Raw genomic sequence first — 230,686 nt, 5'->3', positions numbered from 1 at the left:
CTCCAACTGCCGAATAAGGCAGTGATGACACCAATACTCGGCGTATCCCGTCCTGCACTGAATCGTTGATAATGTGCAATCGTCAAGCCATCCAATTCAGCTGCCGCTTCCCGTAAAATACGTAACACTTCCTCTTCCGTCCAACGTTTACGCGGTTGTTCAATCCCGATGATTTCCAGGGCATTGCTCCACGATCCGTACCGTCTTGCAATCGTGGCCACCGTCGGCCGGTTTTTTCCGACTGCCCATTTCGTGTAGGTCTGGCTCGTCAAGACGGATAACGTCTCTTGTGCTTCAAGTAACGATTCGATAATCCGGCGCTCCATCTCCTGCACCCGTTCTTTTAAGATTTCCGCTTCCGATAATGCCTGCTGCCACGAGTTGAATTGATGGACGATATCGGTCAAGCTCGGCGCCTGATGTTGCTGAGCCCATTCACGATACGTCGCACTCGTGAAGGGTTCCAGTTCCTCCTTCGCGGCTCGTAAGGCCTCGATGATATCCGACTTGGTGAAGGCTACCCGGACATGACCGATACCGGCCCGTTCGAGAGCGATTTGCCATGATCCGAATAAAATCAGGATTTCCGCGACGCTTGGATACTGGGTATTCAGTTGCCAGCGAAAGTAGGTATTTGCCGTCAGTTCATTTTTCCCGTTCGCAGCGAGACGGAGTGCTTCAATCGCTTCCTCCAAATCGCTCATCACGATGTCTCCCTCCCACACATTCATAACTGAACATTTCGTCGAACATCTTCAACGAGTCCTTGGCGAACAAAACGAATGACGAGTGCCTGATCCGTAAAGCTCATTTGCGAAGCGGACGGTAAACAAATCCCTTCCTCGAACAGACGACGGCTGACATCTTCTTCATTCGCCGTGACATAAGGTACATCCCGGTAGACGGGTTGCAGATGCATCGGTTTCCAGGCCGGACGCGCCTCGATGTTTTTTTGCTGCAACTGTTGAATCAACATGTCCCGTTGTTCCATGCCACCCGGTAACGTCAGTGCTGTCAGCCAGCGGTTTGCGCGGCTTCCTTCGATTTCCTGTTGATAATGCGAAGCATCGACCGTCTCGAATGCCCGGACGTATCGATTAAAGATTGTCCGCCGTGCCTCGACCCGGTCTTCGATGACTTCCAGCTGTCCGCGCCCGATGCCGGCGGAGACATTACTCATCCGGTAATTAAAGCCGACTTCCGTATGCTCATAATGTAAGACGGGCTGACGCGCTTGTGTCGCAAGGTAAAAGGCCCGTTCAATCAAGCTGATGTCATTCGAGACCAACATGCCGCCACCCGACGTCGTGATGATTTTGTTGCCGTTAAACGAATAGATGCCAAACGTACCGAACGTGCCTGTCATCCGACCGTTGACGGTTGATCCGAGCGATTCTGCCGCATCCTCGATCAACGGCACATCATACTCCTCACAGATGGCGGCGATTTCCTCGATTTTCGCGACGACCCCGTACAGATGGACGACGATGACGGCTTTCGGCAATCGTCCCCGTGTCGCAGCTTGAATCATCGCCCGGCGCAAGGCGACCGGTGACATGTTCCACGTCTCCGGTTCGGAATCGATCAGGACCGGTCGGGCGCCGACATAGCGGATCGGGTTCGTCGAGGCGATAAAAGTCAAGGACTGACAAAAGACATCATCCCCTGCCGTGACGCCGAGCGTCGCCAAGGCTAAATGAATGGCTGCGGTCCCGCTGCTCGTTGCAAGTGTTGCTGCTGCACCGCTATATGCTTTCATTGCCGCCTCGAATGCTTCGACGTTTGGTCCGAGCGGCGCGACCCAGTTCGTTTCCAAAGCTTCCGTAACATAACGTATTTCCTGACCACTGAGATGCGGGATCGATAACGGGATGTGTTTCATGATGACTGCTCCCCCCTTGGTGACAGTTGACGGACAGGTGTCCGGTATGCCGGAAACCAGTCCTGCGACGACGGGACGTTGTGTGCGAGGTGCTGTTCGGATAACTGGCGGTACAGTAAAGGATGGAGCACCGATGTTCCGAGCGTAAACGATGTCTGGCGATGGCTGAAGGAACGTTTGTAGGCGAGCAGGCTGTCGTCCTCGTTCCGCGTCGTCCCGCCCCCGAGATGAAGGGCTGTTTTTCCGAGTGCCTTGGCACGACGAATCATTTCAGCGAACAGAAGATGATTCGGACGGGCACCTAGTTCCGCCGGATCAGATGCACCGAGATGATAGTGCGCAAACTGTTGACCGTACAAGACGATACAGCCGGCGATGATGATCCCGTCCCGCTCAGCGACCAATAACTCGGCCGGGAGCTGCCCATCCTGAAACTGGCGAAAGTAGTGATCGGTGAAGTAATAACGGGCATCTGCCTGGTGTTTGTCCATCGTCAGCCGGTAGAGCCGGATGAAACTGTCATACTCGTCTTGTCCGGCTACCCTTACCGTGACGTCTTCCCGAATCGCTTTTTTGATATTACGACGCGTCATCGAAGAGAAGCGACTTTCAATCGTCTCAAGCGGATCAGTCAAATCGACCGTCACCGTCGGTTGCAAAACTTTCGTCGTTTCACACCAGATCCGTCCAAGCTCATCATTTTCAAGAAGGGGATGAAACCGAATCGTTTCGCTGACAATCCGTTCTGCATGACAATAATCGAGAAAGTGGCGGCGGATGTCCTCGACTTGATCACTTGACCAGCGTCCGACGAAGACCGGTCCGCCATATCCATACGGAGTCGTCAGGTCTTGAAAAGAGGTTCCGGTTATTTTTCGCTTCAAGTACGGATAAATCAGGATGCCGAACTCCGAAGGATGAATGTACATCTCCGGTACCGCCTCCGGTTCTGCCGCGAGTTCAAAGTAAGCGTATTCATAATAACAATCGAGTCCATACCGGACGACGAGAGCATTCCATTCCCGGGGATCGTGAATCAATCGTTCATTGCTTAGCGACATCATGATGGACACCTCCATCGAGTCCCTTGAACTCCCCCATCCCCGTTTGATGATCCGTCGAATTCCCTTCTGAAGAAATGACAATCCTGACGGTCTTCCAAAGAATATATAAGTCGAGTCGGAACGTATGGTTTGCTGCATACCATTGATCCTGTTCCAACCGTTCCTGCCAGGTCGTCGCGTTCCGTCCATGGATTTGCGCCCATCCGGTCAAGCCCGGCAGGACGTCGTGCCGTGTCATCTGTTCTTTTGAGTAATGATTCAAATAGCTGACGAGCAGTGGACGTGGTCCGACGAAACTCATCTGTCCCCGCAGAATGTTAAAGAACTGCGGAATTTCATCGAGACTCAAGCGCCGGATCCATTCGACCGATTTTGGAATCCGGTCGGCGTCCGGTAACAGCTTGCCGTCCGCATCGGTTTCGTTCGACATCGTCCGGAACTTATAAATCTTGAACAGTTCACCTTTATACCCCGGACGGACTTGATTAAAGAAGAGTGGTCGTCCGAGCTTCGTATAGATGAATAAGGCGACGAAGGCGTAGACCGGCAACAGGACGATGATGGCGAGTAGACTGACAGTGAAATCGAATGTCCGTTTCATGATAACGTCCTCCTTCTCATAAACTTGAAAAGAGATTGAGTTGCCGCTTGATGACATCTGCTTCGTTAAAGTGTTTCATCGCCCGTTCGAAGCCGGCCCGGCCCATCTCTGACGCGACATCCGGCTGTTCGACAAGATCGAGCATCCGTCGGGCCAGTTGTGTTTCATCCTGCACCTCGACCAGGTAACCGGTTTTTCCGTCGACCACTTCTTCCCGACAGCCCCGGATGTTCGTCGCAATGACCGGTTTCGCCGTCGCCATCGCTTCGATGATCGAACGGGGAACACCTTCGCGATGCGATGGTAATACGAACGCATCGACTTGATGCAACAGTTCCGGTACATCTTCGACGAAACCGAGATAATCGATGTTCGGGATTTCCCGGATCCGTTTCCTGAACGTATGCTTCGTCGTCTGATCGCGTTCGCTTTCCATCATCTCACCGGCAATCATCAGCCGGACGTCCGGTTGGACCGAGACGACCTGCTCGAAAGCGGTCAGCAGTTCGAGAATCCCTTTCTCTTCAACAATCCGGCCGATGAATAAAAATGTGAACGGTCCGGTCGTTTGGCGAGGCCGGGGATAGAACCGGGTCAAGTCGATCCCGTTCCCGAGATGCATCAGACGGGTCGTATTTTTAAATCGTTTCCGGTTCGCCAGTTCGTAGTCTTCCTGACTTTGGAGCAACAGATAATCCGTCGCGAACCGTGCCAGCCATTTCTCAACGGAATACGTCAGCTGGTACGTGACGCGTCCCATCTTTTCGTGAAAATAAAAACCGTGTGCCGTATAGACGATGTGTTTCGTGCCCGCCCGCTTCGCCGCGACCCGGCCAAGGGCCGCCGCGACCGGCGTGTGTACGTGCACGGCGTCATACTGTTCGTCTTTTAAAATCTGAACGATCGAGCGAATCGTCTTCCAGTTACTCGTCCAGTCGATTTTTCGTTCGATCGGAATGTCATGCATCGTAAATCCTTGCGCAGCGAGTTTCGATGCCGCCCCGGTGTCGGCACAGGCAATCCCGACTTCGTGTCCGGCATTTTGCAAGGCTAACAGCAACGGTTGCAACATCGTCTCGGCCGTCGTATCGAGGGCGCAGACCTGAAGGATTTTTAAAGTCGCCATAAATGCACCCCTTCCGGTTTTTCTGACGGTGTCAGCATCCCTTTGATATCGATGACGATGCCGCGACCGACTTTGAGCAGGTGTTGCGCAAGCAGCCAGTTGCCTTCGACGTACTCTTCATGCGAGACGGCGAAGATGACGACATCGGCTGGTTTTAAGTCTGCTAAATCGACTAAATCGATGCCATACTCGCGTTTCGCGTCCCCTTTTTCAACGAGACGATCCGTCACCTGGACTTCAATTCCGAACTCTTCGATTTCCTTGACGAGGTTCGCAACTTTCGAGTTCCGGATATCGCTGACGTTTTCCTTGAATGACAGACCAAGCACCGTCACTCGTGCACCAAGAACCGGCATGTTTTGTTTAATCAGATTCTTGACGAGCGACGTGGCGATGAACCGTCCCATCGTGTCGTTGATCCGCCGTCCGGCGAGGATGACTTCCGGATGATAACCGAGTGATTCTGCCTTCATCGTCAAGTAGAACGGGTCGACACCGATGCAATGACCACCGACGAGTCCCGGACGGAACGGTAAGAAGTTCCACTTCGTTCCGGCGGCCTCGAGGACCTCAAGCGTATCGATGTTCATCCGGTCGAAGATGATGGCCAGTTCGTTCATCAGCGCGATGTTCAAGTCGCGTTGCGTATTCTCGATGATTTTTGCGGCTTCCGCGACTTTGATCGATGAGGCCCGGTGGACGCCGGCTTCGACGACCGCTTCATAGACTTCAGCGACGATATCGAGTGTTTCTTCGTTTTGGGCCGAAACGATTTTTTTGATCGTCTTGAACGTATGCTCATGATCGCCGGGATTGATCCGTTCCGGCGAGTAGCCGACGAAGAAGTCGACCCCGGCCTGCAGACCCGATGCTTCTTCGAGGACCGGGATACAATCTTCCTCCGTCGCTCCCGGGTAGACCGTCGACTCGTAGACGACGATATCCCCTTTGTTCAACTGGCGTCCGACGAGTTGCGACGCACGGAGGAGCGGCGTCAAATCCGGCTGATTTTGCGCATTGATCGGTGTCGGAACAGCGATGATGATGAAGTCGCTTGCTCCGAGTGCCGCTGCGTCGGTTACGTATTCGACGTCCGCATTTTTGAGGACGAACGGACTGAGTTCAAGGGTCGCATCGATTCCGTCTTTCAGTTCTGCGACCCGCTGTTCCTTGATGTCAAAGCCGATGACTTCCGTTTTTTCACCAAAGGCGACGGCGACGGGAAGACCGACATATCCGAGGCCGACGACGGCAATCGAACGGTTGGCGATGGGGAGTGATCGTGTTTCGGCTGCTGTCGTATCTACGATGTGTTTGACTGCCTTGTTCATGATGGATTCCTCCTATTTCATCGACTGTTTGACGATCAGTGTTTTTCCATTCGGCTCCTGTTTCATCTGCTGGACCGGCTCGAGCGTGACGTGCATCGAGGATCCGAGAAGTTTCTGCATCTCCCGCAAGAGGATTTTTTCATGTTTCGGTACGAACCGTTGCTCGTCGGGAATGTAACGGAGCGTCACATGATTCAATGCATGTTGTTCGACCTGCAGGCGCAAGACCGAGTTCGGCAGTTCCCGGGCAATCGTCGTGATATCGCCTTCGAAGACCTTGCCGCGTTTTTCACTGACGATATAACTTGTCCCGCGACCGTCAATCGACTCGATGACCGGACCGTTCAGTCCACAGGTGCAGGCATCTTGTCCGAGTGTCATCCGGTCACCGATCCGGTACCGGACGAGCGGTGTCCCGCGGGTCGTAAAACATGTGACGACGACTTCTCCCCGATCTCCGTACGGTTCGATGATGCCCGTTTCATGATGCAGATGAAGTTTATGCTCCCGGCATTCCGAGATGATGGGGGCACCTTCCGACGAACCGTACTGATCAAAGACCGGAGCTCGAAATGCTTCTTCGAGCACCCGTCGCATCTCCGGCGTCACCGTTTCCGATGTCGGGAAAATCGCAACCAGTGAAAAGTTGAGACGTAACTTATGCTTTAAAAGATACAAAGCGATTTCAAGCATTGCGGTCGGTGTTCCGTCGAGTGCCACCGGTCGGAACCGGTTCAGCTCTTCGATGTAGGCCGGAAAGTTTTCTTCCTTCATATGAAAGATCGATAACAACAATTGATTGAGCGGTCGGTTCATCCGCCAAAAGATCGGCTTTTTTTGATCGATTGCCGTCAACGTTCGTCCGGTGAAACTGGCGCGCCGCATTCCGCCATGAAAGCCGTGTAACTCTTTAAAATAGTCGAGATGCGCCATTCGTTCCTGGACGTCTTCCCGCATGAAGGCGACTTGGAGCGATTTCCCGCTCGTCCCGCCTGTCCGCCCGCGAACCGGAGCGTCGACTTCTGACATGAATGCTTCGTTTTGCTGCCGTAACGTTTCTTTTTCAAGAATCGGGATTGTCTGTAACTGTTCGAGCGACGTGAAAGGAAGACGGATGTCGTGCTCCTGAAACAGTTTCCGATAATACGGCGTGTGCGCCTGGGTGAATAGGAGAAACGTATTCAACCGCTCGAGCTGTTCAGTCCGGTAGTCCACTGTCCGGTCTTTGACACGTAGTTCTTGGAGCTTTCTCTCATATCCCGAACCATATCGTTCCTGCATCAGCTTTTTTCCGTACATGGATGTCAAAATATTCTGAATAAATATCGGGGACTTGTAGTAAATTTCTTCTTTAAGCGCCATCCTGGACTTCCTCCTTCAGCCGGTAATGCTGTTCATACCAGTCGATGAATGCATGGACACCTGCTTCGATCGTTGTTTGCGGCCGGTAACCAATCGTCTCGAATAAGGATTCAACATCTGCAAAACTCTCTGGAACATCCCCTGCTTGAAGTGGCATTTCATGTTTGATTGCTTTTTTACCAAGTCGCTCTTCAATCAAGGCGACAAATTCGTTTAGCCGGATCGGGCTGTGACTGCCGATGTTAAAGACGCGGTACGGCACGAAGCTTCGATCCGGTAGCGGCGCTGCTTTATCGAACAGCGGATCAGCGGCTGGTTCCGTCTGCATTAGCCGGTAAATGCTTTCGATGATGTCATCGACGTACGTGAAGTCCCGTCCCATCTCCCCGTAGTTGTAAAGATCAATCGGTTGTCCCTTCGCGATGGCTTCCGTGAATTTGAACAAGGCCATATCCGGCCGTCCCCACGGTCCGTAGACGCTGAAGAACCGAAGCCCGGTCGTCTTGATTCCGTAAAGACTGCTGTAGGTGTGTGCCATCAGCTCGTTTGCTTTTTTCGATGCGGCGTAGAGGCTGAGCGGATGATCGACTGCATCCGTCGTCGCGAAGGGCATCTTCGTATTCGATCCGTAGACGGAACTGGAAGAAGCGTAAATCAATTGTTCGACCGGATAGTGCCTGCAGGCCTCGAGGATCGACAAGAATCCGACAATGTTCGATGTGATGTAGACGTCCGGACGATCGATGCTGTACCGGACACCGGCTTGAGCCGCTAAATGGAGCACCAGGTCAATCTGTTCCGTCTCAAAGATTTGATTGACCGCCACCGTATCTTCGAGCGACACCCGGTAAAACGTATACCGGTTAGGCCCCAGTTCGGCCAAGCGGGCTTCTTTCAACGTCGGATCATAATAATCGTTGACTTCATCGAGACCGATGACCCGGTACCCTTCCGCTATAAAGCGACGTGCCGCATGAAATCCAATGAATCCTGCAATCCCGGTAATTAAAATCGTCTTATTCTGCACGTTTCTCAACCTCCTCGAAGTGGTGGAGCACTTGATAGCGGATATAGTGGATCGATGTATACGCGATCAGCAGCATCGGAAACAGTTTATACCGGTGGCGAATCGCTGTTCCGACATTCCCTGTCCCAAGACCAAAGATGACGGCGTTGACGATGAACAGAATCAGCATGAACAGCAGTACACTGCCGAACGGATGTTGTTTCAAATACTTCAGGTGCATCAGTGTCAGACCGAATAACAGGAGATAAAAGGCCGCATCGGCGAAGAAAATTGCGATGTTCATCACACTGGACCATTGCCACGGGAACGGTGAAAACAAGAAGTAAATCATCCGGAGTGGTGCGTACAGAACCATGTCAGACGGTCCGGTCACCGTCAGTCCGTTCAAATACGCCGATCCGCCGCGGTCATAACTCATCCCGCTGAACAGCTGTCCGTTTTCAGAGACGTGGGTGAATTTCGCGAACAGGACGTCCTGGAAACTGTAGACGATGAAACCGACGATGACGACTTGAACAAGCAACCGCTGTACTTTCGAAGCTTCAAAATCCATCCGTTTCGTCTCGTGATTATAAAAGGAGAAGTAGACGAGGAGGACAAGAATCCCGATCGCGAGTCCTGAGTGGAACATCGTGCTGATGAAGTAACCGAGATACGCAAACGTCAGGCTGGCTGCCGACTTATCGATTGTCCAGCGCACCATGTAGTAGAGTGTATAGACGATGCCGAGTGCGACCAGCTGATCCCGCAGGAGAATCGGTGAAAGTAACAGTCCTTGAGGAAAGAAGGCAAACACACCGGTCGCAATCAGGATGTAGTGCATCGGCAGTTTCAGGAGCAACAGTGTTTTCGATAAAATGACAACCGAGACGACGCCGAGAATGACGTTGAAATACTGGGCGAGCATTCGTTCCGGACCAAACGCAAGATAAAAGATTCCTAGAAATTTGGAGTAACTCCCCCGGACGACTTCGTTGAACATCGTCGGGTCGGTATAAATCAGCAATCCTTCCAGATGGAACGCTTCTGTATCATCCCCGCTGTGCGGCGGGAGCCGAAACAACTCCAAATCCACTAACATCAATGTCAGACGGATCAGAAAGGCTGTCACGAAAATCAGGAACAACGGGGTCGTCTCGGCCTGCTTCAACAGATAAACCATCAGCAGGACGGAATTGATGGCAAGGACGGTCGCGACATAACCTTCAGAAGTTAAAAAGAGCGGTCGGACCAATTGACTGAGTAGGGCTTCCAAAATGACGACAATCAGAATCGGCCGCATGCTTTTTCCCTCCTTTAGCTGCTTTGTTCAATTGAAAGTGTCAGTTTCCGCGGATACAGGGAACGGTAGAGCGCCGGGATCAACAGCCCGATTTGCGTGACGGCACAGAGACCGTATGCTGTCGTCGCCCCATATAATCCGTACATTGGAATCAAGATGCTGCAGGCGACGATGTTGACGATGACACTGCCGAAGATGGCAATTGTCTGAACCCGGAACTGTTGAAACCCGGTCAACAAGGCTTGAATGACGGTCGAATTATAAAAGAAAAGGGATGCGACCATCATCAAGACGAAAATCGTATGGTACTGGACGAACGAGGCATTGTAGAAAATCGTCAGGCCCCACTTGCCGAAGAAGATCGAGCCGATGATCAGCAGGATGCCGACCGCATTGGTCATGAGCAGCATCGACCGGGTCAGCTTCCGTAATTCCGGTAAGCTTTGCCGTTCCCCGCTGTCGGAGGAAAAGTTCGGCAGTAAGACGGCGACGAGCGAATGGATGAACAAGCTACCGAGAACCAGCAGATACGCGATACTCGCATAGTAGCCGAGTTCCTCTGTTCCGATCGCATGACCGACGAACAGGCGGGGAATGTTGGCGTTGAGTGCAATCAACAAGGCGACGAAACCGAGCGGGACTGCCTTGAGGAACAATTGTCGTCCCGTTTGGTAACGTTCACTCATCTGCTGGTTTTCAAATCCATGACCGACACGCCGGACGGTCGGTAAATCGTAGAGGATTAACATGATCAGATTTCCGGCGACGAGTGCTAAGACGAAACCGTGAATCGAATGCGTCGTAAAGAGAATCAGAGCCGCTCCGGAGACATTGACGAGACTGCGGAAAATCTTTGATAAAGCGACTTCCTTGAAGGCCATATGTCCTTGGAGGAATCCGTAAGCGAGATCGGCGAATGATTCCATATACTTGTTCAGATAAACGAGTAAGGTCAGCCAGAGGATGTCGGCTTCCCCGAAGAAATAATAGACGCCGAGAAGGACGAAGACACCGGCTGATAATAAGGAAAAGCGGGTCTTGATGAACAGGTTGAAGTTTTTTAAGCCCGACCGTTCTGCCGTCAGGATCGTACTGGCGTTTAACCAACAAAACATGACGATCGGTGCCGTTAAAGCGAGTGCGTAATTGAAATAACCGATATTGAGTGGTGTGCTCCATTTGATCAGCAGTGTCAAAATCATCCACTGATGGAGAGAATAGGCCGTATCCGCAATGAAAATCAGATTAAATCGTGACAGTTGCCGAACAGATTTCATCTCGTCTCCCCCTCATTCCCGGGCGATCCGAATCGCCGGTGGAATCGTCTCCGGCATCATGTCGGTCCGATTCGTTGCTTCAAGTAAATATGTCCGCAATGCCTGTTCATCATCAAGCGTCAGGGCGATATTTCGTAAATAAGGATCAATGGATCCGAACGGTCGTGTCTTACCGACGAGGATTTTATCGAAAACCCGTTCTTCATGAACTTCTTCCGTCGCGAGCAACTCTTCGTATAACTTTTCACCTTTTCGGATACCACTGTAGACGATCGGAATCTGTTCTTCCGTGAATCCGCTTAAGTGAATCAAGTTCCGGGCGAGTGTCGTGATGTTGACCGGCTCTCCCATATCGAGGACAAACACCTCACCGCCCTCAGCGAGGACACTGGCTTGGATGACGAGTCGGCTCGCTTCGGGAATCGTCATGAAATACCGGGTCATCGCCGGATCCGTCACGGTGATCGGACCACCGTTTGCGATTTGTTCCTTAAAGAGCGGAATGACTGATCCGCGGCTGCCTAACACGTTGCCGAACCGGACGACCGCGAACGTCGTCTCACTGTTACGGGCGATTTGTTGGATGGCCATCTCGGCAATCCGTTTCGTCGCCCCCATCACACTCGTCGGGTTGACCGCCTTATCAGTCGAGATCATGACGAACCGGTTGACACCGGCGGCTTCCGCTGCCAAGGCGACGTTGCGCGTTCCGTAAATGTTGTTTTTGACCGCTTCACTCGGATTGTCTTCCATCAGCGGCACATGTTTGTGAGCTGCCGCATGGTAGACGAGATCCGGTTTAAAACGTTGCATCACATCCATCATCCGGTCCGCATCCTGGACATCCGCGATGACGGAATGTAACGTGATGCCTTCCGTGGTTGCTTCAAGTTCGCGGCGGATCAGATAAATGCTGTTCTCGCCATGACCAAGCAAAATCAGATGGGCTGGTTTGAATTTAACAAGTTGCCGGCAAATTTCTGACCCGATTGATCCACCGGCACCGGTGACGAGGACCGTGGCCTGACTGACACTTTTTTCAATTTCCGTAATATCGAGTTCGACCGGTTCTCGACCGAGGAGGTCAGCAATCGATACTTCACGGATCTGGTTGACAGATACCTTGCCGGAAGCGAGTTCAACGAGCATCGGTAACGTATGGGCTTCGACTTTCGTCTGTTTGATCCGGTTCAGTAAGATGACCCGGTCCGGATAGGCAAGGGACGGAATCGCCAGGACGACAGCTTCGATTTTATATTCTTCGATGATACATTCGAGTTGGTCAATCGTCCCGATGACCGGTACACCGTGAATCATCATCCCTTTTAGTTCCGTCAAATCATCCAGTAGACCGACCACATTCAGGATATGGGCTTTTTTCTGCTTTAATTCTTTTGTGATCATCTGTCCCGATGCACCGGCACCGATAATCAACGTCCGTTTCCCAAGTGTTCGATTTTCCCGTTTCAGCTCGAGGCTCCGACCGCGAATCAACAGACGAACGAATAAGATCCCGTTTAGGACTAAACCGGTCTGAAGGAAGACGGCGCGTTCGACCGCAAAGTCGAACAGAGCGTATTCGAGTCCGAGAAGGACGAAGCTGCTCGCGACGACGACGACGAGTAACACACCTAAATCACGAAGGCTGGCATACCGCCAAATGATTTGATAAAAACGCATCCAATGGGCGACGAGTGTTAAGGCAATCCATTGAATCAAGGCGACTTCGACGGCATCCACCAGTTCGAAGTTCGCCGTAAGGTTCAGTGGATTAAAGAAGTAAAAGGTCACGACCGTCGCCGCGATGATGATCGCGGCATCGATCAGCCGCAGTAGACCAATCTTCATATGCCGGCGATACTGCTGAAATGGCGGGGCTTGCATGATAGGCTCCTCCTTTCTCAAATCAAGAACGGCTGGGATGACTGACAGCTTGCGGATACGCAGTTTCTTTTGTTTCTTCAGCGACTGACTTTTTTCCGAGCGCCCGGGAGTAGACGATCAATAAGCCGAAGAGAAGTCCGAGGATTCCACCGATGGCGGTATTCATCAGAACGTTTGGTGAGACCGGTTTCGTTGGAATCCGGGCCGTCGAGAACACTTCCGTGTTGCTTGTTTTGATCAGTTGCGGTACGTAATCCTGGAAGACTTCCGTCATCGTATTTGCCTGAATCGCGGCTTGTTCCGCCGATCGATCCGTGACCGATAAGGCGATGACTTGGGAATCCAGATTACTGGCGACGGTCAGGCGATCCGTCAAATCAAAAATCCGTTTATCCGTTACGTCCATCTTTTGGGCGACCTGATCAATGACTTCGGGGCTTTTTAAAATATCTTGGTAGGTACTGACAAGCGTCGGCGTCGATGTTGCTTCCGCATTTTGTTGCGGGACGACAAGGATATAAGCGGTCGCTTCATACGTCGGGGGAATCACATAGGTGCTGACGGCATATCCGGCACCCGCTAAGAGAAGGGCCAGTAAGCAGAGTACCCACCAGCCTTTCTTTAATGTCATCACATGGTCACCGAATGTCTTTTTTTGATGAATCGAATTCACATGGTTCACCTCTTTCTCGTTACCTGACATGTTGGATGGACACTGGTTATGCTTACACCTTATTTCCAAACGACTGCCAAAACAATTAGAGCTTGGTGGAAATGATTATATTTTTTTGAGGAGTCATCATGCTTGCGTATCGTTAGTTCATCGAAAAAGATTGATTCACGAAAAAAAGACGATTCACCAAAAAATGATCGCCGTTTTTTCAAAATTATTCATTTCATGCGCATGATTTTTAATAAATTAAGGGTAAATACCAATTTGATGATTAAAAATCTGAAAATTCGGTAATAAGTCCTATATGAAGGGTGGATAGATACTAGTAATGATGTTAAAATCAGTCAATATACCTGAATCGATTGGCTTATTCATCCTTGCATTTTGGATCACAGTCGATTTATGGACACGTCCGCTCTCGTTTACGGATGAAGTCCTGCCGAGTCATTGGAGTGTCTGGATAGCTCTTGTCTATCTCATCCTGTTCATCAGTATGTATCTTGTTACCCGTCCCTTATATTTTCCACCACGCGCTTCGACACAATGGTTCGTCACTTCATTCTTGCTGTATGTCACGTTTCACGGCATCGTCTTCTTGTTTCGTCCGGCTGCCGATCCTTCGCTTACCTTACTCCAATTGTTTACGACATGGCTTTTCGTCATTATCGTCCTGTCACTGGCGCTTCCACTTTTCATCCGTTGGTTTCAGCTGATGAATCTCATTCTTCTGTATCAGGCTTTCTGTCTCGCTGCTTATGCACTCATCGTCTCATTCGGTCGACAGTACGTTCCGATCGATAACATCCAGTCATTACAACTCGGTCCTTTTTCCTTGTCCCAGCTTTATGTCGGGGAACAAGGCAGCTTTCTCCGGTCCGCCAGTCTGACGAACAATCCGAACACGTTGGCAGCGTGGCTCGTTCCGGGTGGCCTCATCGCTTGGATGTCCGTCCTGCAGTCCATCGCGCGCCGGAATTTACGGTCATTCATTCTTTTCGGAACCATCCTGATTATGATTTTCATCGGTCTGGTGCTCAGTGCTTCGCAGACCGGTCTCTACTCGTTTTGTCTGCTCTCATTGTTGACGACGCTTTTAATGATACCGGCTCGACGTTTACGTTTTCTCGTGGTCGGTTTTTATCTCACAGGTGCTGTCATTCTTATCGGCTCCTTATCACTGAACCGCTCCTTGTTTGCAGAACTGATCAGCCTCAACGGGCGGAGTGAACTCTGGCAAGCCGGTCTGACCGCCTCTCTCGACCGCTTTTGGTTCGGCCACGGTCTCGGCTCCTCTGTCATCGGGTTGGAGCAGCAGCTTGGATCCAGTACACTCTACACGTTCCATAGCACGCCAATCGTTTACTTGTATGAACTCGGATTCTTTGGACTGTTGCTTTATACAGCGTCCTTTCTGTTAATACTTGTCCGGTTCATCCGGGATTGCCGGCACGACGATCCGTTGTCGATCAGCTTATTGTTGCTCGGTCTCTGGTTGCTGTTGCTCCAGTTCACGGAAAGTGTCCTGATTCGTCCGAGCGGTTTTTATTTCATCTGGCTCAGTTTCCTGATTTATGCGACACGCCGTCGCGCGACCTCACAAGAAAGTACCCACACCTAGACGAACACCTACACGAAAGGGGTATGACATCATGAAGAAATGGACAGAACAACAAGTAATCGACAGCTTAATCGAGGCGAGTATTGCTTACCCTGCCTTGGACGCCAAGACGTATGCCCGCTGGTCGACCGGAAAAGAAATCCCGTCGATCACGACGATCATCAACGTGTTCGGATCATGGCGTGAAGCCTTGCATGCAGCTGGTTTATCATCCATTCGTCCATACTATTCCGATCAGGAGATCCTTGCTTTCATCAAAGAAGCATCGGAACGGTTGCATCCGTTTCACAGCAACAGTTACCGTGAATGGGCCAAAGCAAAGCACGGACCTTCATTGACGTTGATCAATCTCCGTTTCGGGTCATGGTCACGGGCCCTTGAGGAAGCACACATCGAGATGACACGTTCAATCTGTATGACAGAAGAACGCATCATCAACGCGCTCCTCGAAGCATCGGACGTTCTTCCGCGCCTGACGACCCAGACCTACTCGATTTGGGCGCAGGAAAATGGACATCCGACGGTCGCGACGATTGCCCGAAAGTACGGTTCCTGGGTCGATGCGCTCGCTTGTCTCGACATCGCTCCCCCACGGCGGAAGTGGGTCGAAGAAGATGTCCTCGACGCATTAAGACAGGCACAACGCGAGCTCCCATCCCTCAGCATCATCCATTACCGGAAATGGGCGGAGGGACGATCCGTCCCGAGTACGTCGACGATCAATGCTTTGTTCGGGAGCTGGACGTCTGCCGTGCAGTGTCTTAAACGATCCCGTGTTTCGATTTCTTGATGGATATCGTCGCAAAAAAATGGGGCTGACCTAAAAGTCAGCCTCTACAAAGATAAGGGTGGCAGAATGATAATCCGCCACCCTTATCTCGTAAAAAAAAGACTCACTCGCTACACGCAACTCCTACAGGAAAAAGCGCATTTTTGCGCTGTCGAGACAAACAAGCCGGTTTTCCTGCCTGAATGAGGCAGGAAAACCGGCTTGTGTCTCGTCTGAGGAAAGGGCAAAAGACGAGTGATTTTTTTTTTGAGTCAGCCTCATTTTTTTATTCATCGTTTGATCCGTTGCAGTTCCGCCGCTGAAATCAAAGTGACCGTATCATGCTTCAACATATAGACATCATCCATGTATTGTCCGATATGCGGAAGATTGATTTGATGCACCAAATTCCGGAACAGTTGCGCCGGGAAATTGACACCACATTCATAGGCATGCGGATATCCCCCACCGAAACGAGGATTGATTTCCGATAGATACAATGTACCCGCGACATCAAACAAATCAAAATCAAGGGGCCCCACCAATCCAGACCCGTCTAACACATGTTCGATCAGCTCAAACACATCTTCCCGGATAACCGAACGGCTTTTATCGGTCTCTCCTGCTCGCATCGTTAATTTTTCCTTGATGAAGATGGACGTCACTTTCCCGGAAATTAAATCGACATACGCATCGACTCCGAGTTCTGGACCAACCAACAACTCCTGGACAATCAAATCGAAATTCTTCAGGAATAACTGTTCGACCTCTTCGATCGTCTCAACCCGCCGTACTTCGATACTGGCGCTTCCGCTGCGTGGTTTGACGAAGACCGGTAGATTCACTTCGCCTACAGAGACAGCTTCCTGGAACGACGCCATCGACGCATAGGTGCGTGCATGGGCAATGCCCTGGCGCAGACAATGTTCATACATCGTGTATTTATCGAAACAGAGTTGACAGGATGCATAGGGTGAGACGATGACCGTCACACCAACTGCTTGAAAGCGTTCCGTTGCTTGTGCCAGAAGACCAAGTTCCGGGTCGATCAGCGTCATGATCGCCGTCACACCTTCTTCCTGACAAAGCTTCAGTAAATGATCGATGTAATCGACCTCATCCATCTTCGGTACGATGTAATGCTGGTCCGCCATGTATAACGCAGATGCCAATGGACTGCAATCCGCTGTGCTGACACGTCCCGTCTTAAACTCTTTGACAAAATACTCGACGAGCTTTGCTCGGCGACCGGCGCTCGTAATCAATAGATGAGGTTTCTGCATCCGATTCACTCCTCTTAATTAATGATGTTAATCTTTTTTTCGACTTGCATCATCAAAACCCTGCTTTTTCTTTTAAAAAAACTAGGACAGAAGACTCACTGTCGCACCCATTGTTCACTTGGTCTTTTTTTCCAAAATAATCGATACAATAGAATTCCGATCAAAGCACCCGTGCCGTCCAGTAAGACATCCTGAATCAATCCAGTCCGTCCGCCCGTCAAAATTTGATGGAACTCATCAAAGACGGCAATCGTGATCGCAACCGTATAGGCAAACAGACCTGCCAAAGCATACGGACGGATCAATCGATACGTTAAATCCACCAAGGCGATTCCGAGAACGATGAAGATTGATAGATGCGCTGCCTTTCGAATGAAAAACTCAACGAACCCAGAAGCACCAAGCGCTGCGACACTGACTTCTCCGTGATAATCAAACGAAATGAACCGGAGATGTTCGACAAAACCTAAGTTAACGTATCGCGACAAACCCGGTTTTAAGGATTGCTCTTGATACGGCATCGAACTTGATATAAACAAGATGATCAAAATCAACAGGGTCACATAACCGGACCATGGAATCTTTCTAAACATATATGGCCTCCTTTTCTCACTAACTAATAGAATAGCATGTTCTCTTTTCTAATCCTTTCTAATACTTTCAAATAATCTATAAAATTTGAATTTAAAATCCATTAAATACATAATCATGCAATAATTTTTTTATAAAAACTTTTTTTTACATTTCAAAGGTTTGCGATATAATGAAAGTGGTTATTTAGTACTAGTAAGCAAGGATGCAAGAATAGGAGTTGAGTCCTGTGAAACGTACTCTCGGAAAAAAAATCATGCAATTGCGTAAACAACATCATTACACCCAAAAATATCTGGCAGAACGATGCGGGGAAACCGTTACTTCGATTTCAGCATACGAGCGTGGTCAACGGATGCCGAATACCCAAACACTGGAACGGCTTGCACTTGCACTGAATACGACTGTGATCGATTTAATTGATCCGCAGTATGTCCAACACCCTTCATTACAAGAGTTTATGGCTCAATCCCTCGAACCGACGCAACCGCTCGATTTTAAACTCGTCCTGGAAGATACCCTCGTCCACTTGACGCTATCGCCGGAAGTTTACTTCAATGGCCGCCTTCTGACACAGGAAGTCCGCGATCATATGGCGACATCGATTAATCAGGCGCTCCAACAGGGATTACAATCGATTGAATCAACCTAAAAAAACACGATGAGATGCGGACAGGAACCATTCCTGTGCACGTCTCATCGTGTTTTTGCCGGTCTGTTAATCAGATTTCAAGACATGGTGAATGTACAACTGCCCCTCTTCATATGTCGCTTCCATGATTCGGCTGAAGAACGGGGATTCTGCCGTCTTTTCGGCTAAGAAAACACGTTCGAAGCGACTATGTGCTTGATCGACGAAGCTGAGCTTAAGTTCCCGAACGGCTGATTGGAATGTCATATGTGTCCCGTGCTTACCAAAGGCATCGGGAAGCACCACCCGATCAACAAACTCAAAAGTCTCCTCCGGAAATAATGTTTCGATAAAAGATAAACAACTGGCTTGTAAGGCTTTTTGCTCGGCCATCTTTTCATCCATAACGTTTACCTATCCTCCGATTTCATCGTGATGTCATCTGACTAAACAAAAACGACTGCCTTTCTTTATTACCCCCCCTTTAGACCTAATTAAACTAGTATTAAAAATATTTTTTATCCATTTAAAAGGAAAAGTAAAACGAAAATTTATTTTTTTACCATTTTTTGCTTATACTAAAACAGGGACGATTATAAAATCCGTCCCTGCCTTCGTCTCTATTTCACCCGAGCTTATCGAGTTCTAAAATACTGATGCTTTTCCCGGCGTATAATGTACGGCCGCGATAACGCGAGAGTTTGGCGAACTCGAACAACGTATCCGGTTCGTAGAGGTGTTCAATCAAATAAGCGACTTTCTCATCGGTCTCTGACTTCAAATATGAATTGAAGATCAAACGGTTGCGATCGACCTTTTGACCATAGAACAGCGTACAATTATGAATCCGACGCGACGCGATTGGTTGGACGTGTCGTCTAAGATAATCCGAGTTATAGATATTGACGAGTAATTGTCCATCCGTCGCCAGCAAGTGGCGAATATTCCGGAAAAACAATAACAGCTCTCCGCGCGAATACCGTGCAATCGTCGTGCCGGGTAGGATGATCTTGTTGAATGCACTGTTTCCCATGACATCAATCAACTCATTGCTGAGGCCGTAGACCCGTTTTAAGTACTGTTCAGAAATCCCGGCAATCCGGTTCAGTTCCGGTTCGACGAGATACAGGTCGTATCCTTCTGCGCATAACGTATTAAATAACTTCGCTGAAAAATTTCCGTGCACCAGGACACGATCCTTCTTTTTCAGATAACGTCGATACAACATCAACTCGTCGATTTCCGGCAAGGAGGACGTTTCTTGGTAAAGTGCTGTGAACCGGTCGTCCGCAAATAAGTTATCGAGTACTTGAACCCGTGAATAACTTCCTTTTCGTGAAAATGGACCGAACAATGGCGCCTCATCCATGATAAATCAACTCCTTATACGTCTGAATCGCTGCTTCATAATCTGAACCAAGGCGTTCCGGCAGGACATCAAACCGTTCTTTCTGATCCGCTTCGAGAATGGCGAGAAACGACTCATCCGTCTCAAACAGTTGATTTGTCACCAGTTCAAAAGCAAAACAGCCTTCATTGTTTTGAATGCCAATCATCGTCAACGGACCAAACTTCCCTTCCGTTCGCGGAAGCTCGAGCACGCTGTAAGGTGTCACGAACTGGCTTGTTCCTTGGAATGCGGAAGCCAGTTGATACAGAATCGGGTATAAAGCGAGTTGCGCTATCGGAACCAGCTCTTCCCACTTCTTCAGTTGCCGTTCCCGTAGCTGACAGACATTCAAATCAAACGTCGAACTGAGTGACATCCTTTTTCCGTAGTCGGAAAAGATACCGTCGTGATAAAAGAAAAGACGGTGCGACGCCGACATGCCGGCAAGTGTCGCATAATCGAGAATTCCGATCCGGTGTTCCAGGCTCGAGACGACACTCGTTTCGTGCCACTGCTTGATGGCCGCGGCTAACCCCTCCCGGTCGTAAGTCGCCAAACGTTCTCTGACATTAAACGATAACGTGTCGGAAAAGGCCAACAAGACCGGTGTCCGGCTCATCAATTCGATGACCGGTAAGTCATGACGGGTCGATTGATCGATGTATAACAAACTGTTGATTGTCATCTGATCAAACAGAGTTGGTGCAATCGAGTCGAGCAACTCTGTTGTTTCGACATAGACATGACGTAACGGTTGCGGCTCTCGAGAGGCGGTATCCGGATAGACGCCGGTGAATAAAGACATCAAAGCATCTTGTAATTCAATCGGTTGCGAATACCCTGCCGTCCCTTCTAACGGGATCATCTCATTCAAGAAATACGGATCACCGAACAAGACATCCCCTCGTTCATTAATCAAATGAAATTGAACATGTAGCATCCGTTGTTGTAAATACGCGACGAGTCGCAAGGTCCGTTCCCCCGGTCCCTGCAGGACGAACAAATAATGCTCGAATTCTTGAAAGTCCATATAATCGAGTAAATCCAAGAACGTATGTTGATCGTAATCATAACGATCCATTGAGAACCGGTGCTGCTCACAAAAAGTCGTGAGGGCATCGGTCGGGTCAAGTTGGTGCAACCAGCCTTCACTTTCAGAAAGAACCGTCAGTCCGATCATATCCATGCTCCTTTCAAGGGATAATAATAAAAAGGGCTTCAGACCTGTGACGGAATGAAGCCACGTCATCAAGCGACGTCATCATGAAGTTTTTAGTTCTCGTTTCGCTGGCGGTTTGATCCGGTCCATTTCCCGACTTGCCAAGGGTGCGACCGAGACAGTAGCAACATTTAAGCACCAGCCGTAAGATGTCATGGTCCGGCGCGATTCTTTAAAGGTGAGATTCATAGGAGTTACCCCTTTCTTTCGTTAAAATGGCAGACAACACGTTGACGACTTGTTGAACTAAAAATTTGGTATCAGATCCCGTTCCCTCTTATAATGGAAAAGGGTATCGTTTTCTCAAATCCACTGGACAGAAAGGACAGAACCCGATGGATCAATTCACGTCACCGCAGATTGGTCTTGCCCTTCGCCGTCTTCGCAAGAAACATAAGCTGACACAGAAGGATTTGGCGAATGGAATTTGCAGCCAAGCGGAAATCAGTAAGATTGAAAGTGGGACACATTCTCCGACGGTAGATTTATTATTTGCTCTATCACGACGATTACAGGTGCCGATTACCGTTTTTTTAGATCGTACAGAACAATATGATTCCTTACGGACGATAGATGATTCCTTACTGATGAAATTTAGAAACCTTCAGTATGAGGACATTTATAGTGAGACAAGACATCTTTTAGAAAATTTTCATTTAACAGAAGAAGCTTCCCTGCTTTATAAATATTATTTCCACTTATCGTCCTATCGTCTTAAAAAAATTGATTTCCGAACTTGTATCGTCGAATTACAAAAGCTATCTGATTTTTATTCAACCACGTATTATTCACCAAAGATGCTGATTCGTTTAAAATCGGCAATTGCCACTATCTATTATGAAAATAGAAGTTTTAAACGTGGAATCACTGTTTATCAGGAATTGCTCAAATTAAATTTCGATAATGATGAATTAATGATTGATAGAATAAGAATCTTATACAATTTCTCTAAAATTTTACTCGATATGAATGAGATCTCAGAAGCTTTAGTTTATATTGAAGAAGGCATACACGATAGCTTAAGATTCAAGGACATGTCTCTTTTAGGACAGCTTTTGTTTCAAAAAGCTTCAGCTTTAGAATTTAGTTATGCAGACTTATCAGACATAGAAGATGCCTATACAAAAGCTTATTTGCTCTTTGATTTATTAGGAATGAAGGAATATAAAGAAATTATTATTTCTGATAAAATGCATTATATTCAAATCAAAAAGATAGTTTAATTATTTAAACTGTGTATTTGTAAGAGAATTCTGTCGGCAGGTTGTTTCCAGCTACGTCACGTTTCACTGAGAATTCTGTCGGTAGGTTGTTTCCGGCTACGTCACGCTTCACTGAGAATTCTGTCGGCAGGTTGTTTCCGGCTACGTCGCGCTTCACTGAGAATTCTGTCGGCAAGTTGTTTCCAGCTACGTCGCGCTTCACTGAGAATTCTGTCGGCAAGTTGTTTCCAGCTACGTCACGCTTCACTGAGAATTCTGTCGGCAGGTTGTTTCCGGCTACGTCACGCTTCACTGAGAATTCTGTCGGTAGGTTGTTTCCAGCTACGTCAGTTTTGATTACTGCATTTCCCGAATGAATGATTCCAAATGCTGAAAGTGTGATTCCTACGCTACCGATAGATAAAAGTAATTTCTTTTTCAAGTTCATAATGAATAACCTCCTAATTTTTTTGTCTAGCTTCGTAACAACATCATATATCCTTAGACCCCCTTCGGATATTCGAATACGAATATTTAGTGTGTTTTGCACATTATTTACACTTACCACACCTTTTGACTTAGGTCATAAGTCACGAAACGTGTATCTTTTTTACATTTTATCCACCTTTGTGTCGATAAAGTGTATGAAAATAGATTTTTTAGAATATTCAATCACTCCAATCTCTTTGATTCTTCTTCACAAAAAAAACCCGTTTCGTTTGCAGCACGCAAACGAAACGGGTTTAGCCTTATTTTGACGAACGGCGCAACGCAACAAAATAACCTACTCCAAGCAGGACGACCAGTCCAAGCAGAATGCTGCTGACCGTTGTTCGGGCAGGCGATTCCGGAATCCAAATACCGATTGCAAGATTGATTGCCGCAATCAGCAATACGAGCCAGACGATGGTTTTGGGTCTCATCTTTTCCTCCTTCACTTTGACGTTTCTTGATTCGTTCTTCTTCGTGATATCCATACAAAATCCCTCTTATTTGAAACGTCATGATGTGATATGTTGACAGAAGACGATTTTTAATAAGGGGGACCTATGGATGAAAAAGTTAGCAGTATTTTGTGGTTCTAAAGACGGAGCAACACCTGTTTTCCGTGAAGCAGCGACTACTCTCGGAACAGCATTGGCAAGACATCGAATCGGGCTCGTTTACGGCGGTTCACGCGTCGGGACGATGGGTGCCGTTGCGGACGCTGTCCTCGCAGCAAACGGACAGGCAGTCGGTGTCCTGCCGCGTTTCCTGCAGGAAAAAGAGATTGCCCATCCGAATCTGACGGAACTTCATCTTGTCGAATCGATGCACGACCGAAAAGCCAAAATGGCGGAACTTGCCGACGGCTTCATCATCCTGCCGGGTGGTCCCGGAACGATGGAAGAATTTTTTGAAGTCTTTACATGGGCGCAGCTCGGACTGCATGAAAAACCGTGCGGTATCCTGAACATCGACGGCTATTATGATTCGCTCGTCCAACTGTTTCAGCAAATGGAGACGCAGGGTTTCCTGATTCCCGAACATGCTGCGATGCTGATCGTCGAGTCCAATCCGGAACGACTGCTTGAACGGTTCCGGTCGTACAAGGCACCTCGTGTCAAGACTTACATGAAGCCGGAACAAACATAATGGAACCCTTCAAAGCTCACGTTGTGAGCTTTTTTTACGTTTTACTCCGTCCATTCCTTGACGTAACGGTGCAGCAACGCTTTGACCTCATCCTGAATCTCCGCGTCTTCGAGCGCAAACGCTAACGTCGTCTCGACATACCCCATCTTTTCCCCGACATCGAACCGTTTCCCTTCGACCTCATACCCATAGACCTCTTCTTGTCCATTCAGCCGTTCAATCGCATCCGTCAGCTGAATCTCTCCACCTGATCCGGCTTCCTGCGTCGCCAGGAATTTAAAGATGGCCGGAGTCAGGATATACCGCCCGATGATCGCCATATTGGACGGTGCCGTTCCCTGGACCGGTTTTTCGACGAACTGCCGGACCTGGTAACGACGTCCTGTCTGATTCAGCGGATCGATGATACCGTACCGGTGCGTATCTTCAGTCGGCACGTGACGGACACCGACGACCGATGCGTCCAGTTCTTCGTATTGATCGATTAGTTGTTTCAGACCCGGTTCTTCCGAGACGAGGATGTCGTCGCCGAGCAGGACGGCAAACGGCTCATCACCGATGAAATGACGGGCACTCCAAATCGCATGTCCAAGTCCTTTCGGTTCTTTTTGACGAATATAATGAATCTCTGCCATCGTTGTCGAGGCATCGACCTCTTTCAATAAATCGAGTTTTCCTTTTTGACGCAGGATGTTCTCGAGTTCCGGTGCATGGTCAAAATGATCCTCAATCGCCCGCTTGTTTCGCCCGGAGACGATGATGATCTGTTCGATGCCCGATGCCACAGCTTCCTCAACAATGTACTGGATTGTCGGTTTCGTTAAAATCGGTAACATTTCTTTCGGCATCGCTTTGGTTGCCGGTAAAAACCGGGTCCCGAGACCGGCTGCCGGGATAATCGCTTTTCTGACTTTTGACATGCCCATTCCTCCTCGTCGCTTCATCCGCTACTTGATAAACATTCGCTTTCTAGTGTCTTGTTCCCTGTTTTAGAAAAAAAAGACCAGAGACAAGTGTCCCTGATCCGTCCTTAAAATAATTTAGTGACTGCTTCCGTTAACGTCGCAAACGACGGTGTCTCATCAATGACCATCAGAGTGCCGGCTGCAAGTACAAGTAAACTGATCCCTGACAAGATCCACCCCGGATGTTTGACCGTATCTTCCGCATCGGTGTTTTTCTTGCCTGGTTTTGCTTGTGCGCCCTGCTCCTTCAGACGATCCCGCCGATACTGGTGCTGTTCTTCTTTCGTCAGCTTCTTGTATTCAGTCAGGAACTTCTTGTATTCCGGTACGACTTCCTTCGTCGTCCCGTCGAGCTTGACCTGTCCGTATTCGAGCCAGATGACCCGCTCACAGAAGCTCCGGATTTGGTTTAGCGAGTGACTGACGAAGATGATTGTTTTGCCTTCGTTTTTAAACTCGTTCATCTTGTCGATACACCGGTTATAGAATGTCTGGTCACCGACCGACAAGGCTTCATCGACGATCAAGATGTCGGCATCGACATTGACGGCAATCGCAAATCCGAGTCGTGACTTCATCCCGCTCGAATATTTTTTAATCGGTTGATCGATGAAATCTCCGATATCCGCGAAATCAATGATACCCGGCATCCGGCGTTCGATTTCTGCATCGTCCATCCCGAGCATCAAACATTTCAAATGGATGTTCTCACGACCGGTCAGCACGTTTTTCAGCCCTTGGGACACAGCGATGATCGCTACTTCCCCATTGATCGCGACGTCACCTTCATTAGCGTAGATGATGCCGGAGATTAAGTTCGACAGCGTCGATTTCCCGGAACCGTTGATCCCGACAAGACCGACGACTTCACCGGACCCGATATCAAGTGAGACATCGCGGAGCGCCGTGAACGTCTTGACGTTTTTACTTTGATTCTTAAACAGTAGCTTGAATTTTTCTTTTGTCGTCGTGACCATATCAAATCGTTTCGTGACATGGTCGAGTTTTATCATAGACATGGCGATTTCCTTCCTTAAACGAGCTCGGTGAATGATTTACGGAACTTGATGTGTAAAAACGTTCCGGCTGTGAACAAGAGCAATGTCACGCTCCAGAAATAAAGTCCCGTCGGCCACTCTTGCCAGACCCAGGCACCGCCAAGCAGACTGGCACGGTATCCTTCAACAAGGTAAAAGACCGGGTTCAGACGAAGCACACCATGTAAGACGTCCGGGAACCGTTCGATATTCCATAGAATCGGTGTCAGATAAAAGAGCATCCGCATCATCGATTGTAAGAACAATTGAATGTCTTTGACGAGCGTAATCAATGTTGAGAAACAAAGTGAGAACGCATAGACGAAAATATAGGTCGCTGCCATATAATACGGGAGCTGGAGTAACTTCCATGTAATCGGAATACCATTTAGGATGATGACGATGAAGACGATCAGGAGCATCGCGAAATGTTGATACATCCGCGATAAGATGACATACGATGGAATTGCACTCATCGGGAAACGCATTTTCGTTACCATCGCCAGTCGACTGTTGATCGAGTTCGATCCGCGCAACAAAGCATCGTTGATGAAGAACCAGACGACGATTCCGCAGAGGAGCCAGACGATGAACGGCGTATCACCGTCGACGTTTTTATTCCCTTTCAGACCGACACCAAAGACGAACCAGTAAATAAAGATCTGTAAACCGGGATTCAAAAGCTCCCACAAAAGTCCAAGTCGTTGCTCCGCGTGCGCCGATTTAATCTCATAACGGGCGAGGCGGCGAATCAGCGGAAAATTCTCCACTTGTTCGCGGATGATGCTTTTCATTTCTTTCCACATAATTAATTTCCTTCCGATCTGTAAAGGTACATGTATTTTAGTTCCGTTGCATCCACTTCAAAATAAAAAAACGGGCTCCGTTCGCGATTCTTCAAACGAACGACCGACCGCGGACAGGCAGATGCCTGCACGTTGATTGATTCCTCCCTTCCTTTTCCAAGCACTCTTCTCCTATTAAAAAGTAGGCACCAGGTGCCATACACTTAATCAATTCTAGCCATCGTTAAAATTCATGTCAATGTATTGGGCAAACCGACACCAAACTGTAGCTTTCTGACCGACAAAAAAACCAGTTAGCAACGATAGAAAAGACATCGCTGTTAACTGGTTTCGAATGGGATAGAAGTGGAAATTCAATCGTCGTAGGCGGGGATGACAATCCCCAAATCAATAAAATGCTCATTACACATAAAATGACCAGAACCATGGTTCCCTGAATCGTCTCTTTCATCGTCTCATTGCTCTCCTCCCGCTATTTTCCTCGTTTCTTCATCATACAGAATTCGTACTCTGAACTCCACCAATAGATTATCAATTAATGGGAATGTTTGACGATTTGATGTATGTTTCCATTTCTTTTTTTAATCAGACAGATTATAATGAAAGCGTTATCATTTTGTGGAATTAGGTCCAATTAACTGGATTTTTGTTCCCTAACAAACATCTGTCCCTGGTTGTTATGTCGTCCGACCTAAGAATTTACGAATTTTACAAAAGTTTTATCGCACCAGATACCTAGAACGACTTATAGTAGAAGAAGAGGTCAACGATCGCATTTCGACCTTGTATTCATACACCCACTTTGAAGGAGGATTTTTACGTATGTATAAATCAAAACCGCTTTACGCGGCAGCCGTCGCTGTCGCCCTGACGACATCGGCAATCGTGCCGGTTGCGCAGACTACTGTATCCGCAGCAACGCATGTCAAAGTCAAAACGGTCAAACTCAAGTCACTCGTCTTCACAAAAGGTGCCCCAGTCAAGTTACCGGCTACATACAAGGGCGAGAAAATCACGTGGAACAGTTATGATCGTCATATCTTCAACCGCTATCAGACGATCAAAGGAACGTATGGCAAGAAGAAATCACCGATCGAAGTAAAAATCCTCATTCAAAACTATGCCGTCAAGTTCGTCGAAAGTGTTAAAGAACAGACGATCTATGTCGGTGAAAAACCGGAACTTCCAAAAACATTGGCTGTCCTCTATGCAACAGGCCGCGTCTATGACAAGCCGGTGCATTGGACGAAAGTCGATACGAGCGAAGCCGGCGTGAAATATGCTGTCGCAAGCTACACACGTCTCGGTAAGACGATCACACTTAAAGCAAAAATCAACGTCCTCGATATCAATAAAGATGACTTCTCGATTGGTTTGATGCACACGAACGATACGCACGCAAACCTCGATAAAGCACCAAAACGCGCAACCGTCATTAAAGAACTCCGTACTGCCTATAAAGCAGACGGTACTCCGTCACTTTTACTTGACGCAGGCGATGTCTTCTCTGGTTCGCTTTACTTCAACAAATTTAAAGGCCAAGCTGATCTTGAGCTCATGAACTATATGAAATACGACATGATGACGTTCGGTAACCACGAGTTCGATCTCGGAGATGCGGACAATCATTTAGCTTTACAAGAATTCGTCACGAAAGCCAAATTCCCGTTCATCACAGCGAACGTTGATTTCAGCAAAAACGAATTACTCGGTGGTCTGCAATCGAAAACGATCACAGCGGGTCCTGAAAAAGGCAAAATCTATCAAGGGATCATCAAAGAATACAAAGGACAAAAAATCGGATTCTTCGGTCTGACGACAGAAGAAACAGCGGATATTTCGAGTCCGGGATCTGTTGCCTTCGCGAACTACATCGACAGCGCGAAAGCAGCCGTCAAGAAACTTCAGGATCGTGGTGTCAACAAGATCGTCGCCTTGACACACATTGGTTTTGACGATAATCCGGCAGTCGACAACGACCAGTTGCTCGCACGCAATGTGGACGGCATCGATGTCATCGTCGGTGGTCACTCGCATACGAAACTCGAAACACCGGTCGTCGTTGATGATACGATCGTACCGGGTAAAGCAGAACCGACAATCATTGCCCAAGCCTACCAATACGGTGATTTCCTCGGTAACCTGAACTTGACGTTCGATTACAAAGGGAAATTGACAGAGTATAAAGGATCATTGATCGACGTCTCGAAAGCAGCGGAAGATGCAACGGCCGCTTCGATCCTCAAACCATATGCCGATCAAATCACAGAACTTAAAAACGAAGAAGTCGGCGCCAACATCGTCAACGAACTCGTGAACCCGCGTGGCGAAGTCAGCGTCCGCAACAGTGAAACGGCACTCGGAAACCTGATCACGGACGGTATGCTCCAAAAAGCGAAAGAATATAACAAAGATACAGTCATCGCCATGCAAAACGGTGGCGGAATCCGTGCTGCCATCAATGCCGGTCCACTCACAGTCGGTGAAGTCTTAACGACTCTTCCGTTCGGTAACACACTCGCGACAGCGAAATTGACAGGTCAGGAAATCAAAGACCTGCTTGAAATCAGCGTTGGTGTCGCACCAATCGAGAACGGTGGCTTCCTTCACGTCTCGGGCATGAAATTCGAATACAGCAGCAAACTCGCGAAAGGCGACCGTGTCACGAAGATGGAAGTCAAAAACGGCGACACGTTCGAACCACTTGACTTGACGAAAACGTACGTCATCGCAACCAATGCCTTCACAGCCAAAGGTGGAGACGGACTCACGCCGTTCGAAGTTGCTTATAAAGCGGGACGTGTGACGGACCTTGGTCTCTCGGACTGGGAAAACCTCCGCGACTTCACGAAGTCACTTGGCGAAGTCAACTACTCAATCGAAGGTCGAATCATCGATACAAAAGCAGAAACAAAATAAGTCATCAAAAAAAGACCGGGCTTAACAGCCGGTCTTTTTGCATTTACAGGAGGCGGATCCATATCCCCTCCTGTTTTTGTGTTCATAACGTCTGGGTCTGATTTTGTTTCAGCAAGGCGATGATGTCATCGAGTTCATATTCCTGTGCCATCATCAGCGGCGTATAACCATCGGCATTTTTGATCGCCGGATCCGCGCCACGCTCGAGCAAGAGTTTGACCGTCTCTTTTCCTTCGCCCTCAACGGCGTGATGGAGCGGTGTATATTTCTCGTCATCCTGCTGATTGATTTTTTCGCCCCGTTTTAAGTACAACTCAACCAATTCCTTGTTGTTGCTGTAGACCGCGGTGATGAACGGTCGTTCGCCGAACTCATTGACGGCGTCGACGTCGCTCCCGGCAGCCAGCAAGGCTTTAAAGACTTTATCCAGCCCTTTACTTGACTTCCGGTACCCAAGATAATGCAAAGCCGTATCTCCGTCAGCATCGACTGCTTCCATGTCACTCTTCGGAATCAACGCTTCGATTTCTGCCAGTGTCCCCTTTTGAATTGCCGCCATCAGTTTCGATTCTCCGAGATCTTCTTTTGCAGTTGTCTGTTGTTCGACGGAAGAGACACTGTCTGTCAACCATTGGGGCAGTTTAAGCTCTGTCGCAACGAAGACCAGACCGGCCAGTCCCAGACAACTCAGACTGACGAGGACAACACTTGCTACACGGGCAGATCGTTTTCGTGACACGTCTAGTCCGGCAAACGTCAATCGACGGGAAATGGACGATTGGTTTCGGAACAGTTCGCTGAGTACGGCGGCAAACGGCATCGGTTGTCGTTTTTGATCAATGTAGGCGGTCAGGTTCAACGTCTGCCAGGAAACTGGACCAACGACAGACCGGACGAGCGCTGGAACACGTTCCTCTTCCGTTAGACAAGCCAGTGCCATACGGTCAGCTGTCTCTTCACACGCCCGGAGATACGCACTTCTAAGGAACGGCACCCAACTCCCGAGTAACAGCAGCATCCGTTTTTCTTCATGGTTTTGTTTCAAATGGACGAGTTCGCGGATCAGTTCGAAGCGCGTCGTCTCATCGACCGAATAGCCGGTCGGTAAGACAAGCAGATACTTTTGAAACAAGCCGATCGTCCGCGGACGGTTGATTGTCTTATGGTTGGTTACGGTGATTTCCGGCACTTTCCAAAATTCCAATCGTTCAGCGTCCTGTCGAAGTTGTTCATAAACGAGTGGCTGCTGCTGTTCGTTCAAGACAATCCCGTCCGTCCGGATCGTCATTACCCGGTTCCACTGGCGCACCCAGACGATACCGAGCAAAAGAAGGACCATCCCGACGATTACAATTCCTATCGTTCCCAGTGCCAGGACAACGATGACTAAACTACAACCTGTCGCAACCGTACTCAGTAAAAGTAACCAAAAATAAAGTTTTTCGCGTATTGTAGCAGACGGCTTTCTTTGTCTGATTTGGTTCATTTTTTCATTCATTGGTTCACCTCTTTTTCTTACTTCTCTTATCATACCGATAATTCCATAAGAGTTCCAAGTCAATTCTTGTTAATACATAAAAAAACTATTTTTAAATATATTTTAGATATAAAAATAATTTTTTTAAAATCATGTCTAAAGACCTATATTTAATATAATTTACTCCAGTTAAAATCATATTAAATAGATTTATTGAAGCGATACAAGCATTCCTTGTAACATTTGAAATATTTTAGGTGTGATTCTTTAGAACCACAAACGTTTTCTTACTAGGTGATACAAAAGTCATTGATATAAATTGCATTCCGCATTTTAATACCATATAATAACTAATAGAATGAAAAAAATGGGAGTGATTTTCTTGGGGTTATTAGGACTTTTTAATAAGGAATATACGATTCAGTATCATGTCATTGAACAGGATGAAGTAGTCGATACGGACCGCCTGATCATTAAAGCCGGCGACCACACAGCTGCACGAAAAAAAGCGGATACGATGCTTCGTAAACAATTTGGTCGGACGCAATACAAAATCGAGTGGGTCCAACGCTTCTAATCGTTCAAATACCCGGTCGCCTCAGCAAGATTGAGACGACCGGGTATTTTTGTGTTTAGCTCGATTGCTGATATTCCGATTTGACAAGGCGATCGGCTTTTAGGAAAAGACGAAGCGCAGTGTAGAGGACAATCCCGATGGCCGCACCACTTCCGTCGATGATGACGTCTCCGACTAACGGTGTCCGTCCGCCGGTCAGTTGCTGATGAAACTCATCAAAGACTCCGACCGTAATCGCTGTAGTCGCGGCAAAGAAAGCAGCTGGAACAGGCCGGTATCCCCTTGTACGTAGGACGTGGACAAGGCTTGTCCCGAGGATGAAGAATAGACCGGCATGCATCCCTTTACGGATGAAGAACTCGAGGAACGCCGCTGGACCTAACGACGCGACACTAATCGGCACCTCATAGTGAAACGAGACGAACGAAAAAGCATAGACCCAGCCGAGTGGGATATGATTGGTCAACAACGGAATCAGCGATTGTTGCTGATAACTCATCGAACTGAATCCGAATAATAAAAGCAAGATAACTCCTGCCATGATGTAGCCAATCGATGGACGACGCATCCGAACATCCCTCCTTTCAATACTTGCCATCGTACCACGGATGTCAAAACGACACATACGGCAAAAGTCGGAGGGTTCAACAAAAAAAATGCCTTACTCCTCTTGAAGAGAAGTAAGACACGATTGATCACATGACAGACGTTTTCGGTTCACGCAAGAGATGCTTAATTTCGCCGAATGTCACAAACGTTTTATTTTTGGCATCATACAGCTTGTAGCGAAGCGACTTCAGACTTGAGAACAATCCGATCGTCGTCGCTTTTTGAAGCGGTGGTGTCGCCGTATGGGCTTTTTCTAAGTTGTAGTTCGGTACACGCGGACTTAAGTGGTGAACATGGTGGAAACCGATGTTCCCTGTCACCCACTGCAAGACTTTCGGCAATTCATAATACGAGCTACCTTCGATTGCGGCCTTGACGTAATCCCATTCACTCTCATCCTCGAAATACGAGTCTTCGAATGTATGCTGGACGTAGAATAACCAAATTCCGAGTACGCCTGCCGTGAACATCGTCGTTCCTTGAATGATCAGGAATGCCTGCCATCCGATGAAGTAAATCATGATGCCGTATAAGACGATCAATGAGGCATTGATGACATGCGTATTGATGCGTTCTTTTTTCCGGGCGTCTTTCCGATTGAAGCGGCTGACGACAAGAATCAACAGGAGTGGTCCAAGACCAAACATGACGAGCGGATTCCGGTAAAGACGGTACTTCAGACGTGTCCATTTTGAGGCTTCGACATATTCTTCAATCGTCATGACCCAGATATCACCGACACCGCGTTTGTCCAAGTTGCCGCTTGATGCATGGTGGATCGAGTGCTCACGTTTCCACTTCTCATACGGGAACAAGGTTAGGATGCCTGTGATCGTTCCGACGATCGCATTGGCTTTTTTGTTTTTAAAGAATGACCCGTGTGTACAGTCATGGAAGATGATGAACATCCGGACGACGAAACCGGCTGCGACGATCGCAAGCGGAACAGCGAGCCAAACGGAAATCTGCAAGGCTTGATACGCCAGGAACCAGGCGACGAGAAACGGCAAGATCGTATTGATCATCTGCCGGACGCTGGATTTGACGTCTGCCTTCTCAAAAGGCGAAACGTGTTTGCGGAGCTGGGCGATTTTTTCTTTACTCATGTGTTGCTTCCTCCTCGAATTCGTACAGCGTTCACGACGCTACTATGAAATGAACTTGATATAAAACCTGTAAACGGCGTCCGTGACGGTGAATTCGTAACATCCACATGAAGATCGACCCGACCGATATAGTTAAACGCTTGAATATTTTTAATACCAGGTAATTATAGCACATAAAAAATCGGATTGAATATTAAATTCTGATATCATTCGAATTATTTAAGGTCAGACGGACATAAAATATCCGTTTTCAGATAAAAGAATTTTAAGGGAAATAGTTACAAATAAAATCAATTTACATATAATAAAGGAAAGCTATCATTTTTAAAGGAGCGATTGATTTATGAAAAAAACTTGGTTAATTCCTCTTCTGTCCGCAACTCTGATTTTACCGACGACTCTGTCTGTTGATGCTGCAACAAAACCGACTGTTATCACGAAGTACGCGAAAGACAAAAAGTCACTAAAATATCCGTATGTCACGAAAGGACCGTCGACGAATGTCCGAAAAACCATCAACACTGACTTAACGGATTTCTCTAAGTTCGCTTATCAAAACTATTTAGATATCGAAGCAATGGAAAAAAGAGACAAGAAAAGTTCATTTTGTAAAGAGTATCCGTCCATGTGTAATTATACGTACAGCACATCATACAAAGTGTCTGGAAATAACGCTTCTTACTTAACATTCATTTTGTCGGACTATGAATATACAGGCGGTGCGCACGGGCTCGGCTATAAGTACGGTGTCAACTACTCGTTGAAAACAGGTAAAGAAGTACGAATCACAAGCATCTTGAAAACATCGACACAATTAAAAAAAGTCGAGAAGTACATCTATAACAAATTAAAAAACAATGACGATTACTTCGTCGATACAATAAGTGACGTCGACGTCACTAAAAAATCGGAATACTTAATGATGAAAGACGGGATCAAGGTCATTTTCCAATCCTATGAGATTGCTCCCTATTCGACAGGTCAGCCGGAAATCTTTGTTCCGAAAAGTGTTTACAACTAATCAAAACATCCACGCAGCAATTGCCGTGGATGTTTTTTTGTCAGTTCAATTTTTTCAACGGTTTCACCGCCGGTCCTTCCAGGACCTTTCCCTCGTAATCAAACCGCGAGCCGTGACACGGACAATCCCACGACCGTTCCCCGTTGTTCCATTTGACGTCGCACCCCATATGCGTACAGGTCGTCTTGACGAGATGCAACTCCCCTGCCGAATCACGGTAACCTCCGACCGTCTTCCCGGCATGACGGACGAGCCCCCCTTCATCGATAGCAAGATCGTCCGCTGATTGACTGGCGCGGGTCACTTTCCCCTTCAACAGTTCAATCGCGACATCAGCATTGTTCTTCGCGAATTGTATCGCATCCTGCTTATGCAGCTTCGATCGGTTCGGGTCAAATAACCCGCGGAAGCGGTTTGGCGTTCCGGTCAATAAATCGGACAAGAGCAGTCCTGCCGCAATCCCGTTCGTCATTCCCCACTTGGCAAATCCGGTTGCGACCAGGATGTTCGGATCATCACTCGTCATCTGTCCGATGTACGGTACTTTGTCGAGTGAAATCAAATCCTGGGCTGACCAGAATTGATCGATTTGCGGAACATCAAATTCACTTTCCGCAAAATGAGCCAATGCTTGATAGTTGGCTTTCGTATCCGTCTGATGTCCCGACAGATGGTTCTCCCCGCCGAACAGCCCAAGCCGCTTCCCGTCCGCCGTCTGCACATGACGGAGCGACCGGCTCGGCTTGTCCGCGCTCATGAACATGCCGTCCGGGAACTCTTTCGGAATAAGTCCCGATACGATATAAGAACGATGTACCTCGAGTTTCGAGAAGTACAGCCCTTTGAAATCATTAAACGGAAAGTGTGTCGCGACGATGACTTTCTTCGCCTCGATCTGATGACCGGATTCAAGCAGCACAGCCGGCGTCCGTTTCGATTCAACGGACGTCGCCCGTGTCTGTTCATACAGCTTCCCGCCTTGCTCAGTGAAATAACGGGCGAGACCAAGTAAGTATTTGACGGGGTGGAACTGGGCCTGATTACGAATAACAAGGGCCTGTTCGACCGGATACGGCAACTTGGCTTTGACCTCTTCCGTCGCATCTCCTCCATTGATACCAAGCCGACTGTAGGCATCCGCTTCCTTGGCCAGTTGCTTGTGTTTTGGTCCGGTTGACGCGACATACAGATAGGCATCCTGTTCCTCAAGCTCACACTCGATCGCAAGACGCGTCGTCTGATCACGGAGGAAACGAATCGCTTCTTCATTCGCTTCATGATAGAGTTTCGCTTTCTCTTCACCGAATGTCTGAATCAGTTCGTCATAAATCAAACCGTGCTGCGAGGAGACTTTCGCTGTCGTATAACCGGTCGTCCCGCTCGCAATCCGGTCTGCTTCAATCAACGTCACGTCATACCCCCGTTCAATCAGTTGAACGGCTGTGACGAGTCCGGCGATGCCGGCCCCGATGACGACGACATCACTCGTCAGGTTATCGTCTAACTTTGGATAAGTTGAAGGTTCAATCGAAGTCCGCCAGTACGATGTTGGAAATTCATCCAGTTGCTTCATTTTGTCCGCCTCCGTAAATGTCAGTTTTTACTCTCCTTAGCTAACATTTACAGTTACCCTTGTTCTGCTTAAAACATTCATTATAAATATAATTTTAAACGATAGAATAAGATTTATATTTTTGTACAAATGATTAATCATTTGATGTTTAAATACAAAATGAGCTTCATAAAAACTACTATCCTAATACCTATGTCTTTTGTATCGTCTTCTTAGTGTTATAATTTACTAAGTATTAACATAAAATTCTATAGGAGGTATTACAATGGAACATGACTTTTCACATGACTTTGATTCTTCCACACACTACGATCAAAACAACCAGCATCATGCTGCTAATGATTTCCTACAAACGCACGTAGAAGGACTGACGAATCAGGATACGCTTCAATTCAACGATATTATCAATCATTCCAATCCGCTCTCTGTCGCACATGAGTACAAGCTTCCCTCACTCGACTTGAGTCAACATTATGTAAAACCACACTGGGTCAACGGTTATTTCACGAGTGAAGGAACATACGTAAAAGGATATTTTCGTGACGGAGACGGTGATACATCTCGTTTTGATGGAGATGGCTATTGGAGCAGATAACAGTAAAAAGCATTCTATGACAAGAGTTGATCTTGCCGTAGAATGCTTTTTTTTACGTAAAGAGTGAAATAATAAATAGAAGTGTACTTACTGCGCCACCGGCTTTGACAGCAGTCGGATATGCCTCGTAAATGCTTCGACTGTAAAACTTCAATTGATAGAATGGTGCTTCTGGAATAGTCGTCTTATAAGGCGAAGGACTAACAAATTCTCCACTCTCCAATAAAACATAATCCATGTAATCATCGATCTCTTCTAAAATGAGTGACGCCTCTTCTTTGAAACGATGCATCTCAGTCGAGTAATCAATAAACATATCTTCATTTGTTTTTTTGAAAATGGTCAGCAAAGATTTCCGCGCAGTTTTGACTTCTTTCTTTAAGCTGATGGCTAATCGATTTTTATCCTTTAATTCTTTAGACCATCTTTGGTTAAGCATCAGAATGTTTTTCTTTTCTAATTGAAGTTCTTGCAGGACAATGAGTGATTGCTTCCATCTCGTTTCCGCCACATCTCTTTGTTCATAAACAGAAGGTGTGAAACCTACCTGCACTAATTCTTCGAGATATGCAGGTAATTTCGAAAGGGTATACGTATCCAGTTCCATGATTTGTTTTTCAGTCGCTAAATACTGTTCCACTGCCGCATCCCGAACTTTTTGAGGAGAATGATCGATGGTAGAAGTAACATGCAGTTCATCCGTTCGATCAATGGAAAGAATGGTGTATGCTTGCTTGATTGCCTGACCGTTCAACAGATTTTGAATCCATTGGTTTACACGGTCTACTTCTTTTTCCATCTTACTGAGTTGTTTCTTAATCACTTTTGTATGAAGAGCAGTTTGAGCCACTTGTCTTTCGAAGTGGATCTTTTGTTGAATTGATGAAATAAATACGTCATTCAGCATATACGAACCATCTGCTTGATGGAAATTAACCAATGTTGTCTCGAGCATATCCAACTTATTGATACGTTCCTGACAGATTTGTTCTAAACCTGTATCTACTTTCACCGTCGAAAGTTCTTTTTTCAAACGTTCGAATCCTGAACGGACCTCTTGATAGGTAGCATCGATTGCCTTCAGTTCAATTTGATCTTTCCATACATACAACGTTTCATGTGACACGCGTTCGAAGAAAGAATCGTAACTTCCCTTAAACGCGGCTACCTCACTCGAAAGCATTCGGAAACGAGCCGTGAACAGACTAGGATTAGTATTTAATGAAATAATCTTTTGCTCTACTTCTCTTTCGATTTGCATAGCGGTATATGGCGTTAACGCAACTTCCAGCTTTTGTTCCGTCTGAGGAAGGGTTGATTTTTCTGTCCATCGCTCCAATTGTCGAATGAATGTTTCATGTTTTTGAGCATCAGAACGCATATCATGTGCAGATATGATTGCTCCTTCGACAGCCTGACAGTCTCTTATCGTTTCCTCGAAAACTTCCTCTGCTTCTTCCCACTCTTCCTCGTCAATGGCATCCGATTTCGTAGCTGCACAAAACATCGGCTTATTTCCGAAGCGCTTTAACTCATTCAATTGTGACTCGGTTAACGGCTCACCAAAAGCAGAACACCAGAGTACAATACTCATATCTAAATAAGGCAGTTGATAGGCCGTTTCTCCGTTCGCACCTGGTGTATCAATTAAGGAGAAATTTTTTAATGCTGGATGCGGCGATGTGATGAGCATCCAATCAAACTGAATGGCAGCGTCCAGTATCGTTTTTTCAAAATGGGCAGGATCAATCCGGTGCACCTTTTGCTTTTGCGCACTATCAAAACCAATGATTTGCATCGTCTCACCGTAGACATAATAGACAGGAGCTTTCGTTGCCTCGAGAATACTGACACCGCCTAATTTCACATCTAGCAAGGCTTCAATCAATGAGGTCTTCCCTGAACTAAATTCACCAACGATTCCGATGGCCGGATGTCTTTTAGCATGATCCATTGCTTGTTGCAAAAGAAAACTAGCGAATGTTTCTTTAGTTTTCCAAGTTTCGAAGAATTGCTTTGTTTGGTTATTCATGATTATACTCCAGCTTTTTTGAATTCATATGATTGATCGAAATTTTGATTTGTTCAAGTTTTTCTAATGTTTGTTTTTCATTTTGTTGCAGTTGAAGACTCAGTTCATGTGTTTCTTTTTTCCCGAGTTCAATTGTTCCGTCTAACTTTTTGCGCGCCATGGCATAATGATTGGCCAAGTAAGTTTGAATATTCGTTTCGATTCCATCCATTGTCCCATCAATGTATGTACTGACACTTCCGCTCAATTCTAATAAAAATCGATCAACAGATGAAGATACTTGTCCGCTTAGTAATTCTTTTGCTTCCTTTAGCGCGCTGTCTTCCATCTTTTTACGTAAAATCGGATAAACCGCCAGTCCTACGAGTGGAACAATCATTCCTGTACCTACTGAAACTAATACGGTTGCCGCCCCTCCTGTCAAAACACCTGCCATGATAGTCGGATCTATCTTAGCCGGACGATTGGTTTTAAAGAATGATTGGTTTGAGTAGGTCGATTGTGCGTCAATTGCTTTCCACATGATACTCTCTTCGTTCTCTGTCACCTTGATTAATTCCAGTACGATATGATCTCTGACTTTTTCAATTAAGATGTTCACTTTAGGAAGATAACGTTCTAACCAGTACTTTCGTTCGCGGGCTAAATAACGATTAATTTCTTTTTCCACTCTTTCGGCGAATTGATTCGATGGTCCGGCATACTGATCGATGGTATGTGTCACTTCAGAACGCCACTCTTCCTGATGAAACGCAATTGATTTATCTGCCATGACTTTAATCTCACGGATTTGCTCTGCGACGTATTCATTTACTTGAACTAATACTTCTTTCATCTGCTGTTCATTAAAAGACAGCCACGTTTGAAGATCGAGTACTTCATTTGACTTGAGTTGCGTCAGTTGAAGACATTCTTCCTTTTCCAATACAAACGTTTGATCAATTCGTTCCAATAATGAGCGGTATCTGTTTTGGCGTAAAGTTTTACTTCCTTTTGCCTGAAAGTCAGAAATAACAGTTTCAATAGTATGTAGATAATGTTGATTCCCATTAAAAAGTACTTCATAAGCATCATAAGGAATGATGACCGGAGATTCGAGTCCTTTAATAGTCTTCAGCTTAGTTCTCAAATCCTCAATCATTTCTTCCAACTCATCTTCATCATCCATTTCTTCTGCAAAGTTCATGACAAAGACGATGTTGCTTAATCCTTCTTCTAACAACGTATCTTCTAAAAAAGAAAGTTCTGTTCCGCTGATCGGTTGATCCGCTTTCAGTAGAAAGAAAACAATATCAGCTTTCGGGATGAATCGATACGAAACGTCACTGCGCGTTTTGTTCAAATCATTTAAACCCGGTGTATCCACCATATAATAGGGTGCAGCAAACGGAACATCGGGATGCTGTACCGTAATCATTTCAATGTTTTCAACAGGATGATCGCCGATGAATGAATGAAGCTCGTCCAGCTCGATTGCTTTTGATGTCGCGTCTTTATAGTGGACTTCAAGCTTCCGTTCTCCTTTTCCGATGATATTGATTGTTGCCGTCGTTGGAAGGATTCCCATTGGCAGAATCTTTTCTCCCATCAGACTGTTAACGAATGTCGTTTTGCCGTGATTGAACTCTCCAACGACCACTATAAACGCTTCTTCGCGAGCAATTTCTTTCATTAAATCGTTCATCTGATGATTGGTTTGATGATACATGATTGTCACTCCTTTAGTTTTTTACTTGGTTTCTTAATTGTTCGAGCGTATTTAAATCACTTTCAATGCTAAAACGTTTTTGATGAACGTCCTGATTTTTTCTACTTAGCATAGATTGCGCATGTTTATAGCGTTCGTTAGTATCATTTTCCAGACTCTTTTGAGCATCCTCCATATTTTTAATGTAACGATCGACCAGTAAATGAATCTCTTTCGTCACTTCTTTTAACAGTTTCTTGTTGTGCCCTGTCAGCTGCTTGTCGATCGCATTGATGACAGCAACTTGATTAAATGTACCTTCTTTCTTAGAGTCATCTTCCATTTCATCGACGAGATACAAAGCACCGACTGCTAGCAACGGGGCTAATAAAAAACCACCAAGTAGCCCGAGTCCAAGAACACCGGCTGCTACGACGCCTGTTGCACCGGCTGCCAGTCCGACAACACCTTTGTCAGGACCCGTTGATCGATTTTTCAGTTTGGATTCATCCAACCCTTCTAAATCGAATGGAATACTTTTGATTGAAACTTCTTGAGGTGCAACTTGATTCGACATCTCTAAGTATTTTTTTTGAACATGTTGCATATGTTTTTTTAGATGGCGGGTCAGCCAATTTTTCATTAACAACTCGGTCTCACTGATACTTGATTGAATCGTTTGTTTCATTTCTTCGATTGTTGTAAACTTCTTGTTCGTCATATCCGAGAGGACAAGTGCATGATTCTTCTTAAGCTCATTCTCAAATTCGATTAGTAGTAAGTCTTCTTGCTGTTCCATTCTTTCACGGTATTGTTTTGACTTGTTTTTCAACTGTGCTTGTTTTGCTTTCACTTCTATTTTTCGCTGTTTTTGCTCACTTTTTAACTCATCCGCACTTTTGCTTAACAGACTATTCTCAAGTTTCATGATTTCTTCTAAAATATTGATGGATTCTAGAAACTCGATTTTCACTTTTTCAATCTTTCCTTTCCCTTTATTATTGACGAGGAAATATTCCAGACTCTTTCGGAAATCCGTAAAATAACTTTCTTTCTCCAACTTTTGATGTTGCTCTATTAAGATGTGACGTACATCTTCTACTGTATGATGTTCTTGAACTTGCGATTTGACTGCTTTATAAGGAATCCGCTCTTTTAGTTCAATCGGCTCCATATTGGTTGAACTTGTCTCAAGTGCGGCTAAACGCTGTGCTTGAAAAGCTTTTTTCGCTGAAATAAAGAAAATATTTTCTTTTGGAATACCTAGTGGGATCAAACGCTTGTACGTTTCTTGTTTGACCTGTTCTTCCTCAATCGAAGTTTTAAACTTATCGATCCGGTTGACGACTACAAAAATATCTTGAATGTGTTTGTTTACTAAATGCCCTTCAAAGAACTCAACTTCCGAGTGACTCATCAGTTTATCTGCTTTGAACAATATGATTGCTGCATCCGCACTGGCGATGAATTCTTTTGTAATCTGCGAACGGACTCCTTTTGCATCATTCAATCCTGGAGTATCAATGATTTGTACCTGTTGATTCAACAAGGGATTGTTCAATTCGATTTCGATTCGTGATTTTTTTAACTCCTCGATTTCTTTTGCCGTGCTTCCTTGTTGGGACTTCATGAATGTATCTTTTACTTTACTGGCTGTTTTTTGAAAAATACCTTCAGAAGCTGTTTCCTCTAATAACTTTGTATTGATTTTAAAATGTTCATTGAACTCATCTAAATTATCTGTTTCCAGTTTTAGTTCATTATTTAAATAAAGCTTAGCTTTCGTCTTCACTCCTTTTTTCACGTAAGTCACGAGTGCTGTCGATTCTTTTAGTGAGGTTGGTAATGCTTCTTGCTCCATCAAAGCGTTCATGAATGTCGATTTCCCTACTGAAACTTCCCCGACCGTTGCTACCAAAAAGTCTTTTTCATCGAGCCAATTCATGACGAGTGTCACCTGACGCTCAATGTCTCTTTTCCCATAGGTTTCTGCGAGTGTCGCAACTTGTTGCGCGAGAGTATGTAGACGCTTCACTTCCAAATTGTATTCTTGCAAACTGTTCATAATGTTCCTCCTTTTGATTGCATACTGCATCTCGATACAAACAAACGGACCTTTTTCTTTTTTAAGAAAAGATCCGTCACCCATATAATTATTTCAGCAATCTGTTCAAATACTATTTTTACTGATTATTTTTTGTAAATGCATTGGGGAATTGCTCTAATAATGCACTGGAAACATCAGACGACTTTAATCGTTTGTATGTCAATGTCTCGATGACATCATCACCAAAATTATCTGTCGTCGTCTTCAGATTCACCTGGATTTTATTGTCTGAAATCCATGTAATGACCACTTTTTCATTTTTCTGCAATGGATTTCTTTCGCTATCAGGGACATGCTCTAACTTTGTATCTAATACGCGGACTTCCTCACGATCGAGCTCATATTTGGTTGAAATCGAGTTTGATTCGTCATCTTCCGTAAAGGCCATTTCCCAGATTTCCTGGTAATTATCAGGTTCTATGATTAAGTATTGATAAAAAGGGATTTTTGTCTTTTTCTCACTCATCCAGTATCCTGACAGTTGTTCCATGAACCGAACACGCATTTTGAGTTTTTCTTTTTCATCCCGCTTCCGTTCTTCTAATAATGCGGCTACTTCTGTCGTTGCGTCTGAGTCAGTTACTGTACTGTCTTCCGTGTCGACGATGGTCTCTTCTGTGCTCGCTACCTCGTCAGAGTAAACTTCTTTAATTTGAGCGATGTCTTTAATATCGGATTTTGAATAAGTATTGTCCTGATACGAGACTTTTTCAAAATCCATGACACGAAGACTTTTTAAATCAGCTGCCTGCTCATTTCCCTTCACAACTAATTTACTATTGATTGTAATGCCATTATTATTTAATGCTAAAAATAAGGAATTATTTGAACTCCAAATTCCGATTAAGTGATTTTTGATAAAGTCTTCAGATAATTGAACGTCTTGATCTAAAAATAATTTCATCGCTGTCTTATTTTTAGTCGTGTATGCAATCTCAGTCGGAGATTCTTTTTTACCGTTTTCTTTTGACAGATCGGCTTTTTTCTCAATCAAAAATAGTAATAATTGATTGTCTTTTTCCTTTAGTGCATAGGTCGTTACTGTTTCTTCATCCGCATATATCGCATTGATTGCAACATGCTTATTGATTAGGTACTTAATTCGTTCGACATCGTTGCTAGCCATTGCTGCTTCCATTGCATGGGCACCGTAATTGTAACCAAGTGTGTTACCTGCCATTTTTTTGATTAACAATGAATCTAGAGCAGAAGGTACTGCTGTACTCGTTTTAAACAAGCTGTATCCATTGATACCGATAAATACTATCCCTACGATTAAAAAGACGATTAGTATCCGTTTTAAGCTTTTCATCATTTTGGCTGTTCTTTCTTTCATGTAAATCATTCACTCCATCCAGTTACATATAATTTCTAAAATTAAATCAAAAAAGAATATTTTTTCCACACATAATTCATAATAGGTATTTTAATCCATAATATCAATAAAATATTATATTTTTTGAAATTTAAGTATATCTTTTATGATTATGATTAAAAAATAATCAAAAGCCCTATAATTTAAGATTTTTTTACAAGTAACCCTATAAAAAATATTCATCCTCTTCTAGTTTAGAAACAATCATTTACTATTTTAATAAAAAAACAAAGAAATAATAAAGTTATTTTTATAGAATTAACATATATTGTTAGGAGGATGAATATGTTAAATACTACATTAAAAAAAGATGCTATACGCGAACTAAAGAAAGAAATTGAACTTCATAAGCAAGCTGGCGATGCCACGACTACACTAGCTGTTAAATTGCACGAATCTAGAAATAATTCAGTTGTTGTGATTGATAGCATTGAACAATATGTAAATGGTCTGGCAAACACACCAAAAGAATTTGATAAAGAGTTAGCTGAGATCAAAGTTAACTTATCTAGTTTTAAGATACTGAGCGAAATTGAATATGACGAACAGACGATGATTAAGATTGCCGGTGGTGGGACAGCTGCTGGTGTAGCAACGGGTGTAGCGACAGCCGCCTTTGCTCCTACTGCCGTCATGGCGATTGCAACTACATTCGGTACAGCTTCAACCGGAGCGGCTATTTCTGGATTAACAGGTGCCGCAGCAACAAATGCCGCCCTTGCTTGGATTGGTGGTGGAGCTCTAGCAGCTGGTGGTGGCGGAATGGCTGGTGGTGGTGCCCTCTTGGCTTTAGCTGGTCCAATTGGATGGGGTATTGGAGCTGCCACACTTTTGACAGGTGGTATCTTTGCAAGCATCAAAAATAAAGAAGCAGCAGTCCGAGCTAACGCAGAACGAATAAAAATTAATGTTGAGAAAAAGAAGTTAGAGGCAATTGGACATGAAATTACTCAGTTAGATAACCTAACGAAGCGAACTGCAAACGAGTTATACATGATGTTCCATCAATTTGTACGTGATGCTCGAAATGTTACGTCATATAATTCTTTTGACCTGGAACAGAAGAATAAGCTGATTGCAATCATCAACAATTCACAAAGCTTATCTAAACTGTTCATGAGAGAAATAGGCTAAGTCGTGGAACAAGTATTCAAAGACCAATTTATTGCAGCTGGAGTCGATGGATTTAATAGTATTAAGCAAAACCAAATTAACTCTCAAATCGAAAATATTGTAAAAGATCAATTAAGAGCACAGACGCAACAAGACCTTAACTTTGAAAATGCATTGATTCATCTATCGAAAATGCGTCATTTTTTATCTTCCCCTCAAAACATATTAGGGACGATTCGCACAAAACATGGAGAAGTTGCTGAACATTTGGAAGTGAATGTACGAAACGCCAAAAGTACTTTACTTGGATTAAAAAATAATGCGACGTTTGATGGAGTAGGGCGTACGGCCCCTGAAGACTTTTTATTAAATGGTGTTAAGATTCAATCAAAATTCATTAATGGTACTAACAATACGTTAAGCCATGTCTTCAAGCATGTTCAAACTTACCGCGACTCTTCTATTGATTATATGATTCCAAAAGATCAATACGCTGTAATTGAACAAATTCGAGGTGGTGCTATTCCAGAATCACTATCTGCTAAATCTGCTCAAACCATTCTTAATAAAGTAAATGAGTTAGAGTCAGTCACAGGCCGTCCTTTTTCTGAACTTTGTCATCCTTCCATCTCTAACTATGATGAAGTACAACTTGGAAAAGTATTTGAAACCGTGACTAATCACCATGATGATTTGATCGATCAAAATCATGAAATCAAACAAGAAATAGATCGCCAGGCAAAGAACGATACAAAATCGGCTAACGCGTTGCGTGGTCCGTCGCTCAATGAAGGTGTTAAAGTTGCAGGGAGTGCGGCTGCAGTAACCGCCTCTATCTCTTTATTAAAAGGCATGTACACCAAAATCAAGAGTGGAAAAAAGCTTTCTGACTTTGATGCCAGTGACTGGAAAGAACTTGGATTAGATGCAGGAAAAAGTGGGGCAAAGGCAGGAATAACTGCTGGATCTATTTATACATTAACCAACGTAACATCTCTTTCCGCACCCTTTGCAGGTGCTGTGACAAGTGCCGCATTCGGTATGGGTGCTCTCTTCAAAAGTTATAACGCTGGTGATATCGCTGCAGACGAAGTTGTAACTGAAGGACAATTGATTTGCTTTGAAGCAGGAGTAACAGCAGTAGGAGCAGCTCTTGGTCAAGCGCTGATTCCAGTTCCTGTTCTCGGAGCTATCATCGGTACAATAGCAACAGATTTCATTTGGCAATTTGCAAAAGGAAAATTAGGAGAAAAAGAAAAAGCACTCAAAAAGATTTTAGATGACTATTCCGCTTCTTTATTACATCAAATCGATCAAGCCTATCACCAACTGATCGCACGTATTGAAGCCACATTTTCAAGATACAACTCTTTACTAGATGCAGCATTTGATCTCGAGGCTAATTCTGCTTCACTTGCTGCCGCTTCAATAGAGTTAGCTAAATCACTAAACGTTTCCGAAACAAAAATTCTCCACAACCATGCAGAACTGGATCAATTCTTCTTATCCTGATTAAATTACTTTCTTTTTTAGAGTTAAAGACTCTATAAAACAGATACGAAAGACTACGAATACAGCCTGCATTCGAAAGGCTATTACACGATGGATCGGGACTTCTCGACAGTCAGTCTCTTGACGAAACAACAGGGTACAACGTATCTTGTATGTCGCCAAGCTCCGGAGCGAAGTCTGTCGATATTAAAATCATCGTCAAAAAATGATTTTCCATTACCGTACGCTAGGAACACTATGTTCCAGCGGCGGTTTTTTGTTTCGTTTTAACTCTTATTCTTTTACGAAGATTTTCTTTCGACGAATCATTTTCATATCTTAATCTATGTGACATGAAGTCTAATCTAGATCTCTTCAATAAGACTAGAAGTCTACTACTTAAAAAAAATAAAAGTTTTCCCGAACACCCTCTCGGATAAGTAGAGTTATCCTGAAACAAGTGACGGAAACAGGCGGTTTTTCAAGTGATTTTTCGTGTTCAGTCGAAGAAATGACGGCAGTTGGCAATTGGAAAGTTTAGAAAACCGTTGGCATGATTCAAAAAAGACGATTTGAAAACAGAGGATAACTCTACTTATACTGAAACTACCGCGGAATACATAGATATGCATATCTCAGATTGGATCACTTATTCATGAATGAAGCGTTAAAACAATGGATGCCCCTCGTCAATTCTCTTCTCACCCGTCTCTCGATTCATCCGAACGAACAGGACGAATGCCGCCAAGCTGCTTTGCTTCGTCTTTGGAAATCGATTGAAGAAGGTAAAGTCATGACCGTCACCTTCGCCCGGATTCGCGCGAAAGGCGCGATGCTCGATTACTTAGCAACCCGCAACCGGACACTGGCCGGTGAAATCGCTGTCGAGACGTTACCCGAACTCCCACGTCAGCAGCAAGTCTCGTTCACCTACTTACTCGATCAACTGAAAAAGGAACTATCCCGGAAGGAATTCACGATCCTACAAGCCCTGCTCCACGGAAACGAGGAGACACTCGGCTACTCGCCAGCCCGGCTCCGTTCGCTCAAATCAGAACTCAAACGGAAGGTTCAGGAGATTCTCCTATGATGACGTTTTACTTGGAACGGTTACTGGCAATCATCGAACAGTCACCGAGTTACAGTCCACTGACGAAAAAAGCTTATCGCGCCGACGTCCGTCATTTCTGTACCCATGCGGAAACGATCGACATCCCTTCCCTCCACCGTTATATGAACCAGTTAAAACAAACCTATGCCCCGACGACCGTCGCCCGACGGATCTATGCCTTGGCGACACTCTTCGATACCCTCGTCACTGAACGGTCACTCGCTAAAAATCCTTTATCTCAGATCAAAAAACCGTCCCGTCCACTTCCGAAACACCGGACCACTTTCAGCTACACCGATGCCCGCCGTGTCATCGAGACACTTCAAGACGAAACGACCTATGCCTTCTACTTCCTGCTATTACATACCGGTCTGCGGTTCAACGAAGCCCGACAATTATGCCGGACTGATCTCGATCTGACCGAACGCCAACTGTTTGTCCGTCACGGCAAAGGACAGAAAACACGCTACGTCCCGCTCCATGATGAGCTGCTGACGGTCCTAACACGATATCTCGACGTTCAACCGAACGATGGGCTCTTGTTTCAAAGCGACACCGGGCGTTTGCTTGATCCGAATCAAATCCGGACGCAACTCCGGCTCGCCAGTCAACAAATCCTCAAGCGGACACTGCGACCACACGACTTACGCGTAACATTCGCAACGACACTGTATCGGGAGCACCACGCCGATTTACTGACTGTCATGCGTCTGCTGGGTCATAGTGATGCGAAGACTACGCAACAGTATGTCCTGCCGTCGTCAGAAGTCGCCCGCTCCTCGATCAATCGACTTACGCCGACAACGCATCTATGACTTGCTGAAGTTTCGTTTCCTGACTGAGGATGTAACCTTCCGTCGTTCGGGAGCTACTGTGACCAAGTAATCGTTGAATCTCAAGTAGCCTGCAATCTCCCGTCTGATAGAGATATGTGGCAAAGGAAACACGTAAGTCATGCGGATGCAACGGTCGTCCACGGGTAGCGAGTGACTGTTTGCGTAACGTATCACGAGCTTGCTGTTCATTAATAGCTTGACCACGGACAGAACGAAATACGAGTCCTGTCGTCCGTCCGCCTAAAAATGCTTGTAGCTTGTGAGCCAGTCTCTCACCAAGCGGAATTGTTCGCAGGCGTCGTCCTTTTCCATGTCGCACGAGTAAAGTGAACGTTGTAAATTGAATATCTTCAATCGACAATAAACGGGCCTCCATGAAGCGGAGGCCCGTTTGACTGATGAGTTCAAAGAAGAGACGATACGTTGAATGATTAATTTGTCGAATTGTTTGTATCGATTCTTCAAGTGGATAGTGTTCACGTTGTTGGATGTGCTGGTGAACAATCGGACGGACCTGTTTCATCGGATTTACTTTGAGACGTTTCGCTCGGACCAGTTCATTTCCGAGTACCATCAACGCATGATATCGTCGCATCGTCGTTGTTGGTTTATACTGTTGAATCAACTGATCAAAATACATTTGAAGGGACTTCACAGACCACTCAACACAATACTTCTTCATCTGGCGGAGATCACTACGATAAGCTTTGATGGTCTGCTTACTGTAGATGTTATGTTTAAGAAGGTAATGTTCCAAATAGCAATAGTGAGTCATGAGAAGTCCTCCTTCAACTGTTGTAGTAAAAGAATTCCCGCATTAGTCTCTTTTAATCATTGATTATAGAAAATGTTTAAAATCTATTTTTTCGAATTATACTTGCTTTGATAGCCAAAACTATAACATTCTGAATCATGTATTTAAATTTTAAGTTTTTTAATAACATTTCTTTATAGTCTTTCTTCCGTATAACCTTTGCCAAAGAAGTGTTTCAATGAATTTAAGTTTATACAATTTAGTAGCCCTTAGGATTTTTAAAATGCCAACTCCAAGCGTCTTTAATAATTCTTTCTAGCCCTGAATTTTTAGGAATCCAATTTAAATACTGCTTTGCTTTTTCAGAACTAGCTACTAATTTTGCTGGATCTCCGTCTCTTCGGGAAAGATATTTTACTGGAATAGATCTTCCAGTGATTTTTTGAACAGCGTTGATCACTTCAAGTACAGAATAGCCTTTGTTAGTTCCTAAATTAAATGCATCGCTTTTGTTAGTTAGCTCATTTAGGTAGAAGATGGATTTTATATGTGCTTCAGCTAAATCTTGAACATGAATATAATCTCTAATGCATGTCCCATCATGTGTGTCATAATCGTTTCCGAAAACTGAAATGTATTCCTTATTATCATTTGCGACATTTAGTACCAACGGAATAAGGTGTGATTCCGGCTCATGATCTTCACCGATTAATCCATTTTCTAAAGCCCCAGCTGCATTAAAATATCTGAGTGTTACATATTTTATACCATACGCTTTTTCACACCAGTACAATAATTTCTCAACTGCTAATTTTGTTTCTCCATAAGGACTGCTAGGAACCTGAGCAGCTTCTTCTTTAATTGGCATGATTAGCTGTTCTCCATAAATAGCTGCAGATGATGAAAAAACTATATTTTTAATTTTATTTTTCGCCATACATTCTAAAAGAATCTGAGTACCATATAAATTATCAGAGTAATACTTTAGTGGATTATTGTTAGATTCACCAACCAAAGAACTTGCTGCAAAGTGAATAACGTGACTTATTTTATTCTCAGAGAAAATTCTATTCAATAAGCTTGAGTCTTTTATATCACCTTCATAAAATTTTACATAAGGATGTAAAGCTTCTTTATGACCAGTTATTAAATTATCAACTACAATAACCTTCATTCCACTTTCAATAGCCCTATATGTAGTGTGTGACCCAATATATCCGGCTCCACCTGTAATTAATATTTCTTCCATTAGACTCTCCTCGTTCATTCAAAAGTTTAACTTATTAATAAATTAGTCTCTACTATACAAATCACGCGTATACACCTTATCTTCAACATCGCTCAACTCAGAATGCATCCGATTCGAAAGAATGACATCTGATTCTTGCTTAAACGCTTCAAGATCACGAATGACACGTGAATTGTAGAATGTATCTTCCGTCAACACAGGTTCGAAGACTGTCACTTCGATTCCTTTTGCCTTGATTCGTTTCATAATGCCTTGAATCGAAGAAGCACGGAAGTTATCCGAGTCCGTTTTCATCGTCAGACGATACACACCAACGACTTTCGGATTCTGCTTAATGATTGTATCCGCAATATAATCTTTCCGTGTTCGGTTCGCTTCAACGATTGCCCCAATAATGTTATTCGGCACTTCATCGTAGTTCGCAAGCAGCTGCTTTGTGTCTTTCGGTAAGCAGTAACCGCCGTATCCAAACGATGGATTGTTGTAATGATTGCCAATCCGGCTATCAAGCCCTACACCTTCGATGATTTGTTTTGTATCGAGATTACGCACTTCCGCATACGTATCAAGTTCATTAAAGAACGCGACACGCATTGCAAGATAGGTATTAGAGAACAACTTGATCGCTTCCGCTTCTGAAGAATCTGTCAAAAGAATTGGAACATCTTTTTTGATAGCTCCTTCAAGTAAAAGGTCAGCAAATTGCTGAGCACGCTCAGACTGCTCACCAACGACGATTCGTGAAGGATACAGATTATCATACAATGCTTGTCCTTCACGCAAAAATTCAGGGGAAAAAATAATGTTCGATGTACCAAACTTCATTTTTAATTCTTTTGTATAACCAACTGGTACCGTCGATTTAATAATCATCGTCGCATATGGATTGATGGAAAGAATCGTAGCGATAACACTCTCAACCGTCCCAGTGTTGAAGTAGTTGCGTATTGGATCGTAATCCGTTGGCGTTGCGATGACGACAAATTCCGCTTCTTTATAAGCCTCATAATTATCGGTTGTTGCATACAGATTCAAATCCTTATTTTGTAAGAAATTTTCAATTTCCTCATCGACGATCGGCGATTTTCGATTATTGACAAGCTCGACACGTTCTTTAATGATATCGATTGAAGTGACTTCATTATGCTGTGCAAGTAAAACAGCCATAGACAAACCCACATAGCCTGTTCCTACAATAGCTATTTTCATTAAAAATCCCTCAATTCTAGTATTAAGATTTAAATTAAGTGTATTATCATATTAGTTATAGATTCGACTAATATTAAAAATACGCCTTTTAACCTTGGATAAGTAAAACTTTAGTTCACTTAAATAAAAATTTTTAAATCTCTTGAGGATTAAGGGATTAATTTGTGGCATTTCTAAGTTGAAATCGCTCTTTTCATCTATTTTTGAATTATATTTTCGGGAAAGGAGTTGTTTATGAGTGCCACTTCCATCTAGTCCAATATTTTCAATAAGTGTTTTTACAGGATAAATAGTCATTTTATTTTGTCTATATTGTGTATAGCACCATCTGATTGCCCATGAATCAATTTTATTATTCATTTGCATTTTGAGCATACCAGCTAAATCCATTCCACCTCTATTAAATCTTTGAACACTTTTCTTATCTTCAATAAAATTGTCGTAATCTTTTATTTGCCAATCTGCACTGTTCCATCGGTCTTTCCATGTACCCCATCCCCAGCTAGATGAACGATACGATAAATAAATATCGTTTCTATAATTTTCAGGAATTTTTATTGGTGGAGAATATCCACTGATTGACCAAATACTATTATTTTTCTCATAATAATTTAAAGACTCGTTCATAAATTTTAAAAAGAAATTAGAAGTTATTAAATCATCTTCCAAAATAATAACTTTCTCTGAAGGATGTTCACGTATTATTTTGCTTACTCCTTTAATAATTGAATTAGCCAATCCGTAATTCTTTTCACTTTCCAATATAGTTAGACTTTTGAAATTGTTTGATTCTCTCAAATAATCTAAATATTCTCTGACACTTTTCACATTTGAATTGGAAGTAGCATCTTTACCATTATCTGAAAATATATATACATCTGTTTCTTCACTATATAAATTGCATGAAAGTGCTGATATTGTTTGCTTTGTGTGTTCTAATCTGTCATAAACAAAAATTGCTACTGGAGAATAAATTGTCAAACATCTCATTCCTTTCAAATCAAACTTACATTGAAATATTTTGGATCAAAAATTTATTTTTTCCTCTTTTAGTCAAATCAATCTCGTTAACATAATTAAAGTTAGTTTCTATACCACTTAATTCTATAAAGTTATCTCTTATTTCTTTTTCATCTATTTCAGTGTAATTTATTGACTTTACAATATTAAAAGCTACTTTACCTTTTTCATTTTGAACTATTTGCCATTTTATTATGTTATCAAAAGCTTTATAATGTCTTCCAAATATAAGAGCAGTTAATCTTATTTCTTGATCGTCTTCCGAATATATTATATCCTGTGTTCTACCATATATAGTCTCTAAAACAACAATTCCATTCTCTCTTCTCGAGAATACTGCAAGATCACCAGTTTGATACCTTATAAAAGGCATAGCAGTATTATTAAAACCTGTAACTACAATTTCTCCAACTTCTCCGCTTTTGACGTGTTCTCCATCACTATTTAGAACTTCAGTATATCCATAAAAAGGAGAACAATATATTTCCATTTGATCATTAATAGTGTAACCAAAAACACTAGACTCAGCATGACCATATTGACTATAAACATTGCAATTAAATGCATTTTTTATAAGCACTACCTGATAATCATAAAAAGATTCAGAGGTTAATTGAATACCTTTTAAAGACGATTTTATATCAATATCATTTTGTAAAATGTATCTAGCAATTTTTTCAATAAACGAAGGATACCCTCTAATAATTTTAACATTTGATTCCGAAATATATTTTATGTACTCTCCAATTGTATCATCGTTAAGATAATGAGATGACAAAGCTACTTTTCCGTATGGTATACTACTTTTATTTTTTTCAGTCCAAAATATACCTTGATCTAAAGTTTCTTTCTCAATAAAAGTTCCATCTAAAGCTATAATAAGATCTCCGTTTTCATACCCCATTAATTTATATAAAAATTCTTGGTGTTCCTTATCGTACCCTCCCATTGTATAAAAACTTAAAGGTTCACCTGTACTGCCTCCAGTTGTCATCTTACCTACATACTTTTTTTTCGAATTAACTGTTAAAATACTCTTAGTATTTCCTCTAATTATTTCTTTATTTAAAAGAGGAATTTTATTAACTAAATCATATACATTATCGACACTTATTTTTTTCATATCTATTTTTTTATTTTTCAAAACGTTTCTATAATACGTAGAATTTCTATATGAAAACTTAATTAATTTGAGAAGCATTTTTTTGTTAATCTCTTCTATATTATTTTCTTCAACATTAAAATGGTGAAGTTTATTCAAATTTTTTCTTATTGTTTTTTTTTCGAATAATCTATTTAAAATATATTTAATATAGTATAGATCAAAAACCCTAGGCAATATTTTCAAAAATATATTTTTCATATTTATACCTCTTTTAATTTACTTTAAAAATAAGAAGCTTTGCGCCATCATCTTCACTGATTTTCTTGTGGCAGGTATAGCAAATGGAACAACTATTACAGTACATATTTGAGCTATAAGTGTCGCAATAGCAGCACCTTCACCTTTATATATAGGGATTAAAATTAAATTTAAAATAATATTTACTACTAGTCCTACGGACATATAAATCAGTGAATATTTTTGTAATCCTTCACATATCAACCAAGGACCTCTAGCAGATCCAACAATCGCAAATATCCCAGACCATATCATAATTACAAGAATTTTCAAACTATCGATATACTCATATCCGTACAAAAATAATACTATATACTTTCCAAATAATGAAATCAATACAGCCATTATTATACTTATCCAAATTACTATTCTATATAAGCGTTTAATCAAATTTAAATATTGCATATTGTCTTTTCTATGATTTTGCATTATCAATGGAGTATATGAAGTAATTATGGCTAACGGTACAAAATACCATATATTTGATATTTGAAAAGCAGCTGAATATATTCCATTTTGATAGCTAGAATCTAATATATTTCCTATCATAATTTGATCTACTCTTGTGTATAAAGAAACCATAATACCACTTATAATCAATGGCCAACTTTTATTTAATATATACTTAGCGAATTTTAAATCAATATGACGAATTCTAATAGTGATCTTATTTTCAAAGAAATTCTTTTTAGTAAGGATCAATAAAAACGCAATTATTATTGATTCTATTAAATAGGCATACGAAAAATCAATAATGCTTCCACCGTACACTACAATAAGGATTTTAAATATAGCTGAAATTGAATAAGAAGTAATTTTTATGACTGATACTAATTTCATATTTTGTTTAGATTGTAATAAATAATCTATCACTTCAAAAGATTTGAAAATCATTGAAATTGAAAGAATGAAAACCATTACTCTAATTTCAAAATCATTATTATTTATAAAAAATAAAATACTGTTTGAAAGAATCAAAAGAACAATTCCACCAATTGCTCTTAAAAATAAACTTGTGCTAATTATATTTTCTTCAGTATATTTTCCGTCTAGAATTGCTTTTACTACGAGTACTTCTAGTCCCAATGTAGCTATTGCTGTAAACAATGTAATATATGCAATAGAGTAATTAAATAATCCAAATTTTTCAGGACCAAAGTATCTAGAAACAATCATAATTGTTACTAAACTAATTAATAAATTAAAAACCTTTTCGCTAATAATCCAAGATGAATTACTAAAAACTTTATTATTTCTTAAATTTAAAAAACTCAACATATTTCATCTGTACCTTTTTGTAATATATTTTTATAAATTTCAATCAACCTGAAATTATTTTTAATATAATTATGTGTACTTGTAGCTTTTTGAATTGCAGCATTTGAAAGGCTAATTGTTTTTTCATCATCTTTGAATACTTTTTCAATATAATAAGCCAACATATAAGGAGCATCACCTTGATAAATATATCCTTCTTTTTCATGTTCAATTAAATTGGAGACACCTCCAACATTTGAAGTAATACACGGCACTCCCAATATCATTGCTTCTCCCAGTGAATTAGGACTGTTTTCAATAGATGAAGGACAAACAAAAACATGGGATTTTAAATACATTTTTTTCATCTCATCTTCATTAAGAGGACCTGTAAATATGACTTTATCACCTAAATTATACTTTTTAATTAAAGAAATTATATACTTGGCATAAGTAGATAGTTTTAATTTTTCTTTAATAGTTCTATTCTTATAAATATTATTTCCAGCAACATAAAGTTTACAATTCGGATATTTTTTTATTACAATAAACAGTGCTTCAAGCATCAAATGCATTCCTTTAATTGGATAATTACCTTGACTTAAAAATATACTATGCGTTTCTTTAGTATTAATATTCCATTTACCATCATAAAAACTTGATCTTAGATTCTCATTGCAGTGAAAATATTTAGCACTATCATTTATTTGTTCCGTACAGGCTTTATCCCAATCAGTACGACCTATGATATATTTAGAATCCATTATAACTTGCTTTTCAATTACACCTTGTTTAACAAAATTACTTTTTTGTGCCTTCAAATTACTTCTTTTTATAAGCTCTTTAATTGTATATTTGTTCATTAATTTTGCTGGTAGATGCGCCATATAATGCTTAGAGTATACAGATACTAAACCTTGAATAGAAACTGTAAACTTTATATTGTTTTTTATGCATATATTAGAAAAAATTGAACTGTGAGAATACTCTGTTCCAAATATATGAACAATGTCCGGACAAGATTGTTCTAATATTTTTAATAATTCTTCCTCATCATAACTATTTAATTTATTCTGTGGTTTAAATGGATAGTAATCTATTTTTTCTCCCTTAATTAATTTATATTTTTGTCTATCCACTGACTGAGGAAATGCAATAGATAATTCAATTTCGTCTGATTCAGATAAAACTCTTGAAGTTAGAGTCAACCATCCACCATATGGTGTAGAGTCTATGTTTAATAACGATGAAGCTTCGGGTGTAGGAACATTAACGATCCATAATACTCTCATTTTCTTTCTCCTTAATTACATCTTTTATTTTCTTATTCATTCCATTTATCAACATAAATATGCTGAATAAAAAAGGAATCCCTTCCATTATGGGTTCAACCATAAAATTAAGTGATAATGACATTAAAGTAGTTATAGCTAAAATTTTAATTTGGGTATTTATTTTAGAACTTTTATAAATAAATATTACATTCTTTACTATCATAATATTAAGAATAATCAATAATATGAAAGGAACAAATCCGGCTACATGATAAATATCCAGCCACATATTATGTGCGTAAGCAAGACTTAAAATCATTTCTTTCCCACCAAAAGGATATTTATAAAACTGTCTCGCAAATTCCGTATAAATATTAATCCTAGGATCATCAATAATGGAGATTTCATTTATTCTGCTATATAAATTAGTACTTTCAACAATGGTTTTAATAGAAAAAATATCGAATTCTATTATAAAATATACAAAGAAAATAATTGAACATAGCAAAATTAAGAATTTTATAACTGATTTATACCCTAGTTTTATTTCTTTAGAAAATAAAATTATATTAGTGAAAAAAACAATAATACAAATCATTATTAGTGTTCTATTTCCAATATAAAATGAGGATATTATTGAAAAAAATATAGATATTATAATAATAGTTTTGATAATTTTATTATCTATAATTTTTGTAACAGACAATAGTAATAACGATATTATCAAAGTAAAATAAGATCCTTGAAGAGTGGCTGCAAGATCAAAACCTTCCCAATAATCTCTTATTACTCTTACTTCCAAAAAATGATTTCCATTTTTCACGTAAAAATAAACATTTAAAATCCCATGAAAAAATAAACCCAAAGATAAGCAAATAATTGTATTAGTGTACAACTTGAAATTGTTAAAGTTTACTACAAGACTTCCAATAAAATAAGCTGAAAACGGATATACAAAATACAATATAAAAGAGGCTTGTAAGTTATTTGCGTAATGTGATGATATTATTGTGTAACTAATTGTAAACAAAAATACTACTAATAATTCTTTTGATATCCTAAATCTACTTTTGTTTATATATGCGTGAAATAAGCCTACAAAAATAAACAAATAAAGTAAAAACTCAGATAAGCCAAAAAAATTACTTGAGAATAACAATATAGAAACATACCAAATGAAGTTAGTAATCTTTTTAGTATCAACAGTAGTTTTAGTTGATAATTTTTCGTAAGTAATCATGTTTACCTCTCACTTTGAAAATCATTTAAAAAACTTAAAATTTTTGAAACTTGTTTCTCGCTGTTTTTATTTTCTAGTATAAATTTTTTAGCACTTGATCCTTTAGAATTCAAAACACTCAAATCGTTACTTAAAACGTTCTCTAACTCTTTAACCAAGTCATTAGTTTCATAATTGGATGTAGAGTATATATGCTCATAATATTCTGATGGTATACCTGACAATTTAGTGCTGAATACTGGAATTCCAGAAGCCATGTATTCGAACATTTTTGATGGAAAAGAATACTTCGTATAAATATCTTGTGGATTTCTTAGATTAATCAAAAGTGTTGCTTGCAGTATTTTTTTGTTTACTTCTTCTCTTTCAATAAATCCAAAGTGCTTTATTCTACTATCTAATTTAGAGGCGCTATGTATACTTGAATCCATATCTCCTTTTCCGAAAAACCAGAGAGCATAATTAGAATCTTTCATCTGTTTGAATACATCTAATATTTTCTGAATTCCTACTTCTCTATTTAATGTTCCAGCATGAACAATAACTTTAGATTTAGATTTAGGCATACTTAATAATTCTACATTTTTTAAATTATTATTATAAATACCTTCAATGACTATAAAAGGATTATTTTTCACATTCAAAACTTCATTCATTTGTCTAGAAAATAAAATGTAACCATCATGTGAGTTTTGAAGTTTATTTACTAATTTTAAATATGGATTCATTAAAATTCTTTTATATAATTTCATTTTTTTTATTCTTGTAGGAGAATATGTGAAAGAAGATATATCGGTAAATGTCATTATACTATTTAATTTCATAATTTTTTTTGAAATTACTACGGCTAGAGAAACAGGAGCATAATGACAACTTGATAATATAATTTTTTCTTTTTCATTATAATTCTTTACATTCCAAACAAGGACTCTAAAAAAAGCGTGTAAAAAAAAGTTTAGTTCTTTTAAAAAAGGCAGGTTGACAAAATTAAGGTATTTTATGTTATCTTTAATTTTTCTTTTAAAGATAAACTTTTCTTTTTTAGAGTAATAATTACATTGATATATTGAATTAATTTCAATATTTTTTGTTTTTTTTATTAATTCTTTTAATAAGGCTTCTTCATACATAAATTGAGCGATAAAAAAAGGGTTTTTTTCCGTTTTCTTTTTTTCTAATAATTCCGAATCACATATTTGGCCAAAATATAGAATTTTCATTTAAACTTCCTTTCTATCCCCCAAGAGTTATATTTAAATATTAAATATGGTGGCAAATACAATAGATACATTACGCCTTTATAAGTTTTATTATTAATTTTTTTTGAATCGATTTTCCGAGAAATTTTATAAAAATAACCGGAGAATTTATACGCCCATATAATACTATCAGGAAGAATTTTTGTGATCTTCTTATTTCCTTTAATTCTTTCCCAAGTATTTTTTTTATCTTCTAGTTGAATGTTGGGGTCAAATCCAGCATTATTCTCTCTTATTCTAAATAAACTTAAATACTCGTCTACAAAAAATAATCTATGCTTAATTGCTAGTTCTCTATAAAATTCTCCATCTTCTCCATATCTTAAATTTACCGGGAATTTTATATTATTTTTAATCAACTCTTCTCTTAAAACCATAATTGTAGAGGTTTGAATTTTTAAGGATATAAAAGATTTCAAAAAAACATCTCCACTATATTTTTTCGTATTTATTTTTTTATTTTTTTTACCATTTTCATATATCATCGTATATGAATGCTGAGACCACACTGCTGAATTTTTTTCCATTAATTCTACTTGTACTTTTAATTTTTTTTGATCCCATATATCATCTGAATCTAAAAATGCTATATATTTACCTCTCGATAAACTAATACCTATGTTTCTAGCATTAGAAGGACCGCTATTTTCAATTTTTATTATTTTCATGTCAAAAGAATATCTCTCGTATAATCCAGACAAATCATGCTTAGAACCGTCATCAATTACTATTACTTCAAAATCTTTAAATAACTGACTATTCACACTATCTAATGCTAATGTAAGCCAATTTATATTTGAGAAAAAAGGAATAATTACACTTACTTTTTTTTCATTCACTTTCTTTCCTCCACACATTTCTATTTATATAATCTACATAAGAAATTATAACTCTCACAATCTTTTCAGAAACATTTGCTATATCATAATCACTAACAATTCTTAGCGTTTCTTCTTCTTGTTTTTCAAGTAGCTCTATCCCTTGTAATATACGCTCTTTTCTCAAACCAACCATCATTACACTAGCTTCTTCCATTGCTTCTGGTCTTTCATGAGCTTCTCTAATATTAAGTGCTTTAAAATTTAAAATTGATGATTCCTCGCTAATTGTTCCACTATCACTAAACACTACTTTAGCTGACTGCTGAAGTCTCACATAGTCATTGAAACCTAGTGGTTTCAATAACCTTATATTTTCATGCAATTTAAAATTCTTTTGATCAAGCATTTTTTTCGTTCTAGGATGAGTACTCATAATTATTGGCAAATCGTATTTTATAGATATAGCATTTAAAGTTTCCATGAGGTTAAAGAAATTTTTATCAGAACTTATATTTTCTTCTCGATGTGCAGATACTACAAAATACTTACGTTCTTCTAAATCTAATTTTGATAAGATTTTTGACTTTTCAATATCATTTTTTCTAGAACTAAGAACTTCATACATAGGACTTCCAGTTTTAATGATTCGATCTGCAGGTAATCCTTCTCTGAGTAGATATTCTCTCGCAATATCACTATATGTTAAGTTAATATCTGCAATATGATCTACAATTTTACGGTTTGTTTCTTCAGGTACACGTTGATCAAAACAACGGTTTCCTGCTTCCATATGAAAAATCGGAATCTTGCGTTTTTTTGCAGCAATTGCGCAAAGACAACTATTTGTATCACCTAAGATTAAAACTGCTTCCGGCTGTACTTCTTCTAAAACCGGATCAATAGCGATTAAAATATTTCCTATAGTTTCAACTGCTGTGCCATTTGCAGCGTTTAAAAAGTAGTCAGGTTTTCGTAAATTGAAATCCTCAAAAAATACTTCGTTTAGTTCATAGTCATAGTTTTGACCCGTATGTACTAATACATGTTCAATTGCCTCAGATTCTTCTAGTTTGTTAATTACAGCTGATAGGCGGATAATCTCCGGACGCGTTCCAACGATCGTCATGACTTTTAATTTCTTCATTTTAAGACCTCACTCATATAAGTATCTGGTTTTTGTATATCAAACTGTTCATTTACCCAAAACAAAGTAATCATTTCACTTGCTCCAATATTTTCAATCGAGTGTGTATAGCCAGGCGGTATATCCACAACCCGCGCTTCATTTCCTTCAACTTTATATTCAATCACTTCAGATTTTTCAATATGTCTGAATCGAATCATTGCTTCACCACTAATGACGATAAACTTCTCTACTTTCGTATGATGATAGTGATTTCCTCGTGTGATCCCTGGCTTTGTCTTCGACACAAACATTTGTCCCATATAATCCGATTTAATCAATTCACTTAACCAACCTCGATTGTCTTCGTGCTTTGTTAAACCATACGAAAATGCATCCTCTTCTAAGTAAGATAAATACGTCGTATATAGTTTTTTGACGAATAAATCTTGATAATTAGGCAACAGTAAAGATTCACGCATGTTTTTAAAACTTTGAATTAATGTTACTATTTCTTCTAACGTTTTTTTATAAGTAACCGGTACTTCAGCATATATGTTCTTTTCAACGTTGTTAGCAGATAATAAGTTAGCAACTATGCTATCAACTACATCATCAATATAAGCTAAGTTCAGTTCAATGGAAGGATCAGTAACAGTAATTTCTAAATCATTCGCAACATTGTAACAAAATGTTGCGACTGCTGAGTTGTAGTTAGGTCGGCTCCATTTACCGAATAGGTTAGGTAAACGATAAATCGTAATACGTGATCCTGTCTGATCATGATACTTGAATACTTCTTGCTCCGCTCCCAATTTACTTTCGCCGTAGGGATTGTTTAGCTCAGCTTGAGTAGAGGAAGATAGTAAAATGTGTGGACGTTTATTCGACTGACTAGCAAAATGTATAAGTTTTGCCGTCAAATCTTGATTCCCACTTTTAAATTCATTTTCTGTTTTCGGACGATTCACTCCAGCTAAATGAACAATTTTATCTGCTTGTTTTACTAATACTTCTAATTCATTTTCTGAATTACTTCGTGAGTATTCTAATACTTCAAATTGTGAATCTTCTCTTAAATGTGCAATCAAGTTTCTTCCGACAAAACCTTTTGATCCTGTTACTAAAACTTTCATTATACTTCCTCCTTACATCAATTCAATGATGCTATCTGATTCGACTTTTTCGCCTTTCCATTGAGCCAACTCATATTGAATATAAGGAAGATCTAATAGCATTTCTTTTACTTGCTCAACATTTACCCGATTTGTATTATCAGAGTTATACTCCAAATGGTCACGCACTAATTCGTTACCTTCTGTAAAGAATTTCTCATAATTCAAATCACGTGTATCTGCTGGTATACGGTAGTATTCACCGTGGTCTTCTGCCTTAACAAATTCTTCTTTAGTAAGTAATGTTTCATACGACTTTTCACCATGACGTGGTCCGATGATTTTGAAATCGCTTTTTGCATTGAACAGTTCTTTTAATGCAGTTGCTAATTCAAAGATTGTACATGCAGGAGCTTTTTGTACAAAAATATCTCCTTGTTTAGCATTGTTGAATGCATACAATACTAAATCAACTGATTCTTCAAGTGACATCATGTAGCGTGTCATACTTGGATCTGTAATTGTTAAGTCTTTTCCTTCTTTCATTAAATTGACGAATAAAGGAATCACCGATCCACGTGAAGCCATAACGTTCCCATAGCGAGTTGAACAGAAAACTGTTTCGTTTTCAGAAACATTTCGTGACGCTGCAATCATACACTTCTCAGCCATTGCTTTTGAAATACCCATTGCGTTAACTGGATAGACTGCTTTATCTGTACTCAATAAAACAACACGTTCAACATTATGATACTTCGCAGCACGGAATACATTGTCCGATCCTTGAACATTTGTTTTAATCGCTTCCATCGGATAAAACTCACACGAAGGAACTTGTTTTAATGCAGCAGCATGAAACACATAGTTTACATCCTTCATTGCGTCAGCAATACTGTTATAGTCTCTTACATCACCAATATAATATTTGACTTTGTCATTTTGAATTAAGTTACGCATATCATCTTGTTTCTTTTCATCTCGACTAAAAATGCGAATTTCTTGAATATCTGTATCAATGAAGCGATTTAATACTTGATGACCAAATGATCCTGTCCCACCAGTGATTAATAAAATTTTGTTTTCAAACATTATATTCACACGACCTTTTCTTTTTCTTTTTGTTTCCCTAAAATAATATTCACAGCGTTGAGAGAACTATAGTTGTTTTCTAAAAAATTATTCGAATTCATTCCTATTTTTTCAGAATAATCCTTATCAAGAAATTTTTGTGACTTTAAATAAAATGTTTCTACATCATCACTTTTACACCATTGACCTAATTTATTACCTTCTATTATTTCACTTAAGTCTGAAATGCAGTCTGTCGCTGCTAAAATTGGTAACGATGCCTGCATATACGAAAGTATCCTAGAGGGAAAGTTAGGAATTGTAAACTTATGATCTAAGAAAATCATTCCTACATCCGATGAATATACAACCTCTTCATAATCTAATCTAGACATTTGGGGTATTAGTTTAGTATTTTTAATTTTATTATTCAAAATAAAAGTTTGTAATTTCTTGTACTCTGTTCCAGAACCTACAATTAAAAAATACATGTTATCATGATCCATACTTCTTAATAATACTTTGCACAAAAAATCAACACCTTGCGGTTTTCCTAAGTTACCTCCATATATATATATGGTTTTATCTAAGGGCAGATTGTATTTTTCTCTAACCATATTTTTTGATTCTTTGAAAAAAGTTCTTTTTCGAATCGTTATTGTATTTGGACAAACTTCAATTCTATTTGGTTTCAAATAATTATTATTTTTCAAAATGTAATTTAAATTATTTATTGTCATACAACCAATACGATCTGACTGCTTGTACAGACGTTTTTCTTTAAATCGAAAGTAGTGATAAATAGGATTCAATTTACTAAAGTAACCTAAGTCAACAGCATTTTGTGGAAAAATATCTTTAAGTAAAAGATATGTTTTTGCATTTAAATTTTTACGTTTTAAATATTTTATTACTCTTTCAAAAGTAATCGGTGGAGTTGTGTAAATAATCAAATCAAAATCATTTTTCTTAATGTACTTTTTTATAGCTTTTAAATATAAATACTCTAACTGCAAAATCGAAATCCCTTTTTTAAATTTATTTGTTTTAGTTATGTCACCTATTTTTATTTGCAAAAAGTCTATACCTTCATTACGAAAAAAAATTGTTTCTTTGTTTTCTCGCCTTTCATAAGGTCCTACTACTGTCATATCGTGCCCATAATTTCTAAATTCTCTGATTAAATCAGTGTATATGCCTGGATTATTTATCTCTTCAATATTTAATAATGATAAAAATAAAATTTTCATTTAATCACTACTTTATTAAAAATACTTTTGATAGCCCCAATAACCTTTATTTGATCTACATCGGATAAATCTGACCCTGAAGGTAGACAAACTCCTGTTTCAAACAATTTTTTTGAAAAATCTTCATTTATTGAGTGTGCAAAGAATTTAGTTCCTTTAAATAATGGCTGTAAGTGCATAGGTTTCCACAAAGGTCGTGTTTCTATATTCATTTTTTCCAAAAAATTTATAAATTCTTGTTGAGAAACATCCGTCTTATCTTTATCTATAATGAGCGTCGTTAACCAACGATTAGAATAACTATTATTTAATTCTGGCATAAAACTAATTCCGTCTATGTTTTCTAGTTCCTCTTTATACTTTTTAAATACGTTACGTCTTGCTTCCACACGATTATCAATAACTTCTAACTGGCCTCTTCCTATACCTGCAGAAATATTACTCATACGGTAGTTAAATCCTACTTCAGAATGTTCATAATGAACTGCCGCATCTCTAGCTTGAGTGGCTAAAAAACGTGCTTTTTTTATCATATCTTCATCATCAGAAACAAGCATTCCGCCACCCGAAGTAGTAATTATTTTATTTCCATTAAAAGAATAAATTCCAAATTTCCCATGGGTACCACTTTTCTTATTTTGATATGATGCGCCTAAAGATTCTGCTGAATCTTCGATTATTGGGACACCATATTCGTTGCATATTTCTAAAATTTCATTCATTTTCGCACTTTGTCCATATAAATGAACGACTATTACCGCTTTAGGCATTTTTTGAATACTTAATGCGTACTCAAACGCTCTTTTCAAAGCTTCGGGACACATATTCCAAGAATCTGGTTCAGAATCGATAAATACAGGTATTGCTTTTTCATATAAGATTGGATTTGCAGTCGCTACAAAAGTAAATGTAGAGCAAAATATTAAATCATCTTGCTGTGTATCCAATAATCTGAGTGCTAAATGAAGTGCAGCTGTTCCAGAAGATACTGCGGCTGCCGATTTTACTCCCACATATTCTGCAAGCTCTTTTTCAAATCCATCTACGTTTGCCCCCAGAGGAGCAATCCAGTTTGTATCAAACGCTTCTTTAACATATTTCATTTCATTTCCGCTCATATGTGGAGATGATAATAATATTCTTTTTGTATCAGTCATTCACCCTCTACCTCCCGAAACATTAGTTAACACTCTTGATGGTGATCCTACTACTGTTACATCATTTTCAACATTTCGAATCACCGTACTTCCAGCTCCTACTACAGTCCAAGACCCCACACTAATACTTGGAATGAGAGTAGCTCCAGCACCTATATGGCACCCTTCTTCCACCTTTACATTTCCAGTTAACGTACTCCCTGGTGAAATATGAACATAATCTTCAATTACATTATCATGTTCAACGACACAACGAGTATTCAATATGACATGATTACCAATTTTCGAAGCAGGATTCACAACACTGTTTGGCATAATACAGGTTCCATATCCAACAACTATATCTTCCGAAATGATTGCCGATGGATCAATTACAGTAGCATAATTTTCAAGTGGTAAATTCAGTTTTTCGAAAATGAATTTTCTTACACGGTTTGCGCCAATGGCAATTAAAATATAGGTATCATCATCAATTAGATCTGAAATTATTTTAGTAGGCCCTTTAATTTGCCCTTTTACATCGAATGTTTTTTCAGAGTATTTATCATCAAGTTTAGCTATGACTTTCCAACCAGCACGAATAGCTACATGTTCGATAACTTTTGCATGACCCGAGTCTCCAATGAGTATTAAATTTTTCATTAGTGAATCTCCTTATTCCCTTTAAATTTTTCAATCGTTACATGGTTTCCATTCGAAATGCCTTCGCTAATAAAAACTTTTTTTACAGTCAAGATTAAGATTTTGAAATCAAGCCAAATTGATTGATTTTCTACATACCAAATATCTAATTCAAATTTTTCATTCCAACTAATTGCATTTCTTCCGTTTACTTGTGCCCATCCTGTAATGCCTGGTTTGACTTCATGTCTTCGCTTCTGTTTTGAATTGTACAAAGGTAAATACTCCATAAGTAGTGGTCTTGGTCCTACTAGACTTAAATCACCTTTTAAGACATTGAATAATTGAGGTAATTCGTCTAAACTAAGTTTCCGAATTAACTTTCCTGATGAATTTAATCTCTTTACATCCGAAAGTAGTTCACCTTTGGAGTCTCTCTCATTAGTCATTGTTCTAAATTTATAAACATTGAATGGCTCTGCATTTTTACCCGGTCTTGTTTGTTTAAAAATTATCGGGTTCCCAATAAAACTTTTAATAAAAATTGCAGTAACAATTATGACTGGGAAGAGCAAAACGATTAATATTAAACTTAAAATAAAATCTATTGCTCGCTTCATAAAGCATTAAACTCCTTTTGCTTCTCTATCTTTGAATAACTCTCATTCGCCCAATTAATTAAGTATTGCTTTAACTCATTTTTATCACAAAATGTTTCTATCTTATTTAAATTAATGTATAATTCAGAATTAATTGCAGTTTTCCCAACAAAAATACCAGGAGAAATGGCTTTTGGATCAACTTCTCCTTCTTTCAATAACTCTTCATACATTTTCTCACCTGGACGAATTCCAGAAAACACGATTGGCATTTCGTCTTCCGTAAAACCACTGAGTTCAATCATATTTTTTGCAAGATCCACGATTTTGACCGGTTCCCCCATATCAAGGACAAACACTTCTCCGCCATCCGCTAAGATGCCCGCCTGAATGACTAAACGGCTAGCTTCCGGGATTGTCATGAAGAAACGTGTCATCTCTGGATGAGTGACGGTAACCGGTCCACCCGCTAAAATCTGTGACTTGAAGAGTGGAATTACAGATCCACGACTACCCAGTACATTCCCGAAACGAACGACAGCGAATTTCGTTTTACTGCGACGTCCTAGTTCTTGAACAACCATTTCTGCAATCCGTTTTGTTGATCCCATGACATTTGTTGGATTCACGGCTTTATCCGTTGAAATCATTACAAAGCGCTCTGCTTGGAATAAGTCAGCTACTTCGGCGACATTTTTTGTTCCGTATACATTATTTTTGACGGATTCATATGGATTTGCTTCCATTAAAGGAACATGTTTATGCGCGGCTGCGTGAAAGACCACCTGAGGTTTATGTGTCGCAAACACTTCTTCTAATCGAGTTCGATCTTGTACATCCGCAATAATCGGCACTAAATTGATCGGAAACTGAAGTCCACGTAGTTCTCGTTCAATCAGGTAAATGCTGTTTTCTCCATGACCAAGTAATACAATTGTTGTTGGATTAAATTGAATGATTTGTCGGCAAATTTCTGATCCGATTGAGCCACCAGCTCCGGTGACAAGGACTGTTCGTCCTTCAATCTCTGATTTAATTCCTGAAATATCGAGTTCGACCGGCTCACGACCAAGCAAATCCTCAATTGAAACATCACGAATCGCACTGACAGAAACCTTACCCGTAATCAATTCCTCAATCATTGGTAACGTCTGAACGTTTTTACAAAGCGTTTTCGCCTCCGTGATCAGTTCAATCCGTCGTTGTTGTGTCAATGATGGAATTGCCAAAACAATCGCTTCAATCTGGTGTTTTTCAATGACTGATTTTAAGTTTTTTGTTGTTCCAACAACTTCTATCCCTTGAATCATGAAATGCATATTTTTAGGATCATCGTCCAAAAAAGCAACAGGCTTTAACTCATGAAACGGTGACGCATATAATTGACGGACTAACGAACGTCCAGCTCGACCAGCTCCAATTACAAGTGTACGTTTACGTGACTTGACCATCCGGCGAGGTAATGCATATTTGCGCCAATGTTGTCCGATTCCGAGTAAGCGTAAAGCCACACGAATCGCTCCAAGTAACAATAACGAAATACAAAAACTAAGAATCGTGATCCGTTCGAGTACTTGTCCAAACACAAATTTTTGATAGATCATTAAACCAATCGAACTTGCCCCGAGTGACAACGATAAGGTCAATGCTTCCTGAATACTGGCATACTTCCAGTTGACGCGGTACAGCTTCATCAAGAAGGCTAACGAGACAAACAGTAAGGCAAAGACGGCAGCTGACTGCACTAATAATTTACTGTCGATTAATTCAAACAGTTCTTTTGGATATAAGAAAAAATAGGTAAATCCCATCGCGATTCCTAAAGCAACAGCGTCGATGCAGGCTAACGTCAGGGTCCGATAATAATAGTAGAATTTCAAAGGACAGTCTCCTTTCTCTTTATGATGGAGGACACGTGCTTAGACAAGCGAAGAGGACTTCGCACGTTCTGCGAGTAAGTCTGCCATCATCTTTGCAACGTCATCTCCCAGGTCATCCCGTTTCAAGGCAAACTCGAGTGTCGTTTGAATAAAACCAAGTTTTTCCCCGACGTCATAGCGTTTTCCGTCAAATTCATAAGCAAAGACCCGTTGCATTTCATTGAGTCGCGTAATCGCATCGGTCAATTGAATCTCGCCGCCTGATCCGACTTCTTGTGTTTCTAAGTATTTAAAGATTTCCGGCGTTAACAGATAGCGACCTAAAATTGCTAAGTTCGATGGTGCTGTTCCTGGTGCTGGTTTTTCAACAAATGATTTTACCTTATGTAAGTTCTCTGAGATGCTCGTGCTTGGATCGACGATACCGTAGCGGTGTGTATCTTTATCCGCAACCGGTTGAACGCCGATGATTGAACTGTTCGTAATCTCATACTGCTCGATCAATTGACGTGTACACGGAACATCGGCTTGGACGATATCATCCCCGAGCATGACGACGAACGGTTCATTACCGATAAAGGCTTTTGCCTGTAAAATCGCGTCACCGAGTCCTTTTGGTTTCGATTGACGAATGAAATGGATGTTGATGTTCGTCGTTGCTTCGACGAGATGCAACAACTCCGATTTATTTTTCGCGATTAAATTCGCTTCGAGTTCCGGTACGGAATCAAAATGATCCTCGATCGCCCGTTTCCCTTTACCGGTAATGATTAAAATATCTTCAATCCCCGATTCAATCGCTTCTTCGATGATATATTGAATCGTCGGTTTATCGACGATCGGCAACATTTCCTTCGGCATTGCTTTGGTTGCCGGTAAAAAGCGTGTGCCAAGCCCGGCAGCGGGGATGACTGCTTTTTTCACTCTCTTCATGAAATCAACTCCCAGTTCTATTTTTAAATTCCCATAATATAATCAAGTTGGAATTCTTTATGTAAATTAAGATAACATACCCTAAGAGATTTATTCCATAAAGTTTTCCAATTGTTGATATTGTAAGCGTTAACATAGAAAAAAGAGAGTGGATTTTCACTCTCTTTACATTTTCTTCACATTAAATCCTTTATACCCACTGACCTTTCCAGTTCTTTTCAACCGGATTAGGAGGATTAATCGTCACGAGCTGGTTCAGAAGAACCGCTTCATTGTTTTCATAAATTTCTTCATACAACCAGTCTTCTAATTCATGCTCCAAATATTTTCGGCATTGTTCCCAGTAGAACGGACGTTTTTCAGTATGGTGGGCGTCTGACGCCACGAGATGCGCCAAACCGTTTTCAAGTAAGGCAACGGCAAAACGTTGGACATCCTTACCGTACTTACCGATCAGACTCGCACAAGTCACTTGACTGATTGCACCATTTAAAATCAAATCAAACAACAATGTCGGATTCTGGATGATAGCTTTGTTTTTTTCCGGATGCGCAATGACGGGAACGTAGCCGTCAGAAATTAATTCGGCAAACACTTGTCGCGCATACGACGGGATTCCGGTCGAAGGAAATTCAATCAGTAAATAACGTGAATCCGCAAGCGGCAATGCCATACCCTTTTGAACTTCTTCAATCAAATCACCCGTCAAACGAATCTCATGCCCCGGATAGACGGTGATTGGAATATTGCGCTGATGGAACAGGACATTTAATTCATCGACGTTCAGTTTCACATCGACGTCTTCCGTCTCGAACTGCGGATGAAACAAGTGCGGGGTCGCGATGATTCGTGTGATCCCTTCACTTGCTGCCTGCTCTGCCAGTTGTAACATTTGCTCGACACTCGCCGGACCGTCATCGACCAGCGGTAAAAGATGACAATGAAGATCAACCATGATGGCACCCCTTATTCATAGGAATAATAGTATTGATACGCTGAATCATCCGTCAGCTCACGGCGGTTCAAGACGACGCCGAGAATCTTCGCTTCCGCCAGTTCGAGTTGTTCTTTTGCTTTGAGGACACGTTGCCGATCCGATGTCATACAGCTGACGACAAGGACGACACCATCTGTCAATTTAGACGTGATCCGGCTGTCCGCGACTTGCAGTAACGGCGGAGCATCCAAAATGATGACATCATACTCGTCACGCAATTGCAGAATTAATTTTTCCATCGCTTTTGACGACAACAATTCAGCCGGGTTCGGCGGGATTGGTCCTGCCGTTAAGATCGATAAATTTTCGACTTTTGTTGGTAAGATAGCTTTTTCAAGCTCGGCTTGGCGTGTCAGTAAACTGGATAATCCCAGACCGTTGGCGACCCGGAACGTGTAATGAACCGTCGGACGACGCATATCCGTGTCGATGATCAAGACCTTTTTTCCTTGTTGCGCATATGCGACCGCAAGATTCGAAGAAGTCGTCGACTTCCCTTCGCTTTGTGTGGCTGATGTCACAAGCATGACTTGAATCTCTTTATCCACTGCCATGAACTCGATATTTGTCCGGATTGTCCGGTATTGCTCGGCAATCGGCGACTTCGGTTGAGTGACCGTAATCAGATTACGGGCATCTTTATTCATCTTATTTTTCTTAGCCATATTGTTTTGCCGCCTCTCTCTTTGTTGCTTTCGCTGATGACTTGAAGACTTTGCTGTCGATATCCGGGATACTTCCTAAAACAGGCAAGTCAAGAATTTGCTGAACTTGTTCCTCTGTCCGGATTCGACGGTCGAGTACTTCACGTAAGAAAGCAAGTCCTACACCTAATAAGAAGCCAACCACTGCGGCAATCGCTGTATTCAAAATGATATTTGGACTGACCGGAGCTGTCGGAATGCCCGAAACAGATAACACTTTGACGTTATCGACATTCATCAAATCCGTAATGTCTTCACTGAACACGTTGGCGACGGAGTTGGCGACGTTTGAAGCAAGAGCAGCATCGGTACTTTGAACGGAAACGTTGATAACCTGTGAATTTTGTTCACTTTCGACGGTAATCATATTATTTAAGGCGTTAATACTAGTGGGAGCATTTTCCACTTCTGCCTGAACCTTTTCGAGAATGGCCGGACTTTTGATGATGACACGGTATGTATTGACAAGTGTGACGGACGATTGGACTTGCGAAGCATCAATCACATCGTTTTCCTGTTTTTTCGGTGTGACCAAAATCTGTGTACCGGCTTGATACGTCGGTTTGATCAAAAAGGTACTGACGGCAAATGAGATGACGGCTGCGACGATGGTCAGTGCGAGAATCCGCCAAAGCGATTTTCTCAAAATTGAAAATAATTCTTGTAAGCTGATCGTTTCATTCATGGTTTGATTATTCTCCTTTATTTGTCTAATACGGTGTCTTTTTTCATCAACTAGAACTCAGTATAACAAAAAATTGGGAAATGGTTGATTAATTTTCAGGAAATAACATACGTTTTTTGAAATTTGTTGCGTATAATAAAGAATGACATGTTTCTTTTTACATGAATTTCCGGATATCAACATAGGAGGAAGATCTTCATGCATCGCTCTCTACAAGCCCTTCAATACTATACATCGCACTCGGAAGAAGACATCCGTCGCCTTCATGAACGGATTCGTTTAAGCCTTGTTTCGACAGAGTCGTTAACGGACACGATGATTCGTTTGACCGGTCAGACACCACTTGTTCCGTTCAAGCAGGATACAGTAACCGCCGACGAATGGTCAGCCTTTTTAGCCGGCAAACATCATGATGAATTGGCTGATTTTTATGGAACACTCGTCGCCCGTCCCATCCTTGAAGAAGATGGACCAGTCGAATCGAAAGAAGATCAGGAAGAAATCGCCCCATCCTTATCGCGTACACACCGTGAACCAGAAGCCGTCCGTCGAAAAAAAATAAAAACCCGACCAGAACCACGTGTTAAAAGAAAAATCCCTTGGGGCTGGGTTGCTCTATTGATCTTATGTTTCCTTCTTGGTGCCGGCGGAACGTATGTCTATTCCAACTACATCGCGAGTCCGTCTTCAAGCAAACCGAAGTCAACCATCGAACAACCGGTCACTGTTGAAAAATCAAAAGAAAAAACAAAAGAACCCGCACCGGATATCAAAGAAGAATCAAATATCCTTTACGTCAAAACTAGAAACAGCAATATCTATAGTGACTCCACCTTGACCGATCTGCTTTTTGAAGCTGACTTTGGTGATGGTTACCGGGTTCTTGAAACAACCGATTCCATCAGTAAGGTTGAATTGACGGATGAATTGACGGGTTATATCAAAAATACTGATACGACGAAGTCTTTAAACGGAGACGCAATTGCCGATGAATCCTTATTGACATGGGTCAGTGACAATCTCGATACAAGCTTTGTCACCGAGACGCTCATTGACCTTATCGGCAAAACCGCAGAAGATTTAAATAGTACTTATGGTCCACCGGAACGGACGTTTTCCGACGAGGTCAACTCGTACCTGTTTTACGGAACTCATTTTTTTACACTCCAAAACAATAAAGTCATTGCGATCGACTGGACGGAAACGGCAATCACCAATGCTGAACTGGCGACACTCGCTCCCCTTCAACTCGAAACAGAGACGACCGGTCTTGTGACAAGTAATTCTTATCGCCTGCAACGCTTTGAACAAACAGAAACAAGTACCAGCCGTGTCCGCTTGGCGGAACAAAACCTATAACAGCAAAAGGGACAATCCACTTTTCGGATTGTCCCTTTTGTTTATTCCAGACCAAGCGAATAACGTAATGCGGTTTTCGTTTGGGCTAGTGAATCCTCGGTCGGATGCCAGTAATAAATGCCATCCGCTTCTTTTCCACCTGTTCCCTCAAGCTTTAAATTCTTTTGATTTTTAAACGCATCCATGTAATCAAAGGCAAGTGTCCGCATCGGTTTGAACGACACGTTAGTTTGTGCGTTTTTACCGACGACATCCATGATCGCATTGAACTTACTGACGGAAACATCCGATGATAATTTGGCAACGACTTGTTCGATGACTTGGCGTTGACGCATTTGACGACCGAAGTCACCACGCGGATCTTCATAACGCATCCGCGTATACTTCAATGCTTCGTCACCGTTCAAATTGATTTTCCCGACGATGAACTGTTTCTCGCCAACTTTGAAATCTAAATCGTTGTTGACAGTGACGCCGCCAACCGCATCAACCAGTGAAGTGAATCCTTCCATATTGATTTCTGCATAATAGTTGATTGGAATATCAAGGAACTTCTCGACTGTTTTGATCGCCATCTCCGGTCCCCCAAATGAATAGGCGTGGTTGATTTTATCGTTTGTCCCCTTACCGACGATGTCGACTTTCGTATCGCGCGGGATACTGATTAAACGACTTTCATTTTGTGTCGGGTTAAGCGTCATGATCATAATCGAGTCGCTTCGTCCGTTTGTTTCACCTTTTCGGCGATCGACACCCAGTAATAAAACAGAAACCGGTTTTTGTTTTTCGACGACTTCATCACCCGTATTCTTGACCGGCGACTGAATCTTTTTAACGGTCTGGTCGACTTGGTAATAGGTATAACCGATGAACCCTCCAACTCCGACAACCAATACTAAGGCAATCAATAACATAATCTTTAACGGCGTCCACCGCTTTTTGACTTTCCTTCTTTTTTTGACACGTTCCACTTTTCCACGTTCCCTTCTCTTAAAGCTTATTTCCTATGTAACTTCATGAGTTCTCGTTACTATCGGTCAAATAAAAACGATCTTACAGTCGAGTATACTGAAAATCGGCTGTGAATTGTCAAAAACGGGAAAAGATGAAAAAAGAGTCTACCGGTTGGTAAACTCCTTAGTAGATATTAAAATGACATTTGGCTTGAGACGACGTATGTTTTCTTTTTCGCGTTATATTCCAACATGACAAATTTTTTCTGTTTCGTTGCAGTCGGGAAGACATATGTTTTTGATTCTAATTTAATGGCAAGCCCTAAGTCGATTTCCTGTTTTGTTTGAACAGATGTCATATCAATTGAATCGAGTCCAGTCCATTCGCCTAATCCTTTTCCTGATAAAACTCCATCTAACTGCTTTTCAGTCATTCCCGTCTTGATTTTTGCTCCCTTCGCAAGCTTCATCTTACTTTCACGTGCTCCTGTCGAAGAATCGCGGAACAGATCAAGTGACTTCGATGTCAGACGATAAACTGAACTGTTTTTCTTCGTCATGAACATCAGCGTCGTCATATCAGAAAGGACAGGAGCCTTTCGATCATAAACACTGTAAATCGTCGTCTTTTGACCTTGCGTCGTACTCGTCGCTTCTGCTTTTTGCTTGAGGACGGTCATTCCGTTCTTTTTCGTCAATTGTTTTTTATAGTCTTTTCCGTAAAGAACTTTTGCTGCCTGTTCAATCGTCATCCCATTCTTCAACGTCTTGAATTGTGTCGTTACCTTTGTTTCTTGTTTCGTTGCCGCTTCTGCTGTTCCGGCGATGAGTGTTGAACCTGCGATAATTGCCGCGATTGTTAATTTACCAAATATTTTTGTCATGTGTGTTCACTCTTTTCTGTTTTAGGATTAGTAGAGTTCTTGCGTACTCGATATATTTTCCATCCAATCGACACGATAGGTTTTTTTCTTTGAATCGAATGTCATATGGACTTGTAACCGTTTGTTCGGATGATTTGTCCGGAAAATATAGATTTTTGTTTTTCCTTCACCAAGACCCATTTTTTTCAGCTCTTGTTTTGAAAAGCTATGACTGAAGTCTGTTGTCGACCATGTCATCCAGTCACCCAGACCTTTTCCTGTCAATACGTTGTCGAGCTGCTGTTCCGTCATATCGTACTCGACTTGTTTACCTCGCTTCAGCTGTTTATCGCTTTGCCGAACGCCCATCGGATTCTCTCCACTAAATTCAAGGGATCTTAATGCCAAACGGTAGACTTTATCTTTTGGCTTGGATGCAAACAAAAACGTCATATAGTTGGTTTCCTGTTTACCGGGAATGAAGTAGAATACGAAGTCCAAGTCCTTAGACGTCTCTTCTTTTGGTGATTTTTCCTTTAAAATCGTCCGCCCATTCTTTTTCGTCAGATGTTTTTTATAGGTCTTGCCATACCGTTGTTTCGCAAACTCGGCAATCGTCATTCCTGTCTTATACTTCGCAAACGCAGTCGTGACTTGTTTTTCCTGTGTCGTCGCCGCATTGGCCGTTCCACTGAATACGATCGATGTGGCGAGTGTCAGCATCAAGGTATATTTCCAGATATTCTTTCGCACGAATGACGCTCCTCTTTTTTACTTTACCTCGTCTTCTTCAAGCGTTAAGACAGAATAGTAATTCACTTTGTATTTTTTATGACGATCGTCATAATGCATGACCAGATCAATTTGTTTGTGCGGATTCGAACTGTCGAACACGTAAACTTTTGATTGCCCCAGGTACTTATACTTTTTCCGTTCCTGCTTTGTCTGGACGGCTGTATAATCCCAACTCCACCGCATCGCCACATGTCCCAGCCCTTGACCCGAGACATGACGATCCAGTTGCCGTTCCGTTTGTCCGCTGTGTATCCTTGTGATATGAGGAATCGTTCGGGTACTTTCTCGTAATCCGGTGGGTGAATCCGCAAGAAACTGGAGTGCTTTCGTGGTGAGGTAGTACGTCGACTTGTTTCGTTTCGTATCAAACTCCAGTTCCATCCGCGTCGGCAATGTCTTCGACCGGTCGAAAAAAGCATACGTCCGTGTCCGATATCCTTGTTCGTTTTTGACGCGTATTGCCTTTTTCTTAAAGACTGTCGCCCCGTTCTTCTCAGTCAGGTGTTGTTTGTAGGACTTTCCGTACATGACTTTGGCGACTTGTACCAACGTCAGTCCAAACGCAAATGACCGGTAGGTTGCTAGCACCTGTTTTTCTTCCTTCGATATCGCCTGTACTTCTATCGTCGCAGTCAGACAGAGGACACCGACAATGAGCCCCGTGATCAGTTGTTTCAACCGTCTTATCGCTATCTCTACTTTTTTCATTTCAAGAGTCTCACAGCCCGGTCAGCATCAAGCCGTCCGTACCCGTACGACGTATCATATCCTTTTTTCCCAAGGTCTTGTGCTGATTTTTTGAGAATGCTTTCGACTTCAGACGCTTTGATCGTCGGTTTTAAGCTGTAGAGGACGCTCGCGACACCGGCGACATGCGGTGCTGCCATCGACGTCCCGCTCCAGAAGGCCGATACCCCGTCACTCAGGTAACTTGGAATGTCTTGTCCCGGTGCAATCAAATCGAGTCCTTCGCCATAGTTCGAGAAGGCCGATCGTTTGTCGAACCGGTTGGAGGACCCGACTGAGAGCGCATACTGCGACCGTGCCGGATAGGACAGTTTGTTCGTTCCTTCATTCCCCGCTGCGACGACAACAAGGACACCTTGTTTTTTCGCATAGGCGAGAGCATCCTCAATCGCACGGGACGAGAATCCGCCACCGATGCTGATATTGATGACTTTGGCTTTCTTCTTCACCGCATGCAGAATCCCTTTGGCGATATTCGAGTTGGAACCGTAGTTGTCTTCCCCGAGCACTTTAATCGGGATGATCGATGCTTTTGCATTGATGCCGGACATGCCGTACGTATTGTTGCTGTTCGCCGCGATGATACCAGCAATGTGTGAGCCATGACCATGATCATCGATGGCGAGCTGACGGCGGTTGACAAAATCATACCCAAGATCCATCCGGACCCGTCCGGCAAAATCGGCGTACGTCGGGTTGATCCCTGTATCGATGACCGCGACGAGGACCGTCGATTGTTTTTTCGAATTAATCCGTTTTTTCATCGCGTCGAAGTTGATATCCGCTCCTTTGACACCACCCCGTTGTCCGGTATTATTCAACGACCATTGATGCGATTTGAAGACATCATTTCCGAGTCCATGCATCTGACTATCGAGTTCGACATAAGCGACGCCACGTATTTGTTCGAGTTGGCGTTTTGCGGCAAGCGCCTGCATGACCGTCCGATACGTGAATTTTTCGAGCTTGAGTCCTGCATCAATCGTTTCCCGTTTGACGACATCCGTTTGCTCAGACAACTGCTGATTCTGATCAGCTGTTCCCGTCCATTTGACGACGAGACTGCTCGCTTTCGCCGATGTGCTAGACTGACCAATCGACTCCCGAAGCGGTTGCAGGCGTTCAAGTTTAAACGGGACGACAAACGCCGTATTTTTCTTTCCTTCAATCTCTATGTATTGACGTCCACTCCAACTGAGCGGGAAAATCAGCGACTGATTCGTAACTTGATCGTACCGTCCGTAGACCAGTTGTTGTTTATAGTCTGTTTGTGATTCATAGACCGTGACCGCTTCCGTAGCGTCCGCAGCAAACTTGAGGTGAGTGCCGCCCGTCAGGTAGGTTTTTGTATCAAAGTAAAACAAGGCTTTTCCTTTGCTGTCAAACTTTCCTTTAATGTAGGCTTTCTTTGTTTTCGCGTCCAGCGCCGGTAATTTTTGCGCACCGGTCCCTGCTGCTTCTGTTTGAATCGGTACGGCTGTTCCCAGTAGACCGAAAACCGTCAAGCCGACTAACCATTTTTGCATTTTTTCACTCCTCTATATGCCTTTTGTCCTATACATCCAGTATAATGGAAATTTTTACGATAAACACCTGATTTTTGATTTTTCATCAGAATTTTTTCCGGAAATTTAAAATAAATCATAAAAAAAAGCGAATCCTTTGAAAGAACGGATTCGCCTTGCTTCATTTAATGTAACTGGCTGCTTTGTCGGCATTAAGACGACCCGATCCATATGTCGTATCGTACCCTTTACTGCCAAGATCCTTCGCTGATTTTTTGAGGATACTTTCGACATCGGTCGCTTTGATCGTCGGTTTCAGACTGTACAAGACACTCGCGACTGCCGCGACATGTGGGGCTGCCATCGAGGTCCCGCTCGCAAAAGCGAGTTCTCCGTCCGCCAGATAACTTGGAATCGAAACACCCGGTGCCACAAGATCAAGTCCCGTCCCATAGTTCGAGAACGAGGCACGTTTATCCGTCCGCCCTGTCGCACCGACCGATAGGACATATTTTGAACGAGCCGGGTATGACAATGCCTTTTTCGCCTCGTTACCAGAAGCAGCGACGACTAAGACATTTTTGCTTTTCGCATAAGCGAGTGCCGATTCGACCGATTTAGATGAAGCATAACCACCAAGGCTAAGATTGATGACCTTCGCTCCTTTTTTGACAGCATGATTGATGCCGCTCACGAGATCCGACGTGTAACCGGCTCCGCTTTCGTCCAAGATTTTAATCGGAATGATCGAAGCTTTGGCACTAATCCCTGTCATTCCGTACGTATTGTCACTACCGGCGGCGATGATGCCTGCGACATGCGAACCATGTCCATTATCATCCCAAGCCGTCTTCGAACGATTGACGAAATCGTATCCAAGATCCATCCGGACCTTGCCGGCGAAATCAGCATAACTCGGGTTGACGCCTGAATCAATGACAGCGACGAGCGTCGTCGACTGTTTCTTTTTCGCAATCCGTTTTTGCATCGCCGTGAAACCGATGTCCGCTCCTTTGAGACCTTTTTTCTGTCCTGTGTTCAGGAGTGACCACTGGTGGTGTTTGAACGCATCGGCGCCAAACGCTTGAACCGGTGTATCGTATTCGACGTACGCTGTCGCACTTGATTGCTCAAGTTTCTGTTTCGCCTGGTTCGCTTCCGCGGCCGATCGATACGTCAATTTTTCGAGTCGTAATTCAGGTGCCAATGACTGAACCGACTTGGCACCGACACTACTTGCACGCATCTTACCGGATTTTGTTTTGACGATCAGTGCCGTGCTCGCCTTCTTTGTGACAGACGAACCTTTCGTCAAATCAACTGGTTCGTACCGCGACACACTAAACGGGACAGAGTACGTATCGCCAGGAGACCCTTCAAGAATTAAGTACTGACGCCCTTTCCAGCTGAGCGGGAAATACATCGTTTCGTCATTACGTTGAAAGTACCGGTCGTAGACGCGACCTGCATCGGCATCTGCTTTACTCGTAAATATCGTCCCGTAAACGTCCCAGTCGAGTTCAAATTCAAGATGCGTCCCGTCCGTGATAAAGTCGGCTGCATCCATGTACCAGACGTCAAACCCTTCTTCGTCAAATCGTCCTTTCATCGGTGCTCCGATATAACTGCCATGGAACGTTGGTAATGCTTTTGCATGCTCCACCTGCTGGCTACTAATCGTTTTTTGTTTGTCGATCGCTTCTCCGTTTAAACCAAATCCTATAAGTAAGCTAACCGTCAGGCTACCTGTAATAAGTTTTTTCATCTCTGCACTCCTTCAATCGTCTTAGGTCTATACACCTATAATATACCCTTTATTTATGGGATAATGTGGAATATTTAAAAGTATTTACCTAATTCGTTCAATTGACCGGAATCCCAAAAAAACCATCACCTCGAGGGTGATGATTTGATGATTATTTGACGCTGACTTTGAATGTCTTAACGACCTTGTAGTTTCCGACCGTCGTATACGTCACGCGGATCGAAGTCTTCCCTTTATTCACTGCCTTGACTTGACCTTTTGTCGAGACGTTTGCAATTTTTTTATTAAGTGAGGCGTAGCTGACTGACTTGATTTGATCCGTCGCTGCCGAATAACCAATCGTCGTCACTTGACCTGTTTTTAATGTCTTGCCAGTTGCTTTGAGTGTGACCGTATTGACTTTTGTTTCAATCGGTAAAGTTGCCGTCAAGACGAAACCGTCTTTTAGTGTCACAGTTGCTGTGACCGTTGTCTTACCAGCTGCTTTACCAGCGAGACGTCCAATTGTATCAACTGTTGCTTTTGACGGATCTGCCACTTGATAGCGGATCGACGAAACAGCAGATGAGCTATTTGCGACTTTCGTTTTCAGGTTGATGCCTTTTCCTTGGTAGACACTTGCTTTTTCAATCGTTGCCGTTGGTGCTTTTGTTGTTTGGGGAACGAAGACACCAAGATACCCATTAACTTCTGCTGTTCTCATGCCTTTGACCGGAACCGTCAAGATACCGTTTTTATCTGTGACGAGTTTCGTCTTGCTGACACCACTTGCATCGACGAAGACTTGGTTCGTATGAAGTTTCCCCATGTCGACTTTGATCGTCGTGTTGAGCGCTGATTTTTTACCAATGACCGTCGCAACACCCGTATTCCGGTTTTTACCGAGACGGACGCTTGAAATCAAGTGATCTCCGGCGATTTTTGAAGTGTTCGCTGTGTGCGATACGACTTTTTGTGCACCGTATGCATATTGTTTCCGGACTTTCAGTAAGTTCGTGATTTCATCATAATACGGTGTTTGTTTCGTCATATATGAAGCATCCGTTTGATACATGTCACCATAATAGACGGTTGGGACTGTGTCTTTATTGGTCAGTAAGTATGCATACTGTGCGACAACGTTATCGACCGAGTATTTTTTCTTCGTGCTTGCCAGTTCAGCATTGTAGATTTTAAGTGCTTTTTTCTCAGTATCTTTATCGTACATTTTTTCGAACGATTTCGGCTCTTCGCCTGCTGCGTACTGGACGCCTGTTTTGATACCGTAGAGATCAAGCATGATTTGGTTGACGCGGTTTTTCTCCTGGTCATGGTTGTTGACGAATGACCAGTTGGCGGACACATCAGTCGATCCTGCTCCTGCCCGGTTGACGGTTGAACCACTTGCGATAGCACTTAACGGACGTTTTGACATTTCGTTTCCGAGTGCATTCCGCATCGTGAAGTAGAGCGGTGAATCCATGATGAGCTGTTCATCATTGTTTGCCTTCATATACGATTTTTGCTCTGACTTGTAGCTTTCGATGTAGCTCAAATGCTCTTGTTTACCGAAGTGCTCTTTTGCGACTTGCGCTTCCGCCTTCAAAATCGCCGTATCATAGTGCGACGCTGCATCGATCCGGAATCCGTCGAACTTGTACGTCTCAAGCATCCATTTCATCCAGTTCTTTTGCTCTTTGATGACTTCTGCATTCGAGTTGGCCAAGTCTACTCCAAGCAGGAACTCGTCATTATTTGTCATCGTCTTGTTGTAGGCTTGAAGCGGTAAACCTGCTTCATCGACGAACAGGAACTGATCTTCGATGTCGATGCCCGAATTGTCATTCTGATACGAACGTTCTTCCGATCCATATCCGTAGACAGCTTGTGTTTTCATGTATTCTTCAGTCAATTTAGCAATCTTCGTGTTGTCAGGAGATGCAAGTAATGCTTCTTTTGTGGCAAAACCATTTTCTTTCATGTAGGCAAGATATCCTGGATCTTTCGCATACTGCGACAACATCGGTTTCCAGTTTTGTGGCGATACTTCATACCAGCCATCTGCCGCAAGATATGTATCAACGACGTTCAGGCTTTGTGTTTTAGACGCTTCAACCAACCATTCCGGGAGATAGTTTTTCTCATTGTTTGGTCCAAAGTAACGGTATGGTTTACCGGCTTTGTCCGTCATGACACGCCCTGTACCCTGACCTTGAAGAGATGTTCCGTTTAAGAAGGTTTTGTTCCATTCTTTGAGGTAACCGTATTTCGCCTGTCCCATTCCGCCGCCTTTTGTATAGGCCAAGTATGGTGTTGCTAACGTTTTTGTCATTTGTCCACCTGTATAAGGATTTGCGAACGGCTCCCCTGAGCTAGTTGCACGACGAACGAAGACGGCTTCACGTTGGTTCAAACCAAGCATTTGGTTTGGAACCAAATCCATCTGAACTTTGATGTTATCGTCATGCAACATGTCGACCATCATCTCGAGGTGACTGGCTTTTCCGTATTTCGTCGCCGTCGCTCCGCCTGGTCCTTGTGGGAATTCACCTAAGTCATACCGATCGGCAATAGCATAGCCTTCCATGTAACGTGCCATATCAAATGAACGATATGCAGGTGGCATCCATACATCTGTTACTCCCCATGAGTTCAACAGGTCACCTTTTTTGCCAAGAGTTCGGTACATGTTGCTGTCATACGGTTGGTAGAGGCTGAAGCTTTGGAAGATGACATGGTTATCGAGCTTTTCACCGGATGTATATGCTGCTGCTTGCTTCGGTGCTACACCAAAGCTACTTGTTGCTACGACGGTAGCGAGTAATCCCACTGATATTCTTTTCGTGTTCTTCATTGGTATTATTCTCCTTTTATTATCTGTATGTATTTGATTGTTTTTCCCTTTAATTACTAATCAACATGACATAATTTAACATCTTTCTTTTGTCATGACACCTCTATTTTAATAAAATAAGTCAATAGGTTTCACAAAATGCAATCGATTGCGCTAATCACCACAAAACAACACCTTTCATCCATTGCTGAACGAAAGGTGTTCGAGGGGATTAGTTTAATCCGAGAAGAACTGCTTTCTCGTAACCGCCAGTCAAGACTGAATTGTCATATGACTGAAGATCTTTGTTGACAACGATAACGTTCGACAACGTTTTGAGTGTACCAGCCGGGACTTTGATCTTAACGATATCCAGTCCGTTTGATACGTTGTCATCTGAGTCAGCAAGCGAGATGCTTGTTCCGACCGGAAGTGCTTTTCCGTTCAGGATATAGTTCGCTGTGCTTGTCGCATCGTACATACCAGAGTATTGAACACCCTCTGTGAACTTGACGCGGATGACGTCTTTTTCGTTTTTCTCGTTTGCGGAGACTTTAACGATTTCGAACGGTGTCAGAACTGGTTTAACAGGCGTTTTCATGAGTTTGAAGTCATGTGTTGCTGTTGCAACCGTATTACCGACATCATCAGACAACGATTTGACGACGACTTTCCACTCTTCGCCGTATCCTTCCATGTCGACGAGTTTTTGAAGGCTCTCGTTTGCTTTGACTTGGAAGTTTTTGTCCGTAGTATCCGTGTACTTAACGACAGATCCGTCGATTGTAACAATTTTTCCATCTTTGTTCTTACCGATAAATTCAACTGTCGTTTTCGGAGGTAAGACGATACCGTCCGCATTGATGAGTGGAGTGTTGTACTCATCGAGGTCACGGATTTTCACCGGTTCGCTCATCATGACAACGAAGTCATTTGTCATTGGTACGCGGTCGATTGTGTTGATCTCAGCACTCTTCAGATCCGGCGTGTTGAGCGGCGATCCTTCGTAGTTGAGATCAAGTACTAACGCGTCGTTCTTCTCACCGTTCGCTTCGGCCTGGATTGCACCTTTTTCGAGCGTGATGCGGAACTTATCGTTGTAGTAGTTCTCTTTCGTGTTGACTGTATCGTAGATCTCCGTCCAGTCTTTCATCAATTCGAGGACAGCTTCGCCCGTCTCTTTGTTATAAGACGTGACATTGACATACTCGCTGAAGTCTTCGTATTTCTTCGTGTTCGAGTTGTAACGCTCAAACTTCAGTTCGTTATCAAGCAATGCCAGGATATTTGCTTTTTTGAGGTCTTTGCTGAACATCACGCGGAATTGTTCAGGTGACTCAACGACGACGCCAGCTGTCGGTTTGACTGTATCTGCCGCAACCGTGAAATCGAGGTTTTGTGTCGTTCCGATGTTGCTTTCATCTGAAAGTGCTGCGAAGTCCATTGTATCCCAGACTTGAAGCGAGTGTTTGCCTGCTGCGAAGTATCCTTCTTTGACGCCCGGATAATCATCATTCAACATGATACGGACTGTATCGCGGCGGTCAACACCTGTTTTGTTGTCAAATCCGTAATGCGTGACTTTGAAGTACTTCTCTCCGTATTGACCGTCGATTTTGAATTTCGCAGAATCAACCGCTTCAGAGAATTTCACTTCGAGTTGGTTCAGACCGACAGCTTTAACAGAAGTTACTTCAGCCGGACGGGCATCCGTCAACTTGAAGCTTGCTTTTGATTTCACTTCTGTATCCGTGCTGCTCGTAATTTTTGCAACGAGCTTAACGACTGCGTTGTCTTGGAGTGGTGTTTCTTTGTCCAAGATCAACTCGAATGCTTTTGGATTCGAAGGAATCGCTTTAACACCGATAACACGCTTCATACCGTCAAATTGTTCGATTTGGATGTTGTCGTTTGCGAGGTAATCTTCTTCGTGAAGACCTTGCATGACTTTATCGAGTCCGAATGATTTGAGTAAGAGTTCACGTGAGACTGCTTTATCAAGGAAGACCGTCACACGATCTGCTTGATTCGATTCAGCTGCAAGAACGTTGATCATCTCGATCGGAGCCGGAGTCACAGCGATTGTGCTGAATTTGACCTTCGTCTCTCCAGAAATCTTACCGATGAGATTTTTGTAATCGCCTGCTGCCGTTTCGATGATTTCTGCACGGATCATTGCTTCGAGATCTGTGTTGCTGAACTCTGAAGTAAGGAGAACCGTTGCTTTTCCGTCCTGGATTGTCACGCGGTCTTTCGCAAGTGCACCGAATGATGTTGATAATTTCAAGACGATATCGTCTGCATTTTTATCGACTTCACCAGTTGCTTTGTCCTTGAGTAAGAACGTCACTTCTGTGTTGTCAGCACCGTTTGCGACGATTGTCGACGCTTTAGGTGAGACTTCAAGCATCCAGAGGTTTTCAACACCTTGTGTCATGAAGCTCATTGAACCAAGGTCACGAGCGACGCCGCCGATCATGATACCTTTCGCTTCAACTGTGTAGTCTTTATCGTACTCAAGACCTGACACGTCGAGGAGTGCTGATTTTTTGTCCGGGCTGAGGGTAACAGCTGTAACTGTTCCGCCTGCGATTTTGAAGTTTTCGACTGATGCGCTGTCAACTGCGCGTGAGAACGTGACTTCCACTTTTTTGTTGCCGATGGCTTTTGCTGACGTCAACATCGTATTTGCTACCGTGAAGTCCATTGCTGCTGATTTCACATCGCCGATTTTCACGACATAGCTGTGTGTTCCTTCAGGAATTCCACCTTGTGAGGCCATGAATTTCCCTTTTGAAAGCGTCCCTTTGACGACAATTGGTGCTTTCGACATATCTTTACCTGGGTAGATTAAGAGTTCTGCCATTGCGCCTGCCGCTGCGTACATGACGTCTGCTTTAACAGAAAGTGTCTGATCATCGACGCTTCCCATGACGTTCATGATGTTCGCTGCTTTGACTTCATAATTGATTGAACCTGTCACGACAGAGTTCGCACCTTTGTATGAGTAAGCAAGTTTATATTTGCCGGCTTTTGAAGTATCCGGTGTTTTGAGATTAAACTTACTGATTGGACGTTTAACGATAATACCTGATTTGTAACGAATGCTGATCGTGCTCGGAAGAACAACTTTTCCTCCGACTGCAACTGGTTCGAGGACTGGTTCGAGGACATCAACCGGATAGTTCTGAAGTTCTACTTTGAGGATTGCTTTTTTCGAAGTACCAGAAACTGTTCCGTACAAGACTTGGAACTTGTTAATGTACTTTTTCTCAAACTTCACGGTACCGTTCCACTTCACTGAACGCATTTCGTACTTGCCGTTTGTGAGCTTGACTTTGACCTTCGTCGGTAACATCAATTTCTTAACTGCGTACTTATCACCGCCTGCATGTTTCATCAAGATCGGTTCGATGTATTTAACAGAGACCTTCGAAGCCGCGTCAGCAGCAACCGGTGCGACGACAGATGCAGTGACTGCGAGTGCAGCTGCAGCTGCGTACAATTTGTTTGATTTTTTCGTGTAAGCCATGTTTACAATTCCTCCTCTTGTCTTTCAAAACTAAATGCGACAATCCCAACCAGATAACCTACACTTAAAGTAAAATATTTGTAAATATTTACTTTAATACACTCAACAAATTCTCTGTCTTCTTAGGAGGAGTACGTTCTGTTTCACACGCCGATTTATCGCCTATTCAGTAGACGATCGTCAGTGATCCATTATGTATCCAGTTTGGGATGAACAGAAAAATGTTATCGAATGCCTATTTTCAGGGCATTTCATATGTCGTAGGTTCGTACCAAGTCTCACTCCTAAATAAGTGAGTCACTCAGCTACAGCTCAAATATACAAAACTCAGAAACTAACGACAATAGGTTTTTTGTAAAAATTAGGGGAATAGTAGTAACTAGTAAAATATATTTACAGGTTGTATATGGAAATTAAAAATCTAACCATCCCTTTTTAAGAAAACGCTTACATTTATATAGAATTTCACTTAAGTCAATATTTTTCTGAAATATAATAAAGCCATCACGCTTCAATCCCGTGACGGCTTTCCTCTCAAGATATACTCTGATTCGCTTGCTCTACCGCTTTCAAAAACGAGTCGCGTCGAAACCGATGATCGGTATCTGCCGTCAACTCAATCATGTCGTCCAAGCGACGCAATTGAATCGGCAGACCACGTCCGATCCATTCGAGCTGTTGTTGAAGATGTCGTCTCGCCCGGTCAATCGTATGTCGTTCTGCTGCCGCGAACTGCCGTAAGTACTGCAAGACGTAACCGAATCCAAATTCAATCGGAATCCGTAATTCGGCTCCCTTGTCCTTGATCCGAATCAGACCTGCTCCATAATGGATCGCCCGTTCCCACTCTTCACTGATCCGTTCGTACCAGTTTCCATTCGTCAGACAGTGTGTTTCCAGTGCTCCTTTTGGACCGCTCGGCATGACGCTGAAATAATCGATTTTCATCCGCCTTCTCCTTTTCCATAAAAAAATAGGATGAATCCTTGATGGACTCACCCTATATGACAGGTCAAAAGGTTTGATTGTTCGAAAATCATGTAGATAAAAAAACACATCATTCAACATCGAAAAAGCTTTTCGAATACGCTATACTGGATACGGGAATGGGAGGAATGCTCGTGGCGATTATCATCTTTTGCCTCGTATGTCTCTTCGCATATCGTATCCGCAAGCTTCCCGAAGCGATTCGGACGATCTTACTCATCCTCGGTTTACTCAGTGGATGGTTCGCGCTGTTTGAGATCATCAGTTATTTAGAAGCGAATCCTTACCTGGCCGCAATCCCGATTGCACTCGGACTCGCTTACTGGTATTGGCATCGCAAGAAAAAACGGACGACCGGTTCTACCTCAAGTTGAGGTCGAGCGGTGTCCGCCTATCAATCACACAAGACCAGTCCAATCAAATGGAACTGGTTTTTTTGTCGTTATAAGACGGCCGGTGGTCCGAACTTTCCGTCATGGTAGTCGCGGTACGCCTGACGAATCTCTTCTTCCGTGTTCATGACGAACGGTCCGTAGGCAATCGTCTCCTCCCGGATTGGTTGACCGGAGTAAATCAGGACCTTCGTCCGGGTGACGGCTGTCAGTGCGAGGGCACTGTCACCTTGCGCCTGTTCGTCAAACGTCAATGTCGCCGCCATCGTCTTCGCGAGGCGCGTCTCGCTTGTCCCGACTTCCAGTTCTCCTGCCAAGACATACAAAAAGGCGTTATGGTTCACCGGTAAGACATGTGTATACGTCGCGCCCGGAGCAAGCGATACCTCACTCATCGTGATCGGAACCAAACTGTCGAGTGGTCCCGTCACGCCGGCAATCGCACCGGAATAGACCCGGACGTGTCCTCCATCGAACGTCACGACTGGTGCCTGTTCGAGCAAAACGTTTTGATACGATGTCGTCGTCTCTTTCAAACGTTTCGGCAGATTGAGCCACAGTTGCAACGTATGGATCAAATCATCGTCGACCGCTTCTTCGGCATGCCGCGCCGCCCAGCCGGCATTCATGTACTGGACGTCACCCGCGTCGAGAATCGAATGCCCGCCATGATTGTCAATATGTTCAAGCCGACCGTCGATGACATAGGTGATTGTCTGAAAGCCGCGGTGGGGATGATCCGAAAACGTCCCGCGTTTGAACCAGTCCTCCGCCATCAAAATGAACGGATCAAACTCGCCTTTCCGGTCCGGTGACAGGACCCAGCCCTGTTGCACATGGGGATAACCATTTTGTTGATACGTCACTTGCCAGTGGTTCTTAACATCCCGTTTGAACATCTCTCCATCTCCTCTACTTATCATATTTTCATTGTTGCACAGCCGCGTTCTTAAGCCGTACTCGTTTGCTTATACCAGGTTTTCAGCCCACAAAAAAACGACCCCGGTCAGTTGACCGGAATCGTTCCACTATTTTGAATCAGAGGCGTGACGCCTTTTGTTCGAGGACGGCAATCTTCTCTTCGATTTCAAGCAGTTTCAGTTCATGTTCGAGTTCAAGGCGACGTTTTTTACGTTTCAGTTGGCTCAGTTCTTCTGCGACCGACTCCGGTGAAGCTTCCGGACGTGGTGGTGCCGACTGATCCATCGACTGACGGAGCGGGTCAAACAGGTTCGACTTGGCAAACTTCGCCGCTTCCGGACCAAACAGGTCATTGATGATCGGCAAGACTTTGTTCATCGCATTGCCCGGAATCTGTGACTTCTCGTCGACGAGACGTTTGAGCGCCAGTTCATCAACCAAATAGCCTTTTCCGTCCTGTTCGGCGTGTAACTCGCCCGTACGGATCCAGCGACGGACCGTCTCTTCTGATACACGTAACAATTCACTGATCTGTTTTGTCGTTAACATTGTTATCCCTCTTTCCGATTCATTTGATACCCTCACTATACACACGTGTGTGCGTGTGTGTCAATAGATACACACATCAAAAAACCCTCCGAACCGATGTGGTCCAGAGAGTTTTACTTATCCTGCGCGTCGTAACAATAACCAGAGTCCGACGACGGCCAGTCCTGCTCCTGTCGCAGCGTATGGGAACGGTTGATCCTCCCCTGCTTGCGGGAGTCGTTCACCAGACATACCGCCTGTCTCCGGATTGTCTGCTTTGACTTCCGTGACGGGTGCTTGCGCCGGTGTAGTCGATGTCTTCGTCGGTTGCGGTGTTGGTTTCGGTTCAACGACCGGTTTCGTCTTCTTGATTTCAGCAAGCAGGAAATACCCCATCGTCTCGTCCGTCAGTGTGACCGAATCCGTTGTTGCTTTCCGTTTGAACAGTTTGAGGAATTCATCGTATCCCGGGAATTCTTCTTCGTCTTCATTGGCCATGCCGACAGCAAGTGCTTCTGCTCCTGCTTTCGTCAGTTCGAATGAATCCATCATCTCATCGAGCGAAACATGGTGAATCGCTTCGACTGTGTATCCGGCTGCGACTTCTGTCTTCACCGTATACGTACCCGGCGTCAACTCGATTGATAAGGCATCGTCTTTTCCGACTTCTTCCGTATACACATCTTTACCTGTGATTGCATCCGTTACCGTATACGTCGCAGGAATCGTCTGCTCCGAGTAACCCGGAATCTGATCGTTGTTCGCATCGAGGAAGTTCGTTACGATCAACAGATTCGCCATGTCCATCTCTTCGTCATCGAGACCGTAGAGACCGGCATCCACCTGAACGATGTCACCTGCTTTAAGTTTCACTTTTGCTAAATCCTCTTCGTCAAGATCCGAATCGATCGTCGGATCTGTTCCTTCGTGTTGAGGAGACGTGTAGTAGTACCCGATGTCCATGCCGTATACTTCCACGTAATACGTTCCTGGCTTAATATCCTTAAACGTATACAGACCGTCTTTCGTATAGACTTCTTCAACGACATCATAGTTTTTATTTAAGAGATAAACCGGGACGTCACTGATGCGTGTTTCTTTTTCCTGACGGATCCCGTCTTCATTTTCATCAAACCAGATGATTCCGTTGATGACTGCAGTCGTTGCTTGGACCGGCTCTTCCTTGACTGGTTCTGTTTCCGACTTCGGCTCTTCTTTAACTGGTTCTTCTTTAACTGGTTCTTCTTTTACAGGCTCTTCTTTGATTGGTTCTTCCGTCGCCGGTTCCTCCGGTGTCGGTTCCGTTGTCACGGGTTCTTCCGGTGTCGGCTCCGCTTTGACTTCGCGGCCGAATTCGATCAAAATCGTTTTCGCTTGATCCGTCGATGTGACTTTGACGACAGGTGCCGTCTCCGCCGTAAACGTCACTGTCGGATTTTTCGCGATATCAATTGCTTGTCCCGTCAATCCGTCTTCGAAGACTAACTCCGTTTCGGATTCGAGATTGACCATTCCTTCACCCGTGAACGTCAACGTATACGGGTTCGTCCCCGTTCCTGTGACATCCCATGAGGACACCGTTTCTGCCTGGGCTGGTGTAATGATACCAAAGACAAGCAGACACGCTACTATGTACATTCCAATTTTTCGCATTATGTTTGTTTTCGCTCCATTCTAAAATATGTGTTACCTAGATTTTAAACAATAAAGGGAAAATAAACCACCTGATTTCTGAAATTCATTTAAGAAAAAGACAATTCATGTCCGTTTTTTGTGAAAACAAAAAAAAAGAATCATACGATAACCGGGGAACAGGTGGTTATCGTATGATTCCTTTCCATTAACGAACGACTTCAAGCGGAATTTCAATTCCACGTCCGGCACCGGCATCAATGATTAAGACCGGCAAGCGGTTTTCATCAAAGACTTCTTTTTCGATTGTCGTATCCGACGTATACGTTCTGATTTCCCCCATTTTTTTCGCCGTAAACGAAACAAATGGGAACGGAATCGACTGATTGGCAACATCGAGTCGAATATCGACCTGTTGGTCATCGAGCCGGATATCGTTTGCTGTCCGAATCGTCAGACGCATCCGATCATTGTCCGTCGCTGAAATTTGAGCCGAGATGTTTTCCGTTTGTCCGGCACGTGTGACAGGATCGATGATGACCGTCGGGGAAGCGGTCTCCACCTCGTCAGCACGCTGACAACCGGGAATGACAAGCAGCGAGATTGCCAAAGGAATCAGCAAACGCTTCATCACGGATTCACTTGATTGCGAAAGTCAGTTCAGCAGTACAGGCGACTTCCCCATCGACTGTTGCTGTGGCACGCCCTTTACCAATCGGTCCACGCAGTTTCGTCAGTTCGACTTCCAGTCGGAGCTGGTCACCGGGAACGACCTGACGCTTAAAACGACAATTCTCGATGCCGGCAAAAAAGGCCAGCTTACCTTGGTTTTGTTCCATCTTAAGAACAGCGAAGGCTCCGACTTGCGCCAATGCCTCAACAATCAACACACCAGGCATGACGTTGTAATCCGGGAAATGGCCATTGAAAAATTCTTCGTTGGCCGTGACATTCTTGATGCCGACAGCCCGTTTTCCTTCTTCGACTTCTAAAATCCGGTCGACGAGTAAAAATGGATAACGGTGCGGAATCACTTCCTTGATTTGTTCAATCGTATACATATAGCGCAGCTCCAATCACTGGTTAATTTAAGATTGTGTCCAAAAATCGGTGATGCGGGTCCATGTGTCGAGCTTGAGGACGTCCATCGCTTCGCCACCACCAAGTGTCGCATATCCAACCATCGCACCGATTACTAACGCAAGGACGACAAGAAGAAGAATGATCAATAAACGAACAATGATCGGAACACGACGCGAAGAATACTGACGTAGTTTTTTACGTTGCTTCGGTTCCTGCTCTTGTTGCTCTTCGTTCTTGATCTGTTGATTACGTTTCAGACGTTCACGGGTCGGTTGGTCCGTTCCGGCTTGATTTTGTACCATCTTGATCACCTTTCATTGGTTCAGTCTAAAGAACAGTATAGCATATTAGTACCTGGTATTAAATAGTTGCAGTTTAGCTACAAAACAGTTCTTTTTTTAAGTGTAACATGCAGAAACAAGGAATTCGTTAAAAAAGTTTTTGAATCTCTATATATAGAAGGAATCGGAATATCCGCATTTTTTTAAAAATAAATCTGCTATTTTTCAATCCAATTCAAAACCGGGCGCGTATGCTGTTCAGAACGATACAGACAACAACTACCAAATACCAATTAGATATCACCCAAATTTGAGAGGATGAGACAAAATGAAAAACACGAAAAAATTCGCAGCAACAGCAATGGCAGCAGCACTCGTATTACCAGGAACGGCAGCATTCGCTTCCGGTGGCGGGGACGACATGAAACATGAGGACAGCGCGAAAAACGTCACGGTCAAAACAAAAGCCGCTGACCTCCGTGCAACACTCGATCAGTTACTCTCTGAGCACTTCGTGCTTGCCGTCATGGACATGAAAAAACAATATGACGGATCAAAAGATGCCCAGTATTATGAAGCAGCACTTAAACAGAACGCACTCGACATGACACCGGCGATCGCTTCTGTCTACGGCGACGAAGGCGCAAAACAATTCGAAAAAATCTTCGTTGACCACAACAAATACACAACCGATCTCGTCAAAGCCGTGAAAGCGGACGACCAAGACGGCATCAACGCGTCAAAAGCGGAAACAGAAGAGTTCGTCCAGGACCTCTCGAGCTTCCTTGATACAGCAACAGAAGGTAAACTGCCGAAGGCAGCAGCGGAAGAAGTTCTCCGTGCCCACGAAGCAGACGTCTATAAAACATTCCAACAATATGCAGCTGGTGACTACGAAGGATCGTACAACACGTTCCGCGAAGGATACAGCCGCATGTATGATATCTCGAAAGCACTCTCAGTCGCGATCACAACACAGATGCCTGAGAAGTTCGACAACACGAAAGCCGATACAAAAGCAGCTGACCTCCGGTCAACACTCAACAGCCTCGCAGCTGAGCACGTCGCACTGGCTAACATCAGCATGACGGCAGGCGTCGATCAAGCGAAAGACTATGATGCAGCGAACTGGGCAGAAGACATGCACACAGCTGACTTCAAAGCGGCAATGAAATCGGTTTACGGTCAAGCGGGTGCGGATCAGTTCGAGCAAGTCTGGACGAAAAACCACATCGAAGCGCAAGCAAACCTCGTCACAGCAGCGATCAACGACGACAAGAAATTGATGGGCGACGCACAAGACATGCTCAAAATGTTCTCGAATGACTTCGGTGCGTTCCTTGGCGCAGCAACGGAAGAAAACCTTCCGACAAAAGCGGCACAAGAAGCGGTCTCTGGTCACGAGACATACGTCCAAGATACGTTCATGCAGTACGTCGAAGGCGACTACAAAGGATCAGCTGACACATTCCGTGAGTCGTATGCTTACATGTACGGCGTCGGTGAAAACCTCGGTGAAGCGATCGTCAAACAATCACCTGAGAAATTCATGGATGGTACACCAGGTTCAATGCCGAACACAGGTAACGGCGGCATGAGCGACAACAATACAGCTGGAACGACTGGTGCCATCGCACTCTTCGGTCTCGCACTCGGTGCAGCCGGAATCGTCCTCGCACGCAAACGTCAAAACGCATAAGATTTCGGGTATACTAAAAAGGATAGCGCCTCGGCACTATCCTTTTTCTGTGTAAGAGGCTTTGTCTCGGAAAGGAGTGACGTGTCTTGAAAAAATGGTTATTACCGGTCAGCATCCTCTTGATGCTCGTTTCAATCGGTACGTTAATTTTTCTACTGATTGGAAATACAAAAGAACCTCAAACGAATATTACGCAAGGCGATGCAAAAACTGAATCAGCCGCATCTTCCGAGACAAAGGAAGATCCACTCAAACCATCTGAAATCTTTAAAAAAGAATTTAAGAATCTCTCCACGAATCAAGTGGAACTGCCGAAAACCCTGACGATTGATTCACTTAAGGTCAAGACCAATGTGGAACAAGTTGGTCTTGATAAAAAAGGCGCCATGGGGACACCGAAAAACGAACAACAAGTCGGGTGGTATAAATTTGGTCCCCGTCCGGGTGATGTCGGAAATGCCGTCATTGACGGACATACTGATACGAAGACCGGTCCTGCCGTCTTTTATCAGCTGCATGAACTCAAAAAAGGCGATATGGTCAAAATCAAGGATGAGTCAGGTCGGAACCTTGTCTTCCGTGTCAAAAAACTGGTCGAGTACGGTCACCTCGATGCACCGCTCGAAAAAATCTTTGGTGCATCTGATCAGCGTAACTTGAACCTGATCACGTGTATCGGTACGTATGACGAAAATGAAGGCACATACGACAACCGTCTCGTCGTCTTCACTGAACTGGATCAAAAGGCATCCGACCCCGTCAAAACACCACCAAAACCAGCGACGAACGTCCGCGTGTCAGGTGGATTCGTTAACTGGTACGCCTCAACCGACGAAGAAGTTGTTACGTATAACGTCTATCAAGAACAAGACGGAAAACGGAAAAAGCTCGGTTCGACGGAATCAATCGAACGAAAAGCGTTTCCTTTACCGAAAGATCCAACGGGACGTTTCATCGTCACAGCTGTCAACAAAGCCGGAATTGAGTCAGAAGAAGCATTCAGTGCGGTTCAAAAATAATCGACAAAAAGATCCTGTGCCTCAATCGGCACGGGATTTTTGTCGATCATTCATTTAAGGCGATCCGGAGTTGTTTTTCCCCGGACATCGTTTGATAGAATAAATCTAGTTTTCCCATCGTCAGTTCTTTCTGTTCTGTTTGTATGAGTAAGACTCCTGTCCGCTCTTCTCCCGCGCGATACTTGCCGGCGAGCGGATGTCGCTCGTGTAAAATTTCTGTTCTTTTCCCGTTTTCCTCATATTCACCAAGCTTTTGGGACAATTCGATCGAATCACCTGATTGATTTTTAATCGTCACGGTCAAAGCAAGTAACCGGTCCGTTCCTGTTCCGACTTGAACCAGTTTTTCTTTTGAGACCAGCACCCGTAACAAAGGTGTCGTCCGGACGATATCCCGCTGTTTCATCGCTAACGTCTCGACTTCCAGTTCACCGAGCGTATACCGAACCCCGATTCGGTTTTCGCGGTCAAATTGTTTCAGTTGATCTTCATGCCATTTTTGCATGACCGGAATCGGATTCGGCTCGACCGATTGAGAGTCCGTCCCCCATCCTGCGACGGGAATGATCCACTTGACGATGACGAAAATGACGCATACTGGTATCAGGACATACAATAGGATTGTTTTCACATCGATTCCTTCTCCCCTTCTCTGACGTCAACGCACTTTCCCTCATTATGTCGGTTTCGATTCAATAATTATACATTTTTTCACAATTGTAATAACAAAAACCCCTCGAACAGCTGCTCGAGGGGACGGACTTCCTTAATACGTAATGTGTTGTTTGCTCCAGGCAATCGATTCCTTAAACTGGCGAACGAGTTCTTCCGCCGGACCCGTCAAGGAATACGCGAGTCCATGGACCTTTTCCGACATCTGTTGCAAGACGAGTCCGTCTTCAATCAATTCCTGAAGTTGCTCAAGAATCTGACCGTGCGACTGATCGAGACGTTGTTCAATTTCACCAATCGTCAACGCACCATCCCGCAGAATAAAGATGACACTCGACTTGAGACTATTTTCGAAATTGTGCTGAAACTTTTGGAGGGCCAATAAATCAGCCTGTTCTTCTACGTGACGTTGATCCATCTGACACATACCCCTTTCGTGACACAATCGACTACTCTTTCAGTATGACCGAACTGTCCCGAAAATTCAAAGTCAGTCTTTTGTCGTCACGATCGTATTAAACGTCTTATCATCTTCCGCGATGACCATCTTCTTTTGCGACCGCAGGTGATACAGACGACGGATGTTCAGGATGACGACCTTCATGACAGCATAGAACGGAACACCGAGCAGAACACCGAAGAATCCAGCGATGTTCCCGGCAACAAGCAAGACGATGATGATGGTCAACGGATGGACATCAAGCGTTTTTCCTTGAACGAGCGGTGACATGATGTGGGAGTCGATCTGTTGCGCAACCGTCATGACGATAACGGCGTAAATCGCAAGGATCGGATCCTGGATAAACCCGACAATCAGTGCCGGAACAACCCCGATGACCGGTCCGAGGAACGGAATGATATTCGTCAAAGTCGCAAACAGGGCAAGCAACAGGGCGTAATCGATCCCGATGATCAAATAACCGATATAGGCTATGATTCCGACACCGATACTGACGATGACTTGTCCTCGAATATAACTCATGATTGTCAAATGCACATCATGGAGAATCTTTTTTGTCTCCTTATGGTATTCGAACGGCATCATCTTGACGAGGTTGCCTTTCAGCTTATCTCCGTCCAGCAACATGTAGATCAACATGATCGGAATGATGACAATCGTGACGACTGTCGTCGTGATGACGCTGACGAAGCCGCCGACACCGGTTCCGATGTTTTTCAGGAAGGTCGAAGCATACTCCGAGACATTCCCGGAAAACTTGTTGAACAGGTCATCTTGTCCGCTGAGGAAACGGGAGAAGAAGGCACTGTTTTCCAGTTGATTCCGGACATCAACCAGTTGACGCTGGAACTGCGAAGCAAGCGTCGGAATCGAATTAACGAATTCCGTAATCTGATCGGACAACATCGGACCGAAGATGAAACCGAGCGTCGTTAAAATGCCGGCGAGTCCGAGTAAGACCAGAATGACCGCTGGACGCCGTTTCATCTTTTTCTCAAGCAGCTCGACGATCGGCAACAGGACATAATACAGAATACCGGCAATCGCGAGTGGCGGAACGACCATCTGCAATAAAATCGCAATCGGCCGGAACAGGAATGTCACATGATTCCCGATCCAGACGATGATTAGCAGCGTCATGATCCACCAGGCACCACGGTACCATTTGTTCTCAAACATTTTTTGCATCTTGTCACTTCCTTATGATTAAAATGAGGACTTCTCCTTCATTAGATTTCCTTTATTCCCCCTCTTCTAATCCTTATTTTCAAAAAATAGTTGAAGGATTGTTCATTCAAGAATGTCCGTAAAGTGGATTGCTTTTTCATTCTTGTCATAAATCCAGTAAATAAAATATCTTTTTTGCATCTTTGCGTGTTAAAGTTTGATGAATGCCCATTTAATTAAGTAAGATAAAAATACCGGATTAATTTTTTGAACCTTACAAAATAATATACGGAGGATAAACAAGTGAAATGGATTAATCAAAAAATTGGTCGCCAATTGATGTTTGCCTTTTATATGGTTTTCATCGCACTCAGTCTGACGTCAGCGATCGTCTACAACTATACGGAACGAAAGATCGACCAGACGAATATGACCTTCGATGATTTACGGGAACGCCGGACGAACGCCAATGCGTTAGCCAACGAATGGACACTTGTGCAGAGCAATGTGAAATCGTATGTGCTGTTCGGCACACCAGAAATGCTCGATACAATCAAAGCGAACCAGCGGGAAATCAATCGTTTGACGACCTGGTTCGAAAAAAATGCCATTTATGAACAAGGGAAGGACTATGCGGTCGCGACCCGAACGCTTTACGACGATTACTTCGGGACCGCCCTTCCACTTTTGACGGAATATGTCGCCGGTAAGAAACAAGGTTCGATTGACGAGGCGTTCCTCGATCCAAAGACACTTGCTTCCTTATCAAACGGGGACGATTTATTTAATGAGAACGGAACACTAAAAGGCACGAACAGTCAATTGACGACAGATGCCGATGCTGCCGGCATCGATACGTTGCTCGCCAACTACCTGACATTGATTCAGGACAAGGAGACGGAAGCGAAGACCAGCCTGCTCGGCGAGATGCGGGTCGCCCAGTTCATCTGGCTCTCGAATCTCGTGGTTCTCGTCATCATCCTGTTGCTGCTCGTTCGCCCCTTCATCAGCCGGGTGACGAAGCAGGTCAATACGTTATCCCGTGACAGCGCCCTGCTCGCCAGTGGTGAGGACATCGACAACATCCCATTACCGAAACGTCAGGATGAACTGTATACATTGACGACATCGTTTAATCGGATGGCGACATCGATCGCCGACAATAAAGTCCATATGCTGGCGAAAAATGAAGAGTTACAGGCGCAACAGGAAGAGCTCGTCGCCCAGCAGGAAGAACTGCAAGCGCAGCAAGAGGAACTCGAGGAAGCACTCGAAATCACGTTGCGCAGCGAACAGCATCTCAAATATCGCAACGAACTGACGGAGACTTTGGCATCACGCGAGACGTTGACGGCCTATCCGGAAATCATCGAAAAACTCGTCTCGATCACGCAATCGGAAATCGGTGCCCTGCTGTTCCTGGATCAGCATGACGTCCGTTCAACGATTGAATACGGGATGACGGAAGAGATGGTCGGTCAGCTCGTCAAGGATGACCAGTCCTTGTTCCACCGGGCACGTGTCCTGAAACGACCGGTCCACTCATCGAAACAAGTCGCACACGACAGTCCGTTGCCGTATCCGTATTACATGTATGAAGTCGCCGTGCCGATTCTTGACCCGAACGAAGAACAGATCATCGCCTGTGTCTATCTCGTCCGTTACCGTGATGCCTTCACACCGGAACAGATGGGCGACATCCTGTCGTTCTCGCACCAGCTGTCACTCTCGCTGATGCGGATGGGGATTTATGAAAAGATGATCCATGAGAAAAATAAGACCGGTCAACTGCTGAACTCGATCCGGGAAGCTGTCGTCTACATCGAACATGAATCAGACGAACTGCTCGTCAATGAACCGTTGATGAAACTTTTCCCGGAAGTCCAGACGGAATACCAGGACGAAAGCAATCTGTCGTCCTTCCGCCAGGCGATGTCGGCGCTCTCCGCCATCATCGATGAGCCGGAACCGTTCGAACAGTATATCGAACAAATCGTCGAACAGAATCTGCCGAAAGACAGCTTACTCGTCTCGATTCGCTCGCAAAGTGCCTACATCCAGATTTATTCGGAAAAAATCCAGATCAATCAGGTCTGGGTCGGAACGATGCTTGTCCTCCGTGATGTCACGAAGGAGACGGAAGCCGACCGGATGAAAGAAGAGTTCGTTTCGACGGTCTCCCATGAACTCCGGACACCGTTATCCTCAATCTATGGTTTCACAGAATTGATGCTCAACCGGGAAATCGATTCCTTGAAACAACGGAAATACCTGACGACGATTCATTCGGAGACGGGCCGTTTGACGACACTCGTCAACGACTTCCTCGATGTCCAACGGATGGAGTCAAGCGAACAGCGTTACCAGATGGCGACGTTCGATCTCGTCCAGCTCGCAAGCGAACTGATCGATTTCCATGATGCCTCGCACACGACACACCAGTTGTCGTTTGAGGCGGAAGGTCCAATCATGATTGATGCTGATTCGGAAAAAATCAAACAGTTGCTAAACAACCTGCTCAGCAATGCCATCAAATATTCACCGGACGGCGGCGATGTCGCGATTCGGATCGAAAACCACGACGGCTTCGCTGAAATCACGATTCGCGACCAGGGAATCGGGATTCCGCAAGAAGCGATGTCGAAGTTGTTCGATAAGTTCTACCGGGTCGACAATTCGGAAACCCGGAAAATCGGTGGAACCGGACTTGGTCTATCGATTTGTAAGGAAATCGTCAAACATCATAACGGGACGATCGATGTCGAATCGACGATCGGTGCCGGATCGACCTTTACGATCCGCTTCCCGATTGCGGTCATCTCGACCATCCTCACGTACGAAGAATAAGCTGACGTGCCTTTGTCTGAATCAGACGAGGCACGTTTTTTTGTCAGGTTATGGACCGCTGCAGGACGGGTATTGAGAGAAAGAGCTGAAAAAACGAAGGGAGTTCTATTGATGACATTAGGTTGGATTGGATTAGGTCATATGGGAGTGCCGATGGCGTTACGTCTCAGACAGGCCGGGCACCAGGTTAACGTTTATAACCGGACGGTCGAGAAGACGGCTTCTCTCGTCAAAGAAGGGGCTGTCGCGCTCGAATCGCCCCGCGCCGTCGTCGAACAGTCGGACATCATCTTTCTGATGCTCGCGGATGGTCCTGCCATCACGGCGGTCTTCGAACAGGAAGACGGGCTGCTGACGAGTGCACTGTCGGGGAAAACCCTCATCAACTTAAGTACGATTTCACCGGAACAATCGATTATGTTTGCGGAACGTGCCGAACAGATTGGTGCGACGTATATCGAAGCCCCGGTTTCCGGATCCGTCGGGGTTGCTGAAGCAGGTCAACTCGTTCTGTTACTCGGCGGAGACGAACAGGCGATTGCCGCCTGTCGTCCCTACTTCGAGATTCTCGGAAAAGAAAGCATTCATTTCGGTGCCCACGGAACAGGGAGTTCAGCAAAACTCGCGATCAATCTCCTGCTAGCACTCGTCGGGGAAGGTGTTGCCGAGACGCTGTTGCTTGGCGAACGGGCCGGACTCGATAAAAACAAGCTCCTCCAGCTGATCGGTGCTTCCGGGATGAACACACCGCTTTTCCAAGGCAAACAAACGATGTACCGGGAGGAAAAGTTCCCGCCTGCGTTCCCGCTTCGCCTGATGGCAAAAGATCTCGGGTTAATCACGGAAGAAGCGAAACGCTTGACGCTTGACCTGCCCCTGGCAACGACGGCAAACAAGCAGTACCAAAACGCTTTAGAAGAGGGTCACGGCGACGAAGACATGGCCGCGATTTATCTCGCGTTGAAAAAAAACTAATCGTATCCACACTGACATCAGCGTCAGTACAAACAGAAAAGAGGGAGTCGGATTTTAAAAATCCGGCCCCCTCTTTCGTGTATTCAGATATACATTTTCCGCTTATTTCAGCGACGTCACGATGCCCATCATCTGGTCCGATGTCGTCAGGGCTTTTGAATTAAACTGATAGGCCCGCTGAATTTGCGTCAAGTTCGTCATCTCCGTCGCCATATCGACATTCGATGTCTCAAGCGTTCCGACCGTCAACGGATTCACGGTTGTCGTGTTCTGGTATCGTCCCGTCGCGGTGAAGAGTCCGCCTCCGACATCCGTCAATTCCCCGTGGTTCGGAATATCGGCGACGCCAATCCGGGCGAGCACACGGCGTTCGCCGTTCAGGACGCCGGTGATGTTGCCATCCTTGTTCAGTTCAATCGACGTCGCATTGTCCGGGAACGTGATCGGTTCGTTCGCCTGATTGATGACCGAACGTCCGGCATCATCCGTCAATAGAACTTGACCGTTTGCCTGCGGTGACAATTCAAAATTGCCGTCGCGTGTAAATTTCGTCACGCCATCCGCATCAATCACACCAAAGAAATGGTGGGGATTGCTGAGGGCCGCATCGAGCTTGCGTCCGGTATTTTGGAACGTCCCGGTTGCGAAACGCGTCGCTTCATTGGCGACATACCCGCCGACACCGAGGCGGAGACCGGCCGGTGTCGTCAGCGGTCCGCTCGTCAGTCCGGCCGGTTGGTTATTCAGATTCCGGACGAGCAGTTCATTGAACTGGGAATCCCGTCGTTTGTATCCGTTCGTATTGGCGTTCGCCAAATTATGTCCCGTCGTATCAAGCTGTTTTTGAAGCTGAGCCATCGTACTGGCCGACGTATAAAGTGATTGCATGAATTTCCTCCTTGATTAACGGACGCGTCCGATTTCCGAGACTGCTCTTTCAGCGGTCCGGTCATAGGCCTGGATGACTTTCTGATTGGCTTCGAATTGACGGAGGCCGGCATTCATCTCTGTCATCGTCTGTTCGACTTCGACGTTCCCGAGTTCGAGCACGCCTTGATCGACTTTGACGGCACCGGCGTTTAACGCGTCCGGCGAACGGAACAGACCGTTCCCGGTCCGCTCAAGCGTCTCCGGCTGATTCGTCACGACAAGACCGAGGTTACCGATTGCTTGACCGTTCCCGTCCGTGACGGCACCGTCCGCACTGACGGTGAAATCTTCATTCACGACGTTGAGCGGTTGACCGTCGTCACCAAGGACAAGATCATTTTCCGTCGTCCGCAGGAGACCGTCCTGTCCGACAGCGAACTGACCGTTCGTCGTGTACAGGGTCTCTTCTTCACCGGTCGCAGGATCGGCATGCCGGATCGTAAACAAGGCTGCCCCTTCAAGCGAACTGATTTGAAGATCCGTCGCATTGCCCGTCTCCGTGATCGAACCGAGGGCAAAGTTCGGTGTTGCTGCCTGCATGAAGACACCGGTCGCGAGTTTTCCGACCGTCCCGCGTGAACGGACACCGGATTGTTCGTTGATGCCCGACTGCTGGATCATCATCTCCGGAAAGGTCCGCAGGGACGCCTGATCAGCCCGGAATCCCGGCGTCCGGGCGTTGGCCAGGTTATTGCTTAACATTTCTTGTTGCCGTTGTAACGCCTGCATCGCACCAGACGCCGTATACATTCCTCGTAACATATGTGTTGGCTCCTCATTGACTTATTGTTCAATTCTGTTCCTTAAGTATATCGGTCAATTTTTTGGAAATTCGATGTTTTTTTCAAAATAAGGCAATGAATCTCGTAGATGCATCGAAAGGCCTACCCCTGTTGTTCAAAAACATTTGCTTATTTTTCAACAGACACGATATTTCTAAATCCCATAAATTGTTATAATCAAGTTATAACGATACTAAATGAGGTGAGATTATGCCCTTCTTCAAAAAGAAGAACACAGAATCCTTCATCAACGGCTCTCTGGATTTTAAACAACTGGTCGACGCAACACACTTTCTCGAAAATCATCCGGATGCGGTCTATACCTTAAATTTGGAAGGCCAAATCGTCTCCTACAATCAAAAACTGTCCCTGTTGCTCGGCTATGGCGGAAAAAAACTCCATCACCAATATTTCAGCGACTTCATCACATCCGCTGAAGCCAAGCGGATTGCTCCGCTCAAACAACGGGCCTTAACCGGCGAGACCATTCACTTCACAGCAGAAGTTACCCATCACGACGGGCATCGTTTGACGATGAACGTCACGAATATTCCAATCTATCAAAATCATGTCATCATCGGTGTCTACGGCATTGCCCGGGACATCACTCAACATATCCAGCTTCGACTTCAGCATACCCGACTCTCGGCGAAAGAACAGCTGACCGCATCGCTTCCAGGACTGGCTTTTTTTGAGTACGAAACGACACAGGACCGGCTGACTTTATCGGCTCATTTCGCCTCTTTACTTGATATCTCACAACACCGGCTGACTTCCCTCGATTACGATGAATTTTTATATGAAATTCATCCCGAAGACCGGTCACGCTTTAAACAACAACTGACGCTTCTTCAGACAGGTGAACCAACTGTCTCCTGTTCTTTACGAATGAATCAAACACGTGACTACACACAAGATGTCACGTGCCAAGGGTTGCGTTTCGAAGAAAATTCTCAGGAGCTGTTCAGTTTTCTGTTTCAGGCTGTCGCTACACCCGATAATGAACCGGAACGTGTGCCAGACCGGACGATTCAACCAGAAGAGATTCGCAAGCTCTCTTTATATGATGAAGTGACCGGACTGCCAAATCGGACCCTGTTCCTCGAAGAAGTCGAGCACCTGATCCGGACTGATCATCCGTTTACGATTTTATCGCTTGATTTTAATCAGTTGCATCAGATCAATGAACAGATCGGCTATGAGATTGGTGATCAATGGTTGCGACAGACGAGTCACTATTTAACGGAAACATTACCGGACCTCTATTGCGCCCGCCTTGCCGGCGACCATTATGCCGCTTTGTCGACACAACCGTTCGACGAAGTCATCCTGAAAGAGATATGCCTCAAGTTGTTAACGCTGAACACGACCCGTTTTCAGATTGAAGGCTACGAACTGGCGGCCGAACTTGCGATTGGTCTCAGTCCGTTCCAACATGACGAGACGACGGCAACAGAGTTACTCCAGACTGCCAATCGTGCCTTGTCCCGTGCCAAACTAAAGGTACAACCCGCTTACGAATTTTATACGTCACAGCTCGACCTTGAAATCTATCGTCGTCATCAGCTCGAGCAGAGTCTGCGTCATGCGATCGAACAAGACGAACTGTTTCTTGAATACCAACCCAAGGTCGACATATGGAGCGGACAGATTTTAGCATGTGAAGCTTTGATTCGCTGGGATCATCCTGAATGGGGACGCATTCCCCCACAAGACTTCATCCCGTTGTCGGAAGAAGGTCATTGTTATCTGCCCATCGGAGAATGGGTGCTCGACACCGTCTGTCAGACGATTCAATCCCTCTTGCAACAACGTGTTCTGGTCGTCCCGATTTCAATCAATCTCTCTTCGAATCAATTGCTTCACCGTGACTTCTTCCAAACGATTCGTACGTACCTGCACCGCTATCAAGTCCCGGCGCGGTACTTACAACTCGAGCTTCAGGAAAGCATCCTGTTGCACGAAAGTGAGTTCGTCAAAGAGACGTTGCAGCAGCTCCACCAGTTAGGCATCCAGCTGATCCTTGACGGCTACGGGAGCGGCGTTTCTTCCTTAAGCAGTCTTCAAACGTATCCGATCAGCAGTCTGAAACTTGACCGGTCGTTCGTCGCCCAACTCGAGGAAGACGACCGGTCCGTTCCGCTCATCAAAAGCATCGTCTACCTGGCGAAAGAATTTCAGTTGTCCGTCGTCGCTGAAGGCATCGAGACGCTTAACCAACTCGATCAGTTCCGGAATTTTGAATGCCATGCCGTTCAAGGTTACCTGTTCAGCCGTCCCGTCGGCATCGAAGCGTTACGTCTGCTTTTGAAACAAGGAGTCCTGCAGCCGGTAGAATCGATGAAGAAGTCACCGAAAAAACCGTTGCCGTCTCTACACGGACTTATCTCGATCACACGATTGAACGGAAAGGATGTCAACGTCGGGGCTTCCCCGATCCTCATCACCCGCAGTACGAACCGCTCTGTTCATTTTTATGCGTCAATCCGCCTGCCAGTCGACCATCAAATCGAGCTGTCGCTTCAATTAACGGATATCGTCCATCCGAAAATACTGATTGAACCACTCGCTGTGACTGAACTCGATAACGGACTGTTCCATTATTCAGCCGACTATAAAATCCGTGCCCAGTCAGGTCAAATCATGAAAGCCCTCGAAACGTCCGAGCAACTGAAGCTCGATGAGTTCTTCATGTTATCCTGACATTTCTCACAGATCAAAAAGGCTGTTCCGATGAAAATCGAAACAGCCTTTTTCGTATGCATCATGAATGTTTTTTGCTGAGGACAGCCGTTTGCGTCCGTTCAAGCACCGCGTTCGTGATGACAATCAGACCGGTAAACAGGAACAACGCTTCGAAACCGAAGTGACCGGCAATCTGGCCACCCGCGAGTGGTCCGAGGAAATTCCCCATGAACTGGGCCGACTGGTTGTAACCGAAAATCCGACCCGATGCATTCGCCGGTGTGTGTTTCCGAAGCAGCGCCTGGACCGACGGCATCAAGGCAGCGGTCGCAAATCCGATTCCCATCCGTAAGACAATCAATTGACTCGTATCGGTCACGAAGGCTTGCGGAATCAAGAAGGCTGCGAAGATTAACAAGGCGAAGAACAAGACGCGTTCTGCCCCGATTTTATCCGACAACCGACCGAGCCGCTGGGCAGCGATCAACGCCGCAATACCGGGAGCCGACGCGACGATTCCGGATAACAGGGCCAATCGTTCCGTACCGGGACTGAGTTCCCGGACATACAACGACAGAATCGGACTAATTGATTGAGCCGCGAACTGAATCAGGAACGTCGTCAGGAAGAGGCTTAAAATCAGTTCCGGATGACGCAATGACTGAATGATTTGTTTCGCTGATGCCATCTGCTTCGTTTGCAGCGGCACGAAGTCTTCTTTGACAAAGAAGTACGTGACGAGGAACGTCAGGAAGAGCGGAATGCTCGTAAAGAGAAAAACGGGTCGAAGCCCAATCATATCGGCAAGGAATCCTCCAATCAGAGGTCCGAGTAATCCACCGGCAATCCCACCGGTCGATAATGTACCGAGCGCCCAGCCACTTTTCTCTTTTGGGGTTTGTGACGCAATCAAGGTGATTCCGGCGGAGATGAATCCGGAGACGGCACCCATGACGAGTCGTAAGAAAACGAGTTGATAGACATCCTGCACGAAACTAATCAGGAACATGACGATCGACATGCCGAGGCTTGCGCGGAGCAACATCAACTTCCGTCCTTTTTTATCGGCCAACCGTCCCCAAATCGGTGAGACGATCGCTGCGACAAGGAAGGTCGCACCAAACGCTACGCCGGACCAGGTCGTAATTTCCTGACGTCCGTGGACACCAAGTTCTTCAATGAATAAGGGCAAAAACGGTAAGACTAAACTTAACGCGGCAGCGGTTAAAAAACTACCGATCCAAACAACAACTAAATTTCGTTTCCACAATGGCATTGTGGCTTCACTTCCTTTTTAATGGTAATTCCGTTTCAATACAACAATCTCTAATATACACTTCACAAAGTGAAATGTCTAGGATTTGAACTGATTCTAAGGGCTCCCGGACTATTGGCTTATATCCAAGTCGCACCGGACAACCGATAATAAGATAACTCAATAAGGGAGTGAACGATATGAAACGCTTCATCGTCAGTTTGATTTGTCTTACGATGGTTGCGACGCTTCTGCCTGCCAGAACCGAAGCGGCCGTCACCGTCACGCGTCATACCGTGATGTGGTCAATTCCTGAAGCGAAACAAATTTCAACGAAAGTCACACAGCTGGCAAACAGACAGATGAAACGTGTCTACCTGCATGTCGCTGTCGAGGGTGACCGAACTCTCTACCGCACATTCGTTGAAAAAGCCCATCTTGCCGGAATCGAAGTCTATTTCCTGTTCGGCCAGCCCGCATGGATTACGAATGAAGGGACGACGAACCGACCGAACGTCGAAGATCCGTTAGCCTGGATCAATGTCTATCTTCAAGAAACAATGGAACGTCCGGATGGCATCAGTGTCGATCTCGAGCCTTATGCTTTACCGGCCTGGGAAACGGATCAAGCGGCCGTCATCTCCTCCTACCAACGCTTGCTGACAGCTTTTCACGATGTCAGCTCGTCGCAACGTCTCCCGTTGCAACTGTTCCTGCCGTTTTGGTTCCATACCGTGCCGGATGCTTCCGGGCAACCTCTCAGCGAATGGGCGATGGAACTGGCTGATGAAGTCACATTGATGAGTTACCGGACCGTCTACAGTGGCGGAAACGGTCTCGCTGCGATTACGATGACGGATGCTCTCTATGCCGCCAGTCATCAACACCGTCTGTCTTACGCACTGGAATTCACGGAACTGCCGGAAACACCGAGTATCACGTTTTACGGACAGACACGGACTGCCCTCAATCAACTCGTCAATCAGACGATGAACAGTTCCCTGCCGCCAAGCGCCATCGTCTATCATGATTTTGATGCGTATCAAGCCTTCATGCGTAGTACGCAGTAATCAATAGACCGTGACTTCTATCATGAACAGGAAATACGAATCGATTTTGAACCAGTATCAAAAGAAACTATTTTTTTGAACGCAAAGAGGCTGACTCCAAACGGAAGATGTCTCTCTATTAAAATTCATCACACTTTTTCGCCGTGAATAATAAAAATTTGCAGAGCAATGGCCGATCATCCCGTCAAAAGATAGGATGATCGGCCATTTTTGATTGATAGAGGACGGAGACTTTCATCCTCGACTCTTATGGGAAAAGGAAGCGTGGTTAACGCTTCCGTCAGGAATAGGTAAGACCCGGCATGACCGCATGGAGTGCGGGATGCCGCGGCTTACCTTCCGCCCATGGAAAGCGAGGATGTCGGAAACGTCCGACACAAGGATTAATCTTGGCGTGACTTATGAGTCAGCTTCTTGTTTAATTCGCCTTATTTCCCTAGATGATCCAGCATGATCCCTGTCCCGCGTGCGACACATAACATCGGATCTTCTGCAATGAGGACCGGAAGTCCAAGTTCTTTCGCCAGCAACTGGTCGATGCCGTCAAGCAACGCTCCGCCACCCGTCAGGATGATCCCGCGATCGATGATATCTGCCGCAAGTTCCGGTGGTGTTTTCTCGAGGACACGTTTTGTCGCTTCGACGATTTCCATTGCGGCTTCCGCCAATGCTTCATGCATCTCCTGCGATGAAATCGTGATGTTGTCCGGGAGGCCTGTCACGAGATTCCGACCACGAATGTCCATCTCTTCTTGACGCCCCTCGTCTGAAACGGTCGCAACCGTCATCTTGACGTTTTGAGCCGTCCGTTCTCCGATAATCAATTTATGATTGTCCTTGATGGCACGAATGATATCATGATCAAACCGGTCTCCGGCGACTTTGATGGTCTCACCGCAGACGATATCACCCATCGACAGGACCGCGACATCCGTCGTCCCGCCACCGATATCAATCACCATGTGTCCGGCAGGCATCCAAATATCCATCCCTGCTCCGACAGCTGCGACTTTCGGTTCGACTTCAAGGAAAACGGTTTTAGCGCCTGATTTTTCACCTGCTTGACGAATCGCTTTCGCTTCGACCGTCGTGATGCTGGCCGGTGTACAAATCAACATCCGGACTCCACCGAACATACTTCTCACTTCAATTTTATCGATGAAGTGGCGTAACATCGCTTCCGTCATCTCAAAATCAGCGATGACACCATCGCGTAACGGACGGATGGCGACGATGTTCCCCGGTGTCCGGCCGACCATCTGATGCGCTTCCGTTCCGACAGCATGAATCTTTCCTGTTGCTTTATCAATAGCAACGACCGATGGCTCATCGAGTACGATTCCCTTACCTTTTACGTGAATGACGACATTTGCCGTCCCTAGGTCAATTCCGATATCCTTTGTCAAAAACATCTCGCGTGATCTCCTTTATCCACTGGCTATTATTCCAAAATTTAGAACGTCGTTTGGACGTCTAACCCATTTATGTATACATACCTTTCAATTCTAGCACAGGGGAACAAAAAGAGACGACTTTCTTTTGAAGAAAGTCGTCAAGAATATAAAGGAATGAAATGAGAGCTTAAAGCTTCGCCGCTGCCGTCTCTTCGATGGCAACAGTTTCTTCCGTGATACGCTCGACATCTGCGCCGAGTGCTTGTAATTTAAGATGGAAATCGACATATCCGCGATCGATGTGATGTAATGCACCGACACGTGTTTCGCCTTCAGCAATCAATCCTGCCGTGACAAGTGCTGCCCCTGAACGAAGGTCCGTTGAAAGGACTTCTGCGCCTTGAAGCTGGATCCCGCCTGTGATGATTGATGAACGTCCTTCGATTTTGATATCAGCGTTCATGCGACGGAATTCTTCGACGTGCATGAAACGGTTTTCGAAGACTGTTTCCGTGATAACAGAAGTTCCTTCTGCTTTTAAGACCAATGCCATCATTTGCGCTTGAACGTCTGTCGGGAAACCAGGGTGTGGCATCGTCTTGACGTCGATCGCAACGAGTTTCTTCGGTCCAATGACACGAAGTCCTTCTTCTGTGTCTGAGATTTTAACACCCATCTCTTCCATTTTCGAAATCAATGGACGAAGGTGTTCACGCTCAGCACCGATGACCTCAACGTCACCTTCCGTGATTGCAGCTGCAATCATGAATGTACCGGCTTCAATCCGGTCTGGAATGACATAATGGTTGCCGCCATGAAGTTTTTCGACACCTTCGATGCGAATCGTCTCTGTACCAGCACCGCGGACTTTTGCGCCCATTGCGTTCAGGAAGTTTGCGAGGTCGACGATTTCCGGTTCTTTCGCGACGTTTTCGATGACTGTCGTACCTTCAGCAAGTGTCGCTGCCATCATGATGTTTTCTGTCGCACCGACTGACGGGAAGTCGAGGTAGATTTTTGCACCTTGCAGACGACCGTCGACGTGTGCTTCAACGAATCCGTTACCGATGATTGTTTTTGCGCCCATCGCTTCGAATCCTTTTAAGTGAAGATCGATTGGGCGTGAACCAATCGCACAGCCACCCGGCATTGCGACACGCGCACGACCGAGACGCGCAAGGAGTGGTCCCATGACAAGAATGGACGCACGCATCTTCCGAACGTATTCAAGTGGTGCTTCGTCTTTCAATTCTGCTTCTGCATTGACCGAGACTGTGTTTGCTTCGGCATCGAATGTGACTTCTGCGTTCAAGTTCCGTAAGACGTTGTTGATTGTATACACGTCTGCTAAACGGGGAACGTTTTGAAGGACCGATGTACCTTCTGAAGCAAGCAATGTTGCGACCAATGTTTTCAAGACTGCATTTTTTGCACCTTCTACTTTTACCGTTCCAGCTAATTTACGTCCGCCACGGACAACGATTTTTTCCATTACTCATACTCCTCTGCTTTCGTTTCTGTTCTATTATTTTAATTCGCGATTGGTGTGAATCATAGTTGAAGACCAACGCATGATAGAAGAGAAACACTCTGTAGTTGTTCTCTCATTCCAAATCCAACACGACTTTTCAGCTTCACAATGGTTACGTTTCTTCATTATAAGAATACTATCCTGTTCCATACTAAATCAGATTGATGATTTAGGGTTTACAACGAAGTTACAAGTTCACCCGACTAAGAACTGGAGACGCTGTGCGAATCCTGAATAATCGAGCAAAAAGCGGGCAATCAGCGAACCGAGCGCCACGGCAAGCAACACGCGTAAGACAACCGCCTGTGGTCCTTTCGGATGTTGCAGGAACTTCTCCCATTTGACCGGAAGGAGTGCCCACCAGGCAAAGACAATCGCCGTTAAATAGACGAGCATACTGATTAATGCACTTAAACCGATTGACGTCACTGCTACTGCACCTCTTCTGTTCAGGTTTTTCCAACCTTACCATGATTTCATACAATGAATGATTGCGCAAACAAAAAGGCACAAGATAATTTATTTTATCCTATAAAATATATTATGAAAAGATGATTATGGAAAATTCCACATAATAAGATTGAAAAATGTGTGAAGAGGACACATATAATGTACTTTTACTTTTTTGTCCGTTGTTAAACCTGAATCTACCAATGGATTTGTGAAAACGGTTGTCCTACAGAAAATCATTGACCTGTCCTAAAAAAGACCCGGCTTCCATGACGGAAACCGGGTCTTTTTAACTTGGTCAATCGCGACCGTACTCTTTTAGGTTGAGACGGTTAATTGCGCGTTTCAATGAAAGCTCAGCGCGTTTGAACTCAAGGTCTGATAATTTCGTGTCCTGGAGGCGACGTTCTGCCCGGACTTTCGCAGCCGACGCACGGTCGTAATCGACCTTGTCTGCTGCTTCAGCCGTTTCAGCAAGAACTGTCACTGTATCCTGGCGCACTTCCATAAAGCCACCGCTGATAGCGATCAACGTGCGTCCGCCATCTTCGTGGCGCAACTTCAAGATGCTGATGTCGAGTGGTGTTACGAGCGGTACGTGGTGCGGGAGAACCCCGATTTCACCAGATATCGTTTTCGCAACGACCATACGGACATCGCCATCATACACTTCGCCATCCGGGGTGACGATATTGACATGAAGTGTGTTCATCTCAAGTCCCCCTTATGCTTTGTCACTTAGACAAGCGTCTTCGCTTTTTCAATCGCATCTTCGATTGGACCGACGAGACGGAATGCTTCTTCCGTTAAATCATCGTGTTTCCCATCGAGGATTTCTTTGAAGCCGCGGATCGTGTCCTTAACCGGGACGTACGATCCTTTTTGTCCTGTGAACTGCTCAGCTACGTGGAAGTTCTGCGACAAGAAGAACTGGATACGACGCGCACGGTGTACAGTCAACTTGTCTTCTTCAGACAACTCGTCCATACCGAGGATCGCGATGATATCTTGAAGTTCTTTGTAACGCTGAAGTGTTTCCTGAACTTGACGAGCGATACCGTAATGCTCTTCGCCGACGATTTCCGGTGAAAGGGCACGTGATGTCGATGCAAGTGGATCCACGGCAGGATAGATACCCATCTCAGAGAGACGGCGCTCAAGGTTCGTCGTTGCATCCAAGTGGGCAAACGTCGTTGCAGGAGCCGGGTCAGTATAGTCATCGGCTGGTACATAAACCGCTTGGATCGATGTAACCGAACCTTTGTTTGTTGACGTGATACGCTCTTGAAGCATACCCATCTCTGTAGCAAGTGTCGGCTGGTAACCAACTGCAGATGGCATACGGCCGAGAAGGGCCGATACTTCTGAACCTGCTTGTGTGTAACGGAAGATGTTATCAACGAAGAGAAGAACGTCTTGTCCCTGCTCATCACGGAAGTATTCTGCCATTGTCAAACCAGTCAAGGCAACACGAAGACGTGCGCCCGGTGGCTCGTTCATCTGACCGAAGACCATCGCTGTTTGTTTGATAACGCCTGAATCCGTCATCTCGTGGTACAAGTCATTCCCTTCACGCGTCCGCTCACCAACACCTGCGAATACCGAGATACCGCTGTGCTCTTGTGCGATGTTGTTGATCAATTCCTGGATGAGGACGGTCTTACCTACACCGGCACCACCGAAGAGACCGATCTTACCACCCTTGATGTAAGGAGCGAGTAAGTCAACGACTTTAATTCCTGTTTCGAGGATTTCAACTTTTGTTGAAAGGTTATCAAACGTCGGTGCTTTTTTGTGGATCGGAAGACGTTCCACGCTTGCATCGAGTTCTTTTTCATCAATTGGGTTACCGAGTACGTTGAAGACGCGACCAAGCGTTGCTTCTCCGACAGGTACCGAGATTGGAGCACCAGTGTCCAGTACTTCCACTCCACGGCGTACACCATCCGTAGAATCCATCGCAATGGTACGGACGACATCGTCACCAAGGTGCAAGGCGACCTCAAGCGTCAAGTCGATAGCCACTTCTTCTACTGTTTGCGGCGTATATTGAATACGAAGCGCATTGTAGATCTTCGGCAAGTGTCCGTCGAACTTAACGTCGATGACAGGTCCCATGACCGCGACGACGCGGCCTTTTAAACCGAGTTCGTTCATCGTGTTTCCTCCTAGCTATCATTACGCCGAGTGGATTACTGCTGGGCAGCGGCTCCACTGACGATCTCTGTGATTTCTTGCGTGATTGCAGCTTGTCGAGCCCGGTTGTAGACGAGAGTCAATCGACCGATCAAGTCATCTGCGTTATCTGTCGCACTTTGCATTGCTGTCATACGTGACGCATGTTCTGCTACTTTCGCGTCAAGAAGCGCACCGAAAATCAAGCTCTCCGCATAACGCGGAAGGAGTTCAGCCAGGATTTGTTCCTCGCTTGGCTCGTACTCATAAGTCGTCGAAGACGAAGCTTCGATTTCTCCGAGCGGGAGAAGGGTTTCGACTTTCACTTCCTGGCTGATGACAGACATGAAGTGGTTGTAGCACAGCTTGAGTTCGTCGATTTCGCCGAGCGTGAACGCACTCACTGTACGCTTCACGATTTCTGCGACATCGACATACGAAGGAGAATCGTTTAGTCCTGTGATCGCATCCGTGACCGTAATTCCGCGTGAACGGAAGAACTGGACACCGACTTTACCGACCACGAACAAGACGTAACTGTCCGTAGTATGCTTTTCATTGATTTCCCGGTAGACTTCACGCAGCACGTTGGCGTTATATGCACCAGCTAAGCCGCGATCCGATGTGATGACGATATAGCCTGTCTTTTTGACAGGACGTTTTTCGAGCATCGGATGGCTAGCACCTGTCGTGCCATTCGCAATGGTTCCGAGCACTTCCTGCATTTTCAGCATGTAAGGCTGGAACTTCGCGCTATGTGCTTGAGCGCGGTTCAGTTTCGACGCCGAAACCATGTTCATCGCTTTCGTGATCTGTTTCGTACTTTTCGTCGAGTTGATCCGCATTTGTATCTCGCGCAACGATGCCATTTCGATTCACCACCTTGTTAGTATCAAGAGCGTTCCGCCGAGCCTAAGAGAAATCTCTTAGACTGTCGGTTGGAACGTTTTCTTAAATTCTGAGATTGCAGTAACGAGTTCTTCGTCAGCTGGAAGGTTACCTGTTTTACGGATCTCATCGCAAAGTTGTTTGCGGTTTTGATCGAGCCAAAGGTTGAGTTCCTTTTCAAAACGACGAATATCTGAAACGGCAACATCATCAAGGTGACCACGAGTCAAGGCATAGATGATGATGACTTGCTTATCGACAGTCAACGGTTGGTTAAGGTCCTGTTTCAGAACCTCTACTGTCCGCTCACCACGGTTAAGCTTCGATTGTGTCGCTTTATCAAGGTCAGATCCGAACTGTGAAAAGGCTTCTAGCTCACGGTAAGAAGCGAGGTCAAGACGGAGCGTACCCGCTACCTTCTTCATCGCTTTCACTTGAGCCGAACCACCTACACGCGATACCGAGAGACCCGGGTTGATCGCTGGACGGACACCTGAGAAGAAGAGATCCGATTGAAGGAAGATTTGACCATCCGTGATCGAGATAACGTTTGTCGGGATGTAAGCCGAGATATCCGACGCTTGTGTCTCGATGAACGGAAGTGCTGTTAAGCTACCTGCGCCAAGTCCGTCGTTCAATTTCGCCGCACGCTCAAGGAGACGTGAGTGAAGGTAGAAGACATCACCCGGGTAGGCTTCGCGGCCTGGTGGACGCTTCAGAAGAAGCGAAAGCTCACGGTATGCCGCTGCTTGTTTCGAAAGATCATCATAGATGACAAGAACGTGCTTGCCGAGATCCATGAAGTGTTCACCCATCGCTACACCAGCGAATGGTGCGAGGTAAAGAAGTGGCGCCGGCTGTGAAGCTGCTGCCGAAACGACGATCGTGTAATCAAGTGCACCGTTTTTACGGAGTGTTTCAACAACACCACGGACCGTTGATTCTTTTTGTCCGATTGCGACGTAGATACAAATCATGTTTTCTTCTTTTTGGTTGATGATCGTATCGATGGCGATCGACGTTTTACCCGTCTGACGGTCACCGATGATCAACTCACGTTGTCCACGACCGATTGGAACGAGGGCATCGATTGCCTTGATTCCCGTCTGAAGTGGTTCGTGAACCGATTTACGTGCCATAACACCAGAAGCTTTACGCTCGATTGGGTTATAGTGTTCCGTTTCGATTGGACCAAGACCATCGATTGGCATACCGAGTGGGTTGACGACACGTCCGAGGAGCGCGTCTCCTGTTGGTACTTCCATGATGCGGCCCGTACGGCGAACAGAGTCGCCTTCTTTGATTTCAAGGTAGTCACCAAGAATGATGATACCGACGTTGCCTTCTTCTAAGTTTTGCGCCAAGCCCATTGTGCCGTTAGCGAATTCTACGAGCTCTCCCGACATGACGTTGTCGAGTCCGTGTGCACGAGCGATACCATCACCGATTTGGATGACTGTACCTGTCTCGTTCACTTCCATCGTAGAACCGTACTGCGCGATACGCGCTTTAAGCAGGGCGCTGATTTCTTCAGCTCTAATGCTCATGCGTTTCACCCCTATTTTCTTACGCTTTTAACAGCTCACGCTCAAGTCGCGTTAGTTTCGTTTCGATCGTGCCATCATATGTCGTGTAACCGATTTGAACACGAAGTCCACCGATTACGTTCGTATCAACAACATTTTCTACTTCAAGCGTTTTACCTGATTTTTGGCCAAACGTTTCCTTCACGTTCGTGAGTTCTTCGTCTGACAGTTTGTATGCACTTGTCACGATTGCTGTCGCAACGTTACGGTGCTCATTCAACAACGCGATGAAATGCTCTGGTAATGACAATACTTCCGATGCCCGGTCGTTTTCGACCATGACGAGGATTGTATTCAAGACAATCGTATTGAAGCCTGTGAAGCTCGTCTGAAGGACTTGCTTCAGCTCTTCTGCAGAAATCGACGGGTTTTCTAAAACCGATGCGAGCTCTGGTGTTGCGTGGAGCACTTCGCCGAGCGTTCGCACATCAGCTTCTGCTTGGTCGAGCACGTGATGCTCAAGTGCAAGATCGAAGAGCGCTTTTGCGTAGCGTCCCGCTACGTGGTCACGCATTAGTTCGTGCCCTTAGTGTCAGTAAGGAATTGGTCGACGAGTGCTTTTTGAGCCGCTTCGTCTGTCGCAAGCTGTGTTTTCATGACATGGCGTGCTGCAGCGATTGCTTGAAGAGCAACATCGTTCTTCAAAGCAGCTTGTGCTTCAGCGCGTTCACGTTCGATTGCACGGCGAGCTTCTTCCTTGCTCATTTCTGTTTCAAGACGTGCCTGCTCCATCGCACGTGCTTGTTCTGCCTCGGCTTGACGGCGTGATGCTTCTAACAGGTCACGTGCTTCCGTACGTGCCTTGTTGAGTTCTGCTTGTTGTTGTTCTACGTAGACTTCAGCGTCTTTCCGGCTTTTTTCAGCCGAATTGATCTCGCTAGCCACATGCTCTTCCCGCGCTTTCATCATGTTGACGAGCGGGCCCCATGCGAATTTCTTCAAGAGGATGAGGAGCAAGAGGAAAACGACGATCGTGACGATCATGTTAGCAAGTAAGAGGTGACTACTTTCGCCGCCTGCTTCTGCCGCAAGATACGTTAGATTCATTCGATTACACTCCCCTCGTGGTTGGTCCTACTTCAATATCTACATAAGGGAGCCGTAGCCCCCATGACGGTTCACTCTAATGGAACGAATAACGCCCTATGTAGCTCAGTTCTTGGTACGTAAGATTAAATACGGATTAAGAGTTGAGGAGAAGGAAACCGACCGCTACACCGATGATTGGAAGTGCCTCAACGAGACCGATACCGATGAACATTGTTTGACGAAGTTCGTTTTTGAGTTCTGGCTGACGTGCTTGTCCTAATACTGTACCGTTTACGATAAGACCGTTACCGATACCTGCGCCGAGTGCGCCGAGTCCGATGATGATCGCTGTTGCAATAAGTTCCATTATGAATTGCCTCCCTAGATTGTGTTCGAAATTTGGTCGTGCGATTATCGGAAAAGCAGATGCTTTACCTTCGAATTAATGGTCGTGCGCTGCCTTATGCCCGATGTAAACCATCGTTAAGATAAGGAAGATATACGCTTGGATTGCTCCGATGAAGAGTGAGAATCCTTGCCAGATCAACATTGGGATCGCTGACAGGATGACACCGACTGGTCCGAGGAATTGGAAATCGTTCGTTCCAGAGATGATACCGATCGAGAGAATGATACCAATCATGATCTCACCCGCGAAGATGTTACCGTAAAGACGAAGACCAAGTGTCAACGTGTTTGCGAACTCCTCGATGATGGTAATAATGAACATCGGCGTCATAAACGTTTTCGCATACGAGCCGAAGCCGCGCATTTTCACACCGTAATAATGGCTCATGACCACTACCATAGATGAAAGTGCAAGTGTCACATACGGATCTGCAGTTGGTGAGTTGAACCAAATGTAGTGACCCGTCACAACGTTAAAGGGAAGACCCATTAAGTTGGACACGATGATGAATAGGAACAGTGTCATTCCGAAAGTTAGGAAGCGACCCCCTGTTTTCCAGTCCATCGTGCTGCTGATGATTCCGCGAACGAACTCGAGGAACATTTCCATCACGTTTTGAGCACCGGTTGGCTTCATCACAAGACGTCGCGTACCGGCCACGGCAATCAGGAAAACGAGAGCAGCTGCAATCAGCACTGTGATCAAGTTTGTCCAGCTACCGTACAGAACGAAGTCGCCCCAGAGTGGGATTTCGTAAAGTGGCATTTCGTGGTTCATTTGATTATTCACCTCTTTTCCCGCTTAAGTTCGTGAGTAAAATACTCACAAAATTGTATGACGTGGCCGGCGAGAAGGCCTATTACCACCGCAGTTAATGACAATTCGGCTTCATACTTCAAGCCGATCATCACACAGAGTACCGCGACCGCCATGCGTGATACGGTCCCTCGAGACATCGGCTTGCGCCCACGCTCGATTACACGATACATTCGATCGACGCTTAATCGTTGAAGCGTCAAGATCATGAAGCTACCTGCCCCACCCAGTGCCAGTCCATAAATCACCGGATCACTTGGATAACCGACAAGTAACAGAACGGCAAGGATTCCATAATAGAGTCCGAACCATCTTAAGTACGCACGATACAACGCATCTTGAAGGATGATATTCATGTCTTGTCTCCTAACAAGTGCCTGATCATTGCGATCATGCAGAGAATTCCGATGAAAATCCCGATGAACACTGCAAACGTCGCGCCCATCTTTTGCCACCAGTCCTGCTGTTCCCCATAGTTCCCAACAAGAAAGCCGATGACGATCGGTGCGGCTAGTGCCGTCGAAATTTGCGAGGCCATGACCATACTCGTCGCGAGCCCTTTTTGGCGCACTAGAGACGACCCCCTTTTCCCAGTTGTGAGTTCTTTTTCTTTCCCACAATTTGCGGATTTTCATACTAGTCAAGAATACAATGAGAACCATTTCATAGTCAAATGAATTCACAATTAAAATGGAGCCGTAAAACCATTGTATATCAACAATTGATAAGGTTTTCACAGAGGTGTCCCGTGCCACTCTTTTCACGAAGATGTGAAGAAAATATGTAGTACTATCAACGTTTATCGAGATGGTTCACTAGGTGAACAAAACCATTGAACAGTAACGTTATATCGTCTTTCGGAATGAGAAACAAGTCGTCTAAATTTGATTTGTGTCGATTTTGTGAAAAAACATTTTTCATTCACAATTGTAAACGCTTCCGTTTCGGGACATAAAAACGTCTCTGACATCTGTTTGTAACAAAGCCGGTCGACGATTTCCAATTCGTCTCGTGTGTGCCTTGTCACAGCTTAAAAATTCACGGGTGAGTTTCTATTTTCAAGGTCATGATGCGGCTCTTTTTTACAAAAAACATATATTTTGCTCGTCCGTTCGAGCTAATCCTATGCTATTTTCATTCATTCCCCATGATTTGAAAACGATTGTCCACGATTACCGATCTGTGGTAAAAAGAAGTCAGATTAACCAAAAGGAAGTGAAACTCATGGAAACCGAACGCTTTCGTGTTCAGTGCGGGGATTGCTTCGGACTCTGTTGCACGGCCCTTGCGTTTTCCGCCTCAAGCGATTTTGGTCATGACAAACCGGAAGCGACACCTTGCCGGAATTTAGATACGGATTACCGCTGCCGGATTCACGACCGGTTGCGCCCGAACGGATATAAAGGATGCACCGTCTATGACTGCTTCGGTGCCGGTCAACAGATTTCGCAAGTGACATTTCAAGGTGTATACGATGAAACGACGAAACCCGCCATGTATACGCTCTATCCGAAAATGGTCCATCTGCAGGAAATGATGTGGTACCTGACAGACGGCATCCGACCGGCCACACGCTCGATTCATCATCTGCTAGAAAATAAGCTGGCTGAACTGGATGCAATGACCGGTTCTTCTCCGGACGAGCTTGCGGCACTCGATCTCGATCAAGTACGGGCAACCTTGCTACCGCTCTTTGCCCAAATCGAAGAACTGGTTCAAACGCCGTTTTCAGGGACGAGCAGACGCTCACTTCCCCGCGACTGGATCGGGAAAAATCTTGCCGGACAGGACTTCTCCGGCATAAGTGTCCGCGGCCAGTTTTTGCTCGCGGCAAACTTATCGAACAGCCGGTTGCGCGGCGTCAACTTCCTCGGTGCCGACCTGCGTGACTGTCAGTTGGCTGGAGCTGATTTGACCGATGCGTTGTTTTTGACGCAGGCACAGGTCAATGCGGCACAAGGAGACGCCAAGACACGTCTGCCGGAACGGTTGCTCCGCCCGTCGCACTGGACGTAATGACATGGTATTCACTATTCTCTAACAAGAGTAAACATAAGAGTCATACTATCTTAACAGTCGTTCCGTCCTCTTCCTCATGCAGGAGTCGCATGAAACGAGGACGTTCACGATATTTAGAAAGGTGATCTGTTGTGTTCCATAAAAGGACCGGTGCCTCCGTTTTTGACGGTAGCACCGGTCCTTTTACTGTATGTCTAAACTTTCGTCAGTTTTCGACTTTAAACGGCTCAAACGCCGCATCCTGATTAAAATGTTCTAAAATCGCCGCCGCAATCCGCTCTGAGGCGTGACCATCTCCGTACGGATTCGAGGCCTGAGCCATCTTGTTATACGCTGTTTCGTCTTCCAGCAACTCACTCGCGAGACGGTAGATCGTTTCTTCATCCGTTCCCGCCAGCTTCAATGTTCCCGCTTTGACGCCTTCCGGACGTTCCGTCGTATCACGTAAAACGAGAACCGGAACACCAAGTGACGGGGCTTCTTCCTGAACGCCGCCGGAATCCGTCAAGATGAGATGGGCCCGGCTCGCGAAGTTATGGAAGTCAAAGACGTCGAGCGGTGGAATCAAGGTGATGCGGTCGTGTCCTCCGAATACCTCACTCGCTGCTTCCTGAACGACAGGATTCAAGTGGACCGGATAGACGACATGAATGTCCGGATGGTCGTCGACGAGACGCCGAATGGCCCGGAACATCTGATGCATCTTCGCACCTAAATTTTCCCGCCGGTGGGCCGTCATCAGGACGAGCCGTTTCGAACCGATCTGTTCGAGAACGGGATGGACATAATCCGGTTGGACCGTCGTTTGCAGGGCATCGATTGCCGTGTTGCCGGTCACGAAAACGCCTGCGTGTCTGTTTTCCGACGCCAGATTCGCTGCTGCCTGTTCGGTCGGCGCAAAATGCAGATCGGCCAGCGTCGAGGTCAATTGCCGGTTCACTTCTTCCGGAAACGGTGAGTACTTATTGTAGGTCCGAAGTCCGGCCTCGACATGACCCACGGCAATTTGATTGTAGTAGGCAGCAAGGCTGCCGACGAACGTCGTCGTCGTGTCACCATGGACAAGGACAAGATCCGGTCGGACGTCCTTCATGACGGCGTCGAGTCCTTCGAGGCCACGTGTCGTGATGTCGACCAAGGTCTGCCGCGCTTTCATGATGTTCAAATCGTGATCGGGTGTAATCTGGAACAGCTCCAAGACTTGATCAAGCATTTCCCGGTGTTGGGCTGTGATCGTGACATGGACATCAAATGCAGGATTGTTCTTTAAGACGTTGACGAGCGGTGCCATTTTGATGGCTTCCGGTCTTGTGCCGAAAATCGGCATGACTTTGATGGGCATACGGACTTCCTCCTTCTTGCTTCTGTTCTTATTAAAACATATTCCAGATCACGTGCGCAGTGAACGCTCGTGGCAACTCGTACAAAAAAAGGCACTCCCTTCACAGGAAGCGCCTTTCACTCTGTTGATTACTTTGTACCAAACAGACGGTCACCCGCATCCCCGAGTCCGGGAACGATATAACCATGGTCGTTCAATTTCTCATCAAGTGCCGCAAGATAGATATCGACATCCGGATGTTCTTCCTGAATACGTTTGACGCCTTCAGGTGCCGCACAGAGGCAAGCGAGCTTAATGCTTTGTGCACCCTGTTTTTTCAAAGAGGAGATTGCGTCAGCAGCCGAACCGCCTGTCGCAAGCATTGGATCAACGACGACGAAATCACGTTCTGCGACGTCAGTCGGTAATTTGAGATAGTATTCTGTCGGCTCAAGTGTTTCCGGATCACGGTAAAGACCGATGTGTCCGACTTTGACGTTCGGCATCATGCGGAGCATGCCGTCTACCATCCCAAGACCGGCACGAAGAATCGGAACGATTCCCAGTTTCTTGCCCTCGATCATCTTTTGCGTCGTTTTCGTGACCGGTGTCTCGATTTCAACGTCAGTAAGTGGAAGGTCACGTGTGAGTTCATATGCCATCAATGAAGCCACTTCGTCGACAAGCTCCCGGAATTGTTTCGTTCCTGTTTCGACTTTACGCATGATCGTCATCTTGTGCTGAATCAATGGGTGATCAAATACATGTACTTTACTCATTGTTTTGCATCTCCTCTCCATTCTCTTTTCGCATTGTACTCCAAAAAGCAACTGCTTGGGAACTGTTTTCTTCGAATCAATCTCCCAGTGTACTCTTACCTTGAAGAATTGCCTTCGCAGCATATGACCATTCGTTATCCGGTTGTTTCGCTAATTCCTGTAATGTCGTTTTGTAATTGCCGACTTTATTTTTTTGTTCGTAAACCGCCTGCATCCATAAGACATCACTCATGTAACCGGATTCCGGGAAATCATTTCGATACGCAATGTAGTCACTTTGTTTGGTTTCTTTCAGCTTTCCGGCGGCAATCAATTTATAGAAACGTGCCATACCGGCTGTTTCTTTGTTCGTCAGAACATTTCCCGTCAACAATTGGTTCGCCGTTTTATACTCTTTAGACTGAACGGAAGAAACTGCCTCTTGAAGTGCTTGTGCCGGTTCCTTCTTTGACGATTGCAACTCTGTTTGTTCCGTTTCTTTCGATTGATCCGCTTTCGGCTTTTTCGTCGTATTCTTTTTTTCTTCAGATGCCGTCATCTTCTCATTTTTTTGCTTAAGCTGTTCGACTTCTTTTTCTAAAGACGCAAGTTTTTGTTCAACGTTCGTTTGCTCGGAAGCTTTTTTAGGCGGAGCTTCCTCGGAAAAATCAATCTGAGTGATTCCGACGGCCAATAGACCAGCTACGACGATTCCACCTAACCATAACGGATTGCTCTGAAGATTTTTTTTCCACGACTTCAGTTGCGAATGGTTCTGTACAGCAGAAGGATATGCTAAAAAACGTTTTCGGGCCAATCGTTTCCCACCGATTTTCCCTGCAATCGCCAATCGATAACGGTAAATTTCTGCCGGTAACGGTAAAAGTTTCCACTGCCTGAAGCGTGCATCGGCTTGTTCATAAAACCCCGCTTGTTCCATGATGACAATCGCTTTAAAATCTTCAACCAATCGTTTATAGTCACGTTTGGATAAACTTTTATCTTCCAACCATTTCGTAATCTGTGCCGTATTAATCGTTTCCAATTCTGACTGTATGAATTTAGATAAGTCCATCGTTTAAATCCACCCTTAGATTATTCGTGTTCAGTTCAGTATATCAAAAATACTGCTTCGACTTTTATTTTTTGGTGCGAAAACAAAAGTCGAAGCAGTATCCTCTTTTAATTGATTTCTTGAATCTGACCATCTTCCATCCGTAATACGCGGTCACAATAGGATAACATCCGTTCATCATGGGTGATGACGATGACGGTCTTCCCGTACTCATGTGCTTGCTTGCGTAACAGTTCCATTACTTGTTGCGCGTTCGTATAATCAAGGCTCGCCGTCGGTTCATCCGCTAAGACGAGACGCGGATCGTTGACGAGGGCGCGGGCAATTGCCACCCGTTGCCGTTCCCCACCCGATAAGGCGTGCGGTAAGTGATCTCGTCTGTCACGCAAGCCGAAGACCTCCAACTGGGCAGCAGCATCAATTGTTCGTCCTGCTTCTTCCGCCACGAGCTCCAGTTGTTCCGCTGCCGTCAAAAACGGAACGAGGTGTGACTCTTGGAAGATGAAGCCGATTTCTTCGAGTCGCATCTGACGTCGTCCTTCGTCCGATGTATCACTGAGCGGACTTCCATCGAACTGAATCACACCACTTGAAGGCGTCTGCAGTAGACCAAGCAATTGAAGTAACGTACTTTTTCCACTCCCACTCGGTCCGACGAGGGCAATCAGCTCACCTGTATCAGCTTCAAATGAAACATCCTGCAAGACCTTCATCGCTCCATATGTTTGTTCGACCTGTGTCATCTTAATCATCCTGTCATTCCTCCCATCGCATCAGCCGGCTCCAGTTTTTTCAAGGCGCGCAACGGAATCAGACTCCCAAGCATCGCCGTCAACACAATCAACCCACCATATCCGAAACTCGTCATCCATTCAAATCTGAACGGTAGGCTGCCCGGTAAGAGCTGACCAATCGTCCATGTCAAAAGTAAACTGATCAAAAACGAGACTACCGTCAAGAGGAATACTTGTAAGACAAGTCCTTGCCCGATCGTTCGTGTCCGGATTCCAATCGCTTTTAAGATGCCAAGCTGTTTCATCTTCTGCATCGTCAAGATGTAGAAGAAGGCGGTCAAAATCAAGGAACCAATCAAGACGAGCGCAATTCGCATCATTTGGAATGAGTTTTGTTCTGCTGAATAACCCGGTACTTGTTCGACGATTTGTTTTTTCGTATACGTCGCAAGATCCGTCTTGATCGGATCCTGACTGAGGAACGCTGACACATAATTCGTCTTCATCTTGTCCTGCCACGTGTTCCACGTATTTAGTGTCGTCCAAAGAACCGGTGCATGGCTATACCGTCCATCGCTGACCGTCCCGACGATTTCAAACGTCGTCTTTGTCCGGAAATCCGTGATCGTATCACCGACTTTTGTTCCGCTTTGTTTTGCATACTCCGTATCGACCAAGACTTGCCCCGTCTTCAATTCCGACAATTGGCTTGGTCCATATGTCGTATCGGCTGGAGAGGCAAAAACCGTCACATCATCTTTTGTGCCATTCTTTTTCTCAAGGACCATACTTTGGACCCCTAACGCTTCCGTCCCGGACGGCTGATCGGCTTGATCTAAGAACGATCGTGTCAGTTGTCCTTCGGCGTCTTGGCTGAGCGCCATCTGTTCGACCGGTAAGTTCCGGACGACGGCTCCATTGTCATATGCCAGTCCGTCCGCAAGACCGGAAATCATTAAAATCAATAAGACGATCAAGGTCGTCACGATTGCCATCAAGGTGAATCGTTGTTTCATCCGAATTAATTCACGCCACCCCATCTTCATGCTTTATCCCTCCTGCTTGTTCATTACAAGTCTTATCTTAGAGGCTGAAGATGAACGGAACATGAACACGTTAATCGGCTTGTGGAAAATTCAAAATAAACGTCGTCCCGAGCCCGAGTTGGGACTCGATCCGGACCGTCCCACCGAGTTGATGCATCATTTCCTGAACGATTGCGAGCCCGAGACCCGTCCCGCTCGTCCCCCGTGACGCATCGCCTTGATAAAAGCGTTCGAAGGCATGTTCGATCATCTCATCCGTCATCCCTGGTCCTTCGTCACTGATCCGCACCGTGACTGTCTTTTCATTCATCTCGGCTTGGATCGAAATTAACTGTCCGTCTGTCGAGACATGAAGCGCATTCCGGATGAGGTTGTGGAAAATCTGTTCCAGCGCCATCTCGTTTGCGAAAATCATCGTTTTGTGCGGCACGGTCAGGGCGACGGCAATCCCCTGCTCATCCAGTTGATAGCTGAGTGTCTGCAATGTCGCCTGAATCGCCTGACCAAGCTCAATCGGTTGCCGTGTCATCTGTCGTCCTTCGTCGAGTCGGGCGAGCACCAACAATTGCCGTGTCAGTTCCGCCATCCGTGTTGCCTCCTGTTCAATCGTCACAAGCTTCGCCTGGTCTTCCGGTTTCGCTGTCTGTTCGAGTTGTCCGGCATAGCCTTTAATCGTCGTCAGCGGGGATTGGAACTCGTGTGAGACATTCGCGACAAACGTTTTTCGTTCCGCGTCTGATTTCGCGACGGCTTGCGCCATCTCGTCAAACCGACGCGACAGTTCCCCGATTTCATCCTGACCGGTCGTCGCGACTGTGACTGAATAATCTCCCGCCGTCATCTGCTCCGTCGCTTTCGTCAACCGTTTAATCGGACGGACGAGGTAACGGATCGAAAAGACAAGCAGCAGAAAACTGATCAGGACGAGTAACGCGAGAAAGGCACCGACGAACAAATGCAACTCCCGAATCTGCCGGCTTAAATCCGGTCGGATGAAGACGGCGTCCGTTCCCGTATCTGTTTTGAGGGACGCGCCGTACGTATTGATGACTTCATTATCAAATAGACCAAGTAAAAATAAATGAAACGGATAATCCCGCATCCCTTGGTAGACTTGCCCGTCCTGCACAGATTGAATGACATCAAGCGCCAACGTTTCATCACGGAACGGATTGCCGTACCGCTTCACCTGCCCTACTTCCGGGACGACATATATTTGAAAGCCGGTCGCACTGAGCATTTCGTAAAACGAGTCAATCTGTTGGTCACCATGTTGTTCATAATAGGCAAACGACGTCTGAACCGCCTCTTCGACCTTTTTACTATAAGAAGCTTGTAAGACGGTGTAATACAACACATTACTGATTAATAAGGCGATCAAGGCCGATCCCAGCAAGACGAGGCAAACGAGACCAACAATCTTCGTATATAACGATTTCATGACGGGGTCTCCAATCGGTAGCCGAGTCCACGGACGGTCTGGATCTCGATTGCGTCCGTTCCTTCCAGGCGACGGCGCAGTCGTTTGATGTGGACGTCAATCGTTCGATCGTCCCCCATGAAATCAAGTCCCCAGACGTGTTCGATTAATTCTTCCCGACTGAAGACCCGTCCCGGAAAACTGGCTAACTGGTGCAACAAATCAAACTCACGCCGGGGAATCGTTAAGCAGGTCGTCCCGATCGTCAGTTGTTGACTCCGTTTATCGATCGTGAGGTCACCAAACCGTATGACCGGCACGACCGCTTTTTGATAACGCCGCGCGACCGCATGAAGACGAAATACCAATTCTTCCGGATCAAACGGTTTCGTGATGTAATCATCCGCTCCCGCAGTAAAACCATCGCGTTTATCGGTCAGCTCGCCGAGTGCCGTCAGCATCAAAATCGGAATTTCCTGATTCGCCCGCAACAGGGCGCATAATTCAAAGCCACTTCGTCCCGGGACCATCACATCGAGCACTGCGGCTTCAAATACTTGCCCGTCAATCCAACGTGCCGCTTCGTTGCCATCCGCAGTCGCCAGCACACGGTGTCCGTCTGCTTCGAGTGTCTCGCGGACAAGCCGCTGGATGTTCAAATCGTCCTCTACTACTAAAATCTCCACTGTGCTCACTCCTTTCCCGTTCGGTTGATGTCATCAGAAAAACCACCCCGCACTTCTCATCAATCGAAAAGGTAGAGGTGGTCCTGATGCGTCCGAAACTTAACCGCGTTCCGGGTAAAGCGGGAAACGACCTGTCAAGGCCAAGACTTGCTTGTGGGCGCTTGTCAGTGTTTCTGGATCTTCTGGATTTTTCAGAACGAGTTCAATCAGTTCTGCGATTTGTTTCATCTCGGCTTCCTTGAATCCGCGTGATGTCATCGCTGCCGTTCCGATCCGGATACCGCTCGTGACGAACGGACTCGCCGGATCAAACGGAATCGTATTTTTGTTGACCGTGATGCCTGCTTCGTCCAGGGCATGCTCTGCCAGTTTCCCTGTGATCCCAAGTGGTTGGAGATCGACGAGAAGCAGGTGGTTGTCCGTACCGCCAGAGACGATCCGCAGTCCACGTGCTGTCAACTCTTCGCCAAGGACTTTTGCGTTGGCGACGACTTGCCCGATGTAATCCTTGAAGTCAGGTGCTAATGCTTCCGCAAACGCAACGGCTTTCGCTGCGATGACGTGCATGAGCGGTCCGCCTTGGATTCCCGGGAAAATCGATTTATCGATTGCTTTGGCATGTTCTTCCTTACACAGAATCATCCCGCCTCGTGGTCCACGAAGCGTCTTGTGCGTCGTCGTCGTAACGAAGTGCGCATGTTCGACCGGATTCGGATGAAGACCGGCGGCAACGAGTCCCGCGATGTGCGCCATATCGACCATCAGGTAGGCACCGACACTGTCCGCAATTTCACGGAATCGTTTGAAGTCAATCACGCGCGGATAAGCCGATGCTCCCGCAACGATCAGTTTTGGTTTATGTTCTTCTGCAAGCTTCGCGACGACATCGTAATCGATCATCTCTGTTTTTGGATCGACGCCGTACTCGACGAAGTTGTATTGAACACCGGAGAAATTCACAGGACTGCCGTGTGTCAGGTGACCACCATGGGAGAGGTTCATCCCGAGGACCGTGTCGCCTTGATCGAGAATCGTGAAGTAGACGGCCATGTTGGCTTGAGCACCTGAGTGCGGCTGAACATTGACGTGTTCTGCTCCAAAGATGACCTTCGCACGATCACGTGCCAAGTTTTCCGCTAAATCGACGAACTCACAACCGCCGTAATAACGACGACCCGGGTAACCTTCTGCGTATTTGTTCGTCAGCACGCTGCCTTGAGCTTCCATGACCGCTTGTGAGACAAAGTTTTCTGACGCAATCAACTCGATATTATCGCGTTGACGTCCTAGTTCCTTGCGCATAGCCGAAAAGAGTTCCTCATCTTGCTGTTTCAGATACGTTAGTGGTGTTTGTTCCATCTGAATTCCCCCATTCATTTCGATAGACCTATCTTAACACGAATAATCGATAACGGGCACCCTCTAAAAACACATTAAAAAAGCAAGGGGAATGCAACCCCTTGCGCAAATCATTCGTATTTAGCACGTGCGCCACCAATTAGTTTTGGTCGCGTGACGGCTGCCGTCACATGTGCCTCACCGATTTCGCGGTGCGGCAGACGAACCGGAATCGCCACATGTTTCAAGTGCATCCCGATGAACGTGTCTCCGATATCAATCCCGGCATCGGCCTGAATCGCTTCAACGACGACCGGTGCCGAAAAACGTTGATAGGCAACACTCGCCATCGAACCGCCCGCTTCCGGAACCGGAACGACCGTCACGGCTTCGAGTCCGAGACGTTCGACGATTTGCCGTTCCAGCGTCAAAGCACGGTTGATGTGCTCACAGCCTTGAAACGCAAGATCGACTTGGTGCGAACGGCGGAACGTATCAAAGACATCAAATAACGCTTCTGCGACTTCGGGCGAACCCGCTTTACCGATTTGTTTACCGATGACTTCACTCGTTGAACAACCGATGACGAGCAGCTTCCCTTTTAACGGGAAGCGTTCATTCAGTTCCGTCAACGACGCTTCGAGATCTTGTTTGATTTGTTCCAAATCCATTTACTTCACCTCATAATCCGAGATTTTGCAGACACGGTTTTCGTGACGTCCGCCTTCGAATTCCGTCTCAAGCCAGATTTTCGCGATGTCACGCGCAAGACCTGGCCCGATGACACGTTCGCCCATCGTCAAGATATTCGAGTTATTATGCTGACGCGTCGCTTTGGCACTGAACGTATCATGGACGAGTGCCGCGCGGATACCTTTGACTTTGTTCGCAGCGATGCCGATCCCGATGCCGGTCCCGCAAAGTAAAATCCCGCGGTCGAATTCACCGTTCGCGACTGCTTCCGCGACCGGAATCGCGACGTCCGGATAATCGATGGATTCAGCTGAATATGTGCCGAAGTCCGTATAATCCATTCCGAGCTCCTGTAAGAGTTCAGTCAGTTCTGCTTTTAACTTAAAACCACCGTGGTCTGCTCCAATTGCTACTTTCATTGTTACGATTCCCCCGTTTGTTTAGGTTGTTTTTTCGGAAGTTTCCGGTTGTCCGGTGCTTTTCTTCCGTTTCCGTTCTGTGTCAATTTTAACACAAGACGGTTGACGAGGGGTTCGAGTTCATTTCGGACCTGGCGATAGACGTTCATCGATCCGCCGTACGGATCATTGATGTCCCGTTCAAGACCGGTCACATACTCATACAGCGTAAACGTCCGGTCTTTCAGTTCCGGGTACCGTTCGCCGACTTCTTGTTTATGGCTGCGTGTCATCGTCAAGATGATATCCGACCAACGCCCGAGAACGTCGTCAAATACTTGCGTATAATGTTCAAGTTCAATGCCGCGCTCACGTAAGACCTGCAATGCGTTTTCAGAAGCATCGAACCCTTGCATCGAACGCAGACCGGCGGAACGGACATCAAATTCTTGATCGGCCACTTTTGAGCGTAATAATGCCATCGCCATCGGGCTGCGGCATGTGTTTCCTGTACAGATAAACAATACACGACGTGTGCTCATCTCAGTATCCTCCTTCTTTACGGGCGAATGATCCGACCACCTGCTGCCTTGTGGAGCCGATTTCGGACTGCTAGCCCAACCCCTTCTTCTGATAGGTCCCGTACAAAAATCTGATCTACTGTCGTCTGATCAAATCGCCGTAAACAATCGTAAAGACGTTGCGCAGCTGTTTCCATCGTCGTTCCGAGGAAACAACGGACATCGGCTTCGATGTCTTCTCCGTCAAAAAGAATGACGCCTGTCTTTTGTCCAGTTTGGCGTGCTTCATCGATGAGTTGTTGCAGGAATGAGAGGTCACCCGCTACAACGGATAAAGTGGCTTCCGGTGCATAGTGCGTGTACTTCATACCTGGTGCCTTCGGTGTCTGGTCCTTCATCGATAAGGCAGGATCAAGTGCCGTGTCCCCGATGATCGATTCGATCTGTTCCCGCGTCACGCCACCCGGTCGTAAAATCACCGGTGGATTCACGGTACAGTCGATGACCGTCGATTCGACACCGATTCCGGTCTCCCCGCCATCGACGATTGCGGCGATGCGGCCCGAGAGGTCATGTGCGACGTGCGCAGATGACGTCGGTGAGGGTTTTCCGGAACGGTTGGCACTTGGTGCAGCAAGACCCAGCCCGGTCGCTTCGATCAACTGAAGCGCCAGCGGATGGTCCGGCATCCGTAATCCGATCGTATCCAGTCCTGCGGTGACGAGTGAGGATGCACGTCCGTTTGATTCTAAAATGATCGTTAAGGCACCCGGCCAAAACGTATCCATCAATTGCGCCGCGACATCCGGAATATGAGTGACGAACTGCTTTGCCTGTTCGACGGATGCGACATGGACAATCAACGGATTGTCGGAAGGTCGACCCTTCGCGGCGAAAATTCGCCGAACGGCCGTTTCGCTCATCGCATCCCCTGCGAGACCATAAACGGTCTCTGTTGGAATCGCGACGACTTCACCTTCCTGTAATAGTCGTACCGCTTCATTTAATGTCTCCTGCTGAATCATTTCCGTCTTCACTCTGGACAATCCTTTCGTTCCGCATACACGATACGGTCTTTACCGTTTATATCTTTTAAAATACCCGTTTCTACAGTTGGATAACGTTTTTTTAACATCATTTGCACTTCATCGCCTTGATTGTGTCCGATTTCAAACGCAATCAACCGAAAATCATCGCGTAAGACACGCGCGCTGTCTTCAATCAGACGGCGGTAGAACACGAGTCCATCTTTCCCGCCAAACAAGGCGAGGTGGGGTTCGTGGTCAAATACGACGTCACTGAGTAATTCATCTTCTTCAATATAAGGTGGATTCGAGACTAACACCCGAACGGAATCATCAGCAAGCGGTGCCAGCAAATCACCTTCCAAAAAGGTGACCTCTCCTCCAAGCGTCTGTTGGTTTTCTTTGGCGACCGCAATCGCCTCCGCCGAAATATCGACTGTCGTGACCGGTTGCCCGAGTTCAAGCGCAAGCGTCAGACAAATCGCTCCGCTGCCGGTCCCGATATCAACGATTTCACCCGGTTGGAACGTTTCGCCCTGCAGGCGTCCCGTCACGAATTCAATCAATTCCTCCGTCTCCGGTCGTGGAATGAGCACGGCCGGGGAAACACGGAAATCCCGTCCATAAAACGGCTGGTAGCCGATCAAATGTTGCACTGGAACACCATTTAAATGCGCCAATAAATATTCACTGAACAACAGGTCCTGTTCCGGTTCGAGTTCGTCCGACAAGCGGATCAACAATCCGGTCCGGTCGACCTGTAAAACGTGCATAAGTAACCATTCGGCACTCGAGGCCTCGCGTCCTGCCGTCACGAGCATCGTTTGTGCCTGATTCAGACGTTTTGCGATTCGCATCAGTTCGCCGCCTCCGATGCCCGGGCCTGATACTCCATGACAAGCGTATCGATGACTTCATCCATCTCACCTTGGAGAATCCGGTCAAGTTTTTGAATCGTCAAACCAATCCGGTGATCGGTGACACGGTTTTGGGCGAAATTATACGTCCGGATCCGTTCTGACCGGTCACCCGTCCCGACCGCCGATTTCCGTTTTTCATCATACTCGGCCTGCTGCTCGCGTTGAATCTTGTCGTAAACACGTGCCCGAAGAACCTTCATCGCTTTTTCTTTATTTTTAATCTGTGACTTTTCATCCTGACAGCTGGCGACGATGCCCGTCGGTACGTGCGTGACCCGGACTGCCGACTGGGTCGTGTTGACTGACTGGCCGCCCGGACCGCTCGACGTGAACGTATCGACGCGGACATCTTTGTCGTGAATCTCGACTTCGACATCTTCTGCTTCCGGTAAGACAGCAACCGTTGCGGTCGATGTATGAATCCGTCCGCCTGACTCTGTCGACGGGACACGCTGGACACGGTGGGCACCGTTTTCGTATTTTAATTTCGAATACGCCCCGCTGCCTTTGACGATGAAGATGATTTCCTTGTATCCGCCAAGCTCCGTATAACTGGCATCGATGATTTCAATCTTCCAGTTCTGTTTTTCGGCGAACTTCGAATACATCTTAAAGAGGTCACCTGCAAATAACGCCGCTTCATCGCCGCCTGCCGCACCGCGGATTTCGACGATGACGTTTTTATCGTCGTTCGGATCTTTCGGCAGGAGAAGAGCTTTCAGCTTCGTCTCGAGTTCCTTGATTTCCGGCTCAAGTACGGCGACTTCCTCTTTTGCGAGATCGCGCATCTCCGGGTCCGTCAACATATGACGTGCCTCCTTGTAGGCTTCCATCTTATCGCGGTAGACGCGGTAGACTTCGACGGTCGGTGCGAGTTGCGACTGTTCCTTCGACACCTCACGCAATTGATTCGTATCTTTGATGATGGCGGGGTCCGCCAACAGGTCATTTAATTTTTCATAACGGTCTTCCAAGGCACTTAATCGCTCTAACATTTTCGGTCATCCTTCCTGATGATTCTTCTGTCGTCAGTATAGCAAATATTTAAAGTCACGTTACGTCGTAGAAACATTTCTTCCTTTTAAAAATGTTTCCGCTCACTCCTTTTTCGTCCACTTGACGTCCTGGATGGAATTTCCTATAATTAGTGTACTAATTGAATTAATACACTTAAGGAGGTAATCGAATGTTTACGGTTGATCCTAAAAGTTCGTTGCCGATCTACGAGCAACTGGTCGCCCAAATCATCCGTGCGATTGCCCGCGGACTGCTCCGGTCCGGCGAACAGATGCCGTCCGTCCGCGAACTGGCGAGCACGTTACTCGTCAATCCGAATACCGTTTCCCGTGCCTATCAGGAACTCGAGAGCCGTAATTTCATCGTCACGATGCGCGGCAAAGGTTCCTTTATTTCGGATTTACCGATCGAACAGGTCAAACAGGCTGCGATTCAACCGCATGTGCAGACACTTTGCGCCGTAGCCGATGAATTATCGATATCCAACGCAGATCTTTATCAACTACTTATCCATACAAGGGAGGATTCATCATGTTGACCGTGTCTCACCTGACCAAACAGATTGATTCCAAAATGATTTACGAAAACGCCTCATTCACGTTACCTGCCGGGACGATTACAGCACTGATCGGACGAAACGGCGCCGGTAAGACGACGTTACTGAAGACACTCGTCGGAGCACTGGAACCGTCCCGCGGAAAAGTCGAATGGAACCAACAATCAATCCATCACGTTCCATCAGCCCGGCAGCATCTGTTTTTAGTTCCGGATTCCGTCGGCGTCTATCGCCAGATGACACTGGGGGAATTAATCGGCTTTTACAATGCGTTTTATCCGAATTTTGAGCGGACTTTCATTGAAAACTATTGCCGTTCGTTGAATCTTGATCGTGGACGCCGCGTCACATCGCTCTCGAAAGGTCAGGCCCAGCTGTTTTTACTGCAACTGGCTTTCGCGACGAATGCACCGGTCCTGTTACTCGATGAACCGACGGACGGACTCGACCGGATCAACAAACGAAATTACTTAAAACAACTCGTGACGCTGCTTGCTGAACGTCAAACCGCTGTCTTGATTGCGTCTCATCAATTAGAAGAACTTGATTCACTGGCCGACCGGATCATGACGATCGAACAACATCTCGTCAAAGAACCGCAAACACTCGAAGATGCAAAATCCAGCATGCAAAAATGGCAGCTCGCCTACGAGACAGTCCCGGATTTCCAACATCATGACGTCCACGTCTTATCGCAGACCGGTCGGGTCGTGACGCTGATCGTCCGCTCGGAAGCTGGTGCTGCTTACGTCGACAAGACGGATCCGTTACTGAAAGATGCATTACCTGTCCAACTCGAAGATTACTTTTTAGGAACGTTCGGAGGCGATCAACATGTATAAACAACTGATCCGTTATCATATCAAGCAAGGCATCTGGCCACTCGCATCCCTTTTCCTGCTCGCCGTCTTCAGTTATGGGTTCGGCAGTTATACGGTCATCGACAACTTCGGTACATACGGCGGCGCAGAAACCGAAATCATCCAGTCTGTCCTCGTCAGTCCGAGTTTTGCCGGATTCGGTGCGATTTTGATGGCTGTCTTCGCGATTTTAATCCTCGGAAAAGAGCGGGGGAGCGGTCGGAGTTTAATGCTCCATGCTTTGCCGGTCAATAAAAAAACGCTTTACTGGATCAAGTGGGGTCTTGGTGTCGCAATCTTGCTGATTCTGCCAATCATCGGTTTCTTCGTCAGCTGGCTGATCTTACAAGGAATCGGTGGCATCAATCCTTTCGATTATGTCAGCCCTTCTGATCTGGCACTCGATTTTGTCTCTTATTTCGTCTTCGATCTCGTCGTCTTCAGTATCTTTTTGCTCACGGGAACGATTGCCGGTGACGTCATTGGTCAATTGTTACTCGGACTGTTCTTCCTGTTCTTAAACTATCTGACCTTTTTTGCAATCGTCGCCATCACGACGCTCGGATTTGGTCTGGCCGAAGAGACGGATTCGTCGTTCGATTTCCTGACGACGACGGCTTCCTCGTTCACCTTATTGTTCCAAGGCGAACAGTTAATCAGCGCTCTCGTGTTCAATCTGGTGTTGCTTGTCATCTTAATCAGTTGCGGTAGCCTGCTTTATGTCCGAAGCGAAAATGAACGGCTCGGCCGTTTTACGGTTTTTCCGAAAGTTCATCCGCTGTTAATCATCGTCTTCTCTGTCTATACCACCATTTTACTGGCTGCCGTCATCGGCGTGATTTCGTCTGAAAATCAATTTTTATACTGGCTCGCCGTTGCGATTCTCGCTTGGCCTGCTTTCAGTTCGTATCGCCGGATGATTGGGTGGAAACGTTGATTCCGTGCTACACTATCCCCAACACTTTGGATAAAGGACGGAAACGATCATGCCAAAATATCTTCAGATTTATCAACAATTGGTCGACCACATTCAGGACGGAACGTTACCGGCCGAAACCAAACTCCCTTCCGAAACGGAATTAATGCAGGAGTTCGGGGCCAGTCGCGGAACGGTCCGCAAAGCAATCGATGCGTTACAGGACAAGGGCTTCGTCCGCAAACACCAGGGAAAAGGTGTTTTCGTACTCAGTCAGGATGCGATTGCCTTTCAATTCAACGGTATCGTCAGCTTTTCTGAAGCCCACCGGCAAATGGGCGAACATGACGTCCAAACCGATGTCATCTCCTGTGAGCTGATTGAAGCGACCGAGGAACTTGCTCACTTGTTCCATGTCACACCCGGTACGTCACTCACACGGGTCAAACGCGTCCGGTCGATTGACGGCGAACGGGTCATCTTTGATATCAACCTGTTCGTGACGTCCCTCGTCCCCGGTTTAACGAGAGAAATTGCCGGCGCGTCGATCTATGCGTACATCGAACAGACACTCGGACGGCAGATCAGTTATGCCAAACGAAAAATCGAGGCGCAACCCGCGACGGCAGAAGATCAACAGCACCTGGATTTAGAAGGCACCTCTCATGTCATCGTCATCACGAATGATACGTATTATTACGAAGGACAGCATTTTGAACGGACGCAGTCGCGGCACCGGCTCGATAAGTTTCAGTTTACGGATATTGCTCGACGCTAAGGACTCTAAACTCAGAGTCCTTTTTTGTTTTTTTTTCAGGAATCGTTCATTCTTCCATTTGAATGTTATATTATAAAAATGTAAACCAAATTTTAGGTTTCTTTTTATATTTTTTAACTGGAGGTTTTGCCATTGCCATTTAAGAAAGGATTACAGACCCTACTAAAACGTAGTCAGGACGTATCCACCATTGATGAACATTTCATGGAAAACCATCCGGATGCGATTTATACACTCGACATATTAGGACGCGTTACACGTCTAAATGATAAAACCTCTTCCCTGCTCGGTTATACCAGACGTGATTTAATGAATCATTTCAGTTTTTTCATTCATCCGGAGGATCAAGGGCCAACACTTCAACAGTTCCAGAAAGTCATGTCCGGGAGCAGCCAAACCTATACCATACGTGTCCGTCACGCGAACGGACAGTATCTTGAGATGCAAATCGTCAACATCCCGATTTTTTCAAACGACTTGATTGTCGGGGCCTATGGAATCATTCGTGACTTGACGACAAGCCGCGTCATAAAACAACAGATGGATGCGATTCAGTTCGATCAACAATTGGTCGAAACGCTTCCCGGTATCGCCATTGCCGCTTTTAATGAAGACGGCTGTTTGTTACGTGCGTCCGATTCGTTCGCCGAACTGTTTAGTGTTTCACCGGACCAGATTAAGACGTTGTCCAAACAGGAACTGTTTCAACGGATCGATCCTGCACATCAGCAGGAATTCCGGGAATTTCTCGATTTGCTGAAAGCCAACCGTCTTATTCCTTCGCTCGATATCGAAACCCGTGTCATCCATGCGCAACACGGATTTCAGGATGTCTTTTGTCGGTGCGCCTTCCGCCGGACCGGTGCGAACGAACAGGCGGAGCTGACATGCGTCATCTATAACTTGTCCGAACATAAGTCGCTGGATAAACAACTTCATGATGAAAAGGAAAAGTTACTGACGTTCCAACAAGTCTCGACCAGTGCCATCTACCGTTACGATTTTACGGAAAAGACAATCATTTTCCATACACGCGGCTTTGAGAAGATTTTTTCCGGCATCCTTCACCACTATGAAGCCACGGAAGGAATCTGGGAAACGGATTTGATTTTGGAAGAAGACCGTTCGAAAGTTGAAGCGAGTCACCAGCGTATCCTCGCCAACCATGAAATCGAACTTTCATACCGGATCCAACACGACGGAATATTGTATTGGGTATTAGAAAACCGGACGCCGATCTGCAACACAGACGGTATCGTCTCCGCCTTTCAAAGTGTCATTCAAGACATCACCCAGTTAAAACAGCAGGAAGAGAAAATCTTTCAGCTGGCCATGCATGACCGCGTGACCGGTCTGCCGAACCGGACGCTCGTCCTCGAGAAAATCGCGCAATGGATCAAGACGTATCCGACGTTCAGTGTCCTGACGGTAAGTTACAATACGCTCCAGGACATCAATCATGATTTCGGTTATGCGATCGGCGATAAATGGCTGTCGAAAACGGCGACCCAACTCTTACACCAACTTCCAGGCGCTTCTTACTTCGGTCATCTGTACGGTGACGAATACATCGTCCTGTTCCCGAACGTCGTCTCGGAATGTTCGATCAACAAAATCTGCGAACAATTGCTTGAGCTATCCAAACAAAAAATCGTCATCGATTCTTACGAATGGTATCCGGCCATCGGAATCGGTGTAAGCCGGTTCCCGGAAGATGCCGATTCGGCGGAAGAACTTGTCAAGGCGGCGAGCATCGCTCTCGGACGAGCCCGTGTCAATGACTACAGCGTCTATTCGTCGACCTTCAATATCGAGACATACCGGCGCCATGAGCTTCAAAAAAGTATTCGGACCGCTATCCGACGCAACGAACTGTTTCTCGAATACCAGCCAAAGGTCAATGCCTGGTCCGGAACAATCGTCGGAGCGGAAGCCCTGATTCGTTGGCAGCATCCGGACTGGGGACGGATTCCGCCAAACGACTTCATCCCTTTGTCTGAAGAAAGTGAGATGCATATCCTGATTGCCGACTGGGTGCTCGAAGAAACATGCCGGAACATCAATCAATGGATTCTTGCCGACTTACCGATTGTTCCGATTTCGATCAATGTCTCTCCGAAACGATTGATCCATGGAAACTTTGCCGAGACCTGCCAAGAGACACTCCAACGCTTCGGTGTTTCCCCAAGCATGCTTGAAATCGAAATTCTCGAGACCGATGTCTTGTTTGATAACAGTAAAATCCAACAGTCGCTTCAAATGCTGAGTCAAATGGGGATCAAGATTGCCTTAGATGATTTCGGAAAGGGGTATTCCTCGATTTCTTATCTACAACAGTATCCGATTGATACGATTAAGATTGACCGGCAGTTCGCGACGACATTGGTCCAGGATAAAAAAACACAATCCGTTGTCCGGAGTATCCTCTTCATGGCCAAGGAATTTGGCATGGGTGTCGTCGCAGAAGGTGTCGAGACGATGGGGCAACTCCATTTCCTAAGAGGACTGGAATGTACGACCATCCAAGGGTACTTATTCAGTAAACCGTTACCAAAAGTACATTTTGAACGCGCGATGCGAGAACGACAGATTGCCGCGACGGAAGCGATGACTGCTCCGACCAGCAAACGGACGATTGATGCCTCGATTACGATTCAACGGCTAAATGGACAGGATATCCACGTTGGTCGAACAAACATCACGGTCTCCAAAGGAACGATGCATGGTGTTTCCTTCTATTCACCGCTGCATTTGCCTGTTCATGAAGGGATCGAACTCGTCTTGATTTTGAATCAGCAGTCGATTCCAGTCCGACCGCTCCAGGCGATTGAACTGGATAATGGTCTGATCGAATATGAATGCCAGTACTTGGACGTGAAGCAGTCCCATCTCGTCTTTGAGGCGTTGCAATCTTCCTGAAAAAATAAGTCGGATTCTAACATAATCGGTTCTTCTTGAAGACCAGCTTCCGGGCTGGTCTTTTTTTATAATTAGAGCGGCCTCAAACTTATCTATATAAGTTGTTGACTTAACTTATATAGATAAGTTAAGATGAGTGTGCGCATATAAGAAAACGTTTTCATTTCAAATGAGTCCTCAGTTTAATCCATAAAGGAGAATGTGAGATGAAACCCAACTACCGGCAAATTGCAGAACAGATCATCGAACGAATCGGTGGTAAAGACAACGTTGAGCAGGCAGCCCATTGTGTCACCCGCCTCCGCTTGACCTTAAAAGATCAAAGTCTGGTTGAGCAGGAAGCATTGCTCGAAGTCCCGCTCGTCAAAGGAGCTTTCCTCAATGCGGGTGTCTATCAAATCGTAATCGGCGCAGGTGACGTCGACCGTGTGTACGCCGAGTTCATTCAATTGACCGGCTTACAAGCAACGACGATCGCCGACGTTAAATCGTCCGGCGCCTCCAAGATGAATCCGTTCCAAAAATTGATTAAAATCTTTTCCGATGTCTTCATGCCAATCATCCCGGCCATTATCGTCGCCGGACTGTTAATGGGAATCAACAATCTGTTCGGCATCGAGTTTGGCGGCAAGACGATGATCGAACGGTATCCGAACCTGCAAGGCTTATGGGATTTGATCAACATGATGGCTAACACGGCCTTCGTCTTCCTGCCGGCACTGGTCGGCTGGTCCGCCACGAAACGCTTTGGTGGCAGTGAAATCCTCGGAATCGTCATGGGTCTGATGCTCGTGCACCCGGATCTTCTGAATGCTTGGAATTACGGTCAAAGTGCACTAAAAGGGGATATTCCGACATTCAATATCCTCGGCTTATTTGAAATTGAAAAAGTCGGCTATCAGGGACAGATTTTACCGGTCCTCGCGGCCGCTTACGTCTTAAGTACAATCGAACGGTGGCTCAAAGATCGTGTCCCGAATGCGATTCAGTTGCTGGTCGTCCCGATTACAACGATTACCTTAACCGGTTTTCTGGCACTTGCCGTCATCGGACCGGTCACCCGTCAAATCGGGGACTGGATTACAATCGGCGTCGTCAATACGTTTGAAGCCGTTCCCTTACTCGGCGCGTTACTTTTTGGTGCCCTTTATGCCCCACTTGTCATCACAGGGATGCACCATATGTTCATCGCTGTCGACTTACAATTGATCGGACAAAGCGGGACGACATTCATCTGGCCGATGATTGCGATTTCAAACATCGCCCAAGGATCAGCGACACTTGCGATGCTGTTCCTCGCGAAAAACGTCAATGATAAAAACATGGCATCAACTTCCGCCATCTCGGCTTACTTCGGCATCACCGAACCCGCCATGTTCGGCGTCAATCTCCGGTTCAAGTATCCGTTTTACGCGGCACTGGTCGGATCTGCGATTGCGTCTTCCTTCATCGCGGTCAGCGGTGTGCTCGCACCGGCGATTGGTGTCGGCGGTCTTCCGGCATTCATCTCGATTGTTCCGGGATCGATTCTGTCGTTCATCATCGGAATGGTTATCGCAATTATCGTTCCGATTGTCTGTACGTTCCTGTTCCATTATGTCTCAACGAAACGCGCCCGGAAAGCGGCACTCAAAGAGGCCGCATAACCGTTTTTAGAAAGGTGTGACCTGATATGAACCTTATTACAACCGACTGGCGTAAATCCGCCGTCTATCAAATCTATCCGAAAAGTTTTTACAGTCCGGAAGGCAAACCGACCGGTACGCTCCGCGGTGTGACGGCGAAACTCGATTACCTGGCTGACCTCGGCGTCGATTACCTCTGGCTGACACCAGTTTATGCGTCCCCGCAACGCGATAACGGCTATGACGTCAGTGACTATTACGCGATTGATCCGTCCTACGGCACGATGGCAGACTTTGACGAATTGATTGCGGAAGCGGATAAACGCCAGTTATCCGTCATGATGGATATCGTCGTCAATCACTGTTCGACGGACCATGACTGGTTTCAGCAGGGACGACATCCGGACAGCCCCTACCACAACTACTTCATCTGGCGGGACGAACCAACGGATTGGGTATCGAAATTCGGAGGTCCTGCCTGGTCGTTTGACGACATCGCCGGTAAGTACTATCTGCACCTGTTCGACGAGACGCAGGCCGATCTCAACTGGGAAAATCCGGCGCTTCGGGAAGCCGTCTATCGGATGATGTGCTTTTGGCGCGATAAAGGGGTCCGTGGTTTCCGGCTCGATGTCATCAACTTGATTTCAAAAGATGACAGCTTTGCGAATGACCCGACCGGTGACGGACGGAAACACTACACGGACGGTCCACGTGTCCATGACTACCTGCAGGAAATGAACCAACGTGTCTTTGCCGGTCACGACTTGATGACCGTCGGTGAAATGTCGTCGACGACACTCGATCATTGCCTCCGTTACTCGAGTACAAATGAACAGGAGTTGAAGATGACGTTCAACTTCCATCATCTAAAAGTCGATTATCCGAACGGAGAGAAATGGACGGCGGCGCCGTTCGATTTCCTGGAGCTGAAACGGATTATCTCCGACTGGCAGGTCGGGATGCAGGGAAATGCCTGGAATGCGATTTTCTGGTGTAACCATGACCAACCCCGTGTCGTCAGCCGGTTTGGTGACGATACGGTTTACCGGGTAGAAAGTGCGAAGATGCTTGCGACGACATTACATGGATTGCAAGGAACACCGTACATCTATCAAGGGGAAGAGATCGGAACACCGAATCCGGACTTCACGGACCTGACCGATTACCGGGATGTCGAGACGCTGAATGCCTACACCGAAAAGATGGCGCTCGGTCAAACGGAAGCTGACATTTTGGCAGCCGTCCGTCAGAAATCCCGCGATAATGCCCGGACTCCGATGCAGTGGGATGCTTCACCGCACGCCGGTTTCTCGACAGCAACACCGTGGATTCCGGTTCCTGAAAACCATACCTCAATCAATGTCGAAGCGGCGCTCGCCGACCCGGACTCTGTTTTCTATCATTACAAGAAGCTGATTCATCTGCGCAAACAGTATGATGTCTTGACGAACGGAAGTTACCGGCTTCTCACACCTGACGATCTCTCGCTTTGGGCGTACGAACGGACGAACGACGACGAACAGGTTCTCGTTCTGTCGAACTTTTACGGCACGACAATTTCGTTCACGTTACCGAACGAGTGGCTTGATCATCAGGTGTTGATTCAGAACTATCCGGATGTCTTAATGACGTCAGGGCACATCACATTACGCCCTTACGAATCCATCATGCTGTATCAAACGACTTAAACAAAGAAATCCCGCACTCTCTATATGAGAATGCGGGATTTTTTGCAACATCAGTGATTTCAGGAAATTCGTCGTTCGGCTTCTTCCCGTTTCAGCTGTTCCCGGAACAATCGTGTTTCTGCGATGACGACACCGGACAAACCAATCAGACCAATCAAGTTCGGAATCGCCATCAGTCCGTTGAAGACGTCGGAGATTGCCCAGACCATGTTCAAGTTCGTCGTCATCGCACCCAGTCCCGCGACGAGCACAAACAGAATCCGGTACGGTAAAATCGACTTTTGACCAAACAGATAATAAATTGATTTTTCACCGTAATAGGACCATCCGAGAACCGTTGAGAAGGCAAACATGACGAGACCAATCGTCACGATGTACTTCCCGGCCGGTCCAAGGAAGACTTCAAAGCTGGCTGTCGTCAATTCGACCCCTTCCAGCTTTTTATCGAGTTGCCCACCCATGACAAGCGTCAATCCGGTCATCGAACAGACGACAAGCGTATCCAGAAACACCTGTGTCATCGAGACGAGCGCCTGACGTCCCGGAAAATCCGTCTTCGCAGCGGCTGCTGCAATCGGTGCAGAACCGAGACCCGCTTCATTCGAAAAGACCCCACGGGCGACCCCGTAACGAATTGCGGCACCAATGGCACCACCCGTAATCGCTTCGTTCGAGAACGTACTGCTGAAGATCGTCGCGAGTGCTCCCGGAATCAGATCAAAGTTCATGACCATGATGAGGAGTCCGCTTCCGACATAAAAGAAAATCATGAACGGCACAAAGTAACTGACGACTCTGCCGATTGATTTGACCCCGCCGAGAATGACGACCCCCGTCGCCACCATCAAGACGATTCCGGTTACATACAACGGCACGTCGAACGTTGACTTCATCGCCAGCGCAACAGAGTTTGTCTGAACACCGTTTCCGATTCCAAAGGCGGCAATCGAAGCAAAAGCGGCAAACAACACACCCAACCATTTTTGTTTCAACCCCCGTTCGAGATAGTACATCGGCCCCCCGGCCATCTGTCCTTTCTCATCGACGACACGGTACTTGACGGCGAGAATCGCCTCGGCATACTTCGTCGCCATTCCAAATAATCCGGACAACCACATCCAGACAATCGCACCCGGTCCCCCGAGGACGACTGCTGTTGCGACGCCGACGATATTCCCTGTACCGACCGTCGCCGCAAGTGCTGTCATCAATGCCTGAAAATGACTGATATCCCCTTCTGACGTATCGTCCTGGTGTTTCGTGAATGCCAGTTTCAATGCGTACGGAAGCTTCGTAATTTGAATGAATCCGAGTCGTATCGTCAAGTAAATCCCCGTACCGACCAAAAAGATAAGCAACGGCGGTCCCCATACGAAATCGGATACCGTGCCAATCCAATCACTGAACGATGTACCCATTCTGTTTCCCCTCCTTCAATCCGGTATGTACTTTTCTATTTTTTCAGAATTTACAGATAATTGTCAACACTTAATTTCAGATGCATAGGATTGCGCAACTTATATTTTTTAATAGTTTAGAAATGATTAAATCATCACAACAAACGCCTTCTCGGGGAGAACCCAAAAGACGTTTGCTTTTTATCTGTTACGATACTTATTGATTTGCACTCGGTAATTCCTGGGCATCTTTTGCTTCCGCCGGCAATTCAATCGACTGAATTTCATTAAATTTCGAGAACGTCGATTCGTTTTTCATCGTAAATTCCGATTGTCCATCCACTTCGAACGCCATTTCCATATCCAGTGTTTTCGGGTAATACGTTTTGGCGTCATATGTCATCGAGTATTCCATCTTTTTATAATCGATTTGATCGATGACATCTTTCATCGGAGCAAGTTGTCCGGTTTGTTCAAGAGAATCTTTCATGAACGCTTTTAACTTGTCTCCTTTTAAATCGACGTCGATCTGATATACGTTCCCTTCTCTTTTAACCGTCCAGTTGTCTTTATACTTCTTGAGCAACTGTAGATTTTGTTCAGTTGAAGCATTTGACTTCATACTTTCCATCATATCGCCAAGCTCCGAGATATCCTGGACGAACCATTGGTTATTTTGCGACATATACAATTTATCATCAATGATATAGTTCTCCACCCGAATGTCTTTTCCATCCTGTGGATTTTTCATATTAACGATTTGATGCATCGTCAGCGGTTTTTGAATAATATCGACCGCCACCTTTTGATTCACCGACATCTCTCCCGCGTCCGATGTCATGTCACCTTCCATATGAAACGATTTGATTTCTTCTTGCGCAGCCGTTGCTTTCTTCAGCAACTCCGTATTCGAGAGCTGTTTCGACCCGTTTTCCCCTTGACCATCTTCTATCGTCTGGTTATTACACCCTGCTAATCCAATCGTTGCCGTGAGGAGCCCGATCGTCATCCACCTTGTCTTCTTCACCGTCATTCCTCCTTCAAACAGATTATCTTTCTTTACGATCTGTCACTGGAAAATGTTTCAAAACCACTTCTTATCTTATTACCGTTCTGACTCTTTTTTACTCATCAAACTTAACGTCCATCTGTCCAACGTAAATTTTAAACTTTGATTCTTAACAAAACTTTACACCGGTCAAACGTTCGTTTTACAGTCCAAAGCTAGAGTTAGTCCTGTAGATCTGAACCGTACTCATTTTCCTGAAGGAGGAACCATCCATGAAGTTGAAACGAATCATCCCGATTGTGGCATTATCGACATTATCCCTTAGCACGATGATCTCGACAGATGACGCCGAGGCAAAAACAAAATCATCCAAATCCCCGGAAATCCGAAACGTCATCTTTTTGATTGGAGACGGGATGGGTGTCTCGTATACCTCTGCCCATCGTTATCTCAAAAACGATCCAACGACGCCAATCGCTGAGAAAACAGCATTCGATAAATATCTTGTCGGTCAACAGATGACTTATCCGGAAGACCCGGAGCAGAACATCACCGACTCGGCGTCTGCCGCGACGGCAATGTCGTCCGGTGTCAAAACATATAATGCAGCGATTGCGGTCGATAACGACAAATCAGAAGTCAAAACTGTTCTCGAAGCGGCGAAGCAACGCGGAAAATCGACAGGACTCGTCGCGACATCCGAAATCACGCATGCGACGCCGGCCTCGTTCGGTGCGCATGATGAGAACCGCAAGAACATGAACGCCATCGCCGACGATTATTTCAAGGAGCGGGTCAATGGCAAACACAAGATTGACGTCCTCCTCGGCGGCGGGAAATCGAACTTTGTCCGCCCGGATGTCGATTTGACGAAATCGTTTAAGAAAGACGGTTACAGCTACGTCACGGATCTTGATCAATTGCAGGCAGATAAGAACAAGCAGGTTCTTGGTCTGTTCGCGGACGGCGGACTGCCAAAACGAATCGACCGCGAGAATACCGTTCCATCTCTCGAACAGATGACGAACTCGGCCATCAAACGTCTTGATTCGAACAAAAAAGGTTTCTTCCTGATGGTCGAAGGAAGCCAAATCGACTGGGCGGGTCATGATAATGACATCGTCGGTGCCATGAGCGAGATGGAAGACTTCGAACGTGCCTTCAAAGCAGCAATCGCTTTTGCCAAAAAAGATAAACACACACTCGTCGTCGCAACAGCCGATCATTCAACCGGCGGTTATTCGATCGGAGCAGACGGCATCTACAACTGGTTCGCCGAGCCGATCAAGGCTGCGAAAAAGACGCCGGACTTCATGGCGGCAAAAATCATTGAAGGCGCAGATGTCCGGAAAACCTTGACGACGTACATCGACCAAAATCGACTCGCCTTGACGGAAGACGAAATCCAGTCCGTTTCACGTGCCGCGGAGTCGAAGAAAGTACTCGACGTCGATAATGCGATTGAAGATATCTTCAATCAGCGCTCACACACAGGCTGGACGACAGGTGGACACACCGGGGAAGATGTCCCCGTCTATGCCTTTGGTCCAGCGAAAGAACGATTCGCCGGTCAAGTCGATAATACAGATCACGCCAAAATCATCTTCGATCTGTTGAAATCGAAGAAATAAGGAGACTTTACATGAAACAGATACTTGCTGCCTTGATGCTCGGGACGATTCTTTCGGGTTGCGGCAATGCGCCAGACACCATACAAGAAAAGTCGTCAGAGAAATCGGTCCCGAAACAGGAGACACCGGTATCGATCGAGAAGTCTGCCACGTATGTCCCGAACCCGCAATTACCAGATGACCGTAAACTGACGACCGTCAACCAATCGGTATCCGACGATAAAGGTGAACTGACATTAAAACAAATCGTCCGTCCTGATGTGACACGAACCATCGGACCAATCACGATGAAGATTGAAGAAATGAAGGTGTTCCATGCCCGTCCCAGTTACGGGATGATTGACTTTTTCCACGGCTTCACCCATGACGAATCCTTCGACCTCGTCAAGACGCGTGTGACAATCACGAATACAGGTGACGAACCGGTCACCTTTAACCCTGTTGCCCATTTTAAACTCGACGCTAAGACTGAGAAGACGATCGGGGACGATGTCTACCTCGAGTCACTCGCGACGACATACGCGCCGTCCGAGACACGGACCGGTAATTTTGGCTTCATCATCGAACAACCGCTCGAGTCCGTTGAATTATTGACCAGTGACGTCCTGAACGGGAAACGCGACGTCCTCGAAAAAGGCGTTTCGGTCTCAACAACACTCAAGTGAGAACAAAAAAACAGGCAATCCTTTCCGCATGATACGGAAGGGATTGCCTATTTTTGATACAACGCCGGAATCTGTTCGTGCGGCATCGGACGACCGAAATAATACCCCTGCATCCGTGAACATTCCAACCGATTGAGGACATTGACCTGTTCCAGCGTCTCGACTCCTTCCGCGATGACTTCGAGCTCAAGCGATTTCGCCAAGTGGATGATCGAAGAGATCATCGAGTAGCCCGTTGTTGCCGGCTGGATTTTTTCGACGAACTCGCGTGGAATCTTTAGCGTATCAATCGGAAAATCAGCCAGTCGGGACAAGGAAGAATAGCCGGTGCCGAAGTCGTCAATTGAAATCGTGAATCCAAGTTCCTTCAGGCGATTCATCGTTTCGACCGTTTCCTCAATATCTTCCACGGCCGAGACTTCCGTGATTTCAAGATCAATTCTGGTCGGATCGACCTGTGTCTCTTCGACAAGTCGAACAAGTGTCAGGACAAACGTCGGATGGTGGAACTGTTGCATCGAGACGTTCAGTCCGACCTTCAAGGTCAAGCCGGCATCTTCCCACTGCTTCGCCTGTAAAAATCCTTCGCGTAACACCCATTCGCCTAAACGAATGATCATCCCGGCCTCTTCTGCCATCGGAATGAAATCGTTTGGGGCAATCATACCGAGTTCCGGATGATTCCAGCGGATCAACCCTTCGACACCGACCATCCGGTACGTTACCGTATCGACTTGCGGTTGATAATACAAAACCAGTTGATTCGTATCGATCGCAACCGGCAATTCGGATTCGAGCCGCAATCGGTACGACGCCTTCTCCGCAATATCTTCAAAGAAGATAATCGATTTCCCGCCGCTTGATTTGGCCTGATACATCGCTAAATCGGCTTGTTTCAACAACGTCACGATCGGCTTGTCGGTTGTCCGCTGATAACCGACGGCTCCGATACTTGGGTTCGAAATCAGTTCAATCTCATCAATCGTATAGGTCATGCGTAACCGTTCGAGCAGTCGGGTCGTCCGGATCCGTCCGTCCGTTTCCGATGCGACATGACGCAAAATGACCGTAAATTCATCCCCACCTTGACGCGCAACCAGATCGTCCGGCTCTGTCACCTCTTGTAAGCGGCTTGCGACTTGAATCAATAACTGATCTCCGACGTGGTGGCCAAACGAGTCATTAACGAGTTTGAAGTCATCCAAATCGATGAAGCACAAGATGATCGTTTCATCGTCCTGTTCCACTTCTACCAAATGATGAAGCACTTCTTCAAAGTACGTTCGGTTGATCGCTCCGGTCAAATGATCGTAATAAGCAAGACGGCGAATTTTCAATTCATTTTCCCGCACCCGCGTAATATCCTGACCGATTCCATAGATGCCAACAAACCGGTCCCGGACACGAATCGGAATGTTTGTTACGTTCAGCAAAACATCCGTCCCGCCCGATTTGCGAAATGTCGTTTCAAATTGATGCGCCGTCATCTCCTCATCAGCCGCTGCTTGTTGTTCCATCAGCTGTTGATAGGATTTGCCGACCAGCTGGTCCGCACTTTGCTCCGTCAGTTTTTCAAAGGACGGATTGGCACTTTTGATGCGCCCTTTCAGATCCAGCGAGTAGACGGCATCCGGATGATACGTAAACAATGACTTATACCGCTCTTCACTCTCTTCAAGTTCGTCTGCCTTATGATGAATTTCTTCTATTAATTCGTGATTACTCAAAATCATCAAAATTTGCCGAATTAAAATCAACAGAATCGTAATCGCGCAGCCAATCATCAACCCGTTCAAGGCTTCGTCACGCCGTGCGTACAGGGCCATCGTTGAAAACAGGACGATGACGAGCAAATACGGCAAAAACAGTTTCCCGAGTTGCACCGTACTCCGTTGCTGTCTGTCACTCGGCTCGTTCGCACTTACTGATTTGCTGACATGCCCCGCTACACCGACCATTAATAATCCGAGGATGAATAACGGATCGATCAAGCGAACCGCCTCATTGCCACTGACGGTCGTCATATAGACAAACATCGTGTCAGCAATAACCTGCAGTAAAAGTCCTAAAAACAAGAATTGGAACAAACGGATCCGTTCGCGCCACTCTTTTTTCTCAAACAGATAATAAATGCTGATCATACAAAACAGAAGCACGATGTCACACATCGGATAAGCAAACGCTAAAATCACCTCACCACGTGACGCAAACGGTGTATCGAACAGGGGACGAATCAAGAAAAACCAGCTGTAGGTGACGGCGACCGTCATGACGATGGCAATATCGAAGATAAAACTGATCAGCCGGTTTTTCGTGACGTGCCGGCGAATCAAATGTAAAAAAGCGGCTAAAAAACAAACCGATTGTAAGATGTAAAAAACATCCGACACGCCTGGAAAGGGGACATCCATACGCAAAATATTTTCATAGGACATCCAAACCAATTCGGCAATCAGATAACTCCCCGTCCCGAACGCCAAATACAGAAAAAACCGCCCTTCTTGTTGACGGAACGTCCGGTGCGCCTGCAACAGAAGAATCGTTGCCAGCAAACAGCCGATGATCGAGAACAGATTGCTTCCCCAAGCCAAAAGCGCCGGTCGGTCCTCCAAAAGAATAATCCACAGGTAGTACATCGTAATGAAAATTAAGATACCCGGCAGATAATACGATTTTTTAAGACTGATCATGTACCTTTCCTCCTTCATGAAAAAGTCCTTCTCCTTCCATTAGGGATAGAGCATTCAAAGTCCTGCGCGGGAGACAAAAAAGAAACCTGCTTCCATCAGAAACAGGTCTCAAGCCTTACGTTTTCCTTCATTAAATGGTCCGTAACAGATTCGCCATCTCAATCGCTGAAACCGCCGCTTCATATCCTTTGTTGCCCGCTTTCGTTCCTGCCCGTTCGACAGCCTGTTCGATCGAATCCGTTGTCAGGACACCAAAGATAATCGGAACTCCCGTTTCACGTGACGCACCTGCGACCCCTTTCGCGACTTCGTTACAAACATAATCGTAGTGGGATGTCGCGCCGCGGATGACGGCACCGAGTGTGATGACAGCATCATAGTTTCCGCTTTTCGCGAGCTTCTCTGCGACGAGCGGAATCTCAAACGCTCCCGGCACCCATGCCGTATCGACAGCATCCGCCGCGACACCGTGTCGACGGAACGCATCGTTTGCGCCTCCAACTAATTTTGATGTGATCAATTCATTAAACCGTGCTGCGACGATTGCGACGCGTAGTCCTTCACCTGTTAAAAATCCTTCGAATACCATGTTATTGTCCTCCTTGGATGTCGAGCAGATGCCCGAGTTTCGTTTGTTTGGTCTGCAGATACTGCTTGTTTTCCGGGACCGGTGCAATCTCAAGCGGGACACGCTCAAGCACGGTGATGCCGTGTTGTTCCAGTGCCTGTTGTTTTTCCGGATTGTTCGTCATCAGCCGAATTTTCGTGACACCTAAATCGTGCAACATCGCAGCCGCAACGGTGTAATCGCGTAAGTCTGTCGCATACCCGAGTGCGTGATTCGCTTCAACCGTATCGAGTCCCTGTTCCTGTAACTCATAAGCTTTCAGTTTCGCCATCAAGCCGATTCCCCGCCCCTCTTGCCGCAGGTAGAGAACAGCTCCGCCTTCATGTCCGATACGTGCCAGTGCCGCGTCAAGTTGCGGACCGCAATCACAGCGTTTTGATCCGAAGACATCTCCCGTCAGACATTCCGAATGCAGCCGGACGAGCATCCCGTCTTCCGGTTCTCCCGATAAGACGGTGACGTGTTCTTTTTGATCAGGCGTCGTATAACCGAGCATCCGAAACGCACCGTGTGCTGCCGGAAGCAAAACGTCCGCTTCCCGCCGGACGGGGCGTTCGAGATACGTGACGAGCGCGTCAATCGTGATCATCTTCAGTCCGTGGACTTCTTTATACGTCAACAAGTCGTCTACACGCGCCATCGTCCCGTCTTCTAAGATGATTTCACAAATGACGGCAGCTTCGGCACTTCCGGCAAGCCGTGCCAAATCTACTCCGGCTTCCGTATGACCGCGCCGTTCACGGACACCGCCCTCTTTGGCGATTAGGGGAAAGATGTGACCGGGACGCTTAAATTGTTTTGCCCCATCCGTCAGCATCCGTTGAATCGTCAACGCGCGTTCCGCGGCACTGATGCCGGTCTTTGCTTCTTCGTGATCGATGCTGATCGTAAACGCCGTTCCGTGCGGATCGGTATTGTGATCCGTCATCGGGTTCAACTCGAGCCGGGCTGCGAGTTGCGGGCTGACCGGAACACAGACGAGTCCTTTCCCGTATGTGATCATGAAGTTGATTTGTTCCGGTGTTGCATGTTCCGCGAGGAGAATCAGGTCTCCTTCGTTTTCCCGGCTTTCATCGTCACAGACGATGATCGGACGTCCGTGTTTTAATTCTTCAAGTGCTTCTTCTACAAGATCAAATCCGTTCATCATGCTCCGCCTCCTAAAAATGCCGACCAATCCGTTTTTTGTTCCTGTTGCGTAAAGTGATACAAATGTTTCGCCATTAAATCACATTCGATATTAACGAGCGCTCCGCTTTGCAGCCGGTCGAATGTCGTCACCTGCCGGGAGTGCGGAATCAACGAGATGGTCAAACTGTTTGCCTCCACGTGTTGAATCGTCAAGCTCGTTCCGTTGATCGCGATTGACCCTTTCGGAATACAGTATTTGCTCCAGTCACCGGTCTCAAAGCGGTATTCCATCGCTTCACCATCCGGTCGACGGCTTAAGAATCGTGCTGTTCCGTCGATATGTCCGCTGACGAAATGACCGCCGAATCGTCCGTTCGCCGGCATCGCCCGCTCCAGTTGGATTGGTGTTCCGACCCGCAACGTCTGAAGAGACGTCGCCCGAATCGTTTCATGAACGGCATCTGCCGTAAAAGCCGTCGAAGTCATCGCCGTGACCGTCAAACAGATGCCGTCGACGGCGATACTGTCACCGATTTTCGTCCCCTCAAGCACATGCCGCGCCTCAATTTCGAGTGCTAAACCGTTCGGACGCGGAACTTTTCGTTTGATCGTCCCGACTTCTTCAATCAATCCTGTGAACATGAGCCGCCTCCTTTCCGTGTATAGCGCAGATGCACATCCTGTCCGATTTGCGCGACGTTGGTTAAATCAAACCGGTCTTCAATCTCGATTGTGCTCGTCAATCCGGTCGTCCCTTGTAAGACCGACGGGGCTTGATAGATGTCAAGATGATCGACAAGGTCTGCTTCTAAAAACGCCGACTGAATCGTGGGTCCTCCTTCAATCAACAGACTGCGGATGCCTTGGTCGTACAATATGTCTAAAATCTGATTCGGTGTCGTATACGTGCCGACGAGAACCGTGACATTCGATTGAACCGAGACACGCGGTTGTTCCGTCAGCCAGTATGTCGGATTCAAGCCGTCCCGAAAGACTTGGGCTGTTTCCGTCAACCGTCCGCGGCGATCGACAACGATTCGAATCGGTTCAGGTCCGGCTTCCGTGCGTAACGTCAATGCGGGATCATCGACTAAGATCGTTTCACTCCCGACTAAGATGGCGTCATGTGTGGCCCGCAACTCACGTCCTGCCGCCCGGGCTGCAACTGACGTAATAAAGCGTTGCTCACCTGTCGTCACGATACCGTTTAAACTTTGGGCGACTTTGACGGTGACAATCGGTCGTTTCCGCTCGAGACTTTGCCAAAACGGTGTATAAAAACGAACCGCTTCGTCCTCCAGTAATCCGACTTCGACCGTCAGTCCGGCTTCACGCAGACATGTAATACCTTGTCCGGCGACGATCGCATGCCGATCTTCCGTTGCGACGAACACCCGCTTGATGCCGGCGGCTAAAATCGCCTCCGTACACGGCGGTGTCTTTCCGTGATGATTACACGGTTCAAGCGTGACGTAGAGATCGGCACCGCGCGCCGCCTCTCCTGCCATTTTCAACGCTTCGACTTCCGCGTGCGGACCACCCGCAAACCGGTGCGCACCGAAGCCGATCACTTTTCCATGTTTCGTAATGACACAACCGACACTCGGATTCGGACTTGTTTGTCCGTCTAACATCCGTGCCAATTGCATCGCCTGATGCATTCTATTATTCATGTTTTCGCTCCTTTCAAAAGAAAAGACGCCGCTGCATTTGCAGGGCGTCATGATTGAAGGGTCACGAAAGAAACGTCTTGTTTTTCTGTTTAAAAGCGTACAGAAATAGACCTTTTTCTGAACAGATTTTTTCAGAAAATGGTTTCAAGCACATTTTTTCGTTCTTCTCCCATCCGGACTTTACCGTCGGCCTTGGAGTCACACCAAGTCAGCCATAGTGCGTACACTATGGGTCGCGGGCTCGTCGATTTAACATCGCATCACCGCCGGTTGGGATTTTCACCCTACCCCGAAGAACTGGTTATTCAGTTGTACAGGTCAAGATTAGCACAGGTAATTTTAAAATACAAAAAAAGAATTTATTTTCTTTTTCTCGGATTAAGAAAAAAAGTATGGTTTTGCCCGACCAGTTGTCTTGATGATATCCGGTCGGGAAAACACACACTTACGTCTTTTGCTGTTAGGTCAAATAACCGTTTTTCCGGTCATGGAACTCTTGTTTGACTGTACCTAACAACGAGTCATCCGTCAGCAGACGTAACGCAGTCCGGGCTAGGATCTTGGCTCCTGTAATCAGTGTTTCGTCGCCTTGTTCCGATTTCGCCGCCTCCCGAAAACTTTCCGTGTGAGCGACCAAATCGTCCGCTCCAATCTTGATGTACGGATGAATGGTCGGCAGGACTTGGCTGATATTGCCGGCGTCCGTCGAGCCGAGTCCGGGTCGTTCATCCGTCTTGACGTCTTCCCCAAGTGCCGTCGCTTCTTCCCGGAAAATCTCGTCAAACGTCCGGTTGAACAGCAGGTTGTCGACCTCATTTTGGAAGGCGATGACCTCAAGCGTTGCCCCGGTCGCAAGGGCTGCTCCTTCAGCAACAGCTTTGACTTTCGCTGTCACCGCATTCAGCCGTTCGCGTGTCGTCGCCCGGATGAAGAAGCGGGCTTTCGCGTACTCCGGAATGATGTTCGGAGCATCTCCGCCGTCGGTAATGATACCGTGAATCCGGATATCACTCGGCAACTGTTGCCGTAATGCATTGATCCCGTTAAATAACTGAATGACCGCATCCAGGGCATTGATCCCTTCTTCCGGTGAAGCCGCCGCATGGGCCGGTTTACCGGTAAAGGCAAAATCGAGCGGGTCGACGGCAAGTGAAGAACCGGTGATCCGCGTTTGTCCGGACGGATGCACCATTAAGGCAGCATCAATCCCCGCCAGCAAATCGTGCTTGACGAAACTTCCTTTCGCACTGCCGTTTGGTCCGCCTTCTTCCGCCGGTGTCCCGAGGACGACGACACTGCCACCGACTTCATCAAGGACTTTACTGACGGCAATCGCCGCTGCGACACTCGTCGTCCCGATGATATTGTGCCCGCACGCGTGACCGATTCCGGGTAACGCGTCATATTCAGCGAGAAATGCGATGGTCGCCCCCGGTTTGTCCGAGATCTTTCGGGCAAGGAAGGCTGTATCGTGTCCCGCGACACCGAGCTCAACCGTGAACCCTTCTGCCGTCAGGCGTTCGGCATGATGACGTGACGCAAAATATTCTTCGTTGCCAATTTCAGGTGTCGCATGAATCCGGTGGCTCGTCTCGAGATAAGACTCACGTTTTTGTTCAATGTCCTGTTCAATCGTTTGAATCAAGTTTTCCCGTATCGTCTGAATGGTCATTTTGGTCACGCTCCTTTGGATTTTTAGTTATTCCCCGATGTCACTGAGCGGGACGAACGTCGGAATCGTGCTGCCTTTGTACTCTTTTTTGATGAAGGCCGCGACATCGTCCTGCTGGTAGAGTGAAGCGATTTTCTTCAATGTTTTTTTATCCTTATCTTCCGTCCGGGTTGCGATGATGTTGATGTACGGCTTCGCCGTCTCGTTTTCATGAAGAATCGAATCCTTGATCGGGTTGAAGCCTGCATCGACGGCGATTCCGTTATTGATGATCGAAGCCGATACATCCGGTAGGACGCGTGGTGTCTGTCCGGCGACAACCGGGACAATCTTCAGTTTTTTCGGATTCTCGACGATCTTATCGACGGATCCATTGCCATCAAAGTCGTCCGGTAGCTTGATCAAGCCTGCTTCCTGCAACAGCAGCAGTGCCCGGCCCATATTGGTCGCCTCGTTCGGGACGGCAATCTTCCCACCGACCGGAATGTCTTTGACGTCCTTGACCTTATCCGAATAAATCCCCATCGGTGCAATCACTGTCGTCGCGATTGGCGACAGCTTTAACTTATGTTCCTTTTTGAAAGCGTTGAAGTAAGACACGGTCTGGAAAGAGTTCGCATCAATCTCACCTTCTGCCAGGGCCAGGTTCGGCTGGACGTAGTCGGAGAACTTAACGAGCTCAATCGTAATCCCCTCTTTCTTCGCTTTTTTCGCGACATATTCCCAAACTTGTGTATCAGAACCGCTGACGCCAAGCTTGACCGTTTTTTGATCTTCTTCTCCGGAAGCGGCACATCCCGCAAATAATACCGTCGTTAATGCTGCACCAATCGCTAAACCTTTTTTCATCATCCATCTCTCCCTTATCTGCTCTATGTTTTTTTTAATGTCTCCGAATTTTCCGTGCCAACAGATTACCTGTCGTCTGTAACCCTTGAACAAGAATCACGAGTATCCCGACCGTGATGATCATGACGGTCGTATCAAACCGTTGGTAGCCGTAGGTGATCGCTAAGTCACCCAGTCCGCCACCACCGATCGCTCCGGCCATCGCCGATGCACCGATTAAGCCGATCGTCGCAATCGTCAAGTTCAGAACCAGCGAGCTGAGGGCTTCCGGCAACAGGAAGCGGAAAATTGTCTGCAACGGTGTCGCCCCCATCGCTTCTGCCGCCTCCAAGACACCGGTATCGACTTCCAGTAATGAACTTTCGATCAATCGGGCGATGTACGGTGCCGCGTAAAAAACAAGCGGAACGATGGCTGCCTGCGTCCCGATCGACGATCCGACAATCAAGCGTGTCAGCGGAATGATCGCGACGAGCAGGATAATGAACGGGACGGACCGGAAGATGTTGACGATGCCGCTTAAGACATTGAAGAAAGGAATTTGTTCAAGCAACGCCCCTTTACGTGTGACGACGAGCAGAATGCCGAGCGGTAAACCGATTAATGTCGAGAAAAGTAACGACAGTCCGACCATCGTCAACGTCTGCAGGAATGCATTCCAAATATCTGTGTAATTAACTAACATCCGCGAGCACCTCCTCGACGACGACATCCGACTGATGAATGTAATGCAATGCCCGTTTGATTTCCGTCGCGTCGCCGATCAGTTCAACGAGCAGACTGCCGAACGGAATGTTTTGCAGTTCCGTGATGCTACCGTGCAGGATGTTGAGATCGACATCAAACCGTTTCGCGACTTGCGATAAGAGCGGTTGCCCCGTCCCTGCCCCGAGGAAGTTGATTTTGTAGATGTGATGTCCGGCATCCCGTTGATCGATGACGGTTTGAACCGATGCCGGAATTTCATCCTGCATGACGGAGCGGACGAAGTTTTTTGCCGTTGCCGTCTGTGGATTCGAGAAGACATCGAACACGGTACCCGATTCAATCAGCTGACCGGCTTCGATGACGGCGACACGGTCACAAATCTCACGGATGACACCCATCTCATGGGTAATCAGTAAAATCGTGATGCCGTATTCCTGATTAATCTGTTTCAACAGGCGTAATATGTGTTGCGTCGTCTGGGGATCGAGGGCGGATGTCGCCTCGTCACACAACAGGACCGACGGCTGGGTCGCGAGTGCCCGGGCGATTCCGACCCGTTGTTTCTGTCCGCCCGATAACTGATCCGGATAATGATCGGCCTTATCTGCCAAATCGACGAAGTCCAGTAGTTCGCTGACCCGCCGGTTGACTTCCTCTTTTTTGACACCTTTTAAGACAAGCGGTTTTGCGACATTCGCAAACACTGTATTCGAATCCAGCAGGTTGAAATGCTGAAAGATCATTCCGATATGTTGTTTTGCCTCCCGCAGCTGCTTCGCCGAGAGGGTTGTCAAATCTTGTCCATCGACCGTCACGCTGCCGGATGTCGGCCGTTCGAGCAGGTTGACGCATCGTAATAAGGAACTTTTCCCGGCTCCGCTGAAACCGATGACACCAAAGATTTCGCCTTTTCGGATTTCGAGATCCACTCCGTTCAACGCAGCGATCGATTGGTCATTTGTTTCATAGATTTTTTTTACATTTTTGAATGTAATCACCACTTTTTCCCCCTTCAAAATACAAAAAAGGTCTCTTCTTAAGAAACAAGAAGAGACCTGGATCCGCACAATGGCAGAATCCACTCGACTCATCTCTCAGACAATTGTCTGATGGAATTGGCACAGTGCTCATAATGAGTCTGTTGCCGAGGTTTCGTAGGGCCAGTCCCTCCACCTCTCTGGATAAGTGTTGCGGTATGAAATTCGTATGTGTGTTGTTGCCGGTTGAACTTATGTCGTAAAACTAATTTTTACACTACAGAAAGATCTTTTAAAGGTCAACCATATTTTCAAAAATAAACCATATGACCCATATCGATTGTTGTACCGGGACAAACCGGATTCTTGCATAAATTTTGATGCCATTAAAGAGAGTTTGACAATTCATTTCCGTCAATGCTATTATCTTCTCAATGATTAATCCGACAATTCCTATACGATATATCAAGAGTGGACGAGAGACCTGGCTCTAGGACTCCACGGCAACCTGCTACTATGCAAGGTGCTCCGACCAGCAAAGCGGCTGCTTTGGATGATACACACGAGAAACTCGTTTGCGTCCAAAGCCAAACGGGTTTTTATTTTTGAAATGGAGGACGAGATGATGAGTATGGTTTATCCTGTTATACCGGGTGCAGAAGCCTTTTCCTTAGGACGCGGATCCGTCGGCATTTTGCTCTGTCATGGTTTTAACGCAACACCGCAAAGTGTTCGGGCTGTAGGAGAACAGTTCGCAGAACATGGCTTCTCCGTCTATGCGCCTCGCCTGCACGGTCACGGGACGGATGTACGGGAATTCGAAACGACGATGGCAGACGACTGGAAACAGAGCTTACGTGACGGCTTCGAACAATTGGCCGCACGGTGTGAATCAATCTTCATCGTCGGACAATCGATGGGCGCGACACTTGCCCTGTCGCTCGCCGCTGAAGGTCTCCCGGTCGCAGGAATCATCACCATCAACGCCGCCTTGGCTGTCCCTGCTTACGAAGCCTTGTCGTTCACCGATTGTCCGGTCTATCTTCCGGAAAGTGTCCCTGATATCAAACAATCGGCTTTTGAAATCATCTATGATCTTGTCCCCGCCGTCTGCGCTTCAGAACTGTTGCGACTCATCGATGAGACGCGACCACACTTAGCAACGATTCAAATTCCGACACTTATTTTATATTCTGCCGAGGATCACGTCGTCCCGCCAACCTGTTCGGATTATTTGTACCGGACGATTGGCACAGCGGATAAACGCAGTTATTGTCTGCTTGACTCGTACCATGTTGCGACACTCGATTATGATCAAAAGACAATTGTTCGGGAAACCTTACGATTCGTCGAGCAGTTCAGCCAGTTGACACGGACCGGTTGATATAAAAAAAAGCGAACGATTCTTTGGCCTCACTGCCAGGAATCGTTCGCTTTTTCAAATCGGATATGCTCAATTCTGCTGTTGTTTTTTCCATTCCTGTAACGGTTGTGGTTTGCCCGGTACTTGATGACAATGGCGGCAACGTGGTTCATAGGATTCAGACGCCCCGACCAAAATGATTGGATCATTGTAGTTTGCGGGTTTCCCGTCAATCAATCGTTGTGTCCGCGATGCCGGATCTCCGCACGACAGACAAATCGCCTGTAATTTCGTCACGAATTCTGCACGTGCCAACAATTCGGGCATCTTGCCGAATGGCTCCGCCCGAAAGTCTTGATCGAGTCCTGCACAAATGACGCGTTTGCCATCTTGAGCCAGTGCTTCGATGACCGCGACGATTTCGTCGTCAAAGAATTGAACTTCGTCAATGGCGACGATTTGTGTTTCTTCCGCCACTGCTGCATAGACATCACGACTCGTCGCCATCGGAATCGCGATGACGGAATTGCCGACGTGCGACACGACATGCTCCTCGTGGTACCGGTCATCGATTGCCGGCTTGAACACCTGAACCGGTAACTTTCCATACTGTGCCCGTCTGACACGACGGATCAGTTCTTCTGATTTGCCGGAAAACATGCTTCCACAAATCACTTCAATCCAACCATATTGATTGATCACATGCATCATCGTAAACACCGTCCTCTAAATTAGTCACTTTAACGAGTATAGCCCGAATCTAAATTGAGAAAAAGGATTGACTTCTAAAAATCAAAAACCCGTGCCAAATTCCCCACTTTCTTCATCTTCTCATTTCAACTGGTATGTATTTCCTGTACACTGAAAGAGAAGTTTCTTTGAAGGAAGGTGACTCCGATTCATCATATATTACATGAAGTCCTCCACCAATATGGAGCGTTCGGACTCGCCGTTCTGCTGGCCGGCGGAATCGTTGGTCTTCCTGTTCCGGACGAGACATTACTCGTCATGTCAGGATTCTGGATGCACCATGGTGATTTACCGCTTGCCGGAACGATTCTTGCTGCCTATGCCGGCAGCTGTATCGGTATGACAATCAGCTATGTCCTCGGTCTAAAGCTCGGAATGCCATTATTGCATCGAATGGCTCCGAAGTTACGGATTTCTGAAAAACATATTTTCAAAGCGGAAGCCGGATTTTTACGTTACGGAAAAACCGTCCTCATTATCGGTTATTACATACCCGGACTCCGTCAACTCTCTGCTTTTTTTGCCGGTGTCTCGAAAATGCCGTTCCGGATTTTCGTTACTTATGCTTATACCGGTGCTTTAATTTGGATCAGCATCTTTTTAGGGGCAGGTTATTTCCTGGGTCGTCATTTTTCCTTCAGTCTGCTCATGGAACATTTTGCAAATAATCCGGATACACTCCCGTATCTGATTGGTGCTGCCGGTGGAATCGGACTCTCTTTCGTCTTAAGAACGTATCTGGCGTACCGTACTAAGTTCTGTCTATACAAAAACAGCCTGCTCCAGTGATGGAGACAGGCTGTTTTTTAATACTGAAGTCGCAATTACTTGCGGCCGTATTTTTTGTTGAAGCGATCGACACGACCGTCTGCAGCGTTGAACTTTTGACGACCAGTGTAGAATGGGTGCGAGTCCGAAGACACATCCACACGGATGAGTGGGTACTCGTTTCCATCTTCCCAAGTGATTGTCTCGTTCGAAGAACGTGTAGAACCAGTCAAGAATTTGTACTCAGTAGTTGAGTCCATAAATACAACTTTGTTGTAGTTTGGGTGAATTCCTTGTTTCATGGTTGTTTTCTCTCCTTCCGCCCTGGTTCATTTGCTGAGCCAGAGTAAGTTACCTTCCTATACTAAACGATTTTTTCACGACCCGCAATACCTATTTTCAAGTCGTTGTGTCGGTTTTCGTCACACGCGGTTTAACAGGCGCGCGCCGGACGGGTTTCTTCTTTTCTTTATTCAGTTCAACAAAAAATTCTTCGTTATTTTTCGTGTCCCGAATCTTGCGTAAGAAGCTGTCGACAAACTCATTTGACTCGTTCATCGTCCGGCGGATCGTCCACAGGGCGTCGAGTTGATCTTTCGGTAACAACAACTCTTCTTTCCGTGTTCCTGATTTCCGGATATCGATGGCCGGGAAGATCCGGCGCTCGGATAACTTGCGGTCTAGATGCAGTTCCATGTTGCCGGTTCCTTTAAACTCTTCATAGATGACATCATCCATCCGGGAACCGGTCTCGACGAGGGCTGTCGCGAGAATCGTCAGGCTGCCACCGTGTTCGATGTTCCGGGCGGCTCCGAAAAAGCGTTTTGGTTTATGGAAAGCGGCCGGATCGATCCCTCCGGACAACGTTCGTCCGCTTTGCGGAACCGTTAAGTTGTAAGCACGTGTCAAACGTGTAATCGAATCCATCAAGATAACGACATCTTTTTTATGTTCGACGAGACGCATCGCCCGCTCAAGGACAAGCTCCGAAATCCGGACGTGGTTGTCCGGTGTTTCGTCAAACGTCGAACTGACGACATCCGCTCCCGGAACAGACCGCTCGATGTCCGTCACTTCCTCCGGGCGCTCATCAATCAATAGAATGATCAATTCGACATCGGGGTGATTCACTTGAATCGAATTCGCGATTTCTTTTAATAGAGAAGTCTTACCGGCTTTAGGCGGTGCGACGATCAAACCGCGTTGGCCAAACCCGACCGGCGCAATCATATCCATCACCCGGACCGACAAATGACGCGGTTCTGTTTCAAGTCGCATCAGGCGATCCGGATAAATCGGCGTCAATGCCGGGAAGAACAGACGATTCCGTGCCGTGTCCGGCGCTTCTCCATTGACTGCTTCCACACTTAAAAGACCTTGGAACCGTTCATTCTCTTTTGGCGGTCGGACCTTTCCAGTCACGACGTCTCCGTTACGGAGATTAAAGCGGCGGATTTGTGAAGCGGCGATATAGATATCTTCAGAGGATTGCGAATAGTTGATAGGACGAAGGAAGCCGAAGCCGCCATCATTTTGCATCTGTGGGTTTCCGGGAATAACTTCGAGTACCCCCTCGAGGAAATAAAGACCGGTGGATTCTGCTTGCGCTTTAAGAATTTTGAACATCAATTCGCGCTTACGAGCCTCACGGTACTGTGGTACGTTTTTTGTTTTTGCGATTTCATATAAATCTTTTAATGTCAGGTTGCTTAATTGAGCAAGTGTATAGGAACGTTCTGGTTTGTCAGTTTTCTCAGTTGGCATGTGCATTCACCTATTCTTCGTATAAATTCAGGAGCAAAGGATTTCATCTTCATGGTGCAAATTCATGGTGCAAAGGATCTTGGTGTATATTCTTCGTGAATTAAAGGTATCACATTTCATCCATTTCGTCGTGATTTAAGAAATGGGAATTTCTTCTTTGTAATATTCGAGTATATTATTGCAGTTATGTTACAAAAACGTCATGTTTTGTAGCGGAACTGAAAAAACGTTTTCATGTATCCGCATGCTAAGATAATCGTGCAGAGAAAAACTTACACAGTTGTAAGGTGCACTGCTTAAACAAACACTTAATGAGATACATCATATAACTCGGTTTTCAAAACTACTTTAAAATGACATGGAGGATTTCACATATGAAACGTTTTCTAGCATCGGTCGCGACAGCAGCATTAGTGGTTTCAGGATTTGCATCAGTGGGAACAGATAAGGTTGAGGCAGCTTCTACAGTAACGAAAGTCAAGATCACAGATAGCGGATTACGTGTTCGTACGGCTCCTTCTACTAAAGCAAGCATCGTCGGTAAAGTAAACGCAGGCCAAACATTTACATACAAAGGTAAATCAGGCAGCTGGACTAAAATTTCGTACGGTGGCAAAACACGTTATGTATCTACACAGTATACGAAAACATACAAGTCTTCTACTTCAACGGCTAAAAAATCAACAACTTCATCTTCAACACGTACACGCCTTCTAAGCGAAGCAGCTAAACATAAAGGAACTCCTTATGTATGGGGCGGAACGACAACTCGTGGATTTGACTGCTCTGGTTTCACAAGCTACGTCTACAAAAAAGCAGCAGGCAAAACATTGCCACGTACGTCTTCTTCACAATATTCTTCTTCTAGAAAAGTAAGTGTCTCAAACGTTCAACCTGGAGATCTTGTTTTCTTCTCACACGGTAGCGGCATTCAACACGTCGGTATGGCGACAAGCAAATCAAGCATGGTCAACTCAGAAACAGGTGGCGTCAAGTACTCAAGCTTCAAATCAGGTTACTGGGGTTCACGCCTTGTCGGCGCGGGTTCATACCTATAATTTAACGAACCAAGCGGTTGAGCATCGGCTCGATCGCTTTTTTTCTACCCTATTATACAAGGAGGACATATCATGAACGTATTAATCACCGGGGCTTCTGCCGGAATCGGGCGCGAACTTGCCTATCTGCATGCTGATCAAGGGCATCATCTGTTACTGGTCGGCCGAAATGTCGAACAACTTTTCGAAACAAAACACTTTGTTGAACAACGAGGCGGCTCTGCCGTCGTTCTTCCGTATGATATCGGGCAATCCCTTCAAATCAAAGCCCTGTTACGTGCGACAGAACACACTCCCGTTGATGTTTTGATCAATAACGCCGGTTTTGGTCTTTATGGTGAATTTATCGAAACGGATTTATCACGCGAATTGAACATGATTGACGTCAACATCCGGGCGCTGACTCATCTGACGAAAGCTTTTGCCCGACGGATGAAAGTTCAAGGGAGTGGACGGATTATTCAGATCGCTTCGACTTCCTCTTTCCATGGCGGTCCTTTCATGAGCGTCTATTATGCGACAAAAGCTTACGTGCTCAGTTTTTCGGAAGCCTTGGCAGATGAGCTCGCACCTTACAATATTCAGGTGACAGCCGTTTGTCCGGGTGCCACGCATACTGATTTTGCCACGACAGCGGATCTCGCGACATCCGGGCTGTTTAAACGACCAGGAATCATGGATGCCAAAACAACTGCTCAACTTTCCTTCACGGGATACATGAAGGGAAAAACGCTTGTCATTCCCGGTCGCAGTAATGCAGTGTATGTCTTTATGACACGCTTCTTCTCGCGACGCAAACTCGTTCAGATGACACACCAGTTGCAAGCTCCGACACACAGTCTTTAATTCAGATTTTGTCATTTCCATTCGAGTGGCCTTTTATAAATCCGATATCAGAGCTTGACTCATAAGTCACACCAAAATCAATTCTCGTGACGAATGTTTCCTACATCCTCGCTTTCCACGGGCGGGAGGCAAGCCGCGGCAGCTCGCATTAATATGCAATCTGCCGGGTCTTCCCTATCCCTGACGGAAGCACTAATCGCGCTTCCTTTTCCCGTAGGAGTCGAGAATGTATGTCTCCGTTCTACAGGAATCAAATAGCCGATGATCCTTCTCACGGGATCATCGGCTATTTCTATGCTCATTTACGACAGTTTGGTGAGTAATTGAGATACCTCATACAAATGCTCTTATTTCTTGTACAAAAAGAAAAAAGAAGCAGATTTCCGGATTAAATACCGAAAATCTACCTCCCTTCATTCATTTTTGAATCATGACTCGCATGTAGCATCAAACTGCATTGCCTTTTCGAAAAGAATTACGTTCTTCACTCGACTCCTACGGGAAAAAGCGCGGTGTTCCGCGCTGTCAGAGACAAACAAGACCCGACTACTTGTCCATTTGGACAAAGTAGGCGCGGCTTGTGTCTCGCCCGAGGAAAGCGGGTGAAGAAAACGTAGATTCTTTTGGATAAGCTTGCAATGCCGATTACTTAATAACGAGCTTTGGTTTTTTCTTGAACGAGTGAATCCCTTCGACGAAACGAACCGTTCCCGATTTCGCCCGCATGACGACAGAGTGTGTTTGACCGCCTTGCGCGCTAAATTGAACACCTTTCATCAACTCACTGTCCGTGACACCGGTTGCTGCAAAGATACAGTCATCGCCCGTGACAAGGTCATCCATCATGAGGATTTTCGACGGGTCTTCAATTCCCATCTTCTTGCATCGTGCGACTTCCGCTTCATCTGCCGGTAAGAGTCGGCCTTGAAGTTCCCCGCCGAGACATTTTAAAGCCACGGCTGCCAGAACACCTTCCGGCGCCCCGCCTGAACCGAGTAGAATATCGATCCCTGTATGCGGGAAAGCCGTATTGATAGCTGCTGCGACATCTCCGTCACCAATCAGACGAATCCGTGCCCCTGTTGCGCGAATCCGTTGAATGATTTCTTCATGACGTTCCCGGTCAAGAATCGAGACGACGACATCTTCGATTTCTTTATTCTTTGCTTTGGCGACGGCAGCGATGTTTTCTTCAATCGTCGCATCCAAGCTGACGTGTCCCGCTGCTTCCGGTCCGACAGCAATCTTATCCATGTACATATCCGGTGCATGTAATAAGTCTCCTGCATCCGCGACCGCAAGAACTGCGAGTGCACCCCATGTGCCTTTGGCGACGATGTTCGTGCCTTCAAGTGGGTCGACGGCGACGTCAAGACGTGGTCCGTATCCATTTCCGAGTTTCTCACCGATATAAAGCATCGGCGCCTCATCCATTTCTCCTTCGCCGATGACGACCGTTCCTTTCATCGGGATCGTATCAAATACATCACGCATGGCGCTTGTTGCTGCGTCATCTGCCTCGTTTTTCAAGCCCTTCCCCATCCAGCGTGCCGAAGCCAGTGCTGCTGCCTCCGTTACGCGTACGAGTTCCATTGATAAACTTCTCTCCATGTGTATAATCCCCTCTCCCTAACTGAAAACCTTAAACCGTTTCGCGCCAAACAAGAGCCCCGAGTCCTTTTAACTTCTCGACGAACTGTTCATAGCTTTGATCAAGTACTTCTGCATGGTGTAATGACGTCTCACCGGAAGCAAGCATTCCACTTAACACGAGTGCTGCTGCACCGCGTGGATCATGGGCTTCAATTTCCGTGCCACGCAACGCTTCACCGCCACGGATGATGATCGAAGCGTCTTCGTGGGTAATTCGTCCATTCAACCGCCGCATTTCCTGGACGTGCCGGAAACGTTGAGGATATAACTTATCGACGACGACACTCGCGCCTTTCGGTTTCAACAGGACAGCCGAGATGATTGGTTGAAGATCGCTCGGAAATCCACCGTAATGAAAGACCCGAACGTCAATCGGTTTCGCCATATCGATGGATGCCGTGACCGAATCATCTCCCTGCTCGATGTTGGCCCCGAATCGTTCCAGCTTTTGAATGATGCTTTCAAGATGTAACGGAATGACATTATCGACCGTCACACGGCCGAGGACTGCTCCCATTGCCAGGAACGTACCTGCTTCCATTCGATCGGGAATCAAGGTGTGGCGGCATCCTTGAAGCGTCTTGACGCCTTTGATTCGAATCTCATCGGTCCCTGCACCTTTGACACTCGCACCCATGTTCGTCAACATCGTACTGACGTCGATGACTTCCGGATCACACGCTGCATTTTCAATGACCGTCGTTCCTTCCGCCATGACGGCGACCAGTAAAGCACTGATTGTTGCACCGAATGAAGGAAGGTCCAAATAAATCCGGTTTCCCTTCAACTCTTCGACATGCATGTAGTAAACCCCTTGTTCATTTCGCATCTCGACACCAAGTCGTTCTAATGCCTTGATGTGTAAATCAATCGGCCGAGGACCGATGGCATAACCACCGGGCAGACCGACGACCCCCTGTTTGAATCGTGCCGCGAGGACACTCATCAGGTAAATCGATCCACGTAACTTCCGTGTATCTGCTCCTGTGAGCGGCATCGGTTCGACATGACTCGGGTCAATCGTCACCATATCGCCTTGACGTGTTACGACAGCTCCAAGCATCTCAATGATTTGGATCATCGTCGCAACGTCGCCAATGTCCGGTACCCCCTCAAGAATGACCTGTTGATCGGTCAGCAATGCTGCCGCGAGACACGGAATCGCACTCTGTTTCGATCCACTGATCATGACGGTTCCTTCAAGACGCTGTTGTCCTACGATATGCAAAATGTCCACATTCCATCAACCTTTCTCTACAATCTTTTATTGCTGCGCTTTTTCCCAGTCCGCGAGGAAGCGTTCGATTCCTTGCGTCGTTAACGGGTGTTGCGTCAGTGACTCAATGACATTGAGCGGAATCGTCGCGATGTCAGCCCCAGCGAGTGCCGCATTCGTGACGTGCACCGGATTACGGACAGAAGCCGCGATGATTTGTGTCGGAATATCATGAATGACGAAGATTTGAGCAATCGTTTCGACCAGTCCCATCCCATCTTGACCGATATCATCCAGACGACCGAGGAACGGTGATACGTATGTCGCACCTGCACGCGCTGCGAGCAGGGCTTGGTTCGGATTAAAGATCAATGTGACGTTCGTCGTGATGTTTTCTTTCGAAAGTGCTGCAACGGCTTCGAGTCCTGCCGGTGTCATCGGAACCTTTACAGTAATGTTCGGTGCAATCTGAGCAAGTTCCTTCCCTTCCCGGATCATTCCTTCTGCATCGAGGGCAATGACTTCGGCACTGACGGAGACGTCTCCGACGATCTCACAGATTTCACGCAGGCGTGTATGGAAATCGACGCCTTCTTTTGCGACGAGTGACGGGTTTGTGGTGACCCCATCCAAAATCCCCATTTTATGTGCTTTTTTAATATCCTCTACGTTTGCTGTGTCGATAAAAAATCTCATCTCTCTCTTTCCCCTTTCATCCCTTAAAAATTTCCCTTGAAATCGCTTACTCTTCCATTATAAATTTTTTCGCTGAGAAGTCCTAACGTTTTCCAAAACAATCTCATGATTCAGATGAAAAAAAGCACGATAGACGAGTGTCTACCGTGCTTTAGGCATAGAAAATTAAGCTTTGTTGCTTGAACCGAACTCACGCATCTTACCGATGACTGTTTGTTTGATTGCTTCACGACCTGGTGCGATGAATACGCGTGGGTCATATGCTTCTGGTTTCTCAGCCAAGACTTCACGAACCACTTTCGCGAACGAAATTTGGTTTTCCGTGTTGACGTTGATTTTCGAAGTACCAAGCGAAATTGCTTTTTCGATATCGTGTGTCGGGATTCCTGTTCCACCGTGAAGAACGAGTGGGAGGTCTGTTGCGTTACGGATTTCTTCCATTTCAGCGAAACCAAGGTTTGGTTCACCTTTGTATGGTCCGTGAACAGAACCGAGTGCAGGAGCAAGCGTGTCGATTCCAGTTTCTTTGACGATACGAACGCAGTCGTCAAGTTTCGCGTACATGACATCACCGATGACGTCGTCTTCTTGTCCGCCAACTGTACCAACTTCCGCTTCGACTGAAACACCTTTCGAATGCGCATACTCAACAACAGCTTTTGTTGTTTCGATGTTTGTGTCGATCGGGCTATGTGAATCGTCGATCATTACAGATGTAAATCCAGCGTCGATCGCTTCTTTACATTTTTCAACGCTCGAACCGTGGTCGAGGTGGATTGCAACAGGAACTGTTACTTTCATGTCGTGAACGAGACCTTCTACCATTTTAACAACTGTGTAGAAACCGCCCATGTGACGTGCTGCACCTTCAGATACTCCAAGAATAACCGGTGACTGCTCTTCTTGAGCCGCACCGAGTACTGCTTGAGTCCACTCGAGGTTGTTGATGTTGAATTGACCTACTGCGTACTTACCTTCGAGAGCTTTGTTTAACATGTCTGTCATAGATACTAATGGCATAATGACATCCTCCTCTGTTTTGATCGCTACTTACACGTAAACGTGCATTTTCAGACTGATTATAACACACTGATTCACCGGAACGTACAGCATTTCACTCCGAATTTAGGATTGTGACGACGACGTGAAGGATTAACCGCTTACATCGTTCGAAATTTGCACAGTCACTTCTTTTTTTAATTCAAAGATGTCAAACGGCTTTCCGAAGAAGGCGACGACACCGAGTCGTTTCGCTTCTTCCATCGCTTCCGTTTCGTCTAAAGCGGTCATCAGAATCGTCCGGATCCGTCGTCCGACCTCGTCCTGATGACGCAATACTTCAAGACCGGTTCGGCCCGGCATATTGACATCCATCAATAATAAGTCGTATTCCGTCTCTTTCAGCCGTTCAATCGTCTCAAGACCATCGACAGCGACGTCGGTCGTATACCCCTGTGCCCGAAATAATTGTGCCAGTAAATTCCGAATCCCCGGTTCATCTTCCGCGATGAGTAATCTTCCTTTCATCTCCCACACTCCTCCTCTAGTTATTTCCATTCTACATGAAAGCAAAACTTGCTATATACTATCCATGAGAGAAATTTAGAAAGGATGTTAGAAATGCTGAAAATTTTAGCGACACAATTCAACGGAAAACTACAAACGCTTACAAAACAGGAAGACGAACTGTTTGATGTCGTCCGCCTGCTCGCTCAGGCACTCGTCGGTCAAGGAAAAGTCTATCTCGATGCCTACGGCGAGTTTGAAGGGCTTTATCCGATGCTGTCCGACGGTCCGGACCAGATGAAGCGTGTCACGAAAATTAAGGATCATAAAACCCTTCATGCGGTCGACCGTGTGTTGATTTTCACACCGGATACGGAGCGCTCCGATCTGCTGGCGTCACTTGCCCGCTATGATGCGTGGCATACGCCCTATTCGATCATCACGCTCGGCGACATGACCGACACACTGGAACGGTCAATCGCACCGCTTGCCTTGAAATTCGATAAAGGTCTGCTTCCGGCTGAGGACGGTTCCCGTCACGGTTTGCCGAGTCTCGCGCTGGGTGCCTTCCTGTTGACGCACATTTTGACGCAATTACAAGAGATGACGGAAGAGTGGGAATGACGCTTTTCTTCTATAATAATAAACAGAACACCCCTGTCTCCAATTTGGAAACAGGGGTGTTTAGCCGTTCGCTAAATTTCTTACTCACCAAGCGATGCTTGGATGAAGTCATGGAACAGAGCTTGCGGACGCTCTGGACGCGAAATTAATTCCGGGTGGAACTGACACGCGACGAACCATTTGTGTTCTGGAATCTCGATAATTTCAACGAGACGGCCATCCGGGCTTGTACCGGAGAAGATCATGCCGTTTGCTTCGAACTGTTCACGGAATTCGTTGCCGAACTCATAACGGTGACGGTGACGTTCGTATACGAGTTCACTCGAGTACGCCGCACGTGCTTTTGAACCGTCTTCAAGCTTACATGGATAAAGACCGAGACGAAGTGTTCCGCCGAGATCCTCGATATCTTTTTGTTCCGGAAGCAAGTCGATGATCGGATACGGTGTCGCCGGATCGATTTCTGCCGAGTGAGCACCTTCTAAGTTCAAGACGTTGCGCGCGAACTCAACTGTCGCCAGTTGCATACCGAGACAAATTCCGAAGAACGGTACATTGTTTTCACGGGCGAAACGGGTTGCTTCGATTTTCCCTTCGATTCCACGCTCTCCAAATCCGCCCGGGACAAGGATTCCGTTTGCTGAACCGAGTAATTCCTGAACGTTGTCACGTGTGACGTCTTCTGCATTGATCCAGTCGATTTCGATGTCACTGTTGAAGGCGAAACCGGCATGTTTCAAGGCTTCTGCAACCGAGATGTACGCATCACGGAGTTCGACGTATTTCCCGACAAGAGCGATTTTCGTTTTCTTCTCGAGATGTGTCACAGTGTGAACAAGTTGTTTCCATGCTGTCATATCAGCAGCCGGCGTATCAAACTTGAAGTAGTCACAGACGAGTTGGTCCATGCCTTGACGTTGTAAGTTAAGCGGCACTTCGTAAAGCGTCGATGCATCCTTCGCTTCGATGACCGCTTCCGGACGTGTGTCACAGAAGAGGGCAATTTTATCTTTCATTTCTTGCGGTACATCATGTTCTGCACGAAGCACGATGATATCCGGCTGAATTCCGTAGCTGCGGAGTTCTTTGACACTGTGTTGTGTCGGTTTCGTCTTCAGCTCGCCTGCAGCTGCAAGATACGGAACAAGCGTACAGTGAACGTACATGACGTTCTCTTTTCCGATATCGTTTTTCACCTGACGAATGGCTTCGATGAACGGAAGCGATTCGATATCCCCTACTGTTCCACCAATCTCTGTGATGACGACGTCAGCGCCTGTTTCTTTTCCGGCACGGAAAACACGGTCTTTGATTTCATTCGTGATGTGCGGAATGACCTGAACCGTTCCACCGTTGTAGTCGCCACGGCGTTCTTTTTTAAGGACCGTCGAGTAGATGCGGCCTGACGTGACGTTCGCATTCTGACTGAGGTTGATGTCGATGAAACGTTCGTAGTGACCAAGGTCAAGATCGGTTTCAGCGCCGTCATCCGTGACGAAAACTTCCCCGTGCTGGTACGGGCTCATCGTTCCCGGGTCGATGTTGATGTACGGGTCGAATTTTTGGATTGTGACGTTGAGGCCACGGTTTTTCAAGAGACGAGCGAGTGATGCCGCCGTGATCCCTTTACCAAGCGAAGATACTACCCCACCGGTTACGAAAATATACTTTGTCATGATTAAATTGCTCCCTTCTCGAGTCCAGAAATCTGTCAGAGGTCGTTAAAAAATAAAAAAGCAAAAGTGCCCCCATTCACAGGAGACACTTTTGCTGAAATTAAGCACGTTGCTTAAAGAAGCCCATGACTAACTTACGTCATTCCGAAAACTTCGTCAAGCAGATTTTTAAAGAAAAAAATCACACGTCCTTGTGTCAGCCGTCAACGAAAAAACTACCATTTTCATGTTCAAAAATGGCAGGTTGCGGTTGTTAAACTTCTTCGTCATCTTCCTCGAAATCTTCGAGGTCTTCTTCATCCAAATCGTCTTCGAGGTCATCAATGACCGCAACTTTTTTGAATGTGTCTTCTTCGCTGTCGTCTGCTGCATCATAATCAGCAGTTTTCGCGAATGTATCGAGATCATCTTCGATCGTCTCGAACTCATCTTCTTCCGCGTCATAGTTGAACTCTTCTTCGAACTCATCGAGTTCACCACGTTGACGGGCTTCAATGACCAAATCCTCATCCGATTTATCGAATGGGTACCAAGCACGAAGCGACCAACGGTTAGCTCCGACGTTAACGAAGTTCCCATCGATGTTCATGTCCGTATAAAGTTGGGCAAGTTTCTCGAACTTATCCTCTTCATTTTTAAACGTATGATATTTTTCGATTTCTTTTGTGATGTCATCGAAAGTAATAGGCTGTTCGCCCGCTTCTTGCAGCATTTCATTGACGAAGTTAATCAGTGAAAGATCGGTAATTTCTTCTTTACTTAAACGGCTGAGGCTCATTGTGACGGCCACTTCCTTTCATTTGCGTTCAATCCATTACTTCTCATTATACGCAAAAGGGCTTTTAAAAATCCAGTCCCTCGTAAAAAAAGATTCTCCGAAAAGGAAAATCGGGTTTTTGACAGGGTCGAAAAAGGAATAATCCAAAAGAAAAGAAGGAGGAATCACGGATGGATGTGACAATTGAACGGGTGAACGAATTTGATGGATACAACTGGCTTCCGTTACTCGCTAAAAGTTCCCAAGAAGGATTTCAACTTATCGAGCGAATGTTACGAAGCCGCCGGGAGGAATCGTTTCAAGAAAACGGGGAAGCGATGTTCGTCGTCCTGTCGATGACCAATCAAGTCCTCGCCTGCGGTGGATATATGAAACAAGTCGGTCAATCCGGAACGGGTCGGATCCGCCACGTCTATGTATTGCCGGAAGCCCGATCGCACGGAATCGGGACTGCCTTACTGGAAAAAATCATGTCTGAAGCTTTTTTGACGTATGACCGGTTAGTCCTCTACAGCGAACAGGCCGATCCATTTTATCAAGGGCTCGGATTTCAACTCGTTTCCGGTGAAAAAATCACGCACACCATTGATAAAACATCCTTCGCCAACTCAAACCGATGAATTGACATATCGAGAAGTATCGATTAGATTGATGGCATGACACATCAAGTAGATCTTTTCAAAGCGTTGTCGAACGAAGTCCGTCTCGACATCTTACGCTGGCTCAAGGATCCAGAGACTCATTTCAACAAACCGGCCGCTCACTTGTCAACGAATCTTGCTGAAAAAGGAGGCGTCTGTGTCGGAGATATCCAGGAGAAGGCAAATTTGTCCCAATCCACCGTATCCCAGTACCTGGCGATGTTACAAAAAGTCGGATTGCTCGAATCCGAACGTCACGGCAAGTGGACGTATTACCGTCGAAATGAAGAGAAAATCAACGAGTTGGCAGAGTATCTAAAAGGAGAACTCTAATGGGTTTTCCTTTGTTCATATATCGACAATTCTCGATATATAGATTCGACAAAGAAAGAAGGAACGGATTGTGAAATTCATTTATTACCTGTTGGCTCTACTTGCCGGAATCGCGCTCAGTATTGAAGGCGCCATCTACGGAGAACTTGGCAACAGCATCGGGAAACTCGAAAGCAGCTTTTATAATTTCTTTGCCGGTACAATCATCATCGGTATCATCACCCTCTTTTTCGGAAAGGGTTCGCTCGGCTATACATTCAAGGCACCGAAATGGACGTTGCTCGGCGGATTGCTCGGGAGCATCTATTTGACGATCCTGATCATCAGCATCCCGCTTGTCGGTGTCGGACTCGCCATGATCAGTGTCATCATCGGTCAGATGATCGCCAGCATGATCATTGAACATAAAGGCTGGCTCGGAAGTCCCCGCGTCGCCATCAACAAAGACAAATTAATCGCATCCGGCCTGATGGTCATTGCGCTATTTTTGATTTTCTAAGGAGGAAACTTGATGAATATCGCATTACTCGGGATGACACTGCTCGGAGGGATTCTCCTCAGTGCCCAGTCTTCAATCAACGGTGCCTTCGGTCAAAAAGCCGGCGCACTCGAAAGTACGTTTTTAACTTTTTTCACAGGCATGCTCCTGCTCGCCCTCGCCGTCCTCTTTTTCGGACAAGGAGATGTTCTGCTGATTCTTGATGCTCCCCGGTGGCAGCTCAGTGCCGTCTGGTTTGGTGTCAGTTATCTCTTCCTGACCATCCTCGCTGTCCCGAAAATCGGGGTCACGGCAGCAAGTATCGCAACCGTCATCGGACAGTTGTCGGCCGGAATGGTACTGGATCACTTCGGGACATTCGGTGGCGTCGAGGTGGCATTTGATTTTAAACGTTTTGCCGGTCTTCTGTTCATGTTAGCCGCCTTGTTCTTCATTTACCGCGGCAACAAACGGCGTGTCGAGGCACCTGCCTCCGACTCGATGGCTTCTTGAGACCATACAAAACCGGGAGTGTCTTCAACTCGAAGGCACTCCCGGTTTTTCGTCTGCTTACTTTTTTAAAAAGGCTAATGCATCAATCGCCAGCTGATGATCGGCTTCCTGCGATAAACCCGATACGGTAATCGTTCCGATGACACCGACCCCTGTGACGCGGATCGGGAATGACCCGCCGGCATCCGCATAGTCCGCCGGATTGACAGCATACATCGTATGATACGCACGCTGTTTCGCTTCATTATACAACCGCATGTAGAGTGAGCTGTGTCCGTGCCGGAGGACGACGTTCGATTTTCGCCGTATCCATTCTTCCTGATCGGGTGCCGTCCCGTCAAGTGCTGCATAAAACAACCGTTGCCCGTTCCGTTTCAGCTCGATGGCAACGCTGAGTTTATCCTGTAAGGCCCGGTCGATGACATACTGTCCGGCACGGAGGGCATCGTGATTCGTAAACTGACGTAATGTCAGTGTCTCTTCTTGCGCCAACAATTTCGTCAGTTTCATTGATCCCACTCCTTCCGGAAGATTTTGCGTCCCGTCTCACTGCTCAAGCGAACAGCCTCGATGAGTTGCATCGTCTTGAGAGCATCCGTCAAATCAACCGGTACGTTACCCGTCTTCAGCCCTGTAGCAAGCGCTTTGTAAAAACCAAGGTAGTTGCCCGGGAGTGTCGCCAATCGCTCGGCCGGATGATCGGCAATCTTCAGATATCCAAAGTCGGTGGTTTCCTCTTGACCAATTGAGGCATCGACGGCTTGTCCTGACGCAAGGCGTGCTTCCTGCGGATCCATTCCGTATTTGATGTAACTGCCACGTGTGGCATGCAGTTCAAATCGCGGGGTCTTTCCTTGAATAAACGAATTCGAGCGTAAGACGACCCGGCGTTTTCCGTAATGCAATGTAATCTGGAATCCGTCATCCGTCTCCGCCCCGTCACGCTGGAATAAGACATCTCCGACCACAGCATCCGGTTCACCGAATAAAGCAAGCGCCTGATCAATCAAGTGGGAACCGAGATCAAACAAAATACCCGAACCCGGTCCCGGCTTTTCGCGCCAACGATCCCGGACGACCGGACGATACCGGTCAAACCGTGATTCGAACAATTGCCAATCCCCGATTTCATTCATCTCGACCAACTGTTCGATCGTCAGGAAATCGCCGTCGTATCGACGGTTTTGATAAACCGCGACATAAACGCCGTGCTGCGTTGCAAGACGCTGTAGCTCCGTTGCTTCTTCGAGTGTCACGACCGCCGGTTTTTCAAGCAAAACATGTTTTTTTGCTTCGACGGCTTGTTTCGCCATCTCAAAATGTAAAGCCGTCGGAGTCGTGATGATGACCAGTTCTGTCTGTTCATCTTCCAAAGCCTCTTCGAGCGTCCCGATCACTTGTGCTTCCGGGAACACGGTCGCCACTTTGTCCGCCTGGCTTGATACGACTTGCCGGACCGTGAATTCGGGTAATGCTTGAATCAATGGAGCATGAAACGTTACAGCTGAAAATCCGAATCCGACCAGTGTCGTTTGAATCGTCGTCATGTTTATTCCTCCTCTGCTATTTCCAGTAAGACCTCCGCTTCGTGCAACCAGGCCTGCCACTGTTCAGGCGGTCGTTCATCCGTAATCAGGACATCGATCTGAGCAAGATCACAGACTTTGTGCAGAAATCGTTTCTCGAACTTCGTATGGTCCGCCAGTACGATGATTTCCGCGCTACTGCGGATCATCGCCTTTTTCACGATTGCTTCTTCCAGGTTTTCAGCGAATATCCCTTGTTCCGTCAGCCCACATGCTCCAAGAAACACACGGTCGACCTGATAGTTCAAAATATCATCCGCCGTTTTAATACCGACGAGACTGCGCGCATGCCGGTCCAACTTCCCTCCGGTCACATACAAATCGATTTCGGGACGGGCTTCGAGTTGGTCGACAATCGCCAGTGCATTCGTAATGACCTGGAGCGGTTGCGCCGGCAGATGAACCGCCATCCGGGCGACGGTCGAAGCCGCATCAAGAATGATTTTTTGCTGCGGTTGAATATACTGAACAGCACGTTTGGCAATCCGATTTTTTTCCGGCTGTTCGGTTCGCCGGTCGTACTGAACGGTCGTGTTCGTCCCAACACGGATCAAACCGTTTTTGACCCGGATGATTTTTCCTTCCCGCTCCAGTTGAATCAAATCACGCCGGGCCGTATCACGCGAAATGCGGTACGCCTCCATCAACTGATCGAGTGAAATTTCAGGTGCCGTCTTGATCCATTCCCGCATTTGTTGAAGTCGATCCTGTTGCGCCATGTTGCCTGTCCTCCCGTTCTTTTTCTTCATTTTAAGTTTTTTGATTAAATTATGCAATTTTAACGCAAAATAACTTCAGTGAATTCGGGTAAAGAACGGTATAACCAGGAATTCACGAGGAGGAATGATGTATGCGTACGATTTTCATCACCGGTGCTTCGTCCGGAATCGGTTTCGCGACGGCGACACGTTTTGCTGAAGAAGGATGGACGGTGTATGCCGGTACACGTGAACTGACACCGGCACTCGAACAAGCCGCCTTACCGCATCTGCACTTTCTTGAAGTCGATGTAACTGATCTCGCGAGTCTAAAACAGGCCGTTTCCGTCATCGAGCAGGAAGTTGGTCACTTGAATGCTTTATTTTGTAATGCCGGTCAAGGATTGTTACGGGCGCTTGGACAAGCGACGAGTTATGAAATCAATCAATTGTTCGATATCAACGTGTTTGGTGTCATGCGGACCATTGAATGTTGTCTGCCGCTCCTGAAAGCCGCTCCGAACGGCAGCCATCTATTAGCCACCTCGAGCATCAGCGGACTCGTCGGTCAACCGATGAATGAAATCTATTGTGCCAGCAAGTTTGCACTCGAAGGTTTGTTCGAAAGCCTCGCCACTTACTACAAACCGTTTTTCTCGATCGACGTCACATTAATCGAACCGGCTGCCGTCGAGACGAACTTCACGGCAAACGTCCTCGATCGTTTGGAGCAAACGGGTGGTCTTCATGACGATGATTTCAAACCGATCGTCGAAAGTTATTTACGGACGTACCGAGTCCGACACGCCGAGCGCCAGTCGCCGGAAACGATTGCCGAGTTGATTTTTGAACTCGTCCATGCCGATGAAAAGCCGTTGCGCGTTCGGACGGCACCGGAAGATGAAGCTTTTGTTGCCCATAAAACGGCGAGCGATCCGTCCGGTCTTATCGGGACAATCAAAACCCGGCAACTGACACTAAATTTAGACTGATTTCCCTTTTATTCAAAACAAAATCAGATTCGTTCTTTGCTTCTTTCTATAATGAAGCTATCTCTTTAAATTCATTTTAGAAGGACGGTTTTTCATGGCACACTTATTTTTATACACGGCCGTCTACTTGATTCCGACGTTCATTATGTTTTATATGGCCATCGACATCTTGTTGCGAAACCCGAAACGCTCGCAGCATCGCTTGCTGAGTCTGTTCACTTTCGCCTACGGGATGCTGTTCCTCGGCGAATTTTTCCGTAATGCTGCTCCCGTCTCCATGAGTCCCGCTTTTGTGACGTACTGGTTCGGTAATGCCGGATTACTTGTCTTCAGTACATCGCTCCACTTCATCTTCCGTGTCTCGAATCTGTGGAAAAAGATGCCGCGCTTTCTTTACCCGGGCATCTTTTATGTACCGATGGTCATTGTCCTGATTACGTATATCTTTCAGACGAATGTCATCAACAGTCAGCAATTTGAAAGGATCGGTTCCTTCATTTATCCGGAATTCAATGCATCGTACTTAATCACGATGACTGTGGGAAACGTTTTCCACCTTCTTGTAATCGGCTTACTGTTTTATGCCCGGACTCAATTGCGGGATGCACGGCGCGGCATCATCCATGTTCTGCTGGGTGTTGCACTCCTGGTTCTCGTTTGGGATGTTGTCTTCGGATACAACTCGTTTTACGGAGTGATGCCACCCTATGCCTATATGTACGGCGGACTGTTTTGGGCGGGTGCTTTAACGATCGCCATGCGCCGGTTTGATTATCTTGCCTCTTACCAAAAACGGTTTGCGACGCTTTACAACTTAAATCCTTCGGCGATTCTGCTGCTTGACCGTCACGGACGGATCGAGAGTGCAAATCCAGCTGCTTATACGCTGCTCAAGGAACAAGAATTACTAGGTCATCCCTTCGTCGACTATCTGCCGGAGAAAAAGCAACGGGGTTGGCTTGAGCATTATGAGATCCATTTTGCTTCTCAGCGTAAATTCAATGAATACGAAACAAAAATTCTGACACTCGAGCAACAGGAACGCTATGTCGTCATGGACGCGGACTTTGTCTTCATCGAACAGGAGATCCACGGGATGTTGCTTATTCGGGATATCCAGTCATTCAAAGAAGCCGAGCAGACGATTCGCTTTTTCGCCTACCACGACCCGTTAACGAAAATCCCCAACCGGCGTAATTTTTACGAACGGGCCGGACAAGCAATCCTCGAACAGGACAGTATCACGATTGTCGTCGTTGACCTCGACGGCTTTAAAGGCATCAATGATACGTACGGCCATCAAATCGGTGATGCCTTTTTGATTCATTTGGCTCGGTTACTGGAGCGGACCGTTGAACCGCTTGGCTTCGCTGCCCGCGTCGGCGGTGATGAATTCTTTTTACTGTTGCACAATCAAACACCGGAACAGTTGCACCAGTTCGCAACTTCCCTCTTACAGACCTTCCAGGATAATCCGTTTACGCTCGCGGAAGAGTTGATCGAGATTCGAACAAGTATAGGGCTGAGCTATTCACCCGATCACGGTATCAGTTTGGATACATTGATTCATCATGCTGATCAGGCCATGTATCATATCAAATACAATGGTAAAAACGGATACCGGATTCATGATACACTCGATTCGGTCCAACGACCGTCCGAAGGAGGCTCACGATGATTTCCATGCTTGCGATTTTTTCACGGTTATTCAAAGGATTACGCCATGCTTTCCAGTTATCTTATTTTCGCGGTCTATTGATACTTTGTCTGTTGACGTTACTGTCCGGAACGATTTTTTACAGCACCCAGGAAAATTTAACCGTCGTCGATGCTCTTTACTTCTGTATCACGACGTTGAGCACGGTCGGTCATCCGACGTTCGCTCCCGTCACGACACTCGGGAAAATCTTTACGATGGCCTACATCACAATCGGATGTGGTTTATTCCTTACGTTGATTGCCACACTGGCCTATGTCTTGATCAAGGAACAAGAAGACTGAAAGGGGATGTCTGGATGCGGCAAGCAGCCATTCAAAATAATTTCGATTGGTGTCGTCTGATTTGCGAATTACATGGATGTACCGTGACAGAAACACCGGATAGCTGGCTCGCGAAAGGTGACGTGCCTCCGCTCTATCCGGAGATGATGGTCCGCTCTCACCAACAACAGCTGGACCTGTCCGGGATTACGAGCGTCAAGGATTGTACCGCCAGTTACGATTTTTCACGCGCTGGACTGACCCATCTGTTCACGGCGGAATGGATTACGCGCCATCCCATTCTTGATCGCCGGGCACTTCCCGCCGATTGGACCGTTGTGACCAATTCAAGTGAGGCAACACGTTTTTTCACACTCATTGAAACGGAAGATTTACCGAACAGCTTGTTTGCCCGTTCGGATGTCCGCTTATTTTTTTCGGATCATCAGCAAGCAGGTTTTATCGCCTATTCGAACGGTCAAACGACGGGATTGTCCCACCTGACTTCGGATTACCTGGATGAACGGCTCTGGGATGATGTCATTCGCCTCAGTTCCGCCCACTTTCCGGGGCAGCCGCTCGTCGGCTATGAATACGGCGATCAATTAATCACAGCACTCGAAGCCGGGTTTGATGATATCGGTCCGCTCGCCGTGTGGATAAGATGAAATTAGTCTAAATCGATTCAATTTCGAGAGTATATGTATGAACCCTTATTTCCTTGTCTTCGATAGATGTGCTAAGGTTGGCATCACTCAAAAAGACAAAAAGGAGGTGAGGTTGTCTTTTATCCTACTAAAAAATATTGTTTATCCGACAGCCAAAATTCATGAAAAGAACAACTTTTTTCACTTTAAATACATTGGGCACGAAACGCGGCGGGCTTGTCAAAGCCGTCATCAAACGAGCAAATACGGTCGCCGCTGCTGAACCAGACCGGGCTGTCCATCTTTTGACACTTGGTCTCCAGACTCAGATCGATAGTACCCGAGAAGAGATGATACAGCTTGACCTTCTGAATCCGCATGTCCAGGTCACGAACCTGATCCATACGTTAGGACAGCAGAAGGCAAACGAGAAGCAGACAAAAGCCCGACTCTTGAAACGGTTAGATCGGCACTTCATTGTCTTTGATGACGTAAGCCGGACGGAAAACGATTCCTACCGTATCTTTGACAATGGCGTCTACGTCCAATATGTCCGTTTTGATGCAATGGATCGGCTTGTTTTCATCGATTATTTTTCAGATACACGTCATCGACTAAAACGGGAAGAATATCTTGAAAACGGACAACTTTTCCAAATCGTTCATTATTCCAAGACGACGAACAAACCTGTCTCACGCCAGTTTCTTCACGGCAACGGCACCTGTTATTTAACACTTTGGCACAAGATGAATTCCGTGGACTGGAGTCATCTGTTCTATTTCGGAAAAAACGAACAGCTCCAATTCAATGACCCGGCTGCTTTTTATACGTTTGCGCTCAGTCACTTATTGGCACAGTATCCGGCTGTCCTGCTGACGTCCGAATTCCGGGACCGTCTGCCGAACTTACCGAAACAGAACCTGGACGCCGTCGTACTGAACGTCAGGCATCCAAACATTCGGAAAGTGGCATTTGGACACAGCAATCATTTTGTTTCGCCTTTTGATGAAACCGCCGCCGTCAGTGGTGTCTGGAATACTTTGTTCAAACGGATTGATGAGTGGAGTGCTGTCATTACAGCGACATCCCGACAGGCCGACCATATGAAGCAACAGTTTGGTCACGCTTCCCTGTTCCATTCCATCCCGCATGCGTTTACGAACACAGTGGCGGATGCGCTTGTTGTTGATCCCGTCAATCCGAATCGATTCGTCGTCGTATCACGGATTCAGATCAAAAAGGATGTCGCAGAAACCGTTCGGGTGATGCGTCGGATCGTCGATCATAATCCGAATGCCTTCCTTGATTTCTATGGGTTCGGTTATAACGATCAACTCGAAAAAGATCTTTTGGCATTGATCAAGGAACTGGCTTTGACCGATCACATTCACTTCAAAGGATTCGTCGCTGATATGCGGGAAGCGTATGCTGGTGCCGTCGCAACGCTCTTCACCTCACAATCCGAAGGGTTCGGGATGGCGATTCTCGAAAGCATGAGCTACGGGATTCCGGTCATCGCTTACGATATTTGTTATGGTCCGGCAGAAATCATCGAGGACCGGGTGACAGGACGTCTCATTCCTAAACGAGATACGGCTAAGTTCGCCGAAGCCGCAATCGACTTGATGATTCATCCCGATGCCCGACAACTGATGGGATCACGTGCCGCTAAAGCACTTGAACCGTTCTCGGATCAACACTATGAAACGCGTTGGGTGAACTTGTTAGAGACACTTGATGCCCAGACCGACTGATTTCCAGTCGATAGAAAAAAGTATCGTTTCGCCGGATCCAACAGATTCGGCAGAACGATACTTTTTTGTGTTACATCAAACGGCTGATAAAGGCTGTCGCAATCCCGAAATACACGAGCAACGACAGGATATCGTTCAGCGTCGTGATGAGCGGACCGGATGCAATCGCCGGGTCGATATTCAGACGATGCAAAATCAGTGGAATGATTGTTCCGGCCAGTGTTCCGAAAATCAATGTGATAATCAGTGAACTGCCGACGACGAGACCAAGAATCGGGTCCCCTTGCCAGACATAGGCAATGATGGCAATCAAGATGCCACATGTCACACCGATGATCAGACCGACACGTAACTCCCGGAGAATCAGTCGGGTGACGACTTTTTTGTCGACTTCACGCGTAATCAAACCACGAACGACGACAGCCAGCGACTGGGTCCCTGTATTTCCGGTCATCCCGGCAATCATCGGCATGAAGAATGCCAACGCGACGACTTTTGATAAGGTTTCCTCAAACTGGCTGATGATTGATCCTGAAACCAGTCCGATGAATAATAACAAAATCAACCAGGGTAAACGCCGGGTCGCGGCCACCCAGGGCTTCGTATCAAAATCAATCGACTTACCGGAAGCGGATAACTTCTCGATGTCTTCGTTGGCTTCTTCCCGTAAGACGTCGAGGGCATCATCGACCGTAATCAATCCGACGAGGACGTCCCCTTCGACGACCGGCAACGAAACTAAATCGTAGCGTTCAAACATTTTCGCGACATCCTCCTGATCGGTCTCGGACGAGACGCTGATCACTTTCCGGTCCATGACGTCCGCAATCCGCTCGTCGTTACTCGCAAGAATCAAATCACGGTACGAGATGACACCGACGAGCTGACTCAGCTGATTGACGACATAGACGTAATTGATCGTCTCCGAGTATTCGATATAATCGCGCATCTTCTCGATCGTCTCGCCAATCGTCGACTCATCCGTCACCCAGATGAAACGGTTCGTCATCAAGCGGCCTGCCGTCTCTGCCGGATACGTCAGTAAGTTTCGAACAATCAAGGCTTCGTCCTGACGCATACCGGATAACAAGCGGTCGACTTCTTCTTTTGGTAACTCTTCCAGTATGTCTGCCAAATCATCATTTTCCATCAAGTCCATCACGTGACCGGCATGCTCGACATCAAGGCGTCGTAACACCTCGAGTTGCTGTTCAAGTTCAAGTTCCTCGATGACGTCCGCCAAACGCTCATGATCGAGATAACGGAGGAGCCGTTCTTGCTCCGTCGCACCGAGCTCACCATACCAGTTTGCTAAGTCATATGGATAAACTTCTTCAATCACTTGCTGCGCATCTTCACGCCGCTCTTTCACCAATGCCTCAAGTAACAGCAACTTCCATTGTTGTTCCTCTGACTGACTCATCCTCTCACCCCCGCGTTTTTCTCCTCTTCCATCTTAGCACGATGTTTTCAAAAGCACTTCTACGAAAGCAGTTGACATTTCTTTCATCCCACCTTAAAATTTGCCTAAAGGAAACATTATTAGTTCGGAGAATAATCTATGTAATTAGGCAAACTCTTTTTTTAGAGTTTTTCTTGCCCTAAGGAAACATTTGTTTCCACACCAAAAATAAAGCAGTTGAAAGGAGTATCTTCACATGCACGCAGTAGAAGTAGAGCAATTAAACGTTTCGTATTTCGAAAACATCGCCTTAGAAAAATTGTCGGTTCGATTCATGTCAGGGCAGCTTGTCGGCATCATCGGTCCGAACGGTGCCGGAAAATCAACCTTCATCAAGGCCATCATGGGATTGATTCCGGCAGAAGCAACTACGATCCGTTTGCTTGGTCAATCGACGAAAGAGGCCCGGACGAAAGTCGCTTATGTTCCGCAACGCAGTGCGATTGATTGGGATTTTCCGATTCGGGTGCTCGACGCGGTTCTGATCGGCTGTTATCCACAACTCGGTTTATTCAAGCGTCCGACGAAACAACACCGGGCCTTGGCGATTGCTTGTCTCGAACGCGTCGGCATGCAGGACTATGCCGACCGACAAATCGGTGAACTGTCGGGCGGTCAACAACAACGTGTCTTTTTGGCCCGTGCCTTGGCGCAGGAAGCAGAACTGCTGTTACTGGACGAACCGTTCGTCGGAGTCGATGCCGGCAGCGAACGGGTCATCATCGATTTATTGCGTACACTACGCAATGAAGGCAAAACGATTGTCGTCGTCCACCACGATTTAAGTAAGGCTGCCGATTATTTTGATACCCTGTTGCTGCTTAATCGACGGGTCATTTCGATTGGTCCGCCAACAGATGTCCTGCAGCCGCATATCATCGAAGGCGCATACGGCAATCCGCTTGCCTTCCTTCAGAAAGCGGAGGTTTCGTCATGAATATCCTCGATTTCATCCAAGCCTTGACCGAATATGATTTTCTCCAGAAAGGCCTTGTGACGTCCGTCATGGTCGGCATCATCTGTGGCGTCATCGGCTGCTTCATCATTTTACGCGGGATGTCGCTGATGGGCGACGCGATTTCCCATGCGGTCCTGCCGGGTGTCGCCATCTCGTATCTGCTCGGGATCAACTTCTTCATCGGCGCTGTCGCGACCGGTCTGTTGACAGCTCTCGGCATCGGTTTCGTCAGTCAAAACAGCCGGATCAAAAATGATACGGCAATCGGTATTTTATTTACGTCGGCCTTTGCGCTTGGTATCATCCTGATTTCCTTTTTACGCAGCAGCAGCGATTTGTACCATATCCTGTTCGGAAACGTCCTCGCCGTCCGTCCAAGTGACATGTGGATGACGCTTGCCATCGGTCTGATTGTCCTTGGGGCAATTTTTCTATTCTACAAAGAACTGCTCGTGACCTCATTTGATCCGACGATGGCTGCCGCTTACGGCTTATCGACACGGTTGATTCATTACCTGCTGATGACGATGCTGACCCTCGTCACGGTCGCATCTCTCCAGACAGTCGGTATCATTCTCGTCGTCGCGATGTTGATTACGCCGGCTGCGACCGCCTATCTGTTGACGAACCGATTGTCACGGATGATTTTCCTGTCAGCCGGTCTCGGGACGATTTCTTCCGTCGTCGGTTTATATTTCAGTTTCACCTATAACCTCTCGTCCGGAGCCTCGATTGTCCTCGTCGCGACCGTCCTGTTTGCGCTGGTATTTATTTTTTCACCGCGCCACGGGTTGCTTCGGAAATGGAAATCACCGAAAAAGGAGCTCACGACATGACATTCAAACGATTGATTCCTTTAACCGGTCTCGCTGTTTTACTGACCGGCTGTACTCCAGATTCTGCCGACGACGGGAAACTGCAAGTCGTTACGACTTATTCGATTTTAGAAGATATGACCCGTGTCGTCGGCGGTGAACATGTCGACGTCCACAGCATGGTCAAGATCGGCAAAAATCCGCACGAATACGATCCGCTGCCGACCGATGTCCGGAAGATGGCAGATGCCGATGTCGTCTTTTATAACGGTCTGAATCTTGAAGCCGGCGGATCATGGTTCAATAAACTCCGCTCGAGTACGAACAAGGACAGCAAAGACGCGCCTGTCTATGCGCTCAGTAAGGGTGTCGAACCAAAGTATCTGACGGCAGCCGGAAAGGAACAGGAAACCGATCCTCATGCCTGGCTTGATCTCAGCAACGGCATTCAATATGTCGAAAACGTCAAAGACGGATTGATTAAAGAAGATCCGGCGAACAAAGCCGATTATGAGAAGAATGCTTCCGCCTATATCAAGGAACTCAAGACACTCGATGCAAACGCGAAGGAACGCTTTGCTGCGATTCCGGACGCCGAGCGTCATCTGATCACAAGTGAAGGTGCCTTTAAATACTTCAGCGACGCGTACGATTTTAAAGCCGACTACATTTGGGAAATCAATTCCGACAACCAAGGCACACCGGATCAAGTCCGCCGAATCGTCGATTTGATCAAACGACAGGACATTCCGGTACTGTTCGTCGAGACGAGTGTCGACCGGCGCAGCATGGAGACGGTCTCCCGCGAAACCAGTGTTCCGATCGGCGGAACCCTCTACACGGATTCACTCGGGGCAAAAGGAACAGGTGGTTCGACGTACTTGACGATGATGGAAATGAACTTCGAGACGATTGAACAACAATTGAACCGCTAAAAACTGTCATCGGATCGCCATCCCTGGTTTATCTGCCGTTGATTCTTCCACCGTATACTAAGGAAAGAATCAACGAGTTATGGAGGAATGAAGATGCCTAAAAAAACCGGATGGATGATCATGACACTATCGGCAACGCTTGCCCTCGGTGCGTGCGGACAGACAGAACAAAAGAGTGCGCCGCATACTGACCATGAGGCCCATGCGACGCACACAAGTGCCGATCAACTGGAACAGACGACGTCGCCGGCGATTGCACCGGCGTTCTTAAAAGAAACGGATTCTTCGATTCAGACGATTTACCTGTCTGTCGCCAAACATCAGGATCTTTTGGAAAAGATACCGTGTTATTGCGGATGCGGAGAATCGGCCGGACACACGAGCAACTACGACTGCTTCATCGCCGATCAAACAGCAGACGGAAAAACGACTTGGACGACACACGGGATTACGTGCGGAACGTGTCTTGATATCGCAGCCCAATCGATCGTCGCTTACCAACAAGGTACTCCGGTCAAAAAAATCCGCTCTGATATTGATGCGGCCTATGCAAAGACAGGTGCCAAACCGACTCCGACTCCGGCCCTCTAAATCAAAAATCGGCTGACTCAGTAATCAGTCTCCAAAGATAAGGGTGGCAGAATTGTACTCCACTACCCTTATCTCGTAAAAAAAAGAATCATTCTCTTCACGCGACTCCTACAGGAAAAGCGCAAGTCTACTTGCGCTGTCAGAGACAAATAAGACCCGCTTTCCTGCCTGAATACGGGCAGGAAAACTGGCTTATGTCTCGCCTGAGGAAAGGGCGTGAAAGAACGAGTGATTCTTTTTTGCGTCAGCCCCTTTTTGAAAGTGAAGAATTACCGTTTCAGGCGAGCCGTCGCATGAAGAACAAACGGTTTACCTGATAATAGCTCCTCGAGCTGATAATACGTATGTGCCCGAAGCGGTTGACTGGTCCGTGGAAGATGCCGTAATTCATAAGCAACCTCAAGGAGATAAAACTTATACGTTTCCGCCTCAGCAAACCCGAAACTGTTCTGCCGGGCTTCCATATAACCGATCAGACGCCGTTGTTGTTCGAGCGACAGGCGCTGCACTTGCGGGGCAAGCGGCTCACTCGGACGAAGAATCAATTCGCGTTCTGTCCGGTACAACCGGTTCATGACCCCTCGTTCCCGTCGAAGCGCAATCAACTTCGCCGGTTGGTACGAGCGGGGATACGGATGCGCATGGACTAAAAACCGTTCAATGATTGATTGTGTCGGGGCAGCTGGAAAAGAAATGACATCATGCATACAATTCGACTCCTTTAGGAAGATTCATATTTTATATTCTACTACAAATTTCCAATTTAATGATTTGACTTCAGAGGAAGGAAATGCGTTTTCTAATTTTGGACGGGTTTCGTTTTTCGTGACGCGTGGAAAAGTTCAAAAGATACTTATCTCTGAAAGGATGTTTTGTCATGCAACAGATGAAGGCCATTGGATTCCACAAACATTTACCGATTACAGAAGTTGACAGCCTGATTGATCTTGAAATCGAACGCCCGGTCGCACAAGGACACGATCTTTTAGTTGAAGTCAAAGCCGTTTCAATCAACCCGGTCGATACGAAAGTCCGGGCTAAGGGCGCGGACGAACAAGAACCGAAAGTCATCGGCTATGATGCATCTGGTGTCGTCGTCGAAGTCGGGGATCACGCATCCCTCTTTTCCGTCGGTGATGAAGTCTACTATGCCGGCGCCATCAATCGTCCCGGTTCCAACAGTGCTTTCCAACTCGTCGATGAACGAATCGTTGCGAAGAAGCCGGAACGTTTGACGTTCAGTGAATCGGCAGCTCTTCCCTTAACCGCTTTGACGGCATACGAAGCCATGACGAACCGCCTCCAACTGACATTCGATGCCAAATCAAATCTTGAGAAGACCATCTTAATCATCGGAGCAGCCGGCGGTGTCGGCTCCATCGCGACGCAACTCGCGAACCATGCCGGCCTGACCGTCATCGGGACCGCATCCCGTCCGGAAACGATTGACTGGGCGAAAGCACATGGTGCCCATCATACGATCAATCACCACGATGATTTCCGGGAACAATTGGAGAAGCTCGGTTATTCTTACGTGGACTACATTTTTTGTCTGAATGCGACGGATCAGCATTTTGATGCGATGGTCGATGTCATCGCTCCGCAAGGAAAAATTTGCAGTATCGTCGAGACCGATCAATCACTCAATCTCAGCGCGTTGCAACAAAAGAGTGCCACCTTCGCTTGGGAGTTCATGTTCACCCGCTCCCTGTTCGAGACACCGGACATGATCCGCCAACATGAAATTCTGACGCAAGTCGCGACCTGGCTCGATGAAGAGACACTGGAGACGACTGTCACCCAAACGTTGATCGGACTGAACGCAGAGAATTTAAAAGAGGCCCACCGCCTCGTCGAGAGTGGCAAGACGATCGGTAAAATCGTCGTCGAACAGCATTGATCCAAACAACAGGGCGTCCTTTCTCTTTCGAGAAGCACGCCCTGTTTTTGATTATCTGTTTTTTTGACGTCTCATCGAAAAGACGATGGCGGCAAACAACGACAGGAGTCCTCCCGCCCAGCCAATGACTGGTGCATATTGAAACGTATCACGCAGCAACATCCCTCCGATAATCAGGACCGCAGCATCCGCCGCAAACAGCACTGCTAAAAATCGATAGTTCATCTTTTTTCCTCCTTTTGTGCGAAAGTACCATTCCTTCTTACTTCTTACCCATCATGCAGTTTTTTTGGTATGAATTTCTTGTATTTAAGATGATTTTCTAATAAGACTATTTTTCTGAGTCTAAAAAATGTACGATTACGGTAAGAAATAGGTATAGTAGTTACATCTATTTATCCACGAGGAAAGCTGACGTAAAGGGGCATCCATAATTATATGAAAAAATGGTTCAATCAAAAAATAAGCCGGCAAATCATGTCTGCTTTCTACCTTATACTGATTACGCTGTCAGTATCTTCGATTGCCGCTTACTTTTATACAAATCACCAGGTCGTAAGTGCCAAAAAAAGTCTTGATGCCATCAGTGAACGTCAAGAACGGGCGACGTCGTTGTGGGATGATTGGCAATCCTTACAATATGAGATGCGCGGATACATTGTATTCGGCGATGACACCGTTCTTGAGACCATCAATGAAAAAAAAGCATCACTTGAGCAAAAAACAGAGTGGTTCGAACAAAACGGAACCTATAAAGCCGATCAAATTTATGCATCGGATGTCCGCTCCCTCTATACGTCTTACACGACATTCGTCATGCCGAGCCTGATTAAATACGTGAAAGCAAAACAAGACGGCACTGTCGATGAAACGTTTTTACAGATGCCGAGTTTGAAATCGATGATGCCGCAAGTCAAACGGGATCCGAATCGAAAATTCAAGATGAACGCTTCGAACAGCGAAACGATGCGGAAAAGTGTCAATACGATGGAAAGTGTCTTCACGAGCTACCGGACGAGCCTTCAAGCGAAAGAATCGATGGCGAAGGATAAACTCATCAAACAAACGAAATATGCGGAATGGATTTGGCTCGTCAATTTACTTGTCCTTTTCCTCGTCATTCTTTTAATCATCCGACCGTTTATTGAACGGACGACACGTCAAATTCAACTCCTCAGTAAAGAAAGTAAGCTGCTTGCGCAAGGACAACATACCGCACCGTTGATTCCTATGAATCGGACCGACGAAATCGGTGAGCTCAGTAAATCGTTCCATCAAATGGCAACGGCCCTGACCGACAATAAACACCGGTTGATGTCGTCCAATGATAATTTAGAGCAGGCGCTGCAACTCACCTTACGGAACGAAGCACACTTGAAAATCCGGAATCAGTTGACGGAGACCCTTGCTTCCCGCGACACAGTGACCGCCTATCCTGCCGTCATCGAAAAGATGGTCGAGATTACGGATTCGACGAACGGGTCCTTGATCTTCAAGGAAGGGACGACGGTGACAAATATCATTTCCTACGGTCTGACGGAACAGGAACAGGACGATTTGATTGCGACCATCGAACCCGTCATCCGCAGAGCACGGAAGGATAAAATCCCGCATACCGCTCAGTTTGCCCAACGCGCGATTGCCGTCACACCCGTTCTTGATGCCAGCACCGATGAGATCATCGCCTATATCTACCTGATGCGTCTCCATCATCCGTTTGATTCGCAGGAACAAGAAGAACTTGCTGCCTTTGCACGTCAACTTGCCTTGTCGTTACTTCGGATGCGGACGTTCGACGAAATCGGACGGGAACGCGAAAAAACGGCCCGCTTGTTGAACTCGATCCGGGAATCGATCGTCTACATCGAACCCGAGGGACCGATTCAATTGATCAATCGTCCGTTACTCGATTTGTTCGACCACCCGTCTGTGAAGGATTCGAAAGCGGAATGGCTGATTGAAGTCAATGATTCCATCACTCATTTAAAATATCAGGTTGATCAACTGCCGGAGTTTGAACTCTATTTACGTCAAACGTTCATCGAGCGCAAAACAGGCGAAGGTATCACCTTCTCAATCAACCGGGAGAAACGTTTTATCAAAACGTATTCGGAAGAAATTCACTACGGCGGAAAATTCCGCGGGATTCTGCTCGTCCTCCGTGACGTAACCAACGAAGTGGAAATCGACCGGATCAAAAACGAACTTGTCTCGACGATTTCGCACGAATTACGGACTCCGTTGTCCTCGATCTACGGGTTCACGGAACTGATGATTCAACGTGACCTGCCACCAAACCGTCAAAAGAAATATCTGGCTGCCGTCCATTCGGAAACCGAACGGCTGTCGCTGTTGATCAACGACTTCCTCGATCTTCAGCGGATGGAAGCAAATCGACAGGAGTATACGTTCGAGCCATTTGATTTACTGGCGATGATGAAGGACTTAAAGCAGTTGCACAGCTTGTCCTCTTCAGCACATAACATCCAGATCTTCTCCGAGGAGACGGTCCAAATCATTAACGGGGATTCGAAGAAAATCCGTCAACTGTTCGGAAACTTGGTCAATAATGCCATCAAGTATTCACCGGGCGGTGGTCCGATTGAAATCCGATTGACGGAACAGAACAACCGTGTCACGGTCGCCTTGACCGATCACGGCATCGGGATTCCGTCTTCAGCGATGAGTGAATTGTTCCAAAAATTCTACCGGGTCGACAATTCCGATACCCGTCAAATTGGCGGAACCGGGCTTGGCTTATCGATTTGCCGCGAAATCGCCCGTGCCCATGACGGCGAGATTCATGTCGAATCGATTGAAGGACAAGGTTCGACGTTCACGGTCGACTTACCGCTCAATCCGACTCCACCGTTATGACGAAAAAACCGCACCACTTCCTTGGCGGAATGGTGCGGTTTTTTATTATCCTTTGATGCGGCTTGCGATATCGACGGTCCGCTTCGCCTGATGACGAACGGCCGGTTCGACTGACTCGACCATGTTCCCCTCCTGGTCGACAGTAACGGTCGTACCGTACGGGTTTCCGCCTGCTGCGAACAGAACCGGGTCCGAATAGCCTGGTGCTGCGACAATCGCGCCCCAGTGGAACATCGATGTATAAACGGCAAGGACGGTTGCTTCCTGTCCACCGTGCGGATTTTGCGCCGACGACATGGCACTGACGACTTTATTGACCAGCTTCCCTTGTCCCCAGAGTCCACCTGTCGTATCGAGGAACTGTTGAAATTGTCCCGGGACATGTCCGTAACGGGTCGGGACGCTGAAGATGATGGCGTCCGCCCAGTCGAGCAGATCCGATGTCGCTTCCTCGACGTCGCGTGTCGCATTGGTATGTTTTTGCCAGAGTGGATTGGAAGCAATCGCTTCTGCCGGTGCCGTCTCCTTGATTTTCGCAAGGCGGACTTCAGCGCCGGCCGCTTCTCCTGCTTCTTTCGCCCACGTGGCGAGTTGATGATTGGTTCCGGTCGAACTGTAATAGATGACAGCCAGTTTCACGTTAGACATGACTTCGCTCCTTTTTTTAAAAACAGTGACGGACGATGGATGTACAAGTCATCTTTTCCCGTTTTTTGGATAAATTAACACGTTTCCCTTGAATTCAAGAGGATTTTACACTTCTTGTGTCACGAGCCATTTGAACCAGCGGCCGTGTCCGTCCGTTTCGGCAATCGTCTGTTCCGTCAAGACGCCGTCGATGTACGAATCAAGGTGCAGATAACGATCCTGAACATTGTTATAAACGTGATAGAGATTGCGCGTCCGACCGATTTCTTCGACGACCTGCAACAGTTCTTTTTTGACCGCGAGCGGCATCTGGTTCGCGACATGCGTATGGAAGATACAGAGGATACTGTCGTCGGGTGTCTGTGCTGCATAGTGCGGCAACAAGCGGACTCCGTCCCCTTCGACCAGCTCCAGCGGGAACTCTTCGACGTACCGGGCAGCCGACTCGAACATCGCGAGCCGCTCGTGGTGTTCCGTCCAAATTAACGCTTTCAGCCAGAGTTGTTCGTCCGCATCTTTCAAGTCGACGATGTTCAGATCAAGTCCGATCCGACTTGTGACCGACGGCGGTGTTTGTGCCATGGCTGGCGTTTCCGTCCCCTCGATGACTGACGTCAACTGAAGGCGCGATGATGGATTTCCGACAACTTCCCCGTTTCCGTATGCGTAGCTGTATTGATCAAACAACAATTGCAAGCCGGCACTTGTTCCGATTTCGAGCAACGCAAGTGGTTGCTCGGTCTGTTGATGAATCTGGCTGAAGACCGGATAGAGATAGGTACAGCGCCGGACTTCATTCGTTTGAACGAGCCGTTGCGCAAGCAACGGAATCAGATCCGCTTCATACGTCGCGCAAAATGACTGGAAGTCGGCAAACGCATTATTAAAAGGCTTCGTCTGGTTCGTCACACTCGGATAATACGTGGCGAGCGGATGATCGACGCCTTTTAACAACAGGTAATGAACTGCTCCGAACAGGAGGTTCGGCACCGGCTGACCGTCGCGGGCATGCCGGCATAGGCTAAGAATCCCCGGATCCTTGGCAATTTCGAATGATAAGTATTCGTATAACGGACTGGAGTCGCGGCACTCCCGTTCGGCAAACGTCTGAAAACGTTGTGCGAGTTCAGTTTCTGTCATGTGTTGTTCCCCCTTTTTACGTTCCCTGTTATATTCCCCAAATTATTCCAAAGACCTGTTTTCTCTACAAAAAACACCTCCACCCATAAGCGGAAGTGTTTCAGTTCTTACTTTTCTTCTTTTTTCTTCAGGATATCCGTCACGACTTCATTCAGTTTCTGTTTGAAGACCGGTCCGAAGCTTTCAGCATACGAGTTCGTTATATGACTGACGTCACGATAGATGACGACGTTCCCGATGACAGGACGGAATTCGCCATCGACCCGGAAGTGATCCGTTAAATCGAGTTTATAGAGCGACTTGTTCGTCTTTTCGAAGTTTTTCCAGTACGCTTCATCGCGTTGGTTGACTTCGGCGTTCATCTTTTTCGTCGTTTCCTTGATGTTCGTCGTCTCAAGCGATTCGAGGACATTGAAGCTGTAACGCGGATTATCCCGCAGCGCCAGACCATCGATGCCGTACTCGTCCTTGACGTACTGCATTTGATCGACCATCTGTTGATGAATCTTATCTTTCGTCGCATCCGCCGCCGTGACGTGCGAGATGATCAGATCGACATCAGCATCCTTCAAATAGTTGAGGACGTTTTGATTCCAGACGCCTTTCAGGACGTTATCGTCGTAGCCGGTCGAGAAGCGTGTCCCGGAACGGGTGATGTTCAAGACCCGGTACTTCTCACCTTTTGCGGCTTCATGAATCGCTCCGAACCACTGCTCCGAGTGTGAGCTCCCGACAAGAGCGATGGTCGCGATGTAGTCTTTCGTCTCACCGTATTCGCCGACTTTGACGTCACTTTTATTTAGTCCTTGGTTGCTGCCGTCGACATGGACGAGCGGCAGATCATCAAAGACATTCGCATACGATGGGAACGGATCGTGCTCCGGCGTTTTGTCCGGATTCTTGACGGCCATTGCGCCCGGATAATCGCTTGCGCTGACACCGTTCTTTAATTCCTGTTCTTCGAAATATTTCAGTCCGAAGAGTGACCCGATCAACAAGACATTGATGCTCATCATGATGCCGAGCTTCTTGAAAGCCGCCCGGTCGACTTTTGCACTGCGAATCGGTTTTTCAATAAATTCCGTCATCAGGTACGACAATAAAATCGCTGACAGAATGATGGCCGTTCCCATGAGGAAGCCCGGTGTCTGCTGGACGTTGTAGCGGTAAAATTCAAGCAGGACCCAGTGCCAAAGGTAAATTCCGAAGGCGATGCCTCCGAGTTTGACCATCGGCTTTGATCCGAGGAAACGTTTGATGCCGAACGTCGTGTCGCGTGTTCCGGACAAGACGATGAACAATGCACAGGTCATCGGCCAAAGGGCGATGTAACCCGGGAACATTTGAGAAACGTTAAAGAGGATACCGGTCAGGACAAGACCAATCAGACCGAGCCAGCCCATCAAGGTCGCCATCCATTTCGGAACATGGATCGACGACAGGTTGATGCAAAGCAGGCTGCCTAAGGCAAATTCCCAAACGCGCGTCATCGTGATGAAATATGCCCATGGCTGATTGACTTCAGTTAAATAAATCGAATAGCTTAACGATGTGACGAACAACACCCCTAAAATCGTGTTGATCATCGGTTTGACGTTTTTAATCGTATACTTCTTGACCATCCATAAGATGAATGAGAACAGAACAAACCAAATCATATAGAACTGACCTTGAATCGACAGTGCCCAGAAATGTTCGACCGGCGATTTCATCTGACTCGCATCCAGGTAATCCGTACTCGAGATAGCGAGTTGCCAGTTTTGATAGAAGAACATCGAGGCGACGACTTCACGAATTGTCTTCTCTAGAATCGATTGCGGCAGTAAAAATGAACTGAGAACGAGGACGACGGCCAAAATGAACAGAACCGACGGCAACAGCCGTTTAATTAATTTTGTCACATAAGGCAGGAAACGAAATTCACCCGTCCGGTTGATCGTCGAGATAATCGACGTCGTAATCAGGAATCCGGAGATGACGAAGAACACATCGACACCACCCGAGACACGGTTGAACCAAATATGATAGACCGCGACGAGCAGGGCGGCGACAACACGCAACCCCTCGATTTCAGGGCGGAACTGGCTTTTGGTGTTAATGAGTTTTTGAGGCGGTGCTTCTTTTTGATTCAGTTGATTCATTTTGTATTAGCTCCTATACTTTTTTTCTCATACAGAAAAAATTGAATTGAAATTTTTTCCTCCATCGTTAGACACGCACCAATTCATCCTAAAGTAAAATACTCATAAAATCCACAACATTTAGAAATTAAATTTTACAATTTATTCGTTTTTTCCCATAACAAATACGACTCCTCCAGCGTGGAAGAGTCGTATTATATCCGGCTTATTTCACAGTCAGTGTAAAGATTTTACTCTTGCGTAATTTGATTGATTCCGCATGAACCGTCACACGTGTGCCGCGTTTTTGTTTCGGGAACGTCATCGTCTGTGTTTTGCCGGTCGCGATTTTTGTATACCGCTTTTGATTGATCGTCACGACAATCGTCTTGCCTTTTGTCGCTTTGACTTTCCAGGCTGTACTCGTCGGACTTAGTGTCGTCGTGTACGATTTCAGCGTCGGATTACCGGCTGCGACGACCCGTTGCTCGGAAACCTGCAGTTGCGTTCCTTTGCGCGCCACGAGCTTGACGACCTGGCCGGCTTTCAACGGTTTGGTCGGGATGGCGAAAATCCGTGTTTTCTTCCGGTCGATGTACGCTGTGTACTTGCCGTCGATGTAGAGTTTTCCGTAAGACGCATCCGCATCGAGTACACCGTCAATTGTCGTCTGTTCGTCGTTTAACGGATTGTTTAACGTACTGTACAACATCACGCTGTCTTTTAACGCCAGTGATTTCGAGACGTAACTGCCGGAACGGACAATCCGGTACTCGGCCAGTTGATTGGTATACGGAATCGTCAGTTCCGTCTTCTTCGTTGCCGGAACGGCTGTGATTTTTTTCTTTCCATGATAGACGGTATACGTTCCGCCGTCCTGTTTACTCTCCAACCGGTACGTAAAGGTTTTGAAATTCGTATTCGTCGACTGGGTCACACGCGGAATTTCGTATCCGGCGACCGTCCGTTGTACCGTCGTTTTCTGATCGAACGTATTTTCGTCACCGATTTTAAACGAGACCGGCTGCCCGAGCAATCCGGTCGTGCCGAGTCCGATGGTCAGCATCCCCTTCTCGTCCGAGACCGCACTGTTGATAAGTGTTCCGTCCTGACGGAACACGTTGACCGGTACATCAGCCTGTCCCAGATCAATCGGGTACGTATAGACCCCTTCTTTGACTTCCTTCAGTGAATCGAGCGTCGCCGTCAAATAGCGTTTGTGTTGATAACGCGTCGTGTCTTTCAGGACGACACCTGTTTCCGCCGTATACGCGACTGTATAGGCCGTATTGTAAATCCGCTTTTGACTCGTCGGAATCCGGACACCGTTCTCCTGGTCCACGTCGCCCGTAAACGTAATATCTCGAAGCGCAAGCGGCTCCGTTGTCCCGTCGATTCGCGTCAGTTGGACATCCGGTGTCAATGCCGTCTTTTCAAGAAATGCCGTATCCGCTTTCGTCCGATCGTCAATCGCAATCGGTTGACGTAAATACGCTTTAAAGTCGAGCAGCGTCGTTTGACCGTTCACCCGGTAAACGGCGCGTCCATCCGTCAGAACTTCCTGTGCCAGACCGTCGGAATAGTCGACGAGTGTTTTGACTTGTCCTGTTTGCTTGTTTAGAACATACAAGGAAGTTGATTGGTGATCGTCTTTTGTCTCGTCCTCTTCCGTCAATTGGATATACAAACTGTCTGCCGTCTCATAGGCGCCACGGACAACCTGATCGGTCCGTTTATTCGGTAAGGCGTACGTCTGCTTCGTTTCGACATTCCGAATTACAGCTGTTTTGCTGACATCAAGAATCCAGTCGCCGGTTAACGAATAAAAGCTGTTTACTTCGACGGTCCGGACTTTTTCAAACGTCCCGTCTGTCTTCACATCGTACCAGTCGGCAACCCCGTCACGGATCAGGGAGAAACGATTTGGACTGATCCACTGAACGGAGGGACTACGTCCATCCTTTAGTGTATCGCTGATGACGAATTCGTTTCCCTGCCGCTCTACTATATGAAACGCATCCGAGATCCCGCGCGCCATAAGATGATTTTGATCGAGAACCCGTAAATACTCCAGGTTAGCCGGAAGCTTTACTTCTTCCGATGTACCGGTTTTGGCATTCATCAAATAGTACGGCTGGAAGCTTTCGTCAAAGTAATCGTCCTGGAACAGGAACCATGTCTTGTCCGCAGAGTCCGCCCGCAGGAACGCGTATGGTGAAACGCCGCTTGGATACGGTGTCGTCTGCTTCGTTTCTAAGTCATAAAATCCGATGATTGCTTGATCATTCTTTTTAATGTCGTACGGTGCTGCTTCCGTCAATGTCGTCAGCGTTAACCAGGTTCCGCAGACGACCGCGGCACCTCCCATCCAATGTTTCCAGTTCATGTATGTAGAACATCCTTTCAAAATTCAGTGATTAATTCTATTTTATTCCATTTATTTTTTCTATTCAGATGTTTTTTGATACATCAGGTCAATGACAAACATATCCCAACCGATTCAAACGTTCGTTCCCATTTAGTTGAGGGTATAGACTACTTCACAATAATGACGAACGTTAGGAGAATATTATGATTGTATTTGGTTACGCCCTCTACTTATTGTTAGGCACGTTAAAATTCGTGCTGTTCAGCTTTTATACCAACACCGCTTTCCCGGTTGACCTCTTTTTCATGAACCTCGGCGGGATGTTCGTGCTGTCGAGTTGGACGCTGTTGATCCAGTGGAACAAACGCCGCTGGATTTGGTTGGGTCTTTTAATTGCCCACAGCTTCCTCTTGATTTCCGATCTGTGGTACTACCGTTACTTCGAAGATTTCCTGTCAGTCTCGTTGATGTCGCAGATGTTGCAGATGGGTGATGTCAGCAGCGGTTTCGCCGCCCTGATCCTGCCGTCCGACTTCCTGTTGTTTGCGGACAGCCTGATTTTCTTAGCGATTCTCTTCTTTACACGCAACAAGACGTTTGCGGTCACGAAAAGCAAACGCCAGAAGACGGCAGGTCTTGTCTTCCTCACGGGTGTAATCCTGTTTGCTGCGCCAGTCACCTACAGCGTCGTCAAAGAAGATCAACGGCTCAGCCAGTCGGTCTCCGACATGCGGGACTATTATCAGCTCGGTTTCTGGGGATACCATGGACTCGATCTGTTCCGCGGCATCCAAGGGGCAATCGCTCCGAATGAAGCCTTGACCGCGTCTGAGCGCCAACGAATCGAGGACAACTCGACTTCAGACGCAGACGGCGTCACGAAAAAACCGAATATCATTCTCGTCCAATTGGAATCGTTCCAGGAATCGGTCATCGACCAAAAAGTAAACGGTCAAACGTTGACACCGAACTTGAATAGGTTGAAACAAGAATCGCTGTACTTCCCGTCGTTTTATCATCAGACCCATGAAGGGCGGACCTCGGACGCGGAATTCATCACGAACACGTCGCTCTATCCGTTGAAGTCGGGTTCGGTCTACACCCGGTTCCCGGACAATGAATTCGGAGCGTTACCCGAATTGTTGCGCGATAACGGTTACGACACCGCTGCCATGCATGCCTATGAAAAAGGATTCTGGAATCGGGATCAAGTGTATCAGAATCTGGGCTTCAATCACTTCTTCAGCCAAAAGGATTATCCCGATCAACAAGAAATCGGGATGGCGTTAAACGATAAACAGTTTTTGACGACATCGATCGAGCATATGGAAACACTCAAGGAACCGTACTTCTCGTTCCTCGTCGCCCTGACGAGTCACACGCCGTATGAGATTCCAAAAGATAAACGGGAGCTGGATCTGTCCGGTTACGAGGATCCGATGCTGAAACGGTATTATCAAACGATCCGTTATGTCGACGGGGCCGTCGGACAGATGGTCAAGGAATTGAAGAAAAAAGACATGTGGGACGACACACTCGTTATCTTTTACGGCGATCATGACAGCGGTCTGACGAACAAAGACAGTGAGATGCAGCAAAAAGCGCAAATCGACAATGCTGTCGATGCTTTTGAACTCGACCGCCGTGTACCGCTGTTCATCAAGAAACCGAATCAGGACACGGGTAAAACGATCCAGGAAAACGGCGGACAAATCGATATCGCCCCGACGATCGTCGATTTACTCAATCTCGACGCCCCGTACATGACGGGACACTCGTTGCTTGATGACGAACCGAACCTGACAGCGTTCCGCGACGGTTCATTCCGTTATAAAAACTACTATTACAAAGCGAAGCTGACCGGGAAAGCGGGCAATGGCACGTGTTATGACGTCTCGACAAAAGAAGCGGTCGCGCGCGACATGTGCCGACCGCAGACGAAACAGGTGCGGAACGATTTGCGTCTGTCGGACGCGATCATTGAAAAGAACGGGTTGAAGTAAAAAAGACGAAGCCGGACTTTAATCCGGTTTCGTCTTTTTTTATTGTTGATGAATCTAGATTGTACAGATCATCTGTTGCCTTCGAGATGCTCATTCAGCCAGTCTTGCTCGTCGTCAAACATAACATTCCATTTTTTCGCGACGATCCAGTCAAATAACACCGGAATCGTCTTGTCGGATTGTCGATAGCGATTTAAAAAACGCAGTGCAGCCAGGCCTTCGTCACTTTGAATCTGCCGCTTCCGCTTCAACATTATTTTCAGCCGTTTGATGACCGGCTGAATGGCGGATGCATCTCCGTGTTTCACAATTCCGAGCAAGGCATACGTTTTGACGTCGATTGACCGATCCTCCAAACCTTTTAAAAACAACGGCAGGAACGAATCGTCTCCAAGTTCACTGAGCGCATTGAGTGCCGAGTGCCGGACATCACCTTTCGGATGATCTAGGAGCGGTAACAGATACGGAATCACCCGCTTCGTTCCGATTGTTGCCAACACAAAATTTGCACTTGTGATTTCAAATGAATCAGTGGAGGTCGTAATAAATCGAATTAAAGCATCCTCTACTGCATCTCCCCGACAGACACGTAATGCCTCAATTGCCGAATTTCGAACAGCCGAACGAGGATCCTCGACATACTTGATGATAGCTGCCGCATCGTCCACCTGTTCCTGTTTCGCCAGTTCATCAAGGACTTTGACGATTAATGTCGGCTTTGTCTCTTGTGCCAGCCGTTCTAACAGTAGGTTAACAACAAGGACGTCGCCTGTATTCGTACCAATCGTGCCAAGCATAAAGTAGAAATACTGTTTCATTTCTAGTCGCTTCGTCTGTTCAAGCAGGTCCATTAACACAGGAAGCATTTGAACATCCTGAAAGCGCCGTGCTATTTCATACGCCAAGTCAGACGGCGAACCTTCACTCGTGGAATAACCTCGTTCTTCATCGTACACATATTCATCAATCGACATCTGTTCCGCTAATGCGATCAATTCATCCTTGTTCATCGGCAGTTCCTTCAGTTTCCGAAAAAATCTTGTACCAGTATAGTGTCAAATCAATGTTCGGATTAGCGGATTGTTTCAGCGTATCCACACCACCAAGGACAAATCCTTCTTTGACGTAAAAACGGCAGGCAATCAGATTATCGTTTTGTGCTTCAAGCGATAGGCCAATCAACGACTGTCCCTTCGCCCAGGTTTCTGCTGCTTCAAGCAATAAGTGACCGACACCGCTTTTCCGGAAATCCTTTTTGACAGCAATGTTTTCAATATAGGCAAAACGGTTCCAGTCTTTCACGAGACGGATTTGACCGATGCAAGTGTCTTCATGGAAAGCTAACAAGACAATTTTTTCACTGCTGTCGATATAAGCAGACCAATCCAATTTGTCATCCGGAAAGCGGATTTCAGATGGAGTATCATATAACTCTTCTTCATAGGACCAGATGCCGTTCGAAAAATTCGGAATAAGCTTACCGATGATCGGAAAGAAGTCATTAGTCGTGTTGACGATAGTTACAAGATAATCTTTTAACGGCTGAATTATAATTTTTTCAAACGGATCCATTGAACTCATCCTTTGCTATGTAATTTCCAAGGTAACACTTCATAAAAAAAATATTAAATACTTCTTCTGAATTTTAACATTAGTTTAAATATTTTTATCCAAATACTGTTTAACCCTTGTAACACATTCTTCAATAGAATAGTCGCCTTCAATTCTTAAGATCGGACAAGATAATTTTTGCATCCACTGTTCATGTAAAATTTTGCTTCTTACTTCCATACCTGCATGATCATACAGAGCAGCCCACTTAAGAAAAGTTTGCGATTGTTCATACTTATCGCCACCCGGCAATACTTCTTCTCCATATCGTGCTATTTCACGTTGCTGTAATCTTGCAAGTCTGGTTTGTGGCGGAACCCATAAGAAAACAACGAGATCAAAATGCGACTCTAAGCATTCTCCCCACTTCACAACAGCTCCTGATAAAACCCATTTTTCGGATTTGGACAAATCATTTTTCAGCATTTCTATCCTGTCAGGTATAGGTCGTTGTTCAGTAAATTTAGATATCCAAAAATAATCATCTGTATCTAAAGCATTACATCGTAGAACCTCTGCTAAAGCTTTTCCCAGTGTGGATGTTCCGGATCCCGAAGCACCCATGATATGAATCCTGTTCTCCATGCTTCATTCCTCCTTACAGTTTTACCGCTTACTATACTAGACTTCTAATTATATAGTTTTCCTGAATTGAAATTACATTTATTTGAAAATAGACTACTAATTTTTCAAATAATCCAAAAATAATTTTATTCATATCAAAAGAAATTCCATACTAAAAAAAGAAGGCCCTTTATAAGTTCAAAGAACTTACAAAGGACCTTCTAGAACGTTAAAAGTGAATTACCAAACACGAACCCCATTAATCAGGAATTCATGTAGCTAAATTACATCATGCCGCCCATTCCACCCATGCCGCCCATATCAGGCATTGCAGGTGCACCAGCTGGTTCTGGTTTATCGGCGATAACGGCTTCTGTCGTCAAGAACATCGCTGAAACAGACGCTGCGTTTTGAAGTGCTGAACGCGTTACTTTCGCCGGATCGACGATTCCTGTTTCGATCATGTCGACATACTCGTCTGTCGCCGCGTTGTACCCCATGCCTTGTGCTTCATGCTTGAGACGCTCGACGATGACGGAACCTTCTTGACCGGCATTTTCCGCAATTTGGCGGAGTGGTGCTTCGAGCGCACGAAGAACGATGTTGACACCTGTTGCTTCGTCGCCTGTTGTGACAGCCAGAATCGATTCAACGGCTTTCGTGACGTGGATGAAGGCTGTTCCTCCACCAGCAACGATTCCTTCTTCGACGGCTGCGCGTGTCGCGTTGAGCGCATCTTCAATCCGGAGTTTACGTTCTTTCAGTTCCGTTTCTGTCGCTGCGCCGACTTTGACGACAGCTACGCCGCCTGCGAGTTTCGCGAGACGCTCTTGCAGTTTTTCACGATCGAAGTCGCTTGTCGTTTCTTCGATTTGTGAACGGATTGCTCCGACACGCGCTGTGATTGAATCACTGTGTCCGTTACCTTCGACGATTGTCGTGTTGTCTTTTGAGACGACGACTTTCGACGCGCGGCCGAGTTGCGTAATTTGTGTTTCTTTGAGATCAAGACCAAGTTCTTCTGTGATCAGTTCTGCGCCAGTAACGATCGAAATGTCTTCGAGCATCGCTTTACGACGGTCTCCGAAACCTGGTGCTTTAACGGCAACAGCGTTGAACGTTCCACGGAGTTTGTTGACGACGAGTGTCGCGAGTGCTTCGCCTTCGACGTCTTCCGCGATGATCAAGAGTGGTTTGTTTTGTTGAACGACTTGCTCAAGGACCGGCAGGATTTCCTGGATGTTCGAAATCTTTTTGTCCGTGATCAAGATGTATGGGTTCTCAAGGACCGCTTCCATCTTATCGGAATCCGTGATCATGTATGGTGATGCATAGCCACGATCGAACTGCATGCCTTCGACGACATCAAGTTCCGTCGTGAAGCCGCGTGATTCTTCGATTGTGATAACGCCGTCCTGACCCACACGTTCCATTGCTTCCGCAATCAATTGACCAACTTCTTCGTCAGCAGCTGAAATCGCCGCAACTTGTGCGATCGCTTCTTTGCCTTCGATTGGTTTTGCGATCGCATGCAGTTCTTCGACGGCACGACGGACTGCTTTTTCGATTCCTTTACGAATGACCATCGGGTTCGCACCCGCTGTGACGTTTTTGAGTCCTTCGCGGATCATCGCTTGTGCGAGGACTGTCGCTGTTGTCGTACCATCCCCTGCGATTTCATTCGTTTTCGATGCGACTTCTGCGACAAGCTTCGCGCCCATGTTTTCGAAGTGATCTTCGAGTTCGATTTCTTTTGCGATCGTCACACCATCATTCGTGATGAGTGGTGAACCGAATTTACGTTCGAGAACGACGTTACGTCCTTTTGGTCCGATCGTCACCTTGACTGCGTCCGCTAATGCGTCTACTCCGCGAAGCATCGCCCGGCGTGCTTCTTCACTGAATAAGATATCTTTTGCCATGACTGAAATCCCCCTTTGATTAGTTTGCTACTGCTAAAATATCGCTTTCGCGTAAGATTAAGTATTCGTTGCCATCAATTTTTACTTCTGACCCTGCGTATTGCGCATAGATGACGTGGTCCCCGACATTCACTTCAAGTGGTACACGGACACCCTGCTCCGTCACACGGCCTGTACCGACAGCGACGACTTTACCCTCTTGCGGCTTTTCTTTCGCTGACCCAGGAAGAACGATTCCTCCGAGTGTTGTTTCTTCTTTTTTAACGACTTCGATCACGATGCGATCACCAAGTGGTTTTAACATGCGAAACATCCTCCTTGAACATGACTGTTTTTTAGCACTCACTTAATTGGAGTGCTAACATATTTTTATCTTAAACGGTTTTCGGTTGGAATTCAAGCCCGAACCCTTATGCGTTTTCCCGAAATCGCCATCTTTGAACCATCACCATTCGTGCGCCCGGTCGGTTTGTTTGTTACAATCGGGACAGTACCTTCATTACAAAGGAGTTGTGTCCCGACCGATGAAAAATTCCGTCAATCTGCCGTTTAACATGGCTGAGAAGTGGCAAATCCGTCACGTCATTCCGATCGTGATTTATTTAATCGTGCAACTTGTCCCAGGCTCGTTCAAGTATTTCATACCAAAAGATCAAATTTCGGGTGTAGTCGGCTGGTGGCTCGCGATTGGTTTTACTCTAGCTGTCATCGTTTCCTTCTATTGTTTACGTCCTGATTGGCAGAAGTGGAAAGCTGAAGGTAATCAGACCGATACGATGGATACGTTAAAGTGGATCGGGATCGGGATTGTCTTACTGTATGTCTCGCTGATCAGCGTCAATCTGGTGGATGCTTGGCTGTCCGGTGGTATTGACAATATTGCAAAATCACAGAACACGGATCAAATCATACAAGCAATCAAAGTCATTCCGATTCTTCAAGTCATGGTCGTCCTACTTGGTCCAATCATGGAAGAATTTTTGTTCCGCCATATCATGTTCGGAAACCTCTCGACGAAACTGAACTTCATCTTCAGTTTCATCCTCAGTGGTGTCATCTTCGGTCTGATTCACGATGACAACAAGTTCTTGATTTACGTTACGATGAGTTTTGTTTTCTCGCTCGTCTTCGTCAAGACCCGCCGCATCATCGCGCCGATCGCCATTCACGTCTTTAATAACGGCATCGTCGTGCTTGCCCTCTACGCAACGACTTAATTAACGAAAGGTAGTGTTTTCATGCGACAAGGTTCAAACTTCATGGCATTGTTTTATGCCATCTTCGGTATTCTGTTCATGTACCTCGCGTACAGCAATTCGATTGAGGCCGGAACGGTCTTCAACTTCTGGACAATCCTCTTGACGCTGTTCGCAGCGGTCGACTTTTACCGTCTCTACCTCATCTTCCGCTTCCGGATGGCAGCCAAGAAGATGATCAAGAAAGAACAGGAAAAAAAGGACGACAAGAAATAATGTAAAATGAGATCGCCGAGGACTCGGTGATCTCATTTTTTTCTGATCCTATCAAACGATGTAACGATTCGACAAAAGGAAGGTATCGTGTGTTTCGCCCGACTTCTGCGGGAAAAGGAAGCTCCGCTTCCGTCAGGAACAGGCGAGACCCTGTCGTCAGAGACGACAGCGGCTTGCGTTCCGCCCGAGAAAAGCGGGCGTGACAAACACGATACCGCGGTCAGCGAACAACAGATTACGTCCTCCTATTTCTAAGATAACAAAAAAGACCAGATGACGATTCATCTGGTCTGCTGTCGTACCTGTTATGCACTTTTCACTTTATCCTGCTTACCTTCCGTCGACATGAACTCGTCGAGCTGGTCGGAATCCAGAACACCTTCCCACTTCGCGATGACGAGTGAAGCAAGCGTGTTCCCTGTCACGTTGACGACAGAACGCATCATGTCCATGATCCGGTCGATCCCGGCGATGAAGGCAAGACCTTCAGGCGGAATTCCAACCGTTCCGAGTGTCGCGAGCAATACTACGAACGAGACGCCCGGTACAGCAGCCATCCCTTTTGATGTCAACATCAACACGAAGACAAGCGTCAACTGCGTGCCGATCGATAAATCAATGTTGTACATCTGCGCGATGAATAACGCCGCCATCGCTTGGTAAAGTGCTGATCCATCGAGGTTAAACGAGTAACCCGTCGGAACGACGAAACTGACGATTGACTTTGGAACACCCATTTTTTCGAGTTTTTCCATGACACGCGGTAAAACCGTTTCCGATGATGCCGTCGAATACGTCAAGAGTAATTCATCTTTGAAGACACGGACGAAATCCGAGACACGAACCCCGACCCATTTCATGATCGATCCGAAGACGATGACCATGAACAGAAGCGCCGTGACATACAATGTTCCAATCAATTTAAAGAGCGATCCGAGTGATTCGATTCCGAACGTCGAGACCGTAACACCAATCAGGGCGAAGACACCGATTGGGGCGAACTTCATGACGATGTTAACCAGGTTGAACATTGCCGCCGCGACACCTTCGAAGAAGCGGACGACCGGTAAACCTTTTTCCCCCGCGAATCCGACACCAAGTCCGAACAGAACCGAGAAGAAGATGATGGCCAGCATATCGCCACGCACCATCGCATCCAGGATGTTCGTCGGAACGATATTAACGATTTTCTCGACAAGACCTTGATCTTTCGTCGTTTCTTCCGTTGCGACGTACGTTGAGATGTCTGTCTTTTCGAGCGTCGCCATATTGATACCGGCTCCCGGCTCAACAAGGTTTGCTGCGAATAATCCGGTAAAGATCGCAATCATCGTGACGATTGTAAAGTAACCAAGTGTCTTCGCGCCGAGACGACCAAGACTTTTTGGACTTCCGACCGATGAGACACCGAGAACGATTGTTGTAAAGACGATTGGGACGACGATCATTTTCATCATCCGGATAAAGATATCACCGATTGGCTTCAGCCACTCCGCGACATGTGGATTCCCGTAAAAGATACCACCGACGGTAATCCCGAGAATCAATCCGATTAAAATCTGCCAAGCAAGACCAAGTGGTTTGCGTTTCGTTGCTGCCATAATCTGCCTCCTTAATTTCACACGTTTTAAAAACACATAAGTGAATTTTGTCCTAAATACAGCAAGATGTCAAATCGTTCTGTATTAGTACAGAATGGACAAAAAACGTGTTCCTACTGCCAAAAAGGCTGTAGAAACACGTTTTTGCTCTGTCTGTTAACGATTTTGATTGACCATTTCCTGAATCAATTCCCGATTCCGTTTTTTAAAGACTTCATTATGGGACGACACCATCGCGACTTTCGGTGCCTCCGGTTCAATAAACTTCTTCGCCCGGTTGACAGCATTCGCTGCATCCTGGAATGCACCGGAGATGAGATGAACTTTGCCATCATGCGACAGGATATCACCTGCTGCGTAAAGGCCGGGAACACTTGACTCACTTGATGCTGTACCGGCGATGTAAAAATCATCGACCTGTTGCAACTCAAGATCGCAGTTCGCAAGCAACTCGGCATCCTGCTCATAGCCGTGGTTGATGATGACTTCGTCAATCTCAAGCGCCACCGTCTCGCTTGTTGCACAATCGATCAGTTCGACCGAGGCAATCCGTTGATGGTCGTCACTCGCAACCAGCTTATGGATCGTCGTATTGAGCAGACAAACAGCCGAGCTGTTGACGAGCTGTTCAACTTGCGCCTCGTGCCCCGTGAAGCAGTCTTTCCGGTACGTGACGTAAACTTTTTTTGCGACCGGTTCGAGCTCGTTCGCCCAATCGATTGCCGAGTTACCCCCACCGGAAATAATGACGGTCTTATCCTTAAACCGTTCAATTGATTTGACGGTATAGTTCAAGTTCGACACTTCATAGCGTTCAGCGCCTTCGATTTTCAGCTTCTGCGGGTTGAGGATTCCGCCTCCGACGGCAACGATGACCGTCTTCGAATAGTGGACCGTTCCCGATTCTGCCTCTAGCACAAAATTGCCAAACACATCTTTCGTGATCGAGATGATCTTTTCATTCAGATGAACGGTCGGATTAAACGTCAGTCCTTGTTCGACCAGCTGTTCCATCAGCTTTGCACCGGTAATGGGCGGCTGACCCCCGACGTCCCAAATCATCTTCTCCGGATAGACGTGAATCTTTCCACCCAGTTCTGCCTGATATTCGATCAATTTCGTCTTCATTCCGCGTAGTCCACTATAGAAAGTAGAGTATAACCCGGCTGGGCCTCCACCAATTACCGTTACATCGAACAATTCCTGCTGTTCCATCTCGCTCACTCCCTCACGATTCGATACGACTGATTATCATTCTCATTCCCAATGATAACGTGAACATGTCTTGAAGACAAGAAAAAATGTTGACAGCGTTTTTATCGAACTGGTATGGTTAGGTGGACGATAGTGATAATCATTATCAATGAATACAGCTTTAAACGAAAAGGAGTCTGTGCATATGGTACGTCTAGCAACAGAAGAAATCAGCATCGGTTACGGAGATCGTACCATCGTCAAAGACTTGACGGTTCAGATTCCCGATCGACAAATCACGACGATCATCGGGGCGAACGGATGCGGCAAATCGACGTTACTGAAAGCGATGACCCGGATCATTCCCCATCAATCGGGACGCGCGTTACTCGATGGTCTCGATATCGCGAAGGAAAGTACGAAACTGCTTGCCCGGAAAATGGCTATCCTGCCGCAAACACCGGAAAGTGCAAGTGGTCTGACGGTCGCAGAGCTTGTCTCATACGGTCGCTTTCCCTATCAAAAAGGATTCGGTCGTCTGACGAAACATGATTACGAGATCATCGACTGGGCACTGGACGCGACGGATACGATGGCATTCAAACATCGTCCGGTCGACGCCTTGTCCGGCGGTCAGCGGCAACGGGTCTGGATCGCGATGGCCCTCGCTCAGGAAACGGACATCATTTTCCTCGACGAACCGACCACCTATCTTGATCTCGCCCACCAGCTGGAAGTCCTCGAGCTGCTGGAACAGCTCAACCGGACACAAGGCCGGACCATCGTGATGGTGTTACACGATTTGAATCAAGCGGCACGTTTCGCCGACTACATCATCGCCATGAAAGACGGTGAAGTCGTTAAAGCCGGAACGTGTGAGGAAGTCATCTCAAAAGACGTCCTGAAAGATGTATTCCATATCGATGCCGAAATCGGTCGTGATCCGCGCACGAATAAACCGATGTGCGTCACCTACAACTTAATTAAGGGAGATTGAAGTCATGAAAAAACTGCTATTACCGGTTCTTTTATTGTTAACGCTTGTGATTGCCGCCTGTGGCAACACGGAGAAAAAAGAAGAGACATCGTCCGCTGATACAAAAAAAGAAACGATTACCTATAAATCCGAAAACGGAGACGTCGAAGTACCGGCGAATCCGAAACGTGTCGTCGTCCTCGCCGGTTTTGCCGGAAACGTCATGGCGCTCGACGTCCCGCTCGTTGGTGTCGACTCATGGTCTAAATCAAATCCGAAGTTTGATCTGAAAAACGTCAAAGAAGTTTCAGAAGAAAACGTCGAAAAAGTCATCGAACTCAATCCGGATCTCATCATCGGTTACAACACGACAAAAAACATCGATAAATTCAAAAAAATCGCACCGACCGTCACATACACATACGGAAAAGTCGACTATTTGACGCAACACATCGAAATCGGTAAATTGCTCAACAAAGAGCAGGAAGCACGCGACTGGGTCAAAGACTTCAAAACACGTGCTGCGGACGCCGGAAAAGAAATCAAAGCCAAAATCGGTGAAGACAAAACGGTTTCCGTCATCGAAAGCTTCGACAAACAGCTGTACGTCTTCGGCGACAACTGGGGCCGCGGTACAGAAATCCTCTACCAAGAGATGAAATTGAAAATGCCTAAAAAAGTCACGGAAATGGCGTTAAAAGACGGCTATTACGCGTTATCACCTGAAGTTCTGCCGGAATATGCAGGCGACTATCTGATCTTCAGCAAAACAGCGGAAGCAGACAACTCGTTCACTAAAACGGACACGTACAAAAACATCCCTGCCGTTAAAAACAACCACGTCTTCGAAGTTGATTCAAAAGAGTTCTACTTCAACGATCCACTCACACTGGAACGTCAACTGGAGTTCTTCAAGAAAAATTTCCTTGGCGCGTAACGTATACTAAAGGAGGGAGCCTCATCGCTCCCTCCTTTTTTTGGATTCATACAAACTGGAGGCGATATCCGTGTCATCCGCTCGACTACCTTTTGGCTTAAAAATTTCATTCGGACTCATTCTGTTCGTCATCATGTTTTGGCTATCGATGACGTTTGGTGCTGCCGATACGACGATCCGCGAAGTCTGGAACGCCTTGACGTTCGGTCCGCTTAACAATAAAGCAAAAATCATTCAGGAAATCCGGCTGCCGCGTGAACTGGCAGCGATTCTCGTCGGGGCCGCCCTCGGCATCTCCGGGGCGATCATGCAGGCAATGACCCGAAATCCGTTGGCGGATCCCGGTCTGCTCGGTCTAACAGCCGGTGCCAATGCGGCCCTTGCCCTGGCACTCGTCTTCATTCCCGGCATCAACTATTACGGCATCATGCTCGCCTGTTTCCTCGGGGCAGCACTTGGCGCAGCACTCGTCTTCGGCATCGGTGCTTCCCGAAAAGGCGGCTTTTCGCCGCTTCGGATCGTCCTTGCCGGCTCTGCGATTTCCGCCTTCCTGTATGCGATCGCGGAAGGAATCGGCATCTATTTTAAAATTGCTCAGGACGTCTCCCAATGGACGTCAGGCGGTCTCGTCGGCACGACCTGGGGACAGCTTCAAGCCATTACGCCGGTCATCGTCATCGGTACATTGATTGCGATGATTTTCGCACGTCAATTGACGATTCTCAGCCTGTCGGAAGAAGTTGCACTTGGTCTTGGTCAAAACATCACCCGGATCAAAGCCGTGTTGTACGTCGTCGTCATCCTGCTTGCCGGTGCTGCCGTCGCCTTAGTCGGCAACATGGCCTTCATCGGATTGATGATTCCGCATATCGTCCGGGCGATCGTCGGGACCGATTACCGTTACATTCTGCCGATGACGGCTGTATTCGGAGCAACCTTCATGCTGCTTGCCGATACGATCGGCCGGACGCTGTTCGCACCGTACGAGACCCCAGTCATTGCGATTGTCTCGATGCTCGGACTGCCGTTCTTTTTGTTGATTGTCCGTAAAGGAGGTCACGTTTTCTCATGATGGAAACCCGTTTACGCAACCGTCAACGCCTGATCTTTTTATTATTAAGTCTGTTATTGCTCGGAACGATTGTCATCAGTATCGGTCTGGGGCCTGCGTCGCTCTCTTACGATCGCCTACTTCCTACACTGTTTGGTCAAGGGTCATTTAAAGAAGATTTTGTCCTGTTCTCGCTCCGTCTGCCACGAATTATCATTACATTACTTGCGGGAATGGCACTTGCCTTGTCCGGTTCGATTTTGCAAGGCATCACTCGTAATGAATTGGCGGACCCTGGAATCATCGGGATCAACACAGGAGCCGGTGTTGCGGTGGCGATTTTCTTCCTCTATTTCCCGGTTGATGTCGGCTCATTTATCTACGGATTACCGGTTGCGGCATTCTTAGGTGCTTTAGTGACGGCCGTAGCCATTTACGCGCTTTCTTACGACCGGAATCGCGGCTTGCAACCAATCCGGTTGATTTTGACCGGCGTCGGTTTTTCGATGGCGTTGTCCGGCATCATGGTCATTCTGATCTCGTCGACAAAACGCGAAAAGGTCGACTTCATTGCCAAATGGCTTGCCGGTAACATCTGGGGCACGGACTGGACGTTTGTCTATGCTCTGTTGCCGTGGCTGATCGTCCTGATTCCGTTTACACTCTATAAAGCAAACAAGCTCAACCTGCTCGCCTTAAATGAACCGGTCGCAATTGGCGTCGGCGTATCGATTGAAAAGGAACGGATTCAACTGTTGCTGACGGCTGTCGCACTCGCTGCATCCGCCGTCTCTGTCACCGGTGGGATTTCCTTTATCGGTTTGATGGCGCCGCACATTGCCCGGGCGCTCGTCGGTCCCCGTCATCAATGGTTTTTACCGATTGCGCTGTTGATTGGCGGATTTTTGCTCGTCCTGGCCGATACAATAGGACGCAACATTGCCGATCCGGACGGCGTGCCTGCCGGTATCGTCGTTGCGTTAATCGGCGCACCGTACTTTATCTATCTGCTGCTGAAGAAGTAAGAAAACTGATCAACCAATAAGAAATGATTTCTTGTTTCACTCGCTTTCCTCAGGCGAGACACAAGCCAGTTTTCCTGCCCATCTGGACAGGAAAGCGGGTCTTGTTTGTCTCTGACAGCGCAAGTTGCCTTGCGCTTCTTCCTGCAGGAGTCTCGTAAATCAAATCATTTCTAAAAAAACAACAGCAGCGACAGGAATTTCAACTTCCCATCGCTGCTGTTGTTTTTTTACGTATCGTTTTATTACATCATTCAATATTTTACGCGCCGCGCTTCCCGTTCCGCGAGAATCAGCTCGCGTTCTGATAAATGCGTCGGATCAAGCCGTTTGATCCGGGAATCGACGAGACGGTCGAGTGACAAGACGGACAGTAAAAAGACAAGAATCGGTCCGATCAGCGTTGGTCGCGACACATACGGAATCAAGAACTGGGACGCCACGACAAGCAGCAGCTCGCTAATCGTAATGACGATGTACGGCAACCCGAGGTGATCCCAAACTTCCATCCGGTCAAATCGTTTTGTGAAGTAACGGTACTTCAACAAACGAACCGTCCATTGGTAGCCGAGGACTGGAATCAGTAAAAAATAATGCATCGATGCTTCAGAGAAATTCAAATCATCTGCCAAAAACAAAAAGACGACCAAAACGAGTAGAAAAAATACCGTCTGAACACGCCGGGCACGTTTCGTGAAGCGCAGATAATCAAGCTTTCGTTGTCGTCCCACCTCTTCCATACCATTCTCCCCTTTCCACCGAACTAACTTCTTTTCCGGTACTGCTCGACTTCCCGCATCGTCACGAACGCGGGATCCAGTTGTTTCGCTATCGTATTTAATCGAGAGACATATACTGTAATCGCAAAAACCCAGAACATAATCAAGGTGAAGGAAACACTTGAATACTGGGGAAAGATCATTCCTGCATAGAATAAAATGATAGGGACAAGATAGCCGAGCATCGAAGCCCGACCGACCTTTAAAACGGTCTGTTGATACAACTCAGCCGGAAGACGTTGTTTTAAAATTCGCAGACGCATGATTTCGCGGACGACACCGCCTAAACACAGTACCGTAATCGAAAATAACGTAAACAGTCCGGTCTCCCAAAAACCCGGAATGAACCAACCAATCAATGCGAGGACCAAAACCGGAACCGGCGTCAGATGTTGAAGCTTTTTGAGCGGCGGTCCAAGCAAGTTTAACCGTGTATTTTTTTCAAGCAGTGTATTCATTTGATTTTCGCTCCTACTTTACACATTTTTGTACACTTCCTGATCACTGACAAAATCCGGATCATCGCGTCGCATACGGCTTTTAAACCACCATTCAGACACCAAGTAAATCGGGACCAAAATAATCAGAATCGTCCCCCACATCTGCCAAAACGACATCTTCACCGTCTGTACCAAAAGGATTGCAAAAGTAACACTTAAGACAACGTTTTGGACAAGCCAAAACCGCCAGTGTCTGGTTGCCAGTTCTTCACCAATGTACGATTCAAGAATCTGACGTTTTTTGACTTGATAACGAAGATTGGATCCAAGGAAAGCAGCCGGAAATAACAGCGTCAATAGAACCGAATCAAACCATGTCATTAAAATCCCGATACCCATCAAAAGTAGAACTGTCCATAACCACTTCGTTCCTAAAAGGTCTTTCTCCATGTAAGCCAGCGTCAACTCATGTAACCGTTCGTCCCGTGCCGTGCGCATGATGTTCTCTCCTTTAGATGTCATTCTTCCAGATACTTCACGTGCTTATGCACTTCCTGATCACTGACGAAGTCGGGATCGCCTGACCGTGCCATTTTCTTAAACAGCCAATCGGTCGCGAAATAAATCGGAGCGAGAATCAAGATGATCCAAAAAGTCATCTTCCATAAGGACAGACCTTTCGTTTCGAGTACAACCATGAGCAATGAGCCATATAACAAAATCTGAATTCCGAGCCACAGCATCGATTGTGTCATGATCTGATCTTTTGAGAGATACCGTTCTAAAATCCTGCGTTTTTCCAGCTGGAACGGGAAATCAAAAATCAGATAGACAAGCGGCAACAGACCGAAGTAAAGGGCTGAATCCATCGTTTCCGAAAAAATGCCGAGCGTCGCCGCTACTGCCGCCATCAGCCAGCCGTTCTTTTGCAGTTGACTCTTGTCGATATAAGCAAGCGTCAGTTCGTGTAACCGTTCGTCCCGTGCCGTTTGCATCCGGCTTTCCTCCTTTATCCTTGCTGAATCTCTGTTTCGCTGATATAGGTCGGATCAATCTGTTTGGAGCGGTACGTCAAGAAGCGTCTGCAGAGCCAGTAAAACGGGATGACGCCAAGACACAGTCCGAGCAAAAAGACCGTGCTCGAACGATTAGCCGTGAGAACAATCAACGCAGCCAGCGCTCCGTATTGAAACAGGCCGACGCCGACATGCAGACGGAACAGACGGTCTGCTGATTTTTTTGACGTGTGACGGGCAACGATTTGAAAACGGCGGCGTTGCATCACTACATCATATATGAAATACAGAATCGGAATGATTAAGGCAAGCAACGGTCGTTCGATCATATTGCTGACGAATAAGAACAGAGCCAAGACACCCCATAATTTAGCGGTCGTTCGTTGATGCATGTGTTGATATAGCGCCTTTAATTCGGTTTGTTGAACCGTTACAGTTTCCATTCGGGCACGTTCCTTTCGTTTGTTCTTCACTGTAATATACTTACATTTTACCAGTTATGTTTCAAAAAAAAAGAAACTTCTGCAAAAGAAGTTTCTAGGCCGAGACCTGGATGATTAGATAGATGACACTGTATGCAACAATGGCAAGCGGAATCATTGCGACACCAATCAACCAACCGTTCTTATCCCGAATTCCGAGATACAGAACCAGACAGCCGACGATGAAGGCAATGAGTGTAGTAAATGGATTCATACGAGTTCCCCCTCAAAAAAATAACCTATAAAGAAATTTCCCATTCCCGGAACTTGATAAACACCGAAAGCCTTTCTGTAACACACTGCGAAAAAAACAGTGTCGATTCCGGCGAACGTCCACCGGGACCAACACTGCTTTCAAATCCTTACTTCTTCGTGATGACGACTTTCTTCTCGACGACATGGCCACCGAGGTCTTTTAATTTCAAGTTGTAGACGTTTTGACCTTTTTTCAAGGTAACGGTCTTGTTGATCGTTTTCTTAAAGGCGCGCATCTCGTATGGCTCCTTGAACGAACGGCGGTATTCGGCGTTGCCATTCAGATCAAAGCGTAACTCATCGTAGTTATCGCGCAGGACAATCGTCATCTTGGCTGTTTTCGTTTTGCTTGAAACCGTTTTTGGTGCTGTCACGCGGATTGTCGGACGCTCCGAGTCGATGATGACTTGACGGCTGAAGGCAACACGATTGCCTTTTCCATCATAAGCTTCGACTTTAAACGACTTCACACCATCTGTCGTATACGTGATGTCATGGCTGAATGCATAGTGTTGTTGAACCGCATCCCAGCGTAATTTAACGGCTTTTCCGTTGATTTTGAATGATTTGATACCAGACTCATCCGCGACGTTTCCTGAAACCGTCACTTGTTGTGATGTCGTTAAGCCCAGTGCTTCCGGTGTATCGATCTGGACACTCGGAACGGCTTTATCGACACCTGATGTGTTGACGTTTTTCTTCACGCTGTTGCCGGCGTAATCTGATACTACGAACGTGACTTTTGCTCGGCTTGGCAAATCCGTCAACGTGTAGTTTTTAGCAGATGGCGCAAGCGGCTGTTCCAAGACACTTTTTCCATCGACCAGGATATCGAATGAAGCGATACCCGTTCCTTGGTCACCGGCTGTCCAGGAAACTGCTTTTTTGTCAGCATCCCATTTAACGGTTGCTGCCGGAACTTTTGTATCGATGTAGATCGGGAATAATGCCGTCTGCCATTTCGCATTCGGATAATCGACGACCGATTTGACCTGATAGTAGTACAGACCATCTTTGACTTTTGAACCGTTGACCGTTCCATCCCATGCCGCATTCGTCACCGGTGTGAAACCATCTTCCGATCCGCCATCGTAATAGTTTTTGATGACGTCTGACTGCGTTTCGAGTTTACGGAGTGTTGATTTATTGCGGTCAAGAATCGAGTAATCGACTTTTTTCGCGTTCCGTAAGAACGACAGGACCGGGAAGGCCTCATCGGCACTGCCGTCACCGTTCGGTGAGAACGAGACTTTTTCTTTAACGACGTCGCCTGCAGCATTCGTTCCGAGGAAGTTGAAGTTATCCTTCACTTCTGTCGCAAGACCTGTGACGCCGTAGAACGTGTTGTCATCATAGAGTGGTGCATCAACAATTGGTGCTTTGTCCCATGCTCCTTTGAAACCAACGTACGGAACTGTCAACTCAGGATTTTTGCTCTTCGTATCGATCAGACGGACGAATCCTTCGACGAAGTAGCCGTTTTCGAAGATGGTTTCAAGCGGCGCACCGTTTGCCCAATCGACTGTATCTTTTAAATCAACCGTAACGTTGACTTTTGTCGTACTCTTCGCGTTGATCGCGACCGAGCTTGCTTTCTTCGAGCCGACCGTAAAGGAAATCGGGAACGTCCCTTTGTTGGCATCAACCGAATCAACTGTTCCTTTTTTAAAGATTCCGTTCGCTTCAAGGAAATTTTGACCTTGGACGGCAAGATCCGATTGAACCGTTCCGGCAAGTTTATACGTTAACTTTTCATTACTGTAGTTCTTTAAGTCGAGCGTAAAGCTGAACTTGTCGCCGACTTGTTTCAAGGCTGCTTTTCCTTCACCCGACTTCGTTTCCGTTACGACGACCGGTGTTTTCATGGCGGCATGCAAGTCCATCAGTCCGGCTCCCTCACGACGTGGTGAGTAGTAATTGCCAGTCTTCGCTTCCTGATTATACTTACCTGAATCCAGCTGCGGACGTGATGTGTTCATCAAGATGGTCTTCGCGAGTTTAACGCGTGTCGCGCCACTGACCTTGAAGTCTTTATCAATCCGTTGCATGACGAGTGCCGTTCCACCGGCGACGTGTGGTGCTGCCATCGATGTCCCGCTCATGACGCCATACTCGTTATTATTAAGCGTCGAATAGATTTTTCCGCCTGGTGCCGTGATTTCCGGTTTGAAGTCTAGGTTCGGCGTCACACCCCATGATGTGAAGTCAGACATTTCACCGGCAACCGGGTTTGGTGTCGAGACGGCTTTCCCGTCAAACGTCACTGCCAGTGCCTTACCGGCTTTCGCTTTTGCTTCGAGCTCGTTGCCGTCTGCGATGCTTAACGAGACGAGTGGAATCGTCGGTTTGTTAAGTGCCATGCTGACATAGTCTCCGTGCTCAACCCGACCACGGACGATGACACCGGCTGCCCCTTGTTTTTCGGCTTCCGCTTGAATCATCGCATAGTTAAAACCGCCGTTACGGACGACGAAGACGACTTTATCTTTGACGTCTTTATCGGCATAGTTGGCTTCACTGCCATCACCGACATAGACGACATCCATCTTTTCTTTATCAAAGACAGCAATCGGGTTCGGTGAATCTTGTTTTTGGTACGCCAGGTAACCGGCATCCTGCCCGTCGACCGTCAATGCCATTCCTTCTAACGTCAATTGTGTGTTCTCAACAGAGGCGACTTGAAGCGATTCGCTGATCAGTCCAGGTGAACCGACAACACCGACATCCGGATTCGACGCGTATGGATTTCCGGCACCGCTTCCGGCGAAAGCTGAGTTACCGGCTGAAATCGCACATAAAATACCGTTGTTCATCGCATTGACGATTGCTTTTTGTTCCGGATCATCTTTTTGAACGAAGGATGCCGTTGAACCAAGACTCATGTTGATGACGTCTGCACCGAGGGCAATCGCATCATCAATCGCTTTGATATAGATATCACTGAATGTCGACGGCATACCTGGATCATTGCCGAAGACTTTCATTGCGAGCAGTTGTGTTTCCGGTGCGACACCTTTAATGCCACCATTCGTCTCATCGCCGTTGGCACCAACCGTACCGGCAACGTGCATCCCGTGCATCGAAGCGCCTGCTCCGAGGTCACGGATTTCGCTGTCATGATCGGCATAGTTATAACCGTACGGGACTTTTTCCGTAAAGTAGTTTCCTTTTAAGCCTTTTGACGATTTAAAGCTCTCGACTTTTGAAGACGTCAAATCAACTTTCGTCTCCGGACTGAGGACCATGTCCTTGTGCGTCGGGTCAATTCCCGTATCGATGACGGCAACGATTGTTCCCTCGCCTTTATAGCCGTAGTCCTGCCATGTTTCCTTCGCATTGACCATGTCTTTGCTGTGCAACATGTTTGGTGTCGCGCCTTTTTCAACTTCTGGACGCGCATATTCGTGTGCAATATGTACATTTTTGATGCCGCTTAATTTCTTCAACTCTTTGATTTCACCGTATTTGACTTCGCCGCTGAAACCGTTCAAGACAGTTGTGAAACTTTCTTTATACGAAACAGAAATATCTTTTTGGGCAATCGCTGCTTTGACTTCTTTTTGTTTATTGACGATTTGATTCTTAAGAATAATTTTTTCCGTGTTGCTTAACGTGCTGTAACGCTTATTTTGTGCTTGTGCATGTTCAATCGCTGCTTTTTGATCGAGCTCGACGACAATCCGTACTTTTTCGTTTTGACTGTATGACTTTTCTTGACCCGCTTTTTTCAGTGAGAGTGCTTGTGGCTTTTGTACATCCACTTTTTGTGATGACACGTGTCCCTCAGCATGAACTAGGCTGGAAGATGTCATGAGGGCAGCTGCCATCAGAGCAATCTTCTTTTTCTTCATTCTTTTTCCTCTTTTCCAAAAATGTAATGTGGAACAAAGCATATTAAACGAAAATTCTGTATTTTTAGTTTAATTAACTTTCGCTTAATATACAATTTAAATTTGGTGCTTTTTAAAAGTATTTGTTTGTTTATTACATCACAAAATGTATAAATCCTTATATTTCCTTATCTATTTCTTACAGGTGAAGAAAAAAGGACATAAAAAAAACCTTGGTTTCCCAAGGTTTCGGCAGGTAAAGCGATATGGAGACTATCGGGCTCGAACCGACGACCTTTTGGCTGCCAGCCAAACGCTCTCCCAGCTGAGCTAAGCCCCCGTGTGTTTCTATTACGAGTATAACCACTTCTGTTCATTTTTTCAATATAAAATTAGACCGCTTACAAAAAAAAGCTTTTCTTGCCATCACGGCAAGAAAAAGCTTCTTCTTTTTACTTATTTAACTCACGCATCAGATCTGCCTGTCGTTCCAGTTCCGCCTGTTGCTCCAGGATCAGCACTTTTTTATACGTCCGTGCCGAGATGATGATACTGATTTCATACAGGACGAACAGCGGAACAGAAATCATCAAATGCGATGTGATGTCGGGCGGTGAGATCAACGCCGCGATCACGAACAGCGCAAAATACGCATACTTCCGATTCTTCCGCATGAAGAACGGCGTCACGAGTCCGAGCCGTGTCAAAAACATCGTCACGACCGGTAACTGAAACAACAGACCAAACGGAATCGTCAACCGGATCAGGAAACTGAAATAGTTCTCGACCCCGATGACCTGTTCAATCCCAAGCTCTTGTCCGAGTTCCGTTGATACTTCCAGTAAAAACGGCAACAGCCAAAAATAAGAAAACGAAACGCCCGCGAGGAATAAGAAAAACGTCACGGGAATGTACGTCAACGTCGCTTTTTGTTCTTGGTCGTGCAGACCGGGACGGATGAACGCCCAAAGCTGGTACATCCAAAACGGGGACGCCAAGACGATTGCGATGATGAACGCAAGATTCAGATATAACATCAACGGATCAACGACGTTAAACGCATTCAGACCAATTCCGAGTTCCTTGAGGTCGGCCTGTAAGAAACGGACGAGCGGCCGGACGAGCGGAAAGGCTGCGATAAACATGACCACCACGATGATGAGCGACCAGACAATCCGCTTACGCAGTTCATCTAAGTGCGATGTCACACTCTGTTCTTGATCGATCGCCATGATTCACTCACTTCTCTTTCGTTTCGTCCTTTTTGTCCTTATCATCGTCCATGATGCCGTGTGTCGCACTCTTGAACTCTTTTAACGTTTGACCGGCCGCGCGGCCGAGTTCCGGTAATTTCTTCGGTCCGAAGATGATGAGGGCGACGACACCAATCAAGGCGATGCTTCCCGGTCCCATGAATCCGACCGTTAACGGAATAAGGTTTTCCATTATGATTTCACTCCTTCAGCTGATTGCGAATAATGCTTCATGAAATAGACGAGCGACTGCAGCTCGATTGACAGATCGATGTGATGCACCCGGACATGGGCCGGTACATTCAACCGGGCCGGTGTAAAGTTCAGAATGCCGGTCACACCGTACTCAACTAACTCATCCGCCACTGACTGGGCGAACTGGGACGGTACCGTCAAGATGGCGACGTCGACATGGTTCGCTTTGATTTGTTCTTTCATATCCGACACATGATAAATCGGAACGTCCTGCGTCGTTGTTCCGACCTTATCTTCATCGGCGTCAAACGCGATGACGATACGAGTACTATTATTCTTTAAAAAGTTATAATTTGCAAACGCTGTTCCGAGATGTCCGACCCCGATTAAGGCGACATTCGTGACCTCGTCTTGGTTGAGTGTCTTTCGGAAAAATGTTAACAAATGTTGAACATTATAACCGTACCCTTTTTTCCCTAACGCCCCAAAGTAGGAAAAGTCACGACGGATCGTCGCGGAGTCGACTTTGACCGCTTCGCTGAGCTCTGCTGACGAGACGCGCAGCTTGCCGGAGTTATAGAGACTCTGGATAAAACGATAATATAACGGCAGTCGTTTCGCCGTTGCTTGTGGTATTTTTGTGTCTGGCCCATTCATACTGCAGTTCCCCCTTCGGCCACGTTCTGACGTGGCACCCAAATCAATGCAAAGAATTCTACTCCCCTTGATTGTAAACCACTTCACATAGAGTAACAAATATTATATTCGGCAGGATTTTTCGTGATAGACTAAAGGGTGGAAGGATGGATGGATATGATTCTCTTACAAGTAAACCAACTCTCAAAATCATTCGGCGTAGAGCCGATTTTAGACAATATTAAACTCGAAGTACAGGAACGGGACCGGATTGCCCTCGTCGGACGAAACGGTGCCGGAAAATCGACACTTTTAAAAATCATCGCCGGGGAGCTGTCACATGACTCGGGGGAGATCATGAAAAGCAAGGAAGTCCGGATTGGTTATCTCGCGCAGGACAGCGGACTCGAGTCGAACGAATCGATTTGGAACGAGATGCTGACCGTCTTTGAGCATCTGCAGGATCAGGAACGGGCGCTTCGCCGGATGGAAATCGAAATGGGCATGGAGCACATATTAAATGATCCGACTGCCTATGACCGTCTCCTGAAAACGTACGATCAAGCGCAACACGACTTCTCGGAAGCCGGCGGCTATCAGTTCGAAGCCAACATCCGCTCCGTCTTACACGGGATGCGTTTTTATCCGGACGATTATTCCCGCCGGATTCAGACGCTTTCTGGTGGACAGCGGACCCGGCTTGCCCTGGCGAAAATGTTACTCCAGGCACCGGAACTGTTGATTCTCGATGAGCCGACCAACCACCTCGACATCGATACGTTGTCTTGGCTTGAAAGCTACTTATCCGGTTACCGTGGTGCCGTCTTAATCGTTTCCCACGACCGCTACTTCCTCGATCAAGTCGTCAACGTCGTCTATGAATTGTCCCGGAACGTGTCCCGGAAATTCACAGGCAACTATACGAAGTATCTCGAACAAAAAGCGGCACTGTACGAACAGGAAATGAAACAGTTCGAACAGCAGCAGGAAGACATCGCGAAGATGCAGGACTTCATCCAGCGTAACATCGCCCGTGCGACGACGACGAAACGGGCGCAAAGTGTCCGCAAGCGTCTCGAAAAAGTCGACCGGATCGACCGTCCGGACGGCGACGAACGCAGTACCGTCCTATCGTTCCCGATTGAAAAGCAGAGCGGCAATGACGTCCTGCAGGTCAATCAACTCGCTGTCGGCTACGAAGAAGCCGTCTCGAAAAACATTACGTTCCGGCTGCAACGTGCGGAATCACTGGCGCTCGTCGGACCAAACGGAATCGGCAAGTCGACGTTACTGAAAGTGCTTGTCGGCCGTCTCAAACCGCTGTTCGGTGACTATCGTTTCGGTACCGGTATCTCAATCGGCTACTACGATCAGGAGCAGGCGGAACTGAATGACCGCAACCGTGTCATCGATGAGATTTGGAACGAATGGCCGTTGATGCGCGAACAGGAAGTCCGGTCCGTGCTTGGGCAGTTCCTATTCAGCGGCGATGATGTCTTCAAGCTCGTCCATGAATTATCGGGCGGTGAACGCGGACGTCTGGCGCTCGCGAAGCTGAAGTTACGGAAAACGAATCTGCTTGTGCTGGATGAGCCGACGAACCACCTGGATCTTGATTCGAAAATGGTCCTCGAAAACGCACTCGTCGATTACGAAGGCACGTTACTGTTCGTCTCCCACGACCGTTACTTCATCGACCGGGTTGCGACCCGCGTCATCGAGATGAGTACAGACGGTGTGACCGATTACCTCGGTGACTACTCGTATTATATGGAGAAAAAAGCCGAGAAGGAAGAAATCGCCCGTCTCGAAGCGGAAGAAGCGAAAGCAATCAAAGTCGCGTCGACAAAGACGATTGACAAGGAAGCCCAAAAAGAAGCACGTAAAAAGAAACAGCAACTCGAGCAGCTCGAACAAGAAATTGAACGGTTAGAAAACCGGTCGGTTGAAATCGAACAGTTGTTGTGCGAACCAGAAGTCTTTAATGATATTCCGAAAGCGACCGCCCTTTCGGCAGAGCGCGATCAGATTGATGTCGACTTGCTCGATTTGATGGAACAGTGGGAGTCGTTCCACTGATGCGCTCGAAAAGTTATCTAATCAATCTGATCCAAGGATTATTGTCCGGCGTCCTCTACTTCGTCCCGATGTATGCGGACTATGTCTCGGCTTTCATTCGTCCGGATGCATTTAATGCCGTTTATCCATTATTCATCTTAATTTCCTGTATGATCGGACTTGTCATCCAAACGTGGAGCGGACTGTTCATCAGTTTATTGTCGGGTCTGATCTGTACGTTGTTGACGATTCAGTCGTTCGTCGAACTGAATGATCCGATGATCATCATGTATTACGGCGCTGTCTCACCACTGGTCGCCTTTTTGATCAGTTGTGTCGGAATCTGGGCACTTGCCGTCCTGTTTTATCTGCTGGACGGTTTCCAGTACAGTAAACGCCATAACATGGAGTAAGCAACAAAAATAGACGAGGAAAGCGGATATCGAATCTGCTTTCCTCGTCTATTTGTATGGCATTGTCTTATTTCGTAGGACGGGCAATCGTGAAGATTTCACCAATCTTGGCATAATCATTTCCGGCGAGACGGGCAATTGCTTTTAAACCGTCCGCATCAATCCGGAACGACTCCTCGAGTTCATCTGCGACATGATACCGGATGACTTCGCCGATCAATAAATCGGCTGCCTCCAGCTCAATGTGTTGTGACAGCTTCAGTTCAAAGCGAACCTTCGCTTCCGCAACTGCCGGGACGTCAATCAAATCACTGTCGATCAGTGTTAGATTCGTCCGCTCCAGTTCACTTTCACCGTAAGCGAGCGGGGCTGCCGTTTCGTTGACCGCTTCGACGATCTCTTCACTGACGATATGGATGACATATTCTTGATTCAATAAGATATTTTTAGCGGTGTCTTTTTCGCCCTGATCCGTCTTTTGAACGGCAATCAACAGTTGCGGCGGATGGCTCGAAGCGACGGTGAAGAACGAAAACGGGGCGGCATTGACCGTTCCGTCCGCTCCTTTCGTCGTGACAAAGGCAATCGGTCTCGGGATGATACTCCCGATCAACAATTTATAATTTTCTTTTGGACTGAGTGACTGTGCATCAAACTTCATCTTTTTACCCGCTTTCTCTGATCACCCGAGCATGGCTGCGAGTGAATAGTCTCCGGCACCAATCAAGGCGACGCCAAGGGCGATGACGATCAGTGCCATGTTGTATTCGTACCCGTTCTGTGTCACCCAGTAACCATTTTGTCCGTGCACCTTGATGATCGCAACAAGCATCGACCCGATAATCAGTGCTGCCGCGAACCATAAGAACAATCCACCGGCAAATAGTAAACCACCAATCAGTTCTGCCAGTCCTGCTGCAAGCGCAAGTGTTTTACCCGGTTTCATCCCGATCGATTCGAACCAGCCGCCTGTTCCTGCAATCCCGTGTCCACCGAACCAGCCAAACAATTTTTGTGTCCCATGTGCTGCAAATGTTAATCCAATCACCAATCGAATAAGAAATAATCCTAAATCCATCATCTTGATTAAAACCCCTTTTACTTAATGTTTTTTAATTACTTTTCGTAACCTAAATACGACTATAAACTAACACTTACTAAAAGTAAATAGATTTGTTTTTGTTTATTTTATTACTTTAAGTAAAATAATTCGTAATTTTGCATCAGAGTGGGTATACTAAGACTATAGAAAGGATGAGTGCTGATGGAAGAGACATTGATTCCGACTGCCCTTTGTCCGAAAGTCGAACATGCCTTTGAAATTTTGGGCAAGAAGTGGACGGGCTTGATTTTACGTCATCTTATGACGAAGACCTGTCGTTTCAACGAAATTCAAGATGCGATTCCGGAGTTATCTGGTCGTATGTTAACGGAGCGCATGAAGGAACTTGAGGCGGAAGGTATTGTCATCCGGACCGTCATTCCGGAACGTCCGATTAAAATTCAATACAGTTTGACTGACAAAGGTCGTCAGCTTGAACCTGTCATTCGTTCAATCGAAGAATGGGCCGAGCTCCAAGACTGACATAAAAAGTCTCTCCACTCTGGAGAGGCTTTTTATTTTCGTTTGTATTGAGAACGATTATCATTTAAACTAAAGGTGTTCATGTTTTGGAGAAAGGATGATTCAGATGAACATCATGATTGGTTTTGTCAGCATGTCCGGCAATACAGAAGATATCGTGCACCTTTTGCGGGCGGAACTCGAACGCAAGGGCTGTACGGTTCATATACAAGAGCTTGATCAGTTATTTCCATCTGACTTCTCTCAGTATGATGCCGTGCTACTCGGCTCGTACACATGGGGAGACGGCGATTTACCGTATGAAGCGGAAGATTTTGTTGAGGATCTTGCCGATAGTGACTTGAAAGGTTTGGCAGCTGCCGCCTTTGGTTCGGGGGATCGTGATTATCCGAAATACTGCGCCGCTGTCGATTTGCTCGAACAGACGTTACAATCAGCCGGTGCGACCGTCATCGCTCCTGGTCTGAAGATTGAGTTTGACCCGGATACACCGGAGAAACAAGCCGCCTGTCACACGTTCGCTGAAGAATTTTTCGAACGGGCACAACGATTACATGCTTAAACGAAAGACCTCGGCTGTCGTCAGCCAAGGTCTTTTTTTGCTTTCCAGCGTTTTTGAATGTACCACGGGACAATCGTCAATACGAGAAAGACGAGGATGGCACCGATGATGAGTTGTGGATCTTTTGAGACGATACTGCTGCCTAAAAAGTTATAAGCAAACGTACCGGGGATGATTCCAAGCAACGTCGCCAGGAAAAAGGATAACAAGCGGACTTTCGACAGCCCGGCGGCATAGCTGATCAAATCGAAGTTAAAAATCGGCAACAGACGGAAAATCAGGACATAGATAAATCCATTTTTTTCGAGTTGCTGCTGAATCTGATTGAGTTTTCCTACTTGTTCCTTTTTCTTGATTAGCCGGTTCCCAAGCTTTTGGGCAACTAAAAAAGCAACGACAGCGCCAAGTGTCGCTCCGATGACGGTGTAAAGTGTCCCGAGCCAGGCACCAAACGCCAAACCACCGGTGATCGACAGGACCGATGCCGGGAAGAAAATCAACGGACGAATCGTATAGAGTAAGATATACAGAATCGGCGCCCACATCCCGAATGATAAGATCCAGTCCTTGATGTCGCTTGGACGGAGGTTGAGATAGGAACGACTGAACCAAATCAGTCCGCTGATGATCAAGACAAGCAAAAGAATTCGAATGATTTTTTGTCGGCGTGTCATAAAATGTCTCATTTCCTTTCCGGTAGAGCCTGGTCTTATCTATCAGTTCCCGAATCCGGCTCGCGTCACGCCTCCGCTCTCTCCTCTAATACGTGTTTCAGCGACATCAGTTTTCGGGAACTAGATACAGATAACATGTAACTCAGAAAGGTGATCAGCATGACGCAACCAATTAAAGCATTAGTCTTTGATGTGTACGGGACCTTATTCGATGTCCATTCCGTCAAAGTGAAAGCAGAAGCATTGTATCCGGAACACGGAGAAGCGATCAGCCAAGCCTGGCGCCAAAAGCAACTCGAATACTCATTTTTACGCCAGTTGAACGGTCAATACGTTCCGTTCAGCCAAGTGACGCGTGATGCGCTCCGTTACGCCTTACTGCAACTGAAGCTCCACGTCACGGAAGAAAATATTGCCGCCCTGATGGAAGTCTATTTGAAGCTCGATCATTACCCGGAAGTCGATTCCGTCTTACAACAGATGAGTCATAAACAACTGGCTGTCTTCTCAAACGGCTCACACGACATGCTGGACCCGTTGATTGAACAGTCCGGTCTAGCGGAGCGGTTTGATCACATCATCAGTGTCGATGATATCAAACAATACAAACCGACCCCGGCATCATACATGCATGCCCTCAATACACTGGGTCTCAAACGGGAAGAAATCCTGTTCATGTCGTCGAACGGCTGGGATATCACCGGTGCCAAAAGTTTTGGTTTCCGGACAGCCTGGATCAATCGATCCGGTCTGCCGGTCGAAGAGCTGAATCTTGACCCGGACAGCATTTACGATGACTTGACCGGTCTACTCGAATGGAAATGAAACAAGCGATGCTCTCCCAAGATTTGTGGGGAACATCGCTTATTTTAATAGTTCGCAAGACGTGAGAAACCTTTTTTAAAGAGATCCAGCTTCAAGCCGCCGTCTTTTTCGATAAAGAACAAGTATTCTTTTTGGTCGGTGTCTTTATAAAACACTTTGTAAAGCGTCAACGTCCGCTTTTTGTTGTTTTCACTGGCAACGACTTGGTGTTTTGAAATGACCTCTGCTTGGACCTGCTCTCCATCCAGACGATCGATCATCGGTTGGAATGATTTTTTTTCTTGTTCGGTTGCCGGTTTTCCCGGTGCAATCGTGAAGAAGTCATCACTCGCTTTATTCGTCAAACCATACTTCCGGTCGACGACCACAACATTCTTCAGCTCGCCATCGACAGTTTGATCAAAGGCGTACAGTTTTTCAATCCGTGTCTGCTCACCTTCCGCGCGACCGATTTCATACAACGGCTTTTGCTTCGTATTTGTCTCGACGGCTTTTTTATCCGGTACGAGCTCTTCTTTGTAGGCGATTTGATAGGCATTGACGATTTCACGAATCTGTAAGCCGATTGCGACAATGACAAGTACACCTAATAACACGATGATGACTTTTTTCATTCCATTTTTCCCCCATGTCTCTCGAATTCCTTACTTTAAATCTAGCCCAGGTTCGGCATTCATGGCAAGTGTCGATTGGCGGCCTGCCCGGTAAGGGTGAATCGCTGCCGCTCCAATCATTGCGGCATTGTCGCCGCACAAGTGCATCGGTGGAATGACCAGCTCGATGCCTTCGCGTTCGCAGGCTTCTGTCAATCCTGTTCGCAGTCCGCGGTTTGCCGCAACACCACCCGCGACAAGCAACTGTTTACCACCCTTTTCTTTGACGGCACGGATGGCTTTCGTAACGAGCACTTCGACGACGCTGGCCTGAAAACTGGCAGCCAAGTCTTCCGGAATGATGACCTCTCCGCGTTGTTCAGCATTATGAACCGCATTGATGACAGACGATTTGAGTCCACTGAAGCTGAAGTCATACGACTCTTTTTCAAGCCAAATCCGCGGGAAATGGAAAGTATCCTGACCGGTTTGCGCCAGTTGATCAATTCGGGGACCACCCGGATAAGGCAGTTTCAAGGTCCGTGCTACTTTATCATAGGCTTCTCCTGCTGCATCATCACGGGTTTCACCGATGACCTCATACACACCATCTTCCGGCATGTAAATCAATTCCGTATGTCCACCGGACGCAATCAAGCAAACGAGTGGAAAGTGGAGCTCTTGTTGCAGACGGTTGGCATAGATGTGACCTGCGATATGATGGACACCGAGGAGCGGCTTACTATGCGCGAACGCCAACGCTTTTGCTGCACTGACACCGACGAGTAACGCTCCGACAAGCCCCGGACCTTCCGTAACGGCAATCGCATCGATGTCATCCATCGTGACACCAGCTTCCGTTAATGCATCATCGATGACATACGTGATGCGTTCAACATGATGACGGGATGCCACCTCCGGGACAACTCCTCCAAAACGTTTATGACTTTCAATTTGGGAAGATACGACATTCGACAAGACATCTGTTCCTCCACGGACGACAGCCGCAGCTGTCTCGTCACAACTTGATTCAATGGCTAATATCAACGGCTGTGTCATCACTCGTCTCCTTCCAGTTCCAGCCAATAGATGGCTGCATCTTCATTATTATCTTGATAATACCGTTTTCTCGTTCCGGCATATAAAAATCCCAGTTTTTCATACAGGGTCCGTGCCGGTGTATTTGATACACGCACTTCAAGCGTCATCGCCCGTAATCCCAATTGTCTTGCTTGTTCAATTAACGCAACCAGCAATGCCTCACCGATTCCAAGACCACGTGCCTTTTTTTTAACAGCGACGTTCGTGATATGCCCTTCATCGGCAATGTGCCACAGCCCCGCGAATCCGATGATTTCATCCGTCTCTGCGACCAGGTAATACGCATTCGGATTTTGTGTCATCTCCGCAATGAATGATTCCAGCGTCCACGGTGTCGCAAAGGATTCGAGTTCCACGGCATGCACACCTGGCGCATCCATAACCGTCATTTTTCGAATAGAGACATTAGTCATGACGTTGTGCCTCAATCCACTTGGCTTCTGCTTCCGCGAGACGTAAGTAACGCGGTTCGAATGCATGAGTCTCGACCGGTTCACGTGCAGCTCCAAGCAAGGCAAGGACACCAGCCCGTGGTGCACGGAATGCCGGATTCACGATTGAGAATGATTGAAGTTCCGTTGTGAACTTGTCTGTATCACCTGTCATCTTCGTATCCGCTGGCAGCGCCTTGACGAACTCAGCAACGACCGTATGCTGTTCTTCGCCCACCAATTGACCATCTTCATAGAAGCCGACGAATCCGGTTCCACGGCGCGCATCCTGAATCGCAACGATTCGTCCGGTTAACCCTGCTGAAGCTGCCATCAATTCAAGCGTCGAGACCGGCACTAAATCGATACCCAACGTATACGCCAATGTCTTAGCTGTCGTTGCTCCGATCCGAAGACCTGTATAAGAACCGGGTCCGTCAGCGATGACGATACGTGTTAAATCTCGCGGCGACCAGTTGACTTCCTGCATCATCCGTTCGAGTAAAGGCATCAGTTTTGTCGCATGGTTCAAAGACGTCACATAAGAGGCTTCTGCCAAAATCTGTTGTCCGTCCGATAACGCAACAGACAGTTGTTTCGTCGATGTATCAATCGCTACGATTTTCATGGATTCAACCCCTTACATAGTTGGATGTACTGCTCACCGATTGGTTCTAAACGAAAACGGCGTGACTCATCACCTGTCCGTTCGATCGTAATCGCAAGACGTTCTGGCGGAAGGACGTCGGCAATCAATTCCGACCATTCGACGACCGCGACACCGTCTCCATTTAAATATTCTTCAAGACCGATATCATCCCCGCCCTCGAGACGATAGACATCCATATGATAGAGTGGCAATCGCCCAGTATAAACTTTCATGATCGTAAACGTCGGACTGTTGACGTTACGTGTCACCCCAAGTCCTTTCGCAAACCCCTGTGTAAACGTCGTTTTTCCTGCGCCCAGGTCACCATCAAGTGTTACGACCATTCCTTTAAAGGCACGGTGGCCCAGTTCAACGGCAAGCGTCGTCGTTTGTTCGAGACTCATCATTTCAAGTTCCATCATCGATGTCCCTCCTCCTTTTCTCTTACTCCATTGTACCGAACAAAAAAGGCAAAAAAAAATACGAAACGCTGAACGTTTCGTAGTAAAGTTGAAGTTAAGTTTAAAATTGGTTGCGGGGGCCGGATTTGAACCGACGACCTTTGGGTTATGAGCCCAACGAGCTACCAGACTGCTCCACCCCGCGACGATAAACGTTTCGGATTTGAATTATAAAAATTGGTTGCGGGGGCCGGATTTGAACCGACGACCTTTGGGTTATGAGCCCAACGAGCTACCAGACTGCTCCACCCCGCGATGATATAACGTTTCGACAGATATTAATATAACATGTACTTTTAAAAAAGACAAGTCTTATTTCATTTTCTTGTTATTTTTCTTAAAAGAACTTATACTGACATCATTTTCCGACTGCTTTTTAAAAGAAAAACCGATCTGCATATGCAGATCGGTCCTTCACTTGCCTGGCAACGTCCTATCCTCACAGGGGGAAGCCCCCAACTACTTTCGGCGTTCAAGTGCTTAACTTCCGTGTTCGGCATGGGAACGGGTGTGACCACTTGGCTATCGTCACCAGACGACGGGCTCGCGCCCTCAAAACTGAAGTCATCAACAATGCATCTGCTAGAACAAGGCCTCGACCGATTAGTATCACTCAGCTCCGCATGTCGCCATGCTTCCACCCGTGACCTATCTACCTCATCGTCTCTGAGGGGTCTTTCTTGATTACTCAAAGGGAAATCTCATCTTGGAGGGGGCTTC

220 protein-coding genes, 3 tRNA genes, 2 rRNA genes and 3 riboswitches (1 of these 228 cut by a window edge) are annotated in these 230,686 nt (G+C 46.3%); of the genes, 63 read left to right on the top strand and 162 right to left on the bottom strand.

Features of this window, described 5'->3' with window-relative positions:
- The 12 genes in view from MUN34_RS01125 to MUN34_RS01070 are tightly spaced (at most 23 nt apart) and all read right to left on the bottom strand, a layout consistent with a single transcriptional unit that may run on beyond the window.
- A protein-coding gene (locus MUN34_RS01125; RefSeq protein WP_247856661.1) for a hypothetical protein crosses the window boundary here: on the bottom strand, positions 1-704 show its 5' portion. It extends 37 nt beyond the left edge of the window; 704 of the gene's 741 nt are visible here — the first part of the coding sequence; the start codon lies at positions 702-704; the stop codon falls past the left edge of the window.
- Between the two features lie 23 nt (positions 705-727).
- Positions 728-1,882, bottom strand: a complete 1,155-nt coding sequence (locus MUN34_RS01120) for an aminotransferase class I/II-fold pyridoxal phosphate-dependent enzyme (protein ID WP_282104266.1) — start codon at positions 1,880-1,882, stop codon at positions 728-730.
- Entirely contained in the window at positions 1,879-2,946 is a 1,068-nt protein-coding gene (locus MUN34_RS01115) for a lipid II:glycine glycyltransferase FemX (protein WP_247856660.1), read from the bottom strand. Before MUN34_RS01115 ends, MUN34_RS01120 begins: the two co-directional genes overlap by 4 nt.
- The gene (locus MUN34_RS01110) at positions 2,927-3,547 is read right to left on the bottom strand and encodes a sugar transferase (RefSeq protein ID WP_247856659.1); all 621 of its coding nucleotides are present in this window, start codon (positions 3,545-3,547) and stop codon (positions 2,927-2,929) included. The genes MUN34_RS01115 and MUN34_RS01110 overlap by 20 nt, the downstream gene beginning before the upstream one ends.
- Positions 3,548-3,563: 16 nt before the next feature.
- Positions 3,564-4,673 (bottom strand): glycosyltransferase family 4 protein, encoded by a 1,110-nt coding sequence (locus MUN34_RS01105; RefSeq protein ID WP_247856658.1) that lies wholly within the window; start codon positions 4,671-4,673, stop codon positions 3,564-3,566.
- Positions 4,661-6,004: a nucleotide sugar dehydrogenase gene (locus MUN34_RS01100; protein ID WP_034769675.1), complete on the bottom strand. Its 1,344-nt coding sequence runs from the start codon at positions 6,002-6,004 to the stop codon at positions 4,661-4,663. Before MUN34_RS01100 ends, MUN34_RS01105 begins: the two co-directional genes overlap by 13 nt.
- 12 nt (positions 6,005-6,016) lie before the next feature.
- Entirely contained in the window at positions 6,017-7,366 is a 1,350-nt protein-coding gene (locus MUN34_RS01095) for a phenylacetate--CoA ligase family protein (protein WP_247856657.1), read from the bottom strand.
- On the bottom strand, positions 7,356-8,393 hold the full coding sequence (locus MUN34_RS01090; RefSeq protein ID WP_026827431.1) for an NAD-dependent epimerase: 1,038 nt from the start codon (positions 8,391-8,393) through the stop codon (positions 7,356-7,358). Before MUN34_RS01090 ends, MUN34_RS01095 begins: the two co-directional genes overlap by 11 nt.
- Entirely contained in the window at positions 8,383-9,675 is a 1,293-nt protein-coding gene (locus MUN34_RS01085; RefSeq protein WP_026827430.1) for a hypothetical protein, read from the bottom strand. Before MUN34_RS01085 ends, MUN34_RS01090 begins: the two co-directional genes overlap by 11 nt.
- A 14-nt stretch (positions 9,676-9,689) precedes the next feature.
- Complete coding sequence (locus tag MUN34_RS01080; RefSeq protein WP_247856656.1) at positions 9,690-10,952, bottom strand: oligosaccharide flippase family protein; 1,263 nt, start codon at positions 10,950-10,952, stop codon at positions 9,690-9,692.
- A 12-nt stretch (positions 10,953-10,964) separates the two neighbouring features.
- Positions 10,965-12,836: a polysaccharide biosynthesis protein gene (locus MUN34_RS01075; protein WP_247856655.1), complete on the bottom strand. Its 1,872-nt coding sequence runs from the start codon at positions 12,834-12,836 to the stop codon at positions 10,965-10,967.
- Positions 12,837-12,858: 22 nt separating this feature from the next.
- Entirely contained in the window at positions 12,859-13,509 is a 651-nt protein-coding gene (locus tag MUN34_RS01070; RefSeq protein WP_026827427.1) for a YveK family protein, read from the bottom strand.
- Positions 13,510-13,837: 328 nt separating this feature from the next.
- On the opposite strand from MUN34_RS01070, the gene MUN34_RS01065 reads away from it, so the two are divergent.
- Both MUN34_RS01065 and MUN34_RS01060 read left to right on the top strand, forming a co-directional pair.
- Positions 13,838-15,127 carry an O-antigen ligase family protein gene (locus tag MUN34_RS01065; RefSeq protein WP_247856654.1) on the top strand — a complete coding sequence of 430 codons (1,290 nt, stop codon included), beginning with the start codon at positions 13,838-13,840 and terminating at the stop codon, positions 15,125-15,127.
- 31 nt (positions 15,128-15,158) lie between these two features.
- Entirely contained in the window at positions 15,159-15,917 is a 759-nt protein-coding gene (locus MUN34_RS01060) for a hypothetical protein (protein ID WP_026827425.1), read from the top strand.
- A gap of 269 nt (positions 15,918-16,186) precedes the next feature.
- Here MUN34_RS01060 and MUN34_RS01055 read toward each other — a convergent pair whose 3' ends face one another.
- Together MUN34_RS01055 and MUN34_RS01050 are read right to left on the bottom strand one after the other, a co-directional pair.
- Positions 16,187-17,179: an ATP-grasp domain-containing protein gene (locus MUN34_RS01055; RefSeq protein ID WP_247856653.1), complete on the bottom strand. Its 993-nt coding sequence runs from the start codon at positions 17,177-17,179 to the stop codon at positions 16,187-16,189.
- A gap of 95 nt (positions 17,180-17,274) precedes the next feature.
- A complete protein-coding gene (locus MUN34_RS01050; RefSeq protein ID WP_247856652.1) occupies positions 17,275-17,772 on the bottom strand; it encodes a VanZ family protein in 498 nt (165 codons plus the stop codon).
- Positions 17,773-17,999: 227 nt separating this feature from the next.
- On the opposite strand from MUN34_RS01050, the gene MUN34_RS01045 reads away from it, so the two are divergent.
- A complete protein-coding gene (locus MUN34_RS01045) occupies positions 18,000-18,422 on the top strand; it encodes a helix-turn-helix domain-containing protein (RefSeq protein ID WP_247856651.1) in 423 nt (140 codons plus the stop codon).
- Positions 18,423-18,488: 66 nt separating this feature from the next.
- Here the strand turns inward: MUN34_RS01045 and MUN34_RS01040 are convergent, their stop codons facing one another.
- The 4 genes from MUN34_RS01040 to MUN34_RS01025 all read right to left on the bottom strand — a co-directional run bounded on the left by MUN34_RS01040 (position 18,489) and on the right by MUN34_RS01025 (position 21,199).
- Positions 18,489-18,806 (bottom strand): hypothetical protein, encoded by a 318-nt coding sequence (locus MUN34_RS01040; protein ID WP_247856650.1) that lies wholly within the window; start codon positions 18,804-18,806, stop codon positions 18,489-18,491.
- A gap of 220 nt (positions 18,807-19,026) precedes the next feature.
- A complete protein-coding gene (locus tag MUN34_RS01035; protein ID WP_026827420.1) occupies positions 19,027-19,770 on the bottom strand; it encodes a hypothetical protein in 744 nt (247 codons plus the stop codon).
- The gene (locus MUN34_RS01030; RefSeq protein WP_247856649.1) at positions 19,763-20,977 is read right to left on the bottom strand and encodes a hypothetical protein; all 1,215 of its coding nucleotides are present in this window, start codon (positions 20,975-20,977) and stop codon (positions 19,763-19,765) included. The genes MUN34_RS01035 and MUN34_RS01030 overlap by 8 nt, the downstream gene beginning before the upstream one ends.
- 75 nt (positions 20,978-21,052) lie before the next feature.
- Positions 21,053-21,199, bottom strand: coding sequence for a hypothetical protein (locus MUN34_RS01025; protein ID WP_160168605.1), 147 nt, complete (start codon positions 21,197-21,199; stop codon positions 21,053-21,055).
- A gap of 146 nt (positions 21,200-21,345) precedes the next feature.
- Between MUN34_RS01025 and MUN34_RS01020 the strand changes: the two genes are divergently transcribed.
- The gene (locus MUN34_RS01020; protein WP_247856648.1) at positions 21,346-22,233 is read left to right on the top strand and encodes a helix-turn-helix domain-containing protein; all 888 of its coding nucleotides are present in this window, start codon (positions 21,346-21,348) and stop codon (positions 22,231-22,233) included.
- A 4-nt stretch (positions 22,234-22,237) separates the two neighbouring features.
- On the opposite strand, the gene MUN34_RS01015 is transcribed toward MUN34_RS01020, so the two are convergent.
- Positions 22,238-22,660 carry a hypothetical protein gene (locus tag MUN34_RS01015; protein WP_247856647.1) on the bottom strand — a complete coding sequence of 141 codons (423 nt, stop codon included), beginning with the start codon at positions 22,658-22,660 and terminating at the stop codon, positions 22,238-22,240.
- Positions 22,661-22,961: 301 nt separating this feature from the next.
- Positions 22,962-23,135, bottom strand: a complete 174-nt coding sequence (locus MUN34_RS01010; protein WP_200868715.1) for a hypothetical protein — start codon at positions 23,133-23,135, stop codon at positions 22,962-22,964.
- Positions 23,136-23,265: 130 nt separating this feature from the next.
- Here MUN34_RS01010 and MUN34_RS01005 point away from each other — a divergent pair, with 130 nt between their 5' ends.
- A complete protein-coding gene (locus MUN34_RS01005) occupies positions 23,266-23,847 on the top strand; it encodes an LOG family protein (protein WP_247856646.1) in 582 nt (193 codons plus the stop codon).
- 41 nt (positions 23,848-23,888) lie between these two features.
- Here MUN34_RS01005 and galU (MUN34_RS01000) read toward each other — a convergent pair whose 3' ends face one another.
- From galU (MUN34_RS01000) to MUN34_RS00990, 3 genes are all read right to left on the bottom strand, one after another.
- A complete protein-coding gene (gene galU / locus MUN34_RS01000; RefSeq protein ID WP_247856645.1) occupies positions 23,889-24,767 on the bottom strand; it encodes a UTP--glucose-1-phosphate uridylyltransferase GalU in 879 nt (292 codons plus the stop codon).
- 110 nt (positions 24,768-24,877) lie between these two features.
- A complete protein-coding gene (locus tag MUN34_RS00995) occupies positions 24,878-25,831 on the bottom strand; it encodes an ABC transporter ATP-binding protein (protein ID WP_051525114.1) in 954 nt (317 codons plus the stop codon).
- A gap of 14 nt (positions 25,832-25,845) precedes the next feature.
- Positions 25,846-26,655 (bottom strand): ABC transporter permease, encoded by an 810-nt coding sequence (locus MUN34_RS00990; protein ID WP_026827415.1) that lies wholly within the window; start codon positions 26,653-26,655, stop codon positions 25,846-25,848.
- 822 nt (positions 26,656-27,477) lie between these two features.
- On the opposite strand from MUN34_RS00990, the gene MUN34_RS00985 reads away from it, so the two are divergent.
- The gene (locus tag MUN34_RS00985) at positions 27,478-29,574 is read left to right on the top strand and encodes a 5'-nucleotidase C-terminal domain-containing protein (RefSeq protein WP_247856644.1); all 2,097 of its coding nucleotides are present in this window, start codon (positions 27,478-27,480) and stop codon (positions 29,572-29,574) included.
- 82 nt (positions 29,575-29,656) lie between these two features.
- Here MUN34_RS00985 and MUN34_RS00980 read toward each other — a convergent pair whose 3' ends face one another.
- The gene (locus tag MUN34_RS00980; protein ID WP_247856643.1) at positions 29,657-31,072 is read right to left on the bottom strand and encodes an ankyrin repeat domain-containing protein; all 1,416 of its coding nucleotides are present in this window, start codon (positions 31,070-31,072) and stop codon (positions 29,657-29,659) included.
- A gap of 361 nt (positions 31,073-31,433) precedes the next feature.
- On the opposite strand from MUN34_RS00980, the gene MUN34_RS00975 reads away from it, so the two are divergent.
- A complete protein-coding gene (locus MUN34_RS00975) occupies positions 31,434-31,628 on the top strand; it encodes a hypothetical protein (protein WP_152538816.1) in 195 nt (64 codons plus the stop codon).
- Between the two features lie 55 nt (positions 31,629-31,683).
- Here the strand turns inward: MUN34_RS00975 and MUN34_RS00970 are convergent, their stop codons facing one another.
- Complete coding sequence (locus MUN34_RS00970; RefSeq protein WP_247856642.1) at positions 31,684-32,196, bottom strand: VanZ family protein; 513 nt, start codon at positions 32,194-32,196, stop codon at positions 31,684-31,686.
- A gap of 127 nt (positions 32,197-32,323) precedes the next feature.
- Positions 32,324-33,343, bottom strand: coding sequence for a Delta(5) desaturase DesA (gene desA, locus MUN34_RS00965; protein ID WP_247856641.1), 1,020 nt, complete (start codon positions 33,341-33,343; stop codon positions 32,324-32,326).
- Between the two features lie 343 nt (positions 33,344-33,686).
- Between desA and MUN34_RS00960 the strand changes: the two genes are divergently transcribed.
- A complete protein-coding gene (locus MUN34_RS00960) occupies positions 33,687-34,364 on the top strand; it encodes a DUF3298 and DUF4163 domain-containing protein (protein WP_247856640.1) in 678 nt (225 codons plus the stop codon).
- Positions 34,365-34,404: 40 nt separating this feature from the next.
- Here the strand turns inward: MUN34_RS00960 and MUN34_RS00955 are convergent, their stop codons facing one another.
- Complete coding sequence (locus tag MUN34_RS00955) at positions 34,405-35,937, bottom strand: FAD-dependent oxidoreductase (RefSeq protein ID WP_247856639.1); 1,533 nt, start codon at positions 35,935-35,937, stop codon at positions 34,405-34,407.
- 265 nt (positions 35,938-36,202) lie between these two features.
- Between MUN34_RS00955 and MUN34_RS00950 the strand changes: the two genes are divergently transcribed.
- Positions 36,203-36,532 (top strand): hypothetical protein, encoded by a 330-nt coding sequence (locus tag MUN34_RS00950; protein ID WP_247856638.1) that lies wholly within the window; start codon positions 36,203-36,205, stop codon positions 36,530-36,532.
- Positions 36,533-36,584: 52 nt separating this feature from the next.
- Here the strand turns inward: MUN34_RS00950 and MUN34_RS00945 are convergent, their stop codons facing one another.
- The 4 genes from MUN34_RS00945 to MUN34_RS00930 all read right to left on the bottom strand — a co-directional run bounded on the left by MUN34_RS00945 (position 36,585) and on the right by MUN34_RS00930 (position 43,694).
- On the bottom strand, positions 36,585-38,564 hold the full coding sequence (locus MUN34_RS00945; RefSeq protein WP_247856637.1) for a dynamin family protein: 1,980 nt from the start codon (positions 38,562-38,564) through the stop codon (positions 36,585-36,587).
- Complete coding sequence (locus MUN34_RS00940) at positions 38,557-40,272, bottom strand: dynamin family protein (RefSeq protein WP_247856636.1); 1,716 nt, start codon at positions 40,270-40,272, stop codon at positions 38,557-38,559. The genes MUN34_RS00945 and MUN34_RS00940 overlap by 8 nt, the downstream gene beginning before the upstream one ends.
- A 13-nt stretch (positions 40,273-40,285) precedes the next feature.
- Positions 40,286-42,316, bottom strand: a complete 2,031-nt coding sequence (locus MUN34_RS00935) for a dynamin family protein (protein WP_247856635.1) — start codon at positions 42,314-42,316, stop codon at positions 40,286-40,288.
- Positions 42,317-42,434: 118 nt separating this feature from the next.
- Positions 42,435-43,694 carry an ankyrin repeat domain-containing protein gene (locus tag MUN34_RS00930; RefSeq protein ID WP_247856634.1) on the bottom strand — a complete coding sequence of 420 codons (1,260 nt, stop codon included), beginning with the start codon at positions 43,692-43,694 and terminating at the stop codon, positions 42,435-42,437.
- 324 nt (positions 43,695-44,018) lie between these two features.
- On the opposite strand from MUN34_RS00930, the gene MUN34_RS00925 reads away from it, so the two are divergent.
- The 4 genes from MUN34_RS00925 to MUN34_RS00910 all read left to right on the top strand — a co-directional run bounded on the left by MUN34_RS00925 (position 44,019) and on the right by MUN34_RS00910 (position 48,263).
- On the top strand, positions 44,019-44,867 hold the full coding sequence (locus MUN34_RS00925) for a hypothetical protein (protein WP_247856633.1): 849 nt from the start codon (positions 44,019-44,021) through the stop codon (positions 44,865-44,867).
- Between the two features lie 3 nt (positions 44,868-44,870).
- Positions 44,871-46,358 (top strand): hypothetical protein, encoded by a 1,488-nt coding sequence (locus MUN34_RS00920; RefSeq protein ID WP_247856632.1) that lies wholly within the window; start codon positions 44,871-44,873, stop codon positions 46,356-46,358.
- A gap of 634 nt (positions 46,359-46,992) precedes the next feature.
- Positions 46,993-47,427 (top strand): sigma factor, encoded by a 435-nt coding sequence (locus tag MUN34_RS00915; protein WP_247856631.1) that lies wholly within the window; start codon positions 46,993-46,995, stop codon positions 47,425-47,427.
- Entirely contained in the window at positions 47,424-48,263 is an 840-nt protein-coding gene (locus MUN34_RS00910; protein ID WP_247856630.1) for a tyrosine-type recombinase/integrase, read from the top strand. The genes MUN34_RS00915 and MUN34_RS00910 overlap by 4 nt, the downstream gene beginning before the upstream one ends.
- Here the strand turns inward: MUN34_RS00910 and MUN34_RS00905 are convergent.
- The 22 genes from MUN34_RS00905 to MUN34_RS00800 form a co-directional block, all read right to left on the bottom strand.
- Entirely contained in the window at positions 48,241-49,059 is an 819-nt protein-coding gene (locus MUN34_RS00905; protein WP_247856629.1) for a tyrosine-type recombinase/integrase, read from the bottom strand. The genes MUN34_RS00910 and MUN34_RS00905 overlap by 23 nt on opposite strands.
- A 238-nt stretch (positions 49,060-49,297) precedes the next feature.
- Positions 49,298-50,287, bottom strand: a complete 990-nt coding sequence (gene galE, locus MUN34_RS00900; protein WP_247856628.1) for a UDP-glucose 4-epimerase GalE — start codon at positions 50,285-50,287, stop codon at positions 49,298-49,300.
- 42 nt (positions 50,288-50,329) lie between these two features.
- Entirely contained in the window at positions 50,330-51,496 is a 1,167-nt protein-coding gene (locus MUN34_RS00895; protein ID WP_247856627.1) for a nucleotide sugar dehydrogenase, read from the bottom strand.
- 51 nt (positions 51,497-51,547) lie between these two features.
- Entirely contained in the window at positions 51,548-52,477 is a 930-nt protein-coding gene (locus MUN34_RS00890) for a glycosyltransferase family protein (RefSeq protein ID WP_247856626.1), read from the bottom strand.
- A 25-nt stretch (positions 52,478-52,502) separates the two neighbouring features.
- Positions 52,503-53,879: a phenylacetate--CoA ligase family protein gene (locus MUN34_RS00885; RefSeq protein ID WP_247856625.1), complete on the bottom strand. Its 1,377-nt coding sequence runs from the start codon at positions 53,877-53,879 to the stop codon at positions 52,503-52,505.
- A gap of 18 nt (positions 53,880-53,897) precedes the next feature.
- Positions 53,898-55,196, bottom strand: a complete 1,299-nt coding sequence (locus tag MUN34_RS00880) for a flippase (protein WP_247856624.1) — start codon at positions 55,194-55,196, stop codon at positions 53,898-53,900.
- Complete coding sequence (locus MUN34_RS00875) at positions 55,190-56,467, bottom strand: glycosyltransferase family 4 protein (protein WP_247856623.1); 1,278 nt, start codon at positions 56,465-56,467, stop codon at positions 55,190-55,192. Before MUN34_RS00875 ends, MUN34_RS00880 begins: the two co-directional genes overlap by 7 nt.
- Positions 56,445-57,689, bottom strand: a complete 1,245-nt coding sequence (locus tag MUN34_RS00870) for a hypothetical protein (protein ID WP_247856622.1) — start codon at positions 57,687-57,689, stop codon at positions 56,445-56,447. The genes MUN34_RS00875 and MUN34_RS00870 overlap by 23 nt, the downstream gene beginning before the upstream one ends.
- A gap of 2 nt (positions 57,690-57,691) precedes the next feature.
- Positions 57,692-58,909 (bottom strand): glycosyltransferase, encoded by a 1,218-nt coding sequence (locus MUN34_RS00865; protein WP_247856621.1) that lies wholly within the window; start codon positions 58,907-58,909, stop codon positions 57,692-57,694.
- Positions 58,906-59,787, bottom strand: a complete 882-nt coding sequence (locus tag MUN34_RS00860) for a glycosyltransferase family 2 protein (protein ID WP_247856620.1) — start codon at positions 59,785-59,787, stop codon at positions 58,906-58,908. The genes MUN34_RS00865 and MUN34_RS00860 overlap by 4 nt, the downstream gene beginning before the upstream one ends.
- Positions 59,780-60,913, bottom strand: coding sequence for a non-hydrolyzing UDP-N-acetylglucosamine 2-epimerase (wecB, locus tag MUN34_RS00855; protein ID WP_247856619.1), 1,134 nt, complete (start codon positions 60,911-60,913; stop codon positions 59,780-59,782). The genes MUN34_RS00860 and wecB (MUN34_RS00855) overlap by 8 nt, the downstream gene beginning before the upstream one ends.
- The gene (locus MUN34_RS00850) at positions 60,910-62,028 is read right to left on the bottom strand and encodes a polysaccharide biosynthesis C-terminal domain-containing protein (protein ID WP_247856618.1); all 1,119 of its coding nucleotides are present in this window, start codon (positions 62,026-62,028) and stop codon (positions 60,910-60,912) included. The genes wecB (MUN34_RS00855) and MUN34_RS00850 overlap by 4 nt, the downstream gene beginning before the upstream one ends.
- A gap of 12 nt (positions 62,029-62,040) precedes the next feature.
- The gene (locus tag MUN34_RS00845) at positions 62,041-63,096 is read right to left on the bottom strand and encodes a polysaccharide biosynthesis protein (RefSeq protein ID WP_247856617.1); all 1,056 of its coding nucleotides are present in this window, start codon (positions 63,094-63,096) and stop codon (positions 62,041-62,043) included.
- Positions 63,097-63,101: 5 nt separating this feature from the next.
- Complete coding sequence (locus tag MUN34_RS00840; protein ID WP_247856616.1) at positions 63,102-64,325, bottom strand: glycosyltransferase family 4 protein; 1,224 nt, start codon at positions 64,323-64,325, stop codon at positions 63,102-63,104.
- A complete protein-coding gene (locus MUN34_RS00835) occupies positions 64,322-65,482 on the bottom strand; it encodes a DegT/DnrJ/EryC1/StrS family aminotransferase (RefSeq protein ID WP_247856615.1) in 1,161 nt (386 codons plus the stop codon). Before MUN34_RS00835 ends, MUN34_RS00840 begins: the two co-directional genes overlap by 4 nt.
- Positions 65,483-66,124, bottom strand: coding sequence for an acetyltransferase (locus tag MUN34_RS00830; protein ID WP_247856614.1), 642 nt, complete (start codon positions 66,122-66,124; stop codon positions 65,483-65,485).
- Positions 66,124-66,723: a sugar transferase gene (locus MUN34_RS00825; protein WP_247856613.1), complete on the bottom strand. Its 600-nt coding sequence runs from the start codon at positions 66,721-66,723 to the stop codon at positions 66,124-66,126. Before MUN34_RS00825 ends, MUN34_RS00830 begins: the two co-directional genes overlap by 1 nt.
- A complete protein-coding gene (locus tag MUN34_RS00820) occupies positions 66,720-68,582 on the bottom strand; it encodes a nucleoside-diphosphate sugar epimerase/dehydratase (RefSeq protein ID WP_247856612.1) in 1,863 nt (620 codons plus the stop codon). Before MUN34_RS00820 ends, MUN34_RS00825 begins: the two co-directional genes overlap by 4 nt.
- A gap of 39 nt (positions 68,583-68,621) precedes the next feature.
- Complete coding sequence (gene galU / locus MUN34_RS00815) at positions 68,622-69,515, bottom strand: UTP--glucose-1-phosphate uridylyltransferase GalU (RefSeq protein WP_247856611.1); 894 nt, start codon at positions 69,513-69,515, stop codon at positions 68,622-68,624.
- A gap of 190 nt (positions 69,516-69,705) precedes the next feature.
- Complete coding sequence (locus tag MUN34_RS00810) at positions 69,706-70,470, bottom strand: tyrosine-protein phosphatase (RefSeq protein ID WP_247856610.1); 765 nt, start codon at positions 70,468-70,470, stop codon at positions 69,706-69,708.
- An 11-nt stretch (positions 70,471-70,481) separates the two neighbouring features.
- Positions 70,482-71,177: a CpsD/CapB family tyrosine-protein kinase gene (locus MUN34_RS00805; RefSeq protein ID WP_026827380.1), complete on the bottom strand. Its 696-nt coding sequence runs from the start codon at positions 71,175-71,177 to the stop codon at positions 70,482-70,484.
- The gene (locus MUN34_RS00800; protein ID WP_026827379.1) at positions 71,170-71,901 is read right to left on the bottom strand and encodes a YveK family protein; all 732 of its coding nucleotides are present in this window, start codon (positions 71,899-71,901) and stop codon (positions 71,170-71,172) included. The genes MUN34_RS00805 and MUN34_RS00800 overlap by 8 nt, the downstream gene beginning before the upstream one ends.
- Positions 71,902-72,099: 198 nt before the next feature.
- Here MUN34_RS00800 and MUN34_RS00795 point away from each other — a divergent pair, with 198 nt between their 5' ends.
- Positions 72,100-73,260 (top strand): hypothetical protein, encoded by a 1,161-nt coding sequence (locus tag MUN34_RS00795; protein ID WP_247856609.1) that lies wholly within the window; start codon positions 72,100-72,102, stop codon positions 73,258-73,260.
- 41 nt (positions 73,261-73,301) lie between these two features.
- Here the strand turns inward: MUN34_RS00795 and MUN34_RS00790 are convergent, their stop codons facing one another.
- The 9 genes from MUN34_RS00790 to MUN34_RS00750 all read right to left on the bottom strand — a co-directional run bounded on the left by MUN34_RS00790 (position 73,302) and on the right by MUN34_RS00750 (position 87,180).
- Positions 73,302-74,231, bottom strand: a complete 930-nt coding sequence (locus MUN34_RS00790) for an LCP family glycopolymer transferase (RefSeq protein WP_247856608.1) — start codon at positions 74,229-74,231, stop codon at positions 73,302-73,304.
- 176 nt (positions 74,232-74,407) lie between these two features.
- Positions 74,408-75,097 carry a hypothetical protein gene (locus tag MUN34_RS00785; protein WP_247856607.1) on the bottom strand — a complete coding sequence of 230 codons (690 nt, stop codon included), beginning with the start codon at positions 75,095-75,097 and terminating at the stop codon, positions 74,408-74,410.
- 27 nt (positions 75,098-75,124) lie between these two features.
- Complete coding sequence (locus MUN34_RS00780; RefSeq protein WP_247856606.1) at positions 75,125-75,829, bottom strand: hypothetical protein; 705 nt, start codon at positions 75,827-75,829, stop codon at positions 75,125-75,127.
- Between the two features lie 18 nt (positions 75,830-75,847).
- Positions 75,848-76,579, bottom strand: a complete 732-nt coding sequence (locus MUN34_RS00775; protein WP_247856605.1) for a hypothetical protein — start codon at positions 76,577-76,579, stop codon at positions 75,848-75,850.
- Positions 76,576-78,144, bottom strand: coding sequence for a S8 family peptidase (locus tag MUN34_RS00770; protein ID WP_247856604.1), 1,569 nt, complete (start codon positions 78,142-78,144; stop codon positions 76,576-76,578). Before MUN34_RS00770 ends, MUN34_RS00775 begins: the two co-directional genes overlap by 4 nt.
- 160 nt (positions 78,145-78,304) lie before the next feature.
- Positions 78,305-79,888 carry a S8 family peptidase gene (locus tag MUN34_RS00765; protein WP_247856603.1) on the bottom strand — a complete coding sequence of 528 codons (1,584 nt, stop codon included), beginning with the start codon at positions 79,886-79,888 and terminating at the stop codon, positions 78,305-78,307.
- 151 nt (positions 79,889-80,039) lie between these two features.
- Positions 80,040-82,721 carry a glycoside hydrolase family 70 protein gene (locus MUN34_RS00760; RefSeq protein ID WP_247856602.1) on the bottom strand — a complete coding sequence of 894 codons (2,682 nt, stop codon included), beginning with the start codon at positions 82,719-82,721 and terminating at the stop codon, positions 80,040-80,042.
- A gap of 211 nt (positions 82,722-82,932) precedes the next feature.
- Positions 82,933-86,232 (bottom strand): hypothetical protein, encoded by a 3,300-nt coding sequence (locus MUN34_RS00755; protein ID WP_247856601.1) that lies wholly within the window; start codon positions 86,230-86,232, stop codon positions 82,933-82,935.
- Between the two features lie 534 nt (positions 86,233-86,766).
- Entirely contained in the window at positions 86,767-87,180 is a 414-nt protein-coding gene (locus tag MUN34_RS00750) for a hypothetical protein (RefSeq protein WP_247856600.1), read from the bottom strand.
- A 167-nt stretch (positions 87,181-87,347) separates the two neighbouring features.
- Here MUN34_RS00750 and MUN34_RS00745 point away from each other — a divergent pair, with 167 nt between their 5' ends.
- The gene (locus tag MUN34_RS00745) at positions 87,348-87,593 is read left to right on the top strand and encodes a hypothetical protein (RefSeq protein ID WP_247856599.1); all 246 of its coding nucleotides are present in this window, start codon (positions 87,348-87,350) and stop codon (positions 87,591-87,593) included.
- Between the two features lie 68 nt (positions 87,594-87,661).
- Here MUN34_RS00745 and MUN34_RS00740 read toward each other — a convergent pair whose 3' ends face one another.
- The 6 genes from MUN34_RS00740 to MUN34_RS00715 all read right to left on the bottom strand — a co-directional run bounded on the left by MUN34_RS00740 (position 87,662) and on the right by MUN34_RS00715 (position 92,077).
- Positions 87,662-88,510, bottom strand: coding sequence for a pirin family protein (locus MUN34_RS00740; protein ID WP_247856598.1), 849 nt, complete (start codon positions 88,508-88,510; stop codon positions 87,662-87,664).
- A 139-nt stretch (positions 88,511-88,649) separates the two neighbouring features.
- Positions 88,650-89,081 (bottom strand): helix-turn-helix domain-containing protein, encoded by a 432-nt coding sequence (locus tag MUN34_RS00735; RefSeq protein ID WP_012371518.1) that lies wholly within the window; start codon positions 89,079-89,081, stop codon positions 88,650-88,652.
- Between the two features lie 117 nt (positions 89,082-89,198).
- The gene (locus MUN34_RS00730; protein WP_247856597.1) at positions 89,199-90,713 is read right to left on the bottom strand and encodes an SdrD B-like domain-containing protein; all 1,515 of its coding nucleotides are present in this window, start codon (positions 90,711-90,713) and stop codon (positions 89,199-89,201) included.
- A 187-nt stretch (positions 90,714-90,900) separates the two neighbouring features.
- Positions 90,901-91,323, bottom strand: coding sequence for a hypothetical protein (locus tag MUN34_RS00725; protein WP_012371521.1), 423 nt, complete (start codon positions 91,321-91,323; stop codon positions 90,901-90,903).
- A 7-nt stretch (positions 91,324-91,330) separates the two neighbouring features.
- Entirely contained in the window at positions 91,331-91,753 is a 423-nt protein-coding gene (gene fabZ / locus MUN34_RS00720; RefSeq protein ID WP_012371522.1) for a 3-hydroxyacyl-ACP dehydratase FabZ, read from the bottom strand.
- Positions 91,754-91,780: 27 nt separating this feature from the next.
- Positions 91,781-92,077 (bottom strand): DNA-directed RNA polymerase subunit beta, encoded by a 297-nt coding sequence (locus MUN34_RS00715; RefSeq protein ID WP_026827365.1) that lies wholly within the window; start codon positions 92,075-92,077, stop codon positions 91,781-91,783.
- Positions 92,078-92,384: 307 nt separating this feature from the next.
- Here MUN34_RS00715 and MUN34_RS00710 point away from each other — a divergent pair, with 307 nt between their 5' ends.
- Positions 92,385-93,755 (top strand): copper amine oxidase, encoded by a 1,371-nt coding sequence (locus MUN34_RS00710; RefSeq protein WP_247856596.1) that lies wholly within the window; start codon positions 92,385-92,387, stop codon positions 93,753-93,755.
- An 86-nt stretch (positions 93,756-93,841) separates the two neighbouring features.
- The gene (locus MUN34_RS00705; RefSeq protein ID WP_026827363.1) at positions 93,842-94,774 is read left to right on the top strand and encodes a class F sortase; all 933 of its coding nucleotides are present in this window, start codon (positions 93,842-93,844) and stop codon (positions 94,772-94,774) included.
- 46 nt (positions 94,775-94,820) lie between these two features.
- Here MUN34_RS00705 and MUN34_RS00700 read toward each other — a convergent pair whose 3' ends face one another.
- The 3 genes from MUN34_RS00700 to MUN34_RS00690 all read right to left on the bottom strand — a co-directional run bounded on the left by MUN34_RS00700 (position 94,821) and on the right by MUN34_RS00690 (position 97,094).
- Positions 94,821-95,405: a hypothetical protein gene (locus MUN34_RS00700; RefSeq protein ID WP_026827362.1), complete on the bottom strand. Its 585-nt coding sequence runs from the start codon at positions 95,403-95,405 to the stop codon at positions 94,821-94,823.
- Between the two features lie 135 nt (positions 95,406-95,540).
- On the bottom strand, positions 95,541-95,864 hold the full coding sequence (locus MUN34_RS00695) for a winged helix-turn-helix transcriptional regulator (protein WP_012371527.1): 324 nt from the start codon (positions 95,862-95,864) through the stop codon (positions 95,541-95,543).
- A gap of 72 nt (positions 95,865-95,936) precedes the next feature.
- Complete coding sequence (locus tag MUN34_RS00690; protein ID WP_026827361.1) at positions 95,937-97,094, bottom strand: AI-2E family transporter; 1,158 nt, start codon at positions 97,092-97,094, stop codon at positions 95,937-95,939.
- 282 nt (positions 97,095-97,376) lie between these two features.
- Here MUN34_RS00690 and MUN34_RS00685 point away from each other — a divergent pair, with 282 nt between their 5' ends.
- Positions 97,377-99,920, top strand: a complete 2,544-nt coding sequence (locus tag MUN34_RS00685) for a HAMP domain-containing sensor histidine kinase (RefSeq protein ID WP_026827360.1) — start codon at positions 97,377-97,379, stop codon at positions 99,918-99,920.
- 6 nt (positions 99,921-99,926) lie between these two features.
- Entirely contained in the window at positions 99,927-100,895 is a 969-nt protein-coding gene (locus MUN34_RS00680) for an NAD(P)-dependent oxidoreductase (RefSeq protein ID WP_348772872.1), read from the top strand.
- Between the two features lie 102 nt (positions 100,896-100,997).
- On the opposite strand, the gene MUN34_RS00675 is transcribed toward MUN34_RS00680, so the two are convergent.
- Together MUN34_RS00675 and MUN34_RS00670 are read right to left on the bottom strand one after the other, a co-directional pair.
- On the bottom strand, positions 100,998-101,783 hold the full coding sequence (locus tag MUN34_RS00675) for a flagellar hook-basal body protein (protein WP_247856594.1): 786 nt from the start codon (positions 101,781-101,783) through the stop codon (positions 100,998-101,000).
- A 15-nt stretch (positions 101,784-101,798) separates the two neighbouring features.
- A complete protein-coding gene (locus MUN34_RS00670; RefSeq protein WP_026827357.1) occupies positions 101,799-102,587 on the bottom strand; it encodes a flagellar hook-basal body protein in 789 nt (262 codons plus the stop codon).
- Between the two features lie 230 nt (positions 102,588-102,817).
- Between MUN34_RS00670 and MUN34_RS00665 the strand changes: the two genes are divergently transcribed.
- Complete coding sequence (locus tag MUN34_RS00665; protein ID WP_247856593.1) at positions 102,818-105,310, top strand: bifunctional diguanylate cyclase/phosphodiesterase; 2,493 nt, start codon at positions 102,818-102,820, stop codon at positions 105,308-105,310.
- A 61-nt stretch (positions 105,311-105,371) separates the two neighbouring features.
- Here the strand turns inward: MUN34_RS00665 and MUN34_RS00660 are convergent, their stop codons facing one another.
- The gene (locus MUN34_RS00660; RefSeq protein ID WP_247856592.1) at positions 105,372-106,568 is read right to left on the bottom strand and encodes a multidrug efflux MFS transporter; all 1,197 of its coding nucleotides are present in this window, start codon (positions 106,566-106,568) and stop codon (positions 105,372-105,374) included.
- Positions 106,569-106,747: 179 nt separating this feature from the next.
- Here MUN34_RS00660 and MUN34_RS00655 point away from each other — a divergent pair, with 179 nt between their 5' ends.
- Entirely contained in the window at positions 106,748-107,617 is an 870-nt protein-coding gene (locus tag MUN34_RS00655; protein WP_026827354.1) for a hypothetical protein, read from the top strand.
- 428 nt (positions 107,618-108,045) lie between these two features.
- Here the strand turns inward: MUN34_RS00655 and mreB are convergent, their stop codons facing one another.
- From mreB to MUN34_RS00590, 13 genes are all read right to left on the bottom strand, one after another.
- Positions 108,046-109,029: a rod shape-determining protein MreB gene (mreB, locus tag MUN34_RS00650; RefSeq protein WP_214849862.1), complete on the bottom strand. Its 984-nt coding sequence runs from the start codon at positions 109,027-109,029 to the stop codon at positions 108,046-108,048.
- Between the two features lie 169 nt (positions 109,030-109,198).
- The gene (gene murA, locus MUN34_RS00645) at positions 109,199-110,503 is read right to left on the bottom strand and encodes a UDP-N-acetylglucosamine 1-carboxyvinyltransferase (RefSeq protein WP_026827352.1); all 1,305 of its coding nucleotides are present in this window, start codon (positions 110,501-110,503) and stop codon (positions 109,199-109,201) included.
- 234 nt (positions 110,504-110,737) lie between these two features.
- Entirely contained in the window at positions 110,738-110,971 is a 234-nt protein-coding gene (locus MUN34_RS00640; RefSeq protein ID WP_012371538.1) for a DUF1146 family protein, read from the bottom strand.
- Between the two features lie 319 nt (positions 110,972-111,290).
- Positions 111,291-111,704, bottom strand: coding sequence for a F0F1 ATP synthase subunit epsilon (locus tag MUN34_RS00635; protein WP_012371539.1), 414 nt, complete (start codon positions 111,702-111,704; stop codon positions 111,291-111,293).
- Positions 111,705-111,730: 26 nt separating this feature from the next.
- Entirely contained in the window at positions 111,731-113,149 is a 1,419-nt protein-coding gene (gene atpD, locus MUN34_RS00630) for a F0F1 ATP synthase subunit beta (RefSeq protein WP_026827351.1), read from the bottom strand.
- A gap of 35 nt (positions 113,150-113,184) precedes the next feature.
- The gene (atpG, locus tag MUN34_RS00625) at positions 113,185-114,036 is read right to left on the bottom strand and encodes an ATP synthase F1 subunit gamma (protein WP_012371541.1); all 852 of its coding nucleotides are present in this window, start codon (positions 114,034-114,036) and stop codon (positions 113,185-113,187) included.
- 57 nt (positions 114,037-114,093) lie between these two features.
- The gene (gene atpA / locus MUN34_RS00620; protein ID WP_026827350.1) at positions 114,094-115,602 is read right to left on the bottom strand and encodes a F0F1 ATP synthase subunit alpha; all 1,509 of its coding nucleotides are present in this window, start codon (positions 115,600-115,602) and stop codon (positions 114,094-114,096) included.
- A gap of 19 nt (positions 115,603-115,621) precedes the next feature.
- Positions 115,622-116,155 (bottom strand): F0F1 ATP synthase subunit delta, encoded by a 534-nt coding sequence (locus tag MUN34_RS00615; RefSeq protein ID WP_012371543.1) that lies wholly within the window; start codon positions 116,153-116,155, stop codon positions 115,622-115,624.
- Entirely contained in the window at positions 116,155-116,688 is a 534-nt protein-coding gene (gene atpF / locus MUN34_RS00610) for a F0F1 ATP synthase subunit B (protein WP_247856591.1), read from the bottom strand. The genes MUN34_RS00615 and atpF overlap by 1 nt, the downstream gene beginning before the upstream one ends.
- Positions 116,689-116,824: 136 nt before the next feature.
- Positions 116,825-117,037 carry a F0F1 ATP synthase subunit C gene (atpE, locus tag MUN34_RS00605; RefSeq protein ID WP_012371545.1) on the bottom strand — a complete coding sequence of 71 codons (213 nt, stop codon included), beginning with the start codon at positions 117,035-117,037 and terminating at the stop codon, positions 116,825-116,827.
- A gap of 75 nt (positions 117,038-117,112) precedes the next feature.
- Positions 117,113-117,856 carry a F0F1 ATP synthase subunit A gene (gene atpB, locus MUN34_RS00600; protein WP_026827347.1) on the bottom strand — a complete coding sequence of 248 codons (744 nt, stop codon included), beginning with the start codon at positions 117,854-117,856 and terminating at the stop codon, positions 117,113-117,115.
- 8 nt (positions 117,857-117,864) lie between these two features.
- On the bottom strand, positions 117,865-118,251 hold the full coding sequence (locus tag MUN34_RS00595; protein WP_012371547.1) for an ATP synthase subunit I: 387 nt from the start codon (positions 118,249-118,251) through the stop codon (positions 117,865-117,867).
- On the bottom strand, positions 118,248-118,466 hold the full coding sequence (locus tag MUN34_RS00590; protein ID WP_012371548.1) for an AtpZ/AtpI family protein: 219 nt from the start codon (positions 118,464-118,466) through the stop codon (positions 118,248-118,250). Before MUN34_RS00590 ends, MUN34_RS00595 begins: the two co-directional genes overlap by 4 nt.
- Before the next feature lie 653 nt (positions 118,467-119,119).
- On the opposite strand from MUN34_RS00590, the gene MUN34_RS00585 reads away from it, so the two are divergent.
- Positions 119,120-119,911: a pentapeptide repeat-containing protein gene (locus tag MUN34_RS00585; protein ID WP_247856590.1), complete on the top strand. Its 792-nt coding sequence runs from the start codon at positions 119,120-119,122 to the stop codon at positions 119,909-119,911.
- A 208-nt stretch (positions 119,912-120,119) separates the two neighbouring features.
- On the opposite strand, the gene wecB (MUN34_RS00580) is transcribed toward MUN34_RS00585, so the two are convergent.
- From wecB (MUN34_RS00580) to prfA, 14 genes are all read right to left on the bottom strand, one after another.
- The gene (gene wecB, locus MUN34_RS00580) at positions 120,120-121,256 is read right to left on the bottom strand and encodes a non-hydrolyzing UDP-N-acetylglucosamine 2-epimerase (RefSeq protein WP_247856589.1); all 1,137 of its coding nucleotides are present in this window, start codon (positions 121,254-121,256) and stop codon (positions 120,120-120,122) included.
- A 128-nt stretch (positions 121,257-121,384) separates the two neighbouring features.
- The gene (upp, locus tag MUN34_RS00575; protein WP_012371551.1) at positions 121,385-122,014 is read right to left on the bottom strand and encodes a uracil phosphoribosyltransferase; all 630 of its coding nucleotides are present in this window, start codon (positions 122,012-122,014) and stop codon (positions 121,385-121,387) included.
- A gap of 76 nt (positions 122,015-122,090) precedes the next feature.
- A complete protein-coding gene (locus tag MUN34_RS00570) occupies positions 122,091-123,068 on the bottom strand; it encodes a hypothetical protein (RefSeq protein WP_247856588.1) in 978 nt (325 codons plus the stop codon).
- Between the two features lie 107 nt (positions 123,069-123,175).
- Positions 123,176-123,820 (bottom strand): ABC transporter ATP-binding protein, encoded by a 645-nt coding sequence (locus tag MUN34_RS00565; protein WP_026827343.1) that lies wholly within the window; start codon positions 123,818-123,820, stop codon positions 123,176-123,178.
- A complete protein-coding gene (locus tag MUN34_RS00560) occupies positions 123,817-124,848 on the bottom strand; it encodes an ABC transporter permease (protein ID WP_026827342.1) in 1,032 nt (343 codons plus the stop codon). The genes MUN34_RS00565 and MUN34_RS00560 overlap by 4 nt, the downstream gene beginning before the upstream one ends.
- A gap of 70 nt (positions 124,849-124,918) precedes the next feature.
- Complete coding sequence (locus MUN34_RS00555) at positions 124,919-126,289, bottom strand: HAMP domain-containing sensor histidine kinase (RefSeq protein ID WP_026827341.1); 1,371 nt, start codon at positions 126,287-126,289, stop codon at positions 124,919-124,921.
- Positions 126,286-126,954, bottom strand: coding sequence for a response regulator transcription factor (locus tag MUN34_RS00550; RefSeq protein WP_247856587.1), 669 nt, complete (start codon positions 126,952-126,954; stop codon positions 126,286-126,288). Before MUN34_RS00550 ends, MUN34_RS00555 begins: the two co-directional genes overlap by 4 nt.
- A gap of 99 nt (positions 126,955-127,053) precedes the next feature.
- Positions 127,054-128,313, bottom strand: coding sequence for a serine hydroxymethyltransferase (locus MUN34_RS00545; RefSeq protein ID WP_247856586.1), 1,260 nt, complete (start codon positions 128,311-128,313; stop codon positions 127,054-127,056).
- Positions 128,314-128,423: 110 nt separating this feature from the next.
- The gene (locus tag MUN34_RS00540; RefSeq protein ID WP_012371558.1) at positions 128,424-128,963 is read right to left on the bottom strand and encodes a TIGR01440 family protein; all 540 of its coding nucleotides are present in this window, start codon (positions 128,961-128,963) and stop codon (positions 128,424-128,426) included.
- The gene (gene rpiB, locus MUN34_RS00535) at positions 128,964-129,404 is read right to left on the bottom strand and encodes a ribose 5-phosphate isomerase B (protein WP_247856585.1); all 441 of its coding nucleotides are present in this window, start codon (positions 129,402-129,404) and stop codon (positions 128,964-128,966) included.
- Between the two features lie 2 nt (positions 129,405-129,406).
- Entirely contained in the window at positions 129,407-129,925 is a 519-nt protein-coding gene (locus MUN34_RS00530; protein ID WP_026827337.1) for a low molecular weight protein arginine phosphatase, read from the bottom strand.
- A gap of 17 nt (positions 129,926-129,942) precedes the next feature.
- The gene (locus MUN34_RS00525) at positions 129,943-130,941 is read right to left on the bottom strand and encodes an L-threonylcarbamoyladenylate synthase (RefSeq protein WP_247856584.1); all 999 of its coding nucleotides are present in this window, start codon (positions 130,939-130,941) and stop codon (positions 129,943-129,945) included.
- Positions 130,938-131,786 carry a peptide chain release factor N(5)-glutamine methyltransferase gene (gene prmC, locus MUN34_RS00520; protein ID WP_247856583.1) on the bottom strand — a complete coding sequence of 283 codons (849 nt, stop codon included), beginning with the start codon at positions 131,784-131,786 and terminating at the stop codon, positions 130,938-130,940. Before prmC ends, MUN34_RS00525 begins: the two co-directional genes overlap by 4 nt.
- A complete protein-coding gene (gene prfA, locus MUN34_RS00515) occupies positions 131,786-132,844 on the bottom strand; it encodes a peptide chain release factor 1 (protein WP_247856582.1) in 1,059 nt (352 codons plus the stop codon). Before prfA ends, prmC begins: the two co-directional genes overlap by 1 nt.
- 191 nt (positions 132,845-133,035) lie before the next feature.
- Here prfA and MUN34_RS00510 point away from each other — a divergent pair, with 191 nt between their 5' ends.
- From MUN34_RS00510 to treC, 7 genes are all read left to right on the top strand, one after another.
- Positions 133,036-133,404: a GntR family transcriptional regulator gene (locus tag MUN34_RS00510; RefSeq protein WP_026827333.1), complete on the top strand. Its 369-nt coding sequence runs from the start codon at positions 133,036-133,038 to the stop codon at positions 133,402-133,404.
- Entirely contained in the window at positions 133,398-134,264 is an 867-nt protein-coding gene (locus MUN34_RS00505) for an ABC transporter ATP-binding protein (protein WP_247856581.1), read from the top strand. Before MUN34_RS00510 ends, MUN34_RS00505 begins: the two co-directional genes overlap by 7 nt.
- The gene (locus tag MUN34_RS00500; RefSeq protein WP_247856580.1) at positions 134,257-135,219 is read left to right on the top strand and encodes a hypothetical protein; all 963 of its coding nucleotides are present in this window, start codon (positions 134,257-134,259) and stop codon (positions 135,217-135,219) included. Before MUN34_RS00505 ends, MUN34_RS00500 begins: the two co-directional genes overlap by 8 nt.
- A gap of 46 nt (positions 135,220-135,265) precedes the next feature.
- Positions 135,266-135,976, top strand: coding sequence for a trehalose operon repressor (gene treR, locus MUN34_RS00495; protein ID WP_481804374.1), 711 nt, complete (start codon positions 135,266-135,268; stop codon positions 135,974-135,976).
- A 132-nt stretch (positions 135,977-136,108) separates the two neighbouring features.
- Entirely contained in the window at positions 136,109-138,895 is a 2,787-nt protein-coding gene (locus MUN34_RS00490; protein WP_247856578.1) for a sensor domain-containing protein, read from the top strand.
- A 206-nt stretch (positions 138,896-139,101) separates the two neighbouring features.
- Positions 139,102-140,541, top strand: coding sequence for a PTS system trehalose-specific EIIBC component (gene treP / locus MUN34_RS00485; protein WP_247856577.1), 1,440 nt, complete (start codon positions 139,102-139,104; stop codon positions 140,539-140,541).
- Between the two features lie 26 nt (positions 140,542-140,567).
- Positions 140,568-142,211, top strand: a complete 1,644-nt coding sequence (gene treC, locus MUN34_RS00480; protein WP_247856576.1) for an alpha,alpha-phosphotrehalase — start codon at positions 140,568-140,570, stop codon at positions 142,209-142,211.
- A gap of 59 nt (positions 142,212-142,270) precedes the next feature.
- Here the strand turns inward: treC and MUN34_RS00475 are convergent, their stop codons facing one another.
- Positions 142,271-143,629 carry an alanine/glycine:cation symporter family protein gene (locus MUN34_RS00475; protein ID WP_247856575.1) on the bottom strand — a complete coding sequence of 453 codons (1,359 nt, stop codon included), beginning with the start codon at positions 143,627-143,629 and terminating at the stop codon, positions 142,271-142,273.
- A gap of 196 nt (positions 143,630-143,825) precedes the next feature.
- Positions 143,826-144,641 carry a DUF6612 family protein gene (locus MUN34_RS00470; RefSeq protein ID WP_247856574.1) on the bottom strand — a complete coding sequence of 272 codons (816 nt, stop codon included), beginning with the start codon at positions 144,639-144,641 and terminating at the stop codon, positions 143,826-143,828.
- A 248-nt stretch (positions 144,642-144,889) separates the two neighbouring features.
- Here MUN34_RS00470 and MUN34_RS00465 point away from each other — a divergent pair, with 248 nt between their 5' ends.
- Positions 144,890-146,248: an alkaline phosphatase gene (locus MUN34_RS00465; protein ID WP_247856573.1), complete on the top strand. Its 1,359-nt coding sequence runs from the start codon at positions 144,890-144,892 to the stop codon at positions 146,246-146,248.
- A gap of 11 nt (positions 146,249-146,259) precedes the next feature.
- Entirely contained in the window at positions 146,260-146,913 is a 654-nt protein-coding gene (locus MUN34_RS00460; RefSeq protein ID WP_026827323.1) for a DUF4352 domain-containing protein, read from the top strand.
- 47 nt (positions 146,914-146,960) lie between these two features.
- On the opposite strand, the gene MUN34_RS00455 is transcribed toward MUN34_RS00460, so the two are convergent.
- From MUN34_RS00455 to MUN34_RS00415, 9 genes are all read right to left on the bottom strand, one after another.
- Positions 146,961-149,603 (bottom strand): putative bifunctional diguanylate cyclase/phosphodiesterase, encoded by a 2,643-nt coding sequence (locus tag MUN34_RS00455; RefSeq protein WP_026827322.1) that lies wholly within the window; start codon positions 149,601-149,603, stop codon positions 146,961-146,963.
- 130 nt (positions 149,604-149,733) lie between these two features.
- The gene (ribH, locus tag MUN34_RS00450) at positions 149,734-150,192 is read right to left on the bottom strand and encodes a 6,7-dimethyl-8-ribityllumazine synthase (RefSeq protein WP_012371577.1); all 459 of its coding nucleotides are present in this window, start codon (positions 150,190-150,192) and stop codon (positions 149,734-149,736) included.
- Position 150,193: 1 nt separating this feature from the next.
- Positions 150,194-151,378 carry a 3,4-dihydroxy-2-butanone-4-phosphate synthase gene (gene ribB, locus MUN34_RS00445; RefSeq protein WP_247857026.1) on the bottom strand — a complete coding sequence of 395 codons (1,185 nt, stop codon included), beginning with the start codon at positions 151,376-151,378 and terminating at the stop codon, positions 150,194-150,196.
- A complete protein-coding gene (locus MUN34_RS00440; RefSeq protein ID WP_247856572.1) occupies positions 151,378-152,004 on the bottom strand; it encodes a riboflavin synthase in 627 nt (208 codons plus the stop codon). The genes ribB and MUN34_RS00440 overlap by 1 nt, the downstream gene beginning before the upstream one ends.
- Positions 151,989-153,035, bottom strand: coding sequence for a bifunctional diaminohydroxyphosphoribosylaminopyrimidine deaminase/5-amino-6-(5-phosphoribosylamino)uracil reductase RibD (ribD, locus tag MUN34_RS00435; RefSeq protein WP_247856571.1), 1,047 nt, complete (start codon positions 153,033-153,035; stop codon positions 151,989-151,991). The genes MUN34_RS00440 and ribD overlap by 16 nt, the downstream gene beginning before the upstream one ends.
- Before the next feature lie 157 nt (positions 153,036-153,192).
- Positions 153,193-153,336: riboswitch (FMN riboswitch) on the bottom strand.
- Between the two features lie 159 nt (positions 153,337-153,495).
- Positions 153,496-154,707, bottom strand: coding sequence for a M20 family metallopeptidase (locus MUN34_RS00430; RefSeq protein ID WP_247856570.1), 1,212 nt, complete (start codon positions 154,705-154,707; stop codon positions 153,496-153,498).
- Positions 154,708-154,734: 27 nt separating this feature from the next.
- Positions 154,735-155,556, bottom strand: coding sequence for a MetQ/NlpA family ABC transporter substrate-binding protein (locus tag MUN34_RS00425; protein ID WP_034770134.1), 822 nt, complete (start codon positions 155,554-155,556; stop codon positions 154,735-154,737).
- A gap of 34 nt (positions 155,557-155,590) precedes the next feature.
- On the bottom strand, positions 155,591-156,241 hold the full coding sequence (locus tag MUN34_RS00420) for a methionine ABC transporter permease (protein WP_026827316.1): 651 nt from the start codon (positions 156,239-156,241) through the stop codon (positions 155,591-155,593).
- Entirely contained in the window at positions 156,231-157,262 is a 1,032-nt protein-coding gene (locus MUN34_RS00415) for a methionine ABC transporter ATP-binding protein (protein WP_026827315.1), read from the bottom strand. The genes MUN34_RS00420 and MUN34_RS00415 overlap by 11 nt, the downstream gene beginning before the upstream one ends.
- An 86-nt stretch (positions 157,263-157,348) precedes the next feature.
- Positions 157,349-157,452, bottom strand: a riboswitch (SAM riboswitch).
- 248 nt (positions 157,453-157,700) lie between these two features.
- Positions 157,701-157,804: riboswitch (SAM riboswitch) on the top strand.
- 62 nt (positions 157,805-157,866) lie between these two features.
- On the opposite strand from MUN34_RS00415, the gene MUN34_RS00410 reads away from it, so the two are divergent.
- Positions 157,867-158,625, top strand: a complete 759-nt coding sequence (locus tag MUN34_RS00410; protein WP_247856569.1) for an alpha/beta hydrolase — start codon at positions 157,867-157,869, stop codon at positions 158,623-158,625.
- Positions 158,626-158,694: 69 nt separating this feature from the next.
- Here MUN34_RS00410 and MUN34_RS00405 read toward each other — a convergent pair whose 3' ends face one another.
- Positions 158,695-159,315, bottom strand: coding sequence for a thymidine kinase (locus MUN34_RS00405; RefSeq protein WP_147510219.1), 621 nt, complete (start codon positions 159,313-159,315; stop codon positions 158,695-158,697).
- Positions 159,316-159,492: 177 nt separating this feature from the next.
- Between MUN34_RS00405 and MUN34_RS00400 the strand changes: the two genes are divergently transcribed.
- A complete protein-coding gene (locus tag MUN34_RS00400; protein WP_247856568.1) occupies positions 159,493-160,143 on the top strand; it encodes a DedA family protein in 651 nt (216 codons plus the stop codon).
- 35 nt (positions 160,144-160,178) lie between these two features.
- Here MUN34_RS00400 and MUN34_RS00395 read toward each other — a convergent pair whose 3' ends face one another.
- Together MUN34_RS00395 and rho are read right to left on the bottom strand one after the other, a co-directional pair.
- The gene (locus MUN34_RS00395; RefSeq protein ID WP_012371588.1) at positions 160,179-160,424 is read right to left on the bottom strand and encodes a type B 50S ribosomal protein L31; all 246 of its coding nucleotides are present in this window, start codon (positions 160,422-160,424) and stop codon (positions 160,179-160,181) included.
- A gap of 97 nt (positions 160,425-160,521) precedes the next feature.
- Entirely contained in the window at positions 160,522-161,886 is a 1,365-nt protein-coding gene (gene rho, locus MUN34_RS00390) for a transcription termination factor Rho (protein WP_026827311.1), read from the bottom strand.
- A gap of 374 nt (positions 161,887-162,260) precedes the next feature.
- Here rho and MUN34_RS00385 point away from each other — a divergent pair, with 374 nt between their 5' ends.
- Together MUN34_RS00385 and MUN34_RS00380 are read left to right on the top strand one after the other, a co-directional pair.
- Positions 162,261-162,944 (top strand): C40 family peptidase, encoded by a 684-nt coding sequence (locus tag MUN34_RS00385; RefSeq protein WP_081776596.1) that lies wholly within the window; start codon positions 162,261-162,263, stop codon positions 162,942-162,944.
- Positions 162,945-163,016: 72 nt separating this feature from the next.
- Complete coding sequence (locus tag MUN34_RS00380) at positions 163,017-163,790, top strand: SDR family NAD(P)-dependent oxidoreductase (RefSeq protein WP_247856567.1); 774 nt, start codon at positions 163,017-163,019, stop codon at positions 163,788-163,790.
- Between the two features lie 645 nt (positions 163,791-164,435).
- On the opposite strand, the gene glpX is transcribed toward MUN34_RS00380, so the two are convergent.
- From glpX to MUN34_RS00355, 5 genes are all read right to left on the bottom strand, one after another.
- Positions 164,436-165,401 (bottom strand): class II fructose-bisphosphatase, encoded by a 966-nt coding sequence (glpX, locus tag MUN34_RS00375; protein ID WP_026827309.1) that lies wholly within the window; start codon positions 165,399-165,401, stop codon positions 164,436-164,438.
- Between the two features lie 31 nt (positions 165,402-165,432).
- Positions 165,433-166,680 (bottom strand): UDP-N-acetylglucosamine 1-carboxyvinyltransferase, encoded by a 1,248-nt coding sequence (gene murA, locus MUN34_RS00370; protein ID WP_247856566.1) that lies wholly within the window; start codon positions 166,678-166,680, stop codon positions 165,433-165,435.
- Positions 166,681-166,707: 27 nt separating this feature from the next.
- Positions 166,708-167,355, bottom strand: coding sequence for a fructose-6-phosphate aldolase (fsa, locus tag MUN34_RS00365; protein WP_012371594.1), 648 nt, complete (start codon positions 167,353-167,355; stop codon positions 166,708-166,710).
- 165 nt (positions 167,356-167,520) lie between these two features.
- Complete coding sequence (gene fba / locus MUN34_RS00360) at positions 167,521-168,375, bottom strand: class II fructose-1,6-bisphosphate aldolase (protein WP_026827307.1); 855 nt, start codon at positions 168,373-168,375, stop codon at positions 167,521-167,523.
- 132 nt (positions 168,376-168,507) lie between these two features.
- Positions 168,508-168,882 (bottom strand): response regulator, encoded by a 375-nt coding sequence (locus MUN34_RS00355; protein WP_026827306.1) that lies wholly within the window; start codon positions 168,880-168,882, stop codon positions 168,508-168,510.
- Positions 168,883-168,975: 93 nt separating this feature from the next.
- On the opposite strand from MUN34_RS00355, the gene MUN34_RS00350 reads away from it, so the two are divergent.
- Complete coding sequence (locus MUN34_RS00350) at positions 168,976-169,485, top strand: DUF2529 family protein (protein WP_026827305.1); 510 nt, start codon at positions 168,976-168,978, stop codon at positions 169,483-169,485.
- Between the two features lie 80 nt (positions 169,486-169,565).
- Here MUN34_RS00350 and MUN34_RS00345 read toward each other — a convergent pair whose 3' ends face one another.
- A complete protein-coding gene (locus tag MUN34_RS00345) occupies positions 169,566-171,161 on the bottom strand; it encodes a CTP synthase (RefSeq protein ID WP_012371598.1) in 1,596 nt (531 codons plus the stop codon).
- A 253-nt stretch (positions 171,162-171,414) separates the two neighbouring features.
- Positions 171,415-171,939, bottom strand: a complete 525-nt coding sequence (gene rpoE, locus MUN34_RS00340; protein WP_012371599.1) for a DNA-directed RNA polymerase subunit delta — start codon at positions 171,937-171,939, stop codon at positions 171,415-171,417.
- Between the two features lie 170 nt (positions 171,940-172,109).
- Here rpoE and MUN34_RS00335 point away from each other — a divergent pair, with 170 nt between their 5' ends.
- The 4 genes from MUN34_RS00335 to MUN34_RS00320 all read left to right on the top strand — a co-directional run bounded on the left by MUN34_RS00335 (position 172,110) and on the right by MUN34_RS00320 (position 173,904).
- The gene (locus MUN34_RS00335) at positions 172,110-172,559 is read left to right on the top strand and encodes a GNAT family N-acetyltransferase (RefSeq protein WP_247856565.1); all 450 of its coding nucleotides are present in this window, start codon (positions 172,110-172,112) and stop codon (positions 172,557-172,559) included.
- 36 nt (positions 172,560-172,595) lie between these two features.
- The gene (locus MUN34_RS00330) at positions 172,596-172,913 is read left to right on the top strand and encodes an ArsR/SmtB family transcription factor (RefSeq protein ID WP_026827302.1); all 318 of its coding nucleotides are present in this window, start codon (positions 172,596-172,598) and stop codon (positions 172,911-172,913) included.
- Positions 172,914-172,983: 70 nt separating this feature from the next.
- Positions 172,984-173,412, top strand: a complete 429-nt coding sequence (locus tag MUN34_RS00325; protein ID WP_026827301.1) for a DMT family transporter — start codon at positions 172,984-172,986, stop codon at positions 173,410-173,412.
- 12 nt (positions 173,413-173,424) lie between these two features.
- The gene (locus MUN34_RS00320) at positions 173,425-173,904 is read left to right on the top strand and encodes a DMT family transporter (protein WP_247856564.1); all 480 of its coding nucleotides are present in this window, start codon (positions 173,425-173,427) and stop codon (positions 173,902-173,904) included.
- Positions 173,905-173,961: 57 nt separating this feature from the next.
- Here the strand turns inward: MUN34_RS00320 and MUN34_RS00315 are convergent, their stop codons facing one another.
- The 3 genes from MUN34_RS00315 to MUN34_RS00305 are packed head-to-tail and all read right to left on the bottom strand — an operon-like array spanning position 173,962 to position 176,209.
- The gene (locus MUN34_RS00315) at positions 173,962-174,414 is read right to left on the bottom strand and encodes a heme-degrading domain-containing protein (protein WP_026827299.1); all 453 of its coding nucleotides are present in this window, start codon (positions 174,412-174,414) and stop codon (positions 173,962-173,964) included.
- On the bottom strand, positions 174,411-175,451 hold the full coding sequence (locus tag MUN34_RS00310; protein ID WP_247856563.1) for a Gfo/Idh/MocA family oxidoreductase: 1,041 nt from the start codon (positions 175,449-175,451) through the stop codon (positions 174,411-174,413). Before MUN34_RS00310 ends, MUN34_RS00315 begins: the two co-directional genes overlap by 4 nt.
- Positions 175,452-175,453: 2 nt before the next feature.
- Positions 175,454-176,209, bottom strand: coding sequence for a DeoR/GlpR family DNA-binding transcription regulator (locus MUN34_RS00305; RefSeq protein ID WP_247856562.1), 756 nt, complete (start codon positions 176,207-176,209; stop codon positions 175,454-175,456).
- 131 nt (positions 176,210-176,340) lie between these two features.
- Between MUN34_RS00305 and MUN34_RS00300 the strand changes: the two genes are divergently transcribed.
- The 5 genes from MUN34_RS00300 (at position 176,341) to MUN34_RS00280 (ending at position 181,561) form a co-directional block, all read left to right on the top strand.
- A complete protein-coding gene (locus MUN34_RS00300; protein WP_247856561.1) occupies positions 176,341-177,180 on the top strand; it encodes an SDR family NAD(P)-dependent oxidoreductase in 840 nt (279 codons plus the stop codon).
- A gap of 94 nt (positions 177,181-177,274) precedes the next feature.
- A complete protein-coding gene (locus MUN34_RS00295) occupies positions 177,275-178,858 on the top strand; it encodes a GGDEF domain-containing protein (protein WP_247856560.1) in 1,584 nt (527 codons plus the stop codon).
- Positions 178,855-179,181: a potassium channel family protein gene (locus MUN34_RS00290; RefSeq protein WP_026827294.1), complete on the top strand. Its 327-nt coding sequence runs from the start codon at positions 178,855-178,857 to the stop codon at positions 179,179-179,181. The genes MUN34_RS00295 and MUN34_RS00290 overlap by 4 nt, the downstream gene beginning before the upstream one ends.
- A gap of 14 nt (positions 179,182-179,195) precedes the next feature.
- Complete coding sequence (locus MUN34_RS00285) at positions 179,196-179,828, top strand: hypothetical protein (protein ID WP_247856559.1); 633 nt, start codon at positions 179,196-179,198, stop codon at positions 179,826-179,828.
- Positions 179,829-179,989: 161 nt separating this feature from the next.
- A complete protein-coding gene (locus MUN34_RS00280; RefSeq protein ID WP_247856558.1) occupies positions 179,990-181,561 on the top strand; it encodes a glycosyltransferase in 1,572 nt (523 codons plus the stop codon).
- A 70-nt stretch (positions 181,562-181,631) separates the two neighbouring features.
- Here MUN34_RS00280 and mgtE read toward each other — a convergent pair whose 3' ends face one another.
- The gene (mgtE, locus tag MUN34_RS00275; protein ID WP_026827291.1) at positions 181,632-182,984 is read right to left on the bottom strand and encodes a magnesium transporter; all 1,353 of its coding nucleotides are present in this window, start codon (positions 182,982-182,984) and stop codon (positions 181,632-181,634) included.
- Between the two features lie 235 nt (positions 182,985-183,219).
- Between mgtE and MUN34_RS00270 the strand changes: the two genes are divergently transcribed.
- The 4 genes from MUN34_RS00270 (at position 183,220) to MUN34_RS00255 (ending at position 186,322) form a co-directional block, all read left to right on the top strand.
- Positions 183,220-183,960, top strand: coding sequence for a metal ABC transporter ATP-binding protein (locus MUN34_RS00270; protein ID WP_247856557.1), 741 nt, complete (start codon positions 183,220-183,222; stop codon positions 183,958-183,960).
- Positions 183,957-184,817: a metal ABC transporter permease gene (locus tag MUN34_RS00265; protein ID WP_247856556.1), complete on the top strand. Its 861-nt coding sequence runs from the start codon at positions 183,957-183,959 to the stop codon at positions 184,815-184,817. Before MUN34_RS00270 ends, MUN34_RS00265 begins: the two co-directional genes overlap by 4 nt.
- A complete protein-coding gene (locus tag MUN34_RS00260; protein ID WP_247856555.1) occupies positions 184,814-185,731 on the top strand; it encodes a metal ABC transporter substrate-binding protein in 918 nt (305 codons plus the stop codon). The genes MUN34_RS00265 and MUN34_RS00260 overlap by 4 nt, the downstream gene beginning before the upstream one ends.
- A gap of 93 nt (positions 185,732-185,824) precedes the next feature.
- The gene (locus MUN34_RS00255; RefSeq protein ID WP_247856554.1) at positions 185,825-186,322 is read left to right on the top strand and encodes a PCYCGC domain-containing protein; all 498 of its coding nucleotides are present in this window, start codon (positions 185,825-185,827) and stop codon (positions 186,320-186,322) included.
- A 269-nt stretch (positions 186,323-186,591) separates the two neighbouring features.
- On the opposite strand, the gene MUN34_RS00250 is transcribed toward MUN34_RS00255, so the two are convergent.
- The gene (locus tag MUN34_RS00250) at positions 186,592-187,029 is read right to left on the bottom strand and encodes a hypothetical protein (RefSeq protein WP_247856553.1); all 438 of its coding nucleotides are present in this window, start codon (positions 187,027-187,029) and stop codon (positions 186,592-186,594) included.
- 179 nt (positions 187,030-187,208) lie between these two features.
- Here MUN34_RS00250 and MUN34_RS00245 point away from each other — a divergent pair, with 179 nt between their 5' ends.
- Entirely contained in the window at positions 187,209-188,222 is a 1,014-nt protein-coding gene (locus MUN34_RS00245) for a zinc-binding alcohol dehydrogenase family protein (protein ID WP_247857025.1), read from the top strand.
- A gap of 51 nt (positions 188,223-188,273) precedes the next feature.
- On the opposite strand, the gene MUN34_RS00240 is transcribed toward MUN34_RS00245, so the two are convergent.
- Positions 188,274-188,447, bottom strand: a complete 174-nt coding sequence (locus MUN34_RS00240) for a hypothetical protein (protein WP_200868714.1) — start codon at positions 188,445-188,447, stop codon at positions 188,274-188,276.
- Between the two features lie 213 nt (positions 188,448-188,660).
- Here MUN34_RS00240 and MUN34_RS00235 point away from each other — a divergent pair, with 213 nt between their 5' ends.
- On the top strand, positions 188,661-191,099 hold the full coding sequence (locus MUN34_RS00235) for a HAMP domain-containing sensor histidine kinase (RefSeq protein ID WP_247856552.1): 2,439 nt from the start codon (positions 188,661-188,663) through the stop codon (positions 191,097-191,099).
- A 45-nt stretch (positions 191,100-191,144) separates the two neighbouring features.
- On the opposite strand, the gene wrbA is transcribed toward MUN34_RS00235, so the two are convergent.
- From wrbA to MUN34_RS00215, 4 genes are all read right to left on the bottom strand, one after another.
- Positions 191,145-191,747 carry an NAD(P)H:quinone oxidoreductase type IV gene (gene wrbA, locus MUN34_RS00230; protein ID WP_247856551.1) on the bottom strand — a complete coding sequence of 201 codons (603 nt, stop codon included), beginning with the start codon at positions 191,745-191,747 and terminating at the stop codon, positions 191,145-191,147.
- Positions 191,748-191,852: 105 nt separating this feature from the next.
- Entirely contained in the window at positions 191,853-192,887 is a 1,035-nt protein-coding gene (locus MUN34_RS00225; RefSeq protein ID WP_247856550.1) for a DUF2332 domain-containing protein, read from the bottom strand.
- A 107-nt stretch (positions 192,888-192,994) separates the two neighbouring features.
- Positions 192,995-195,028, bottom strand: coding sequence for an acyltransferase family protein (locus MUN34_RS00220; protein ID WP_247856549.1), 2,034 nt, complete (start codon positions 195,026-195,028; stop codon positions 192,995-192,997).
- Between the two features lie 205 nt (positions 195,029-195,233).
- Positions 195,234-197,393 (bottom strand): hypothetical protein, encoded by a 2,160-nt coding sequence (locus tag MUN34_RS00215; protein WP_026827280.1) that lies wholly within the window; start codon positions 197,391-197,393, stop codon positions 195,234-195,236.
- Between the two features lie 185 nt (positions 197,394-197,578).
- On the opposite strand from MUN34_RS00215, the gene MUN34_RS00210 reads away from it, so the two are divergent.
- Positions 197,579-199,378: an LTA synthase family protein gene (locus MUN34_RS00210; RefSeq protein WP_247856548.1), complete on the top strand. Its 1,800-nt coding sequence runs from the start codon at positions 197,579-197,581 to the stop codon at positions 199,376-199,378.
- 68 nt (positions 199,379-199,446) lie between these two features.
- On the opposite strand, the gene MUN34_RS00205 is transcribed toward MUN34_RS00210, so the two are convergent.
- The 5 genes from MUN34_RS00205 to groES form a co-directional block, all read right to left on the bottom strand.
- Positions 199,447-200,388: a HEAT repeat domain-containing protein gene (locus MUN34_RS00205; protein WP_026827278.1), complete on the bottom strand. Its 942-nt coding sequence runs from the start codon at positions 200,386-200,388 to the stop codon at positions 199,447-199,449.
- The gene (locus MUN34_RS00200) at positions 200,375-200,950 is read right to left on the bottom strand and encodes a GNAT family N-acetyltransferase (protein ID WP_026827277.1); all 576 of its coding nucleotides are present in this window, start codon (positions 200,948-200,950) and stop codon (positions 200,375-200,377) included. Before MUN34_RS00200 ends, MUN34_RS00205 begins: the two co-directional genes overlap by 14 nt.
- An 84-nt stretch (positions 200,951-201,034) precedes the next feature.
- Positions 201,035-201,574 carry an ATP-binding protein gene (locus tag MUN34_RS00195; protein ID WP_026827276.1) on the bottom strand — a complete coding sequence of 180 codons (540 nt, stop codon included), beginning with the start codon at positions 201,572-201,574 and terminating at the stop codon, positions 201,035-201,037.
- 263 nt (positions 201,575-201,837) lie between these two features.
- Entirely contained in the window at positions 201,838-203,475 is a 1,638-nt protein-coding gene (groL, locus tag MUN34_RS00190) for a chaperonin GroEL (RefSeq protein ID WP_012371630.1), read from the bottom strand.
- Positions 203,476-203,494: 19 nt separating this feature from the next.
- Complete coding sequence (gene groES, locus MUN34_RS00185; protein WP_247856547.1) at positions 203,495-203,779, bottom strand: co-chaperone GroES; 285 nt, start codon at positions 203,777-203,779, stop codon at positions 203,495-203,497.
- A 220-nt stretch (positions 203,780-203,999) separates the two neighbouring features.
- Here groES and MUN34_RS00180 point away from each other — a divergent pair, with 220 nt between their 5' ends.
- Entirely contained in the window at positions 204,000-204,692 is a 693-nt protein-coding gene (locus tag MUN34_RS00180) for a CPBP family intramembrane glutamic endopeptidase (protein WP_247856546.1), read from the top strand.
- Between the two features lie 21 nt (positions 204,693-204,713).
- Positions 204,714-204,947, top strand: a complete 234-nt coding sequence (locus tag MUN34_RS00175; RefSeq protein ID WP_012371633.1) for a DUF4305 domain-containing protein — start codon at positions 204,714-204,716, stop codon at positions 204,945-204,947.
- A 305-nt stretch (positions 204,948-205,252) separates the two neighbouring features.
- Here the strand turns inward: MUN34_RS00175 and MUN34_RS00170 are convergent, their stop codons facing one another.
- Together MUN34_RS00170 and MUN34_RS00165 are read right to left on the bottom strand one after the other, a co-directional pair.
- Positions 205,253-206,548 (bottom strand): cation:dicarboxylate symporter family transporter, encoded by a 1,296-nt coding sequence (locus MUN34_RS00170; protein WP_026827273.1) that lies wholly within the window; start codon positions 206,546-206,548, stop codon positions 205,253-205,255.
- A gap of 156 nt (positions 206,549-206,704) precedes the next feature.
- Positions 206,705-207,763: an NAD(P)/FAD-dependent oxidoreductase gene (locus tag MUN34_RS00165; RefSeq protein ID WP_247856545.1), complete on the bottom strand. Its 1,059-nt coding sequence runs from the start codon at positions 207,761-207,763 to the stop codon at positions 206,705-206,707.
- A gap of 184 nt (positions 207,764-207,947) precedes the next feature.
- Here MUN34_RS00165 and MUN34_RS00160 point away from each other — a divergent pair, with 184 nt between their 5' ends.
- The 4 genes from MUN34_RS00160 (at position 207,948) to MUN34_RS00145 (ending at position 211,731) form a co-directional block, all read left to right on the top strand.
- On the top strand, positions 207,948-208,739 hold the full coding sequence (locus tag MUN34_RS00160; protein WP_247856544.1) for an ABC transporter ATP-binding protein: 792 nt from the start codon (positions 207,948-207,950) through the stop codon (positions 208,737-208,739).
- A 4-nt stretch (positions 208,740-208,743) separates the two neighbouring features.
- Entirely contained in the window at positions 208,744-209,655 is a 912-nt protein-coding gene (locus tag MUN34_RS00155) for an iron-hydroxamate ABC transporter substrate-binding protein (RefSeq protein WP_026827270.1), read from the top strand.
- A gap of 70 nt (positions 209,656-209,725) precedes the next feature.
- The gene (locus MUN34_RS00150; protein ID WP_481804372.1) at positions 209,726-210,727 is read left to right on the top strand and encodes a FecCD family ABC transporter permease; all 1,002 of its coding nucleotides are present in this window, start codon (positions 209,726-209,728) and stop codon (positions 210,725-210,727) included.
- A complete protein-coding gene (locus MUN34_RS00145; protein ID WP_247856543.1) occupies positions 210,724-211,731 on the top strand; it encodes a FecCD family ABC transporter permease in 1,008 nt (335 codons plus the stop codon). The genes MUN34_RS00150 and MUN34_RS00145 overlap by 4 nt, the downstream gene beginning before the upstream one ends.
- Before the next feature lie 251 nt (positions 211,732-211,982).
- On the opposite strand, the gene MUN34_RS00140 is transcribed toward MUN34_RS00145, so the two are convergent.
- From MUN34_RS00140 to MUN34_RS00090, 11 genes are all read right to left on the bottom strand, one after another.
- Positions 211,983-212,468 carry a hypothetical protein gene (locus MUN34_RS00140; RefSeq protein WP_247856542.1) on the bottom strand — a complete coding sequence of 162 codons (486 nt, stop codon included), beginning with the start codon at positions 212,466-212,468 and terminating at the stop codon, positions 211,983-211,985.
- 23 nt (positions 212,469-212,491) lie between these two features.
- Positions 212,492-212,965: a hypothetical protein gene (locus tag MUN34_RS00135; RefSeq protein WP_247856541.1), complete on the bottom strand. Its 474-nt coding sequence runs from the start codon at positions 212,963-212,965 to the stop codon at positions 212,492-212,494.
- A gap of 18 nt (positions 212,966-212,983) precedes the next feature.
- A complete protein-coding gene (locus MUN34_RS00130; RefSeq protein ID WP_247856540.1) occupies positions 212,984-213,445 on the bottom strand; it encodes a DUF2101 family protein in 462 nt (153 codons plus the stop codon).
- A gap of 20 nt (positions 213,446-213,465) precedes the next feature.
- The gene (locus MUN34_RS00125; protein ID WP_247856539.1) at positions 213,466-213,942 is read right to left on the bottom strand and encodes a hypothetical protein; all 477 of its coding nucleotides are present in this window, start codon (positions 213,940-213,942) and stop codon (positions 213,466-213,468) included.
- A 14-nt stretch (positions 213,943-213,956) separates the two neighbouring features.
- Positions 213,957-214,406, bottom strand: a complete 450-nt coding sequence (locus MUN34_RS00120; protein ID WP_247856538.1) for a hypothetical protein — start codon at positions 214,404-214,406, stop codon at positions 213,957-213,959.
- A gap of 94 nt (positions 214,407-214,500) precedes the next feature.
- On the bottom strand, positions 214,501-214,659 hold the full coding sequence (locus MUN34_RS00115; protein WP_014971497.1) for a hypothetical protein: 159 nt from the start codon (positions 214,657-214,659) through the stop codon (positions 214,501-214,503).
- A 148-nt stretch (positions 214,660-214,807) separates the two neighbouring features.
- Positions 214,808-218,551: a S8 family serine peptidase gene (locus tag MUN34_RS00110; RefSeq protein ID WP_247856537.1), complete on the bottom strand. Its 3,744-nt coding sequence runs from the start codon at positions 218,549-218,551 to the stop codon at positions 214,808-214,810.
- A gap of 246 nt (positions 218,552-218,797) precedes the next feature.
- Positions 218,798-218,870, bottom strand: a tRNA-Ala gene (locus tag MUN34_RS00105).
- Positions 218,871-218,982: 112 nt separating this feature from the next.
- Positions 218,983-219,762 (bottom strand): twin-arginine translocase subunit TatC, encoded by a 780-nt coding sequence (gene tatC / locus MUN34_RS00100; protein ID WP_114597253.1) that lies wholly within the window; start codon positions 219,760-219,762, stop codon positions 218,983-218,985.
- 7 nt (positions 219,763-219,769) lie between these two features.
- Positions 219,770-219,976: a twin-arginine translocase TatA/TatE family subunit gene (locus tag MUN34_RS00095; protein ID WP_026830343.1), complete on the bottom strand. Its 207-nt coding sequence runs from the start codon at positions 219,974-219,976 to the stop codon at positions 219,770-219,772.
- On the bottom strand, positions 219,976-220,635 hold the full coding sequence (locus MUN34_RS00090; RefSeq protein ID WP_012371649.1) for a redox-sensing transcriptional repressor Rex: 660 nt from the start codon (positions 220,633-220,635) through the stop codon (positions 219,976-219,978). The genes MUN34_RS00095 and MUN34_RS00090 overlap by 1 nt, the downstream gene beginning before the upstream one ends.
- A 156-nt stretch (positions 220,636-220,791) precedes the next feature.
- Between MUN34_RS00090 and MUN34_RS00085 the strand changes: the two genes are divergently transcribed.
- Entirely contained in the window at positions 220,792-222,693 is a 1,902-nt protein-coding gene (locus MUN34_RS00085; protein WP_247856536.1) for an ABC-F family ATP-binding cassette domain-containing protein, read from the top strand.
- Positions 222,693-223,085, top strand: coding sequence for a hypothetical protein (locus MUN34_RS00080; RefSeq protein ID WP_051525108.1), 393 nt, complete (start codon positions 222,693-222,695; stop codon positions 223,083-223,085). Before MUN34_RS00085 ends, MUN34_RS00080 begins: the two co-directional genes overlap by 1 nt.
- Before the next feature lie 67 nt (positions 223,086-223,152).
- On the opposite strand, the gene MUN34_RS00075 is transcribed toward MUN34_RS00080, so the two are convergent.
- Entirely contained in the window at positions 223,153-223,746 is a 594-nt protein-coding gene (locus MUN34_RS00075; RefSeq protein ID WP_247856535.1) for a flavin reductase family protein, read from the bottom strand.
- 21 nt (positions 223,747-223,767) lie between these two features.
- The gene (locus MUN34_RS00070; RefSeq protein WP_026827257.1) at positions 223,768-224,166 is read right to left on the bottom strand and encodes a DoxX family protein; all 399 of its coding nucleotides are present in this window, start codon (positions 224,164-224,166) and stop codon (positions 223,768-223,770) included.
- A 183-nt stretch (positions 224,167-224,349) separates the two neighbouring features.
- Here MUN34_RS00070 and MUN34_RS00065 point away from each other — a divergent pair, with 183 nt between their 5' ends.
- Together MUN34_RS00065 and MUN34_RS00060 are read left to right on the top strand one after the other, a co-directional pair.
- Positions 224,350-224,670, top strand: coding sequence for a winged helix-turn-helix transcriptional regulator (locus tag MUN34_RS00065; protein ID WP_012371654.1), 321 nt, complete (start codon positions 224,350-224,352; stop codon positions 224,668-224,670).
- Positions 224,671-224,776: 106 nt separating this feature from the next.
- Positions 224,777-225,232: a flavodoxin gene (locus tag MUN34_RS00060; protein ID WP_348772869.1), complete on the top strand. Its 456-nt coding sequence runs from the start codon at positions 224,777-224,779 to the stop codon at positions 225,230-225,232.
- A gap of 20 nt (positions 225,233-225,252) precedes the next feature.
- On the opposite strand, the gene MUN34_RS00055 is transcribed toward MUN34_RS00060, so the two are convergent.
- The gene (locus MUN34_RS00055) at positions 225,253-225,906 is read right to left on the bottom strand and encodes a TVP38/TMEM64 family protein (RefSeq protein WP_247856533.1); all 654 of its coding nucleotides are present in this window, start codon (positions 225,904-225,906) and stop codon (positions 225,253-225,255) included.
- Between the two features lie 159 nt (positions 225,907-226,065).
- Here MUN34_RS00055 and MUN34_RS00050 point away from each other — a divergent pair, with 159 nt between their 5' ends.
- Positions 226,066-226,731 (top strand): haloacid dehalogenase type II, encoded by a 666-nt coding sequence (locus MUN34_RS00050; RefSeq protein ID WP_247856532.1) that lies wholly within the window; start codon positions 226,066-226,068, stop codon positions 226,729-226,731.
- 44 nt (positions 226,732-226,775) lie between these two features.
- On the opposite strand, the gene MUN34_RS00045 is transcribed toward MUN34_RS00050, so the two are convergent.
- From MUN34_RS00045 to MUN34_RS00005, 9 genes are all read right to left on the bottom strand, one after another.
- Positions 226,776-227,345 (bottom strand): hypothetical protein, encoded by a 570-nt coding sequence (locus MUN34_RS00045; RefSeq protein ID WP_026827253.1) that lies wholly within the window; start codon positions 227,343-227,345, stop codon positions 226,776-226,778.
- Positions 227,346-227,375: 30 nt separating this feature from the next.
- Complete coding sequence (gene tsaD / locus MUN34_RS00040) at positions 227,376-228,383, bottom strand: tRNA (adenosine(37)-N6)-threonylcarbamoyltransferase complex transferase subunit TsaD (RefSeq protein WP_026827252.1); 1,008 nt, start codon at positions 228,381-228,383, stop codon at positions 227,376-227,378.
- Positions 228,383-228,838: a ribosomal protein S18-alanine N-acetyltransferase gene (gene rimI, locus MUN34_RS00035; RefSeq protein WP_247856531.1), complete on the bottom strand. Its 456-nt coding sequence runs from the start codon at positions 228,836-228,838 to the stop codon at positions 228,383-228,385. Before rimI ends, tsaD begins: the two co-directional genes overlap by 1 nt.
- Positions 228,831-229,484: a tRNA (adenosine(37)-N6)-threonylcarbamoyltransferase complex dimerization subunit type 1 TsaB gene (gene tsaB, locus MUN34_RS00030; RefSeq protein WP_247856530.1), complete on the bottom strand. Its 654-nt coding sequence runs from the start codon at positions 229,482-229,484 to the stop codon at positions 228,831-228,833. Before tsaB ends, rimI begins: the two co-directional genes overlap by 8 nt.
- Positions 229,481-229,927 (bottom strand): tRNA (adenosine(37)-N6)-threonylcarbamoyltransferase complex ATPase subunit type 1 TsaE, encoded by a 447-nt coding sequence (gene tsaE / locus MUN34_RS00025; RefSeq protein WP_247856529.1) that lies wholly within the window; start codon positions 229,925-229,927, stop codon positions 229,481-229,483. Before tsaE ends, tsaB begins: the two co-directional genes overlap by 4 nt.
- A 107-nt stretch (positions 229,928-230,034) precedes the next feature.
- Positions 230,035-230,111 (bottom strand) — tRNA-Met (locus tag MUN34_RS00020).
- Positions 230,112-230,144: 33 nt separating this feature from the next.
- Positions 230,145-230,221: transfer RNA gene (locus MUN34_RS00015), tRNA-Met, on the bottom strand.
- 165 nt (positions 230,222-230,386) lie between these two features.
- Positions 230,387-230,502: ribosomal RNA gene (gene rrf / locus MUN34_RS00010) — 5S ribosomal RNA — on the bottom strand.
- Between the two features lie 47 nt (positions 230,503-230,549).
- Positions 230,550-230,686: ribosomal RNA gene (locus MUN34_RS00005) — 23S ribosomal RNA — on the bottom strand; the annotation flags it as partial.

Origin of the sequence: Exiguobacterium sp. 17-1, assembly GCF_023096305.1 — a bacterium.
Classification (GTDB): Bacteria; Bacillota; Bacilli; order Exiguobacteriales; family Exiguobacteriaceae; genus Exiguobacterium_A; species Exiguobacterium_A sibiricum_A.
This window is presented reverse-complemented; position numbering and strand designations above follow the sequence as displayed.

Coding starts and splice junctions, on each gene's coding strand:
- MUN34_RS00245 (WP_247857025.1), top strand. CDS start 187,209: ATGAAGGCCATTGGATTCCACAAACATTTACCGATTACAGAAGTTGAC.
- MUN34_RS00205 (WP_026827278.1), bottom strand. CDS start 200,388: ATGAACAAGGATGAATTGATCGCATTAGCGGAACAGATGTCGATTGAT.
- MUN34_RS00990 (WP_026827415.1), bottom strand. CDS start 26,655: ATGTGGAAAGAAATGAAAAGCATCATCCGCGAACAAGTGGAGAATTTT.
- MUN34_RS00265 (WP_247856556.1), top strand. CDS start 183,957: ATGAATATCCTCGATTTCATCCAAGCCTTGACCGAATATGATTTTCTC.
- MUN34_RS00995 (WP_051525114.1), bottom strand. CDS start 25,831: ATGTCTATGATAAAACTCGACCATGTCACGAAACGATTTGATATGGTC.
- groES (WP_247856547.1), bottom strand. CDS start 203,779: ATGTTAAAACCACTTGGTGATCGCATCGTGATCGAAGTCGTTAAAAAA.
- MUN34_RS00225 (WP_247856550.1), bottom strand. CDS start 192,887: ATGACAGAAACTGAACTCGCACAACGTTTTCAGACGTTTGCCGAACGG.
- MUN34_RS00840 (WP_247856616.1), bottom strand. CDS start 64,325: ATGAAAATTTTATTTTTATCATTATTAAATATTGAAGAGATAAATAAT.
- MUN34_RS00065 (WP_012371654.1), top strand. CDS start 224,350: ATGGAAGAGACATTGATTCCGACTGCCCTTTGTCCGAAAGTCGAACAT.
- MUN34_RS00095 (WP_026830343.1), bottom strand. CDS start 219,976: ATGGAAAACCTTATTCCGTTAACGGTCGGATTCATGGGACCGGGAAGC.
- MUN34_RS00710 (WP_247856596.1), top strand. CDS start 92,385: ATGAAAAACACGAAAAAATTCGCAGCAACAGCAATGGCAGCAGCACTC.
- MUN34_RS00050 (WP_247856532.1), top strand. CDS start 226,066: ATGACGCAACCAATTAAAGCATTAGTCTTTGATGTGTACGGGACCTTA.
- MUN34_RS01035 (WP_026827420.1), bottom strand. CDS start 19,770: ATGGATGAGGCGCCATTGTTCGGTCCATTTTCACGAAAAGGAAGTTAT.
- MUN34_RS01040 (WP_247856650.1), bottom strand. CDS start 18,806: ATGGATGAAAAGATGGCCGAGCAAAAAGCCTTACAAGCCAGTTGTTTA.
- ribD (WP_247856571.1), bottom strand. CDS start 153,035: ATGAATAATAGAATGCATCAGGCGATGCAATTGGCACGGATGTTAGAC.
- MUN34_RS00865 (WP_247856621.1), bottom strand. CDS start 58,909: ATGAAAATTCTATATTTTGGCCAAATATGTGATTCGGAATTATTAGAA.
- MUN34_RS00795 (WP_247856609.1), top strand. CDS start 72,100: ATGCATCGCTCTCTACAAGCCCTTCAATACTATACATCGCACTCGGAA.
- MUN34_RS00885 (WP_247856625.1), bottom strand. CDS start 53,879: ATGAAAAATATATTTTTGAAAATATTGCCTAGGGTTTTTGATCTATAC.
- MUN34_RS00950 (WP_247856638.1), top strand. CDS start 36,203: ATGGAACATGACTTTTCACATGACTTTGATTCTTCCACACACTACGAT.
- fabZ (WP_012371522.1), bottom strand. CDS start 91,753: ATGTATACGATTGAACAAATCAAGGAAGTGATTCCGCACCGTTATCCA.
- prmC (WP_247856583.1), bottom strand. CDS start 131,786: ATGCGAATCGCAAAACGTCTGAATCAGGCACAAACGATGCTCGTGACG.
- atpE (WP_012371545.1), bottom strand. CDS start 117,037: ATGGAACTTATTGCAACAGCGATCATCATCGGACTCGGCGCACTCGGC.
- MUN34_RS01025 (WP_160168605.1), bottom strand. CDS start 21,199: ATGAATCTCACCTTTAAAGAATCGCGCCGGACCATGACATCTTACGGC.
- wrbA (WP_247856551.1), bottom strand. CDS start 191,747: ATGTCTAACGTGAAACTGGCTGTCATCTATTACAGTTCGACCGGAACC.
- MUN34_RS00165 (WP_247856545.1), bottom strand. CDS start 207,763: ATGGAACAGCAGGAATTGTTCGATGTAACGGTAATTGGTGGAGGCCCA.
- MUN34_RS00745 (WP_247856599.1), top strand. CDS start 87,348: ATGCTCGTGGCGATTATCATCTTTTGCCTCGTATGTCTCTTCGCATAT.
- MUN34_RS00060 (WP_348772869.1), top strand. CDS start 224,777: ATGAACATCATGATTGGTTTTGTCAGCATGTCCGGCAATACAGAAGAT.
- MUN34_RS00655 (WP_026827354.1), top strand. CDS start 106,748: ATGAAACGCTTCATCGTCAGTTTGATTTGTCTTACGATGGTTGCGACG.
- MUN34_RS00270 (WP_247856557.1), top strand. CDS start 183,220: ATGCACGCAGTAGAAGTAGAGCAATTAAACGTTTCGTATTTCGAAAAC.
- ribH (WP_012371577.1), bottom strand. CDS start 150,192: ATGGTATTCGAAGGATTTTTAACAGGTGAAGGACTACGCGTCGCAATC.
- MUN34_RS00725 (WP_012371521.1), bottom strand. CDS start 91,323: ATGAAGCGTTTGCTGATTCCTTTGGCAATCTCGCTGCTTGTCATTCCC.
- glpX (WP_026827309.1), bottom strand. CDS start 165,401: ATGGAGAGAAGTTTATCAATGGAACTCGTACGCGTAACGGAGGCAGCA.
- MUN34_RS00635 (WP_012371539.1), bottom strand. CDS start 111,704: ATGAACACACTTCATGTCAATATCGTCACCCCGGATGGCGAAGTGTAT.
- MUN34_RS00910 (WP_247856630.1), top strand. CDS start 47,424: ATGATGACGTTTTACTTGGAACGGTTACTGGCAATCATCGAACAGTCA.
- MUN34_RS01120 (WP_282104266.1), bottom strand. CDS start 1,882: ATGAAACACATCCCGTTATCGATCCCGCATCTCAGTGGTCAGGAAATA.
- MUN34_RS00510 (WP_026827333.1), top strand. CDS start 133,036: ATGTTTACGGTTGATCCTAAAAGTTCGTTGCCGATCTACGAGCAACTG.
- MUN34_RS01065 (WP_247856654.1), top strand. CDS start 13,838: ATGATGTTAAAATCAGTCAATATACCTGAATCGATTGGCTTATTCATC.
- MUN34_RS00545 (WP_247856586.1), bottom strand. CDS start 128,313: ATGGAACAAACACCACTAACGTATCTGAAACAGCAAGATGAGGAACTC.
- MUN34_RS00895 (WP_247856627.1), bottom strand. CDS start 51,496: ATGAAAATAGCTATTGTAGGAACAGGCTATGTGGGTTTGTCTATGGCT.
- MUN34_RS00585 (WP_247856590.1), top strand. CDS start 119,120: ATGGAAACCGAACGCTTTCGTGTTCAGTGCGGGGATTGCTTCGGACTC.
- MUN34_RS00765 (WP_247856603.1), bottom strand. CDS start 79,888: ATGAAAAAACTTATTACAGGTAGCCTGACGGTTAGCTTACTTATAGGA.
- MUN34_RS00080 (WP_051525108.1), top strand. CDS start 222,693: ATGCGCTCGAAAAGTTATCTAATCAATCTGATCCAAGGATTATTGTCC.
- MUN34_RS00955 (WP_247856639.1), bottom strand. CDS start 35,937: ATGAAGCAACTGGATGAATTTCCAACATCGTACTGGCGGACTTCGATT.
- MUN34_RS00770 (WP_247856604.1), bottom strand. CDS start 78,144: ATGCAAAAATGGTTAGTCGGCTTGACGGTTTTCGGTCTACTGGGAACA.
- MUN34_RS00395 (WP_012371588.1), bottom strand. CDS start 160,424: ATGAAACAAGGAATTCACCCAAACTACAACAAAGTTGTATTTATGGAC.
- treP (WP_247856577.1), top strand. CDS start 139,102: ATGAAACCCAACTACCGGCAAATTGCAGAACAGATCATCGAACGAATC.
- MUN34_RS00330 (WP_026827302.1), top strand. CDS start 172,596: ATGACACATCAAGTAGATCTTTTCAAAGCGTTGTCGAACGAAGTCCGT.
- MUN34_RS01105 (WP_247856658.1), bottom strand. CDS start 4,673: ATGGCGACTTTAAAAATCCTTCAGGTCTGCGCCCTCGATACGACGGCC.
- MUN34_RS00555 (WP_026827341.1), bottom strand. CDS start 126,289: ATGAAATCGTTATATACGAAGATTGTTGGTCTCGTTTGCCTCGTCTTG.
- rpiB (WP_247856585.1), bottom strand. CDS start 129,404: ATGAAAGTAGCAATTGGAGCAGACCACGGTGGTTTTAAGTTAAAAGCA.
- MUN34_RS00305 (WP_247856562.1), bottom strand. CDS start 176,209: ATGGCGCAACAGGATCGACTTCAACAAATGCGGGAATGGATCAAGACG.
- MUN34_RS00220 (WP_247856549.1), bottom strand. CDS start 195,028: ATGAATCAACTGAATCAAAAAGAAGCACCGCCTCAAAAACTCATTAAC.
- MUN34_RS00315 (WP_026827299.1), bottom strand. CDS start 174,414: ATGAAACTGACGAAATTGTTGGCGCAAGAAGAGACACTGACATTACGT.
- galU (WP_247856611.1), bottom strand. CDS start 69,515: ATGAAGAGAGTGAAAAAAGCAGTCATCCCCGCTGCCGGGCTTGGCACA.
- fsa (WP_012371594.1), bottom strand. CDS start 167,355: ATGAGATTTTTTATCGACACAGCAAACGTAGAGGATATTAAAAAAGCA.
- MUN34_RS00800 (WP_026827379.1), bottom strand. CDS start 71,901: ATGAATGAAACGATCAGCTTACAAGAATTATTTTCAATTTTGAGAAAA.
- MUN34_RS00730 (WP_247856597.1), bottom strand. CDS start 90,713: ATGCGAAAAATTGGAATGTACATAGTAGCGTGTCTGCTTGTCTTTGGT.
- MUN34_RS00465 (WP_247856573.1), top strand. CDS start 144,890: ATGAAGTTGAAACGAATCATCCCGATTGTGGCATTATCGACATTATCC.
- MUN34_RS00930 (WP_247856634.1), bottom strand. CDS start 43,694: ATGAAAGAAAGAACAGCCAAAATGATGAAAAGCTTAAAACGGATACTA.
- rho (WP_026827311.1), bottom strand. CDS start 161,886: ATGCCAACTGAGAAAACTGACAAACCAGAACGTTCCTATACACTTGCT.
- MUN34_RS00695 (WP_012371527.1), bottom strand. CDS start 95,864: ATGGATCAACGTCACGTAGAAGAACAGGCTGATTTATTGGCCCTCCAA.
- fba (WP_026827307.1), bottom strand. CDS start 168,375: ATGCCATTAGTATCTATGACAGACATGTTAAACAAAGCTCTCGAAGGT.
- MUN34_RS00110 (WP_247856537.1), bottom strand. CDS start 218,551: ATGAAGAAAAAGAAGATTGCTCTGATGGCAGCTGCCCTCATGACATCT.
- MUN34_RS00345 (WP_012371598.1), bottom strand. CDS start 171,161: ATGACAAAGTATATTTTCGTAACCGGTGGGGTAGTATCTTCGCTTGGT.
- atpF (WP_247856591.1), bottom strand. CDS start 116,688: ATGAATCTAACGTATCTTGCGGCAGAAGCAGGCGGCGAAAGTAGTCAC.
- MUN34_RS00570 (WP_247856588.1), bottom strand. CDS start 123,068: ATGGACTTATCTAAATTCATACAGTCAGAATTGGAAACGATTAATACG.
- groL (WP_012371630.1), bottom strand. CDS start 203,475: ATGGCAAAAGATATCTTATTCAGTGAAGAAGCACGCCGGGCGATGCTT.
- MUN34_RS00210 (WP_247856548.1), top strand. CDS start 197,579: ATGATTGTATTTGGTTACGCCCTCTACTTATTGTTAGGCACGTTAAAA.
- MUN34_RS00290 (WP_026827294.1), top strand. CDS start 178,855: ATGATTTCCATGCTTGCGATTTTTTCACGGTTATTCAAAGGATTACGC.
- MUN34_RS00560 (WP_026827342.1), bottom strand. CDS start 124,848: ATGAAGATGGGGTGGCGTGAATTAATTCGGATGAAACAACGATTCACC.
- MUN34_RS00945 (WP_247856637.1), bottom strand. CDS start 38,564: ATGAATAACCAAACAAAGCAATTCTTCGAAACTTGGAAAACTAAAGAA.
- MUN34_RS01060 (WP_026827425.1), top strand. CDS start 15,159: ATGAAGAAATGGACAGAACAACAAGTAATCGACAGCTTAATCGAGGCG.
- mgtE (WP_026827291.1), bottom strand. CDS start 182,984: ATGAGTCAGTCAGAGGAACAACAATGGAAGTTGCTGTTACTTGAGGCA.
- MUN34_RS00810 (WP_247856610.1), bottom strand. CDS start 70,470: ATGGTTGATCTTCATTGTCATCTTTTACCGCTGGTCGATGACGGTCCG.
- MUN34_RS01095 (WP_247856657.1), bottom strand. CDS start 7,366: ATGGCGCTTAAAGAAGAAATTTACTACAAGTCCCCGATATTTATTCAG.
- MUN34_RS00215 (WP_026827280.1), bottom strand. CDS start 197,393: ATGAACTGGAAACATTGGATGGGAGGTGCCGCGGTCGTCTGCGGAACC.
- murA (WP_026827352.1), bottom strand. CDS start 110,503: ATGGAAAAAATCGTTGTCCGTGGCGGACGTAAATTAGCTGGAACGGTA.
- MUN34_RS01005 (WP_247856646.1), top strand. CDS start 23,266: ATGAAAAAGTTAGCAGTATTTTGTGGTTCTAAAGACGGAGCAACACCT.
- MUN34_RS00170 (WP_026827273.1), bottom strand. CDS start 206,548: ATGGCAGCAACGAAACGCAAACCACTTGGTCTTGCTTGGCAGATTTTA.
- treC (WP_247856576.1), top strand. CDS start 140,568: ATGAACCTTATTACAACCGACTGGCGTAAATCCGCCGTCTATCAAATC.
- MUN34_RS00760 (WP_247856602.1), bottom strand. CDS start 82,721: ATGAAGAACACGAAAAGAATATCAGTGGGATTACTCGCTACCGTCGTA.
- MUN34_RS00915 (WP_247856631.1), top strand. CDS start 46,993: ATGAATGAAGCGTTAAAACAATGGATGCCCCTCGTCAATTCTCTTCTC.
- MUN34_RS00750 (WP_247856600.1), bottom strand. CDS start 87,180: ATGAAAATCGATTATTTCAGCGTCATGCCGAGCGGTCCAAAAGGAGCA.
- MUN34_RS00960 (WP_247856640.1), top strand. CDS start 33,687: ATGAAAAAAACTTGGTTAATTCCTCTTCTGTCCGCAACTCTGATTTTA.
- MUN34_RS00565 (WP_026827343.1), bottom strand. CDS start 123,820: ATGATTAAGATGACACAGGTCGAACAAACATATGGAGCGATGAAGGTC.
- MUN34_RS00380 (WP_247856567.1), top strand. CDS start 163,017: ATGAACGTATTAATCACCGGGGCTTCTGCCGGAATCGGGCGCGAACTT.
- MUN34_RS00850 (WP_247856618.1), bottom strand. CDS start 62,028: ATGAAAGTTTTAGTAACAGGATCAAAAGGTTTTGTCGGAAGAAACTTG.
- rpoE (WP_012371599.1), bottom strand. CDS start 171,939: ATGAGCCTCAGCCGTTTAAGTAAAGAAGAAATTACCGATCTTTCACTG.
- MUN34_RS01050 (WP_247856652.1), bottom strand. CDS start 17,772: ATGTTTAGAAAGATTCCATGGTCCGGTTATGTGACCCTGTTGATTTTG.
- MUN34_RS00715 (WP_026827365.1), bottom strand. CDS start 92,077: ATGGTACAAAATCAAGCCGGAACGGACCAACCGACCCGTGAACGTCTG.
- MUN34_RS00350 (WP_026827305.1), top strand. CDS start 168,976: ATGCTGAAAATTTTAGCGACACAATTCAACGGAAAACTACAAACGCTT.
- upp (WP_012371551.1), bottom strand. CDS start 122,014: ATGAGTAAAGTACATGTATTTGATCACCCATTGATTCAGCACAAGATG.
- MUN34_RS00665 (WP_247856593.1), top strand. CDS start 102,818: ATGCCCTTCTTCAAAAAGAAGAACACAGAATCCTTCATCAACGGCTCT.
- MUN34_RS00455 (WP_026827322.1), bottom strand. CDS start 149,603: ATGATCAGTCTTAAAAAATCGTATTATCTGCCGGGTATCTTAATTTTC.
- prfA (WP_247856582.1), bottom strand. CDS start 132,844: ATGTTAGAGCGATTAAGTGCCTTGGAAGACCGTTATGAAAAATTAAAT.
- MUN34_RS01115 (WP_247856660.1), bottom strand. CDS start 2,946: ATGATGTCGCTAAGCAATGAACGATTGATTCACGATCCCCGGGAATGG.
- MUN34_RS00130 (WP_247856540.1), bottom strand. CDS start 213,445: ATGCGCACGGCACGGGACGAACGGTTACATGAGTTGACGCTGGCTTAC.
- MUN34_RS00615 (WP_012371543.1), bottom strand. CDS start 116,155: ATGCGTGACCACGTAGCGGGACGCTACGCAAAAGCGCTCTTCGATCTT.
- MUN34_RS00660 (WP_247856592.1), bottom strand. CDS start 106,568: ATGCCATTGTGGAAACGAAATTTAGTTGTTGTTTGGATCGGTAGTTTT.
- atpG (WP_012371541.1), bottom strand. CDS start 114,036: ATGGCATCGTTGCGCGAGATACAAATGCGGATCAACTCGACGAAAAGT.
- MUN34_RS00935 (WP_247856635.1), bottom strand. CDS start 42,316: ATGAACAGTTTGCAAGAATACAATTTGGAAGTGAAGCGTCTACATACT.
- desA (WP_247856641.1), bottom strand. CDS start 33,343: ATGAGTAAAGAAAAAATCGCCCAGCTCCGCAAACACGTTTCGCCTTTT.
- MUN34_RS00335 (WP_247856565.1), top strand. CDS start 172,110: ATGGATGTGACAATTGAACGGGTGAACGAATTTGATGGATACAACTGG.
- MUN34_RS00805 (WP_026827380.1), bottom strand. CDS start 71,177: ATGGCTAAGAAAAATAAGATGAATAAAGATGCCCGTAATCTGATTACG.
- rimI (WP_247856531.1), bottom strand. CDS start 228,838: ATGACTAATGTCTCTATTCGAAAAATGACGGTTATGGATGCGCCAGGT.
- tsaE (WP_247856529.1), bottom strand. CDS start 229,927: ATGATGGAACTTGAAATGATGAGTCTCGAACAAACGACGACGCTTGCC.
- MUN34_RS00830 (WP_247856614.1), bottom strand. CDS start 66,124: ATGAAAAATTTAATACTCATTGGAGACTCGGGTCATGCAAAAGTTATC.
- MUN34_RS00785 (WP_247856607.1), bottom strand. CDS start 75,097: ATGACAAAAATATTTGGTAAATTAACAATCGCGGCAATTATCGCAGGT.
- MUN34_RS00500 (WP_247856580.1), top strand. CDS start 134,257: ATGTATAAACAACTGATCCGTTATCATATCAAGCAAGGCATCTGGCCA.
- MUN34_RS00320 (WP_247856564.1), top strand. CDS start 173,425: ATGAATATCGCATTACTCGGGATGACACTGCTCGGAGGGATTCTCCTC.
- MUN34_RS01110 (WP_247856659.1), bottom strand. CDS start 3,547: ATGAAACGGACATTCGATTTCACTGTCAGTCTACTCGCCATCATCGTC.
- MUN34_RS00775 (WP_247856605.1), bottom strand. CDS start 76,579: ATGAAAAAAGTAGAGATAGCGATAAGACGGTTGAAACAACTGATCACG.
- tsaB (WP_247856530.1), bottom strand. CDS start 229,484: ATGAAAATCGTAGCGATTGATACATCGACGAAACAACTGTCTGTTGCG.
- MUN34_RS00970 (WP_247856642.1), bottom strand. CDS start 32,196: ATGCGTCGTCCATCGATTGGCTACATCATGGCAGGAGTTATCTTGCTT.
- MUN34_RS00240 (WP_200868714.1), bottom strand. CDS start 188,447: ATGAACTATCGATTTTTAGCAGTGCTGTTTGCGGCGGATGCTGCGGTC.
- MUN34_RS00880 (WP_247856624.1), bottom strand. CDS start 55,196: ATGTTGAGTTTTTTAAATTTAAGAAATAATAAAGTTTTTAGTAATTCA.
- MUN34_RS00755 (WP_247856601.1), bottom strand. CDS start 86,232: ATGGCTTACACGAAAAAATCAAACAAATTGTACGCAGCTGCAGCTGCA.
- MUN34_RS00310 (WP_247856563.1), bottom strand. CDS start 175,451: ATGACGACGATTCAAACGACACTGGTCGGATTCGGATTTTCAGCTGTA.
- MUN34_RS00295 (WP_247856560.1), top strand. CDS start 177,275: ATGGCACACTTATTTTTATACACGGCCGTCTACTTGATTCCGACGTTC.
- MUN34_RS01030 (WP_247856649.1), bottom strand. CDS start 20,977: ATGGATATGATCGGACTGACGGTTCTTTCTGAAAGTGAAGGCTGGTTG.
- tsaD (WP_026827252.1), bottom strand. CDS start 228,383: ATGACACAGCCGTTGATATTAGCCATTGAATCAAGTTGTGACGAGACA.
- MUN34_RS00980 (WP_247856643.1), bottom strand. CDS start 31,072: ATGAATGAAAAAATGAACCAAATCAGACAAAGAAAGCCGTCTGCTACA.
- galU (WP_247856645.1), bottom strand. CDS start 24,767: ATGTCAAAAGTCAGAAAAGCGATTATCCCGGCAGCCGGTCTCGGGACC.
- MUN34_RS00090 (WP_012371649.1), bottom strand. CDS start 220,635: ATGAATGGGCCAGACACAAAAATACCACAAGCAACGGCGAAACGACTG.
- MUN34_RS01080 (WP_247856656.1), bottom strand. CDS start 10,952: ATGAAATCTGTTCGGCAACTGTCACGATTTAATCTGATTTTCATTGCG.
- MUN34_RS00250 (WP_247856553.1), bottom strand. CDS start 187,029: ATGCATGATGTCATTTCTTTTCCAGCTGCCCCGACACAATCAATCATT.
- atpA (WP_026827350.1), bottom strand. CDS start 115,602: ATGAGCATTAGAGCTGAAGAAATCAGCGCCCTGCTTAAAGCGCGTATC.
- MUN34_RS00195 (WP_026827276.1), bottom strand. CDS start 201,574: ATGGAGAACAGGATTCATATCATGGGTGCTTCGGGATCCGGAACATCC.
- MUN34_RS00115 (WP_014971497.1), bottom strand. CDS start 214,659: ATGAATCCATTTACTACACTCATTGCCTTCATCGTCGGCTGTCTGGTT.
- MUN34_RS00670 (WP_026827357.1), bottom strand. CDS start 102,587: ATGTTACGAGGAATGTATACGGCGTCTGGTGCGATGCAGGCGTTACAA.
- MUN34_RS00180 (WP_247856546.1), top strand. CDS start 204,000: ATGAAAAATTCCGTCAATCTGCCGTTTAACATGGCTGAGAAGTGGCAA.
- MUN34_RS00825 (WP_247856613.1), bottom strand. CDS start 66,723: ATGAAGCGAGCAATAGATTTTATTTTAAGTTTAATATTAATCGTTTTG.
- MUN34_RS00255 (WP_247856554.1), top strand. CDS start 185,825: ATGCCTAAAAAAACCGGATGGATGATCATGACACTATCGGCAACGCTT.
- MUN34_RS00735 (WP_012371518.1), bottom strand. CDS start 89,081: ATGTTAACGACAAAACAGATCAGTGAATTGTTACGTGTATCAGAAGAG.
- MUN34_RS00260 (WP_247856555.1), top strand. CDS start 184,814: ATGACATTCAAACGATTGATTCCTTTAACCGGTCTCGCTGTTTTACTG.
- MUN34_RS00085 (WP_247856536.1), top strand. CDS start 220,792: ATGATTCTCTTACAAGTAAACCAACTCTCAAAATCATTCGGCGTAGAG.
- MUN34_RS00905 (WP_247856629.1), bottom strand. CDS start 49,059: ATGACTCACTATTGCTATTTGGAACATTACCTTCTTAAACATAACATC.
- MUN34_RS00690 (WP_026827361.1), bottom strand. CDS start 97,094: ATGCAAAAAATGTTTGAGAACAAATGGTACCGTGGTGCCTGGTGGATC.
- MUN34_RS00125 (WP_247856539.1), bottom strand. CDS start 213,942: ATGCAAACGGCACGGGACGAACGGTTACACGAACTGACGCTTGCTTAT.
- MUN34_RS00475 (WP_247856575.1), bottom strand. CDS start 143,629: ATGGGTACATCGTTCAGTGATTGGATTGGCACGGTATCCGATTTCGTA.
- tatC (WP_114597253.1), bottom strand. CDS start 219,762: ATGGCGATCGATCAAGAACAGAGTGTGACATCGCACTTAGATGAACTG.
- ribB (WP_247857026.1), bottom strand. CDS start 151,378: ATGAACGGATTTGATCTTGTAGAAGAAGCACTTGAAGAATTAAAACAC.
- MUN34_RS00410 (WP_247856569.1), top strand. CDS start 157,867: ATGAGTATGGTTTATCCTGTTATACCGGGTGCAGAAGCCTTTTCCTTA.
- MUN34_RS00070 (WP_026827257.1), bottom strand. CDS start 224,166: ATGATGGATTTAGGATTATTTCTTATTCGATTGGTGATTGGATTAACA.
- MUN34_RS00140 (WP_247856542.1), bottom strand. CDS start 212,468: ATGGAAGAGGTGGGACGACAACGAAAGCTTGATTATCTGCGCTTCACG.
- MUN34_RS01020 (WP_247856648.1), top strand. CDS start 21,346: ATGGATCAATTCACGTCACCGCAGATTGGTCTTGCCCTTCGCCGTCTT.
- MUN34_RS00470 (WP_247856574.1), bottom strand. CDS start 144,641: ATGACGGTGAAGAAGACAAGGTGGATGACGATCGGGCTCCTCACGGCA.
- MUN34_RS00425 (WP_034770134.1), bottom strand. CDS start 155,556: ATGAAAAAAGGTTTAGCGATTGGTGCAGCATTAACGACGGTATTATTT.
- atpB (WP_026827347.1), bottom strand. CDS start 117,856: ATGAACCACGAAATGCCACTTTACGAAATCCCACTCTGGGGCGACTTC.
- MUN34_RS00235 (WP_247856552.1), top strand. CDS start 188,661: ATGAAAAAATGGTTCAATCAAAAAATAAGCCGGCAAATCATGTCTGCT.
- MUN34_RS00355 (WP_026827306.1), bottom strand. CDS start 168,882: ATGAAAGGAAGATTACTCATCGCGGAAGATGAACCGGGGATTCGGAAT.
- MUN34_RS00595 (WP_012371547.1), bottom strand. CDS start 118,251: ATGAATATCATCCTTCAAGATGCGTTGTATCGTGCGTACTTAAGATGG.
- MUN34_RS01010 (WP_200868715.1), bottom strand. CDS start 23,135: ATGAGACCCAAAACCATCGTCTGGCTCGTATTGCTGATTGCGGCAATC.
- MUN34_RS01015 (WP_247856647.1), bottom strand. CDS start 22,660: ATGAACTTGAAAAAGAAATTACTTTTATCTATCGGTAGCGTAGGAATC.
- MUN34_RS00845 (WP_247856617.1), bottom strand. CDS start 63,096: ATGTTTGAAAACAAAATTTTATTAATCACTGGTGGGACAGGATCATTT.
- MUN34_RS00530 (WP_026827337.1), bottom strand. CDS start 129,925: ATGAGCACACGTCGTGTATTGTTTATCTGTACAGGAAACACATGCCGC.
- MUN34_RS00160 (WP_247856544.1), top strand. CDS start 207,948: ATGGTACGTCTAGCAACAGAAGAAATCAGCATCGGTTACGGAGATCGT.
- MUN34_RS00135 (WP_247856541.1), bottom strand. CDS start 212,965: ATGAATACACTGCTTGAAAAAAATACACGGTTAAACTTGCTTGGACCG.
- MUN34_RS00430 (WP_247856570.1), bottom strand. CDS start 154,707: ATGACCATTCAGACGATACGGGAAAACTTGATTCAAACGATTGAACAG.
- MUN34_RS00405 (WP_147510219.1), bottom strand. CDS start 159,315: ATGATGCATGTGATCAATCAATATGGTTGGATTGAAGTGATTTGTGGA.
- MUN34_RS00460 (WP_026827323.1), top strand. CDS start 146,260: ATGAAACAGATACTTGCTGCCTTGATGCTCGGGACGATTCTTTCGGGT.
- MUN34_RS00045 (WP_026827253.1), bottom strand. CDS start 227,345: ATGAAAAAAGTCATCATCGTGTTATTAGGTGTACTTGTCATTGTCGCA.
- MUN34_RS00385 (WP_081776596.1), top strand. CDS start 162,261: ATGAAACGTTTTCTAGCATCGGTCGCGACAGCAGCATTAGTGGTTTCA.
- MUN34_RS00925 (WP_247856633.1), top strand. CDS start 44,019: ATGTTAAATACTACATTAAAAAAAGATGCTATACGCGAACTAAAGAAA.
- MUN34_RS00740 (WP_247856598.1), bottom strand. CDS start 88,510: ATGTTCAAACGGGATGTTAAGAACCACTGGCAAGTGACGTATCAACAA.
- galE (WP_247856628.1), bottom strand. CDS start 50,287: ATGGAAGAAATATTAATTACAGGTGGAGCCGGATATATTGGGTCACAC.
- MUN34_RS00875 (WP_247856623.1), bottom strand. CDS start 56,467: ATGAGAGTATTATGGATCGTTAATGTTCCTACACCCGAAGCTTCATCG.
- MUN34_RS00675 (WP_247856594.1), bottom strand. CDS start 101,783: ATGCAATCACTTTATACGTCGGCCAGTACGATGGCTCAGCTTCAAAAA.
- MUN34_RS00870 (WP_247856622.1), bottom strand. CDS start 57,689: ATGATTACTTACGAAAAATTATCAACTAAAACTACTGTTGATACTAAA.
- MUN34_RS00280 (WP_247856558.1), top strand. CDS start 179,990: ATGAAAAGAACAACTTTTTTCACTTTAAATACATTGGGCACGAAACGC.
- MUN34_RS00420 (WP_026827316.1), bottom strand. CDS start 156,241: ATGTTAGTTAATTACACAGATATTTGGAATGCATTCCTGCAGACGTTG.
- MUN34_RS00505 (WP_247856581.1), top strand. CDS start 133,398: ATGTTGACCGTGTCTCACCTGACCAAACAGATTGATTCCAAAATGATT.
- MUN34_RS00440 (WP_247856572.1), bottom strand. CDS start 152,004: ATGTTCACAGGATTGATTGAAGAAGTCGGGACGATCAAACGAAAAGTT.
- MUN34_RS00540 (WP_012371558.1), bottom strand. CDS start 128,963: ATGGATTTGGAACAAATCAAACAAGATCTCGAAGCGTCGTTGACGGAA.
- MUN34_RS00285 (WP_247856559.1), top strand. CDS start 179,196: ATGCGGCAAGCAGCCATTCAAAATAATTTCGATTGGTGTCGTCTGATT.
- MUN34_RS01075 (WP_247856655.1), bottom strand. CDS start 12,836: ATGCAAGCCCCGCCATTTCAGCAGTATCGCCGGCATATGAAGATTGGT.
- MUN34_RS00120 (WP_247856538.1), bottom strand. CDS start 214,406: ATGGAAACTGTAACGGTTCAACAAACCGAATTAAAGGCGCTATATCAA.
- wecB (WP_247856619.1), bottom strand. CDS start 60,913: ATGAAGAAATTAAAAGTCATGACGATCGTTGGAACGCGTCCGGAGATT.
- MUN34_RS00940 (WP_247856636.1), bottom strand. CDS start 40,272: ATGTATCATCAAACCAATCATCAGATGAACGATTTAATGAAAGAAATT.
- MUN34_RS00200 (WP_026827277.1), bottom strand. CDS start 200,950: ATGGATCCGTTTGAAAAAATTATAATTCAGCCGTTAAAAGATTATCTT.
- MUN34_RS01085 (WP_026827430.1), bottom strand. CDS start 9,675: ATGCGGCCGATTCTGATTGTCGTCATTTTGGAAGCCCTACTCAGTCAA.
- atpD (WP_026827351.1), bottom strand. CDS start 113,149: ATGAACGAACTCGGTTTAAAAGGCCGCGTCGTCGCGGTCATGGGACCT.
- MUN34_RS00145 (WP_247856543.1), top strand. CDS start 210,724: ATGATGGAAACCCGTTTACGCAACCGTCAACGCCTGATCTTTTTATTA.
- MUN34_RS00300 (WP_247856561.1), top strand. CDS start 176,341: ATGCGTACGATTTTCATCACCGGTGCTTCGTCCGGAATCGGTTTCGCG.
- MUN34_RS00075 (WP_247856535.1), bottom strand. CDS start 223,746: ATGAAGTTTGATGCACAGTCACTCAGTCCAAAAGAAAATTATAAATTG.
- MUN34_RS00055 (WP_247856533.1), bottom strand. CDS start 225,906: ATGACACGCCGACAAAAAATCATTCGAATTCTTTTGCTTGTCTTGATC.
- MUN34_RS00155 (WP_026827270.1), top strand. CDS start 208,744: ATGAAAAAACTGCTATTACCGGTTCTTTTATTGTTAACGCTTGTGATT.
- mreB (WP_214849862.1), bottom strand. CDS start 109,029: ATGTTTTTGACAAAGGATATCGGAATTGACCTAGGGACGGCAAATGTC.
- MUN34_RS00175 (WP_012371633.1), top strand. CDS start 204,714: ATGCGACAAGGTTCAAACTTCATGGCATTGTTTTATGCCATCTTCGGT.
- wecB (WP_247856589.1), bottom strand. CDS start 121,256: ATGCCCATCAAAGTCATGCCGATTTTCGGCACAAGACCGGAAGCCATC.
- MUN34_RS00985 (WP_247856644.1), top strand. CDS start 27,478: ATGTATAAATCAAAACCGCTTTACGCGGCAGCCGTCGCTGTCGCCCTG.
- MUN34_RS01055 (WP_247856653.1), bottom strand. CDS start 17,179: ATGCAGAAACCTCATCTATTGATTACGAGCGCCGGTCGCCGAGCAAAG.
- MUN34_RS01100 (WP_034769675.1), bottom strand. CDS start 6,004: ATGAACAAGGCAGTCAAACACATCGTAGATACGACAGCAGCCGAAACA.
- MUN34_RS00835 (WP_247856615.1), bottom strand. CDS start 65,482: ATGACTGATACAAAAAGAATATTATTATCATCTCCACATATGAGCGGA.